Source organism: Geobacillus sp. Y412MC52, from assembly GCF_000174795.2.
GTDB lineage: Bacteria > Bacillota > Bacilli > Bacillales > Anoxybacillaceae > Geobacillus > Geobacillus thermoleovorans.
On the sequence record NC_014915.1, the window covers coordinates 960022 to 1187346 of the forward strand.

At 54.1% G+C, this 227325-nt stretch carries 234 protein-coding genes, 5 pseudogenes and 1 other annotated feature (2 of these 240 cut by a window edge); of the genes and pseudogenes, 213 read left to right on the forward strand and 26 right to left on the reverse strand.

All coding sequences use genetic code 11. The features are described from left to right. The 13 genes from GYMC52_RS04855 to GYMC52_RS04915 all read left to right on the forward strand — a co-directional run. Positions 1–2795, forward strand: partial view of a 2-oxoglutarate dehydrogenase E1 component gene (locus GYMC52_RS04855; protein WP_013523288.1) — the 3' portion only. Its footprint begins 58 nt before the window's first position; only the last 2795 of its 2853 coding nucleotides appear in the window; the start codon falls outside the window, past its left edge; it ends in the stop codon at positions 2793–2795. A gap of 31 nt (positions 2796–2826) precedes the next feature. After that, the gene (gene odhB, locus GYMC52_RS04860) at positions 2827–4095 is read left to right on the forward strand and encodes a 2-oxoglutarate dehydrogenase complex dihydrolipoyllysine-residue succinyltransferase (RefSeq protein WP_011230524.1); all 1269 of its coding nucleotides are present in this window, start codon (positions 2827–2829) and stop codon (positions 4093–4095) included. Between the two features lie 118 nt (positions 4096–4213). Further along, positions 4214–4432, forward strand: coding sequence for a hypothetical protein (locus tag GYMC52_RS04865; RefSeq protein ID WP_013523289.1), 219 nt, complete (start codon positions 4214–4216; stop codon positions 4430–4432). Positions 4433–4533: 101 nt separating this feature from the next. Next, on the forward strand, positions 4534–5319 hold the full coding sequence (locus tag GYMC52_RS04870; RefSeq protein ID WP_013523290.1) for an SDR family oxidoreductase: 786 nt from the start codon (positions 4534–4536) through the stop codon (positions 5317–5319). A 26-nt stretch (positions 5320–5345) separates the two neighbouring features. Beyond that, a complete protein-coding gene (locus GYMC52_RS04875; RefSeq protein WP_013523291.1) occupies positions 5346–6212 on the forward strand; it encodes an NAD(P)-dependent oxidoreductase in 867 nt (288 codons plus the stop codon). Positions 6213–6387: 175 nt separating this feature from the next. Next, positions 6388–7599, forward strand: coding sequence for an acyl-CoA dehydrogenase (locus GYMC52_RS04880; protein ID WP_013523292.1), 1212 nt, complete (start codon positions 6388–6390; stop codon positions 7597–7599). 18 nt (positions 7600–7617) lie between these two features. Continuing rightward, complete coding sequence (locus GYMC52_RS04885) at positions 7618–8400, forward strand: SDR family oxidoreductase (protein WP_013523293.1); 783 nt, start codon at positions 7618–7620, stop codon at positions 8398–8400. 21 nt (positions 8401–8421) lie between these two features. Continuing rightward, complete coding sequence (locus tag GYMC52_RS04890) at positions 8422–10041, forward strand: long-chain-fatty-acid--CoA ligase (RefSeq protein WP_013523294.1); 1620 nt, start codon at positions 8422–8424, stop codon at positions 10039–10041. Between the two features lie 108 nt (positions 10042–10149). Further along, entirely contained in the window at positions 10150–10719 is a 570-nt protein-coding gene (locus GYMC52_RS04895; RefSeq protein WP_013523295.1) for a TetR/AcrR family transcriptional regulator, read from the forward strand. Between the two features lie 98 nt (positions 10720–10817). Continuing rightward, entirely contained in the window at positions 10818–11876 is a 1059-nt protein-coding gene (locus GYMC52_RS04900; RefSeq protein WP_013523296.1) for a phosphotransferase family protein, read from the forward strand. A gap of 9 nt (positions 11877–11885) precedes the next feature. Further along, positions 11886–12668, forward strand: a complete 783-nt coding sequence (locus GYMC52_RS04905) for a 2-phosphosulfolactate phosphatase (RefSeq protein ID WP_013523297.1) — start codon at positions 11886–11888, stop codon at positions 12666–12668. Beyond that, positions 12665–13639 (forward strand): quinone oxidoreductase family protein, encoded by a 975-nt coding sequence (locus GYMC52_RS04910; RefSeq protein WP_013523298.1) that lies wholly within the window; start codon positions 12665–12667, stop codon positions 13637–13639. Before GYMC52_RS04905 ends, GYMC52_RS04910 begins: the two co-directional genes overlap by 4 nt. 273 nt (positions 13640–13912) lie before the next feature. Next, on the forward strand, positions 13913–15571 hold the full coding sequence (locus GYMC52_RS04915; RefSeq protein ID WP_013523299.1) for an IS1634 family transposase: 1659 nt from the start codon (positions 13913–13915) through the stop codon (positions 15569–15571). 196 nt (positions 15572–15767) lie between these two features. Here the strand turns inward: GYMC52_RS04915 and GYMC52_RS04920 are convergent, their stop codons facing one another. Together GYMC52_RS04920 and GYMC52_RS04925 are read right to left on the reverse strand one after the other, a co-directional pair. Further along, on the reverse strand, positions 15768–16925 hold the full coding sequence (locus GYMC52_RS04920) for an aminotransferase A (RefSeq protein WP_013523300.1): 1158 nt from the start codon (positions 16923–16925) through the stop codon (positions 15768–15770). Between the two features lie 153 nt (positions 16926–17078). Then, positions 17079–17306, reverse strand: coding sequence for an IDEAL domain-containing protein (locus GYMC52_RS04925; protein ID WP_011230536.1), 228 nt, complete (start codon positions 17304–17306; stop codon positions 17079–17081). A 189-nt stretch (positions 17307–17495) separates the two neighbouring features. On the opposite strand from GYMC52_RS04925, the gene corA reads away from it, so the two are divergent. The 5 genes from corA (at position 17496) to GYMC52_RS04950 (ending at position 23449) form a co-directional block, all read left to right on the forward strand. Next, positions 17496–18494, forward strand: coding sequence for a magnesium/cobalt transporter CorA (gene corA, locus GYMC52_RS04930; RefSeq protein WP_041468507.1), 999 nt, complete (start codon positions 17496–17498; stop codon positions 18492–18494). A gap of 76 nt (positions 18495–18570) precedes the next feature. Continuing rightward, positions 18571–19221, forward strand: a complete 651-nt coding sequence (locus tag GYMC52_RS04935) for a glycoside hydrolase domain-containing protein (protein WP_013523301.1) — start codon at positions 18571–18573, stop codon at positions 19219–19221. Positions 19222–19392: 171 nt separating this feature from the next. Continuing rightward, complete coding sequence (locus GYMC52_RS04940) at positions 19393–21021, forward strand: diguanylate cyclase (RefSeq protein WP_013523302.1); 1629 nt, start codon at positions 19393–19395, stop codon at positions 21019–21021. Next, positions 21018–22046 carry a HEAT repeat domain-containing protein gene (locus GYMC52_RS04945; RefSeq protein WP_013523303.1) on the forward strand — a complete coding sequence of 343 codons (1029 nt, stop codon included), beginning with the start codon at positions 21018–21020 and terminating at the stop codon, positions 22044–22046. Before GYMC52_RS04940 ends, GYMC52_RS04945 begins: the two co-directional genes overlap by 4 nt. Further along, entirely contained in the window at positions 22022–23449 is a 1428-nt protein-coding gene (locus tag GYMC52_RS04950; RefSeq protein ID WP_083777778.1) for a glycosyltransferase family 2 protein, read from the forward strand. The genes GYMC52_RS04945 and GYMC52_RS04950 overlap by 25 nt, the downstream gene beginning before the upstream one ends. 151 nt (positions 23450–23600) lie before the next feature. Here GYMC52_RS04950 and GYMC52_RS04955 read toward each other — a convergent pair whose 3' ends face one another. Both GYMC52_RS04955 and GYMC52_RS04960 read right to left on the reverse strand, forming a co-directional pair. Further along, the gene (locus tag GYMC52_RS04955) at positions 23601–24035 is read right to left on the reverse strand and encodes a YkyB family protein (RefSeq protein WP_013523305.1); all 435 of its coding nucleotides are present in this window, start codon (positions 24033–24035) and stop codon (positions 23601–23603) included. A gap of 75 nt (positions 24036–24110) precedes the next feature. Further along, the gene (locus GYMC52_RS04960; RefSeq protein ID WP_013523306.1) at positions 24111–24980 is read right to left on the reverse strand and encodes a metallophosphoesterase; all 870 of its coding nucleotides are present in this window, start codon (positions 24978–24980) and stop codon (positions 24111–24113) included. A 143-nt stretch (positions 24981–25123) separates the two neighbouring features. On the opposite strand from GYMC52_RS04960, the gene fadH reads away from it, so the two are divergent. From fadH to GYMC52_RS05005, 9 genes are all read left to right on the forward strand, one after another. Further along, complete coding sequence (fadH, locus tag GYMC52_RS04965) at positions 25124–25891, forward strand: 2,4-dienoyl-CoA reductase (protein ID WP_013523307.1); 768 nt, start codon at positions 25124–25126, stop codon at positions 25889–25891. 213 nt (positions 25892–26104) lie between these two features. Beyond that, entirely contained in the window at positions 26105–27322 is a 1218-nt protein-coding gene (locus GYMC52_RS04970; RefSeq protein ID WP_013145905.1) for an EAL domain-containing protein, read from the forward strand. Between the two features lie 48 nt (positions 27323–27370). Further along, complete coding sequence (locus GYMC52_RS04975; protein ID WP_013523308.1) at positions 27371–27604, forward strand: hypothetical protein; 234 nt, start codon at positions 27371–27373, stop codon at positions 27602–27604. 186 nt (positions 27605–27790) lie between these two features. Then, a complete protein-coding gene (gene abbA, locus GYMC52_RS04980) occupies positions 27791–27994 on the forward strand; it encodes an antirepressor AbbA (protein WP_013145903.1) in 204 nt (67 codons plus the stop codon). A gap of 102 nt (positions 27995–28096) precedes the next feature. Next, complete coding sequence (gene cbpB, locus GYMC52_RS04985) at positions 28097–28570, forward strand: cyclic-di-AMP-binding protein CbpB (protein WP_011230548.1); 474 nt, start codon at positions 28097–28099, stop codon at positions 28568–28570. A 196-nt stretch (positions 28571–28766) separates the two neighbouring features. After that, the gene (gene dapD, locus GYMC52_RS04990) at positions 28767–29477 is read left to right on the forward strand and encodes a 2,3,4,5-tetrahydropyridine-2,6-dicarboxylate N-acetyltransferase (protein WP_011230549.1); all 711 of its coding nucleotides are present in this window, start codon (positions 28767–28769) and stop codon (positions 29475–29477) included. Between the two features lie 59 nt (positions 29478–29536). Beyond that, positions 29537–30670: an N-acetyldiaminopimelate deacetylase gene (locus GYMC52_RS04995; protein WP_013523309.1), complete on the forward strand. Its 1134-nt coding sequence runs from the start codon at positions 29537–29539 to the stop codon at positions 30668–30670. Positions 30671–30725: 55 nt separating this feature from the next. After that, positions 30726–30968, forward strand: a complete 243-nt coding sequence (locus tag GYMC52_RS05000; RefSeq protein WP_013523310.1) for a YkuS family protein — start codon at positions 30726–30728, stop codon at positions 30966–30968. A 165-nt stretch (positions 30969–31133) separates the two neighbouring features. After that, positions 31134–31796 carry a potassium channel family protein gene (locus tag GYMC52_RS05005; RefSeq protein WP_013145901.1) on the forward strand — a complete coding sequence of 221 codons (663 nt, stop codon included), beginning with the start codon at positions 31134–31136 and terminating at the stop codon, positions 31794–31796. 71 nt (positions 31797–31867) lie between these two features. On the opposite strand, the gene rnjA is transcribed toward GYMC52_RS05005, so the two are convergent. The 3 genes from rnjA to GYMC52_RS20155 all read right to left on the reverse strand — a co-directional run bounded on the left by rnjA (position 31868) and on the right by GYMC52_RS20155 (position 34028). Next, on the reverse strand, positions 31868–33535 hold the full coding sequence (rnjA, locus tag GYMC52_RS05010; protein ID WP_011230553.1) for a ribonuclease J1: 1668 nt from the start codon (positions 33533–33535) through the stop codon (positions 31868–31870). Next, positions 33532–33747: a DNA-dependent RNA polymerase subunit epsilon gene (locus GYMC52_RS05015; RefSeq protein ID WP_013145900.1), complete on the reverse strand. Its 216-nt coding sequence runs from the start codon at positions 33745–33747 to the stop codon at positions 33532–33534. Before GYMC52_RS05015 ends, rnjA begins: the two co-directional genes overlap by 4 nt. Positions 33748–33893: 146 nt before the next feature. After that, positions 33894–34028 (reverse strand): hypothetical protein, encoded by a 135-nt coding sequence (locus GYMC52_RS20155; protein WP_014195339.1) that lies wholly within the window; start codon positions 34026–34028, stop codon positions 33894–33896. A 176-nt stretch (positions 34029–34204) separates the two neighbouring features. On the opposite strand from GYMC52_RS20155, the gene GYMC52_RS05020 reads away from it, so the two are divergent. Further along, positions 34205–34987 (forward strand): Cof-type HAD-IIB family hydrolase, encoded by a 783-nt coding sequence (locus GYMC52_RS05020; protein ID WP_013145899.1) that lies wholly within the window; start codon positions 34205–34207, stop codon positions 34985–34987. 52 nt (positions 34988–35039) lie between these two features. On the opposite strand, the gene def (GYMC52_RS05025) is transcribed toward GYMC52_RS05020, so the two are convergent. Then, positions 35040–35594, reverse strand: a complete 555-nt coding sequence (gene def / locus GYMC52_RS05025; RefSeq protein ID WP_011230557.1) for a peptide deformylase — start codon at positions 35592–35594, stop codon at positions 35040–35042. Positions 35595–36121: 527 nt separating this feature from the next. Here def (GYMC52_RS05025) and pdhA point away from each other — a divergent pair. The 5 genes from pdhA (at position 36122) to GYMC52_RS05050 (ending at position 41511) form a co-directional block, all read left to right on the forward strand. Next, positions 36122–37231: a pyruvate dehydrogenase (acetyl-transferring) E1 component subunit alpha gene (pdhA, locus tag GYMC52_RS05030; protein WP_013523311.1), complete on the forward strand. Its 1110-nt coding sequence runs from the start codon at positions 36122–36124 to the stop codon at positions 37229–37231. Between the two features lie 3 nt (positions 37232–37234). Then, positions 37235–38212, forward strand: coding sequence for a pyruvate dehydrogenase complex E1 component subunit beta (pdhB, locus tag GYMC52_RS05035; protein ID WP_011230559.1), 978 nt, complete (start codon positions 37235–37237; stop codon positions 38210–38212). A 72-nt stretch (positions 38213–38284) separates the two neighbouring features. Then, entirely contained in the window at positions 38285–39589 is a 1305-nt protein-coding gene (locus tag GYMC52_RS05040; RefSeq protein ID WP_013145897.1) for a dihydrolipoamide acetyltransferase family protein, read from the forward strand. A gap of 4 nt (positions 39590–39593) precedes the next feature. Continuing rightward, a complete protein-coding gene (lpdA, locus tag GYMC52_RS05045; protein WP_013145896.1) occupies positions 39594–41006 on the forward strand; it encodes a dihydrolipoyl dehydrogenase in 1413 nt (470 codons plus the stop codon). 262 nt (positions 41007–41268) lie between these two features. Next, positions 41269–41511, forward strand: a complete 243-nt coding sequence (locus GYMC52_RS05050; RefSeq protein ID WP_011230562.1) for a hypothetical protein — start codon at positions 41269–41271, stop codon at positions 41509–41511. 25 nt (positions 41512–41536) lie between these two features. Here the strand turns inward: GYMC52_RS05050 and GYMC52_RS05055 are convergent, their stop codons facing one another. After that, positions 41537–41917 (reverse strand): DUF1885 family protein, encoded by a 381-nt coding sequence (locus GYMC52_RS05055; RefSeq protein ID WP_013145895.1) that lies wholly within the window; start codon positions 41915–41917, stop codon positions 41537–41539. A gap of 197 nt (positions 41918–42114) precedes the next feature. On the opposite strand from GYMC52_RS05055, the gene GYMC52_RS05060 reads away from it, so the two are divergent. Then, the gene (locus GYMC52_RS05060) at positions 42115–42240 is read left to right on the forward strand and encodes a GapA-binding peptide SR1P (RefSeq protein WP_011230564.1); all 126 of its coding nucleotides are present in this window, start codon (positions 42115–42117) and stop codon (positions 42238–42240) included. 114 nt (positions 42241–42354) lie between these two features. Here GYMC52_RS05060 and GYMC52_RS05065 read toward each other — a convergent pair whose 3' ends face one another. Then, complete coding sequence (locus GYMC52_RS05065) at positions 42355–43827, reverse strand: aminotransferase class I/II-fold pyridoxal phosphate-dependent enzyme (RefSeq protein WP_011230565.1); 1473 nt, start codon at positions 43825–43827, stop codon at positions 42355–42357. 157 nt (positions 43828–43984) lie between these two features. On the opposite strand from GYMC52_RS05065, the gene GYMC52_RS05070 reads away from it, so the two are divergent. From GYMC52_RS05070 to GYMC52_RS05080, 3 genes are all read left to right on the forward strand, one after another. Beyond that, a complete protein-coding gene (locus GYMC52_RS05070; protein WP_013523312.1) occupies positions 43985–44944 on the forward strand; it encodes an NAD(P)H-dependent flavin oxidoreductase in 960 nt (319 codons plus the stop codon). Positions 44945–45206: 262 nt separating this feature from the next. Further along, positions 45207–45395 carry a hypothetical protein gene (locus tag GYMC52_RS05075; protein WP_011230567.1) on the forward strand — a complete coding sequence of 63 codons (189 nt, stop codon included), beginning with the start codon at positions 45207–45209 and terminating at the stop codon, positions 45393–45395. Positions 45396–45500: 105 nt separating this feature from the next. Continuing rightward, the gene (locus GYMC52_RS05080) at positions 45501–46295 is read left to right on the forward strand and encodes an inositol monophosphatase family protein (RefSeq protein ID WP_013523314.1); all 795 of its coding nucleotides are present in this window, start codon (positions 45501–45503) and stop codon (positions 46293–46295) included. Positions 46296–46345: 50 nt separating this feature from the next. Here GYMC52_RS05080 and GYMC52_RS19580 read toward each other — a convergent pair whose 3' ends face one another. Next, positions 46346–46516, reverse strand: coding sequence for a DUF5325 family protein (locus tag GYMC52_RS19580; protein WP_011230569.1), 171 nt, complete (start codon positions 46514–46516; stop codon positions 46346–46348). Positions 46517–46634: 118 nt separating this feature from the next. Between GYMC52_RS19580 and typA the strand changes: the two genes are divergently transcribed. The 3 genes from typA to GYMC52_RS05095 all read left to right on the forward strand — a co-directional run bounded on the left by typA (position 46635) and on the right by GYMC52_RS05095 (position 49156). Beyond that, positions 46635–48479, forward strand: a complete 1845-nt coding sequence (gene typA, locus GYMC52_RS05085) for a translational GTPase TypA (RefSeq protein WP_013523315.1) — start codon at positions 46635–46637, stop codon at positions 48477–48479. Positions 48480–48569: 90 nt separating this feature from the next. Continuing rightward, positions 48570–48878 carry a YlaH-like family protein gene (locus GYMC52_RS05090; protein WP_011230571.1) on the forward strand — a complete coding sequence of 103 codons (309 nt, stop codon included), beginning with the start codon at positions 48570–48572 and terminating at the stop codon, positions 48876–48878. Then, positions 48875–49156 carry a hypothetical protein gene (locus GYMC52_RS05095; RefSeq protein WP_013145888.1) on the forward strand — a complete coding sequence of 94 codons (282 nt, stop codon included), beginning with the start codon at positions 48875–48877 and terminating at the stop codon, positions 49154–49156. Before GYMC52_RS05090 ends, GYMC52_RS05095 begins: the two co-directional genes overlap by 4 nt. Positions 49157–49218: 62 nt before the next feature. Here the strand turns inward: GYMC52_RS05095 and GYMC52_RS05100 are convergent, their stop codons facing one another. Together GYMC52_RS05100 and GYMC52_RS05105 are read right to left on the reverse strand one after the other, a co-directional pair. Further along, on the reverse strand, positions 49219–49419 hold the full coding sequence (locus GYMC52_RS05100; protein ID WP_013145887.1) for a YlaI family protein: 201 nt from the start codon (positions 49417–49419) through the stop codon (positions 49219–49221). A gap of 161 nt (positions 49420–49580) precedes the next feature. After that, positions 49581–50180: a YhcN/YlaJ family sporulation lipoprotein gene (locus tag GYMC52_RS05105; protein ID WP_013145886.1), complete on the reverse strand. Its 600-nt coding sequence runs from the start codon at positions 50178–50180 to the stop codon at positions 49581–49583. A 132-nt stretch (positions 50181–50312) separates the two neighbouring features. On the opposite strand from GYMC52_RS05105, the gene GYMC52_RS05110 reads away from it, so the two are divergent. Then, positions 50313–51644, forward strand: a complete 1332-nt coding sequence (locus GYMC52_RS05110; RefSeq protein WP_011230575.1) for a PhoH family protein — start codon at positions 50313–50315, stop codon at positions 51642–51644. 185 nt (positions 51645–51829) lie between these two features. Here the strand turns inward: GYMC52_RS05110 and GYMC52_RS05115 are convergent, their stop codons facing one another. Continuing rightward, on the reverse strand, positions 51830–52336 hold the full coding sequence (locus GYMC52_RS05115) for a hypothetical protein (protein ID WP_011230576.1): 507 nt from the start codon (positions 52334–52336) through the stop codon (positions 51830–51832). A gap of 162 nt (positions 52337–52498) precedes the next feature. Between GYMC52_RS05115 and GYMC52_RS05120 the strand changes: the two genes are divergently transcribed. From GYMC52_RS05120 to pyc, 3 genes are all read left to right on the forward strand, one after another. Further along, on the forward strand, positions 52499–52786 hold the full coding sequence (locus GYMC52_RS05120; protein WP_013145884.1) for a YlaN family protein: 288 nt from the start codon (positions 52499–52501) through the stop codon (positions 52784–52786). Positions 52787–52908: 122 nt separating this feature from the next. Further along, complete coding sequence (ftsW, locus tag GYMC52_RS05125) at positions 52909–54120, forward strand: putative lipid II flippase FtsW (protein ID WP_013523316.1); 1212 nt, start codon at positions 52909–52911, stop codon at positions 54118–54120. Positions 54121–54182: 62 nt separating this feature from the next. Continuing rightward, a complete protein-coding gene (pyc, locus tag GYMC52_RS05130) occupies positions 54183–57626 on the forward strand; it encodes a pyruvate carboxylase (RefSeq protein ID WP_013523317.1) in 3444 nt (1147 codons plus the stop codon). A 76-nt stretch (positions 57627–57702) separates the two neighbouring features. On the opposite strand, the gene GYMC52_RS05135 is transcribed toward pyc, so the two are convergent. Next, entirely contained in the window at positions 57703–58656 is a 954-nt protein-coding gene (locus GYMC52_RS05135; protein ID WP_013523318.1) for a COX15/CtaA family protein, read from the reverse strand. Positions 58657–59036: 380 nt separating this feature from the next. Here GYMC52_RS05135 and cyoE point away from each other — a divergent pair, with 380 nt between their 5' ends. From cyoE to GYMC52_RS05175, 8 genes are all read left to right on the forward strand, one after another. Further along, positions 59037–59966 (forward strand): heme o synthase, encoded by a 930-nt coding sequence (cyoE, locus tag GYMC52_RS05140; RefSeq protein ID WP_013145880.1) that lies wholly within the window; start codon positions 59037–59039, stop codon positions 59964–59966. Positions 59967–60048: 82 nt separating this feature from the next. Then, the gene (gene coxB / locus GYMC52_RS05145; RefSeq protein WP_013523319.1) at positions 60049–61119 is read left to right on the forward strand and encodes a cytochrome c oxidase subunit II; all 1071 of its coding nucleotides are present in this window, start codon (positions 60049–60051) and stop codon (positions 61117–61119) included. Positions 61120–61141: 22 nt separating this feature from the next. After that, positions 61142–63013 (forward strand): cytochrome c oxidase subunit I, encoded by a 1872-nt coding sequence (ctaD, locus tag GYMC52_RS05150; protein WP_013523320.1) that lies wholly within the window; start codon positions 61142–61144, stop codon positions 63011–63013. Continuing rightward, complete coding sequence (ctaE, locus tag GYMC52_RS05155) at positions 63013–63633, forward strand: cytochrome c oxidase subunit III (protein WP_011230584.1); 621 nt, start codon at positions 63013–63015, stop codon at positions 63631–63633. The genes ctaD and ctaE overlap by 1 nt, the downstream gene beginning before the upstream one ends. A gap of 4 nt (positions 63634–63637) precedes the next feature. After that, a complete protein-coding gene (ctaF, locus tag GYMC52_RS05160; RefSeq protein WP_013145877.1) occupies positions 63638–63970 on the forward strand; it encodes a cytochrome c oxidase subunit IVB in 333 nt (110 codons plus the stop codon). 102 nt (positions 63971–64072) lie between these two features. After that, positions 64073–64975 (forward strand): cytochrome c oxidase assembly factor CtaG, encoded by a 903-nt coding sequence (gene ctaG / locus GYMC52_RS05165; RefSeq protein WP_013523321.1) that lies wholly within the window; start codon positions 64073–64075, stop codon positions 64973–64975. Between the two features lie 49 nt (positions 64976–65024). After that, positions 65025–65480 carry a DUF420 domain-containing protein gene (locus tag GYMC52_RS05170; RefSeq protein WP_011230587.1) on the forward strand — a complete coding sequence of 152 codons (456 nt, stop codon included), beginning with the start codon at positions 65025–65027 and terminating at the stop codon, positions 65478–65480. Positions 65481–65818: 338 nt separating this feature from the next. Further along, the gene (locus GYMC52_RS05175; protein ID WP_013523322.1) at positions 65819–66124 is read left to right on the forward strand and encodes an Asp23/Gls24 family envelope stress response protein; all 306 of its coding nucleotides are present in this window, start codon (positions 65819–65821) and stop codon (positions 66122–66124) included. A 26-nt stretch (positions 66125–66150) separates the two neighbouring features. Here GYMC52_RS05175 and GYMC52_RS05180 read toward each other — a convergent pair whose 3' ends face one another. After that, positions 66151–66510 carry a YugN family protein gene (locus tag GYMC52_RS05180; RefSeq protein ID WP_013523323.1) on the reverse strand — a complete coding sequence of 120 codons (360 nt, stop codon included), beginning with the start codon at positions 66508–66510 and terminating at the stop codon, positions 66151–66153. 174 nt (positions 66511–66684) lie between these two features. Between GYMC52_RS05180 and GYMC52_RS05185 the strand changes: the two genes are divergently transcribed. The 7 genes from GYMC52_RS05185 (at position 66685) to GYMC52_RS05215 (ending at position 70233) form a co-directional block, all read left to right on the forward strand. After that, positions 66685–67110 (forward strand): CBS domain-containing protein, encoded by a 426-nt coding sequence (locus tag GYMC52_RS05185; RefSeq protein WP_013523324.1) that lies wholly within the window; start codon positions 66685–66687, stop codon positions 67108–67110. A gap of 123 nt (positions 67111–67233) precedes the next feature. Beyond that, on the forward strand, positions 67234–68241 hold the full coding sequence (locus GYMC52_RS05190; protein WP_013523325.1) for a CAP domain-containing protein: 1008 nt from the start codon (positions 67234–67236) through the stop codon (positions 68239–68241). Positions 68242–68321: 80 nt separating this feature from the next. Further along, entirely contained in the window at positions 68322–68705 is a 384-nt protein-coding gene (locus tag GYMC52_RS05195; protein WP_013145871.1) for a YlbD family protein, read from the forward strand. Positions 68706–68717: 12 nt separating this feature from the next. Next, positions 68718–68951 carry a YlbE-like family protein gene (locus tag GYMC52_RS05200; RefSeq protein ID WP_013145870.1) on the forward strand — a complete coding sequence of 78 codons (234 nt, stop codon included), beginning with the start codon at positions 68718–68720 and terminating at the stop codon, positions 68949–68951. A gap of 40 nt (positions 68952–68991) precedes the next feature. After that, the gene (locus tag GYMC52_RS05205; RefSeq protein WP_013145869.1) at positions 68992–69360 is read left to right on the forward strand and encodes a hypothetical protein; all 369 of its coding nucleotides are present in this window, start codon (positions 68992–68994) and stop codon (positions 69358–69360) included. Between the two features lie 140 nt (positions 69361–69500). Further along, on the forward strand, positions 69501–69947 hold the full coding sequence (locus GYMC52_RS05210) for a YlbF family regulator (RefSeq protein ID WP_011230595.1): 447 nt from the start codon (positions 69501–69503) through the stop codon (positions 69945–69947). Positions 69948–69963: 16 nt separating this feature from the next. Then, entirely contained in the window at positions 69964–70233 is a 270-nt protein-coding gene (locus GYMC52_RS05215; protein WP_011230596.1) for a YlbG family protein, read from the forward strand. Positions 70234–70292: 59 nt separating this feature from the next. Here GYMC52_RS05215 and GYMC52_RS05220 read toward each other — a convergent pair whose 3' ends face one another. Further along, positions 70293–70682: a DUF7147 family protein gene (locus tag GYMC52_RS05220; RefSeq protein WP_013523326.1), complete on the reverse strand. Its 390-nt coding sequence runs from the start codon at positions 70680–70682 to the stop codon at positions 70293–70295. A gap of 395 nt (positions 70683–71077) precedes the next feature. Between GYMC52_RS05220 and rsmD the strand changes: the two genes are divergently transcribed. Then, complete coding sequence (gene rsmD / locus GYMC52_RS05225) at positions 71078–71674, forward strand: 16S rRNA (guanine(966)-N(2))-methyltransferase RsmD (protein ID WP_015731677.1); 597 nt, start codon at positions 71078–71080, stop codon at positions 71672–71674. Next, positions 71640–72134, forward strand: coding sequence for a pantetheine-phosphate adenylyltransferase (gene coaD / locus GYMC52_RS05230; protein ID WP_011230599.1), 495 nt, complete (start codon positions 71640–71642; stop codon positions 72132–72134). Before rsmD ends, coaD begins: the two co-directional genes overlap by 35 nt. 138 nt (positions 72135–72272) lie before the next feature. Here coaD and ylbJ read toward each other — a convergent pair whose 3' ends face one another. Continuing rightward, on the reverse strand, positions 72273–73508 hold the full coding sequence (ylbJ, locus tag GYMC52_RS05235; RefSeq protein WP_013145864.1) for a sporulation integral membrane protein YlbJ: 1236 nt from the start codon (positions 73506–73508) through the stop codon (positions 72273–72275). Positions 73509–73638: 130 nt separating this feature from the next. Between ylbJ and GYMC52_RS05240 the strand changes: the two genes are divergently transcribed. Together GYMC52_RS05240 and GYMC52_RS05245 are read left to right on the forward strand one after the other, a co-directional pair. Then, the gene (locus GYMC52_RS05240) at positions 73639–74427 is read left to right on the forward strand and encodes a patatin-like phospholipase family protein (protein ID WP_013145863.1); all 789 of its coding nucleotides are present in this window, start codon (positions 73639–73641) and stop codon (positions 74425–74427) included. Continuing rightward, entirely contained in the window at positions 74424–75443 is a 1020-nt protein-coding gene (locus GYMC52_RS05245) for a SepM family pheromone-processing serine protease (protein ID WP_011230602.1), read from the forward strand. The genes GYMC52_RS05240 and GYMC52_RS05245 overlap by 4 nt, the downstream gene beginning before the upstream one ends. Here GYMC52_RS05245 and GYMC52_RS05250 read toward each other — a convergent pair. Beyond that, a complete protein-coding gene (locus tag GYMC52_RS05250) occupies positions 75416–76636 on the reverse strand; it encodes a nucleotidyltransferase (protein WP_013523328.1) in 1221 nt (406 codons plus the stop codon). The two genes, GYMC52_RS05245 and GYMC52_RS05250, sit on opposite strands and share 28 nt — an antisense overlap. Positions 76637–76945: 309 nt before the next feature. Between GYMC52_RS05250 and GYMC52_RS05255 the strand changes: the two genes are divergently transcribed. The 45 genes and pseudogenes from GYMC52_RS05255 (at position 76946) to pyrE (ending at position 123024) form a co-directional block, all read left to right on the forward strand. Further along, a complete protein-coding gene (locus GYMC52_RS05255) occupies positions 76946–77485 on the forward strand; it encodes a YceD family protein (protein WP_013523329.1) in 540 nt (179 codons plus the stop codon). Positions 77486–77630: 145 nt separating this feature from the next. Then, positions 77631–77804 carry a 50S ribosomal protein L32 gene (rpmF, locus tag GYMC52_RS05260; RefSeq protein ID WP_011230605.1) on the forward strand — a complete coding sequence of 58 codons (174 nt, stop codon included), beginning with the start codon at positions 77631–77633 and terminating at the stop codon, positions 77802–77804. 162 nt (positions 77805–77966) lie between these two features. Beyond that, positions 77967–78722 (forward strand): enoyl-CoA hydratase/isomerase family protein, encoded by a 756-nt coding sequence (locus GYMC52_RS05265; RefSeq protein WP_013145859.1) that lies wholly within the window; start codon positions 77967–77969, stop codon positions 78720–78722. 69 nt (positions 78723–78791) lie between these two features. Then, positions 78792–79370 carry an RsfA family transcriptional regulator gene (locus tag GYMC52_RS05270; protein WP_013145858.1) on the forward strand — a complete coding sequence of 193 codons (579 nt, stop codon included), beginning with the start codon at positions 78792–78794 and terminating at the stop codon, positions 79368–79370. Positions 79371–79439: 69 nt separating this feature from the next. Beyond that, entirely contained in the window at positions 79440–80360 is a 921-nt protein-coding gene (locus tag GYMC52_RS05275; protein WP_013523330.1) for a 2-dehydropantoate 2-reductase, read from the forward strand. After that, complete coding sequence (locus GYMC52_RS05280; protein WP_013145856.1) at positions 80353–80739, forward strand: DUF3397 domain-containing protein; 387 nt, start codon at positions 80353–80355, stop codon at positions 80737–80739. Before GYMC52_RS05275 ends, GYMC52_RS05280 begins: the two co-directional genes overlap by 8 nt. A gap of 82 nt (positions 80740–80821) precedes the next feature. Continuing rightward, positions 80822–82450 carry a bacillithiol biosynthesis cysteine-adding enzyme BshC gene (bshC, locus tag GYMC52_RS05285; protein ID WP_013523331.1) on the forward strand — a complete coding sequence of 543 codons (1629 nt, stop codon included), beginning with the start codon at positions 80822–80824 and terminating at the stop codon, positions 82448–82450. A gap of 430 nt (positions 82451–82880) precedes the next feature. Next, a complete protein-coding gene (gene rsmH / locus GYMC52_RS05290) occupies positions 82881–83813 on the forward strand; it encodes a 16S rRNA (cytosine(1402)-N(4))-methyltransferase RsmH (protein WP_013145854.1) in 933 nt (310 codons plus the stop codon). Positions 83814–83909: 96 nt separating this feature from the next. Beyond that, on the forward strand, positions 83910–84266 hold the full coding sequence (gene ftsL / locus GYMC52_RS05295; protein ID WP_013145853.1) for a cell division protein FtsL: 357 nt from the start codon (positions 83910–83912) through the stop codon (positions 84264–84266). A gap of 6 nt (positions 84267–84272) precedes the next feature. Then, positions 84273–86483, forward strand: a complete 2211-nt coding sequence (locus GYMC52_RS05300; protein ID WP_013523332.1) for a penicillin-binding protein — start codon at positions 84273–84275, stop codon at positions 86481–86483. A 71-nt stretch (positions 86484–86554) separates the two neighbouring features. Further along, positions 86555–88489, forward strand: coding sequence for a stage V sporulation protein D (locus GYMC52_RS05305; RefSeq protein WP_013523333.1), 1935 nt, complete (start codon positions 86555–86557; stop codon positions 88487–88489). Between the two features lie 123 nt (positions 88490–88612). Then, positions 88613–90082 (forward strand): UDP-N-acetylmuramoyl-L-alanyl-D-glutamate--2,6-diaminopimelate ligase, encoded by a 1470-nt coding sequence (locus GYMC52_RS05310; RefSeq protein WP_013523334.1) that lies wholly within the window; start codon positions 88613–88615, stop codon positions 90080–90082. Further along, positions 90079–90534 (forward strand): hypothetical protein, encoded by a 456-nt coding sequence (locus GYMC52_RS05315; protein WP_013523335.1) that lies wholly within the window; start codon positions 90079–90081, stop codon positions 90532–90534. Before GYMC52_RS05310 ends, GYMC52_RS05315 begins: the two co-directional genes overlap by 4 nt. Next, positions 90519–91493 (forward strand): phospho-N-acetylmuramoyl-pentapeptide-transferase, encoded by a 975-nt coding sequence (gene mraY, locus GYMC52_RS05320; RefSeq protein WP_013523336.1) that lies wholly within the window; start codon positions 90519–90521, stop codon positions 91491–91493. Before GYMC52_RS05315 ends, mraY begins: the two co-directional genes overlap by 16 nt. Further along, entirely contained in the window at positions 91494–92849 is a 1356-nt protein-coding gene (gene murD, locus GYMC52_RS05325) for a UDP-N-acetylmuramoyl-L-alanine--D-glutamate ligase (RefSeq protein ID WP_013523337.1), read from the forward strand. A gap of 53 nt (positions 92850–92902) precedes the next feature. Beyond that, positions 92903–94003 (forward strand): stage V sporulation protein E, encoded by a 1101-nt coding sequence (spoVE, locus tag GYMC52_RS05330; RefSeq protein ID WP_013523338.1) that lies wholly within the window; start codon positions 92903–92905, stop codon positions 94001–94003. A 212-nt stretch (positions 94004–94215) separates the two neighbouring features. Next, positions 94216–95002 (forward strand): annotated as a pseudogene (divIB, locus tag GYMC52_RS05335) (cell division protein DivIB). Further along, on the forward strand, positions 94983–95687 hold the full coding sequence (locus tag GYMC52_RS05340; RefSeq protein WP_011230621.1) for a DUF881 domain-containing protein: 705 nt from the start codon (positions 94983–94985) through the stop codon (positions 95685–95687). Before divIB ends, GYMC52_RS05340 begins: the two are co-directional and overlap by 20 nt. A 28-nt stretch (positions 95688–95715) precedes the next feature. Beyond that, on the forward strand, positions 95716–96432 hold the full coding sequence (locus GYMC52_RS05345) for a DUF881 domain-containing protein (RefSeq protein ID WP_013145843.1): 717 nt from the start codon (positions 95716–95718) through the stop codon (positions 96430–96432). 1 nt (position 96433) lies between these two features. Next, entirely contained in the window at positions 96434–96796 is a 363-nt protein-coding gene (locus GYMC52_RS05350) for a small basic family protein (protein WP_013145842.1), read from the forward strand. A gap of 195 nt (positions 96797–96991) precedes the next feature. After that, complete coding sequence (gene ftsA / locus GYMC52_RS05355; RefSeq protein ID WP_013523340.1) at positions 96992–98260, forward strand: cell division protein FtsA; 1269 nt, start codon at positions 96992–96994, stop codon at positions 98258–98260. A 27-nt stretch (positions 98261–98287) separates the two neighbouring features. Continuing rightward, the gene (gene ftsZ / locus GYMC52_RS05360; RefSeq protein WP_011230625.1) at positions 98288–99421 is read left to right on the forward strand and encodes a cell division protein FtsZ; all 1134 of its coding nucleotides are present in this window, start codon (positions 98288–98290) and stop codon (positions 99419–99421) included. A gap of 378 nt (positions 99422–99799) precedes the next feature. Then, the gene (gene spoIIGA / locus GYMC52_RS05365; protein ID WP_013523341.1) at positions 99800–100714 is read left to right on the forward strand and encodes a sigma-E processing peptidase SpoIIGA; all 915 of its coding nucleotides are present in this window, start codon (positions 99800–99802) and stop codon (positions 100712–100714) included. Positions 100715–100766: 52 nt separating this feature from the next. Continuing rightward, a complete protein-coding gene (sigE, locus tag GYMC52_RS05370) occupies positions 100767–101486 on the forward strand; it encodes an RNA polymerase sporulation sigma factor SigE (RefSeq protein WP_013145838.1) in 720 nt (239 codons plus the stop codon). A 119-nt stretch (positions 101487–101605) separates the two neighbouring features. Continuing rightward, on the forward strand, positions 101606–102385 hold the full coding sequence (gene sigG / locus GYMC52_RS05375; protein ID WP_011230628.1) for an RNA polymerase sporulation sigma factor SigG: 780 nt from the start codon (positions 101606–101608) through the stop codon (positions 102383–102385). 95 nt (positions 102386–102480) lie between these two features. Then, entirely contained in the window at positions 102481–102723 is a 243-nt protein-coding gene (locus GYMC52_RS05380; protein ID WP_013145837.1) for a YlmC/YmxH family sporulation protein, read from the forward strand. Positions 102724–102860: 137 nt separating this feature from the next. After that, positions 102861–103685 carry a peptidoglycan editing factor PgeF gene (pgeF, locus tag GYMC52_RS05385; RefSeq protein WP_013523342.1) on the forward strand — a complete coding sequence of 275 codons (825 nt, stop codon included), beginning with the start codon at positions 102861–102863 and terminating at the stop codon, positions 103683–103685. Continuing rightward, on the forward strand, positions 103682–104356 hold the full coding sequence (locus GYMC52_RS05390) for a YggS family pyridoxal phosphate-dependent enzyme (protein WP_013145835.1): 675 nt from the start codon (positions 103682–103684) through the stop codon (positions 104354–104356). Before pgeF ends, GYMC52_RS05390 begins: the two co-directional genes overlap by 4 nt. A 13-nt stretch (positions 104357–104369) precedes the next feature. Further along, positions 104370–104798 carry a cell division protein SepF gene (locus GYMC52_RS05395; RefSeq protein ID WP_013145834.1) on the forward strand — a complete coding sequence of 143 codons (429 nt, stop codon included), beginning with the start codon at positions 104370–104372 and terminating at the stop codon, positions 104796–104798. A 3-nt stretch (positions 104799–104801) separates the two neighbouring features. Next, entirely contained in the window at positions 104802–105074 is a 273-nt protein-coding gene (locus tag GYMC52_RS05400) for a YggT family protein (RefSeq protein WP_011230633.1), read from the forward strand. A 122-nt stretch (positions 105075–105196) separates the two neighbouring features. Further along, entirely contained in the window at positions 105197–105970 is a 774-nt protein-coding gene (locus GYMC52_RS05405; protein WP_013523343.1) for an RNA-binding protein, read from the forward strand. Between the two features lie 78 nt (positions 105971–106048). Further along, the gene (locus tag GYMC52_RS05410) at positions 106049–106561 is read left to right on the forward strand and encodes a DivIVA domain-containing protein (RefSeq protein WP_011230635.1); all 513 of its coding nucleotides are present in this window, start codon (positions 106049–106051) and stop codon (positions 106559–106561) included. Positions 106562–106658: 97 nt separating this feature from the next. Continuing rightward, positions 106659–106879, forward strand: a binding site (T-box leader). A 53-nt stretch (positions 106880–106932) separates the two neighbouring features. After that, entirely contained in the window at positions 106933–109707 is a 2775-nt protein-coding gene (gene ileS / locus GYMC52_RS05415; RefSeq protein ID WP_013523344.1) for an isoleucine--tRNA ligase, read from the forward strand. Positions 109708–109791: 84 nt separating this feature from the next. Next, a complete protein-coding gene (gene lspA / locus GYMC52_RS05420; protein WP_080997780.1) occupies positions 109792–110283 on the forward strand; it encodes a signal peptidase II in 492 nt (163 codons plus the stop codon). Further along, positions 110284–111198 (forward strand): RluA family pseudouridine synthase, encoded by a 915-nt coding sequence (locus tag GYMC52_RS05425; protein WP_011230646.1) that lies wholly within the window; start codon positions 110284–110286, stop codon positions 111196–111198. Between the two features lie 184 nt (positions 111199–111382). Continuing rightward, complete coding sequence (gene pyrR, locus GYMC52_RS05430) at positions 111383–111922, forward strand: bifunctional pyr operon transcriptional regulator/uracil phosphoribosyltransferase PyrR (protein WP_011230647.1); 540 nt, start codon at positions 111383–111385, stop codon at positions 111920–111922. Between the two features lie 156 nt (positions 111923–112078). Beyond that, the gene (locus GYMC52_RS05435; protein ID WP_011230648.1) at positions 112079–113377 is read left to right on the forward strand and encodes a solute carrier family 23 protein; all 1299 of its coding nucleotides are present in this window, start codon (positions 112079–112081) and stop codon (positions 113375–113377) included. Positions 113378–113542: 165 nt separating this feature from the next. Next, positions 113543–114469 (forward strand): aspartate carbamoyltransferase catalytic subunit, encoded by a 927-nt coding sequence (locus tag GYMC52_RS05440; protein ID WP_013523346.1) that lies wholly within the window; start codon positions 113543–113545, stop codon positions 114467–114469. Continuing rightward, positions 114432–115718 carry a dihydroorotase gene (locus GYMC52_RS05445; RefSeq protein ID WP_013523347.1) on the forward strand — a complete coding sequence of 429 codons (1287 nt, stop codon included), beginning with the start codon at positions 114432–114434 and terminating at the stop codon, positions 115716–115718. Before GYMC52_RS05440 ends, GYMC52_RS05445 begins: the two co-directional genes overlap by 38 nt. A gap of 2 nt (positions 115719–115720) precedes the next feature. Continuing rightward, positions 115721–116815, forward strand: a complete 1095-nt coding sequence (locus GYMC52_RS05450) for a carbamoyl phosphate synthase small subunit (protein WP_013523348.1) — start codon at positions 115721–115723, stop codon at positions 116813–116815. Continuing rightward, a complete protein-coding gene (gene carB, locus GYMC52_RS05455) occupies positions 116808–120005 on the forward strand; it encodes a carbamoyl-phosphate synthase large subunit (RefSeq protein ID WP_013523349.1) in 3198 nt (1065 codons plus the stop codon). The genes GYMC52_RS05450 and carB overlap by 8 nt, the downstream gene beginning before the upstream one ends. Next, on the forward strand, positions 120002–120775 hold the full coding sequence (locus GYMC52_RS05460; RefSeq protein ID WP_013523350.1) for a dihydroorotate dehydrogenase electron transfer subunit: 774 nt from the start codon (positions 120002–120004) through the stop codon (positions 120773–120775). Before carB ends, GYMC52_RS05460 begins: the two co-directional genes overlap by 4 nt. Then, on the forward strand, positions 120772–121713 hold the full coding sequence (locus tag GYMC52_RS05465; protein ID WP_013523351.1) for a dihydroorotate dehydrogenase: 942 nt from the start codon (positions 120772–120774) through the stop codon (positions 121711–121713). The genes GYMC52_RS05460 and GYMC52_RS05465 overlap by 4 nt, the downstream gene beginning before the upstream one ends. After that, positions 121685–122404 (forward strand): orotidine-5'-phosphate decarboxylase, encoded by a 720-nt coding sequence (pyrF, locus tag GYMC52_RS05470; RefSeq protein ID WP_013523352.1) that lies wholly within the window; start codon positions 121685–121687, stop codon positions 122402–122404. Before GYMC52_RS05465 ends, pyrF begins: the two co-directional genes overlap by 29 nt. Continuing rightward, a complete protein-coding gene (gene pyrE / locus GYMC52_RS05475; RefSeq protein WP_013523353.1) occupies positions 122401–123024 on the forward strand; it encodes an orotate phosphoribosyltransferase in 624 nt (207 codons plus the stop codon). Before pyrF ends, pyrE begins: the two co-directional genes overlap by 4 nt. A gap of 184 nt (positions 123025–123208) precedes the next feature. Here the strand turns inward: pyrE and GYMC52_RS05480 are convergent, their stop codons facing one another. The 4 genes and pseudogenes from GYMC52_RS05480 to GYMC52_RS05490 all read right to left on the reverse strand — a co-directional run bounded on the left by GYMC52_RS05480 (position 123209) and on the right by GYMC52_RS05490 (position 127736). Next, positions 123209–124867, reverse strand: coding sequence for an IS1634 family transposase (locus tag GYMC52_RS05480; protein WP_013523354.1), 1659 nt, complete (start codon positions 124865–124867; stop codon positions 123209–123211). A gap of 96 nt (positions 124868–124963) precedes the next feature. Next, a pseudogene (locus tag GYMC52_RS19945) lies at positions 124964–125198 on the reverse strand (DUF6431 domain-containing protein); the annotation flags it as partial. A 284-nt stretch (positions 125199–125482) separates the two neighbouring features. After that, positions 125483–126361 (reverse strand): IS982 family transposase, encoded by an 879-nt coding sequence (locus GYMC52_RS05485; protein WP_013523355.1) that lies wholly within the window; start codon positions 126359–126361, stop codon positions 125483–125485. A 187-nt stretch (positions 126362–126548) separates the two neighbouring features. Continuing rightward, complete coding sequence (locus GYMC52_RS05490; RefSeq protein ID WP_013523356.1) at positions 126549–127736, reverse strand: IS701 family transposase; 1188 nt, start codon at positions 127734–127736, stop codon at positions 126549–126551. Positions 127737–127937: 201 nt separating this feature from the next. Here GYMC52_RS05490 and GYMC52_RS05495 point away from each other — a divergent pair, with 201 nt between their 5' ends. The 7 genes and pseudogenes from GYMC52_RS05495 to GYMC52_RS19210 form a co-directional block, all read left to right on the forward strand. Next, positions 127938–128945, forward strand: coding sequence for a peptidogalycan biosysnthesis protein (locus GYMC52_RS05495; RefSeq protein ID WP_013145814.1), 1008 nt, complete (start codon positions 127938–127940; stop codon positions 128943–128945). Between the two features lie 4 nt (positions 128946–128949). Beyond that, a complete protein-coding gene (locus GYMC52_RS05500) occupies positions 128950–130185 on the forward strand; it encodes an ATP-grasp domain-containing protein (protein WP_013145813.1) in 1236 nt (411 codons plus the stop codon). 97 nt (positions 130186–130282) lie between these two features. Continuing rightward, entirely contained in the window at positions 130283–130798 is a 516-nt protein-coding gene (locus GYMC52_RS20325) for a hypothetical protein (protein ID WP_083777780.1), read from the forward strand. 76 nt (positions 130799–130874) lie between these two features. Beyond that, positions 130875–131330, forward strand: a complete 456-nt coding sequence (locus tag GYMC52_RS05510) for a GNAT family N-acetyltransferase (protein WP_013145812.1) — start codon at positions 130875–130877, stop codon at positions 131328–131330. A 57-nt stretch (positions 131331–131387) separates the two neighbouring features. Further along, a complete protein-coding gene (locus tag GYMC52_RS05515; protein WP_013145811.1) occupies positions 131388–132608 on the forward strand; it encodes an MFS transporter in 1221 nt (406 codons plus the stop codon). A 130-nt stretch (positions 132609–132738) separates the two neighbouring features. Then, positions 132739–133431 carry a beta-phosphoglucomutase gene (gene pgmB, locus GYMC52_RS05520; protein WP_013145810.1) on the forward strand — a complete coding sequence of 231 codons (693 nt, stop codon included), beginning with the start codon at positions 132739–132741 and terminating at the stop codon, positions 133429–133431. A gap of 103 nt (positions 133432–133534) precedes the next feature. Then, positions 133535–133815 (forward strand): annotated as a pseudogene (locus GYMC52_RS19210) (helix-turn-helix domain-containing protein); the annotation flags it as partial. 130 nt (positions 133816–133945) lie between these two features. Here the strand turns inward: GYMC52_RS19210 and GYMC52_RS19215 are convergent. Beyond that, positions 133946–134265, reverse strand: a pseudogene (locus GYMC52_RS19215) (transposase); the annotation flags it as partial. Positions 134266–134494: 229 nt separating this feature from the next. Between GYMC52_RS19215 and GYMC52_RS05530 the strand changes: the two are divergent. The 5 genes from GYMC52_RS05530 to GYMC52_RS05545 all read left to right on the forward strand — a co-directional run bounded on the left by GYMC52_RS05530 (position 134495) and on the right by GYMC52_RS05545 (position 138866). Further along, complete coding sequence (locus GYMC52_RS05530) at positions 134495–136531, forward strand: RHS repeat domain-containing protein (RefSeq protein ID WP_013523358.1); 2037 nt, start codon at positions 134495–134497, stop codon at positions 136529–136531. 5 nt (positions 136532–136536) lie between these two features. Further along, the gene (locus GYMC52_RS05535; RefSeq protein ID WP_230982744.1) at positions 136537–137157 is read left to right on the forward strand and encodes a hypothetical protein; all 621 of its coding nucleotides are present in this window, start codon (positions 136537–136539) and stop codon (positions 137155–137157) included. A 481-nt stretch (positions 137158–137638) separates the two neighbouring features. Beyond that, positions 137639–137809, forward strand: a complete 171-nt coding sequence (locus GYMC52_RS18480; RefSeq protein ID WP_013523360.1) for a hypothetical protein — start codon at positions 137639–137641, stop codon at positions 137807–137809. A gap of 59 nt (positions 137810–137868) precedes the next feature. Continuing rightward, a complete protein-coding gene (locus GYMC52_RS05540; protein WP_041469568.1) occupies positions 137869–138237 on the forward strand; it encodes a PIN domain-containing protein in 369 nt (122 codons plus the stop codon). Positions 138238–138302: 65 nt separating this feature from the next. After that, positions 138303–138866 carry a Uma2 family endonuclease gene (locus GYMC52_RS05545; RefSeq protein WP_013523362.1) on the forward strand — a complete coding sequence of 188 codons (564 nt, stop codon included), beginning with the start codon at positions 138303–138305 and terminating at the stop codon, positions 138864–138866. 205 nt (positions 138867–139071) lie between these two features. On the opposite strand, the gene GYMC52_RS05550 is transcribed toward GYMC52_RS05545, so the two are convergent. Next, the gene (locus GYMC52_RS05550; RefSeq protein ID WP_013523363.1) at positions 139072–140811 is read right to left on the reverse strand and encodes an Rqc2 family fibronectin-binding protein; all 1740 of its coding nucleotides are present in this window, start codon (positions 140809–140811) and stop codon (positions 139072–139074) included. Between the two features lie 312 nt (positions 140812–141123). On the opposite strand from GYMC52_RS05550, the gene GYMC52_RS05555 reads away from it, so the two are divergent. From GYMC52_RS05555 to spoVM, 17 genes are all read left to right on the forward strand, one after another. Then, positions 141124–143796, forward strand: a complete 2673-nt coding sequence (locus GYMC52_RS05555; RefSeq protein ID WP_013523364.1) for a cation-translocating P-type ATPase — start codon at positions 141124–141126, stop codon at positions 143794–143796. A gap of 88 nt (positions 143797–143884) precedes the next feature. Beyond that, positions 143885–144760 (forward strand): YicC/YloC family endoribonuclease, encoded by an 876-nt coding sequence (locus tag GYMC52_RS05560; protein WP_013523365.1) that lies wholly within the window; start codon positions 143885–143887, stop codon positions 144758–144760. A gap of 56 nt (positions 144761–144816) precedes the next feature. Further along, positions 144817–145080, forward strand: a complete 264-nt coding sequence (remA, locus tag GYMC52_RS05565; RefSeq protein ID WP_011230666.1) for an extracellular matrix/biofilm regulator RemA — start codon at positions 144817–144819, stop codon at positions 145078–145080. 11 nt (positions 145081–145091) lie between these two features. Continuing rightward, positions 145092–145709, forward strand: coding sequence for a guanylate kinase (gene gmk, locus GYMC52_RS05570; protein WP_011230667.1), 618 nt, complete (start codon positions 145092–145094; stop codon positions 145707–145709). Between the two features lie 2 nt (positions 145710–145711). Beyond that, positions 145712–145912, forward strand: a complete 201-nt coding sequence (gene rpoZ / locus GYMC52_RS05575) for a DNA-directed RNA polymerase subunit omega (protein WP_011230668.1) — start codon at positions 145712–145714, stop codon at positions 145910–145912. A 49-nt stretch (positions 145913–145961) separates the two neighbouring features. Then, the gene (gene coaBC / locus GYMC52_RS05580; protein ID WP_013523366.1) at positions 145962–147167 is read left to right on the forward strand and encodes a bifunctional phosphopantothenoylcysteine decarboxylase/phosphopantothenate--cysteine ligase CoaBC; all 1206 of its coding nucleotides are present in this window, start codon (positions 145962–145964) and stop codon (positions 147165–147167) included. Beyond that, the gene (gene priA / locus GYMC52_RS05585; RefSeq protein ID WP_013523367.1) at positions 147164–149569 is read left to right on the forward strand and encodes a primosomal protein N'; all 2406 of its coding nucleotides are present in this window, start codon (positions 147164–147166) and stop codon (positions 149567–149569) included. Before coaBC ends, priA begins: the two co-directional genes overlap by 4 nt. 16 nt (positions 149570–149585) lie before the next feature. After that, positions 149586–150059 carry a peptide deformylase gene (gene def, locus GYMC52_RS05590; protein ID WP_013145795.1) on the forward strand — a complete coding sequence of 158 codons (474 nt, stop codon included), beginning with the start codon at positions 149586–149588 and terminating at the stop codon, positions 150057–150059. A 20-nt stretch (positions 150060–150079) separates the two neighbouring features. Continuing rightward, the gene (gene fmt, locus GYMC52_RS05595) at positions 150080–151039 is read left to right on the forward strand and encodes a methionyl-tRNA formyltransferase (RefSeq protein WP_013145794.1); all 960 of its coding nucleotides are present in this window, start codon (positions 150080–150082) and stop codon (positions 151037–151039) included. Beyond that, the gene (gene rsmB / locus GYMC52_RS05600; RefSeq protein ID WP_013523368.1) at positions 151026–152360 is read left to right on the forward strand and encodes a 16S rRNA (cytosine(967)-C(5))-methyltransferase RsmB; all 1335 of its coding nucleotides are present in this window, start codon (positions 151026–151028) and stop codon (positions 152358–152360) included. Before fmt ends, rsmB begins: the two co-directional genes overlap by 14 nt. A gap of 4 nt (positions 152361–152364) precedes the next feature. Beyond that, a complete protein-coding gene (gene rlmN, locus GYMC52_RS05605) occupies positions 152365–153462 on the forward strand; it encodes a 23S rRNA (adenine(2503)-C(2))-methyltransferase RlmN (protein ID WP_013523369.1) in 1098 nt (365 codons plus the stop codon). A gap of 5 nt (positions 153463–153467) precedes the next feature. Continuing rightward, positions 153468–154217 carry a Stp1/IreP family PP2C-type Ser/Thr phosphatase gene (locus GYMC52_RS05610; protein WP_013145791.1) on the forward strand — a complete coding sequence of 250 codons (750 nt, stop codon included), beginning with the start codon at positions 153468–153470 and terminating at the stop codon, positions 154215–154217. Positions 154218–154222: 5 nt separating this feature from the next. Continuing rightward, on the forward strand, positions 154223–156229 hold the full coding sequence (pknB, locus tag GYMC52_RS05615) for a Stk1 family PASTA domain-containing Ser/Thr kinase (protein ID WP_013523371.1): 2007 nt from the start codon (positions 154223–154225) through the stop codon (positions 156227–156229). After that, positions 156199–157080 carry a ribosome small subunit-dependent GTPase A gene (gene rsgA, locus GYMC52_RS05620; protein ID WP_013523372.1) on the forward strand — a complete coding sequence of 294 codons (882 nt, stop codon included), beginning with the start codon at positions 156199–156201 and terminating at the stop codon, positions 157078–157080. The genes pknB and rsgA overlap by 31 nt, the downstream gene beginning before the upstream one ends. A gap of 2 nt (positions 157081–157082) precedes the next feature. Further along, a complete protein-coding gene (rpe, locus tag GYMC52_RS05625) occupies positions 157083–157739 on the forward strand; it encodes a ribulose-phosphate 3-epimerase (protein ID WP_013523373.1) in 657 nt (218 codons plus the stop codon). A gap of 108 nt (positions 157740–157847) precedes the next feature. Further along, on the forward strand, positions 157848–158498 hold the full coding sequence (locus GYMC52_RS05630) for a thiamine diphosphokinase (protein WP_013145787.1): 651 nt from the start codon (positions 157848–157850) through the stop codon (positions 158496–158498). A gap of 81 nt (positions 158499–158579) precedes the next feature. Continuing rightward, positions 158580–158660, forward strand: coding sequence for a stage V sporulation protein SpoVM (spoVM, locus tag GYMC52_RS05635; protein ID WP_011230680.1), 81 nt, complete (start codon positions 158580–158582; stop codon positions 158658–158660). An 89-nt stretch (positions 158661–158749) separates the two neighbouring features. On the opposite strand, the gene rpmB is transcribed toward spoVM, so the two are convergent. Further along, the gene (gene rpmB, locus GYMC52_RS05640; protein ID WP_011230681.1) at positions 158750–158935 is read right to left on the reverse strand and encodes a 50S ribosomal protein L28; all 186 of its coding nucleotides are present in this window, start codon (positions 158933–158935) and stop codon (positions 158750–158752) included. Between the two features lie 228 nt (positions 158936–159163). On the opposite strand from rpmB, the gene GYMC52_RS05645 reads away from it, so the two are divergent. The 76 genes and pseudogenes from GYMC52_RS05645 to dxr all read left to right on the forward strand — a co-directional run. Beyond that, positions 159164–159526: an Asp23/Gls24 family envelope stress response protein gene (locus GYMC52_RS05645; RefSeq protein ID WP_011230682.1), complete on the forward strand. Its 363-nt coding sequence runs from the start codon at positions 159164–159166 to the stop codon at positions 159524–159526. Between the two features lie 17 nt (positions 159527–159543). Then, the gene (locus GYMC52_RS05650; RefSeq protein ID WP_013523374.1) at positions 159544–161214 is read left to right on the forward strand and encodes a DAK2 domain-containing protein; all 1671 of its coding nucleotides are present in this window, start codon (positions 159544–159546) and stop codon (positions 161212–161214) included. Positions 161215–161286: 72 nt separating this feature from the next. Continuing rightward, positions 161287–161949 (forward strand): L-serine ammonia-lyase, iron-sulfur-dependent subunit beta, encoded by a 663-nt coding sequence (sdaAB, locus tag GYMC52_RS05655; RefSeq protein ID WP_013523375.1) that lies wholly within the window; start codon positions 161287–161289, stop codon positions 161947–161949. A 54-nt stretch (positions 161950–162003) separates the two neighbouring features. After that, the gene (gene sdaAA / locus GYMC52_RS05660) at positions 162004–162888 is read left to right on the forward strand and encodes an L-serine ammonia-lyase, iron-sulfur-dependent, subunit alpha (RefSeq protein ID WP_013523376.1); all 885 of its coding nucleotides are present in this window, start codon (positions 162004–162006) and stop codon (positions 162886–162888) included. After that, on the forward strand, positions 162885–164933 hold the full coding sequence (gene recG, locus GYMC52_RS05665; RefSeq protein ID WP_013523377.1) for an ATP-dependent DNA helicase RecG: 2049 nt from the start codon (positions 162885–162887) through the stop codon (positions 164931–164933). The genes sdaAA and recG overlap by 4 nt, the downstream gene beginning before the upstream one ends. Positions 164934–165233: 300 nt before the next feature. Beyond that, positions 165234–165830, forward strand: coding sequence for a transcription factor FapR (gene fapR / locus GYMC52_RS05670; protein WP_011230687.1), 597 nt, complete (start codon positions 165234–165236; stop codon positions 165828–165830). Further along, complete coding sequence (gene plsX, locus GYMC52_RS05675) at positions 165814–166797, forward strand: phosphate acyltransferase PlsX (RefSeq protein ID WP_013145780.1); 984 nt, start codon at positions 165814–165816, stop codon at positions 166795–166797. Before fapR ends, plsX begins: the two co-directional genes overlap by 17 nt. Before the next feature lie 21 nt (positions 166798–166818). Beyond that, positions 166819–167760: an ACP S-malonyltransferase gene (gene fabD, locus GYMC52_RS05680; protein WP_013523379.1), complete on the forward strand. Its 942-nt coding sequence runs from the start codon at positions 166819–166821 to the stop codon at positions 167758–167760. Positions 167761–167764: 4 nt separating this feature from the next. Next, positions 167765–168508 (forward strand): 3-oxoacyl-[acyl-carrier-protein] reductase, encoded by a 744-nt coding sequence (gene fabG, locus GYMC52_RS05685; protein WP_013523380.1) that lies wholly within the window; start codon positions 167765–167767, stop codon positions 168506–168508. A gap of 61 nt (positions 168509–168569) precedes the next feature. After that, positions 168570–168803, forward strand: coding sequence for an acyl carrier protein (locus GYMC52_RS05690; protein WP_011230691.1), 234 nt, complete (start codon positions 168570–168572; stop codon positions 168801–168803). Between the two features lie 179 nt (positions 168804–168982). Further along, a complete protein-coding gene (rnc, locus tag GYMC52_RS05695; RefSeq protein ID WP_013523381.1) occupies positions 168983–169723 on the forward strand; it encodes a ribonuclease III in 741 nt (246 codons plus the stop codon). A gap of 228 nt (positions 169724–169951) precedes the next feature. Further along, positions 169952–173515, forward strand: coding sequence for a chromosome segregation protein SMC (gene smc / locus GYMC52_RS05700; RefSeq protein WP_013523382.1), 3564 nt, complete (start codon positions 169952–169954; stop codon positions 173513–173515). A gap of 19 nt (positions 173516–173534) precedes the next feature. Continuing rightward, positions 173535–174521, forward strand: coding sequence for a signal recognition particle-docking protein FtsY (ftsY, locus tag GYMC52_RS05705; protein ID WP_013523383.1), 987 nt, complete (start codon positions 173535–173537; stop codon positions 174519–174521). Between the two features lie 172 nt (positions 174522–174693). Beyond that, entirely contained in the window at positions 174694–175026 is a 333-nt protein-coding gene (locus GYMC52_RS05710; protein WP_013523384.1) for a putative DNA-binding protein, read from the forward strand. A 17-nt stretch (positions 175027–175043) separates the two neighbouring features. Then, positions 175044–176384, forward strand: coding sequence for a signal recognition particle protein (gene ffh, locus GYMC52_RS05715; RefSeq protein WP_011230696.1), 1341 nt, complete (start codon positions 175044–175046; stop codon positions 176382–176384). A 94-nt stretch (positions 176385–176478) separates the two neighbouring features. Continuing rightward, a complete protein-coding gene (gene rpsP / locus GYMC52_RS05720; protein ID WP_011230697.1) occupies positions 176479–176751 on the forward strand; it encodes a 30S ribosomal protein S16 in 273 nt (90 codons plus the stop codon). Positions 176752–176762: 11 nt separating this feature from the next. After that, positions 176763–176999, forward strand: a complete 237-nt coding sequence (locus tag GYMC52_RS05725) for a KH domain-containing protein (protein ID WP_011230698.1) — start codon at positions 176763–176765, stop codon at positions 176997–176999. Between the two features lie 88 nt (positions 177000–177087). After that, on the forward strand, positions 177088–177444 hold the full coding sequence (locus GYMC52_RS05730; protein ID WP_013523385.1) for a YlqD family protein: 357 nt from the start codon (positions 177088–177090) through the stop codon (positions 177442–177444). Between the two features lie 143 nt (positions 177445–177587). Then, on the forward strand, positions 177588–178643 hold the full coding sequence (locus GYMC52_RS05735; protein WP_013523386.1) for an RNA-guided endonuclease TnpB family protein: 1056 nt from the start codon (positions 177588–177590) through the stop codon (positions 178641–178643). 161 nt (positions 178644–178804) lie between these two features. Further along, a pseudogene (locus tag GYMC52_RS18490) lies at positions 178805–178945 on the forward strand (YlqD family protein); the annotation flags it as partial. A 15-nt stretch (positions 178946–178960) separates the two neighbouring features. Then, positions 178961–179479 (forward strand): ribosome maturation factor RimM, encoded by a 519-nt coding sequence (rimM, locus tag GYMC52_RS05740; protein ID WP_013145773.1) that lies wholly within the window; start codon positions 178961–178963, stop codon positions 179477–179479. Next, positions 179479–180213, forward strand: coding sequence for a tRNA (guanosine(37)-N1)-methyltransferase TrmD (gene trmD, locus GYMC52_RS05745; RefSeq protein ID WP_013523387.1), 735 nt, complete (start codon positions 179479–179481; stop codon positions 180211–180213). Before rimM ends, trmD begins: the two co-directional genes overlap by 1 nt. 135 nt (positions 180214–180348) lie before the next feature. Then, positions 180349–180705: a 50S ribosomal protein L19 gene (gene rplS, locus GYMC52_RS05750; protein WP_013145772.1), complete on the forward strand. Its 357-nt coding sequence runs from the start codon at positions 180349–180351 to the stop codon at positions 180703–180705. A gap of 119 nt (positions 180706–180824) precedes the next feature. Further along, the gene (lepB, locus tag GYMC52_RS05755; protein WP_013145771.1) at positions 180825–181379 is read left to right on the forward strand and encodes a signal peptidase I; all 555 of its coding nucleotides are present in this window, start codon (positions 180825–180827) and stop codon (positions 181377–181379) included. Between the two features lie 12 nt (positions 181380–181391). Then, on the forward strand, positions 181392–182258 hold the full coding sequence (gene ylqF, locus GYMC52_RS05760) for a ribosome biogenesis GTPase YlqF (protein WP_013145770.1): 867 nt from the start codon (positions 181392–181394) through the stop codon (positions 182256–182258). Between the two features lie 84 nt (positions 182259–182342). Continuing rightward, on the forward strand, positions 182343–183125 hold the full coding sequence (locus GYMC52_RS05765; protein ID WP_013523388.1) for a ribonuclease HII: 783 nt from the start codon (positions 182343–182345) through the stop codon (positions 183123–183125). A gap of 18 nt (positions 183126–183143) precedes the next feature. Further along, positions 183144–184691 carry a flagellar hook-length control protein FliK gene (locus GYMC52_RS05770; RefSeq protein ID WP_013523389.1) on the forward strand — a complete coding sequence of 516 codons (1548 nt, stop codon included), beginning with the start codon at positions 183144–183146 and terminating at the stop codon, positions 184689–184691. After that, a complete protein-coding gene (locus GYMC52_RS05775) occupies positions 184688–184975 on the forward strand; it encodes an EscU/YscU/HrcU family type III secretion system export apparatus switch protein (protein WP_013523390.1) in 288 nt (95 codons plus the stop codon). Before GYMC52_RS05770 ends, GYMC52_RS05775 begins: the two co-directional genes overlap by 4 nt. 115 nt (positions 184976–185090) lie before the next feature. Beyond that, on the forward strand, positions 185091–186251 hold the full coding sequence (gene sucC / locus GYMC52_RS05780; RefSeq protein ID WP_011230708.1) for an ADP-forming succinate--CoA ligase subunit beta: 1161 nt from the start codon (positions 185091–185093) through the stop codon (positions 186249–186251). Between the two features lie 17 nt (positions 186252–186268). Then, the gene (gene sucD / locus GYMC52_RS05785) at positions 186269–187171 is read left to right on the forward strand and encodes a succinate--CoA ligase subunit alpha (RefSeq protein ID WP_011230709.1); all 903 of its coding nucleotides are present in this window, start codon (positions 186269–186271) and stop codon (positions 187169–187171) included. Positions 187172–187495: 324 nt separating this feature from the next. Next, the gene (dprA, locus tag GYMC52_RS05790; RefSeq protein ID WP_013523391.1) at positions 187496–188377 is read left to right on the forward strand and encodes a DNA-processing protein DprA; all 882 of its coding nucleotides are present in this window, start codon (positions 187496–187498) and stop codon (positions 188375–188377) included. Positions 188378–188455: 78 nt separating this feature from the next. Next, on the forward strand, positions 188456–190531 hold the full coding sequence (gene topA, locus GYMC52_RS05795) for a type I DNA topoisomerase (RefSeq protein ID WP_013523392.1): 2076 nt from the start codon (positions 188456–188458) through the stop codon (positions 190529–190531). A 95-nt stretch (positions 190532–190626) separates the two neighbouring features. Further along, positions 190627–191529 (forward strand): tyrosine recombinase XerC, encoded by a 903-nt coding sequence (gene xerC / locus GYMC52_RS05800; protein WP_013145764.1) that lies wholly within the window; start codon positions 190627–190629, stop codon positions 191527–191529. Between the two features lie 23 nt (positions 191530–191552). Further along, positions 191553–192095: an ATP-dependent protease subunit HslV gene (gene hslV, locus GYMC52_RS05805; protein ID WP_011230713.1), complete on the forward strand. Its 543-nt coding sequence runs from the start codon at positions 191553–191555 to the stop codon at positions 192093–192095. A gap of 17 nt (positions 192096–192112) precedes the next feature. Further along, complete coding sequence (gene hslU, locus GYMC52_RS05810; RefSeq protein WP_013523393.1) at positions 192113–193507, forward strand: HslU--HslV peptidase ATPase subunit; 1395 nt, start codon at positions 192113–192115, stop codon at positions 193505–193507. 16 nt (positions 193508–193523) lie between these two features. After that, complete coding sequence (codY, locus tag GYMC52_RS05815) at positions 193524–194303, forward strand: GTP-sensing pleiotropic transcriptional regulator CodY (RefSeq protein ID WP_011230715.1); 780 nt, start codon at positions 193524–193526, stop codon at positions 194301–194303. 196 nt (positions 194304–194499) lie between these two features. Then, entirely contained in the window at positions 194500–194889 is a 390-nt protein-coding gene (gene flgB / locus GYMC52_RS05820; RefSeq protein WP_013523394.1) for a flagellar basal body rod protein FlgB, read from the forward strand. A gap of 3 nt (positions 194890–194892) precedes the next feature. Then, the gene (gene flgC, locus GYMC52_RS05825; protein WP_013523395.1) at positions 194893–195345 is read left to right on the forward strand and encodes a flagellar basal body rod protein FlgC; all 453 of its coding nucleotides are present in this window, start codon (positions 194893–194895) and stop codon (positions 195343–195345) included. Between the two features lie 19 nt (positions 195346–195364). Beyond that, the gene (gene fliE, locus GYMC52_RS05830; RefSeq protein ID WP_011230718.1) at positions 195365–195661 is read left to right on the forward strand and encodes a flagellar hook-basal body complex protein FliE; all 297 of its coding nucleotides are present in this window, start codon (positions 195365–195367) and stop codon (positions 195659–195661) included. A gap of 81 nt (positions 195662–195742) precedes the next feature. After that, entirely contained in the window at positions 195743–197329 is a 1587-nt protein-coding gene (fliF, locus tag GYMC52_RS05835; RefSeq protein WP_013523396.1) for a flagellar basal-body MS-ring/collar protein FliF, read from the forward strand. A 12-nt stretch (positions 197330–197341) separates the two neighbouring features. Continuing rightward, positions 197342–198361: a flagellar motor switch protein FliG gene (gene fliG, locus GYMC52_RS05840; RefSeq protein WP_011230720.1), complete on the forward strand. Its 1020-nt coding sequence runs from the start codon at positions 197342–197344 to the stop codon at positions 198359–198361. Then, positions 198345–199124 carry a flagellar assembly protein FliH gene (gene fliH / locus GYMC52_RS05845; RefSeq protein WP_013523397.1) on the forward strand — a complete coding sequence of 260 codons (780 nt, stop codon included), beginning with the start codon at positions 198345–198347 and terminating at the stop codon, positions 199122–199124. Before fliG ends, fliH begins: the two co-directional genes overlap by 17 nt. Next, positions 199102–200412 carry a flagellar protein export ATPase FliI gene (fliI, locus tag GYMC52_RS05850; protein ID WP_083777781.1) on the forward strand — a complete coding sequence of 437 codons (1311 nt, stop codon included), beginning with the start codon at positions 199102–199104 and terminating at the stop codon, positions 200410–200412. The genes fliH and fliI overlap by 23 nt, the downstream gene beginning before the upstream one ends. A gap of 42 nt (positions 200413–200454) precedes the next feature. Further along, the gene (gene fliJ / locus GYMC52_RS05855) at positions 200455–200901 is read left to right on the forward strand and encodes a flagellar export protein FliJ (protein ID WP_013145757.1); all 447 of its coding nucleotides are present in this window, start codon (positions 200455–200457) and stop codon (positions 200899–200901) included. Next, positions 200902–201513 carry a MotE family protein gene (locus GYMC52_RS05860; protein ID WP_013523399.1) on the forward strand — a complete coding sequence of 204 codons (612 nt, stop codon included), beginning with the start codon at positions 200902–200904 and terminating at the stop codon, positions 201511–201513. Further along, positions 201510–202700, forward strand: coding sequence for a flagellar hook-length control protein FliK (locus tag GYMC52_RS05865; protein WP_013523400.1), 1191 nt, complete (start codon positions 201510–201512; stop codon positions 202698–202700). Before GYMC52_RS05860 ends, GYMC52_RS05865 begins: the two co-directional genes overlap by 4 nt. A gap of 17 nt (positions 202701–202717) precedes the next feature. After that, positions 202718–203146 carry a flagellar hook assembly protein FlgD gene (gene flgD / locus GYMC52_RS05870; RefSeq protein ID WP_013523401.1) on the forward strand — a complete coding sequence of 143 codons (429 nt, stop codon included), beginning with the start codon at positions 202718–202720 and terminating at the stop codon, positions 203144–203146. A gap of 17 nt (positions 203147–203163) precedes the next feature. Then, positions 203164–203961, forward strand: coding sequence for a flagellar basal body rod protein FlgG (flgG, locus tag GYMC52_RS05875; protein WP_013523402.1), 798 nt, complete (start codon positions 203164–203166; stop codon positions 203959–203961). Between the two features lie 43 nt (positions 203962–204004). After that, positions 204005–204229 carry a flagellar FlbD family protein gene (locus tag GYMC52_RS05880; protein ID WP_011230728.1) on the forward strand — a complete coding sequence of 75 codons (225 nt, stop codon included), beginning with the start codon at positions 204005–204007 and terminating at the stop codon, positions 204227–204229. Next, positions 204216–204644, forward strand: coding sequence for a flagellar basal body-associated protein FliL (gene fliL / locus GYMC52_RS05885; RefSeq protein WP_011230729.1), 429 nt, complete (start codon positions 204216–204218; stop codon positions 204642–204644). Before GYMC52_RS05880 ends, fliL begins: the two co-directional genes overlap by 14 nt. Positions 204645–204672: 28 nt before the next feature. Next, complete coding sequence (fliM, locus tag GYMC52_RS05890; RefSeq protein ID WP_011230730.1) at positions 204673–205677, forward strand: flagellar motor switch protein FliM; 1005 nt, start codon at positions 204673–204675, stop codon at positions 205675–205677. Continuing rightward, positions 205667–206848 carry a flagellar motor switch phosphatase FliY gene (fliY, locus tag GYMC52_RS05895; protein ID WP_013523403.1) on the forward strand — a complete coding sequence of 394 codons (1182 nt, stop codon included), beginning with the start codon at positions 205667–205669 and terminating at the stop codon, positions 206846–206848. Before fliM ends, fliY begins: the two co-directional genes overlap by 11 nt. Positions 206849–206873: 25 nt before the next feature. Beyond that, complete coding sequence (locus tag GYMC52_RS05900) at positions 206874–207233, forward strand: response regulator (protein WP_013145750.1); 360 nt, start codon at positions 206874–206876, stop codon at positions 207231–207233. A 19-nt stretch (positions 207234–207252) separates the two neighbouring features. Beyond that, the gene (gene fliZ, locus GYMC52_RS05905) at positions 207253–207909 is read left to right on the forward strand and encodes a flagella biosynthesis regulatory protein FliZ (protein ID WP_013523404.1); all 657 of its coding nucleotides are present in this window, start codon (positions 207253–207255) and stop codon (positions 207907–207909) included. Further along, the gene (gene fliP, locus GYMC52_RS05910; RefSeq protein WP_013145748.1) at positions 207902–208570 is read left to right on the forward strand and encodes a flagellar type III secretion system pore protein FliP; all 669 of its coding nucleotides are present in this window, start codon (positions 207902–207904) and stop codon (positions 208568–208570) included. Before fliZ ends, fliP begins: the two co-directional genes overlap by 8 nt. A gap of 15 nt (positions 208571–208585) precedes the next feature. Further along, the gene (gene fliQ, locus GYMC52_RS05915; protein ID WP_011230735.1) at positions 208586–208855 is read left to right on the forward strand and encodes a flagellar biosynthesis protein FliQ; all 270 of its coding nucleotides are present in this window, start codon (positions 208586–208588) and stop codon (positions 208853–208855) included. A gap of 6 nt (positions 208856–208861) precedes the next feature. After that, positions 208862–209635, forward strand: a complete 774-nt coding sequence (gene fliR / locus GYMC52_RS05920; RefSeq protein WP_013523405.1) for a flagellar biosynthetic protein FliR — start codon at positions 208862–208864, stop codon at positions 209633–209635. 1 nt (position 209636) lies between these two features. Beyond that, on the forward strand, positions 209637–210719 hold the full coding sequence (flhB, locus tag GYMC52_RS05925) for a flagellar biosynthesis protein FlhB (RefSeq protein ID WP_013523406.1): 1083 nt from the start codon (positions 209637–209639) through the stop codon (positions 210717–210719). A gap of 18 nt (positions 210720–210737) precedes the next feature. Then, entirely contained in the window at positions 210738–212783 is a 2046-nt protein-coding gene (gene flhA, locus GYMC52_RS05930) for a flagellar biosynthesis protein FlhA (RefSeq protein WP_013523407.1), read from the forward strand. Further along, on the forward strand, positions 212780–213982 hold the full coding sequence (gene flhF / locus GYMC52_RS05935) for a flagellar biosynthesis protein FlhF (RefSeq protein ID WP_013523408.1): 1203 nt from the start codon (positions 212780–212782) through the stop codon (positions 213980–213982). The genes flhA and flhF overlap by 4 nt, the downstream gene beginning before the upstream one ends. Continuing rightward, positions 213976–214842, forward strand: a complete 867-nt coding sequence (locus tag GYMC52_RS05940) for a MinD/ParA family protein (protein ID WP_041468467.1) — start codon at positions 213976–213978, stop codon at positions 214840–214842. The genes flhF and GYMC52_RS05940 overlap by 7 nt, the downstream gene beginning before the upstream one ends. Positions 214843–214851: 9 nt before the next feature. Beyond that, positions 214852–215901 carry a protein-glutamate methylesterase/protein-glutamine glutaminase gene (locus tag GYMC52_RS05945; RefSeq protein ID WP_013523409.1) on the forward strand — a complete coding sequence of 350 codons (1050 nt, stop codon included), beginning with the start codon at positions 214852–214854 and terminating at the stop codon, positions 215899–215901. Between the two features lie 12 nt (positions 215902–215913). After that, a complete protein-coding gene (locus GYMC52_RS05950) occupies positions 215914–217914 on the forward strand; it encodes a chemotaxis protein CheA (protein ID WP_013145741.1) in 2001 nt (666 codons plus the stop codon). An 83-nt stretch (positions 217915–217997) separates the two neighbouring features. Then, positions 217998–218435 (forward strand): chemotaxis protein CheW, encoded by a 438-nt coding sequence (locus GYMC52_RS05955; RefSeq protein WP_013523410.1) that lies wholly within the window; start codon positions 217998–218000, stop codon positions 218433–218435. A 22-nt stretch (positions 218436–218457) separates the two neighbouring features. Further along, positions 218458–219090: a chemotaxis protein CheC gene (locus GYMC52_RS05960; protein WP_013145740.1), complete on the forward strand. Its 633-nt coding sequence runs from the start codon at positions 218458–218460 to the stop codon at positions 219088–219090. Continuing rightward, on the forward strand, positions 219087–219584 hold the full coding sequence (locus GYMC52_RS05965; RefSeq protein ID WP_011230745.1) for a chemotaxis protein CheD: 498 nt from the start codon (positions 219087–219089) through the stop codon (positions 219582–219584). Before GYMC52_RS05960 ends, GYMC52_RS05965 begins: the two co-directional genes overlap by 4 nt. Positions 219585–219622: 38 nt before the next feature. Continuing rightward, on the forward strand, positions 219623–220378 hold the full coding sequence (locus GYMC52_RS05970) for a FliA/WhiG family RNA polymerase sigma factor (protein ID WP_013523411.1): 756 nt from the start codon (positions 219623–219625) through the stop codon (positions 220376–220378). A 16-nt stretch (positions 220379–220394) separates the two neighbouring features. After that, positions 220395–220640 (forward strand): hypothetical protein, encoded by a 246-nt coding sequence (locus tag GYMC52_RS05975; protein WP_011230747.1) that lies wholly within the window; start codon positions 220395–220397, stop codon positions 220638–220640. A gap of 8 nt (positions 220641–220648) precedes the next feature. After that, a complete protein-coding gene (locus tag GYMC52_RS05980; RefSeq protein ID WP_013523412.1) occupies positions 220649–221266 on the forward strand; it encodes a hypothetical protein in 618 nt (205 codons plus the stop codon). A 162-nt stretch (positions 221267–221428) separates the two neighbouring features. Continuing rightward, positions 221429–222136, forward strand: coding sequence for a 30S ribosomal protein S2 (gene rpsB, locus GYMC52_RS05985; protein ID WP_013145737.1), 708 nt, complete (start codon positions 221429–221431; stop codon positions 222134–222136). Positions 222137–222293: 157 nt separating this feature from the next. Next, positions 222294–223178, forward strand: a complete 885-nt coding sequence (tsf, locus tag GYMC52_RS05990; RefSeq protein ID WP_011230750.1) for a translation elongation factor Ts — start codon at positions 222294–222296, stop codon at positions 223176–223178. 68 nt (positions 223179–223246) lie between these two features. Beyond that, entirely contained in the window at positions 223247–223969 is a 723-nt protein-coding gene (gene pyrH / locus GYMC52_RS05995; RefSeq protein ID WP_011230751.1) for a UMP kinase, read from the forward strand. 2 nt (positions 223970–223971) lie between these two features. Continuing rightward, positions 223972–224529, forward strand: coding sequence for a ribosome recycling factor (gene frr / locus GYMC52_RS06000; RefSeq protein WP_011230752.1), 558 nt, complete (start codon positions 223972–223974; stop codon positions 224527–224529). Positions 224530–224611: 82 nt separating this feature from the next. After that, on the forward strand, positions 224612–225385 hold the full coding sequence (locus tag GYMC52_RS06005; protein WP_013145736.1) for an isoprenyl transferase: 774 nt from the start codon (positions 224612–224614) through the stop codon (positions 225383–225385). Next, positions 225382–226176: a phosphatidate cytidylyltransferase gene (locus GYMC52_RS06010; protein WP_011230754.1), complete on the forward strand. Its 795-nt coding sequence runs from the start codon at positions 225382–225384 to the stop codon at positions 226174–226176. The genes GYMC52_RS06005 and GYMC52_RS06010 overlap by 4 nt, the downstream gene beginning before the upstream one ends. Positions 226177–226196: 20 nt before the next feature. Next, a protein-coding gene (gene dxr, locus GYMC52_RS06015; RefSeq protein WP_013523413.1) for a 1-deoxy-D-xylulose-5-phosphate reductoisomerase crosses the window boundary here: on the forward strand, positions 226197–227325 show its 5' portion. It continues 20 nt past the right edge of the window; 1129 of the gene's 1149 nt are visible here — the first part of the coding sequence; the start codon lies at positions 226197–226199; its stop codon lies beyond the right edge, outside the window.

A 227325-nucleotide genomic window follows, 5' to 3' on the forward strand; every position in this document is an offset into this window, starting at 1 on the left:
GTTATGTCATCGAAATGTACGAACAGTATCTCGATGACCCTAACAGCATCGACCCGGAACTGAAGCAACTGTTTGAACAGTGGGGGGCGCCGGTCTTGGAAGAACCGGTTTCTCCTGCGGATGACGAGGCGACCAAAACGCATCAAACGTTCCGGCTGCCGGAGACGCCGACGATTTTCAGCAAGCTTGTCGCTGCCGTCAAGCTGGCGGACAGCATTCGCCATTACGGCCATCTGGCTGCCGATACGAATCCGCTTGTCAAAAAGGAGAAAAAGCTGCGCCGCTTGGAGCTTGACGAATACGACTTAACCGAAGAGGATTTAAAGCGCATTCCGGTCGCGTTTCTTTGCCCGCACGCTCCGGCGCATGTCAAAAACGGCTGGGACGCCATCTTGCATTTGCGCAAAATTTACACGGACAAAATCGCGTTTGAATTCTCGCAAGTACATAATCTCGAAGAGAGGAACTGGCTCATTCAGCAAATCGAGTCCGGAGCGTATTACCCGAGCTTGGCGAACAAAGAGCGGGTTGCTTTGTTGCGCCGCCTGACGGAAGTGGAAGGGTTTGAAAAGTTCATCCACCGGACGTATGTCGGGCAAAAACGGTTTTCGATCGAAGGGCTTGATTCCATGGTGCCGCTTTTGGATGAGCTTGTTCGCCAAGCGATCGAACATGAAATTGACGCCGTCAACATCGGCATGGCGCACCGCGGCCGGTTGAACGTGCTGGCTCACGTGCTCGGCAAGCCGTACGAAATGATTTTCGCCGAGTTTCAGCATGCGGAAAGCAAAAATTTCATTCCGTCTGAAGGATCAGTGGCGATCACGTACGGGTGGACGGGCGATGTCAAATACCACTTAGGGGCGGCGCGCCGCCTTCGCAATAAAAGCGCGCATACGATGCGGATTACGCTCGCGAACAACCCAAGCCATCTCGAAGTGGTCAATCCGGTTGTGCTTGGCTACACGCGCGCCGCGCAAGAAGATCGGACAAAACCAGGAGTGCCGGTGCAAAATACTGATGCGTCGTTTGCCATCTTGATTCACGGCGATGCCGCGTTCCCGGGACAAGGGATCGTCGCGGAAACGCTCAACTTAAGCCAGCTGCGCGGCTATACGACCGGCGGGACGATCCATATCATCGCCAATAACATGATCGGCTTTACGACGGAGAGTTACGATTCACGCTCGACGACGTATGCTTCCGATATGGCGAAAGGGTTTGAGGTGCCGATTGTGCACGTCAATGCCGACGACCCGGAGGCTTGTTTGGCGGCCGCATGCTTGGCGTTTGCCTACCGCCAGCGGTTTAAAAAAGACTTTGTCATTGACCTAATCGGTTACCGCCGCTTCGGTCATAATGAAATGGATGAGCCGATGGCGACGAACCCGACGATGTACGCGATCATCAACCAACATCCGACCGTACGCCAGCTGTATGCGCAAAAATTGATGGAAAAAGGGATCATCACCGAGCGGGAAGTCGACGAAATGGAGCAAGAGGTGGCCGAACGGCTGAAAATCGCCTACGAGCGGGTGCCGAAAAACGAAGACGAACTCGATTTCATCATGGATCCGCCCAAACCGGTCGTCGATCGGCTGCCGGAAGTGAAAACGGGCGTGGCGAAAGACGTGCTCCATCGTGTGAACGAAGAATTGCTGCAGTTTCCGGACGGATTCAACGTCTTTAACAAGCTTGAGCGCATTTTAAAACGGCGAAGCGGCGTGTTTGCGCAAAACGGCAAAGTCGATTGGGCGCACGCGGAAATTTTAGCGTTTGCCACGATTTTGCAAGACGGCGTGCCGATCCGCTTGACCGGGCAAGATTCACAGCGCGGCACGTTTGCGCAGCGCCATTTGGTGCTCCATGACGTGAAAACCGGAGAAGAGTATGTGCCGCTTCACCACATCAGCGGCGCCAAAGCGTCGTTTGTCGTGTACAACAGCCCGCTGACGGAAGCCGCTGTGCTCGGCTATGAATACGGCTACAACGTTTACGCGCCGGAGACGCTCGTGCTTTGGGAAGCGCAATTTGGCGACTTCGCCAACATGGCGCAAGTGATGTTTGATCAATTCATTTCATCCGGCCGGGCGAAATGGGGGCAAAAATCCGGGCTTGTCATGCTATTGCCGCACGGCTACGAAGGGCAAGGCCCTGAACATTCAAGCGGCCGCGTCGAGCGCTTTTTGCAGCTGGCGGCGGAAAACAACTGGACGGTTGCCAACTTATCGACGGCCGCGCAATATTTCCATATTTTGCGGCGGCAGGCGGCGCTGTTGACAAGAGAAGAAGTGCGTCCGCTCATCATTATGACGCCAAAAAGCTTGCTCCGCCATCCGCTGGCAGCGTCGGATGCGGAAGCGTTCGTTGACGGTGCGTTCTCGCCGGTGCTCGAACAGCCGGGATTGGGCGCTGACGCTGGCAAAGTGGAACGCATCGTGTTTGGCACCGGAAAATTGATGATCGATTTGGCGGAACAAATCGGCAAAATGGAAGGTCTTGACTGGCTGCATATCGTGCGCATTGAAGAGCTGTATCCGTTCCCGGAAGAAGCGGTGAAAGACATCATCGCCCGCTATCCGAACGTCAAAGAGCTCGTCTGGGTGCAAGAAGAACCGAAAAACATGGGGGCATGGCTGTATATGGAACCGCGCCTGCGGGCGTTGGCTCCAGAGGGTGTCGATGTCAGTTACATTGGGCGGCGCCGGCGGGCCAGCCCGGCGGAAGGCGATCCGGTCGTCCACCGAAAAGAGCAAGAGCGCATCATCCGCTGTGCATTGACGAAGCATGAATGATGACTACGGAACATTTGAGGAGGGCATCAACGTGGCTGAGATCAAAGTCCCAGAGTTAGCAGAATCCATCACGGAGGGAACGATCGCCCAATGGCTGAAAAAACCGGGCGACTACGTGGAAAAAGGAGAATCGATTTGCGAGCTTGAAACGGATAAAGTGAACGTGGAAATTATGGCGGAAGAGTCGGGTGTTTTGCAACAGCTGCTTGCCAATGAAGGCGATACGGTTGCGGTTGGCCAAGCGATCGCCATTATCGGCGAAGGAGCGGCAGCACCGACTGCCGCTTTGCAAGCTGCTCCGCAGCCAGCCGATGAAACGGAAACGGTCGCGCCGGCCGACAGCAATGAACAGCCAGCGCCGCAGCCAGTCGCGGTTGCCCAGGCGCCGAGCCAGCGGCCAATCGCCTCTCCGGCTGCCCGGAAAATGGCGCGTGAAAAAGGGATCGACTTGACGCAAGTGCCGACCGTTGATCCGCTTGGGCGCGTGCGCAAACAAGACGTCGCTTCGTTTGCCGCACAACCGGCCGCCGCCCCGCAGCCGGCTCCGCAAGCCGCGCCGACGTCGACGCCGGCCGCCGTTCCAGCCGCTGAGGCCGGCAAGCCGGTCATCCGCGAAAAAATGTCGCGCCGTCGGCAAACGATCGCCAAACGGCTGCTTGAAGTGACGCAAACGACCGCGATGTTGACGACGTTCAACGAAATTGACATGTCGGCGGTCATCGATCTGCGCAAGCGGAAAAAAGATAAATTTTTCGAAGAGCATGACGTCCGCCTCGGCTTTATGTCATTTTTCGTCAAAGCGGCTGTCGCGGCGCTGAAAAAATATCCGTACGTCAACGCGGAAATTCAAGGCGATGAAATTTTGTTGAAAAAATATTATGATATCGGCGTCGCCGTGTCGACGGACGAAGGGCTTGTCGTTCCGGTTGTGCGCGACTGCGACCGGAAAAACTTCGCTGAAATTGAGCGCGACATTGCCGAATTGGCGGCGAAAGCGCGCAGCAATAAGTTGTCGCTTGCCGATTTGCAAGGCGGCACGTTTACGATCACCAACGGCGGCGTGTTCGGTTCACTGTTGTCGACTCCGCTTCTCAACGGGCCGCAAGTCGGCATTTTAGGGATGCATTCGATCAAACTGCGTCCGGTCGCCGTCGATGAAGAGCGGATCGAAAACCGTCCCATGATGTACGTCGCCTTGTCATACGACCACCGCATCATCGATGGCAAAGAGGCCGTAGGGTTCTTAAAAACGGTGAAAGACTTGATCGAAAATCCGGAAGATTTGCTGCTTGAAAGCTGATTAGGAAGGAAAAGGGGAGCCTGCGATGCGCGGGCTCTTTCTTTTTCCCCGCCTTTCCTTGATCGGTGAATGATTTTCCATGTCTTACGGAACACTACCGGAAAAAAGGGGGAATTTGATGCCAGAGCGTGGACGAAACGATCACCCGCACATGTTTTACCGCGACGGCGCCCGCGAAAGCGTCATCAACGATCCGACCGCCGACGGCGCCGAGGCGATTGGGGTGCGGACTGATGCTGATCCGATGAAGGCTGCCAATCCGAATCCGTTTCACGTTGATCGCCTTGACGTCGAGGAAGGGATGAAACGGTTTCAGTCGCTTTTCGAAGAGAGGTGATCCGCCCAGCGGATCACTTTTTTCGCTGATCGAAAGAAGGAAAATGACGAATGAGCGCGAATATGGTTACTTAACACCATTCTTTTGTTGGAGGGATGACGATGGAACTTGGATTGGCGGGAAAAACGGCGCTTGTCGCTGCCTCGAGCCAAGGGCTTGGCAAGGCGATCGCCCGGGCGCTTGTGCTTGAAGGAGCAAACGTGATGATCACGAGCCGAAACGAAGAAAAGTTGCACGAAGTGGCGGAAGAATTGAACAGTTTACATAAGGGACGCGTCGCTTATACGCGCACAGATGTCACCAACGCCGACGACATTCGCCAGCTTGTCGCCAAAACGGTCGAGACGTTTGGGACGATCGATTTGCTCGTCAACAACGCCGGCGGCCCTCCGGCGGGAACGTTTGAAACGGTGAGCGACGAAGACTGGCAATATGCGTTTGAGCTCAATTTGTTGAGCTATATTCGCCTCATTCGCGAAGCGCTCCCTTACTTAAAGAAAAAGGGAGGAAAAATTGTCAACATCGCCTCATCATCGATTAAAGAGCCGATTCCGGGACTTATTTTATCCAACACGTTCCGCACTGGCATCGTTGGGCTGACGAAAACGCTTGCTGTTGAGCTGGCTCCGGATGGCATTTTAATCAATACGGTGGCTCCTGGTCGGATCGCGACGGAGCGCGTCGCCTTTTTGGACAAAGTGAATGCCGAGAAACTCGGCATTACGAAAGAAGAAATGGAAGCGCGCATGAAAAGCGCCATTCCGCTCGGCCGCTACGGAACCCCGGAAGAGTTTGCCAATGTCGTCGTCTTCTTGCTGTCCGAAGCGAATTCGTACGTTACTGGTCAAGCGCTCATTGTCGATGGCGGCATGGTGAAGGCGATTTAAGGCAAACCGACAGGAGGGGAGACCGGATGAAAACAATCGGATTCATCGGCCTTGGCGTCATGGGGAAAAGCATGGCGCGCCACTTGCTGAAGGCGGGCTATCCGCTTCTCGTCTATACGCGCACAAAAGAAAAGGCGGAAGGCTTGCTTCAAGAAGGAGCGGTTTGGAAGGAAACGGTTGCTGATTTGGCGCGGGAGGCGGATGTCGTCATTACGATGGTTGGCTATCCGCGCGATGTCGAGCAAGTGTATTTCGGCGAGGGCGGCATTTTGGAGAATGCGCGGCCGGGAACATATGTCATCGATATGACGACGTCAACGCCGACGCTCGCGCAATCGATTTACGAGGCGTCCAAGCAAAAGGGCATCCATGCTTTGGACGCCCCGGTGTCCGGCGGCGACATCGGCGCGCGCGAAGGAACGTTGACGATTATGGTCGGCGGTGATGAGGACGTCTTTTTGGCGTGCAAGCCGATTCTCGAGCGGCTTGGCACGAACATCGTGCGGCAAGGAGGAGCTGGAGCCGGCCAGCATACGAAAATGTGCAACCAAATTGCCATCGCGACGAACATGATTGGGGTGTGCGAGGCAATGGCGTATGCGAAGCGGGCTGGTCTTGATCCATTCAAAGTGCTTGAAAGCATCGCCAAAGGGGCGGCCGGCAGCTGGTCGCTGAGCAACTTGGCGCCGCGCATGTTGTCAGGAGATTTTGCTCCTGGGTTTTACGTCAAGCATTTCATTAAAGATATGAAAATTGCGCTTGAGGAAGCCGAGCGGATGAACTTGCCGCTGCCAGGGCTGGCGCTCGCCAAACAACTGTACGAAGAGTTGGCGCAAGCCGGTGAGGAAAACAGCGGCACGCAAGCGCTATACAAGCGGTATGTTAAGGCGTAAGCAGGGCGGTTGTTCGCCCCTTTTTTATCCTCTCTGTCTTCTCAGCGAAGCAGGGGAGATGGAAAGCGCAAATTCGGATATATTTATCGAAAAATATTGAATATTTGTTCTTGTGGAGGTATAGTAAAAGTAGAAACAACATACCAACCGGTTAGTATAAAGGGGAGGGGAGCATATGGACTTTTCCTATTCGCCAAAAGTGAAAGAGTTGATCAAAAAATTAAGCGCTTTCATGGAGGATTACATTTATCCGAACGAGAGGGTGTATGAGGAGCAGCTGAACGCACAAGAGTCGAGATGGTCGGGCGTGCCGCCGATCATGGAAGAATTGAAGGAAAAGGCGAAAAAAGAAGGACTGTGGAATTTGTTTTTGCCAGACAGCGAATACGGTGCGGGATTAACGAATGTCGAATACGCGCCGCTTTGCGAAATGATGGGCCGTTCGCTCATCGCTCCGGAAGTGTTCAACTGCAATGCGCCGGATACCGGCAATATGGAAGTGCTCGTCCGCTATGGCACAGAGGAGCAAAAGAAAAAATGGCTGATCCCGCTCTTGAACGGGGAAATTCGCTCCTGCTTTTCGATGACGGAGCCGGATGTCGCGTCGAGTGATGCGACGAACATTCGCGCCTCCATCGTCCGCGACGGCGATGAGTATGTCATCACCGGGCGGAAATGGTGGTCGTCTGGCGCCGGCGACCCGCGCTGCAAAGTCGCCATCGTAATGGGAAAAACGAACCCCGATGCGCCAAAACATGAGCAACAGTCGATGATCATCGTTCCGCTCGATACGCCGGGAGTGAAAATCGAACGGATGCTGCCGGTGTTCGGCTTTGACCATGCGCCGCACGGGCATGCCGAAATTACGTATGACCATGTGCGCGTGCCGAAAGAAAACATCATTTGGGGCGAAGGAAAAGGGTTCGCCATCGCTCAAGGCCGGCTTGGCCCGGGACGGATCCACCATTGCATGCGCCTCATCGGAGCGGCGGAGCGAGCGCTTGAACTCATGTGCCGGCGCGTACAGTCGCGGGTGGCGTTCGGCAAGCCGCTCGCTGAACACGGCGTTATCCGCGAGTGGATCGCTCAGTCGCGCATTGAGATCGAGCAGGCGCGCTTGCTGACGCTAAAGGCGGCGTACATGATGGATACGGTCGGCAACAAAGCGGCGCGCAAAGAAATTGCGATGATTAAAGTGGTGGCGCCCAATGTCGCTTTGAAGGTCATCGACCGTGCCATTCAGGCGTTTGGCGCCGCTGGGGTGAGCAACGATTTTCCGCTTGCCGCCATGTGGGCGAACTCGCGCACGCTCCGTCTGGCCGATGGGCCGGACGAAGTGCATAAAGAGCAAGTGGCCAAGCTTGAATTGCGGCAATATCAACAATAAGGGAGAGGAAGTGGTCATATGCATGTGTTGGACTTATTTAAAATCGAGGGGAAAACCGCCATTGTCACTGGCGGTGGGCGCGGGCTCGGCGAGCAAATTGCCGTCAGTCTTGCCGAAGCCGGGGCGAACGTCGTCGTTTGTTCGCGGAAAGTGGAAGCGTGCGAGCAAGTGAAAGAAAAGCTGGAACAGCTCGGCGTCCGTTCGCTGGCGCTGCGGTGCGATGTGACGAATCCGGAGGAGGTCAAACATGTCGTCGAAACGACCGTCAAAGAGTTTGGCGGCATCGACATTTTAGTCAACAACAGCGGAGCAACGTGGGGAGCGCCGGTCGAGGAAATGCCGCTTGAGGCATGGCAAAAGGTGATCAACGTCAACGTTACCGGCACGTTTCTCATGAGCCAGGCGGTCGGCAAGGTGATGATCGCCAAACAAACCGGCGGTTCCATCATCAATATCGCTTCCGTCGCTGGCCTTGGCGGCACGCACCCGGACATTTTAAATACGATCGGCTACAACACGAGCAAAGGGGCGGTTATTACGTTTACGAGGGACCTAGCAGCCAAATGGGGGAAGCACGGCATTCGCGTCAACGCGGTGGCGCCGGGCTTTTTCCCGACGAAAATGTCAAAAGTCGTTCTTGAACGCGTTGGGAAAAAAGTGCTCGAGCATACGCCGCTCGGCCGCTTTGGCGGAGAGAATGATTTGAAAGGGGCCGTCTTGTTTCTCGCTTCCCCGGCGTCCGCCTTTGTCACGGGCGCGCTCCTCGTCGTTGACGGCGGCAGCCATGCGACCGGCATTTAATTAAAAAAGGGGGAAACGCAAATGAGCGAAAAACGGGCGTTGTCTCTTTATCCGGAACACATTTCGTTCTATATGGATATTCCCGACAAAACGGTATGCGATGTACTGCATGAACGGGCGGCGGAATTTGGCGCTCAGCCGGCGCTGACGTTTTATGACCAAACGATCACCTATGCCGAGCTCGCTGCAGCAGTCAACCGTTTCACCTCAAGCCTGCAGGCGCTTGGGGTGCAAAAAGGGGATCGGGTCGCGATTATGCTGCCGAACTGTCCGCAATATGTCATCGCTTACTATGGCATTTTGCAGGCGGGCGCCATCGTCACCCAAGTGAATCCGATGCTTGTCGAACGTGAACTCTCGTATTTGCTGAACGATTCCGGAGCGGAGATGATCGTCATTTATGAACCGCTTTATCCGCGCCTTGCCGCGGTCAGAGGGGAGACAGCCGTCAAACAAGCGATCACCGTCAGCTTCGGAGCGCCGCCATCCGTTGCGCTGGCTGAAGGAGATGTCACATTTGACGAATTTCTTGCCGCAGGAAGCGGAGCTGTGCGCCCGGTGCCGATCGAACCAACGCATGACGTCGCTGTGCTGCAATATACTGGCGGGACGACAGGGCGCTCAAAAGGAGCGATGCTCACCCACCGCAACATTTTCGCCAACGTCTTGCAATGCGCCGAATTTTTCAAAGGGACATTTGAGTTCGGGAAAGAGCGATATTTAACTGTCATCCCGTTGTTCCACGTGTTCGCGATGACGTCGGGAATGAACTTGGCCATTTACCAAGGAGCGGAAAACATTTTGCTGCCGCGCTTTGAGCTGAAAGAAGTGTTGGAGACGATTCGCGATAAACAGCCAACGGTGTTTCCGGGCGTGCCGACGATGTATGTCGCTATTACAAATACTCCTGGAGTCGAGCAATATGGCATCAGTAGCATTAAAACGTGCAACAGCGGCAGCGCGCCGATGCCGCTTGAGTTGATGCGCGACTTCGAAGCGAAAACGGGAGCGGTTGTCCTTGAAGGATACGGCTTGTCCGAAGCCTCGCCAGTGACGCATTGCAATCCGCCGTTTGCGGCGCGCAAGCCGGGCACGGTCGGCATCGGCATGCCGCTGACCGAGTACAAAGTCGTCGATGTGGCGACTGGCACGCAAGAGTTGCCGCCAGGCGAAGTCGGCGAGCTGATTATCCGTGGACCGCAAGTGATGAAAGGCTATTGGAACATGCCGGAAGAAACGGCGGCGGCGCTGCGCGACGGCTGGCTGTACACTGGCGATTTGGCTTCGATTGACGAGGAAGGGTATGTGACGATTGTCGACCGGAAAAAAGATCTGATCATCGCCGGCGGCTATAACATTTATCCGCGTGAAATCGAAGAAGTGCTGTACGAACATCCAGCGGTGAAAGAGGCGGCGGCAGTTGGTGTGCCGGATCCGTATCGCGGCGAAACGGTGAAGGCGATTATCGTTTTAAAAGATGGAATGCAGGCAAGCGAAGAAGAAATTCTTGCCCATTGCCGAAAAAACTTAGCGGCGTACAAAGTGCCGCGCATTGTCGAGTTCCGTGCCGAACTGCCGAAGACGAACGTCGGGAAAATTTTGCGCCGCGCCTTGCGTGAAGAAGCATCCCGCTCGCAATAACGGCGCGGCTTTCGGCCAAGTCCGAAGCAGGCTTGGCCGTTTTATGGTACAATAGCTGGCAGCGACTACATTTTAGGCAAGAGGTGTAAAAACGTGAAGGAGAAAATTATGGCTGCCAGCATTGAGCTGTTTGAACAAAATGGGTTCAGCGAAACATCGATCCAAGACATCGTTGACGCCCTCGGGGTGACAAAAGGGACGTTTTATTACTATTTTACAAGCAAAGAAGAACTGTTGATGGATATTCACCTTCGCTACATTGAAAGGCTGCTTGACGAAGAGGAGCGGATTATAAGCGACAAACGGCGCTCGGTGCAGGAAAAGCTGTATGATATTATCTTCATGCTCATCCATAATGTCGAACGGCAAGGAAGGGAAGCTCGCATTTTTTTTCGTGAAATGAAGCATTTGAATGAGGAGCATTTACAGAAAGTAAAAGAAAAGCGCGATTTGTTCCGCTATCGGCTGCAGTCGTTGATTGAGGAAGGAATGAAAAGCGGTGAACTGCGCTGCGATTTGTCGCCATCGATCGCCACGCTTACCGTTCTTGGGGCGGCCAATTGGAGCTACCAATGGTTTCGTCCGGACGGCGAGCTGACCGATGCCGAGGTGGCGAAGCAGATGGTGGAGATCCTGCTTGATGGCATGAGCGCGCCGTCTGTCTCGAAAGCCGAGTGAAAAGAGAGACAAACAAGTTTGATCCGAGGTGTGTCGATGGATGCTGTTCGTGCGGCGGCAATGGCGCGCTTGAATTGTTGACCAAGGGGGAGAGGGAGATGACAGCGATTATTCCAGTGCGCAAGGGGGAAGAACTGCCGGCAGGGAAGCTGGCCAAGTTTTTGCGCACGGTGCTGCCGGACATGCCGGATGGGGAGCTCGAGATCCAGCAATTTTCCGCCGGCCGGTCGAATTTGACGTATTTGCTCCGCTGTGGGGAGTGGGAGGCGGTGCTGCGCCGGCCGCCGTTTGGCCCGGTGCCGCCGAAAGCGCACGATATGAAGCGGGAGAGCACGTGGCTTTCTGAAATCCATCCGCTGTTCCCGTTGGCGCCGAAACCATTCTATTTTTGTGAAGACGAATCGGTGATCGGCAGTCCGTTTTTCGTCATGGAGCGGCGGCATGGCGTCGTGATTGACAGTGATTTTCCCGATGGCGTCATCCCGACAGAAGACGTTTGCCGTGGCATCTCTGAGACGATGGTCGAGACGCTTGTCCGTATCCATCAAATTGATTATACGAACACACGCCTCGTTCAGATGGTAAAGCCGGATGGGTTTATGGAACGGCAAGTGCACGGATGGATCCAGCGCTATGAGCGGGCCAAGACGGATGATATTCCGGAAGCCGAGGCGCTGATGAAGTGGCTCGCTTATCATATTCCACCGCAGCGCGAAGCAACCGTAATCCATTACGATTTTAAGCTGAATAACGCTTTGTTTGCCAAAGACGACATCACCAAAATGGTTGGGCTGTTTGATTGGGAGATGTCGACCGTCGGCGATCCGCTTGCGGATTTGGCGGTGGCGATGAGTTATTGGATTGAAGAAGATGATCCGCCGCTTGTGAAAAATGGATTTGGCCGCGCGCCGGTCACCGTCCGTCCCGGTTTTTATACGCGCGAACAGTTTATTGAGGCATATGCCAAAAAAAGCGGCCGTGATGTGTCCGATATACACGTTTATTTAACGTTTGCCTACTTTAAATTAGCGGTCATTTGCCAGCAAATTTATTACCGCTACCGCCGCGGACAGACCAACGATGAGCGGTTTCGCCATTTTGGCCAGTTTGTCGAAGCGCTCATTGAGCATGCATGGCAGCTGGCGACAGGACGGTGAGGCGGCGTGATGACAAAAGTGCATGTCGTGCTGCGCAAAGAAGACATTGATGAGATGGCGCTTGCTGATCGAAAGGTGGCTGTCGTGTTCGATGTTTTGCTTGCCACCTCGTCGATTACAGCAGTTCTCTCTGCCGGCGCTCGTTCGGTGATCCCGGTGCGCGATGCCGAGGAGGCCAAGGAGATCGCGCTTCGCTTGCCAGAGGGCAGCTATGGGCTCGTCGGCGAATACGAAGGGCGGACGATCGCCGGTTTTCATCCGCCGGCGCCGCTGTTTTTGCAAACGGTTTGTCCAGGGAAAACAGTCGTGCTATCGACGACCAATGGCACGGTGGCGATTCGCAGAGCTCAGCCAGCCCGTGCGGTGTACGCGGCGAGCTTGCTGAACAGCCCGGCGGTCAGCGAGCATATTTGCCGTTTACATCAGGAAGAGACGATCATTGTGATTTGTTCCGGCTCGTCGGGCCGTTTTTGCCTAGAAGACTTTTATGGCGCCGGCTACTTTGTGCACTGCTTGATCGAGCAAGGGATCAACGCGGCGGAGCTGTCCGACAGCGCGACGGCCGCATGGCTCTTTTACCGGCAATATTCGGATGAAGGAAAGGCGAAAGAAGTGTTGTCTGCCTCGCGCGTCGGCCGTTGGATGACGGCGTACGGCTTGGAAAAAGAAATCGACTACATCAACCGGCACGGGTCGCTTTCTGCCGTTCCAAAACTTGAGCTGGGGCCGTTCGGCCCGGAACTGCGCGATATGGCGTCGACAAAAGTAACGAAAGAGGGGATATCGCCATGAAATTTGTCCAATTCGTTGAATACGGTGGACCGGATGTCTTGCGTGTTTGCGAAGGCGAACGTCCGAAACCCACGGGGCGGCAAGTCGTGATTGAAGCTGAAGCGATCGGCGTCAACTATGCGGATACAGCCCGACGGGAAGGCCGCTATGTTGTGCCGACGCCGCTTCCGTTCATACCTGGGACGGAAGTGGCCGGCGTTGTCCGTGAAGTTGGTCCGGAGGTGCAAACGGTCCTCCCGGGGCAACGCGTCGTCGCGTTGATCGAATCCGGCGGCTACGCTGAGTTTGTCGCCGTCGATGAACGGGCGGTCGTGCCGCTTCCGGATGGAATGGATGCCCGGCAGGCGGCGGCCTTGCCGGTGCAAGGGCTAAGCGCCTACCATATTCTCAAAACGATGGGCCGCTTGGAAGAAGGGGAGACGGTGCTCGTTCATGCCGCAGCCGGCGGCGTTGGGACGATTGCCGTCCAATTGGCGAAACGGTTCGGCGCCAAAATGGTCATCGCCACGGCAAGCACGGAGGAAAAACGAGCGCTCGCCAAACAGCTTGGCGCTGATGTCACCATTGATTATACAAAAGACAGCTGGGCTGCGGTCGTGATGGAGGCGACCGGTGGGCGCGGCGTCGATGTCGCTTTGGAAATGGCGGGCGGCGATGTCTTTCATCAGACGCTCGATTGCCTCGCTCCGTTCGGCCGCCTGGTCGTATATGGGGCGGCGAGCGGGGAAATGACGCGTCTCAATCCAGTCCGGCTGATGGCGAAAAACTGGTCGGTGATCGGCTTTTTCTTGCCGCAAATCATGAAAAAGCGGGCGTTGTACGAACAAAGTTTGCGGGAATTGCTCGCGTGGGTGCAGGAAGGAAGCCTGAAGCTGATGATCGGCGGCGTCTACCCGCTTGAGCAGGCTTCTGAAGTGCATCGGCTGCTGCAGGGGCGGAAAACGTATGGCAAGCTTCTGCTTGTGCCATAAGGAAAGAAGAGGGGGCTGACCCAAAAGGCTGTCTGCCTTCAGGGTAGACACAAAATATAGTGCGGAATAATCGGTCAGTGCGTATATATAGAGACGAAAGAGGGTGTCCCGATCCTTTTGGGACACCCTTTTCTTGCATATTCCCCTAAAGCCAATGGTGAACAAAAGTCGAAACTCACATTTCGCACCCTTCCGACGAAAATCGGGAGGATTTTTTGTTCCGATGTCGAATGAATCCTTGACACACAAGGAACGTAAAGGAGTTTTTCTCTCATGAATGTGAAAGTCAAAGGGGTCTATCGTAATGGTTATTTGAATATAATAAGTGTTCTAGTCAAAAAACTCGACATCCCCCACTTGATTGACCATCTTGTGCCCGTCGATCCACAGTGCCAAACGCGAGTCAGCGATGCCGTTCAGGCCATCCTTTACAATCTATTTGACGGCCGGCAAGCCCTGGTTCACTTAGAACGATGGGCTCAGGAGATCGATCTGGAGAAACTCATCCGTCCCGGTCTCCATCCTTCCTGGTTGAACGACGATGCCTTGGCCCGTCATCTCGACCGCTTGTATGAGGCCGATATTCACAAGGTCATCAGCACTTGCTTGATTCACATTTATCGCAAAGAAGGCCTTTCCCTCCGAGCCTTTCACGCTGATACGACGGACAAGACGGTTTACGGAGCGTATGAGTCGGCCTCATTAGAGGCTTTGCAGATCACACATGGCTATAACCGCCATCACCGTTGGCAAAAACCAATCGGCTTCGGGCTGGTCGGCAACGAGGATGGCATCCCGTTTTACGGCGATGTGCATGACGGCAATCGATCGGATAAGGCGTGGAATCCTGAGGTGCTGTCGCGGATCCACGAACAGTTCAAACAAGCCAAGATCGACGACGAATGGATTTACGTGGCCGATTCCGCCGCGATGACGAAAGACACCTTGGCGCAGACAAAAGCCGCCCGTGCCTTTTTGATCACCAGAGGCCCTTCGTCGCTTCGAATCGTGAAACAGGCGCTCGCAGAGGCCGATTCGCCTCACATCCCGTGGAGCGAACCCTTTACCCTAGCGGAGAGAAACGGCGCCACGTACCGGGTATGGGAAACGGCCGCGACCTATGAAGGCCACCCGGTTCGGCTGATCGTCGTCGAATCGAGCGCGCTCGACCAGCGCAAAGGAAAAACGCTCGAAAAAGAGCGGGTCAAAGAAGCGGAGCTTCTTCGCGAGGAACAAGTCCGTTGGGAGCGCCACCCCTTCTCCTGCCGCGAAGACGCCGAACAAGCCTTGACGTCCCTCAAGGCGTCCCTTCGCCCTCGGTTTCATCGAGTGGAGGCCGCGGTCGAAGAGATCGTGCGTCCGAAAAAACGGCGCGGACGGCCGAAAAAAGGGGCGGAACCCGAGACGGAGACGCTGTACACCCTTCGCCTAAACGTCGAATTCGACCAACCGGCATGGGAACAGGCAAGACGGAAAGCGTCCCGGTTTGTCCTCGTCACGACCGTTCCGAAGGAATGGAAGGGCCAACAAATGGATGCCCAAGAGATCTTGAAGCTGTATAAAGGGCAAATCTCGGTGGAAATGAACTTCGCGTTTTTGAAAGATCCGTTTTTCACGGATGAGATTTATGTCAAAAAACCAGAACGGGTCGCCGTATTGGGCTATCTATTTCTCTTGGCCTTGGCGATTTACCGCGTTTTTCAGCGCCGGGTGCGTCAGTTCATCACACCAGAACGCCCGTTAAAGGGCGCGGGAGGCCGCAAGCTGACCCGGCCAACGGGACAGGCGATTTTTCAGCTGTTTCAATATGTGAACGTCATCCTGCTGGAGCTGCCAGACGGGCGCATCCAACGCGCACTGGATCGCTCCCTCAACCCGGATCAGCGAAGGATTCTGCAGGGATTGGGCATGGATGAGAGCATCTACGTCTAACATGATACAGAACGACTAGCGATGGTAAAAAAAGGATTGCCATCGCTCGTTGTGTTGGTCAAAAAGTTATTCTGAAAAACTAAATAAAAAATCCTTTGTTTTGACCTTGTTAGGGTGCGAAATGTGAGTCGAAAGAAAAGCAGCCTTTTTCTTATGGGGGCATGGCGGCCTAAACCGATACGATTTTTGAAAACCGTTACGGTCTGCGGCGCTTCGTTTGGATATACCGCTCGAGCCGGTCAAGCCCTTCTTTGAGCACATCGAGCGAATAAGCGTACGACAGGCGGACATGGCCTTCACCGTATTCAGAAAAGGCGCTGCCGGGAACGAGGGCGACGCCGGCGTTTTCGACGACATCGAGGGCAAAATCAAACGAAGACATGCCAAAGGCGGTGATTGACGGAAACAAGTAAAAGGCTCCATCCGGCTTCTCAACCGGCAGCCCCATGGCGGTGAGACGACTGTAGGCATACTCAAGCCGCTCGGCGTAGGCGGCGCGCATCACCTCGGCGTCGTTTTTGCCGGCGGTCAGCGCCTCCACCGCCGCTTTTTGGCTGATCGATGACGTGCACGAGACGCTGTATTGGTGCACTTTCACCATTTGTTCAACGGCGAACGCTGGAGCGAAGACAAACCCGATGCGCCAACCGGTCATGGAGTGCGATTTGCTTAAACCGTTGATGACGATCGTCTGCTCCGGCAGCCACTCGGCGATCGAGTGATGGCGTCCGTGGTAAACGAGCTCGCTGTAAATTTCATCGGAAACGATCCAAATCGGCCGTCCTTTCAAAAGGGAAGCGATGTTCTCAAGCTCTTCGGCTGACAGCGCCGTCCCGGTTGGATTTGATGGGTATGGAAGAACGAGGCAGCGCGTCTTTTCCGTCAAATAAGGCGCAATGAGCTCAGCCGACAGACGGAAACCGTTTGGCCTTGTGTCGATGTACACCGGTTTCGCTCCGCACAGGCGGATGAGCGGTTCATAGCCGGGATAGACTGGTGCGGGAAGAAGCACTTCCGTCCCTTCCTCCAAAATCGTGCGAAATGCGATATCAAGCGCTTGGCTGGCGCCGACGGTGGCGATGACTTCGTCCGGCGTGTAGCGAAGGCCGTACTTGTCAGCGACGAATTGGCAAGCCGTCTGGCGCAGTTCCAGCAGGCCGGCGTTCGCTGTATACGTCGTGAAATCGGCGGCGATTGCCTCCTGAGCGGCTGCTTTGACATGATCGGGCGTTGGGAAATCAGGCTGGCCGATCGTCAGGGAAACAAGTCCCGGCCGGTCGGCGACAAGGTTGAAAAATTGGCGGATGCCTGATAACTGAATGGCTTGAACACGTGGTTGAATGAGGTGTTTCACGGTTGTCCACCTTTCTTTTTTGTTTCTATTGTACCATTGGCGAGGAAAACGAAAAAACAAAAATGAGCCCCTTTCCGTCCGGATGGTTCCCACAAACGGAAATGGGGCTCACTTGGTCATCGACGATTCACTTTCCAACTTCGTTCGCTCCTTTTACGCGCCGTATTTTTTCAACAGGTCGTTATATTGGGCGGAAAGCTTGAAAAACAACGGCTTGTTGCCGGCCGCGAGCGCTTCATCAATTTGTTCCATCAGTTTTTTTCTTTGAAACTGGAAGATCGCTTCTTTCAGCACTTGTTCGGCCATCGGCCCGTAGCTGCTTTTTTCTTCCGGCTGGTTGAACAAAACGGCGCCTTCATTCGGGTATTGTTTTTCGTACATGATTCAGTCCCTCCCATATGGGAACGAAACAGTTCCCTTTCTTATATTATCGTCGTTTTTGATGCTAATGTAAAGAAAATTTAGATAAATATTTTTTGTCAATTTTTTCTCTACATGATTTTTATACCCGTTTTTTGTTGGGACTTAACAGTTTTTCGGTTATGATAAGAGGAGAACAAGGCAAAGGTGATGGCGATGATTCGCACGTGTGTCGTGACAAAAGAATTTGAGATTTTGTATGATGTTGACTTAACGCTTGTCAACAGCCCGGATGTCTCATGGTATTGGGTTGACTTTCATGAGCCGACGGATGAGGAATCGGCGCTGCTCGCCTCCTTTTTCCGTTTTCACCCACTGGCGATTGAAGACTGTCTCGAATATGTGCAGCGGCCGAAGCTCGATTTTTATGACCGCTACTTGTTTGTTGTGCTTCATGCCATTGCCGGGATGACGCTGGAGGCTGAGGAAGTCGATTTGTTTGTCGGGCAAAACTTCATCGTTTCGTTTCATAAGTCGCCGATTCATGCCGTCGACGAGGTGTGGGAGCGATTGAAGCATGAAGAAGATGTTCAGCAGGGGCCGTTTCACGTCATGTACCGGCTGATCGACAAGCTTGTGGATGATTATTTTCCACCGCTTTACCATATTGAAGACGTGCTGAACGATTTAGAGGAGAATACGAACAATGAACCGATTCACGACATTATTGAAAAAGTGTTTGACATCCGCGGCGATTTATCGAAGCTGCGCCGAACGATCGTGCCGATGCGCGACTTGTTGTACCGCATCATCCATTCCGACCGGCTGCAGCGCATGAAAGAACGGCAGCTGTACTTTCATGACATTTATGATCATTTGCTGAAGCTGTCGGAAATGATTGAGACAAACCGAGAAATTACCGCGGATATCCGCGACAGCTATTTATCGCTCAACTCGAATCGAATGAACAATATTATGATGACATTTACAGCCATTACGACCATTTTCATGCCGCTCTCCTTTATTGCCGGCATTTATGGGATGAACTTTGATTATATGCCTGAATTGCACTGGAAGTACGGATACTTTGTTGTATTGGCCGCCATGGCGGTGATCGGCATGACGATGTTCGTCTGGTTTAAGCGCAACGGCTGGTTTCAGTTGTTGAAAGGCGACTGGGCGAAGGAGGAGCGAGAGCGCCGCCAGTAGCCGTATAAAACGGGCTGTTCCCCTCATATACATAATTACATAATGACGGCAGCGTAAGCGCGAAGGAGGGGAACCGATGGCAAGAGGAATTTGGGGCGTCGACTCGGCGCAAGTCGTAACGGATCAGCTGTTTCAATGCGTGCGGACGGAGCTTGGCTATCCGAAATTTTGGGGCCGTTATTTGTCGGAAGTGCCGAACGTGTCCGAAGGGTTGACACGCGACGAGATCGCCCGCATCCGCAACTATGGCGTAAAGGTGCTGCCGATTTATAACGCCTTCCGCGAAGCGGTCGGCTATGCGAACGGTCAGGTGGCGGCGCGCAACGCGGTGTTCCATGCGCGGCGGCTCGGCATTCCGAAAAATAAACTGCTGTTTGCCAACATCGAAGACTTTTTCGCTGTGGATGCCGCTTGGATCGCTGCTTGGGTGGAAACGCTCTATCCGACCGGATACCGGCCGGGGCTGTACGCGGACCCGACGAAAGGGGATTTCGCCGCTGCCTATTGCGAGGCGGTCAGCCGGAACAACAAAGTGGCGGTGCAGGCGGTCATTTGGAGCGCCGCACCAAGGCCGGGAACGACGAAAGAGCAGAAAGCGCCGCGCTATCAGCCGGCTGCCCCGCCTTGCAGCGCGAATGTCTGGGTGTGGCAGTACGGGCGTGATGCAGAAGTCTGCCCGGTTGACACGAATTTAGCTGACCGACGCCTATTGGACTTTTTGTATTGAACAAAGCCGTTGCAAAAAGGCAGCGGCTTTTTTATGGGGCTGGGAAATTGTTGGCTGTTGCGCGTCTTTTCTTTTAATTTTTTTGCTTGGATCGATTATATTAGTAATAGGAAAAAAGGAGGATGTCAGTCGGTTGGGGAAAACGGAACGATGATCGAAAGGAGAGGGAATATGGATCGATCTGTCGCCTCGCTGTTGGATCGCATCCATGAACAATACGAACGATGGAGGACGGGACCGCCGCTTGACGGTGCGGAATTGGCCCGATTTTTCAATGCTGTCGGCCGGACGGCGGCGGTGATTGGTCGCAGCGACATCGTTGCTGAAGCAGAGCGGCTCATTCATCGGTTGAACGGCCAAACAAAACGGCAATGGACAGCGGAGGAGGCGCTGATGGAGATGGTTCCTCTCCTTCGCTGCTTCTATGAAGCCGGGGAAGCGGCTTTTGCCACCATTCCCTCTTCGCACCGCCAAGGGCCGAAAGCAGCGATTCTCCTCTGTGGAAATGATCCCCTGTTTTTTGCTTACGTCCGCGGCGCCCTGCAAACCGTGCCATGGCTTTTCACGACGATTCTCTCCCTTGAGCAGGCGGCCGCGTCGATGTTTCGTCTCAGCTCGGATTGCATCATCGTCAGCGTGAAGGAGGGAGAGTGGGAGAATCCGGACTTGACGGTTTTGCTTGAGCGCGCCGGACAGCGCCCCTATCTTCCTGTTGTCATTGTAAGGAGAGACGAGGGCAAAGAGGGGCGGTTGAAAGGTTATGAGCTTGGCGCAGATGATGTCATCACCACCCCAGCGGCAGATGAACTGTTCGTTCGCGTTCGCCGGCTCGTGGAAAAAAAACGAAAAATCGATGACCTTGTGCTCATTGACGAATTGACAGGTGTGTACAACCGGAAGTATTTGCCGCAAGTATACGTGCGCCTGCGCAGCGAACTTGAACGCTCTGGCACCCCCAGCTGTTTGGCGCTGCTCGATTTGGATCATTTCAAGCAAATCAACGACCGTTTCGGCCACCTTGCAGGCGATGCGGTATTGCAAAAGCTGGCTGCCTTTTTGCGCCAACATACACGTGGAGTGGATACGGTCGTTCGCTTGGGGGGCGAAGAGTTTGTCGTTTGGCTGGCCAAAACGTCCAAAAGCGAGGCTCGTGCAGTGCTGGAGCGGCTGCGGCGCCAGTTCGCCGCCGAAACGATCGATGCGGACGGCGAGCGTCTATCTTGTACGTTTTCTGCCGGCTTGGTTGAATTCTGTGATCCGGATCAGCCGCTTGACTATTGGCTGCGTGTGGCCGACAGGGCGCTGTATGCGGCGAAACGAGGCGGCGGCAATCGAATCGAAGAGGCGGCATGTGAAGGGAGCGAATTTTTGGATGAGGACGTCCGTCCGACGCAAACGGATCAACAGCGATGGTCAGTGGCCATCGTGGATGATGATGAGCTCGTGCGGGTGATGATCGCCGATCTTGTCCGCAAGCTTGCTGCTGAGCAGGAGAGGCAGGCAGACATTTACGAGTTCGACGACGGCCTTTCCTTTTTGGAATCGCCGCTTTATGAAAGCGGGCGGCGCTCTGTTGTCATTTTGGACCGGGTGATGCCGAGAATGGATGGACTGGAGGTTCTTCACCGCCTCCGTCAAGAGCGAAAACCATGCAAGGTGATGATGCTAACGTCGCGCCAAGATGAGCGGGATATTGCCCATGCGCTGAACCGAGGAGCGGACGAATATGTGACAAAGCCGTTCAAATGGTTTGAACTTGAGGCGCGGCTGCGCCGGCTGTTAAAGGAGCTGGATGCATGATGGCGCTGCTTTTCGCCTTGGCCGCAACGGCCGTTTTCCTTGCACTGTTGGTAAGCTTGTTTCTCTATTTGGTTGTGCAAAAGCGGCGGGAAAACCGGCGCCATGCTCAGCTGTGCGCTTTGAAGGAACGGTACCATCTACCGTTGCTTCGTTATTTGCTCGGTGAAGAGGAGCAGTTGCCTTTGCTGTCTTCGCCGCTTGAGCGTGAAGCGATGATGGAGCTCCTTGACCATTTTGCTTTACTCTTGAAAGGGGAGCAAGTGCAGGAGCGAATTCGAACATTGGCGGAGATGCATTTTCAAGGATGGCTGCGTCGAAGGCTGTCAAGCCGTCATTGGAGCGAGCGGATGAACGCGCTGTTTTTGATCGAGGATTTGCAGGTGAAGGCGATGCTGCCGGAGATGGAGCGGCTGTACCGCACCGATCGGGTGACGAGAGGGGAAGAAGCAAAACTGTTGGCTATCTTCGCCCAATTTGACCATAGCCCAGTTGTGGCCTACGTGCTCGAGCCGAAATACGAATTGACGGAATTTACGTACCGGGCCATTTTTGGCCATATGAGCGAGCGGCTGCTTCGACAGGTGGAACAGCGATTTGATGAGCTGCCGCGGGCGGGGAAATGCGCGTTCATCGATATGATCGGCATCCGTCGACGAAGGGAGCGATCGTTTTTGCTGGAGTTGTTGACATCAGATGAGTTGGAGCTTCGTGTTCGCGCGCTTAAGGCGATGGCGGAAATCGGCATGCCGCTTGAGGCGGCGAGGCTCGAGCGTCACTTGTGCTCGCCCCATTGGCAAGAGCGGCTGATGGCCGCCCGTCTTGCGGGAAAATGCCGTGAAGAGCGGCTCCTTCCCTTGCTCTATGAGCGGCTAGGTGATCGTTCCTTTGTCGTTCGTTCTGAAGCAGCGGCGGCCATCGCCCGTCTGCCAGGCGGTCGGGCCGTGTTGCGCACAGCGGCGCGCACAGCAGCGGACCGTTACGCTCGCGACATGGCCAAGCAATGGCTTCAAGGGGAGGGAGGATAGTGGAAGCATGGCGGGGGGTCCTCTTGACGGTCGGGCATGTTGTGCTCGTTTATATGACGATTGTTCTCATTTTTTATACGTTTTTGCTTGTTGTCGCCTTCATCCACTTGCGCCGCACTCGTCGCCTTGACGATTGGGAGCCGTATGAAGAATTGCTCGATGCCAGCTACGCAAAACCGATATCGATCCTCGTTCCAGCTTATAATGAGGAAGCGGGCATCGTTGGTTCGGTTCGCTCACTGCTAGCCATCGAATACCCGCAGTATGAAGTCATTGTCATTAATGATGGGTCGACTGACAAGACGCTTGAACGGTTGATCGATCATTTCCATCTGAAGCCGGTCTATCGCGTCATTCGCCGCCAGCTGGCGGCAAAGGAAATCAAGGCGGTTTACCAGTCGCCCGATTACCCGCATTTGTTTGTGCTGGATAAAGAAAACGGCGGGAAAGCGGATGCGTTGAACGCGGGGATCAACGCCGCCCGTTACCCGTACATTTGCTCGATTGACGGCGATTCGGTTTTGGAGCGGCGCGCGTTTTTGAAGGTGATGAAACCGATGCTTGAATCCGACGGAGAAGTCATTGCTTCTGGAGGAAGTGTTCGCATCGCCAATGGCTGTCGGATTGAACGCGGTGAAATCGTCAAGGTCGGTTTGTCGCGGCGGCCGCTCGTTATTATGCAAACGATTGAATATTTGCGCGCGTTTTTGCTCGGCCGTCTCGGCTTAAGCCGACACAACTTGCTGCTGATTGTCTCCGGGGCGTTCGGCGTCTTTTCCAAACCGTGGGTGATGGAAGCCGGGGGATATGCCGATACCGCTGGCGAGGATATGGAACTCGTTGTGCGCCTGCATCGACTGGCGCGGGAAAAAAACGAGACGAAAAAAATCATCTACATCCCCGACCCGGTTTGCTGGACGGAAGCGCCGGAAACGTATGGGGATTTGCGCCGGCAGCGGCGGCGCTGGCATCGCGGGCTGTTTGAGAGTTTATGGCGCCATCGGTCGTTGCTGTTCAATCCGAAGTACGGTTCCATCGGCCTTCTTTCGCTGCCGTATTTTTGGTTCATTGAACTTCTCGGCCCGGTCGTGGAGTTGATCGGCTATATGGTCGTTGTTTGCTCCTTGTTCCTCGGAAATTTGTACGTCGAATTCGCTCTTCTTTTGCTGACGGTTTCGGTTTTGTACGGTTCGCTGTTGTCAGCCGCTGCCGTCTTGCTTGAAGAATGGACGGATCGGAAGTTCCCCAACGTCTCTGATTTAGTGCGGCTTTTCTTCTTTTCATTGACGGAGACGCTTTGGTACCGGCCGCTTACAGCCTGGTGGCGGTGTGAAGGGGTGATCGACGCTGTTCGCCGGAAAAAGCAATGGGGGAGCATCAAGCGAAAAGGAGTGTCGACGTAAACATAGGTAGAGAATAGAGCGAAAAGGCTGCGCCTCGGCCTGACGAATCAGTGCATGTCTCCCCAAGCGATCGTGGTCGAACAAAAAGAGGAATATTCACGAAAACATGATGAATTCAAAGCGAAAAGCCAGGACACGGTTCGGCGTCCGCTTAATAGCGGTCGCCGAGCCGTTTAAATACGGGTCTTGTCAGCCGTTTCGGCTTTTGTTCCGGCTTTTCCCTCAGTCCGGTGTAGGCGATGAGAATGGCTTTTGCCTCTGACAGCGGCATCCGAGCTGGAGGGTTGCGGTATGAATCGTTGAGAGAGCCAAGGTGTGGAAGGGCGGCGAAATCTTGTTTTGTCGGTGGGATGTGGAAGTAGTAGTCGCCGACGGCGACAAGCACGTCGGATTGTTGTTGGCTGTATCTCGGATTGCGGGAAAAATGGAGGCCCACTTTTTTCGCCTTGCCCTCCTCAAGCAGCTTCTCGATCGCTTTTTTCTTCAGAAGATAAAGAAACGAAGGGTTCAATGCTGTTTTGGCATGGCGGTTGACGGTAAAAATCGCTTTGGCAATATTGTCGACCGTCAATTGCACCGGTTTCATCGGCATGTCTCCTTTTTTCTTTTTTCTTTCTATTATAACATAGGAAGCAGCGTTGTTGGCCGGTTTGTCCTACTTCTAGCCGGGAGCAAGAGAAAAAACGGTCAACTCCGGCGGAGCGAAGAAGCGAAGCGGCACCCGCGTCGTGCCAAGGCCGCGGTTGACGTACAACAAGAGTCCGCCGACGTGGTAAAACCCTTCATAATACCGCTCGGACAACGGCGGCGTGATGAGCGGTCCGATAAACGGCAACTGAATTTGCCCGCCGTGGCTATGGCCAGACAGTTGAACGTGAATAGGGAAGCGGCGAGCCTCAATGGCACCGTCCGGCTCATGAACGAGGGCGATCGTATATGTCGCCCGCGGAATGCCGTTCGTCATTTTCGACCAGTCCGGGCGTCCGAGCATCATATCGTCGCTGCCGGCGATCGCGATCGCCCCGTGGCCGCGCCGGACGAGTGCATGCTCATTGACGAGAACGCGGAACCCGGCTCGTTCCATCAATCGACGGTAAATATCTGTTCCATAGCCGCCGTGATCATGGTTTCCGTAAATACAAAATTTCCCAAGAGGAGCGCGGACGCCGGCCAACGCCTCAGCGACCGCGTCGACGTGCGGATACCGGTTCGCCTCATGGAGCAGATCGCCTGTGAATACGACGAGATCGGGCCCGAGTTCGTTGATGCGGCCCATGATGCGGTAAAAGCGTTCCAAGCCGTAATAATGGCCGAGATGGAGATCACTGAACTGCAGCAGCTTGACGCCGGCAAACGACTTTGGGATCAGCGGATGCGACAGCGCATGGTGCGTCACGGTCAGCTCGGCTGGCTCAATCCAGCGGGCGTATCCAGAGGCGGCTGCCATCGCCAGCGCTGCGCTGAAACTTGTGCGCGCCAGCTTTTTCAAAAAGGCGCGCCGGCTTAGTTTGGTTGTTTCGATATGGTGCATCGTTTCGCCGTCCTTTCACAAGTAGCTTTATTATAACGAAAAGGGGGAGAGAAGGACAATAGGGGAACAATAATGTTCGAATATTCCGCTATTTTATGATATGATAGAAATGAATGAGTAATCAGTCATAGGAGGAGAAATGGATGAACGGAAAAGTGATCATTGTGACCGGCGGGTCGAGCGGAATGGGGAAATATATGGCGAAGCGGTTTGTTTCTGAGGGGGCCAACGTCGTCATTACGGGAAGGCGGGCCGAGGCGCTCGAAGAGGCCAAGCGGGAAATCGCCGCGCCGGATGGAGGGAAAGTGCTTACGATCCCGATGGATGTGCGCAACCCGGAACAAGTGGCGCACATGGTGGAGCGGACTGATGCGGAATTCGGCCGCATCGATGCCCTCATCAACAATGCGGCGGGCAATTTCATTTGCCCGGCGGAAAAGTTGTCGATCAACGGCTGGAACAGCGTCATTAACATTGTGTTAAACGGCACGTTTTACTGCAGCCGGGAAGTCGGCAACTACTGGATTCAGCGCGGCTTGAAAGGGAACATTATCAACATCGTTGCGACATATGCCTGGCATGCCGGCGCCGGGGTCATTCATTCAGCGAGCGCCAAGGCTGGAGTGCTGGCAATGACGCGCACGCTTGCTGTGGAATGGGGGAAAAAGTACGGCTTCCGCGTCAATGCGATCGCTCCCGGACCGATCGAACGGACCGGCGGGGCGGAGCGGCTTTGGGAATCAGAGGAAGCGGAGCGGATGACGTTGGAAAGCGTGCCGCTCGGGCGGCTCGGGACGCCGGAAGAAATCGCGGCGGTCGCCTCGTTTTTGCTTTCGGATGAAGCCGCTTACATTAACGGCGCTTGCATTACAGTCGACGGCGGCCAATGGCTGAACCGGCGGCCGTTTTAATCAAATTTGCCGTAAAGCAAGATGGTCCTCACCCAAAAGGGATTGCAGGCGGTATTTCTTCATTTATCGCGGGCAACCGGCTCATTGCACGTAACGGCTTTTGTCACAAGCGGATTCCCTGCTGTCAGGGGAGCCGCTTTTTTACGTCAGGAACGATTGGGCAATTATGCTATAATAAAGGCAAAGATGGTCGATGGGAATGAGGTGGGCACGATGGATGCATTAGACGTTATGGCCAACTTGCCGCAAGTGATTCCGCACTATCAACCGATTTTCAGCGCCGATGAGCATGGGGTCGTCGGCTATGAAGTGCTCGGTCGGTTTCAAACGGAAACAGGGCCGGTCAGCCTTGGGCCGTTTTTTCACGATGAAACCATTCCAGAAGAATTTCGCATCGAAGTGGATGATGTGATCACGAAAAAAGCGCTCGACTATTTTCTGTCGCTTGATGATCAAACGCTGCTCATTTTTTTAAACCGTGATGCCAACTTGCTGATGCTTGACCGCGGCGAGTCGTTTTTGCAGCTGCTTCTCACCTACGAAGCGAAAGGGTTGGCGCTAAGCCGCATCGTTTTGGAAATCAACGAGCAGCATTTCAAGGGAGACGTCGATCAGCTCAGCCATTTATTGACGTATCTTCGTACATACGGCGTTAAAGTGGCGGTCGACAACATCGCCGAACATAGCATTCATCTTGAGCGAATCGGCGTCTTGTCGCCTGACATTTTAAAAATCGATTTGCGTGAATTGCGGAAAACGTCCGTTCATCAAGCATACCAGGAAATCGTTCACTCGATTTCGCTGTTGGCGCGCAAAATCGGAGCGACGCTCCTGTATGAGGACATCGAAACGTCATTTCAGCTTCAGTATGCTTGGCGGCATGGCGGCCGCTATTATCAAGGGTATTATTTGGCCAAGCCGGCGCCTGAGGTTGTGCCGCGCGATTTGTTGAAAGACTTGCTCCGCCAAGAGTGCCATCGCTTCATCCAGCAGGAAAAGAAAAAGCTTGAAACGCTGTATCAAATTGCTGAGCAGTTTCAGCAGCGGATCAGCGCGCTGCTTGGCAAATACAAAAAAGCCGCCGATTTTAACGAGCTCATTTCCCTGTTGGCCGGCGAGCTCGACGATGTTTGCTTCCGCATTTATGTTTGTGATGAGGACGGCTTCCAGCAGTCGGGCAATATGTTCAAGCGCGGCGGCCGGTGGGAGCTTCAGCCGCAATATTATATGAAAAACTGGAGCTGGCGCCCATATTTTTTGGAAAACATTATTCGCATGCGCTCGCGCCGAAGAGGGATTTTGTCCGATTTATACACGGATATTGAAACAGGGGAAACGATCCGGACGTATTCGTATCCGATCGATGAGCGCCATTACTTGTTTATTGACTTGTCGTACAGCTATTTGTTTGAGCATGACGCCCATTATTGACTGCATAAAATCGCCTCATTGCGGCAAAGTAAGCATGAGGTGAAACGTATGGCACAGCTGACTTTCGTATTATCTGTCCTTTCTGTATTGATTGCGGTGATTGGATTTATCTATACGGTCCGTCTCGGCCGCCAGCAGCGCTGGCAAGGAGAGCTTGACGGACCGATCCCCAAGGCGGTCGAGGAGCATGCCTATTTGCGCAACCCAATGTTGCTTGCGTATGTGCTCGCCGTCTTGCTCGCTGTGTTTGCCATCGGTTATTTGGCGCTTCGATATTATTGAGCAGAAGGTGTCCCAACAGAGGGGGCACCTTTTTTGATAGTTGCCATGCACAAAATGTCGCGCATCTGTCTGCTTTAAGGAGAGAAAACCGTTTTTTGGTCGCTTGGAAATGACGGTTTTTTCCATGACTTTTTTCCTTTGCCGGCGAATATATATGGAAGCGGAAGAGGCAAAGGGGGAATGGAGATGACGAAGCGGCTGCCGACAAGGCTGTCGGGCGAGGAAGCGGCGTTATTGCTTGACGTTTTGTTCAGCCAGCAATATGCACTCGAGCTCATCCGCTCCGAGCTGGCGGATATCGAAAACGGAGACAAGGAGGTCGATGAACACCGGTACCGGCAGCTGTTGCGTTTATACGACCGCCTGTTGACAGAGGAAGAGGAAGGATAAAAATTGTTGTGCACTATCGCTATCGCAGGAAGCGATAGTCTTTTTTATGGTATGATAACAGTGTGGAGAGGAGAAGATGCAGAAGAAAGGCGGAACATCGGCATGACATGGGAACACAATGAATTCATGCAAATGACTGTCAAGCCATTTCTGATTCCGGCGGATAAAGTGGCGCATGTGCAGCCGGGAAATTATTTGGATCATGCGCTGCTCGTCCTGACGAAAACCGGCTATTCGGCGATTCCGGTATTGGACACATCTTATAAGCTTCACGGGCTCATCAGCATGACGATGATGATGGATGCAATTTTAGGATTGGAGCGCATCGAATTTGAACGTCTCGAGACGATGAAGGTTGAAGAAGTGATGAACCGAAACATTCCGCGCCTGCGGCTTGACGACAGCCTGATGAAGGCAGTGGGGCTTATTGTCAACCATCCGTTCGTGTGTGTGGAAAATGACGACGGCTATTTTGCAGGCATTTTCACTCGACGGGAAGTACTGAAGCAACTGAATAAACAGCTGCACAGGCCTAATGGCGGCCGGAAGCTAGGCCGAAAAGAAGCTGAACAATGAGCAGAAAGGTAATCGTGTGCAATAACAAGAGCAGCTGGCTTTGGCTGATCAGTTCGGAAGCTGCGTGGCAACTTCCGCAAGTACAAGCCTTCGAGAAGATATTTACAGCATTTTGCTCGATGAATTTGTGCTTGTCACAATGATCTCTGTTTTGCTAAAGTAAAAAAGAATACAGGTGTAAAGGAGGATATCGCCCATGAAGATGATGGACGCCAATGAAATCATTTCGTTTATTCAAAACAGCAAAAAATCGACACCAGTCAAAGTATACATAAAAGGGGATCTCGAAGGCATCGATTTCGGCTCAAGCGCGAAAACGTTTATTACCGGCAACGTCGGCGTCGTGTTTGGCGAATGGCAAGACATTCAAGCGGCAATCGAAGCGAATCAAGACAAAATCGAGGACTATGTCGTCGAGAACGACCGCCGCAACTCGGCCATTCCGCTCCTGGATTTGAAAGGCATCAAGGCGCGCATTGAGCCGGGCGCTATCATCCGCGACCATGTCGAAATCGGCGACAACGCCGTCATTATGATGGGAGCGGTCATCAATATCGGCGCCGTCGTCGGCGAAGGAACGATGATCGACATGAACGCGGTGCTCGGCGGCCGGGCGACGGTCGGGAAAAACTGCCATATCGGCGCCGGCGCGGTGTTGGCAGGCGTGATCGAGCCGCCATCAGCCAAGCCGGTCGTCATTGAAGACGATGTGCTCGTCGGGGCGAATGCCGTTATTTTGGAAGGCGTCACGGTCGGCAAAGGAGCGGTTGTGGCTGCCGGCGCCGTTGTTGTCGAAGACGTGCCGCCGTATACGGTCGTGGCCGGCGTGCCGGCGCGCGTCATTAAGCAGATCGACGAGCAAACGCGGGCGAAAACGGAGATTAAGCAGGAGCTTCGCCAATTATAATCATCATAAAAGCTGTCCCTTCACATGAGGACAGCTTTTTTACCCATGGAGGAGAGACGATGTCTGCGATCAGCCCATTTGTCGCCATTCGCCGCGACTTGCATCAAATTCCGGAGCTTGGGTTTCAGGAGCTTAAGACGCAGCAATATTTGCTTCGCTATATCCAGTCCCTGCCGCAAGAGCGGCTTCAAGTCCGGACGTGGAAAACCGGGATTTTCGTCAAAGTCAACGGAACATCGCCGCGCAAAACGATCGGCTACCGCGCCGATATGGACGGGCTGCCGATTCGTGAGGAGACTGGTTTGCCGTATCGGTCGAAACATGAAGGGCACATGCACGCGTGCGGCCACGATGTGCATATGAGCATCGCTCTTGGCGTGCTCACCCATTTTGCTCATCATCCATTGGAAGATGATTTGCTGTTTGTGTTCCAGCCGGCCGAGGAAGGACCGGGCGGAGCAAAGCCAATGTTAGAAAGCGACATCATGCGGGAATGGAAGCCGGATATGATCGTCGCCTTGCATATTGCGCCGGAATATCCAGTCGGTACGATTGCAACGAAAGAAGGGCTGCTGTTTGCCAATACGTCGGAGCTGTTTATTGATTTGAAGGGAAGAGGTGGCCACGCGGCGTTTCCGCATTTAGCGAATGACATGGTCGTCGCCGCCTGCGCATTGGTGACGCAGCTGCAGTCGATCGTCGCCCGCAACGTCGATCCGCTTGACAGCGCGGTCATTACGATCGGAAAAATTGCCGGCGGGACGGTGCAAAACGTCATTGCGGAGCACGCCCGGCTCGAAGGAACGATTCGGACGCTGTCGACTGCAGCGATGCAGAAGGTGAAGCGGCGGATTGAAGCGATCGTGCATGGCATTGAAGTCGCGTACGAATGTGAAACATCCATCGATTACGGTGCCATGTACCATGAAGTGTACAACGATCCGGATCTGACAGCGGAATTTATGAAGTTTGCCAAGGGGCACGGCGGCGTGAATGTGATCCGTTGCAAAGAAGCGATGACTGGCGAAGATTTCGGCTATATGTTGGCGGAAATTCCTGGATTTATGTTTTGGCTCGGTGTTGATTCGCCATATGGGCTGCACCATGCAAAACTGGCTCCGAACGAGGAAGCGATCGACCGCGCCATCGCGTTTTTAATCGACTATTTTTCATGGAAAGGAAACGCAGAATGAAGTATAGTTCCGCCTCTAGCAACACACATTAATGAGTGTGAGGAGGTGGATTGTGATGGCGAAAATTGGTGTTGAGCCATCGTTGACGGACGTACAGGAAGCGTTGAAAGAGCGAGGATATGACGTTGTGCCGCTCCGAGGGGAGCAAGACGCAAGAGGCTGCGACTGCTGCGTCATTACCGGCCTGGACGCCAATATCGTCGGCATTCACAACATCGTGACGTCCGGTCCGGTCATTGAAGCGAGCGGGCTCACCGCGGACGAGATTTGCCAAAAAGTCGAAGAAAAACTTCGCTGATGTCGAACATTCGGGCTGTGTGCGCTGGCAGCCCGTTTTTGGCGAAATGGCAAAATCGCATAGCGTAAAGGAATGGAAAAGGAACGAAGAACGTTTTCGTTCCTTTTTCTTTTTTGCTAAAATAAGGGGAAGAAACAATGCTTGATCAACGATGGAGGAGTGTCAATGAAAAAGAAACAGTTTGCCGTCATCGGCCTCGGGCGCTTTGGCGGCAGCATCTGCCGAACGCTGAGCGAACAAGGGATGGAAGTATTGGCCATTGATATTGATGAAGACCGGGTAAACGAGTTTGCGTCGATCGCTTCGCACGCCGTCGTCGGCGACACGACCGATGAAAACGTGCTGAAAAGTTTAGGCATCCGCAACTTCGACCATGTCATTGTCGCGATCGGCGACAACATCCAGGCGAGCATTTTGACGACCCTGATTTTAAAAGAGCTCGGCGTCAACCATATTACGGTCAAGGCAACGAACGATTACCATGAGAAAGTGCTGAAAAAAATCGGCGCTGATCAAATCGTGCATCCAGAGCGCGACATGGGCGAGCGGATCGCTCACAATTTGATTTCCAACAACGTCCTAGATTATCTGGAGCTGTCGGACAAATACAGCATTGTCGAAATCGTGGCAAGCGAGCGGCTTGACGGCCATTCGCTTTTGGAGCTTGACATCCGCGCCCGCTATGGCATCAACATCGTCGCCATCAAGCGTGGAGCAAGCGTGATCGTCTCCCCGCTCGCTTCGGAAATCATCCGCAAAGGCGACGTGTTGGTCGTCATCGGCGCTGACAGCGACATTGACCGGTTTGAGGAAAAAGTGGTCGGTTGACGGCTGGCAGGCGGCCTGTGCATGATGATGACGGAAAAAGGGCATCCTTTTGCAAGGACGCCCTTTTTTCTTTAGATTTCCATGATGATCGGCAAAATCATTGGCCGCCGTTTCGTCCGCTCGTACAAGAACGGAGCGAGCGTTTCCGTAATTTCGTTTTTGATCTCCGACCATTGGTTCGTTTTCCGTTCCAGCACTTTTTCGAGATGCTTGGAGATCAACACTTGCGCTTCGCTGATTAAGTCACCTGACTCACGCATATAGACGAAGCCGCGAGAAATAATGTCCGGGCCGGCGGCGATTTTGAACTCTTTCATGTTGATGCTGACGACGACAATCACGAGCCCTTCCTCAGACAAAATGCGGCGGTCGCGCAAGACGATGTTGCCGATGTCGCCGACACCGCTGCCGTCGATGTAGACGGAGCCGGACGGGATCTTGCCGACGATGCGCGCTTCTTTGTCGCTGATGCCAAGCACTTCGCCGTTGTCCATAATAAAGCAGTTTTCCTCCGGCACGCCGCAGTCGATGGCGAGCTTGGCGTGCATTTTTTGCATGCGGTATTCGCCGTGGATCGGCATGAAATATTTCGGCTTCATCAGCCGGATCATCAATTTTTGTTCTTCCTGCCCACCGTGGCCGGACGTATGGATGTCGTTGAGCGGGCCATGGATGACTTCTGCGCCGGCGCGGTACAGCATGTTGATTGTCCGGTTGACGCTCACCGTGTTGCCCGGAATCGGCGATGAGGAAAAGACGACCGTGTCGCCCGGGATGATTTGAATTTGCCGGTGCGTGCCGTTGGCGATGCGCGACAAGGCGGCCATCGGCTCCCCTTGGCTGCCGGTGCATAAAATCGTCACCCGGTTGGCCGGCAGGCGGTTGATTTCGTTCGCGTCGACGAACGTGCCTTTCGGACATTTGATATAGCCGAGGTCTTGTCCGATCTCAATCGCCGCTTCCATGCTTCGACCGAAGACAGCGATTTTTCGGTTGTTGGCGACGGCTGCTTCCGTCACCTGTTGGAGACGGTGGATGTTTGATGCAAATGTGGCGAAAATGATGCGTCCTTCCACCTTGCGGAAAATGTCGTGAATGCTTTCACCGACGCGCCGCTCCGACATCGTAAAATGCGGGATCTCGCTGTTCGTGCTGTCCGACAGCAGGCAAAGAACTCCTTCTTTCCCAATTTCAGCCATTTTTGTCAAATTGGCCGGCTCGCCGACCGGCGTAAAGTCGAATTTAAAATCCCCAGTGTGAACGATTTGCCCGACTGGCGTTTTCACAACAATACCGTAGCTGTCCGGAATGCTGTGTGTCGTCCGGAAAAAGGTGACGGCCGTTTTTTGGAAGCGGATGACATCGTCTTCGCGAATCTCAATGAGTTTCGCTTGGCGCAACAATCCATGTTCCTCAAGCTTATTGCGAATCAGCCCAAGCGCTAATTTGCCGCCGTAAATCGGGATGTTCACCTGCCGGAGCAAATACGGAATGCCGCCGATATGGTCTTCGTGCCCGTGGGTGATGAACAGTCCTTTCACTTTGTCCGCGTGCTTCACTAAATAGGAGTAGTCTGGAATGACATAGTCGATCCCAAGCAGCTCATCTTCCGGAAACTTAATGCCTGCGTCAATGACAATGATTTCGTCTTGGAATTGTACGCCGTATGTATTTTTTCCGATTTCACCCAGTCCGCCGAGGGCAAAAACGCCAACTTGCTGGTCTGTCAACAGCTTCATGATGAAATCTCCAATACTTGAAAGTTCGGGCTTTTCTTTTCGTATTCTAGATGCGCTCCCTCTAACGGCTGAATATACTCAATATTGATCGGACGGCCTTCGAGTTTTCGGCGTACATCCCGCTCTGATTCTGCTTCGATGTAGAGTGTTTTCGTTTTTTCTCTCACGGGCACCTCGTCTGCGTTTTCTTGGTAAAACACTTTGAAAATCATCGTGAAATCTCTCCTTATCGTACAATGGTTGCTCTATCTATTATATAAGAATGTAACGTTCTTTTCATGTATTTTGTTGCCAAAAGCAAAAAACAGGCGTGAGATGTGCCGACGATATGCATCATCTTTGACGAATGTTGCCCGCTTTATTCGCCAAAGTGGGAAAGAAGCCCTTCGAATGGAAGGGCTGTTGTTGTAACGGTCAGGCGATCAATTTTTTCCGGAGCAGGTCTTTCCACTGTTGAAGCAGCTTTTTTTTCAGCTTTTTCAACATGTTTCATCACTCCTTACCTTTTATTGTACTCATTTTGCGGCGAAAGTAAATGTTCTATTATATATGATATGTAGGCGGAGGTTTGTTTTTCATGGGTAAAAATGGAACAGATCGTGCCTCTTGGTTGACATTCCGGGCGTTTTTCAGTACGGTAAACAATGAACAATTTTTTTACAAGGGGAAGTGAACGTGGGCAGAAAAATCGTCTTTTTCGACATCGACGGCACGCTTCTTGATGAGCAAAAGCAGCTGCCGCTGTCAACGATCGAAGCGGTTCGCCGCCTGAAGCAGTCGGGCGTTTATGTCGCCATCGCCACCGGACGCGCTCCGTTTATGTTTGAGCATGTGCGCAAACAGCTTGGCATCGATTCGTTCGTCAGTTTCAACGGCCAATACGTCGTTTTTGAAGGGAATGTGCTATACAAGCAGCCGCTCCGGCGCGAGAAAGTCAGGGCGCTGACGGAGGAAGCCCACAAAAACGGCCATCCGCTCGTCTTTATGGATGCGGAGAAAATGAGAGCGAGCATCAGCGACCATCCGCACATCCACGTCAGCATGGCGAGCCTAAAATTCGCCCACCCGCCTGTCGACCCTCTTTATTATGAGAACAAAGACATTTACCAAGCGCTTCTGTTTTGCCGCGCCGAGGAAGAAGAACCGTATGTGCGCAACTATCCCGAATTTCGCTTCGTCCGTTGGCACGACGTCTCGACGGATGTGCTGCCGGCAGGGGGCTCGAAGGCGGAAGGCATCCGCATGATGATCGAAAAGCTCGGGATCGATAAGAAGGATGTGTACGCGTTCGGCGATGGATTGAATGATATTGAAATGCTCTCGTTCGTCGGAACCGGGGTGGCGATGGGCAACGCCCATGAGGAAGTGAAAAGGGTCGCCGACTTCGTTACGAAGCCGGTCGATAAGGAAGGCATTTGGTATGGATTGAAACAGCTGCAGCTCATCCGATAAAAAGCGGCCTTGGCCTTTTCGGCGAGGCCGCTCGCCATTGACAGCGGGCTTTTTAGCGCCCGATTGGAATCGCTCCGTCCGGCACTTGAAACGGGTCATCGGGGTTGATGCGGTCATAGAACATAATGCCGTTTAAATGATCGATTTCATGTTGGAAGACGATGGCCGGCAACCCTTTCAAGCGCAGTGTGACTTCTTCGCCGTCGATCGTCGTTCCGGTGACCGTGATGCGGGCATAGCGCGGCACATACCCCGGCACGTCGCGGTCGACCGACAGGCAGCCTTCCCCGGTCGTCAAGTAACATTGCTGGACGGAATGGCTGACGATTTTCGGATTGAACAAGGCGTAGCTGTACAGCGTCCCGTTTTCATCGGTGACATGGACGGCGATCATCCGCTTTGAGACGTTGATTTGCGGGGCGGCAAGGCCAATGCCGGGCCGCAGGCCGTATTTAGCTGCCAGCTCCGGGTCTTGGCTCATTTTCACGTAGTCAAGCAAGCTTTGCAAAATGCGCTTATCTTCCTCTGAAGGCGGCAACGGAACGGGTTCGGCGATTTTCCGCAATGTCGGATGCCCCTCTTTGATGATGTCCTTCATCGTGATCATTCGCTTCGTTCACTCCCTACGTTTGGCATCGCTGTCTATCGTTTAGTCTAACAAAATGAGCATCGATCGTAAATAAAAACGCAACCGCACGAATATATTATTCGAGTATAAGGAAAACAATAAGACAAATTCGAGAAAACGTTTTCATTATCTTGTCAAGCCACTGTGTGTTTTGTATTTTGTGAAAATATAATACAGTACTCGTACAGATGGTGAGGAATGTAATATAACAGTTTGTGGGCGGAATATTACCAATTCCAATTTCACCCAAAAGATAAAGCGGAAAAACATGAGAAATCAAAGTCGTTGACGGTTGATCCAAGAACGTGTAAACTAAAACTTGCAAATGCGTATTGTACTAATTCAATCTTGAAAAATAGTGAAACAGATTTCGGCGCCTTTGTTGCTTGCGTTGGCGCCGGATGGCGGCCGTTTTTTATTTCTCTTTCATTTTGGGTACATTAATAGTATATGGGCGAATGTATTCTCATTTCTAAAATTTCTAATGAAAGGCAGAGGTGAATAACATGGGTGTGAAAACCTCCCAGTTTCGATTTGCGGAGCAGCTCGAGAAAGTAGCCGAGCAGTTCCCGACGTTTCAAATTTTGAATGAAGAAGGCGAAATCGTCAACGAAGAGGCGATGCCGGAGTTAAGCGATGAGCAGCTGAAAGAGCTGATGCGCCGCATGGTGTATACGCGCATCCTCGACCAGCGCTCCATTTCGTTGAACCGCCAAGGCCGACTCGGGTTTTACGCGCCGACCGCCGGGCAAGAAGCGAGCCAAATCGCCAGCCATTTTGCGCTTGAGAAAGAAGATTTCATTTTGCCGGGATATCGCGACGTTCCGCAAATCATTTGGCACGGGCTTCCGCTTTATCAAGCGTTTTTGTTCTCGCGCGGCCACTTTCATGGCAATCAAATTCCTGAAGGCGTCAACGTCTTGCCGCCGCAAATTATTATCGGGGCTCAATACATTCAAGCGGCCGGCGTGGCGCTCGGTTTGAAAATGCGGGGCAAAAAGGCGGTGGCCATTACATATACCGGCGATGGGGGCACATCGCAAGGCGACTTTTATGAAGGGATCAACTTCGCGGGGGCGTTTAAGGCACCGGCCATCTTTGTTGTGCAAAACAACCGCTTTGCCATCTCGACGCCAGTGGAGAAGCAAACGGTCGCCAAAACATTGGCGCAAAAAGCGGTCGCTGCCGGCATTCCGGGCATTCAGGTCGACGGCATGGATCCGCTTGCGGTCTACGCCGCGGTGAAAGCAGCCCGCGAACGCGCCATTAACGGCGAAGGGCCGACGCTCATCGAAACGCTTTGCTTCCGCTACGGTCCGCACACGATGTCCGGCGACGATCCGACGCGCTATCGTTCGAAAGAACTCGAAAACGAATGGGCGAAAAAAGACCCGCTTGTCCGCTTCCGCAAGTTTTTAGAAGCGAAAGGTTTATGGAGCGAAGAGGAAGAAAACCGCGTCATCGAGCAGGCGAAAGAGGACATCAAGGAAGCGATCAAAAAAGCGGACGAAACGCCGAAACAAAAAGTGACCGACTTAATCAGCATCATGTTCGAAGAGCTGCCGGCGAACTTAAAAGAGCAGTATGAAATTTATAAAGAGAAGGAGTCGAAGTAAGCCATGGCGCAAATGACAATGGTTCAAGCGATCACCGATGCGCTGCGCATCGAGATGAGAAACGATCCGAACGTGCTGGTGTTTGGCGAAGACGTTGGGGTCAACGGCGGCGTATTCCGGGTGACCGAAGGGCTGCAAGCTGAGTTTGGCGAAGAACGTGTGTTTGATACGCCGCTGGCCGAATCGGGGATCGGCGGTTTGGCGATCGGCTTGGCTTTGCAAGGGTTTCGCCCGGTGCCGGAAATTCAGTTTTTCGGGTTCGTCTATGAGGCGATGGATGCGATTTGCGGACAAATGGCGCGCATCCGCTACCGCACTGGCGGCCGCTACCATGTTCCGATTACGATTCGTTCGCCGTTTGGCGGCGGCGTCCATACGCCAGAATTGCACTCAGACAGCTTAGAAGGACTCGTCGCCCAACAGCCGGGCTTGAAAGTCGTCATCCCGTCGACGCCGTATGATGCGAAAGGATTGCTCATCTCGGCGATCCGCGACAACGACCCGGTTATTTTCCTTGAGCATTTGAAACTGTACCGTTCGTTCCGACAAGAGGTGCCGGAAGGAGAGTACACAATTCCGATCGGCAAAGCAGACATTAAGCGTGAAGGGAAAGACATTACGATTATCGCGTACGGGGCCATGGTGCATGAATCGTTAAAGGCGGCGGCAGAATTAGAGAAAGAAGGCATTTCTGCCGAAGTCGTCGACTTGCGCACCGTGCAGCCGCTCGATATTGAGACGATCATTGGTTCGGTCGAAAAAACGGGCCGCGCCATCGTCGTTCAAGAAGCGCAACGGCAAGCCGGCATCGCCGCCAACGTCGTTGCTGAAATTAACGAGCGCGCGATTTTAAGCCTTGAGGCGCCTGTATTGCGCGTCGCCGCGCCGGATACCGTCTATCCGTTCGCTCAAGCAGAATCGGTGTGGCTGCCGAACTTTAAAGACGTGATCGAGACGGCGAAAAAAGTGATCAACTTCTAATGTGGACAAGTCCGGGGGAGCGAAGCGCCTTCCCCCGCTCATTTTCGGCAAACGATAGGAGGTCGACCTACAGTGGCATTTGAATTTAAGCTGCCGGACATTGGCGAAGGCATTCACGAAGGCGAGATCGTCAAATGGTTCGTCAAGCCGGGCGATGAAGTGAACGAAGACGACGTGTTGTGCGAAGTGCAAAACGACAAAGCGGTCGTCGAGATCCCATCTCCTGTCAAGGGGAAAGTGCTTGAGATTCTCGTCCCGGAAGGAACGGTGGCGACGGTTGGGCAAACGCTCATTACGCTCGATGCGCCGGGCTATGAAAACATGACGTTTAAAGGACAAGAACACGAAGAAGTGAAAAAAGAGGAAAAAGCGGAAACGGTGTCGAAAAAGGAAATGGTTGAGACCGCTGCTCCGAGCGCACCGGCGGCCGAAGCGGAAGCCGACCCGAACCGCCGCGTCATCGCGATGCCGTCTGTGCGCAAATATGCGCGTGAAAAAGGCGTCGATATCCGCCTCGTCCAAGGCACGGGGAAAAACGGCCGCATTTTGAAAGAAGATATTGATGCCTTCCTCGCCGGCGGCGCGAAAGCCGCGGCTGAGCCGACGCCGCAAGCGGCGGAAGAGAAGGCAGCGCCGCAAGCGCCAGCGGCGAAACCGGTTGTGCCGGAAGGCGAATTCCCGGAAACGCGCGAGAAAATGAGCGGCATCCGTCGGGCGATCGCCAAGGCCATGGTGCATTCGAAACATACGGCCCCGCACGTGACGCTGATGGACGAAGCCGATGTGACGAAGCTTGTTGCTCACCGAAAAAAATTCAAGGCCATTGCCGCGGAAAAAGGCATCAAGCTGACGTTCTTGCCGTATGTCGTCAAAGCGCTTGTTTCCGCGCTGCGTGAATATCCGGTGCTGAATACGTCGATCGACGATGCGACGGAGGAAATTATTCATAAGCATTACTACAACATCGGCATCGCCGCTGATACGGATCGAGGGTTGCTCGTGCCGGTCATTAAACATGCCGACCGGAAGCCGATTTTCGCGCTGGCGAAGGAAATCAACGAACTCGCTGAAAAAGCGCGCGAAGGCAAACTGATGCCAAACGAAATGAAAGGCGCATCGTGCACGATCACGAACATCGGCTCAGCCGGCGGGCAATGGTTTACGCCGGTCATCAACCATCCGGAAGTGGCGATTCTTGGCATCGGCCGCATTGCGGAAAAACCGATCGTCCGCGACGGTGAAATTGTCGCTGCTCCGGTCTTGGCGCTCTCGTTGAGCTTTGACCATCGGATGATCGACGGAGCGACAGCGCAAAAAGCGCTCAACCATATCAAGCAGCTGTTAAGCGATCCAGAATTATTATTAATGGAGGCGTAAAACGATGGTAGTTGGCGATTTTGCAATTGAAACAGAAACGCTCGTCGTTGGCGCCGGCCCTGGCGGCTATGTCGCCGCCATCCGCGCCGCACAGCTCGGCCAAAAAGTGACGATTGTGGAAAAAGGAAATTTGGGCGGCGTCTGCTTAAACGTCGGCTGCATCCCGTCCAAGGCGCTCATCTCGGCAAGCCATCGCTACGAGCAGGCGAAACATTCCGACGAGATGGGCATCAAGGCGGAAAACGTCACGGTTGATTTCTCGAAAGTGCAAGAATGGAAAGCGAGCATCGTCAAAAAATTGACGGGCGGCGTCGAAGGACTTCTCAAAGGCAACAAAGTTGACATTGTCAAAGGGGAAGCGTACTTCGTCGACGCCAATACGGTGCGCGTGGTCAACGGCGACAGCGCGCAGACGTATACGTTTAAAAACGCGATTCTGGCCACCGGTTCGCGTCCGATCGAGCTGCCGAACTTCAAGTTTTCCGGCCGCATTCTCGACTCGACCGGTGCGCTCAACCTCGGGGAAATCCCGAAATCGCTCGTTGTCATCGGCGGCGGCTACATCGGCATCGAACTCGGTACGGCTTACGCCAATTTTGGTGCGAAAGTGACGATTCTTGAAGGGGCCGGTGAGATTTTATCCGGCTTTGAAAAGCAAATGGTGTCCATCATTAAGCGCCGTCTGAAGAACAAAGGGGTCGAAGTTGTGACGAATGCGCTCGCAAAAGGAGCCGAAGAGCGTGCAGACGGCGTGACGGTCACGTATGAGGCGAACGGCGAAACGAAAACGATCGACGCCGACTATGTGTTGGTGACGGTCGGCCGCCGACCGAATACAGATGAACTTGGTCTTGAACAAATCGGCATCAAAATGACGAACCGCGGCTTGATTGAAGTGGACCAACAATGCCGGACAAGCGTGCCGAACATTTTCGCCATCGGCGACATCGTTCCAGGCCCGGCGCTTGCTCATAAAGCGTCGTATGAAGGGAAAGTGGCGGCGGAAGCCATCGCCGGCCATCCGTCGGTAGTGGATTACATCGCCATTCCGGCTGTGGTCTTCTCCGATCCGGAATGCGCCTCGGTCGGCTACTTTGAACAACAGGCGAAAGAGGAAGGCATCGACGTCATTACGGCGAAATTCCCGTTTGCCGCCAACGGCCGCGCTCTGTCGCTCAACGATACGGACGGCTTCTTGAAGCTTGTCGTCCGCAAAGAAGACGGCGTTGTGATTGGAGCGCAAATCATCGGCCCGAACGCCTCGGATATGATCGCCGAGCTTGGGCTGGCCATTGAAGCCGGCATGACGGCGGAAGATATCGCCTTGACGATTCACGCCCATCCGACGCTTGGCGAAATCGCCATGGAAGCGGCGGAAGTGGCGCTTGGCACGCCGATTCATATCATTGCGAAGTAACGGAAAACGAAGGTGCCCCAAACACAGCGGGGCACCTTTTTTCTGCGGTGCAATAAGCAGGGAACATCATCCAGAAGCAAGATGATTGGCAGAAAAGAAATGAATCTGCGGCGGCAGCTGTATGTTCGCCTGTTGCTGCGCTCGGTCGACAGTCTTTTGTCCAAAGAAGCGGCCTGGTCCATTTCTTGTCCAATTTCCCATACTATTTTCCGCTCTCGCTTCATATCGTTATGGTAAAGAACAAGCGGGAGATGGAGTTGAAATGAAAGCTTACGTTGCATTTTTGATGCAGATGATGATTTGGAGCAGTTTCTCATTGATCGAGTGGCTGTCAGGAAGAGACCGCCTGTTTTTCCGCGGGCTGATGCTGTGCATCTTTATGTACATCGCGTTTTTGCTGGCCCGCCAGCTCGGCTTGGCGACGCGCAAGGCGGCGCTGACGACGATTGGGACGGCGGCGGTGTACTTTGCCGGTCAGCATGTCATTTGGCAGGCCGTTCAATAAAAAACAGCGGTCGAATGCCCGCTGTTTACGCGCTGCCAAACACCATCGTCCGGCCGCTGAACAAGTGCAGTTCACCGCCGAGCGTTTTCGCCAGCCATTTGCTGAATTCATTGGCCTTCCCTTTATCCCCATGCGTCGCCCCCGGCGGCAGTGCGATGTCAATGAATGTCTCTTCTCCAGCTGTTCGCACGGAAATCGCCATCCCTTTGTACAAACGGCCGTCGCCTTGCAAGTAGAGAACGGATTCGTGTATGCGGACCGTATACGGGAAAGCGGCCTGTTCGTACGCCCAACCAAGCTGTTCCCCTGTCTTTTTGAGCGCCATCTGGTAGCGCTCGAGCAGCTGTTTGACGTCCTCGATGGTCATCGTTTTCCCCGCAGGCAGCTTTAGATCGGTGTTCATCATTCCTTCCCCTCCCACCATTTCCATTGCGTCTTTATCCTTATTGTACCATATGTTGGCGGACAATAAATGGAAAAAGAGCGGTTTCAAAAAAGTTCTTTTTTATTAAATGTGATATACAAATTAGGATTGACAATTGAAATGTGATATATTATTATGAAATCAACAAGCGAATTTATCATCACAAAGGGGTTTTGGGGATGGGCACGATCGTATGTCAAACGTGTGATGCGACGATTGCGTATTTCGAAGATGAAAAAGTGACAACGCTTTATGGGAAATGTGATTGCTGCGAGCATGACAATGAGGGCGGAGAAAAAGAATAAAACGGTCAAACCGATGGGGGAAAGGAACGGATAGAGGCGCGCATGTCGACAAGTCACATGCGCGCCGTTTATTTTTGGCAAACAAGCACAAGCCAGGCAAACCGGCTTGTGCGGTCAGCGGATCGGTTTATATTCCTTAATGACACGCAACGTCTGCAGCGTGTCGTCTTCCGGCCCTTGGACAGGGAGGCCGGCAGCCAAGTTCGTCTCAATATACTTCAAGTTTTCTTCCGTGATGATTTCGCCTGGAATAAAAATTGGAATGCCAGGCGGATACACCATCACAAATTCGGCGATGATTCGGCCGGCCGATTCGTGAAACGGCACGACTTCCGTTTCGGCGTAAAACGCATCGCGCGGCGTCAAGGCGAGCGCCGGGATGTCCGGAAGGAGCACTTTCGGCTTGATCCCTTTCTCTGCCTGATGGCTGAACTGCTTCGACAAGCGGCGGAGCGCTTCAACGAGCAGGCTCGCCTCCCGTTCGGTATCGCCCGGGGTGATGATGCACAAAATGTTGTATAAATCGGAAAGCTCGACTTCAATGTTGTACGTTTCGCGCAGCCACCGTTCGACGTCATGGCCGGTCAGCCCGAGCTCTTTAACCGAAATGATGAGCTTTGTCGGATCGTAGTCGTACGTTGCTTCCGTGCCTAAAATCTCTTCGCCGACGCAGTACAAATATGGAATCTCGTTGATTTGCCGGCGCGTCCAGTCGGCGAGTCGAATGGCTTTGTCGATGAGTTCACGCCCTTTCGTCGCCAACTGTTTGCGGGCGACATCAAGCGAAGCGAGCAACAAGTACGACGTTGAAGTCGTCGTCAGCATGCTTAAAATCGCCTGCACGTGTTTCGCGGAGACGAGTCCTTCGCGCACATTCAAAATCGAGCTTTGCGTCAGCGATCCGCCGAGCTTATGGACGCTTGTCGCCGCCATATCAGCGCCCGCTTGCATCGCTGAGAGCGGCAAGTCCTCATGAAAATGAATGTGCACGCCGTGCGCTTCGTCGACAAGCACCGGAACGTTGTACGAGTGGGCGATATCGACGATTTTTTTCAAATCGCCGGCAATGCCAAAGTACGTCGGGTTGATGACGAGCACCCCTTTGGCGTCCGGGTGCTGGCGGAGCGCTTTTTCCACTGCTTGCGGCGTAATGCCATGGGAAATGCCAAGCTCCTTGTCGATTTCGGGATGAATGAAAATCGGCGTCGCTCCAGAAAAGACAATGGCCGACATGACCGATTTATGGACGTTGCGCGGCACGATGATTTTATCGCCCGGCCCGGCGACCGACATGACCATCGTCATGATGGCGCCGCTCGTTCCTTGCACGGAAAAAAACGTATAATCGGCGCCGAACGCTTCGGCAGCGAGCTCCTGCGCCCGTTTGATCATCCCTTTTGGATGGTGCAAGTCATCGAGCGGGCTGATGTTGATTAAATCAATCGCCAAGGCGTTGTCTCCGATGAAAGCGCGAAACTCCGGATCCATGCCGGCCCCTTTTTTATGGCCGGGAATGTGAAATTGAACCGGATTTTTTTTCATATGCTCCAACAAACCGGTAAACAATGGTGTCTCGAGTTGCGACAATGGTTTTTCACACCTCTTTATCTCGAGGATAAAACAAGTGCATTATAGCATGGATTTTTCCGTTTGCAAAGAAGAAATGAATGGACGCTGAAAAAGGAAAACAGCGGTTCAAGAGAGAAATAAAAGAAAGACAAAACAAAAAGGGGGCGTTATCGAAATGAAATGGAGAACGAGGGTGACAGAGCTGCTCGGCATTACATATCCGATCATTCAAGGGGGGCTCGCTTACTTGGCGTACGCTGATTTGGCCGCAGCGGTCTCGAACGCCGGTGGGCTCGGACAAATTACGGCGATGTCGCTCGATGGACCGGAGCAACTGCGCGAGGAAATCCGCAAGGTGAAGGAAAAAACCGATCGGCCGTTCGGCGTCAATTTCGCCATTGGCCAGCACGGCCGCCCGTTTGCTCATATGCTTGAAGCAGCGCTTGATGAGGGGGTGCCGGTCGTTTCGGTCACCGGCGGCAATCCGGCGCCGTTTTTTGAACAATTGAAAGGAACGGACGTGAAAAAGCTCGTGCTCGTTGCCGCCGTCCGCCAGGCAGTGAAAGCAGAGGAGCTCGGTGCTGATGCGGTGATGGTCGTCGGTCAGGAAGGGGGCGGGCATCTCGGCAAATACGATACTGGCACGTTCGTCCTCATTCCGAAAGTCGTTGACTCCGTATCGATTCCGGTCATCGCCTCGGGCGGCATCGCCGATGGACGCGGGTTGATGGCGGCATTGGCGCTTGGAGCGGAAGGGATTGAGATGGGAACGCGGTTTATCGCCACGAAAGAATGCGTTCATGCTCATCCCGCATATAAAGAAATGATTCTCAACGCCACCGAAAACGATACGGTCATCATTAAACGGTCGCTCGGGGCGCCAGGGCGGGTGCTGGCCAACGCCTGGGCGGAAAAAATATTGGAAATCGAGCGCCAAGGCGGTACGTATGATGATTTAAAAGAATATATTAGCGGAGAAGCGAACCGGCGCTTCATTTACGATGGAAAGGTGGACGAAGGATTCGCTTGGGCCGGGCAGGCGATCGGGCTCATTCACGACGTTCCGTCCGTCGCTGAGTTGTTTGCCCGCATGATGGAAGAGGCGGAACAAATTCGGCGCCGTTGGGCAAACTAACGGTGGAGGTGGAACAATGGGTTATTCCTGTCCATTTTCCTACGACTGGTCAACACAAGAAATCATTGATGGTCATAGTTCCCCTGGGATTATCGCTGTGGTATAATTCGAGCCACAACGGAAGCGCGGTAGGTAAACGCACAAATTAGTTGCATACACCCCTTTTTCCACATAATAATATAATATAAAACAAAATGAAGCAGCACATTCGTGACGGGCGCCGGAAGTTTAGCGGATGATAGGGAAAGGGGTGCGGACGAATATGAAAAAAACCGCCAATTCGCTGAAGCGGCCAGATGGAGACAAACGCATGGCGGTGTTGCGGCTCGAACTCGATTACGAATTAGCGACGCTGTACGAGGCCATGATGGAAAACGATGAAGAAAAGAAAAAAGAGTGCAAACGGCGGCTTGAAAAGCTGCGCCAAGAACTGATGCGCCTTCAAGTATGATTCTGATTCAAGGCGAACCATCTTTCCGGTTCGTTTTTTTCTTGAGCGGTGTCCGCCCCCGTTCCGGTTGCGATCTATACATAACCGAAGGCAGGAGGAAGCAATATGGCAGAAAAATGGGAAGAAATCGACCGATACGCCCGGCAATGGATCGACGAAGCAGGAAAGCGCATCCGCGCCTCGTTTGCCAAACAGCTGACGGTGGAAGCGAAAGAGAACCCGAACGACTTAGTGACGAATGTTGACCGCGCCATTGAGCAGTTTTTCGCCGAGCACATCCGCCGCCAGTTCCCTAGCCACCGCCTGTTGGGGGAAGAAGGATTTGGCGACCGGATCGATGCCTTGGACGGCGTTGTTTGGGTGATTGACCCGATCGACGGCACGATGAATTTCGTTCATCAGCGGCGCCATTTTGCTGTATCGATCGGCATTTTTGAAGATGGCATCGGGCAGCTCGGCTACGTGTATGACGTCGTGTTTGACGAACTGTATGCGGCGCAAAAAGGGCGGGGGGTGTTTTTGAACGGGGAGCCGCTCGGCCTCCTGCAGCCCGCGCCAGTGGCGGAGTCGATCATCGCCATCAACGGGACATGGCTCATGGAAAACAAGCGCCTCGACCATCGCCCGCTCATGAGGCTGGCGAAAGAGGCGCGCGGCACGCGCTCGTATGGTTCAGCGGCGCTTGAGCTCGCGTATGTTGCCGCCGGCCGTTTGGACGCCTACATTTCGCCGCGCCTGTCGCCGTGGGATTTCGCCGGCGGGATGATTTTGATTGAAGAAGCGGGCGGAATGGTGACGACCCTTGACGGGAAGCCGCTGGATCTGCTTGGCCGCAATTCGGTGCTTGCTGCGAAACCTGGGGTGCACGAAGAAATTTTGCGGCGCTATCTTCACGATTGATGAGGCGCGAAATCGCGAAAACGGGACAAGCATCCAGCTTGTCCCGTTTTTCAACGCGTCCGTTTTTTATGGGCGAACCCGGCGCCCATGGCGGCGATAAAGATGAGCGTGGAAGCGGCGATGCCGATCAAACTTTGCTCGGCGATGAAGACGCCGATCGCCATGATGGCGGCGACGGCAAGAATGGCGAGCAACAGCGGTACAGGCTCGATCCGTTTCATTGGGTTGACTCCTTTCTGGCAAAGTGGGCGTCTTTTTCTAGTGTACCGGAAAACATGCCGATTTTCTATCGGTTGTGATATAATAGACAAGCAGTTTGCCGAACAGGAGTGACCGACATTGACGAACAAACGAATCGATCTTCGCAATATCGCGATCATCGCTCACGTCGACCATGGGAAAACGACGCTCGTTGACCAGCTGCTTCGGCAGTCAGGGACGTTCCGCGAAAACGAACAAGTCGCGGAGCGGGCGCTTGACCGCAACGATCTGGAGCGGGAGCGCGGCATTACGATTTTGGCAAAAAACACTGCTGTCTTGTATAAAGGAACGCGCATCAACATTTTGGATACGCCGGGACACGCTGATTTCGGGGGGGAAGTGGAGCGGATCATGCGCCTTGTCGACGGCGTCTTGCTTGTCGTCGATGCGTATGAAGGCTGCATGCCGCAGACGCGGTTTGTGCTGAAAAAGGCGCTTGAGCAGCAGCTTGTGCCGATCGTCGTCGTCAACAAAATCGACCGCGAATTTGCTCGGCCGGCGGAAGTTGTCGATGAGGTGATCGACCTGTTTATCGAACTTGGTGCTTCTGAGGAGCAGCTCGAGTTTCCAGTCGTGTACACATCGGCGCTGCGCGGGACGGCAAGCCTCGATCCGGATCGCCAGGACGGTGACATGACCGCCTTGTTTGAGACGATCATCGAGCATATTCCGGCGCCGGCGGACAACCGCAACGAACCGTTGCAGTTTCAAGTGGCGCTGCTCGACTATAATGAATATGTCGGACGCATCGGCATCGGCCGCATTTTCCGCGGCACGATGAAAACAGGCCAGCAAGTTGCTCTTTTAAAGCGCGACGGTGCCGTCAAGATGTTTCGTGTCACGAAGCTGTTTGGTTTTATTGGGTTGAAGCGGATTGAGATTGAAGAAGCGCACGCTGGCGACATCGTCGCGGTCGCCGGGATGGAGGACATCAATGTCGGTGAAACGGTTTGCCCGCCCGATCATCAAGAGCCGCTGCCGCCGCTTCGCATCGATGAGCCGACGTTGAAAATGACGTTTCTCGTCAACAACAGCCCGTTTGCGGGGCGCGAAGGCAAATACGTGACGGCGAGAAAGCTGGAGGAGCGGCTTCGCACCCAGCTGGAGACGGATGTCAGTCTGCGCGTTGAGCCGACCGAGTCGCCGGATGCGTGGATTGTCTCCGGCCGCGGGGAGCTTCATTTGGCGATTTTGATTGAAAGCATGCGCCGCGAAGGATACGAACTGCAAGTATCGAAGCCGGAAGTCATTCTAAAAGAGATTGACGGTGTCACGTGCGAGCCGATCGAGCGGGTCGTCATTGACATCCCGGAGGAATATACGGGAGCGATCATGGAGTCGCTCGGCAGCCGCAAGGGCGAGCTTGTCGATATGGTGCACGGCGACAACGGGCAAGTGCGTCTCGTCTTCCTTGTGCCGTCGCGTGGCTTGATCGGCTATCGGAGTGAATTTATGTCGTTGACGCGCGGATATGGAATTTTAAACCATTCGTTTGACCATTATGCCCCCGTGCAGCCTGGCGCAATCGGCGGCCGCCGCCAAGGGGTGCTCGTCTCGATGGAAACCGGAAAGGCGACGGCTTACAGCATCATGCAACTTGAGGATCGCGGCACCATTTTTGTTGAGCCGGGCACTGAGGTGTACGAAGGGATGATCGTCGGCGAGCATAACCGCGAAAACGACTTGGTCGTCAACATTTGCCGCGAAAAACATGTCACCAACATGCGTTCATCGACGAAAGAACAGACGGTGACGATGAAAAAGCCGCGTCTGTTGACGCTTGAAGAAGCGCTCGAGTATTTGAATGATGATGAATATTGTGAAGTGACGCCAGCCTCGATCCGGTTGCGCAAAAAAATCTTGAATAAAAGCGAGCGTGAAAAGGCGGAGAAGAAAAAGAAAGCGGTTGAGCAGGCGAAATAGCCGGAAGCGCCATGCGCGCGTCTTTGGTTTGCGAACAATCGAAAACGCCTTGCAGAAGGGCGCTATTAGGATGAACAGGAGGGGAATGGTGTGAATGTGCTCGAACGGCTCACGTTTTTCGCCTCGCTTTATAAGGTGCACGATCATCCCGAGCGCGGTATGTGGCTATTGTATGTGACAGTGTTGTTGCTTGCCGCGCTTGTGTATCGACTCGGTTTTGCCCGCCGCCTGCCGCTGTTGAAAAATGTCATCATTTACGTCTTGCTGGCGCTTGGCTGCACGGTTTTGACCTTTTTTGCCGTCTTTTTGCCGGTGGCAGAAGGATTGGCCGTCGCCGCCCTCGTATTAATCATTTATAAAGTGCGCCTGAAGCAGGCGAAAGAGGGAGAAAAGTCATGAAATCCGTGCAGGATGCCCTTTATAACTGGCTGACGATCCACATCGTCGCCAAAGCCCGTCCGCACGATGCGGCGGCGCGCGATACGGCCTCGTTTTTCCGCGCCATCTTGGAAAACGACTTTGGTGTGACGGCCGTAGACGCCGTCAAAGATGAAACGAATGGGCAATACATCGTCGAATATGTGCGCGGCGGGGAAACAAGGGCGGCGTGTTTCCCGCTTGAGCTGGCTGAGGCGATGTGGCGGCAGATCGAAGCCGAACCGGAAAAGTATGGATGATGACAACCAAAAAGGCGCGGAAAAGCGATCGCTCTTCCGCACCGTTTTTTTTTTTTGCGGGATCACCAATCATCGTCTGCGCGGCGGCCGCGATAGAAGCGGAACTTTCCTGTTGCCAGCCGCTGTTTCGTTTTTTCGGTGATGCGGTCGTGGCATTCGCGGCACATGTACGTGTGGATCGGGCGGTTGCGCAGCCGCTTGGCGAGCGGCGATTCATCGTCGATCGTATCGATTTGGTCGCAAAGCACGCATTTGACTCTCATTGTTCACCTCAATACATCCAAACGCGAAATGGTAGAGTGTTCTTTCGTTCCCATTATACCACATTTCCCGCCATCGTTTGTTGATTCAAATGCATTTCACTCCCGCTTTCCTCGGAAATGAGCCGCGCTTTCTGTTCCATTATAACCCACACAGAAACCGTTTATCGATTTAAATGTTCATTCGATTGCTTGTTTTGCTGTTCGTTCAGTTGCCGCTCCTCCCGTTCGTTCAGCTGTCCGTCATTTTCTTCGGTCGGCTTCGGCGTCGTTTCAAATAGGTCGCTTGGCACTTCCGGCATCACTCGTCCGACGATGTCGGCGATTTCGTTCATGAACGCTTGCACCGGCCTCCCCTCATCGATTTGCCGGCCGATGTTGCGCACGCGGGTGTAAAGATCTGGGTCAGCGACAATAATAGCGTTCGCACCGTACGGATCTTTTTGCAATGCTTCGGCGACGGAATATTTGATGGTGCCGACGCGTGAGGCATCCATATTGGCGCCGACGTCAATGCCGACGATGGCATATTTGCCGACGACGATCGCGGCGGCATTGTGAACGTTTGGAACACGGTCGGCGATTTCTGCAAGCCGGCGGGCGATCTCTTGCCCGGATTTGTTCTCGACGCGTTCATCGACCGTATTTTTGACGCGCACGAGTGAACGATTGGGCTCGTTCGCTTCATGATCGTTTCCAAACGTGCAGCCGCTGAAAATCAAAAGGGGAAGGAAGAAAACGGCGAGCCAGCAGTTTCTCTTCATAATGGGCCACCTCGACTTTTTTCTTTAGTTTGCAAATGTCCTTCTATCTTTATACATGTTTTCATATGTTGTATTACAGCCATTCCCATCCAACGGAAAAACGTGAAAAACTCACATGGGGGGAAGCGGAATTTGGGAAAAAAAATTTACGTGCTCGATACGAACGTGCTGTTGCAAGATCCGTATTCGATTTTCGCGTTTGAGGATAATGAGGTCGTCATTCCAGCGGTCGTGCTTGAGGAAGTGGATTCGAAAAAGCGGTATATGGATGAAATTGGTAGAAATGCCCGCCAAGTGTCAAAGCTCATCGATCGTCTGCGCGAAAACGGCAAGCTGCATGAAAAAATTCCGCTTGAAAACGGAGGGGCGCTGCGCATTGAGTTGAACCATCGTTCGTTTCATCAACTGCAAGAAATTTTTGTCGAAAAAACAAATGACAACCGCATTCTGGCGGTGGCGAAAAATTTATCGCTTGAAGAGCAGGCGAAGGAAGATGGACGCTCCGTCATTTTGGTGAGCAAAGATGCGCTCGTGCGCGTCAAAGCGGATGCCATCGGGCTGCAGGCAGAAGACTTTTTAAGCGACCGCGTCGTTGATGTCGACCATATTTACAGCGGATTTTTGGAGCTGTACATAGGAAAGGACCACCTGCAGCGGTTTTACGACAAAGGGGAGCTCGTGCTCGCCGATATCGCCGACCACCCGTTTTATCCGAACCAGTTCATTATTATGAAAGACGCGTTTGGCAGCTCGGCGTCAGCGATTGGCATTGTCGACCAAAACGGCAAAAAAGTGAAAAAGCTCATCTTCCATCACGAACATATATGGGGCATTCGCCCGCGCAACGTGCAGCAGACGATGGCGTTTGAGCTTCTCATGCGCGACGACATTCCGCTTGTGACGCTAATCGGCAAAGCCGGAACGGGCAAGACGTTGCTTGCCCTTGCCGCGGGGTTGATGCAAACGGAAGATTTGCGCACATACAAAAAATTGCTCGTCGCTCGGCCGATTGTGCCGATGGGGAAAGATCTCGGCTTTCTGCCGGGGGAAAAGGAAGAAAAGCTGCGCCCGTGGATGCAGCCGATTTTTGACAACTTGGAATACTTGTTCAACACGAAAAAACCGGGGGAGCTCGATGCGATTTTAGCCGGCATGAGCTCGATTGAAGTGGAGGCGCTCACGTACATCCGCGGCCGGAGCCTGCCGGAGCAGTTTATCATCATTGATGAGGCGCAAAATTTAACGAAGCATGAAGTGAAGACGATTTTGACGCGCGTCGGGGAGAAAAGCAAAATCATTTTAATGGGCGATCCGGAACAGATCGACCATCCGTATTTGGATGAATATAACAACGGGTTGACGTACGTCGTCGAAAAGTTTAAAGACCAAAAAATCGCCGGTCATATCCGGCTCGTCAAAGGGGAGCGTTCGGCGCTCGCCCAGCTTGCCGCTGATTTGCTGTAGCTAGGCGTTCCTCAGAGCATCCGCCGTTAAAGAACGGGTGCCAGGCGCGCGGTCCGACGCCGCGAACGTTTCGAAAGGCGCCCGCCGCCTGGGGCGCTGTGGAAAACATCTAGGTTCCAAGCGCTTGAGGCGGTTGAAGGCGTCAAAACCTCAAACACCGGGCCGCCCCTTCATGGGGCGCCCGGTCATCGGACGACGAGCCGACGCACATGAGTAATCGGCGCCTCGCGGTTGGAGCCGTCGCCAAAATAAATGTGCACAGGACCGTCGTCGCGCAACGGTTTTCCGTTTTGGGAAAAAGCGAAAATCAGGTCGTACGCCTTTTCCAGAGGGATCACGGTTTCTCCATGTTCCGTCTCAATGACAAGTTCAGACGCGTCTTCATGTGGCTCAGCGTTTCGCAAAAATGGGGCGAACGGCATGCCGAACGAGCCGGTGATGATTTTCTCCTTCAAAAAGCGCCGCTCCGTTTTCAACGTCGGCGGAAAAACCGCGCCCTCTTGAATTTCCCGGTCCCAAAATGCCGACAGCTTTTTGATTTCCTCGTCCTCTTGCTCCGCTTCCGTCGGCTGTGGAGCCGGCTCCGAAAAATACGCATCCATGTCCACTTTCCGATCGTCGAAAATCCAGACGCCGGGGTCAAGCGTGATCGTAAACTTCACCTTTCCTGTCAGTACAATAATATCGTTCATGAAACACCTCTCCTCTGCATGTTCCCACCGTTTTTAGTATAATAATAACGAAAGAGCTTGTCATGTTCCAGGCCGGGTTGCTGTCAACGGTTTCAACTTGCAAAATGGCTTGTTTCACGTTAAGATGTAAAGAAGGATAGGGGAGAGAACGGAGGGATCGATGTGACGGACGAATCGATGAGCTATCGGGAGAAGGCGTACGCGCTTTTACAAGCGGATGCAGAGAAGATCATCCAACTCATCCGCGTGCAAATGGACCATTTGACGATGCCGCAATGTCCGGTGTATGAAGAAGTGCTTGACACGCAAATGTTCGGGTTGTCACGGGAAATTGATTTTGCGGTGCGCCTCGGGCTTGTGGAGGCGAAAGACGGAAAGGCGCTCCTTGACCGGCTTGAGCGCGAACTTTCCGCGTTGCACGAGGCCGTGGCCAAAAAGCGCGTACGATAAGAATATAAGGCGACTCAAACGATTGGCACACCATCGTTTGAGTTTTTCTGTTTTTCGGCAGGAAAACAGCGCGCCGCTGCGAATGATTTTAAGTACATACATGTTCACAGGGAAGAGGAACGATGGAACGACAATTATGGAAAAAAGTATTGAAGTGCTATGATTATCCGCTGATCGCCGCGGTCATCATGCTGTCGTTGTTCGGATTGATTATGGTGTACAGCTCGAGCATGGTCACCGCTGTCATCCGTTTTGAAGTGCCAAGCGACTATTTTTACGAGCGGCAAAAACTGTGGCTGATTGCCGGATTCATCGCGTTCGCCATCATGATGGCGATTCCGTATAAAGTGTGGCGGGCGGAGCGATGGGTGAAACTCGTCTTTTTTGCTTCTCCATTGATGCTGATCGCCGTCGCTTTTCTCGGCCATACGGCCAACAACGCAACAAGCTGGTTTCGCGTCGGGGCGCTTTCGATCCAACCGGCGGAGCTCGCGAAGCTCGGTCTGATTTTATACTTGGCCGCAGCGTTCGCCAACAAGCGGAAGCGGCTGGCCGAGCCGGCGAAAAGCAATTTGTTCCCCATTTATTATACATTGGTGATTTGTTTCCTGATTGCCATACAGCCTGACTTCGGAACGGCGGCGATCGTGTTTGCCATCGCGATGTGCATCATTGTTTCGTCCGGTTTGCGCCTCGTGTTGCTTCTGAAGCAGCTGCTTTTTTTTACATTGATCGGGACGGTGCTGTCACCGTTTTGGCTCCCGGTTGCGGGCAAAAAAATTTTTTCTCCTGAACGGGTATCGCGTCTTTACAGCTTTTTGGATCCATTTCAATACGCAAACGGCGATGGCTACCAGCTCGTGAATTCGTATTTGGCGATCGGGCTTGGCGGGCTGAAAGGAGTGGGGCTTGGCAAAGGCATTCAAAAATACGGCTACCTGCCAGAGTCGCACACCGATTTTATTATGGCGGTCATCGCCGAAGAGCTCGGCTTATTTGGTGTAGCGTTCACGCTTGGGTTATTGGCGTTTATCGTGCTGCGCGGGCTTTGGATTGCCCGCCGCTCCCACGATGCGTTTGGGAGCCTGCTTGCGATCGGCATCTCCGTCATGATCGGCTTTCAAACGTTCATTAACGTTGGTGGGGTCGTTGGCCTTATTCCGATTACAGGGGTGCCGCTGCCGCTCGTCAGCTATGGGGGAACGTCGCTTGTCCTGACCATGGCTTCGCTCGGTCTTTTGGTGAACATTTCTATGTTTGCAAAGTACGAACAACGGTATAAAAAAGCTGAAAAAACGATGGTCAGCAAACAGAAAAGAGGTCTGACTTTTTAGAAAGTGTATTTACAAATCGGCAAAACTTTTATACTTTTATTAAATAAAGGAGGAGGGACAGAATGAGGACAAGACGAATTCGCAAAGTGCTGGCAGCCAACCGTGGAGAGATCGCCATTCGCGTTTTCCGCGCCTGCACGGAGCTTGATATCCGCACCGTGGCGATTTATTCGAAGGAAGACGCCGGATCGTACCACCGCTACAAAGCGGATGAGGCGTATTTAGTCGGGGAAGGGAAAAAGCCGATCGAAGCCTACTTGGACATCGAAGGCATCATTGAGATCGCCAAAGCCCACGATGTCGATGCCATCCACCCGGGTTATGGGTTTTTGTCGGAAAACATTCAATTTGCCAAACGGTGCCGCGAAGAGGGGATTATTTTCATCGGCCCGAACGAAGAACATTTGGATATGTTCGGCGATAAAGTGAAAGCGCGCCATGCGGCCATGAAGGCGGGCATTCCGGTCATCCCGGGCAGCGATGGACCGGTCGGCGGCCTTGAAGACGTCGTCCGTTTTGCTGAGACGCACGGATACCCGATCATCATTAAAGCGGCGCTTGGCGGCGGCGGCCGGGGCATGCGCATCGTCCGCTCGAAGTCGGAAGTGAAGGAAGCGTTTGAGCGGGCCAAGTCGGAAGCGAAAGCGGCGTTTGGCAGCGATGACGTTTATGTTGAAAAGCTGATCGAAAAGCCGAAGCATATTGAAGTGCAAATTTTGGGCGACCACGAAGGAAACATCGTTCACCTTTATGAACGCGACTGCTCGGTGCAGCGCCGCCATCAAAAAGTCGTGGAAGTCGCGCCGAGCGTCTCGTTGTCGGACGAGCTGCGCGAGCGCATTTGCGAGGTGGCGGTCCGGCTCATGAGAAGCGTCGGCTACGTCAACGCTGGCACGGTTGAGTTTCTCGTCTCCGGAGATGAGTTTTATTTCATCGAAGTCAATCCGCGCATTCAAGTTGAGCATACGATCACCGAAATGATCACCGGGATTGACATCGTCCAGTCGCAAATTTTAATCGCCGACGGATTTTCGCTCCACAGCCCGGAAGTCGGCATTCCAAAGCAGGAAGACATCCGCATCAACGGCTACGCCATTCAGTCGCGGGTGACGACGGAAGACCCGCTCAACAACTTTATGCCGGATACGGGAAAAATTATGGCGTACCGTTCCGGCGGCGGTTTTGGCGTGCGCTTGGACGCCGGCAACGGCTTCCAAGGGGCGGTCATTACGCCGTATTACGATTCGCTGCTCGTGAAAGTGTCGACATGGGCGTTGACGTTTGAGCAGGCGGCAAGAAAAATGCTGCGCAACTTGCGCGAATTCCGCATCCGCGGCATTAAAACGAACATTCCGTTTTTGGAAAACGTCGTTCAGCATCCGAAATTTTTGTCGGGGGAATACGATACGTCATTTATCGATACGACGCCGGAATTGTTTGTATTCCCGCGCCGAAAAGACCGCGGGACGAAAATGCTTACGTACATCGGCACCGTGACGGTCAACGGCTTCCCTGGCATCGGCAAAAAGAAAAAGCCGGTGTTTGACAAACCGCGCGTGCCGAAGGTGAGCCAAACGGAACCGATCCCAGCGGGAACGAAGCAAATTTTGGATGAACGCGGACCTGAAGGGCTTGTTCGCTGGATCCAAGAGCAGCCGCGCGTGCTCTTGACCGATACGACGTTCCGTGACGCTCATCAGTCGTTGTTGGCGACCCGCGTCCGCACGATCGACTTGTTGCGGATCGCTGAGCCGACGGCGCGTTTGCTGCCCAACTTATTCTCGCTTGAGATGTGGGGCGGAGCGACGTTTGATGTGGCGTACCGCTTTTTGAAGGAGGATCCGTGGGACCGCCTCTTGAAGCTGCGCGAGCGCATTCCAAACGTGCTGTTCCAGATGCTGCTTCGGTCGGCCAACGCCGTGGGGTATAAAAACTATCCCGACAACGTCATCCGCGAGTTCGTCGACAAATCAGCGCAAGCCGGCATTGATGTGTTCCGCATTTTCGACAGCCTAAACTGGGTGAAAGGGATGACGGTGGCGATCGATGCCGTCCGGCAAAGCGGCAAAATCGCCGAGGCGGCTATTTGCTATACGGGCGATATTTTAGACCCGAATCGGCCGAAGTACAATTTGGATTATTACAAAGCCTTGGCGAAAGAGCTCGAGCAAGCCGGAGCGCACATTTTAGGCATTAAGGATATGGCTGGTCTGTTGAAGCCGCAGGCGGCGTACGTGCTCATTTCCGCGCTTAAGGAGACGGTCAGCATTCCGATCCATTTGCATACGCACGATACGAGCGGCAACGGTATTTACACGTACGCCAAAGCGATCGAAGCCGGCGTCGATATCGTCGATGTCGCCGTCAGCTCGATGGCCGGCTTGACGTCGCAGCCGAGCGCCAATACGCTCTACTATGCCCTTGAAGGAACGGAGCGGGCGCCGGAGGTCGATATTTGCGGCCTTGAGCAGTTGGCCCGCTATTGGGAAGACGTGCGCAAATTTTATCAGGAGTTTGAAAGCGGCATGAACGCGCCGCATACGGAAGTATACATGCATGAGATGCCAGGCGGCCAGTACAGCAACCTGCAGCAGCAGGCAAAAGCGGTCGGCCTCGGCGATCGGTGGGATGAAGTGAAAGAAATGTATCGCCGCGTCAACGACTTGTTCGGCGACATCGTCAAAGTGACGCCGTCATCGAAAGTTGTCGGCGACATGGCGCTTTACATGGTGCAAAACAATTTGACGGAGCAAGACATTTTTGAACGCGGCGAAACGCTCAATTTCCCAGACTCGGTCGTGGAGTTTTTCGAAGGCTATTTAGGCCAGCCGCATGGCGGGTTCCCGAAAGAGTTGCAGCGCATTATTTTGAAAGGGCGCGAACCGATCACCGTTCGTCCGGGCGAGCTGCTTGAGCCGGTTGATTTCGAGCAAATCAAGCGGGAGCTGTATGACAAGCTCGGCCGCGAAGTGACCGACTTTGACGCCATTGCCTATGCGCTTTATCCGAAAGTGTTTTTGGAATATGCCGAAACGGTCGAAAAATACGGCGATATTTCAGTGCTCGATACACCGACGTTCCTGTACGGCATGCGCCTCGGCGAGGAAATTGAAGTGGAGATTGAGCGCGGGAAAACGCTCATCGTCAAACTCGTCTCCATCGGCCAGCCTCAGGCGGACGGCACACGCGTCGTTTACTTCGAGCTGAACGGCCAGCCGCGCGAAGTCATCATCCGCGATGAAAGCATCAAAGCCGCTGTCGCTGAGCGCATCAAGGCCGATCGGACGAATCCGAACCACATTGCCGCCACGATGCCGGGCACGGTTGTGAAAGTGCTCGTGGAGAAAGGGGAAAAAGTCGACAAAGGCGACCATTTGATGGTTACGGAAGCGATGAAGATGGAAACGACGGTGCAGGCGCCGTTTGCCGGCATTGTCAAAGACATTTACGTCAAAAGCGGCGATGCCATTCAAGCGGGGGATTTGCTGATCGAGCTGTCCAAATGAAACGGTCTATACCGAACAAAAAAAGGGGTGCCCACGTTTTTGCGGGCATCCCTTTTTGTTTGCGGATGGATGGCCGTCATTTCAACGTGGCCGGCGCCGTTTCCCCGGCTGAATGGTCGGCGGCTTTTACCGGCGCGCGGCGGGTGCGGAGCGCCAAAAGCAATAAATAGCTGAGCACACCGAACAGGCAGGAAATGAAAAAGGCATGCGCCAAGGCAATGTATAAATTCAGCTGCGTAAAAACGACAAGCGCTCCGGTTGTCATTTGCGCGAGCACGAGCAAAAGAGCGATGAGCCATCCGTAGTAGATGACCGGCTGTTCGCGATAATGGCGCACGGCGTGTATGGCGGCAGCAGCGATCCAAATGATGATGACAAGAGCGGCCAATCGATGCCCCATCTGCACCCATTCATGAAACTGAACCGGGAGGAGGCGCGTTTTCGCGCAAAGCGGCCAGCTCGGACAAGCAAGGCTGGCGTTCGTATGGCGCACGAGCGCCCCGGTGTAGACGACGATGTATGAGTATATGGTGATGCCGTAAATATGAAACCGCATTTTGCCGTCAAGCGAAAGGGAAGCGGCGGAAAACGTTTTGTCGATTTCAAAAATCAATAGCGTCAACAGCAACACAGCGGCAAACGAAATGAGCGAAATGCCGAAATGCAAGGCGAGGACGAAATCGGACTGCCCCCACACGACCGCGGCGGCGCCGATCAGCCCTTGCAAGACGAGAAAGACAAACGATATGACAGCTAAAAACTTCGTCTCCCGCACATGGCCAATGGCTCTCCACGACCAGATGGAAAGGATGAGCACCATGATGCCGGCAAGGCCGGAAACGAGTCGATGGCTCAGCTCGATGATGAGCTCAGGCGTAATGTGATCCGGCACCCATTGGCCGTTGCACAGCGGCCATGATCGGCCGCACCCCATGCCGGATCCGGTTTTGGTCACAAGCGCTCCGCCAATTAAAACAAACAACATTGCCAACGTGGTTGCCGAGGCAAACCATTTGAGTGAACGTTGCAAAATCTTCACCTTCTTGTATTGAGAAACTGTGATTTTGTCCATATTAGTAAAGTGATGGATTTTATTGCAGCCAACCGTGCTGCCAAGCCAAATCTATTTTACACGATGGCGGCCGGAAACACAAAATGACGTTTGCATATTGAATAAGTCGATTAAGTTTGCTAGAAATATTAATGGGACAAGCGAATGAGCCGTTTTGGGTGCGCGCATTCAAAAATTTGACACAAATTATTCAAAAAAAGTTCACATGATGAGGAAAAAATGTGATTTAATATAAAGAGGAAACAGCCCGTTTTTGCTATTTGGCGTTGGAAAGAATTTCAGGCAACATCACGGCGCCGGCCGGGCAAGGAGCGGCGCAGCGAGGAGGAACAGGAGACATGGCCGAATTGAAAGCGGTGCACCAGGATGCGGCCGATGCCGGTCATCGCTCGCATGTGAGCGTCAAGGCAGTTTGGAGAGAGTTGTCGTCTGTTGTGAAAATCGGAATCGTCAATTCCAATTTGATTACGACGTTCGCCGGAATGTGGCTGGCGTTTTATTTTACTGGGGAACACTTTTTGGAGAACCTGCATCTTGTCTTTTTCACACTGTTTGGAGCAGCGCTTGTCATTGCGGGTTCATGCGCCATCAACAACTACATTGACCGCGACATTGATCAATATATGGAGCGAACGAAAGCACGCCCGACCGTCACCGGGACGATGGATCCGCGGCGGGTGCTTTGGCTTGGGATTGGTCTTGTCGCAATCGGCGAGATGAGCTTGCTTATGACAACGGTTACGGCTGCCGTCGTTGGATTGATCGGTATGGTGACATACGTCTTTTTATACACGCTTTGGACGAAGCGCCATTATACGATCAACACCGTTGTCGGCAGCATTTCCGGCGCGGTGCCGCCGGTCATCGGCTGGACGGCGGTCGATCCGGAGTTTCATATTGTTCCGCTCATCCTGTTTTTAATCATGTTTTTGTGGCAGCCGCCGCACTTTTTGGCGTTGGCGATGAAGCGATGCGAAGAATACCGTGCAGCCGGCATCCCGATGCTGCCGGTCGTCCATGGATTCGCCATGACGAAGCGGCAAATCATCGTTTGGGTGGCATGTTTGCTGCCGTTGCCGTTTTACTTGTTCTCGCTTGGCGTTCCATTTTTAGTCGTGGCCACGCTGCTCAATGTCGGCTGGCTGCTGCTGGGATTGGCGGGTTTGAAAATGAAAGATGACATCAAATGGGCGAAGTGGATGTTCGTCTATTCGCTCAACTATTTGACGATTTTGTTCGTGGCGATGGTCATCGCGACGCTTTGGTGAATTAAGATAAAATTCTTTCTTTAGTGAAAGAATTTATATATATCCATCACATCAAAGAAAGAAAGAGGGGTTTGATTAGGCTATGAACAAGGGGCTCTGTAACTGGCGCTTATTTTCCCTGTTCGGGATGATGGCGCTGTTGCTCGCTGGCTGCGGCAAGCCGTTTTTATCGACGCTCCAGCCCGCCGGTGAAGTAGCGGACATGCAGTATTCGCTCATGTTGTTGAGCACGACGATCATGGTTTTGGTCATTGTCGTCGTGGCGATCATCTTCGTTTACGTTGTCATCCGCTTCCGGCGGCGCAAGGGGGAAGAAAATAAAATCCCGAAGCAAGTGGAAGGGAACCATAAACTGGAAATTATCTGGACTGTCATTCCGATCATCCTCTTGCTCATTTTGGCCGTGCCGACGGTATCAACCACGTTTAAACTGGCTGATGTCAAGGCGATGAATGACAAAAAACGCGATAAGGATACAGTTGTCGTCAATGTTCGCGCCAACCAATACTGGTGGGAGTTTGAATATCCGGATTACGGCATTATCACGAGCCAAGACTTGGTCGTGCCGACGAATGAAAAAGTGTATTTCAACTTGATTGCGTCGGATGTCAAACATTCGTTCTGGATTCCGGCGGTCGGCGGCAAAATGGATACGAACACCGACAACAAAAACCAATTTTGGCTTGTTTTTGACCAAAAGGCGACCGATAAAGCCGGCGGCGTCTTTTACGGCAAATGTGCGGAGCTTTGCGGTCCGTCCCATGCGCTGATGGATTTTAAAGTTCGGCCGTTGCCGCGCGACCAATTTGACGTCTGGGTGAAAAAGATGCAAAATGCGAAAAAACCGGTTGTCACCGATCCGGTCGCCAAAGAAGGGGAAGCGATTTTCAATAAAAGCTGTATTGGCTGCCATGCGGTGACGCCTGTGGACAAGCGTCCGGTGCAAGCGCGCACGGCGCCGAACTTGGCGAACTTTGGCGATCGCGAACGAATCGCCGGTATTTTGGAGCATAACGAAGAAAATCTGAAAAAATGGCTGAGAGACCCGAACAGCGTGAAGCCTGGAAATAAAATGGCGGGTACATATGGCCACTTGACGGAAGAGCAAATTGATGCATTGACGAAATATTTGATGAGCTTAAAAGTGGAATAAAGCATGAGAAGGAGGTTTCACCGTGAGTACGATCGCGCGCAAAAAGGGTGTTGGCGCCGTTTTGTGGGATTACTTGACAACGGTCGACCATAAAAAAATCGCCCATCTGTACTTGATTGCCGGCGGGTTTTTCTTCCTGCTCGGCGGTCTCGAGGCGTTGTTCATCCGCATTCAGCTCGCCAAGCCGAACAACGATTTCCTTGTCGGCGGGTTGTATAACGAAGTGTTGACGATGCATGGGACGACGATGATTTTCTTGGCTGCGATGCCGCTTATTTTCGCCTTTATGAACGCAGTTGTGCCGCTGCAGATCGGCGCGCGCGACGTCGCGTTCCCGTTTTTGAACGCTCTTGGATTCTGGATGTTTTTCTTCGGCGGTTTGTTTTTGAACTGTTCATGGTTTTTAGGCGGCGCACCGGACGCTGGTTGGACGTCGTATGCGTCGCTGTCGCTTGACTCAAAAGCGCATCATGGCATCGACTTTTATACGCTCGGGCTGCAAATTTCCGGTTTCGGAACGATCATGGGTGCCATTAACTTTCTGGTGACGATCATCAACATGCGCGCTCCGGGCATGACGTTTATGCGCATGCCGATGTTCACATGGGCGACGTTTGTGACGTCGGCGCTCATCTTGTTTGCATTTCCACCGCTGACGGTCGGTTTGATTTTCATGATGATGGACCGGCTGTTTGGCGGCAACTTCTTTAACCCCGCTGCCGGCGGCAATACGATCATCTGGGAGCACTTGTTCTGGGTGTTCGGCCATCCAGAGGTATATATTTTAATCTTGCCATCGTTCGGCATTTTCTCGGAAATTTTTGCGACGTTCTCGCGCAAGCGGCTGTTCGGTTATTCGTCAATGGTGTTTGCGACCGTGCTCATCGCCTTTTTCGGGTTCATGGTGTGGGCGCACCATATGTTCACGGTCGGGATGGGGCCGATTGCGAACGCCATCTTTGCCGTCGCGACGATGGCGATCGCCGTTCCAACGGGGATCAAGATTTTCAACTGGCTGTTTACGATGTGGGGCGGAAGCATCAAGTTTACAACGCCGATGCATTATGCCGTCGCCTTCATCCCGTCGTTCGTCATGGGCGGGGTGACTGGGGTTATGCTGTCGGCGGCGGCGGCGGACTACCAATACCATGACAGCTATTTCGTTGTCGCGCACTTCCATTACGTCATCGTCGGCGGGGTTGTGTTTGCTTTGCTTGCCGGCACGCATTACTGGTGGCCGAAAATGTTTGGCCGCATGTTGAACGAAACGCTTGGCAAAATGACATTCTGGCTGTTCTTTATCGGTTTCCATTTAACGTTCTTTATCCAACATTTCCTTGGTTTAACAGGAATGCCGCGCCGCGTCTTCACATACTTGCCGAACCAAGGATGGGAGACAGGGAACTTCGTCAGTACGGTCGGTGCGTTCTTTATGGCGGCTGCCACGATTATTTTACTTATTAACATTGTGGTAACGACAGCAAAAGGCGAAAAAGTGCCGGGCGATGCATGGGGCGACGGCCGCACGCTCGAATGGGCGATCGCTTCGCCGCCGCCGGTGTACAACTTTGCGCAAACACCGCTTGTCCGCGGCTTGGATGCTTTCTGGCTCGAAAAAATGGAAGGCAAAAAAGAATTGACGCCAGCTGAACCGCTTGGCGACATCCATATGCCGAATTCGTCGTTTTTGCCGTTTGTCATTGCGTTCGGCCTGTTTGTCGCCGCCTTCGGCTTTACGTATCATAACGACGCCGGATGGGGCTTGCCGGTCGGCATTCTTGGCCTGCTCATTACGCTCGGTTCGATGTTCTTGCGCTCGGTGATCGATGATCACGGCTTCCACATCCACAAAGAAGAAGTGCTTGAACTTGAGAAGAAGGGGGCGAACGCCTGATGCATGCAGAGGAAAAATTGACGGCCGAGACGTTTCCGGCCGCGCCGGAACGCGCCACCCTTGAGGGGAAAAATAAGTTTCTCGGCTTCTGGCTCTTTTTAGGCGGAGAGACGGTGCTGTTCGCCTCTCTCTTCGCCACCTATTTGGCGCTGAAAGATAAAACGAACGGCGGCCCTTCGGCGGAAGAACTGTTCCAAATGCCGGTTGTGTTCATGGCAACGATGCTGTTGCTAACAAGCAGCTTGACGAGCGTGTATGCCATTTATCATATGAAAAACTTTGACTTTAAAAAGATGCAGCTCTGGTTTGGCATTACCGTTTTGCTTGGCGCCGGCTTTTTGGGCTTGGAAATTTACGAGTTCAATGAATATGTGCATGAAGGCCATAAGTTTACGACGAGCGCCTTCGCTTCAGCGTTCTACACGCTCGTTGGCACGCACGGAAGCCACGTCGCGTTCGGATTGCTTTGGATTTTGACGCTCATGATTCGCAACGCTAAGCGTGGGTTGAATTTATACAACGCCCCGAAATTTTACGTCGCAAGCCTGTATTGGCACTTCATCGACGTCGTCTGGGTGTTCATTTTTACCGTTGTATACTTGATGGGAATGGTGGGGTGAACGTATGGCGAATCAAACGAATTCAGGAAATGAACGCGTCGATTTGGCGTATCGCCGGCGGAAAAACGCGGAAGAGATGCGCCATCAAATGATTGCATTCGTTTTGATGATTTTGTTGACGCTCATCGCCTTCGCCGCCGTTGGTTACGAAGAGTTTTCCCATTGGTTTGTCGTTCCGTTTATTTTGCTTTTAGCCGCCGTGCAGGTCGCATTCCAGCTTTATTATTTCATGCATATGAGCCATAAAGGCCACGAATTCCCGGCGATGTTTATTTACGGCGGTGTGGCGGTTATGCTTCTACTTGTTTGGGCGTTTACAACAGTCATTTGGTGGTAAGAAAAGGGGGAATCGGTTTTGCGCCGGTTTCCCCTTTTTTCAATAGCCCTGGCGCGGCGTCGTGTAGTATAATGGGAAAGGACAAATCAGGAGGGGATTCGTATGTTTCAATCGCTGCAAATGTTTGGCCCCGTTGCCCTTTGGAGTCCGTTTTTTTTGCTTGTGTTAGCGGCGGTTGCATTGCTGTACATTGGGATCACCGGGCCATGGCGGCAGCGTTTCGGCCTCGGTGATGCCGTTTCGGGGAAGCAGAAAGCATATTTTTTGACCGGGATGGCGCTTCTTTATATATGCAAAGGGTCTCCGTTGGATTTGATGGGCCATTTGACGTTCACCGCCCATATGGTGCAAATGGCAGTGCTGTATTTGATCGTGCCGCAATGCTTTATTTTAGGCATTCCGGCGCCGCTTTATGAGCGAGCGTTCCGCATCGCAGCGGTGCGCCGCGTGTTTCGGCTGTTGACAAAGCCGATTGTGGCGCTGCTGCTGTTTAACGGTTTGTTTTCGCTTTATCATGTTCCATTCATTTTTGACGCCGTAAAAATGAATATGTGGCTGCATGCCTTTGTTACCTCGGTCATTTTCGTTGCCGCGTTTTGCATGTGGTGGCCGCTTGTTAATAAACTTCCTGAGTGGCAAACATTGTCCGGCTTAAAAAAAATGGGTTACATTTTCGCTGACGGCATGCTGTTGACCCCGGCTTGCGCGCTCATCATTTTTACCGATACGCCGCTTTATGCGACGTATACGGACCCGAAAGCATGGATGGCCGCGCTGGCTCTATGCGTTCCTCAAGGGACGCTGGCTTCGCTTGATTTGACCGGGCCGCAAATGTTTTTATCGATGTCCCCGCTCCATGACCAGCAGCTCGGCGGAGTGTTGATGAAAATCATCCAGGAAATCGTGTACGGGACGATGCTGTTCTTCATCTTCACCGAATGGTATCGGAAGGAGCGGGAGAAAGAGCCAAGCATGGATATGGAGCTGCGGCCGACCAAACTGTAAAGCGCGGTTGGCCGCTAAACGATGAACAAAGAAGAAAGGGAGAGAAGCGATGGCCGTTTTACCGACAATCAGCACGAGCTGCATCGTGATCAGCGCTTTGCTTGTTGCTTATGGGTGGTATTTGATCAGCCGCAGGCGGATCGAAGCGCATAAAAAGGTGATGCTGACGGCAGCGGTGTTTGCTTTGCTGTTTTTCACCATTTACATGTCGCGGACGTTGTTTATCGGCAATACGAGCTTTGGCGGGCCGGAGAACGTCAAAGTGTACTATACGCTGTTTCTTATTTTCCATATTGTGCTGGCGACAGTTGGCGCCGTATTTGGCCTTGTCACGATTTGGACGGGATTGAAAGACAAGAGGGCCCGCCATCGTCGGCTTGGGCCGATCACCAGCATCATTTGGTTTGGCAGCGCCTCAACCGGGGTCGTCGTCTACTGGCTGCTTTATGTCCTCTATCCAGGGGGCCAAACGACGTCGCTCATCAAGGCGGTGCTCGGTTTTTAACCGGCGGGCAAGGAGCAAGGGCAAGGATGGCTGCATAACATATATATAGATGCAACCAAAACGTTTAACATATCTTGGATAGAAAAGCCACTTATCGATTTTTCGACTGTCGAGGGCAAGCCGCAGGCTTGCCCCCGTCACGCCTTGGCGTGACGGACGACCGAACAAACCCCCGCTTCTCAGACCTATACATGGGGCTGAAAGCGGTGTTGTTCGGTCACTCGGCAGTCGGATGCAATGACCGGTAAAAACGAAAAATGTTAAAGCTTTAAATTGCATCTATATAGAATACAACACGCCTGTATAGACGTGATTTTGTGCAGCGGGAGGAGAAGGCGGTGAACACGTTTCGCTATCGGAAACGGAGCGCCGTAGAGGCGACGCTGTTGACAATTGTCATGATGTGTGTGCGCGGCCAGACGGAGGTCGCTCTTGACGATTGTGAGGTGTTCATCACCGTTGCTCAAGGCGAGCGGTGCCGCGTCACTGTCAAGATGTCCATTCGATATGGGGCGCCGGTGATGGAAGTTTGCCGCCAGCTGCAACAGCATATTGCCGAGGAGATCGCCGCGATGACGCCATATGTCGCCGAGGCGGTCGACATTGTTGTCAAACGGTTTGTCATGCCGGAAAAAAACGCATGAGAACCGCGCTCTCATGCGTTTTTTGATTATTCTTTGATTTTTTCAAGCTCGCTTTTGACCTGCGCCAACACGTTTTGGCATTGGCTGACAAGAGAGGACGGAAAATGTTCATCATCGCCGTATTCGACGCCGTGTGGATAGTAATGTTTCCCTAAAATCGGCGTGAGCAGCTTAATGAGTGCATAGCGCGAATCGACATCTCCCTCAATGGCGTATCCTTGAACGCGCAAATAGTAGGTGCCTTCTTTGACGACGTATTTCCGATCGTATGTGACCCGTTCATAATCCCATTGCGCCGCGCGGACAAAGCCGAGGCGCTCCATAATGTCATCAAGGCGGGACAGTTCGACCGTCTGATTTTCCAGTCCGGTATTTTCAAACTTCATCTTTCTTCCTCCTAACAACACAGTATGTAAAAGCGCCAAACAGGAAATCATCCCCTCATTTATAATAGTACGAAAACGGTTTGCTTTTCAACGAATTGTTTGCCATTGTTTCCGTTTCGCTCGCATTTTTTGTGTGATCCGGCGCACAATACGGGTAGAAAGGAGAGACGAAGAATGCAAACGGTACGGGACGTCATGTCAACGGATGTGCAATATTGCACGCCCCTTGACAATCTCTACGAAGTGGCGGTAAAAATGCGCGATTTCAACGTCGGGGCGATTCCGATTGTCGATGACGGCCGCCTTGTCGGAATGATTACCGACCGCGATATTGTCGTGCGCGGCATGGCTGAAAAACGTCCCGGTTCGACTGCGGTGACGGAAGTGATGAGCCGCGATCTCGTCACGCTTTCCCCGGACGATTCGGTGCAAAAGGCAGCAGATATGATGGCACGTCACCAAATTCGCCGCCTCCCGGTCGTAGAAAACGGGCGTTTGGTCGGCATCATCTCGATCGGCGATTTGGCGACGAACCGCTATTCTGATGAACGCGCGGGTCGTGCGTTAAGCGAGATTTCCGAACAAGACGCCATCCATTGACAAACGCAACGGACACGGCTTCTTTCGAGGAGGAGCGCTCTTTTTGGGTGTCCTCTTTTTTTTGCCTCTAAAAAACGGCTATAATGGCAATAAGGAGATTGCGCAGAAAGCGGGAGTTGCCGTGTGAAATGGTTTTTCCTTTTTTTGTTTTTCTTGATTGGATTGTATTATTTTGTGCCGAGTCCGCCGCCCCCGAGCCCCCCGGAGCAGCCAAAGACGAATCGATACATGTTGAAAGAGCCGAAGGCGACGGCCGGCATCGTTGCGTTGATCGGGCAATCGGCGCAAGAGGCGAAAAAACTGCTTGGCGCTCCAGACCGAATCGACCCGTCAGCTTACGGATATGACTGGTGGGTGTACAGCCGTCGACCCGAGTCGTACGTGCAGATTGGCATCTTGCGCGGTCGCGTCGTCACCGCCCTTGTCGGCGGAGAGAAGGTGAACGTTGAACCGTTTGCGGTCGGCCAGCGGTTGCAGGCGATTTTTCAAACGATGCCGGTGCTATCGAACATTGAGATTAAGCTAGGCAGCGGGACATACCGGTTTGAGCTGTCTGAACAAGATTACTCATCAAGGCCGGTTGTCAAAGTTGGCAGCGTCTACGCTCAGCTGTATGTTGACCGCTTTACCGGCGAGGTGGCGGCGATCCGCCTGATGGATGCAGAAACGTTCGTCAAGTTGCGGCCGTACGAGCTCGTTTACCGCGGCAGCCTGCCGGCGGCCGCGCCGCTGTCGGAAGAAAAGCGACAGGCTGTTGATGCGGCCAACGCGAAGCAAATTTTTGACTGGACGAATTTGATCCGCCGTCGCCATGGGCTTTCCTCTCTCATGTGGGATGACAAGGCCGCTGCCGCCGCGGAAAAACATAGCCGAGATATGCATGATCACCGGTTTTTCTCCCATGAGTCGCCGCAGTATGGCGATTTATCGAAGCGGCTTGGCGCGCTTCACATTCCGTTCCAGCTTGCCGGGGAAAATATCGCCGCCCATCAAGTCGATGGCGTTGAGGCGACCATCGGATGGCTGAACAGCCAAAACCATCGGAACATTATGTTGAATGAAGAGTTCACCCGCTTGGGCGTTGGCGTCTACGCCGATTACTATACGCAAAACTTCTTTACGCCGCTCTAAAAATTGGGCGCACCTCTCTTTGTTGGATGCGATATGATATGGCAGATAGGCATGAGTGGACGAAAGGGATGAGAACCGCCATGGTCAAGCCTCTGCATCCTTCCGTTGAACAGTTTAAACAGTTTGTGAAAAAACATCCAAAAATCATCCAAGAGGTGCGCAGTGGCAAAAAGACGTGGAAACAAGTGTATGAGGATTGGTATTTGTTCGGGGAAGACGATGACATATGGGAGCCGTATCGGGAAACAAACGGTGCGGCAAAAGAGGAGGAAAAAGGAACGAACAAATGGCTCGATAAGCTCGCGGCTATGCTTGGACAGATCGATGCAGCCGATGTGCAAAAACATTTGGCGAATGTCCAGCAGGCGATCGCGGCGATCCAAAGCATTCTTTCCGAATTTCAAGGGGCCGGTCAAGAACAAAGAAACAAAGAAGCGCATCCGTTTTCGTTCCGCAAAGATTAAAGGGTGGTGGCGATGAGGAAAGATGTATGGCAATATGTGCAAGGAACACCGATGTTGCGCGCGTTTTTGCGCGAACAGCCGCGCTGGTACCGGCTCCTTGCCCGCCGTCCGCATGAACTGTCGACGTTCCAATTGGCCGCCTTGCGCCACTATGAGCTGACGATCCCTGACAAAGTGGAAAAAATCTCCCAATCGTTGCAAATGGCGTCGCTTATGTGGCAAATGTTTAAAGCCATGCGCGACTAATCGGGCGGCCAATGGCAAAGACTAGTTTCGAAAGGGAGTGATGTCTTTGCCAAAGTGGTTCGCATGGTTTGCGGTTGTCATATTGCTTGCGGCGTATGCCTTCTTTGAGCCGGCGCCGTCGTCCTCCGCTCACGCCGAAGCAGTGGGCGGTCCGCTTCAGGTGAAGCATGAAGTGAAAGGAAGTGACGTATTCATTGAATGTGTTGCCGTCCACTTTCCGTTCCGCAAAGGGAGCGGCGGCGGACACATTAATGTCTATGTCAACGGGCAAAAAATGACGGAAGTATACACGGCCGCCTTTATCGTGCGCGGTTTGCCGAGCGGGAAACATACCATCCGTCTTGAGCTCGTCTACAATGATGGGAAAGCAACCGGCATGACGCACGAATTTGACGTCGCCATCCGATAGAGATGACGATGATCGTTTAAAAGGCGGACAGAGGCGATTCGGCACAGTCTGGATCGCCTTTTTTGTTTGCTTCTTTTCTATCTCTTTCCTTTTCATTTTCTTTTCGTTCATGGTATGATGGATAATGGAGGTGCCATTTGGTGAAGATTGCGACTCTCGAGCGCATCGAGATTTTAGATAAAGCAGAAGCGTTGGCCAAAATGATTGTCGAGTCGGACGTGGCGGACGAATATCGCCGCGCCTTTTGGCGGCTGAAGCAAGACCGCCGCGCCCAGCAGCTGATCGCTCGCTTTGTCAAGCTGAAGGAGCGCTACGAAGAAGTGCAGCGCTTCGGAAAATACCATCCTGATTACCGCGACGTGATGAAAGAAGTGCGCGAAGCGAAGCGGGAGCTCGATTTGCATGAGACGGTCGCCGCCTTTAAGGAGGCGGAGAAGGCGATGCAAGAGTTGCTTGATGAGATCAGCGTGCTGATCGGCAAAGCGGTGTCCGAACATGTGAAAGTGCCGACCGGAAATCCGTACTTTTTGTCGGCGGGCTGTTCCGGTGGCTGCGGGGCGGGCGGAAGCTGCGGCTGCCGCACATAAAAAAGGGGAAGGGACTATGTTTCCAAAACGGCAAGGGATTATCGTTTGGCTTCATTCGCTGAAATATGGGAAACAGTTGCGCAAGTTCGGCAACATTCATTACATTTCCAAACGGCTGAAGTATGCTGTTCTGTATTGTGATATGGAGCAAGTCGACCATGTAATGAAAAAGCTCGCCTCGCTTCCGTTCGTCAAGCGGGTCGAGCCGTCGTACCGCCCATTTTTAAAACTGGAATTTGAATCGAAAGGGGAGAAGGAAAAAGACTCCCCGTATCCGCTTGGATAAAGGAAAACAGCGGGTCGAAAAAAAGCCGGCACCGGCTTTCCGGCCCGCTGTTTCTTTGTTTACTGCAGCGGCGGGATGAAGCGATTCATCCGCATAATGCCGATCAAATGTTGGTAATATAAATCGAGTTCAGCGAACATCGTCGATGGCTTAACATCAAGGTGAATGACGTCCATGCCCAGCTCCTTTGCGGTTTCCATAAATAGTTCGTACCGTTTGTTTGGCTTGACGGACGGATCGGGAATGCCTTCACGGCAAATGTAAAGTGGTTGGAAATCGCCGGGGTCCGTCGGATGAAGGACAATGGCCAAGGAGACAACCGCCTGGCCTTTTTTCACCGTATGGAAGACAAAGAATCCGGATAAACGATGGCGGTTGGCCTTCGCCAATGCAATCAGCTCATATATATCGGAATATCCTTCGCCAAGTTCGATAAATCGTTGGATCATGAATCGTTCCCCCTTGCAAGCATCGTCCACCCTTAACTTTACCGGCCATCTTCGCGAATTGCAATCAAAAAAAAACCTTGCGGAAATGAACCCGCAAGGCCCTTTCCAGTTCCTTGCCTCCGCGCAGGGCGGAACAAGGATCGGAAAGAATAAAGAAAAGGGAGAGGAGAAACCGGAGGAAGAACTTATGGGGAAACGTAAGTCTTCTCCGTCACTGGCAACAACGCGTCAAGCGTGTTGCCATTACTCATTATGGACCGTTTGCCGATTTCTATACATGAATGGCGAAAAAATTCCGTAGTTTGACGATCATCAACTTTATGGTAAGATTACCATGAAAACAACGAATCAAATGGATGACAAGGCACCTTGAAACGGTGAATTGGGTGAAGATGATGAGAGTCATTTCCGGAACATGCAAAGGACGGCGTCTGCAAGCGGTTCCAGGGATGTCGACGCGGCCGACGACCGATAAAGTCAAAGAAGCGATATTTAATATGATCGGGCCATATTTCTCAGGCGGCAACGGTCTTGATTTGTTTGCTGGCAGCGGCGGCTTGGGCATCGAGGCGCTCAGCCGAGGAATCGAGCGCGTCATTTTCGTCGATCATGACAGGAAAGCGGTGCAGACGGTCCGAAAAAACGTGGCGGCCTGCGGGCTTGAGAAGCGGGCGGAAATTTACTGCAACGACGCTGAGCGGGCGCTGAAGGCGGTAGCGAAGCGCGGCCTCCGCTTTGCGGTTATTTTCCTTGATCCGCCGTACAAAGAGAAACAGTGGCCGACGTTGCTGTCGTCGATCGCCGAGCGTCAGTTGCTGGAGCCGCGCGGCGTCGTCGTCGCTGAACACTCGGCGGAGGCGGAGCTGCCGGAGGAGGTCGGCGGCCTGACACGATGGAAGCGGGAAACATACGGTATCACCGGTGTGACGATTTATAGATGGGAAGGGGATGGAAGCGATGGCGAGCATTGCGGTTTGCCCCGGGAGCTTTGACCCTGTGACGTACGGGCATTTGGATATTATTAAACGAGGGGCGAAAGTGTTTGATCAAGTGTATGTGGCGGTGTTGAACAACTCGTCGAAAAAGCCGCTGTTTACTGTCGAGGAGCGGATCGAGCTGCTTCGTGAGGTGACGCGGACGCTTCCGAACGTCCATGTCGAAGCGTTTCACGGCCTGCTTGTTGATTACGCCCGCAGCAAAAAAGCGAATGCCATTTTGCGCGGCTTGCGCGCTGTGTCCGATTTCGAATACGAAATGCAAATTACGTCGATGAACCGCGTTCTTGATGAAAACATTGAAACGTTTTTTATGATGACGAACAGCCAGTATGCGTTTTTAAGCTCGAGCATCGTCAAAGAAGTGGCGAAATACAACGGCGATATTTCCGAGCTCGTGCCCCCGGTTGTTGAGCAGGCGCTGAAGCGGAAATTTGCGTCCACGGCCGCTGATTGACGCTTCCTTATGAAGCCGCTTAAGCGAACGTTGCAGTCGGCGCCGGCCCGGTTTTGCCGTCAAGGGCGGCTCACGGCCGAGACGACGCGAACCGCCCCGATGGCTTTTTGCTGCCAAAAAGCTGGGCGCTCAAGCGTCTTATGAGCGCCCGCGCGATTCACTGGCCGCCTTGATGACGAGCCATATATAAAGGCAAAGGAACAACAGTGTCAGGAGCGGCCCGTATTGCTGCAGCAACCGCCAGCCTTCATTCCAAGCGCCGTCTTTGGCGGCGTGAAGAAACGCTGGGATGTGGGTCGGCATCCCGCCGGCTGTTTTGATGTACAACGGTTTCCAAAGCAAGTATGTAAAGGAAGCGGCAAACACTCCATGCAGCAAGCGCGCGATGAAAAACGGCTGAAAGCGGATGTTCGCTTCGGCGAGAATGCTGGCGACTTGCGCTTGGACGGAAAAACCGCCGAAAGCGAGGACGAAGCTTGTTGCCACTGCTTTTTCCATCAGCATCGCCTCATCGGTCTGACTGATCATTTGGCTGCCGAGTGTAATTTCAAACAAGCCGGAAAACACTGGGATGTCAAGCTGCTCCGGCAGCTGGGCAAGGCGGAGCAGATGGCGCAGCAATGGGGCAAGCTGTTCGGTCAAATGCATCATATACAGAAGTTTATTCATAACCGAAAAAAGAATAATAAAACCGCCGATCATTAACAGTGTTTGGACAGAAGAGCGCACGGCGTCGCCAAGAAGTTTGCCAAGCGGCTGTTCGTTTTTCAGTCGCGTGCGGTGCAGTGTGCGCAGCGCATACGGGAGCGAAAATGAGCGTGGCTGCCGCTTCGATTGCCTCTGTTCTTTTCGGATGCCGTGAAAGCGCATGATCAGCCCAACGCTAATGTTTCCTAAATAGTGGGAAACGGCCAGCACAAGGCCGAGTTGCGGGTTGTTGAAAAATCCCGCTGATACAGCTCCAAAAATAAAAAGTGGGTTGGATGAATTGGTGAACGACGAGAGCCGTTCGGCTTCAATCGTCGTCAGCTGTTTTTCCTGGTACAGGCGGGCGGTCAGCTTGGCTCCAGACGGGTAGCCGGACGCCATTCCCATGGCCCAGGCGAATCCGCCGACGCCCGGGACGCGAAACAACGGGCGCATGAGCGGCTCGAGCAAGACGCCAAGGAAGCTGACGACGCCGAAGCTGATGAGCAGCTCCGAGACGATGAAAAACGGCAAAAGCGATGGAAAGACGACCTCCCACCACATATTTAAACCGCGAATGGACGCTTCAAGCGACTGTTTTGGATAGCAAATGAGCGAAAACGCAAACAAGGTGGCGGCGGAAGCGAGCAATACGGTTTTCCATTTCGCCCCCCAATTTTGTTTCACTTTTTCCCCCCCTTTTTTGCCGTGCGGTTTCTTGTAGTACAACCTCATATAACCTAATATACGAGCATAGGGGGGCGTTTTAGACCATAAGATGAAAGCGGATAGCGCTGCGACAAAGGGGGGAGGAGGCGTGCCGCCAAAAGTCGGATTGGCGCTCGGGTCGGGAGGAGCGCGCGGGTTCGCCCATCTTGGGGTATTGAAAGTGCTCGAGGAGGAGCATATTCCGATTTCCTATTTGGCCGGCAGCAGCATCGGCGCGCTCGTCGCCGTCCTTTACGCAAGCGGCCATGGCCTCCATCGTCTCTATCGGTTGGCTCAATCGTTTCGACGCAACGATTTTCTTGACTGGACGGTGCCGAAAATGGGGCTGATCGCTGGCGAGCGCATCACGCAGTTTATTCGCTTGTTGACGAAAGGGAAACGAATCGAGGAGATGTCCCCGCCTGTGGCTGTTGTCGCCGCTGATTTGCAGACAGGGGAGAAAGTCGTGTTTCGGCAAGGGGAAGCAGCCCAGGCGGTGCGGGCGAGCATCTCGATTCCCGGCATTTTTGTGCCGGCGGAGGTGAATGGCAGACTGCTTGTCGACGGCGGCGTCGTCGACCGGGTGCCAGTGTCGGTCGTCCGAGCGATGGGAGCGGATATTGTCATCGCCGTCGATGTCTCTCCGCTCAACACAAAGGCGGAAATTGCGTCGATCGCCGATGTCATTTGGCAGAGCCTCGATATTTTGCAAGCGGAACTGGTAGCTCACCGTCAGCTCGCCTCAGACGTTATGATCCGGCCGCGAGTCGAACAGTATAGCTCGCGGGCGTTCACGGATATTGAGGAAATCATCGCTCGCGGGGAAGAGGAAGCGCGGAAGCAAGTGGGAGCGATCCGTCAAGCGATCGAACAGTGGAAGGAGCCATCACACGAATGAAGAAACGGACGTATATTGCCCTGTTTTTCTTTGGCGCCGCCCTCACCTTTCTGCTCATTTTTATGAAGCTGCCGTATTATGTGACGATGCCGGGAAGCGCGCAAAGTTTAAAGCCGCTCGTTCACGTGGAAAACGGCGACCGTGATAAGGGAACGTTTATGCTTACGACGGTGCGGATGGGGCGGGCGAATGTGATAGCGTATTTGTTTGCCCATATCCGCCCGTTTTATGAGCTTCATCCGGTCGAGGAAATCAAGCAGGAAGGGGAGAGCGACAAGGAATATACGATGCGCCAGCTTGAGCTCATGGAACAGTCGAAGGAAGCGGCGATCGTCGTCGCTTATCGCCACGCCGGAAAGCCGGTGTCGTATGAACCTCATGGCGTTTATGTCATGAGCGTCCTCCCTGATATGCCGGCCGCCGGCCGTCTAGAGACCGGCGATCGCATCGTCGCGATCGACGGAAAGCCGCTCGGCACATCGGAGCAGATGGTCAACTACATTCGCGGAAAACAAGCGGGTGATCGCGTCCGCGTCGCATTCATTCGCGGCCGGAAGCGGCAGGAAACAGAGCTCGAGCTGAAGCCGTTTCGACAGCACCCGAACCAAGTCGGCCTTGGGGTGACACTCATGACCGATTATGACGTCCGCACCGACCCGCCGGTTGACGTGGAGTCGGAACAAATCGGCGGACCGTCGGCTGGGCTCATGTTTTCACTTGAAATTTACAACCAACTTGTCGATGAAGATATTACAAAAGGTCATAAAATCGCCGGCACCGGGACGATTGATCTTGACGGAAACGTCGGGCCGATCGGCGGTGTTTCGCAAAAAGTCGTGGCCGCTGACCGCGAAGGAGCCGAGGTGTTTTTCGCCCCGAACGAACATGGTGCGCCGACGTCGAACTATCGCGAGGCGGTGCGGACGGCGAAAAAAATCGGGACGCATATGAAAATCGTCCCGGTCGATACGTTCGACGAGGCAGTTCGTTATTTGCGTTCGATGCCGGAAACGTAAATCGGCGCCGTGGCGTATTCTTCTTTCAGCGCGGCGCTGTAGAGCGGCTCCGGAAAAGCGGCGGCGTACACAGCTGCCGCTCTTTTTTCTTGCTCATAAAGAGGGTCGCCGTTGAGTTTGGATGCTCTGGCGACGAGCGGGAGCGCAGCGCTTTTTTTCACCTGCTTTAAGTAGCGGCGGCCGGTTTCACTCATGCCGAGCAGCCGGATATAGGTCGGGTTGGCCGCTTTGGCTTGCTCCTCCTTTGTGAAATTCGTCAACACATGCGCGCATAGGCGTTGCAGCCTTGTCCAGGTGTATCGCTTCGTTTTGACAGCGGCGATGAAGGCGGCAAACGTTTCGGCGTGGGCGATGTGTTGCTTCAGCCGGTGTTCGATCCCTTCCTCCACGCCGGCGATGCGGCGCAAGTCGGCCTCTGTGGCGGTCAACAGCCGATATTTTAGGAGCGGAAAATACACTTCCCAATCGTGAAAGCGCCCGTATGTCTCCCGGTATTGGCGGAGTTGTTCGAGCACAGCGGGCGGAACGTACGCCGCGATCGACTCGAGACGACCGGTTTGTCGCAATGTTTTCCGCAGGCTGGTGGCGCTCGCAATCGACGGGTGGGAAAATGATTCGTCATGATAGCCGGCGGCCAGCCGCGGAATCGTGCGCGGCATCATCGCCAGCTTGTTTTGCCAAATGGCTTTCACATACGCGAAACCAAGCACGTTGTTTGGCTTGGACAAATCAAGCGGAGCGGCGCCGAACTTTTGCCACGCTTCAGCGGCGGCTTTCGGAAAGCTTTGTCCGCGCGAAAGCCCGGTGCGGATGAGGGAATCGAACGTTTCCTTCTGTTCAAGCCATGTTTTGGCCGCGGATAAAAAAGCGGAAATTTCCCCCGATTCGCTGCCAAAGCAAAGCTCTTGGCAGCCGATCGCCGAAAGCAGCTGCACCGCCCCATGTGCGAACTGTTCAGCCGCTTGCACAGCGAAGGCGTACGGCAGCTCGATGACCACATCTACGCCGGCGGCGAGCGCCATTTTGGCCCGCGCCCATTTGGAGACGATGGCCGGCTCACCGCGCTGCAAGAAGTTTCCGCTCATAACGGCGATCAAACAGTCCGCATCTGTCTTTTGCCTCGTTTCGTTCAAATGGTGGAAATGACCGTTGTGAAACGGGTTGTATTCCACGATCACGCCGACGGCTTTCACCTTTTTTCGCTCCTTTCATGGCGATTCGCGCGGCTTGGCCGCAACGAAATGGCTGTCTATTCTATCTGAACTTAGTATGGAATAGAAAGCGGCGAAGATCAACGGCAACATGCGGTGAGGACAGCAAAAGAAACGAAGGGGTCGACCGTTTTCCGATGTCCGCGCGCCGACCGTGCATGTTCGGAATGGCATTTGGAAATGATGGGAGTATGCCGTTCTTTTCCCAAGGAATGAGTGGTTGTAAAGAAAAAACATTGACAAAACTAGAAACGAAACGTATAATTTTATTCGTTGCCTTGAGGTGATGATATGAAATGGACGGTCCAACAGCTTCGCCGTTTTCAACATAAGGAAATGGCGATTGATGAGACGGTCGATGTGTCCGATTTAAAACAAATTGACACGTTGATCCGCGATATTTCGCCGGTGCACGTCCAAGGAAAAGCGGATGTCGGGTCGACGAAATTCACGTTTCATTTGACGTTGTCTGGAACGATGGTGTTGCCTTGTTCGCGGACGCTTGTCGATGTGGCGTATCCGTTTTCCATTCAGACGACAGAGACGTTTTTTGCGGATGGCAGCGGCATCGTGGAGACTGATGAGGACACCCATATGGTGGCGGGGGACACGATTGATTTGAATCCCATCATCCGCGAGTTGATTTTGCTTGAAATCCCGTTGCAGCTTATCGCCGAAGGACCGGTTGCCGGCGGAGCTCCGCAACATGGGGAAGGATGGGACGTTCTGTCGGAAGAAGAATGGGAGAAAGCGATGCAAGAGCGGGAAAAGAAAGTAGATCCTCGCCTTGCAGGGCTGGCCAAGTTTTTCGAGGAAAAACGAGAGGAATGATCGTGAGTCGGCGTTGCCGGCCGATGGCGCCGAATATTGCGCACCGTCCGGCAGCCGCCTTGTGTGCCGGCGGACGGCGGCCTCGAGGTTGACTGATCCGCCGGCATGGATATGCCAAAATGCGCCCGACAAGGAGGTGGGAATGATGGCAGTACCTTTTAGAAGAACATCGAAAACGAGAAAACGGCTGCGCCGCACGCACTTTAAACTGCAAGTGCCAGGCATGGTGCAATGCCCGAACTGCGGCGAATGGAAATTGGCGCACCGCGTCTGCAAAGCATGCGGAACATACAAAGGAAGAGATGTCGTCAACAAATAATGGCCGACATCGAACGACAGGCTGTCCGAAAAGAGGACAGCCTTTTTGATTGTCTGCAAAAAATCAACGCTGTTCGTCCAGGCGGCAGTTTTTTTTCGTCGTGAGGCAGGAAATTGAAGAGAACGCGCCCAATTCATTGATGAAGAAAGGAGAGACGTGCTGATGGAAGCCATGTTGGAGCATCATGACGGCATTGCGCTGTTTACGATTTGCCGTCCAGAGAAACGGAATGCGATCAATTTTGCCGTGATGGGGGCGCTTGAGGAGGCGATGGAACAGGCGGCGGCTGATCCACAGGTGAAAGTGTTCGCCATTACCGGCGCCGGCAGCGAGGCGTTTTGCTCCGGCGGCGATTTAAGTGAGTTTGGGCATTTGCGCGGCACGGAGGCAAGACAGATGCTCATGCGCATGGGAGAGCTGCTGTACAGGCTGCTGACGTTTCCGAAGCCGACGGCCGCCCTTGTCAACGGAACAGCGATGGGGGGCGGCTGCGAGCTGGCGACCGCTTGCGATTTTCGCTTTGCCAAAGAAGGAAGCCGGATCGGATTTGTGCAAGGCCGGCTTGGCATTACGACCGGCTGGGGAGGAGCGTCGATGCTGTTTGCCAAACTTCCGTACGGGCGGGCGCTTGACTTATTGCTGCGCGCCGAGCCGATGACGGCGGAGGCGATGGAAGCGTGCGGTTGGGTTGACGCCATCCTACCAGCCGAACATTGGCGCGAACAATGGCGTGAACGGCTGGCGCCTTATGCGGAGCGGTCGCTTTCCGTCTTGCAGGCATATAAGGCCGCAGCCGGCGAAAAATGGCGAACAGCTTGGTTTCGAGAGCAGTTTTTCGCCGAGATCGCCCGTTGCGCCGAGCTGTGGGGGTCGGCCGAACATGAACAGGCATTGCGTCCTTTTTTGTGTAAGAAGTAATTTTTTCCTTCTACCGTTTCTACTAGCCGCATACATATAATGACAAAGCGGCGATAAGGGGGGAAGGGGATGACGGGAGTGCGTCAAGACGCATGGACGAAAGAAGAGGATGAGTTGTTGGCGAATGTTGTGCTTCAGTATATTCGCGAAGGCGGCACCCAGCTGGAGGCGTTTGCCGAAGTCGGGCGGCGCTTGTCGCGGACGGCGGCAGCGTGCGGATTTCGCTGGAATTCGTGCGTTCGCAAGCAGTACAAGGAGGAGATCGAGCAAGCCAAGCAAGAACGGAAGATGCGAAAAAAAGAAACCCCATCGACAAAGGAAAGCGAGGGGCAGGCGAAGGTGGAAACGGCAGTCAAAAGCCATTTGTCATGGGCGGAAGTGCTGGCCTTTTTGCAAGCTGAGGAGCAAAAGGCGCGCGACGCCCGACGGACGGCCGATGAAAACCGGGCGCTCAAAAACGATATGGAGCAGCTGCAGCAAATGGTAACGAAGTTGCAAATGGAAAAAGAATCGCTGCAAAAACAACTAGCTGCGATCCAGGAGGAGTATAAAACGCTGCTTTCCATTATGGAGCGGGCGCGCAAAATGGTGACAGACAGCGGGAAACCGGCGCCGAATGCAGTGGCTGAAGGCGTCGACGAAGGGTAAAGGCTGGCTTTTCGCCGGCTTTTTTTCTTAACGAAAGAAGAAGATCTCTGCTAAAATAAGGCTAACGCCATGTTGCAAGAAAGCGGGGGAGAAGGATTGAACATTGGGATTGTCGGCGGCGGAGCAATCGGATTGCTGCTCGCCGCTTATCTTGGGCGGCGCCATGGGGTGACGGTCTATACGAGGCGTCCGTCCCAAGCAAGGCAGCTTGCCGAACATGGTGTGGCGCTGAAAAAAGATGGCGAGACATCGGTCGTGGCGGTGCGCGCGCAGCCGTTTGCTGGAGCGGAGCTGGACGAGCCGCTCGTGTTTGTGACCGTCAAACAGTACGATCTCGCTTCCGTCTGTGCGCAAATCGACGCGTTTCGCCGCGTTCGCACGCTCGTTTTTTTGCAAAACGGCATGGGGCATCTCGAGCAGTTGACGATGTTTGCCGACAAAAATGTCCTCGTCGGCGTCGTGGAGCATGGTGCCATGAAGCTGGATGACCGGACGGTGGCGCATACGGGCGCCGGAAAGCTGACACTTGCTTCCCGCTATGGTTCATTTGGCGACGCCTGGGAGCTTCGGGAAGGGGAGCGCGGCTTTCCGATCGAATGGGCCGATGATTGGGAGCGCATTCTTGTGGACAAGCTTGTCGTCAACGCAGTCATCAATCCGCTCACCGCTCTATTGCAAGTGAGAAACGGGGCGCTGCTAGAAACGGCTCCGTACCGCGATATGATGAGGCAGCTGTTTGATGAGGTGCAGAACGTGCTGCCGCTTGAAGACGCCAATCGGGCGTGGGAGCGCGTCGTCCGCATATGCCAAAAAACAGCGGACAACTATTCGTCGATGTATATGGACTTGGCGAACGGGCGCCGGACGGAGATTGACGCCATTTTGGGCTATGTGTTGAAACAAGGGGAGGCGCGCGGCGCTATGCTGCCGGTCGTCCGCTTTGTCTTTTGCGCGGTGAAAGGGAAGGAAGGGGGAGAGACGGATGGGTGATTGGCTCGCTTCGACGCTGGCGACGTTTGTGACCGCGCCGCTTCTGCTGTTTTTGCTCGTCTACTTCGGAGCACGCTTGGTCGGCAGGCGGAGGCGGGCAGCGTTTTACGCCGCGGTCAACGCTGCGACTGCTTTTTTCATCGCCGCTGTCTATTTTTTGCTGACAGTGCTGTTTGGGAAATCGTACTTCGTTCCTCTTCTTCTCTTTTTGTTTGGTCTGCACGCGGCGATCGCGCTTGGCTATTGGCGGAAAACGGCGGACTTTCGTTTGCGGACGGTGTTCCGCGTCTTTTGGCGGGCGAGTTTTCTTATTTTTGCCTCCCTTTACGCCGGGCTGCTTGTATACGGAATGGCCATGCGCGTTGCGATGAGCCTTTAGTGTGGCCGAGCAAGCTTTTTTTCTCTTGGCCATAAACGTGCTATACTCATGAAAGAATACATAAGAAAGGGAGTTTTTCGCCATGGAAGTTCGCGAAATTCCGTTGCCAGCAGCGACGAAATTGGCGGCTGATTACATAACCGGCGCGTTTCCAGCAGAGAGCGGCTTCGCTTATGCCCAGGCGGACGATGAAGCGTTTTGTCGGCGGTTGGCCTATTTGCAAGGAAGAACCTATGACCGAGAAGGGCTTGCCGACTATTTGCGCGCTTATCACCGGCGCTTCTCGGCGAGTGTGGCTACGATGGCAAACATTGAGAAACTGCGCAACGAGCGAAGCGTCGTCATTGTCGGCGGGCAGCAAGCCGGGCTGTTGACCGGGCCGCTGTATACGATTTATAAGATCATCACCATCATCCAGCTTGCCAAAGAGCAGGAACGGAAATTGGGCGTGCCGGTCGTGCCGCTGTTTTGGATCGCCGGCGAAGATCATGACATCGCGGAAATCAATCACGTTTATGTTGTTGAGGAAGGAGAAGTAAAAAAAGCAGCGTACCCACACAAAACGAACGAAAAACGGATGGCCGCCGATGTGCCGCTGGACCGGATGGCTGCGAAAGAGTGGGTCGAGCGCGTCGTCAAAACGTATGGGGAAACGGACGTGACGAATGAGCTGCTCTTCTTTTTGTCATCGTGTCTTGATGAGGCGCGCACGTTTGTCGACTTTTTTGCCGCCATTGTGCTCCGGTTGTTCGCTGATCACGGTTTAGTTGTTTTGAACGCTGGCGATGCGGCGGTGCGGCCGCTTGAGCGCCGCTTTTTCGCCGCGCTCATTGAACGCCATCGCGATGTGACGGCCGTGGTGCTCGCTCAGCAAGAGGCGTTGCGCGCGCTCGGATATGCGCCGCTGATTGAAATCGGTCGTGACGCGGCCAACTTGTTTTATTACGACGGCCGTGAACGTTCGCTTTTGCAGTATGATGAGGAACGCGGCCTGTTTCACAATAAAGCGGGAACTCTCGTTTGGACAAGAGAAGAGCTGCTTGAGCTTGCCGAAACGAATCCGGCCCGTTTAAGCAACAATGTCGTCACCCGTCCGCTCATGCAAGAGCATTTGCTGCCGACGCTCGCTTTCGTTGCCGGACCGGGGGAGATCGCTTATTGGGCGGAATTGAAAGAGGCGTTTCCGCTTTTCGACCTAGAAATGCCTCCGGTCGTGCCGCGTCTGCAGGCGACGATCGTCAGCCGTTCGCTGCAAACCGACCTGTCCGATATCGGCCTTGAGGTGGCTGATGTATTGTCCGGGCGGCTCGATGAAGCAAAGCGGGAGTGGCGGGAGGCGACCGCTCAAGCGCCGCTTGCTTCGGCGTTTGCCAAAGCGAAGGCGGACATTGACGCGGCGCACCGGCCGCTCCGTGAGCTTGGGGTGGCGATTGACCGCGGATTGGAGGGATTGGTGGCGAAAAATGCCGCCATCATTCAGGCGCAAATCGAGTTTCTTCAGCACGCGCTCGAGCGGGCGCTGTTGCGCAAACATGAGGCGGAGTGGCGGAAATTTTGGCGCATCGAGACGTCGCTTCGGCCGAACGGTGCGCTCCAGGAGCGGGTTTGGAACGTGTTTTATTACATCAACCGCTACGGATTTGATTTTGTAGAAAAACTTTTGGCCATTCGCAGTCCTGGCAATGGAATGCATAAAATTGTATATATGTGAGGCTTTTTCAAAGAAAAAGTCGAAAAGAAACATCCTGCTTTGAGCAGGATTTTCTTTTTTGTGAAATGAATTGTAAAAAAACAATATTGGCTCTTCACCAAAAGTTGTACTTGATTTTTTCTGAACATACCCTATTTACGCTTGTGAGGGAAAATCAACAAATCAGTGATTTTTGCACATCTTTGTGCAGGAAACCGTATTGCTTGTCAAGTACATGTTGTGGTGAAGAGCCACAATATTCACGAAATGGAAATAAAAGTAAAGGGATGAAGCCGCCAGGATGGCCGTGATTGGTCCGTCCGACAAAAAGAAACAAAAAAGGACGGTTTTTTACAAAAAAAGCTAAAATTTTGTCCATCTTTGCGATATAATAAGGAGGCGGCCACTGGCCGATGTGAGTGTGGCTTTATGCAACGAAGGTGGTGGACATGTGTTTCAACATACAACAGTGTTGCTGAAAGAGGCAGTCGATGGGCTGAACATCCGCCCTGACGGCATTTACGTCGATTGTACGCTGGGCGGCGGCGGCCATAGCGAGTATTTGCTCTCCCGTTTGTCGGCACGTGGGAAGTTGTTTGCCTTTGACCAAGACGAAGCCGCCATCATGCATGCGCGCGAACGGCTCGCCCGCTACGGCCGGCAAGTGCAGTTTGTGCACCGGAACTTCCGGTTTTTGCAAGAGGAGCTTTCGGCGCTTGGCGTCAAGTCCGTCGATGGCGTCTTGTTTGATTTGGGTGTTTCTTCACCGCAGCTCGACGAACCCGAGCGCGGCTTCAGCTATCAGCACGATGCGCCGCTTGATATGCGGATGGACCGCAAGCAGCGGCTGACGGCGGCGGAGATTGTCAACCGCTGGCCATACGAGGAGCTCGTCCGCATCTTTTTCCGTTACGGCGAAGAGAAGTTTTCGAAGCAAGTGGCGCGCAAAATCGAGGAAGTGCGCCGCACGAGGCCGATTAAAACGACGGGGGAGCTCGTTGATGTGATTAAGGAAGCGATTCCCGCCCCGGCGCGCCGAAGCGGCGGACACCCGGCCAAACGCATTTTTCAGGCGCTTCGCATCGCGGTCAACGACGAACTTGAGGCGTTTCGCGAGGCGCTCGAGCAGGCGATCGAACTGCTTGCATCCGGCGGCCGGGTGAGCGTCATTACGTTTCATTCGCTTGAAGACCGCATTTGCAAAGAAACGTTTAAAAAGGCGAGCGAAAGCCCGCCATTGCCCCCGGGGCTTCCGGTTCTCCCCGACGACTACCGCCCCGTGCTGAAAATCATTACAAAAAAACCGATCGTTCCTTCCGAGGAAGAGCTCGAACGAAACCGTCGCGCCCGTTCGGCCAAACTCCGCATTGCCGAAAAGCTGTAGATGACGAAAATAGCGGGGAAACACAACCAAATTTCAATGCGGGCGCCGCCCATTGCGGCGAAAAACGAATGCATGGAGAAACAGGAGGGGAAAAATGTGAACGATGCAGCAGTCAAAGTCGCGCGCGAACAACGACATCCGGCGTCACCGCCAAGCCCGAAGACCCGGCGGAAGCAACGCTTTCGCCTGTCGCTGGCTGAAAAGATGCTGTTTGTGTTGTTTTGCTTGTTTGTTTTCTATGCGGCGGTTCATATCGTCTCGAACCAAGTGCGCATTTACGAATTGAACAAAGGGGTGCAAAAGCTCGAGGCGTCGATTGACGAGCAGAAAAAGGAGAACAATGACCTATATGTCGAGGTGCAACGGCTGAGCGCGTACGAGCGCATTTTGCAAAAGGCAAAAGAGCTCGGTTTGTCGCTCAACGAAAACCATGTGAAAGTTGTGCAGGAATGATCGGCGATGGAGGCAAGAAAGCATCGCAACACCCATCAAGGAGCGTTCATCCTGTTTTGCCTGTTCGGCTTCCTCTTTTCTCTGTTGTTCGCCCGCTTTGTGCAGCTTGAATGGACCGGCAAAGCGGACGGCCAAACGCTGGCTGTGATCGCGGAGCGGCAGCATCAACAAACGCGGACGATCAAGGCGAAGCGCGGAACGATTTTCGACCGCAACGGCGCCGTTTTGGCTGAAGATGTGCCGTCGTATACGGTTGTGGCCGTTTTGGATCCGAAGATGACAACCGATCCGGATCATCCGCACCATGTGGTCGATCCGAAAAAAACAGCGGAACAACTCGCCCCGCTTCTTGGCATGGACGTCGAGGCGATGGAGCGCATTTTGACCAAAAAAGCGAAGCAAGTCGAGTTTGGGTCCTACGGCCGCAACATCAGTTTTGAGCTGAAACGGAAAATCGAAGCGCTCCATTTGCCAGGCATCGCTTTCATCCGCGACACGAGCCGGTTTTATCCGAACGGCGTGTTTGCGTCGCACGTCATCGGCTACGCGCAAAAAAATGAAGCCAACGAAACGGTCGGCAAAATGGGCGTGGAAAAAGAACTTGACCGGTATTTGCGTGAAAAAGACGGCTATGTGTCGTTTGCCGGCGACGCAAACGGCTTCCGCCTCCCCGGGGGCAAAGAGCGCATTGTCAAGCCGGACAATGGGGCAAACGTCTATTTGACGATCGACGGAAAGATTCAATCGTTTTTGGAAGATGCGATGAGCAGTGTCGAGAAGCAATACAAGCCGAAAAAAATGATCGCCATCGTCGCTGATCCAAAAACAGGGAAAATTTTGGCGATGGCGACGCGTCCGAGCTTCGACCCAAACAAGCGTGATATTACGAACTTTTTAAATGACGCCATTTCCTATCCGTATGAGCCGGGATCGACGATGAAAGTGTTCACGCTCGCGGCGGCCATCAACGAAGGAGTGTATAACGGCAACGAAACGTATCGCTCCGGTTCCTACAAAGTTGGGCCGAACACGATCCGCGACCATAACGATGTCGGCTGGGGGACGATCACGTTTAATGAAGGGGTGCAGCGCTCTTCAAACGTCGCCTTTTCGATTTTAGTGAAAGAAAAGCTTGGTGAAGATCGGTTTTTGCAATATTTGCACCGTTTCCATTTTGACCGGAAAACGGGCATCGATTTGCCGAACGAAGCGGTCGGGCAAATCCGCTATCGCTACCCGATTGAACGAATTACGACCGGATTCGGCCAAGGGACATCGGTGACGCCAATCCAGCAAATCCAAGCGGCGACGGCGATCGCCAACGATGGGAAAATGATGAAGCCGTATGTCATCGAGAAAGTCGTCGACCCAGACAGCGGCAAAGTCGTGCTCGATCATGGGCCGACCGTGGTCGGCGAGCCGATTACGGCGGAAACCGCGCGCAAAGTGCGCGCCATTTTAGAGACGGTCGTCACGTCCGAGCACGGCACCGGCCGTCCGTACCAAATCAACGGCTACCGCGTCGCCGGCAAAACGGGGACGGCGCAAATTCCGTCGGCTTCCGGGGGCTATTTGACCGGACGGGAAAACTACATTTTTTCGTTTTTAGGCATGGCGCCGACGGATGATCCGAAGCTTCTCATGTATGTGGCGGTCCAACAGCCGCACCTCGATGTGACCGAAACCGGAGCGGCGCCGGTGTCGCAAATTTTTACGACGGTGATGAAAAGCAGTTTGCAATATTTGCATATTGAACCGAACGGGGAAAAACGAATGAAAGCAAAGACTGCAAAACCGCAGGCGCTTGATTCATGGATCGGCCAGCCGGCGGCTTCGGCAGCAGAGCAGCTGAAGGAAAAGGGATATGTGCCGGTCGTGATCGGCCGCGGCAAATATGTTGACCAGCAGCTTCCGCAAGGCGGCGATCACGTTCTTTTGGGCGAACGGGTCGTGTTAAAAACGGACGGGGCGGCAACGATGCCGGATTTGCGCGGCTTCTCGCTGCGCGACGCTATGAAAGTGGCCAACGTTCTGGGCTTGCGGCCGAGCACGAAAGGGACCGGCTATGTCGTCAGCCAAAACATTCGTCCGGGAGCGGAGGTGCGCAAAGGCGATTATTTAATTGTTGAATTGGCTCCGCCGCGCCAATGGGAGAAAGCGGCGGCGGAGAAGGAGAAAGAGGCGGCTTTACGGAAAGAAGCCGAGCCGCACGAATGATTTTTGCCGTTCTATAACGGGGCGTACAAGCATATAGTGGAACGAGCCCACCATGAAGGAGGTTCCGCCATATGCGCGTATCGTACGTTACCGTGCGCAAGCGGTTGACGATCGTGTTTTTGATCGGGATTTTGATCTTTGCCATTATCGATCTCCGTCTCGGCTACGTCCAATTTTGGCTCGGCGATCTATTAGCGGAACGGGCGAAAGGGCTATGGGGCCGGAACATTCCGTTTGAGCCGAAGCGAGGCGAAATTTTGGACCGCAACGGCGTCCCGCTGGCGACGAACATGAGCGCGCCGACGGTGTATGTCATTCCGCGGCAAGTCAAAAACCCGGCAGAGGCGGCGAAAAAGCTGGCCGGGGTGCTGGGCGGTTCGGTCGAATCCATCTATAAACAAATCACGCAAAAAACGTCGATCGTCCGCCTGAAAGAAGGGCGGAAAATTTCCGATGAAAAAGCGGCGAATGTGCGCTCCCTCGACTTGGATGGGGTGTATATCGCTGAAGATACGAAGCGCTACTATCCGTTTGGCAGCTATTTGTCGCACGTGCTCGGCTTCACCGGCATTGACAACCAAGGGCTCACCGGGTTGGAGCTGTATTATGACAAGGAACTGAGGGGCGAGCGCGGCTCCGTGCAGTTTTATTCCGATGCGAAAGGGCGGCGCATGCCCGATATCGCTGATGACTATACGCCGCCGACTGACGGCTTGAATTTGGTGTTGACGATCGATTCGCGCATTCAGACGATCATTGAGCGCGAACTTGACATCGCGGAGGCGAAATACAATCCGGACGGCATCATCGCGATCGCCATGGACCCGAACACCGGTGAAATTTTGGCGATGGCGAGCCGGCCGACGTTCAATCCAGCGGATTACCGGAGCGTTCCTCCGGAAATTTACAACCGCAACTTGCCGATTTGGAGCACGTACGAACCGGGATCGACGTTTAAAATCATTACGCTGGCCGCGGCGCTTGAGGAACATAAGGTGAATTTGCTGAAAGACCATTTCTTTGACCCGGGCTACGCCAAAGTAGCCGGCGCTACGCTTCGCTGCTGGAAAAAAGGCGGCCACGGAGATCAGACGTTTTTGGAAGTCGTGCAAAACTCGTGCAACCCGGGGTTTGTCGAGCTTGGCGAGCGGCTTGGAAAGGAGACGTTGTTTCGTTACATTAAGCAATTCGGTTTTGGTGAGAAAACGGGCATCGACTTGCAAGGCGAAGGAACAGGCATTTTGTTTGATTTGAAACGGGTCGGGCCGGTGGAACTGGCAACGACGGCGTTTGGCCAAGGAGTGTCGGTGACGCCGATCCAGCAAGTCGCTGCCGTGTCGGCGGCAATCAATGGCGGCATTTTGTACACTCCGTACATTGCCAAGCAGTGGGTCGACCCGGAAACCGGAGAGATCGTCCGCCGCAACACGCCAAAAGCGAAACGGCGCGTCATTTCCGAGGAAACATCGAAACAAGTCCGTTACGCACTTGAGAGCGTCGTCGCTCAAGGAACAGGGAAAAAGGCGTATGTCGAAGGGTACCGCGTCGGTGGAAAAACGGGAACGGCGCAAAAGGCGCAAGGCGGCCGCTATTTGCCAAACAACCATATCGTTTCGTTCATCGGCTTCGCTCCGGCGGATGACCCGAAGCTTGTCGTGTACGTCGCCGTCGACAACCCGAAAGGAACGGTTCAGTTCGGCGGCACAGTCGCTGCCCCGATTGTAGGAAAAATTATGGAAGATAGTTTGCGCACGTTGGGCGTGAAGCCCCGCAAAGACCAGCTCGAGAAGGAGCGCGACTGGAACGAGCCGAAAGTCATTGAAGTGCCCAACTTAATCGGAATGACAAAAAATGATTTGCAAGAACAGCTTTTTGACTTAAAATTAGATGTTAGTGGCGAGGGAGATGTCGTTGTGGAACAATCCCCGAAGCCAGGGGCGAAAGTGAAAGAAGGCTCAACGGTCCGCATTTATTTGGCGAAACGCGAAGCGGCGGAAGAACGGTAAGACACGGTAAGACGAACGTGCAAGGGGCGACCGATGCGATGACACATCGGGTTGGTTGTGCCCCTTTTTCCGCTGTCTGCCTAACGGAGCGGACGATTTCGAAGCGAAAGGGATGAACGAAATATGAAACTGCTGACGCTGCTGTCACACTTGCCCGGTTTTTGGGTGCACCATGGAGGCAATCCCGATATCGTGGCGCTCGAAATGGACTCGCGCCGCGTTGCCCCCGGTTCTCTCTTTTTTTGCCTTAAAGGGTTTACAGTAGACGGACACGACTTTGCCGAGGAAGCGGTGGCGCGCGGAGCGGCGGCGATCGTGGCCGAGCGACCGCTTTCCGTTGATGTTCCGGTCGTTCTTGTGTCGGACAGCCGGCGGGCGATGGCGATTTTAGCGGACGCGTTTTACGGGCGGCCGACCCACCGCCTTCATTTAATCGGAGTGACAGGCACAAACGGCAAGACGACGACAACGTCGATCATGGAACAAATCGCGAGAAAAGCCGGCAAGAAAACAGGGCTCATTGGCACGGTTCACATCAAGGTCGGCGACCGCTCCTATCCGGCGGCCAATACGACGCCGGAGTCGCTCATTTTGCAGCGCACGTTTAAACAGATGGTCGATGAAGGAGTGGAGTTTGTCGCCATGGAAGTGTCGTCGCACGCGCTGCACCAAGGGCGGGTGCATGGCTGCGATTACGATGTGGCCGTCTTTACGAACTTAACGCAAGACCATTTGGATTATCACGGGACAATGGAAGAATATCGGAACGCCAAAGGGCTTTTGTTTGCCCAGCTCGGCAACCGCTACGACGAACGGCGGCCGAAATTTGCCGTTCTCAATCATGACGATCCGGTTTCGCAGTATTATAAACATATGACGGCCGCGCCGATCGTCACATACGGGATGAGGGAAAAAAGCGATGTGATGGCGGAACAGATCCGCATAACCGCAGGCGGCATGGCGTTTCGGCTTTGCACGCCGCACGGATCGGCGGCGGTCGAAACGAAACTTGTCGGCTCGTTCAATGTCTATAACATTCTCGCCGCTGCCGCTGCCTGCCTTGCCTCTGGCTTTTCGCTTGAAACGATCGCCGCGGCGCTTGCGGATGTCGAGCCGGTGCCGGGGCGGTTTGAAACGGTTGATGAAGGGCAAAACTTTACGATCATCGTCGATTACGCCCACACGCCGGACAGTTTAGAAAATGCCTTAAAAACGGTGCGCCAATTGGCGAAGCGAAACGTGTATGTCGTCATCGGCTGCGGCGGCGACCGCGACCGGTCGAAACGGCCGCTCATGGCGCAGGTGGCGGTGCGGTATGCGGATGTCGCTATTTTTACCTCCGACAATCCGCGTTCGGAAGACCCGAAGCAAATTTTGCGCGACATGGAAGCGGGAGTAAGCGCTGAGATCGGAAAGCATGTGACGATTCCTGACCGTGAAGAGGCGATCCGCTACGCCATTGGCCAGGCGCAGGAAGGCGATGTTGTGTTGATTGCCGGCAAAGGGCATGAAACGTATCAAATCATTGGCAACGATGTGATTGAGTTTGACGATCGCGCTGTTGCCCGAGCGGCAGTGAAGGAGAGAGGATGACCATGATCGCATACAGGATGGTGCAATCGATGGCGGTGGAGGCGCGCGGCATTGTCGATGAAACGATTCGTTTTCATGCCGTGTTTGTCGACCCGGCCCAGCAGGTGAAGAAAGGATTGTTCGTCCCGCTTGACCGCGGGGCGGAAACATTGAAAACAGCTATTGAACACGGGGCGATCGGCTCGTTTTGGCCTCTTGGCGAACCGTTGCCGCGCTACATTCCTAACCAATTTCCACTTTTTTTCGTTCCGTCGCCGCTCGAGGCGGCAGAGGCATTGCTTGAGCGGTATTTAGAGCAAGGCGGCGAGGGGGAGGCGCAGTTTTTCTTCGAGCTTCCCGAAGACAGCCCCATCGCAGGGGAGGCCGTGCGTCGCCGACTGGCGGAATTGGAGAAGCGATGGCTGGACGCTCGGCCGTTTAAAGGATGTGACGATGCATGCCAGAACAAGTGATCGTGATTGCCATGGCGGCTTCCTTTCTCATCACTGTCATTTTATCGCCGCTGTTCATCCCGTTTTTGCGGCGGTTGAAATTCGGACAAAGCATCCGCGAGGAAGGGCCGAAGTCGCATCAAAAAAAATCAGGCACGCCGACGATGGGCGGCATCATGATTTTGTTGGCGATTGTGGCGACGACCTTATGGATCACGCCGAAAATCGCCGGCTTGTCGACGAGGACGTATTTGCTGTTGTTGGTCACCGTCGGCTATGGGGTGCTCGGCTTCCTCGACGATATGATCAAAGTCGTGATGAAGCGAAATCTTGGCTTGACGAGCCGGCAAAAATTTATCGGCCAGCTCCTTATCGCAGCCATCTTTTTTGCCGTCTACCGCCAAAGCGGCTTTTCGACGGTGTTACATATTCCCGGCGCCGATTGGTCGGTCGACCTCGGATGGGCGTACGGCGTGCTCTTGTTGTTCATGCTTGTCGGCGGCTCGAACGCTGTCAACTTGACCGACGGGCTTGACGGGCTGCTTGCCGGAACGGCGGCGATCGCCTTTGGCGCTTATGCCGTCTTGGCTTGGAATCAAGGCCAGTACGATGTCGCTGTATTTTGCGTCGTTGTTGTTGGCGCCGTGCTTGGCTTTTTAGTGTTTAACGCCCACCCGGCGAAAGTGTTTATGGGCGACACCGGCTCGCTCGCACTTGGCGGGGCGATCGCCGCTGTCGCTGTCCTGACGAAGCTTGAACTGTTGCTTGTCATCATCGGCGGTGTGTTTGTCATCGAGACGCTGTCGGTCATCATTCAAGTGGCTTCGTTCAAAACGACGGGACGGCGCGTGTTCCGCATGAGTCCGCTTCATCATCATTATGAGCTTGTCGGCTGGTCAGAATGGCGGATCGTTGTGACGTTTTGGGCCGTCGGCCTTTTATTTGCGATGCTAGGAATTTATATCGAGGTGTGGATGTAATTGAAACCGACTCGTTTTTATCAACATCGTCGTGTGCTTGTCATTGGATTGGCGAAAAGCGGAGCGGCGGCAGCTCGGCTTCTTGCGGAGTTAGGCGCTAAGGTCGTCGTCAATGATCAAAAGCCGCTTTCGGAAAACATGGAGGCTAAGCAGCTTGAACCGCTCGGCATTCGCGTCGTTTGCGGCGGTCATCCGCTTGAACTGCTTGATGAGCCGTTTGACCTTGTCGTGAAAAACCCGGGCATTCCGTACACGAACCCGATGGTGAAAAAGGCGCTTGAGAAGGGGCTTCCGGTTGTGACCGAAGTGGAGCTTGCTTATCACATTTCCGAAGGGCCGTTTATCGGCATCACCGGGTCCAACGGAAAAACGACGACGACGACGCTCATTTACGAAATGTTAAAAGCGGATGGCCAAGATCCGCTGCTTGCCGGCAACATCGGCCTTGTCGCCTGCGAGGTGGCGAGGGAAGCGAAGCCGGGGCAATGGCTTGTCACGGAACTGTCTTCGTTCCAGCTTGCCGGCATTGACAAGTTTCGCCCAGCCATTGCGGTTTTGCTCAATATTTTCGACGCCCACTTGGACTACCACGGAACGAAAGAGGCGTATGCAGCGGCAAAGGCGAACATTTTCCGCAATCAAACGGAGCGCGATTATGCCGTCGTCAATGCCGACGATCCGCTCGTGATGAACATTGCCTCCTCGGTTCGATCGCAAAAAGTGCTGTTTTCGGCGACGAAGCTTCTTGGCGAAGGGGCGTACGTTCAAGATGGCGCCATCTATTGGAACGGTGATCCAGTTATCAGAATCGCTGACATCGTTCTTCCTGGACAGCACAATTTGGAAAACATTTTAGCGGCGATGGCGGCCGCCAAGCTGGCCGGCGCCAGTGATGAGGCGATCCGCCAGGTGCTGGCGACGTTTTCCGGCGTGAAACATCGGCTTCAGTATGTGGCGGAAATTGACGGCCGGCGGTTTTACAACGACTCGAAAGCGACGAACATCTTAGCGACGCAAAAGGCGCTTTCAGCGTTTGCCGGCGAGCCGGTCATTTTGTTGGCCGGCGGGCTTGACCGCGGCAATGAGTTTGATGATCTTCTCCCGTATTTGCAACAGGTGAAGGCGGTCGTACTGTTCGGCCAGACGGCGGATAAAATCGGCCGCATCGCCCAAAAAGCGGGAATAGAAACGATCCGATATGTCGATAATGTGGAAAAAGCCGTCCCGGTTGCTTTCGAGCTTTCCGAGCCGGGCGACGTCATTTTGCTCTCTCCAGCATGCGCCAGCTGGGATCAATACAAAACTTTCGAGGAGAGAGGGGACATTTTTATCAATGCCGTGCATAAGTTGAAATAGAGGGAAAGGGACAGCCCTTCCCCTCTAGTTTACAAAAATAGAGGTGTTGGGCATTGCCGCGGAAAAAGTCTGCGCCAGATTTTTTGCTCATTATTTTGACGTTTTCGCTCTTGGCCATCGGACTTATTATGGTGTACAGCGCGAGCGCCATTTGGGCGGAATACAAATTCAACGATTCGTTTTTCTTCGCCAAGCGCCAGCTATTGTTTGCGGGCGTCGGCATTATCGCTATGTTTTTTGTCATGAACATCGATTATTGGGTGTGGCGCGACTGGTCGAAAGTGCTGCTTGGCGTCTGTTTTGTGCTGCTCGTTCTTGTGCTCATTCCCGGCATCGGCATGGTTCGCAACGGGTCGCGCAGCTGGATCGGCGTCGGGGCGTTTTCGATCCAGCCGTCCGAGTTTATGAAGCTGGCTATGATCGCTTTTTTGGCCAAATATTTATCGGAAAACCAAAAAAAAATTACGTCATTTAAACAAGGACTGTTGCCGGCGCTTTTGCTTGTGTTTGCCGCGTTCGGCATGATTATGCTGCAGCCGGACTTAGGAACGGGCACCGTTATGGTTGGTACGTGCGTGACGATGATTTTCGTCGCCGGCGCCCGTCTCAGCCATTTTGCCGGGCTTGGCGTTTTGGGGCTCGCTGGGTTTGCCGCCCTCATCCTGTCGGCTCCATATCGAATCAAGCGGATTACATCGTTTTTAAACCCATGGGAAGATCCACTTGGAAGCGGATTTCAAATCATCCAGTCGCTGTACGCCATTGGGCCGGGCGGCTTGTTCGGCCTTGGGCTCGGGCAGAGCCGACAAAAGTTTTTTTACTTGCCGGAGCCGCAAACCGACTTTATTTTCGCCATTTTAGCTGAAGAGCTCGGCTTTATCGGCGGTTCACTCGTCCTCCTGCTCTTTGCCCTTCTTCTTTGGCGCGGCGTGCGCATCGCCCTTGGCGCCCCTGACTTGTACGGAAGTTTTTTGGCGCTTGGCATTATTTCGATGATCGCGATTCAAGTGATGATCAATATCGGCGTTGTGACGGGACTGATGCCCGTTACCGGCATCACGCTCCCGTTTTTAAGCTACGGCGGATCGTCGCTGACGTTGATGCTGATGGCCATCGGCGTGCTGCTTAATATCAGCAGGCATGCCCGGTATTAGGCAAGCGGCGGATGTCCGCCGTTTTTTTGGCGTCTCTCGAACGCAGCCCATCGTCGAACGGTGCCGGCAAATGCGATAAAAACAGGCTCTCTCTTGCATTCATTTGTGATATAATGAAAATAAGTGCAAAAACAAAGAAACGGCAGCGGATGCCGTTTGTTTTTATACCGGTCGTTTCAGCGCGGGCGTTGAAGAAGAAAGCGGGGAATGCGATGGAAAAAGGAAAAGTCGTCGTCTTGGAGGACCGCGTGCCGAAACTGAAGGAGCGGCGCCGCCAGAAAGCGAACCGCCGGCTCATTGCGTACTTATCTTTCTTTTTTCTATTTATTTTGTGCGTCCTTTACTTCCAGTCGCCGCTTGGCGCTGTCGGGCATGTGGAAGTGAGCGGCAACCGTCATCTCACAGCGGAGCGCATCATCAGCTTAAGCGGCATTACGAAGCGGACAAGCTTTTGGAAAGTGAATGAACAAAACGTGGAAGAAAAGCTCACTCGCCATCCAGAAATTAAGGAGGCAACAGTGGAAAAACAGCTGCCGAACACGATCGCCATCCACGTCCGCGAATGGCGGCGAATCGCTTATGTGTATGACCGGCAAACGTTTTTTCCATTGCTTGAAAACGGGCGGCTGTTAAAGCAAGAAGGGACGAAGACGGCGCCAAGCGATGCGCCGGTGCTTGTCGGCTGGAAAGACGGCGACGCCATTGCTGAAATGACGGGGCAGCTCGCCGAACTGCCCGCGGCCGTGCTGGGCGCCATGTCGGAAATTCACTACAATCCGACGAGGGAATATGAAGACCGCGTCATCGTCTACATGAATGACGGTTATGAAGTAAGCGCGACAATCCGGCAATTTGCGGACAAGCTGTCGCATTATCCGGCGATTGCCGCCGCGCTTGACCGAAACGTCAAAGGAGTCATTCATTTGGAAGTCGGCAGCTATTTTGTTCCTTACGCCCCCCCCGAAAAAGGAGGATGGCGATGAAACGACAAGCCCGTAGCCGCCTCCTGCTGACGTTGATCTGCTTGATCTTCGGCGCCATGCTCGGGTTCTCGTACCAACATGCGAAAAACGAAGCATCCCGCCGCGAGTGGAGCGACAGCGAGTGGAAAAAAGAGTACGAATATCGCTCGGCGCTTCTTGCTTTGCAAAAAGAAAACCGGTCGCTCAAGCAGCAGCTTGTCAAAAAGCAGGAGGAGCTGGCTGCATGGGAGAAGAAGCTGGCCGAGGAGCAGGAGAACGAGGCCGGATTGGCAAAAGAAGCGGAACAGCTGCGCATGCATGTCGGAAAAGCGAGGGTGAAAGGGAAAGGTGTAGCAGTCACCCTTTCCGATTCCTCTTATATCCCCTCTGAAGCGAGCGCTACCAATTATATCGTTCATGAACAGCACGTATGGAAAGTTGTTCACGAGTTGCTCATTTCCGGCGCCGAAGCGGTCGCTATTAATGGGCAGCGCATTTCCCACCGTTCATACATCGTCTGCAACGGCCCAGTCATTGAGGTCGATGGAACGCAGCATGCCGCTCCGTTTGTCATTTCGGCCATTGGCAATCCGGACGTGCTCATGTCCGCTCTAGAGCTTCCCGGCGGCATCGTCGACGAACTTGTCGAAGACCATATCGACGTAAAAGTGGAAAAGCAAGGAGCGATCGTGTTGGATCCGGTGTTTGCGCCCGAGCCGTAAAACGGGCGGAAAGGGGCGGTGAAGCGCATTGGAACGGAAAAATCGATTCTATTTTGCCGGCGTAGCTGCCATATTCGGTGTGATGCTGGCCGTCGGGCTTCGGACGACGCTGCATCCGGAAGGACGCGACACGCGCGACATTTGGGAGTTGCGCGCCGATTTGACAAAAGAGCAGAAGCTTGAACAACGGCTGCTTGAGGAGCTAGAGAGTTACGAGGAAACATTGCGCCGCTACCGGCGGGAACACGAGGCGGGCGGCGCGACAGAGCTTGAAGCGACAGTCGCGAAGCTGAGGGAAGAAGCCGGGCTGACAGAAGTGAGAGGAAGCGGTCTCGTGTTGACGATCGCGCCGCTTTCGGCGGCCGGCTACGTTGGTCCGGCCGTTGCCACCGTATCGCCCGAGCTATTGCAACGGTTAGTGAATGAGTTGAACAAATACGGGGCGAAAGAAATCGCCATCGACGGTGAGCGACTGACGAACCGGACGGCCATTCGCGATGTCAATGGCGCAACGAAAGTCGGGAGCCGCTCAGTGAGGCTGCCAGTCGAAGTGAGAGCAATCGCCGATGATGCGGACAAGCTGTACAGCGGGCTCGCCGTTTCGCCGATCCGCGATGATTTCGCCGTGGAAAACTTGGAGCTGTCAATATCCAAGCCCCAGCCGCTCGTTGTCATTCCGCCCGCGGCTAGCCGCCCTGATGTGAAATACATGGAGACAGAAAACGGCGGCAAGGAGGAGAAATAGCATGTGGCTTCCGCTTCTCGGATTGCTTCTTGGGTTTGCCATCGGCGTTCTCGCCGGCTGGGAAGTTCCCGATGAATATTCCAATTATTTGTCGATTGCCATTTTGGCCGCCTTTGATACATTAATCGGAGGATGGCGCGCCTACCTGCAGCGGACGTACGACGAAACCGTATTTATAACCGGGTTTTTTTTCAACATTGTTCTGGCCGCAACTTTAACTTTTCTTGGGGTGCATCTTGGTGTAGACTTGTATTTAGCGGCTGTGTTCGCCTTCGGCGTCCGCTTGTTTCAAAACATTGCCATCATCCGCCGCCTTTGGCTTGCTGAGTGGGCCAAGCGGCGGTACAATCGCGAAAAAAGTTAGGCAAAAGACAGGGAAAGTGTTTTCGCGTGTTGAATTATATGGGGTAAAACAAAATATAGTGTTGTTGCGAAACTCGCAAACTAGACATAGACCAATAGACAAAGAGATGGGAAATTTCAGCCGAAAAAGGAGGTGTCGCTGCTTACTGAAACGCCGGCCGGCACCGGCGCGTTTTTAGTAGGCAGATGCCAAAAAATGAGCAGCAATGAGATCGTCGTTAGCCTGGATGTCGGAACATCGAGCGTGAAAGTCATCATCGGGGAAATGCTAGGCAGCTCCATCAATATTATCGGGGTGGGCAATGTCAAAGCGGAAGGGCTCAAAAAAGGGGCGATTGTTGATATAGATAAAACGGTGCAGTCGATCAGACGGGCCGTCGAGCAAGCGGAGCGGATGGTCGGTTTATCGATCCGCCGTGTGATCGTCGGGGTGGCCGGCAACCATATTCAGCTCCATGACTGCCACGGCATTGTCGCCGTCGCGAGCGAAAACCGGGAAATCAGCGATGAAGATGTCGCCCGCGTCATCGATGCCGCGCAAGTCGTCTCTATTCCTCCCGATCGGGAAATCATCGGCGTCGTTCCGCGCCAGTTTATCGTCGACGGGTTGGACGGCATTCATGATCCGCGCGGCATGCTCGGCGTCCGCTTGGAAATGGAAGGCACTATGGTGACTGGTGCGAAGACGGTATTACATAATCTTCTTCGCTGTGTGGAGCGGGCAGGCTTGGAAATCAGCGATATTTGTCTTCAGCCGCTGGCGGCCGGTTCGCTCGTGCTGTCCGATGACGAACGGCATTTGGGGGCGGCGCTCGTTGACCTGGGAGGCGGCTCGACAACGGTCGCTGTCTTTGAGCAAGGGACGTTGCAAGCTGTCTCTTCGCTGCCGGTCGGCGGGGAGCACATTACGAAAGACTTGGCCATCGGATTGCGGACGACAACGGACGATGCCGAAAAAATCAAACTGAAGCACGGACATGCATTTTACGACTACGCTTCGGAGGAAGAAGTGTTCAGCGTGCCGATCATGGGCACCGATCAACACCAGCAGTTCAGCCAGCTGGAGATCGCCGATATTATTGAGGCGAGACTGGAAGAAATTTTGCAAATGGTTCAGCAGGAAGTGCGTCGTCTCGGGTTTCGCGATCTCCCCGGCGGCTATGTGCTGACCGGCGGCGTCGCCAATATGCCAGGGTTGCTTGAGCTGGCCCACGTCGTTTTAGGGACGAGCGTCCGCATTGCCATGCCGGATTATATCGGTGTGCGCGACCCGCAGTATACGATCGGCGTTGGCTTGCTCAAGTTCGCCTACCGGCAGGCGCAGCTGCAAGGGAAAACGGTCCCGGCTGCCGCTGCGGTGGAGCCGGTCGAGCGCTCCTCGCAAAAACAGCAGTCGAAACCGAAAAAGAAAGAAGACCATTTTGGGAAGAAGGTCAAGAAATTTTTCGGTTCTTTCTTTGAATAGAGATTGAAATTTTAGGAGGATTTGGCCATGTTGGAGTTTGAGACAACAGTCGATCAGTTGGCAACGATCAAGGTGATTGGAGTCGGGGGCGGCGGCAACAACGCCGTCAATCGGATGATTGAGCATGGGGTGCAAGGTGTAGAGTTTATTGCAGTCAATACGGATGCACAGGCGCTCAACTTGTCGAAGGCGCCGATCAAGCTGCAAATCGGGGCGAAGCTGACACGCGGCTTGGGCGCGGGGGCTAACCCAGAAGTTGGAAAAAAAGCAGCTGAGGAGAGCAAAGAGCAAATTGAAGAAGCGCTTCGCGGCGCCGATATGGTGTTTGTCACCGCTGGCATGGGCGGCGGCACGGGAACTGGGGCGGCGCCTGTCATCGCCCAAATTGCGCGCGAGTTAGGGGCGCTTACGGTCGGCGTTGTTACACGCCCGTTTACGTTTGAGGGGCGGAAGCGGGCGACGCAGGCCGCAAGCGGCATCGCCGCCATGAAAGAGGCGGTCGATACGCTCATCGTCATTCCGAACGACCGGTTGCTTGAGATTGTCGACAAAAATACGCCGATGCTTGAGGCGTTCCGCGAAGCGGACAATGTGCTGCGCCAAGGGGTGCAAGGCATTTCCGATTTGATCGCCGTGCCGGGGTTGATCAACCTTGACTTCGCTGATGTGAAGACGATCATGTCGAATAAAGGTTCGGCATTGATGGGGATTGGCATCGCCAGCGGCGAAAACCGAGCTGCTGAGGCAGCAAAAAAAGCCATTTCCAGCCCGCTGTTGGAGACGTCGATCGACGGCGCGCAAGGGGTGCTCATGAACATCACCGGCGGCATGAACTTAAGTTTGTACGAAGTGCAGGAGGCTGCCGACATCGTCGCTTCGGCGGCCGACCAAGAAGTGAACATGATCTTCGGCTCCGTTATTAATGAGAACTTAAAGGACGAGATCATCGTGACGGTCATTGCGACCGGATTCAACGAAAACGTCGCTTCGCAGCCGCGGCCGCCGCGCATTGGCATCGGCACTGTGCCGAAAGCGGCGCCGGCGCCAAAGCGGGAAAAGCGCGAAGAGCCGATACAAGACTATGCGGCGCTCCGCTCGGGGCAAGCAGAAGATCCGCTTGACATTCCCGCTTTCTTGCGCAACCGCAACCGCCGCCGCTAGATGGCGAAACGAGGGTGTCCCAAAAGCAACGGGACACCCTTTCTTCATCACAAGATGCATGCACGAACGTGCACGAAGCACTTTGGTGAAACAATATATTGTATCTCTCTTAAAGAAAGACGATCTTTTGAGACAGCCTCGCTTTTCCGATTAGGACCAAAAACTTCTCGCGTTGGCCGCCCGCTCTCTCGCAACGAAAGGGCGAAAAAGAGAAGGCGGGTTAGGCTTTCGTGCCGGCCGATTTGATCCGCCGTGGTTCCCCCTGTTTTGACAAAACCTCCCCTTTTTCACCGCCACCGATTGACAGACTTTCCCCGAAGAGATGCTATATACTTGTTTCAGACAAAGCCGATGTGGGCGGGGGGAGGGGCTTGACGGTTGGTCGTCTATCTCGATGTCATTTGGCTGTTGAACGTCTGTTTTGACGCGTTGCTTCTTTGGCTGACGGCGCTCATGCTCAAGCGGCCGATCGTCTGGTGGCGCCTGTTGGCCGGGGCGTTGATCGGTTCGCTGCTCGTTGTGCTGCTGTTTACCCCGTTTTCCGCCATCGCCCAGCACCCGTTGATGAAAGCAGCCGTTTCCGTATTGATCGTGTGGGCCGCCTTCGGCTTTAAGCGCCCGCGCTATTTGCTTGAAAATATGCTGGCGTTTTACTTTGCCACGTTCGCCGTCGGCGGCGGCATGCTGGCGGTTCATTATTTTTTCGCGCACCAACTGTCCGTCCGCCAAGGAATGCTTCTCATGCATCATCCCGGGGCGGGCGATCCGGTCAGCTGGCTGTTTGTTGTCATCGGGTTTCCGGTTTTATGGCTTTTTTCCCGCCGAAGGGTGGAGGCGATTCGCGAAAAAAAACTGCGGTTTGAACATATCATTGAGGTCAAGATCGTATGGGACGGGCGGCCGCTTATGCTGCGCGGCTTGATTGACAGCGGCAACCAGCTCGTCGATCCGTTGACAAAAACGCCGGTGATGGTAGTCGAACAGGAAAAAGCGAAGGCCGTGCTTCCTGAAGAGCTATTGAGTTGCCTCAGCGCTCACATGATGCTGGCTTCCCCGCCGGAGCGGTGGGTCCATCGCCTACGTCTCATTCCGTACCGCGCGGTCGGCAGCGGTCCACAAATCATGGCGGCGGTCAAGCCAGACCGCATTATGCTTCGGTATGAAAACGAATGGTTGGAAGTAGCGCAAGGGCTTGTGGCGCTAAGCGCTGATCCGCTGTCGACGGATGGGGAGTACGACTGCATCGTCCATCCGAAAATGGTGCAGGCGGGAAGAAAGCTGACCGCTTCGTAGGTTTTGTTAGTATATCATACTCGCTTTTGATCCGTTTAGAAGGGGGATTTTCATGAAAAAGTGGAAACTTCGTTTCATGTACTGGCTGTATAAGTTTTTGGCCAAGCTCGGCTTGAAGGCGGATGAAATTTATTATATCGGAGGCAGCGAAGCCCTCCCGCCGCCGCTGACAAAAGAAGAAGAGGAGCAGCTGATCGCCAGGCTCGCCGCCGGCGATGACACGGCGAGATCGCTTTTGATCGAACGCAATTTGCGTCTTGTCGTCTACATTGCGCGCAAGTTTGAAAACACCGGCATTCACATTGAAGATTTGATCAGCATTGGAACGATCGGCCTCATTAAGGCGGTCAACACGTTCAACCCAGAGAAGAAGATCAAGCTGGCGACATACGCGTCGCGCTGCATTGAAAACGAAATTCTAATGTATTTGCGCCGCAACAACAAAGTGCGGGCGGAAGTGTCGTTTGATGAACCGCTCAATATCGACTGGGATGGCAACGAGCTGTTGCTTTCCGACGTGTTGGGAACGGAAGACGACGTGATTACGAAAGATTTGGAAGCGGATGTCGACCGGCGCTTGCTCTTAAACGCCTTGCGCCAGCTGAGCGACCGCGAGAAGCAAATTATGGAATTGCGTTTTGGCCTCTCCGGCGGCGAAGAAAAGACGCAAAAAGACGTCGCTGATTTGCTCGGCATTTCGCAATCGTACATATCGCGGCTCGAGAAGCGGATCATTAAACGGTTGCGCAAAGAATTCAATAAAATGATGTAGCGGGCGGCGGGAGCGAAATTCCGCCGCTTTTTCCGCGTCGGACAGGCTGTGCATATTTTTCCCTTCCAAGGAGATACTGAAAACTGACGACTTAGCATCTCCTGATGGGAGGGAACAACTTGACGAGGAACAAAGTCGAGATTTGCGGCGTAGACACTTCGAAGCTTCCCGTCCTCAAAAATGAGGAAATGCGTGAACTGTTTCGACGGATGCATGAGGGGGATTTGGAGGCGAGAGAGAAATTAGTAAACGGCAACTTGCGCCTCGTGTTGAGCGTCATTCAGCGCTTCAACAACCGAGGCGAATTTGTCGATGATTTGTTTCAAGTCGGCTGCATCGGACTTATGAAATCGATTGATAATTTTGACCTCAATCAAAACGTGAAGTTTTCCACTTACGCAGTGCCGATGATCATCGGCGAAATCCGCCGCTATTTGCGCGACAACAACCCGATCCGCGTTTCGCGCTCGCTGCGCGACATCGCCTACAAAGCGTTGCAAGTGCGAGAGCGGCTCATGAGCGAGACGGCGAAAGAACCGTCAACCGAGGAAATTGCCAAAGAACTCGGCGTCGCCCATGAGGAAGTGGTTTTTGCCCTCGATGCCATTCAAGATCCTGTTTCGTTGTTTGAGCCGATTTACAACGACGGCGGCGACCCGATTTATGTGATGGACCAGCTGAGCGATGAGCGCAACCGCGACAGCCAATGGATCGAAGAAATCGCCTTGAAGGAAGGGCTTCGGCGGTTGAATGAGCGGGAAAAAATGATCATCCGCAAACGCTTTTTCCAAGGAAAGACGCAAATGGAAGTGGCCGAGGAAATCGGCATTTCCCAAGCGCAAGTGTCCAGGCTCGAAAAAGCGGCGATCCGGCAAATGAATAAAAACATCCAAGTGTGACAGGCTGCAGGTGCAGCCTTTTTCTTTGGCACATAACTGCTCATTCGGCGTCATATAGATGAAAAAGAGGGAGAGGAAAGGCGGGGGAAGAAATCGTGATGAGAATTTCCGAATTTCAGACGAAAGATGTCGTCAATGTAGCCAATGGGAAGAAGCTTGGCAATATTGGGGACATTGATATTGATTTAGATACTGGAAAAATCCGCTCACTCATTATTTTAGGCGCCGGAAAGATGCTCGGGCTGTTCGGCCGCGAAGAGGCGGTCGTCATTCCATGGCAGAACATCGTCAAAATCGGAGCCGATGTTATTTTAGTCCGCCTTCATGATACGGATTGAATCCCGAGGATGGCCTAGGGTTGACAGCAATGTTTCGACAAAATCGCAAATAAAGGTTATCATGGACAAACAAACTATGATAAAATAGGAAAAAAAGTGATAAAAAACTACAAAAAGTAGCGTGAGGGTTGACGCGAATGCCAGACATTTTTCAACAAGAAGCCCGCGGCTGGCTCCGTTGCGGGGCGCCTCCGTTTGCTGGAGCCGTCGCTGGATTGACGACGAAACATGGCGGGGAGAGCAAAGGGCCGTTCGCCTCGCTGAATATGGGGCTGCATGTCGGCGATGACCGCACGGATGTCGTCAACAACCGCCGGCGCTTGGCGGAATGGCTTGCATTCCCGCTTGAGCGATGGGTATGTTGCGAACAAGTGCATGGTGCCGACATTCAGAAAGTGACGAAAAGTGACCGGGGGAACGGGGCGCAAGATTTCGCCACGGCGGTTCCAGGGGTCGATGGGTTGTATACAGACGAGGCGGGGGTATTGCTCGCGCTTTGTTTTGCCGATTGTGTGCCCATTTATTTTGTGGCGCCATCTGCTGGGTTAGTCGGCCTTGCTCATGCCGGGTGGCGGGGAACGGCGGGCGGCATCGCTGGTCACATGGTGCGGCTTTGGCAAACGCGCGAACACATCGCGCCGAGCGACATCTATGTTGCCATCGGACCTGCCATCGGTCCGTGCTGTTATACGGTTGACGACCGGGTCGTGGACAGTCTGCGCCCGACGCTTCCTCCGGAAAGCCCGTTGCCATGGCGGGAAACAAGCCCAGGGCAATATGCGCTCGACTTAAAGGAAGCCAACCGGCTCCAGTTGCTCGCGGCTGGCGTTCCGAACAGCCATATTTATGTGTCGGAACGCTGTACAAGCTGTGAGGAAGCGTTGTTTTTTTCCCACCGCCGCGACCGCGGAACGACCGGAAGGATGTTGGCGTTCATTGGCCGAAGGGAGGAATGGACATGACGGTGCGCGACAACTTGGCGGCCATTCGCCGAGAAATCGAGGCGGCCTGCGCCCGCGTCGGCCGCGATCCAGCCGGCGTGCGCATCGTGGCGGTCACCAAATATGTGGATGCAAAGCGGGCGCTCGAGGTGCTTGACGCCGGCATTGCCGACCTCGGCGAAAACCGCTCCGACCAATTGATTGAAAAGCATGCACGGATCGGAAATCAAGCGACGTGGCATTTCATTGGGACGCTTCAGTCGCGCAAAGTCAAAGACATTATTGATAAAGTCGATTACATTCATTCGCTCGACCGTCTGTCGCTCGCGAAAGAAATCGAAAAGCGGGCGGTGCGGCCGGTAAAATGTTTTGTTCAAGTGAACGTATCGGGCGAAGCGACCAAACACGGGCTCGCCCCCGAAGAAACGATTCCGTTTATTGAACAGCTTCGCGCCTTTTCGCGCATCGAAGTCGTCGGATTGATGACGATGGCGCCGCATACCGGCGACGAAGCGATATTGCGCGCTTGCTTTCGCCAATTGCGGATGCTGAAGGAACGCGTTCAGGCGTTGGGAATGGCCCATGCGCCATGCACCGAACTGTCAATGGGCATGTCAAACGACTACACGATCGCCATCGAGGAAGGAGCGACGTTTGTGCGCATCGGCAGCGCGCTTGTCGGATCATTGTAGGAGGTGAAACCGGATGGGGTTGATGAAAAAATTTCGCGATTATTTTTTAGAAGAAGACTACGAAGACTATGATGAAGAATATGAAGCGCCGCAGCCGGAAGAGGAGGCGCCGCCGAAGACGGCAGGCAAGGCGAACGTCGTCAGCCTGCAAAGCGTGCAAAAATCGGCGAAAGTCGTGCTTGCTGAGCCGCGGGTGTATGCGGAGGCGCAGGAGATCGCCGACCATTTGAAAAGCCGGCGCGCGGTCATCGTCAACTTGCAGCGCATTCAGCATGAGCAGGCCAAGCGGATCGTCGACTTTTTAAGCGGCACGGTGTACGCCATTGGCGGCGACATTCAGCAAGTCGGCACAAAAATTTTTTTATGCACCCCGGAAAACGTCGACGTCAGCGGCTCGATTTCGCTCGACGGCGAGGATGACAGACCGATGAAGAGGTGGTAGCCGTTGGATTATGTACTCACGTTTTTGACGACAGTGATTCAAGTGTACTCGTATGCGCTGATCATTTATATTTTAATGTCGTGGTTTCCCAATGCGCGCGAAACGCGGTTCGGACAGATGCTTGCCGCCATTTGCGAGCCGTATTTGGAGCCGTTTCGGCGCGTCATTCCGCCGCTTGGCATCATTGACGTCTCCCCAATCGTCGCGTTTATCGTTCTTGAATTCGCGACGAGAGGGCTTCATGCCCTATTCGACATTCTTCAGTCGCAGTTTTAGCTTCGTTTTGCGCGCACGGCGCCGCCGCTCTCCGTCCGGCAGGCAAAAAGGCGGAAGGGCGGAACTCGCAGAGAGGAATCCATTGTGGGTTCCTTTCTTCCATGAAAGCAAGGTGACGTCGAGTGGAGCTGTATCAGCATTTTCGCAAAGAGGAACATCCGTTCATTGATCAAGTGCTCGAGTGGAAGGAGATGGTGAGCCGTCAGTACGCTCCGAAGCTGACCGATTTTCTCGATCCGCGTGAGCAGCAAATCGTGCAAAGCATCACTGGCGGCGATGGAGACGTGCGCGTGTTTTTTTTCGGAGGCGCCCCGTTTGTCGAGCGGAAGCGGGCGTTTCTCGCTCCGCCGTATATCGACCCTGAGGAAGAGGATTATGGCATTGTGCTGTTTGCCGTCCGCTATCCGGCGAAATTCGTTTCCCTTGAACATCGCGACGTGTTGGGGGCGCTGATGTCGCTTGGCTTGCGGCGCGGCAAGTTTGGCGATATTCTCGTTTTGGATGGGGAAATTCAGTTTTTTGTTGCTGCTGAAGTCGCCGACTACGTCCGCTTGCATGTCGAAACGATCGGCAAAGCTCCGGTTGCGCTTGAGCCGCTGCCGTTGTCGGCTGCCATGCCGCTTGCCGAAACGTGGGAGGAAGGAACGGTCACGGTGTCTTCTCTAAGGCTCGATGCTGTGCTCGCTCAGGCGTTTCGCCTTGCGAGGGAGAAAGCGCGTGCGCTTGTTGAAAGCGGGCTTGTCAAAGTCAACTGGAAGGTGGTGGACAAGCCGGATTTCCTCTGCGGACCGGGCGATGTCCTGTCGGCGCGCGGTTTTGGCCGCTGCAAGCTGTTTTCGGTGGAAGGGCCGACGAAAAAAGAGCGCTGGCTCGTTCAGATCGGCCGACAAAAATAAGCAAATGACGGCAGGAAATCGGCAAACCGTGTCGAATGAAAGTGAAGAAAAGGAATGATGGAGACGGAGGTGGCCGTTGTGCCGTTGACGCCATTGGATATTCACAACAAGGAATTCAGCCGCGGGTTTCGCGGGTACGATGAAGACGAAGTGAACGAGTTCCTCGATCAAGTCATTAAAGACTATGAAATGCTCATCCGTGAAAAAAAGCAGCTGGAAGAGAAAGTGGCCGAACTGACGGAAAAGCTGAACTACTTTGCGAACATTGAGGAGACGCTCAACAAGTCGATTCTTGTCGCTCAAGAAGCAGCGGAAGAAGTGAAGCGGAATGCGCAAAAAGAGGCGAAGCTGATCATTAAAGAGGCGGAAAAAAACGCCGAGCGCATCATCAGCGATGCATTGGCGAAATCGCGGAAAATCGCCCTCGAGATCGAGGAGCTGAAGCGGCAGTCGAAAGTGTTCCGCGCCCGTTTCCGCATGCTTGTCGAGGCGCAGCTTGATATGATCAACAGCCGCGATTGGGACGAGTTGATGGAGTATGAGGCGCCGGATTTGGAAGAAGGGGCGAGAGAACCGCTGTCACAGCCTTGACGAACCGAAGACGTTTCGGTTATAATAATTGGCAAAAATCGCCGCATCAGCCGCCGTGGGAGGCGGTTGGCTTTTTTCAGGATGAATAGCGAAATAGCCATCGACGATGAAAGGGACAGTAGCTCTTGTACGACCGGTCGCAGCGAGCCGGGGATGGTGGAAGCCTGGCATCGGCGCAAGAGTGAACATCACCCTGGAGTTCCATGCCGAACATCAAGTAGGCCATGGCGCGTCATTCCCGTTACGAATGAAAAGTGGGCTGTGCGTCGTTTGCATGGCCAAGAAGGGTGGTACCGCGAGACCGTTCTCGTCCCTTGCCGGGGGAGAACGGTTTTTTTATTTGGAATCTATCGTTCGAAGGAGGAGCAAGGATGGATTACAAAGAGACGCTGCTTATGCCGCAAACCGAGTTCCCGATGCGCGGCAACTTGCCGAAGCGGGAGCCGGAAATGCAAAAAAAATGGGAGGAAATGGACATTTACCGGAAAGTGCAGGAGCGGACGAAAGGACGTCCGCTGTTTGTCCTGCATGACGGCCCGCCGTATGCCAACGGCGACATTCATATGGGCCATGCGCTGAACAAAATTTTAAAAGATATCATCGTCCGCTACAAATCGATGAACGGCTATTGCGCGCCGTACGTGCCGGGCTGGGATACGCACGGACTGCCGATCGAAACGGCGCTCGCGAAGCAAGGCGTCGACCGCAAATCGATGAGCGTCGCCGAGTTCCGCAAGCGGTGCGAGCAATATGCGTATGAACAAATCGACAACCAGCGCCGGCAGTTCAAGCGGCTCGGCGTGCGCGGCGACTGGGACAACCCGTACATTACGCTCAAACCGGAGTACGAAGCCCAGCAAATTAAAGTATTTGGCGAAATGGCGAAAAAAGGGCTCATCTACAAAGGGTTGAAGCCGGTCTATTGGTCCCCGTCAAGCGAATCGGCGCTCGCCGAAGCGGAAATCGAATATAAAGACAAGCGTTCGCCGTCGATTTATGTCGCCTTCCCGGTGAAAGACGGCAAAGGCGTGCTTGAGGGCGATGAGCGAATCGTCATTTGGACGACGACGCCGTGGACGATTCCGGCGAACTTGGCGATCGCGGTTCATCCGGATTTGGATTACCATGTTGTCGATGTCAGCGGAAAACGGTATGTCGTCGCTGCCGCCTTGGCGGAATCGGTGGCGAAAGAAATCGGTTGGGACGCATGGTCGGTCGTCAAAACGGTCAAAGGAAAAGAGCTTGAATACGTCGTGGCGAAACATCCGTTTTATGAGCGCGACTCGCTTGTCGTCTGCGGCGAACACGTCACGACCGACGCCGGCACCGGTTGCGTCCATACGGCGCCGGGCCACGGGGAAGACGACTTTCTCGTCGGGCAAAAATACGGGCTTCCGGTCCTTTGCCCGGTTGATGAGCGCGGCTACATGACCGAGGAAGCGCCGGGATTTGAGGGGATGTTTTACGAAGACGCCAACAAGGCGATTACACAGAAGCTTGAGGAAGTCGGCGCTTTGTTGAAGCTCGGGTTTATCACCCACTCGTATCCGCACGACTGGCGGACAAAGCAGCCGACGATTTTCCGAGCGACAACGCAATGGTTTGCGTCGATCGATAAAATCCGCAACGAGCTGCTTCAGGCGATTAAAGAAACGAAATGGATTCCGGAGTGGGGGGAAATCCGCATCCACAACATGGTGCGCGACCGCGGCGACTGGTGCATTTCCCGCCAACGCGCCTGGGGGGTGCCGATTCCGGTCTTTTACGGCGAAAACGGCGAACCGATCATCACCGATGAGACGATTGAGCATGTGTCGAACCTGTTCCGCCAATACGGGTCGAACGTCTGGTTTGAACGAGAGGCGAAAGACTTGCTGCCGGAAGGATTCACCCATCCGTCGAGCCCGAACGGCATCTTTACGAAAGAAACGGACATTATGGATGTCTGGTTTGACTCCGGTTCGTCGCACCAAGCCGTGTTGGTCGAACGCGACGATCTCATGCGTCCGGCTGATTTGTACTTGGAAGGGTCCGACCAATATCGCGGCTGGTTCAACTCATCGCTGTCCACCGCCGTTGCCGTCACCGGCAAAGCGCCGTATAAAGGCGTGTTGAGCCACGGCTTTGTCTTGGACGGCGAAGGGCGGAAAATGAGCAAGTCGCTCGGCAACGTCGTCGTGCCGGCGAAAGTGATGGAACAGTTCGGCGCCGACATTTTGCGGCTTTGGGTCGCTTCGGTTGACTACCAAGCGGACGTGCGCATCTCCGACCATATTTTAAAACAAGTGTCGGAAGTGTACCGGAAAATCCGCAACACGTTCCGGTTTATGCTCGGCAACTTGTTCGATTTTGACCCGAACCAAAACGCCGTGCCGATTGGGGAGCTTGGCGAAGTCGACCGCTATATGCTGGCGAAGTTGAACAAGCTGATCGCCAAAGTGAAAAAGGCCTATGACAGCTACGATTTCGCCGCGGTTTACCATGAGATGAACCATTTCTGCACCGTCGAGCTGAGCGCGTTTTACTTGGATATGGCGAAAGACATTTTGTACATCGAAGCGGCCGACTCGCGCGCCCGCCGCGCCGTGCAGACGGTGCTGTATGAAACGGTCGTCGCGTTGGCGAAGCTCATCGCGCCGATTTTGCCGCATACCGCCGATGAAGTGTGGGAGCATATCCCGAATCGAAGAGAAAACGTCGAAAGCGTCCAGCTCACCGATATGCCGGAGCCGATCGCGATCGACGGCGAAGAAGCGCTGCTGGCGAAATGGGATGCGTTTATGGACGTGCGCGATGACATGTTAAAAGCGCTCGAGAACGCGCGCAATGAAAAAGTGATCGGCAAATCGCTGACCGCGAGCGTCATCGTCTACCCGAAAGACGAGGCGCGGAAGCTATTGGCGTCGCTTGATGCCGACTTGCGCCAGCTTCTCATCGTTTCCGCCTTTTCGATCGCCGATGAGCCGTATGACGCCGCGCCGGCCGAAGCCGAGCGGCTCGACCACGTGGCCGTCCTCGTCCGCCCGGCGGAAGGCGAGACGTGCGAGCGGTGCTGGACGGTGACTCCAGCTGTCGGACAAGATCCGTCCCACCCGACGCTTTGCCCGCGCTGCGCACATATCGTGAATGAACATTATTCAGCGTAACGAAAAGCGGCAGGTTGCCTTGGGGCGGCCTTGCCGCTTCATTTGTTTGCCATGGCGAATTATGCTACAATGCAAAAAGGATGAATGAGAAGGACAGGGGGACTTGGCACGGTGGCATACTATTGGATTGCAGCGGCGGTCGTCATCCTCGATCAATGGACGAAATGGCTTGTCGTCCGCTATATGCGGCTTGGGGAAAGCATCCCGATCATTGACAATGTGCTCTATATTACGTCACACCGCAATCGCGGCGCGGCGTGGGGCATGCTCGAAGGGCAGTTTTGGCTCTTTTATTTGATTACGGTTATTGTCGTGGCGGCGATCGTGATCTACATTCGCCGCCTGAAGCCTTCTGAACGCCTGGCGGGCGTAGGGCTTGGGCTGATGCTCGGCGGGGCGATTGGCAATTTTCTCGACCGCGTCTTTCGCAAGGAAGTGGTCGATTTCATCCACGCGTACATCGGCACGTACAGTTTTCCGGTGTTCAACGTGGCTGACTCGGCGCTGACGGTCGGCGTCATCTTGCTGTTTGTCCATATGTTTTTTTTCGCGACACCAGAGAAAGGGAATGAGTAGATGGACACGATCACATTTCACATTGAAGACGAATATGACGGCGAACGAATTGATAAAGTGATCGCGGCGTTAAATGAGGAATGGTCGCGTTCACAAGTGCAGCAATGGATCAAAAACGGGCTTGTGACCGTGAACGGCCAAACGGTGAAGGCGAACTACAAATGCGAGGCGGGCGACTCGGTCGCCGTCTCACCGCCGGAGCCGGAGCCGCTTCATGTCGAGCCGGAGCCGATTCCGCTGGACATTTATTATGAGGATGAGGATGTCCTTGTCGTCAACAAGCCGCGCGGCATGGTCGTCCATCCGGCGCCCGGGCATATGCGCGGCACGCTTGTCAACGCGCTTCTCGCCCATTGCCGCGACCTGTCTGGGATCAACGGCGTGCTTCGCCCCGGCATCGTCCATCGGATTGACAAAGACACATCAGGACTATTGATGGTGGCGAAAAACGACGCCGCCCACCGCTCGCTCGTCGAGCAGCTTGTGAACAAAACGGTGACGCGCCGCTACAAGGCGATCGTCCACGGCGTCATTCCGCACGATTATGGCACGATCGACGCGCCGATCGGCCGCGACAAACGCGACCGAAAAAAAATGGCCGTCACCGAGGAAAACGGCAAGGAAGCCGTCACCCATTTCCGCGTGCTCGAGCGGTTTCGCCATTACACGTATGTGGAGTGCCAGCTGGAAACGGGGCGGACGCACCAAATTCGCGTCCATATGAAATACATCGGCTATCCGCTCGCTGGCGACCCGCAATACGGGCCGAAAAAAACGCTCGCCATCGACGGCCAGGCGCTTCACGCCGGGGTGCTCGGCTTCCGTCATCCGAGAAGCGGCGAGTATTTGGAATTCGAAGCGCCGTTGCCACCGGAGTTTGCCGAGCTGCTTGACTGGCTGCGAAAAAACGATTGACAAACGAACACGCCCCCTTTACAATGAAAACAGGTGAACAGGAACCTTTAAGTTCAGTCCTGTGAGGCTGAAAAGGGGTCGGAATGACAAAGAAGGGCGATGTATGCCCATCTTGTTTGGCGATAAGCGCGCCATCCCCCGCTTCACAGGCGGGGGATTTTTTGTGCCAACGGAGGTGGCTTGTATGCAAAAGGCGGTCGTGATGGACGAACAGGCGATTCGCCGCGCTTTGACGCGCATCGCCCACGAAATCATCGAACGAAACAAAGGCATTGACGGCTGCGTGCTTGTCGGAATTAAAACGCGCGGCATTTACTTGGCGCGCCGCTTGGCGGAGCGGATCGAGCAAATTGAAGGGGCGTCCGTTCCCGTCGGTGAGCTTGACATCACCTTGTACCGCGACGATTTGACCGTGAAGACGGACGACCATGAACCGCTTGTGAAAGGAACGAATGTGCCGTTTCCGGTGACCGAGCGGAATGTCATTTTAGTTGATGATGTGCTCTTTACCGGCCGGACGGTGCGGGCGGCGATGGATGCGGTCATGGATTTGGGCCGCCCGGCGCGCATCCAGCTCGCCGTGCTTGTTGACCGCGGCCACAGGGAACTCCCGATCCGCGCTGATTTCGTCGGCAAAAACGTGCCGACCTCTCGTTCGGAACTGATCGTCGTGGAGCTTTCGGAAGTGGACGGCATCGATCAAGTCTCCATTCATGAAAAATAGCGAAGCACCCTTTTAAGCGCAGTCCCGTGAGGCTGCAAAAGGGGCGGAATCGTTTCGGCTGTTTCTGCACCCTCTTTGCGCCTTTATGGGCAAAGAGGGTGTTTTTGTGCACACTAAAAAACAAGTTGGCTCATTTTACAAAAGGAGTGACGAAAGATGAACAAACCGGTGTTGGACATTCAAGACCGCCCGACTGTTGGGCAATGGATCACGCTAAGCCTTCAGCATTTATTCGCCATGTTCGGGGCGACGATTTTAGTGCCGTACTTAGTCGGCTTAGATCCGTCGATCGCCTTGCTGACAAGCGGGCTCGGAACATTGGCGTTTTTGCTCATTACGAAATGGCAAGTGCCGGCGTATCTTGGCTCGTCGTTCGCCTACATTGCGCCGATCATCGCGGCGAAAACGGCTGGCGGCCCGGGAGCGGCCATGATCGGCAGCTTCCTCGCCGGATTGGTGTACGGGGTTGTCGCCCTCATCATTAAAAAAGCCGGCTACCGCTGGGTGATGAAACTGTTGCCGCCGGTTGTGGTCGGCCCGGTCATCATCGTCATCGGCCTCGGCTTGGCCGGGACGGCGGTCGGGATGGCGATGAACGGCCCGGACGGCAAATACAGCTTGCTCCATTTCTCGGTGGCGCTCGTGACGCTCGCGGCCACGATCGTCTGCTCCGTGCTCGCGCGCGGCATGTTGAGCTTGATTCCGGTGCTTGTCGGCATTGTCGTCGGCTATCTCTACGCGTTGGCGGTCGGGCTCGTCGATTTGTCGAAAGTGGCGGCGGCGAAATGGTTCGAATGGCCGGATTTCTTGATCCCGTTTGCCGATTATCCGGTGCGCGTCACATGGGAGATCGTCATGCTCATGGTGCCGGTGGCGATCGTCACCTTGTCCGAGCATATCGGCCACCAGCTCGTCTTAAGCAAAGTCGTCGGCCGCGACCTCATTCAAAAACCGGGGCTGCACCGCTCGATTTTAGGGGACGGAACGGCGACGATGATCTCCGCCTTGCTTGGCGGTCCGCCGAAGACGACGTACGGGGAAAACATCGGTGTGCTGGCGATCACCCGCGTCTACAGTGTCTACGTGCTGGCCGGCGCGGCGGTCATCGCGATCGCTTTCGGCTTCGTCGGCAAAATCACGGCGCTGATCAGCTCGATTCCGACGCCGGTCATGGGCGGTGTGTCGATCTTGCTGTTTGGCATCATCGCCTCGTCCGGACTGCGCATGTTGATCGACAGCCGCGTCGATTTCGGCCAGACGCGCAATTTAGTCATCGCTTCCGTCATCTTGGTCATCGGCATCGGCGGAGCGGTGCTGAAAATCAGCGACAGCTTCCAAATTACCGGGATGGCGCTCTCGGCCATTGTCGGCGTCCTCCTCAACTTGATTTTGCCGGGGCGTCCACAAGCCGCGGAAAACCTATTTGAAGAAAACCAGAGCGACCATGTCGCCTAATAGGAGAAAGCACCTTTTAATTAAGTCCCGCGAGGCTTAAAAAGGTGTGAAAACAGGCGCATCCAGGGCCGGAGTGCACCTTCGGCCCTGCCATGCGCCGATCGTCACACCTTGCCTGGCCGGCAAGGTGTTTTTTTCGCGAAAAAACGAAAAGGAGCGAGACCGATGACCCATCTTTTCGCATTAAGTGAACTGCCGCTTGATGAAATCCACCGTTTGCTCGATGAAGCGGAAGCGTTCCGCAGCGGGCGCATCTGGCGCCCGGCGGCGCCGATGTACGTCGCCAACTTGTTTTTCGAACCGAGCACGCGCACGAAATGCAGCTTCGAGATGGCGGAACGGAAGCTTGGGCTTCATGTCATTCCATTTGACCCGGAACGCTCGAGCGTGCAAAAAGGGGAGACGCTGTACGATACCGTACGGACGCTTGAGGCGATCGGCGTCGATGCGGTTGTCATCCGCCATCACGAAGATGCGTATTTCGAAGCGCTCCGCCATGCGGTCGGCATTCCGATCATCAACGCCGGTGACGGCTGCGGGCACCATCCGACCCAGTCGCTCTTGGATTTATTGACGATCCGCCAAGAGTTTGGCGCCTTCACTGGCTTGACGGTGGCGATCATCGGCGACATCCGTCATAGCCGCGTCGCCCGCTCCAATGCGGAAGTGTTGACAAGGCTGGGGGCAAACGTCCTGTTTTCCGGACCGGCGGAGTGGAAAGATGAAACGAATCCGTACGGGACGTACGTCGACATCGATGAGGCCATCGCCCGCGCCGATGTCGTGATGCTTTTGCGCATCCAACATGAACGCCATGCGGAAACGATGGGGCTGACAAAAGAAGAGTACCATGCGCGGTACGGGCTGACGCTTGAGCGGGCGCGGCGGATGAAATCGGGCGCCATCATCTTGCACCCGGCGCCGGTCAACCGCGGGGTCGAAATCGCAAGCGAACTTGTCGAAGCGAAGGCATCGCGCATTTTTAAACAAATGGAAAACGGCGTCTACGTGCGGATGGCTGTCTTAAAACGGGCAATGGAAGGGAGAATGGAGCATGGGCGTATGGCTGAAAAATGGCATGTCGTTCAATAAAGATGGGGAATTGATGCGGACACATATCAAAATCGAACACGGAACCATTGCAGCGATCCTCTATGAACAGCCGCTGGAAGCGAATGAGGAGGACGTTATCGACGTTGGCGGCCGTCTCATCGTTCCTGGCCTGATCGACTTGCACGTTCATTTGCGCGAACCGGGCGGCGAAGCGAAAGAAACGATTGAAACGGGCACGCTCGCCGCGGCGAAAGGCGGATTTGCGACGGTTGCCGCCATGCCGAACACGAACCCAGCGCCGGATCGGAAAGAGCAGATGGAATGGCTGCAAGCCCGCATCCGCGAAACGGCGCGCGTCAACGTGCTTCCGTACGCGGCGATCACGATTGGACAAAAAGGGGAAGAGCTGACCGATTTTGCGGCGCTAAAAGAAGCAGGGGCGTTCGCCTTTACCGATGACGGCGTCGGCGTCCAGTCGGCCGGGATGATGTTTGAAGCGATGAAACAGGCGGCGGCGCTCGATATGGCGATCGTTGCCCATTGCGAGGACGACACGCTGACAAACGGCGGAGCGGTGCATGACGGCGAGTTCGCCCGGCGCTATGGACTTCGCGGCATTCCATCCGTCTGCGAGGCGGTGCACATCGCCCGCGACGTCTTGCTTGCCGAGGCAGCCGGATGCCATTATCACGTCTGCCATATCAGCACGAAAGAATCGGTGCGCGTCGTCCGCGACGCGAAGCGGGCCGGCATCCGCGTCACCGCCGAAGTGACGCCGCACCATCTGCTCTTGTGCGATGAAGACATTCCGGGGTTGGACGCGAACTACAAAATGAACCCGCCGCTGCGCAGCCGAGAGGACCGTGACGCATTAATTGAAGGACTGCTCGACGGCACGATCGACTTTATCGCCACCGACCACGCGCCGCATACAGCCGCGGAAAAAGCGAAAGGCATCGAGGCGGCGCCGTTTGGCATCGTTGGATTGGAAACGGCGTTTCCGCTCTTATATACGCATTTTGTCAAAACCGGCATCTTTACGTTACAGCAACTTGTCGATTGGCTGACGATCAAGCCGGCGCAATGTTTTGGCCTCAAGGCCGGGCGGCTTGCCGTCGGGGCGCCGGCGGATATTGCGGTCATTGATTTGGAAACAGAAGAAGCGATTGATCCCGAGACGTTCGCGTCCAAAGGGAAAAATACGCCGTTTGCCGGCTGGGTGTGCCAAGGCTGGCCGGTGATGACGTTCGTTGGCGGAACACTCGTATGGGAGAAAGGAAGGGCGTAAAGATGAAACGGCAGCTGATTTTAGAAGATGGTTCGTTTTTTGTCGGCGAAGCGTTTGGCAGCTTGAAAGAGACGATCGGGGAAGTCGTCTTTAACACTGGGATGACTGGATATCAAGAAATTTTGACCGACCCGTCGTATTGCGGGCAAATCGTGACGATGACGTATCCGTTGATCGGCAACTACGGCATTAACCGCGACGACTTTGAAGCGATCCGCCCGCATGTGCACGGGTTCATCGTCAAAGAAGCGTGCGTGAAGCCGTCCAACTGGCGCGGAGAACTGACGTTGGACGAGTATTTGAAAGAAAAAGGCATCCCTGGCCTTTCCGGCATCGACACGCGCAAACTGACGCGCCTCATCCGCCAATACGGAACGTTAAAAGGGATGATCTGTGGGCTAGATGTCGATCCGGCGGAAGCAGCAGCCAAGCTGCGGGCGATGGAGTGGCCGCGCGACCAAGTGCGGCGCGTCTCAACGAAAAGCGCCTACCCAAGCCCGGGGCGAGGCGAGCGCATCGTCTTGATCGACTTTGGGATGAAACACGGCATTTTGCGCGAACTGAACAAGCGAAATTGCGATGTGATCGTCTTGCCGTACAACGCCACCGCTGAAGAGGTGCTCGGCTGGCATCCGGATGGGGTCATGCTTTCCAATGGACCGGGCGACCCGAAAGACGTGCCGGAAGCGATCGAGATGATCCGCGGGATTCTCGGCAAAGTGCCGCTCTTTGGCATCTGCCTCGGCCATCAGCTGTTCGCGTTGGCGTGCGGCGCGAATACGGAGAAAATGAAATTCGGCCATCGCGGCTCGAACCATCCGGTCAAAGACTTGCGCACCGGCAAAGTCGCCATCACGTCGCAAAACCATGGCTATACCGTCACGCACGAGTCGCTTTCTGGCACCCGGCTTGAGGTGACGCATATCGCCTTAAATGACGGCACGGTCGAAGGGCTCCGTCATTTGGACGTTCCGGCGTTTACGGTGCAATACCATCCGGAAGCCTCGCCGGGCCCGGAAGATGCGAATCCGTTGTTTGACGAGTTTTTGGCGCTCATCCGCGAGTTCAACAAGAAAGGGGAAGTCATCCATGCCTAAACGCCGCGACATTGAAACGATTTTAGTCATCGGCTCGGGGCCGATCGTCATCGGCCAGGCGGCCGAGTTCGACTACGCAGGGACGCAAGCGTGCTTAGCCCTAAAAGAAGAAGGATACAAAGTCATTCTGGTGAACTCAAACCCGGCGACGATCATGACCGATACGGAAATCGCCGATAAAGTCTATATGGAGCCGCTGACGCTCGATTTTGTCGCCCGCATCATCCGCAAAGAGCGGCCGGACGCGATTTTGCCGACGCTTGGCGGCCAGACCGGCCTCAACTTGGCGGTTGAGCTCGCCAAAGCCGGCGTGCTCGAGGAGTGCGGCGTGGAAATTCTCGGCACGAAGCTCGAGGCGATCGAAAAGGCGGAAGACCGCGAACAGTTTCGCGCCCTCATGAACGAGCTTGGCGAGCCGGTGCCGGAAAGCGCGATTATTCACAGCTTGGAAGAGGCATACGCCTTTGTCGAACAAATCGGCTATCCGGTCATCGTCCGCCCGGCGTTCACGCTCGGCGGCACGGGCGGCGGCATTTGCACGAACGAAGAAGAGCTTATTGAAATCGTCTCAACCGGATTGAAGATGAGCCCGGTGCACCAATGCTTGCTCGAGCGGAGCATCGCCGGCTACAAGGAGATTGAATACGAAGTGATGCGCGACGCCAATGACAACGCGATTGTCGTCTGCAACATGGAAAACATCGACCCGGTCGGCATTCATACGGGCGATTCGATCGTCGTCGCCCCGAGCCAGACGTTAAGCGACCGCGAATATCAGCTTTTGCGGAACGCGTCCTTGAAAATCATCCGCGCCCTTGGCATAGAAGGCGGCTGCAACGTCCAGCTGGCGCTTGACCCAGACAGCTTCCGCTATTACGTCATTGAAGTGAACCCGCGCGTCAGCCGCTCGTCGGCGCTGGCGTCAAAAGCGACGGGGTATCCGATCGCGAAACTGGCGGCGAAAATCGCCGTCGGGTTGACGCTTGACGAAATGATCAACCCGGTCACCGGGAAAACGTACGCCTGCTTCGAGCCGGCGCTTGATTATGTGGTGACGAAAATTCCGCGCTTTCCGTTTGACAAATTTGAATCGGCGAACCGCCGCCTTGGCACGCAAATGAAAGCGACCGGCGAAGTGATGGCGATCGGCCGGACGTTCGAAGAATCGCTGTTAAAAGCCGTTCGTTCGCTCGAGATCGGAGTGCATCATCTGGAATTGAACGAGGCGAAAACGGCCGCCGACGACGTGATCGAAAAACGGATCCGCAAGGCGGGCGATGAGCGGCTCTTTTACATCGCCGAGGCGCTCCGCCGCGGGGTGACGGTGGAGACGCTGCATGAATGGAGCCAAATCGACCGCTTTTTCCTGCATAAAATCCAGAACATCATCGAGATGGAAACGGTCTTGAAAAACCACCCGGGCGACCTTGACGTGTTAAAGAAAGCGAAAGCGCTCGGCTTCTCCGATGCGGCGATAGCGGCGTTATGGAACAAAACGGAGCGCGACATTTACGCGCTGCGCCGCCAACACGGCATCATGCCGGTGTACAAAATGGTCGATACGTGCGCAGCCGAATTCACGTCGGAAACGCCGTACTACTACAGCACGTACGAGGAAGAAAACGAATCGATCGTGACGGAAAAACCGAGCGTCGTCGTGCTTGGCTCCGGCCCGATCCGCATCGGCCAAGGGATCGAATTTGACTATGCGACCGTCCATTGCGTCTGGGCCATTAAGCAGGCCGGTTATGAGGCGATCATCATCAACAACAACCCGGAAACGGTCTCGACCGACTTCAGCACATCGGACAAACTGTATTTCGAACCGCTGACGGCCGAAGACGTGATGCATGTCATCGACCTCGAGCAGCCGGTCGGCGTCATCGTCCAATTCGGCGGTCAGACGGCCATCAACTTGGCGGCGGAACTCGAGGCGCGCGGCGTCCGCTTGCTTGGGACGACGCTTGAAGATTTGGACCGCGCCGAAGACCGCGACAAATTTGAACAGGCGCTCTCGGAACTCGGCATTCCCAAACCGGCCGGCAAAACCGCCGTTTCGGTCGAAGAAGCGGTCGCCATCGCCGAGGAGATCGGCTACCCGGTGCTCGTCCGTCCTTCGTACGTGCTCGGCGGCCGGGCGATGGAAATCGTGTACAATCGCGGCGAGCTGCTTCATTACATGGAACACGCCGTGCGCGTCAATCCACAGCACCCAGTGCTTGTTGACCGCTACATCACTGGCAAGGAAGTCGAAGTCGATGCCATCGCCGACGGCGAGACGGTCGTCATCCCCGGGATCATGGAACATATCGAGCGGGCCGGCGTCCATTCCGGCGACTCGATCGCCGTCTACCCGCCCCAGACATTAAGCGCGGAAGTGATCGACAAGATCGCGGATTACACGATCCGACTGGCGCGCGGGCTGCATATTGTCGGGCTGTTGAACATCCAGTTTGTCGTCTCGGGAAGCGACGTCTATGTCTTGGAAGTGAACCCGCGCTCAAGCCGCACGGTGCCGTTTTTAAGCAAAATCACCGGCGTGCCGATGGCGAATCTCGCCACGAAAGCCATTTTAGGGGCGAAGCTCGCCGACATGGGCTACACAACCGGCGTCTGCCCGGTGCGCTCCGGCGTGTACGTGAAAGTGCCGGTGTTCTCGTTTGCGAAATTGCGCAACGTCGACATTTCGCTCGGCCCGGAAATGAAGTCGACCGGCGAAGTGATCGGCAAGGACGTGACGTTTGAAAAAGCGCTCTATAAGGGGCTTGTCGCCTCGGGCATCCATATCCAGCCGCATGGAGCAGTGCTGTTGACGGTGGCCGACAAAGATAAAGAAGAAGCGGTCGACCTGGCGCGCCGCTTTGCCGACATCGGCTACCAGCTGTTGGCGACGAACGGCACGGCGGAAACATTGAAAGCGGCCGGCATTCCGGTGACGGTCGTCAATAAAATCCACTCGGCGTCGCCGAACATTTTGGATGTCATCCGCCAAGGGAAGGCGCAAGTCGTCATCAATACGCTGACGAAAGGAAAGCAGCCGGAAAGCGACGGCTTCCGCATCCGCCGCGAAGCGGTCGAAAACGGCATCCCGTGCTTGACGTCGCTCGATACGGCCCGGGCGATGCTGCAAGTGCTCGAATCGATGACATTTTCAACGACGGCGATGACGGAAGGGCTGGTGCGGTCATGATCGGCCGCGAACGAATGACGGTCGCAAGCCAGCGGCTGATCGCCGAGCGGACGTATGAATTGACGCTTTCCGGCCGCCTCGTGCAAGAGATGAAACAGCCGGGCCAGTTTGTTCATGTGAAAGTGGCCGCATCCGCCGATCCGCTCCTGCGCCGCCCGCTCAGCCTTTGCCATATCGACCACAAGCAGGGGCAATGCACGATCATTTACCGCCAGGAAGGGAAAGGCACGGCGCTCCTTACGCAAAAACAGCCGGGCGACACGGTCGATGTGCTCGGCCCGCTCGGCAACGGCTTTCCGCTCGAGGCCGCGCCGGCGGGCAGCCGGGCGCTGCTAGTCGGCGGCGGCATCGGCGTCCCGCCGCTCTATGAACTGGCGAAACAGCTCACAAAGCGCGGCGTCAAAGTGGTGAGCGTGCTCGGGTTTCAAACGAAAGCGGCGGTCTTTTACGAAGAAGAATTTGCCGCGTTCGGCGAGACGCATGTCGCGACCGATGACGGCTCGCACGGAACGGTCGGGCGCGTCACCGATGTGATCGAAGCGCGCTCGCTCGAGTTTGACGTCTTATACGCCTGCGGCCCGAAGCCGATGCTTCGGGCGCTTGCGGAACGGTTTCCGAACCGGCCGGTGTACTTGTCGCTCGAGGAGCGGATGGGCTGCGGCGTCGGGGCGTGTTTCGCCTGCGTCTGCCATGTGTCAGGGAGCGAGACGGCGTATAAAAAAGTATGCAGCGACGGTCCGGTGTTTCGGGCCGGGGAGGTGGTGCTATGAACCGGCTTGCCGTTGAACTGCCGGGTCTTTCGCTCAAAAACCCGATCATGCCGGCGTCTGGCTGTTTCGGGTTTGGCCGCGAGTACGCCCGGTTTTACGATTTAAGCGTGTTAGGCGCCATTATGATCAAGGCGACGACAAAAGAGCCGCGCTTTGGCAATCCGACACCAAGGGTGGCAGAAACGCCGGGCGGGATGTTAAACGCCATCGGCTTGCAAAACCCCGGCCTTGACAAAGTGCTCGAAGAAGAACTGCCGTGGCTTGAACAGTTTGACGTACCGATCATCGCCAATATCGCTGGCTCGACGGTGGAAGAGTACGTCGAGGTAGCCGAAGCGATTTCCAAAGCGCCCAATGTCCATGCGTTAGAGCTCAACATTTCCTGCCCAAACGTGAAAAAAGGCGGGATTGCGTTTGGCACCGTGCCGGACGTGGCTGCGGAACTGACGCGGCTTGTCAAAGAAGTGTCCGCCGTGCCGGTGTACGTGAAGCTGTCTCCGAACGTCACCGACATCGTCGCGATGGCGAAGGCCATTGAACAAGCGGGCGCCGATGGCTTGACGATGATCAACACGCTCGTTGGCATGCGCATCGACGTGAAAACAGGCCGGCCGATTTTGGCCAACGGCACCGGGGGCTTATCCGGCCCGGCGGTCAAGCCAATCGCCATTCGCATGATTTATGAAGTGAGCCAGGCGGTGTCGATTCCGATCATCGGCATGGGCGGCATTCAAACGGCGGAAGACGTGCTCGAGTTTTTCTACGCCGGCGCGAGCGCGGTTGCGGTCGGAACGGCCAACTTCGTCGATCCATTCGTCTGCCCGACGATCATCGCCGACCTGCCGGCGCTGTTGGACGACCTCGGGATCGGCCACATTTCCGAATGCATAGGAAGGAGCTGGAAGACCGGTGCACACGCCGTTCATTGTCGCGCTTGATTTCCCATCAAAACAAGAGGTGGAGCGGTTTTTGCGGCCGTTTGCCGGAACGCCGCTGTTCGTCAAAGTCGGCATGGAGCTGTACTATCAGGAAGGTCCAGCCATCGTCGCGTTTCTCAAAGAACAAGGACATGCCGTCTTTTTAGACTTAAAACTGCACGACATTCCGAATACGGTGAAACAGGCGATGAAAGGGCTCGCCCGTGTCGGCGCCGATTTGGTGAACGTCCACGCCGCCGGCGGCCGGCGCATGATGGAAGCGGCGATCGAGGGGCTTGACGCCGGCACGCCAAGCGGAAGAATGCGGCCGCGCTGCATCGCTGTCACCCAGCTGACAAGCACGGACGAGCGAATGCTTCATGAGGAGCTGTGGATTTCCCGCCCGCTTGTGGAAACAGTCGCCCATTATGCCGCCTTGGCGAAAGAAAGCGGCCTTGACGGCGTCGTCTGTTCAGCGAACGAAGCGCCGCTCATCAAAGAACGGTGCGGCGCCTCGTTCCTTGCCGTCACCCCCGGTATCCGCTTTGCTGATGATGCGGCGCACGATCAAGTGCGCGTCGTCACCCCAAGGAAAGCGCGTGAGCTTGGCGCCGACTACATCGTCGTCGGCCGCAGCCTCACCCGCGCCGCCGATCCGCTTGAAGCGTACAATCGCTTGCAGCACGAATGGAACGGAGGAGAGAGAGAATGAAACACGACATCGCCGCCAAATTGCTTGAAATCGGGGCGGTCGCCCTGCAGCCGAGCGAGCCGTTCACCTGGTCCTCGGGTTTGAAATCGCCAATTTATTGCGACAACCGCCTGACGCTCGCTTACCCCGACGTGCGCCGCACGATCGCCGACGGCCTCGCCGAACTCATCCGCACCCATTTCCCGGAAGCGGATCTCATCGCTGGCACGGCGACCGCCGGCATCCCGCACGCCGCCTGGGTGAGCGAGCGGCTTGATCTGCCGATGTGCTACGTCCGCAGCCAGGCGAAAGCGCACGGCAAAGGAAAACAAATCGAAGGCAAAGCCGAACCGGGCCAGCGCGTGGTCGTTATCGAAGACTTGATCTCGACGGGCGGCAGCTCGCTTGCGGCCGTCCGCGCCTTGAAAGAGGCGGGCTGCGAAGTGCTTGGCGTCGCCGCCATCTTCACATACGGGCTCGAAAAAGCGAAACAGGCGTTTGCCGCAGAGAATTTGCCTGCCTACACGCTTACGGACTACAACACCCTCATCGAAACGGCCGTCCGCCTTGGTGCCGTCAGCGAACACGATCTGGCGACATTGCGAAAATGGCGGGAGAATCCGGAGAAGTGGGGGAACTAACATCAACGCAAGCGAAAAGGGGCTGACTCAAAAGCCCCTTTTTGATGAAATTTCACCTCACATTTCGCACCCTAGCAGGGCTGAAAGAAAGAATTTTTTATTTCGTTTTTTAGAATAACTTTCCGACCAACACAACGAGCGATGGCAATCCTTTTTTTACCATCGCTAGTCGTTCTGTATCATGTTAGACGTAGATGCTCTCATCCATGCCCAATCCCTGCAGAATCCTTCGCTGATCCGGGTTGAGGGAGCGATCGAGTGCGCGTTGGATGCGCCCGTCTGGCAGCTCCAGCAGGATGACGTTCACATATTGAAACAGCTGAAAAATCACCTGTCCCGTTGGCCGGGTCAGCTTGCGGCCTCCCGCGCCCTTTAACGGGCGTTCTGGTGTGATGAACTGACGCACCCGGCGCTGAAAAACGCGGTAAATCGCCAAGGCCAAGAGAAATAGATAGCCCAATACGGCGACCCGTTCTGGTTTTTTGACATAAATCTCATCCGTGAAAAACGGATCTTTCAAAAAAGCGAAATTCATTTCCACCGAGATTTGCCCTTTATACAGCTTCAAGATCTCTTGGGCATCCATTTGTTGGCCCTTCCATTCCTTCGGAACGGTCGTGACGAGGACAAACCGGGACGCTTTCCGTCTTGCCTGTTCCCATGCCTGTTGGTCGAATTCGACGTTTAGGCGAAGGGTGTACAGCGTCTCCGTCTCGGGTTCCGCCCCTTTTTTCGGCCGTCCTCGCCGTTTTTTCGGACGCACGATCTCTTCGACCGCGGCCTCCACTCGATGAAACCGAGGGCGAAGGGACGCCTTGAGGGAGGTCAAGGCTTGTTCGGCGTCTTCCCGGCAGGAGAAGGGGTGGCGCTCCCAACGGACTTGTTCCTCGCGAAGAAGCTCCGCTTCTTTGACCCGCTCTTTTTCGAGCGTCTTTCCTTTGCGCTGGTCGAGCGCGCTCGATTCGACGACGATCAGCCGAACCGGGTGGCCTTCATAGGTCGAGGCCGTTTCCCATACCCGATGCGTGGCGCCGTTTCTCTCCGCCAGGGTAAAGGGTTCGCTCCACGGGATGTGAGGCGAATCGGCCTCTGCGAGCGCCTGTTTCACGATCCGAAGCGACGAAGGGCCTCTGGTGATCAAAAAGGCACGGGCGGCTTTTGTCTGCGCCAAGGTGTCTTTCGTCATCGCGGCGGAATCGGCCACGTAAATCCATTCGTCGTCGATCTTGGCTTGTTTGAACTGTTCGTGGATCCGCGACAGCACCTCAGGATTCCACGCCTTATCCGATAGATTGCCGTCATGCACATCGCCGTAAAACGGGATGCCATCCTCGTTGCCGACCAGTCCGAAGCCGATTGGTTTTTGCCAACGATGATGGCGGTTATAGCCATGTGTGATCTGCAAAGCCTCTAATGAGGCCGACTCATACGCTCCGTAAACCGTCTTGTCCGTCGTATCAGCGTGAAAGGCTCGGAGGGAAAGGCCTTCTTTGCGATAAATGTGAATCAAGCAAGTGCTGATGACCTTGTGAATATCGGCCTCATACAAGCGGTCGAGATGACGGGCCAAGGCATCGTCGTTCAACCAGGAAGGCTGGAGACCGGGACGGATGAGTTTCTCTAGATCGATCTCCTGAGCCCATCGTTCTAAGTGAACCAGGGCTTGCCGGCCGTCAAATAGATGGTAAAGGATGGCTTGAACGGCATCGCTGACTCGCGTTTGGCACTGTGGATCGACGGGCACAAGATGGTCAATCAAGTGGGGGATGTCGAGTTTTTTGACTAGAACACTTATGATATTCAAATAACCATTACGATAGACCCCTTTGACTTTCACATTCATGAAAGAAAAACTCCTTTACGTTCCTTGTATGTCAAGGATTCATTCGACATCGGAACAAAAAATCCTCCTGATTTTCGTCGAAAGGGTGCGAAATGTGAGGAAAGAAGGCAGCACACTCAAGGTTTTACGGCATTCTTGACAGCGATATCGTGCGATCCAAAGGTGATACTCCCCCTCTGCCGTCAACACATAGCGTTGGTCGTATCCGTGACGATGCAAGGGGCGGCGGGATGGACAGTGGGGGGCATTGGTTCACGTCGGGAAAATCGTTCTCTTTCCCACGATCCGTATACGTTTGAATGTCAATGCCAAAGTCGTGAAACTGGATCACACTTCCTCTCCCCTCTCCTTGAAACGAATGGAAATCTTCGTCCGAAACAATTCACAAAAAATTTAGCACATTCCTTCAGAAAAGGGGAGAGGGCTTTCTGAAAGAATGTGCAAAAAAATGGGCGTTTTGTGCTGAAATAATAATGATAATTTACAGTTGAATCAAAAAACAATTAGTGTTATTATTTACAATAAAGGAAATATTAAGTGATTTCAGGAGGCGGTTCTATGTTAACTAAGACAGGAATATTTTTAGATCAGGTCACCCGTGGTGCTAGTTGAGCTTTAGCGCTCAACTAGCCCAAGTGTAACCAGGGAATAGGCTAACAATATACCGTCTAACGCCACTTCAAATCCGATGATCGAATTGGCTCGGATCTCAGTGATGCGATAGTGGTCAACCAGAACCGAGAACACCGTCTCGATCCCTTTGCGTTTTTGTTGGATCCACTGCTCCCATGTCTCAGACGCACGATGTTTCTGGTTTTTTCGAGACGGAGTCCAAAGCGCCATTTGGTATTCTTCGTACAGCCTTTTTTGCAAGTCACGGCTGATGAATCCTTTGTCCCCGAAGTGATAGGGGTGAGGAATTTGGGTCATAACGCTTTCGGCTGCGATTCGATCGTGGTAAGATGCTTCCGTCACCACATACCCCATCGGCAGCCCTTGATCGGTCACTTGAAGGTGCAGCTTCAACCCGTAGTACCATTGTTTTTTGGAAGTGCAATACCCGATGTCGGCGATCTCTTGAAACCGTTTGACGCGATGCATTCTTGCCGTATGGCACAATGGGAGCGGCAAGCTGTCCACGACAGCATAGGCATGATGTTGGCCACGTTTTTCCAGCTCATGGCGGATCCATTTGATGGCGAAGTCAAGCGTCAGACAACGGCGGTTGTACCGGGAACGTTCGAGAAACGAGCCGTTTGTGAACAAATTTTCCGTGACAAAACGATGCCATGCCCGTTCAGAAGTAAAACCGAGCAGCTTTCCTAAAAGATGAATGGCGATGATGACAGCGTCCTCTTGCTTGACCAAATGGCGATTTCGACGATGAAGATGCACCTGAATGCATGAAAGTTGGGCAGAAACAAAAACGAAAATGGCGGCATATTGCTTTTGAATCTTGGCCCGATCTGTAGTAAAATGAAAGTGCTCTTGCATGGGGATTCTCCTTTCGAATGGTAGGTCACACTTTCATTCTACAGGAGATCCGCCAGGCAAGGGCTATTTTTATGCTTGATCAAGTTTATCTAGCACCGCGGGTCAGGTCGAAATAAATAGCAGAACTGTAGATGAGCATTTTTCATTATAATAATTTCCATGGTTAGAGAGACAAACAGGGTACCCCTTAGGCGACATGGAGCTGTTTTTTGATCACATCAATGGGAATCTCTTGATTCGCGGCGTTATAAATGAACTCGACGACGCTGTGGCCTTTCCGCGATCGAAGAAGCTCCAATCCGGTGGAGAGGTCTTGCTGGGATTCCGCTATGCTGTACACGCAGGAGGAGAGCACCACCGCCCAATACCGTTTCACCGCCCGAATGTGGCGAACGCGGTATCCATCCAGCTTCAGTTGATCTTTCGCCTGCCGGAAAAAGCACTCGATCGTCCAACGCTGAGCATAGTAACGCAAGATGTCTTCGTCCCCGAGCTCCCGATCGGTGCTCAAGACGACATGGAGATGTTCCGGCGCCATCGGCTGATCCGCCTTCCAAGCCAGCAGCACCACCGCGTCATCGAGGCCATGGATCGCCCCCTCATAGCGATACACGCGATAACGCTCCTGACCCACCGTGACGAGGCGGGTGTCTTCGGACTCGACATAGCGGGCGAACTGCTTGGCTTGGATGGCGATGCCTTTCGGGTAGAGAATCCGGTTCGTCTTGAGCATGGCGATGACATGGAATCCCTGTTTCAAGCAGGCTTCAATGAGCTTTTTGGACGGATACCACGAATCCATGAGCACATACACCGGCTGAGCCCGCTTCACTTTGAGCGAAGAAAGCATCTCCATCGCTAGGTCGACTTTGCTTGTTCCCGCCGTCTTATCATAAAGACGAAACGCGAACGGGAATGCCTGAGTCATGGTGTGCACCATCAGCCAAACGAGCGAATGCCCCCAGACCGATTGATGATCTTTGTGAGAGAAATGCCAATCACACCCTTGAATGGCGTGTGCAGCCCGTGACGAAGGCTTCGTTTTTTGGCAAATGGCATCATCAATCGAAACAAAAAGGGGTTGATTCTCCCGTTTGGCGATTCGCTTGATGCGATGAAGGATCCATTGCTGGAGTTTGCGAAGCAACGTCTCTTCATCCCAAGGGCTTTTCGTGAAAAAATGGCTGAGCGTTGTTCGATGATTGGGATGAAAACTCCAGTGATGGAGATCCGTCAGCGTTCCCGAGAATCCCTTGGTGGTCAAGGCATCGACGATATGAACGAGATGCTTCAGAACCGGCTTCGAGAAATGCAATGCCAACCCCAATGCGAAGAAAAACTTGTGGATTCCTTGATGATGTGCTAATCTATTCATGAGACATGAACCTCCTTGTGAATGGTTGGTTAGCACATCTATTTTAACCAAGGAGTCGGGTTCATGTCTCCTTTTTTGTTTGGTTGTCAATTTATGTTAGTGAATTTGCTCATCTACAGTAAAGAAATTGTTTTTCGTCTTTGTCGTTTTCTTGAGAAGTCGGCTTTGACTAAATGATAATGAAGGAGTGGTCATCTTTCCATGATTGCAATCCCTGAAATTACTATAGAAACCCCTTACACTGAAAGGAAAGAAGCCTTAGAGCTTGAGGGTAGCGTGCGACGTGAACACTTTATGGATCTTGTCCTTCTATCCTTCTATGGCTCTGATATTTACGACAAATTAAATAGGATGAATACTTCAGAAAAGATGGGTTCCTACGATATCCTCCGTATCTATAATCCAAACTTGGAGCAGCGCCGCCAGCTTGCGTGTAATGGATTTATTTATAAACCGAGTTGGTTGCTTTGGATATGCCCATCTTACCAGTCGGATGAAGAGTATCTTGCGATTTTGAGCAAAAAACAACGCCAGCGTACCCGAAAGGCCGTTAATATTGTGGAGTCTCGCTTTAAAGTTGTGGTAGAAGATGGGTTAGAGATAAAAACTATTGATAAATGGTACGAACTCTACAGAAATCGTGTTAGGGAAATGAAGCGAGGTTTGCTCATAGCAGAGGCGGATCGCCATGTGTTTATAACTCAGCCGGAAAAATTTGTCGGCCTATTTATCTATGATGGATCTCAGATGATTGGCGGAACCCTCTGTCTTCGTAGAAACGACATGAACATGCTTAGGGTAGTGTATAGTGCAACCGACCCGAATTATATGGGTTCTGTTGAACTTTCACGTTATCTTTACTTCCTGTTGTTGCGTACAGCCCGGGAGCTTGGATATTCCATATCCAGCCTTGGTGTGGATCCGAATCTCTACGGACATGTGGTTAGTGTCGGGTTGTACAGCTTTAAGTGGCGAATCGGATTTCGCCCTATACCGGCTCAGATTTATGGAGAGGACAGTTCCGACGTTTTGGAGAGAATTATATCGTTTTCCAAGCTTGATGATCCGGTGTTTTGCCTGGGATATAGTGAGGAAGGTATGTCCGATTTAAGTCTTGAAGGACATCTTTTCTACCGGAATCTTGGGGTGCGTATTAGCGATTTTCAGGCACCTTTTCTTGGTAAATTACATTTACACAAGGTGGTGTAATAAGGTGCGTAAGTTATTGATTTTGGACTGGAGCTCAGAGTGGAGAGGGTATGTGTTAGAAGCCGCTGCTCGTATGGGCGTCAATGTATTGCTGGTAATGGATCGGGATCGTCCAACTCCTGAGGTGGTGTTGGATAAACTCATCCTTCCAGATCTCTATCAAAACCCGGTACAATGGGCGGAAACAATCGCAACATATGGACGTAGATGGGGTGTGGACGGTGTTTTTACTCACGAGGACGAACTTGTCGAATTGAGTGCCATCGTTGCACAATACCTAAGGCTTCCCGGGCCATCCCCAAAAGGTGTGCGGAGAGCCCTTGACAAGTGGGAAACCCGTGAATGTCTTCGGGAGATTGGTCTTCCTAACCCTAACTATAGGAGAGCAAATTCTTTCGATGAACTTAAGTCAGCTGTTAACCAGATTGGTCTCCCGGTAGTAATTAAACCGATTGCTAGCTCGTCAGCCGAGGGAGCTTCCAAAGTGGAACGTTTGGAGGATATTGAAATTGCTTGGCGGGCAGCCTTCGAGGCAAGCTTAAGCAGTCCCGTTTCTCCCGGTCAGGTCATTGTTGAGGAATACCTCCGAGACGAAGGACGCGTACTAAGTCTTGAGGGTATGATCATTGAAGGACAATTATTTCCAATTACGATAACAGAGGCGCATCAATATCATTCATCCCGCGGAGGTAGAGCGCTCCGTATTCACTACAAAGATTATTTTCTGCCGGCTCCAGTTACCGAGAAGACCTATAGGGAAATCGTTTTGATGTCAAGTAAACTAGCCGAGGCTCTTCCTATCCATTTAGGCGCCGTCCATGTCGAATATAAATTGACACCAGAAGGTCCGCGTTTATTGGAATTTAATCCACGACTTGGGGGTGGTCTGGTCCCGCTTATGGTTCGCCAAGCTTTTGGGGTTGATCTTGCTGAAGCCAGTTTGAAGCTGGCTCTTGGTGAAAAGCCAGATCTCCGTTTCACCAAAAGTAGTGCAGTTTGCCTTGATTGGTACGTTCCACCGTATGAAGGAATAGTAAGGAGCGTACATGGATTTGAAGAAATGTTGACAGCGCCAAATGTTGTACACGGAGAGCTACGAGTCAAGATAGGAGAACGCGTGGCTCCTGGTTGGTTGGGATTAGCTTTTGTTATGACGGAGCACTCAGATCCTCTTGGAGCACTGAAGTCAGCTAGGAATGCCTTGAAACATTTGTCAATAGAAATTGAACCGGTGTCTTAATGTTCGAAATGATATTCAGAGGTGAGGTGAGCTTCATGACCTCAATAATAGCACAGCGCCCGCTACTCCAAAAATTTGAGAAGCAAAAGAGGAAACTATTGCTGCACTTGTTAACAATAAAGCTGAATTGTTGTTAAACGATGCCATAAAACCCCGTCTATTACGTTTTCGGGAGGTTTGTGCGATCTACCGTTGTTTCGTGACGGAAATAACAAACTATCCGGGTCAGTATATTGATAAATTCGTAACTCGACAGTTTGACCGAATCTTACTTGATGTTCAGTGCAGTGGCGAAGGGCGTATCGATCTCAGGAGACCTCGAGCTCTTCGCTTCTGGTCTGAACATCGCATTCGCAAATTTAGCAGGCTTCAGAAAAAAATGCTCATCTCGTCGTTTAAGCTTCTGCGGCCAGGTGAAATTTTGGTCTACTCCACGTGTACTTTTGCACCGGAAGAAAAGGAGGAACCAGTTGACTATTTGCTTAGGAATTATCCAGCCCGTGTAGAAGAAATTCAAATTGAAGTCCGTTCTCAATCTGGTCTTACATTATGGGGAGAAAAGAAGTATCACCCGGACCTCTCCAAAGCATTGCGGGTGTTGCCAAGTGAGTGAGTATATGGAGGGCTTCTTCTTCGTATGTAAAATCAGAAAGATGAATCATTAAGGCTCTGGTGAGGTGATAGGCGTGATGATTAGGGAGATGAAAGAAGAAGATCTTGAAAGGGTAGTAGAGATAGTGGCTGCAAATAATCCAACACTTGCTGATTTGGCCCGGTGCGATATCTCAGAGGGGCATCGTAAAGAAACGGCTCGTTTTTTTGTTGCAGAAGAGAACAGACATGTGGTGGGAGTAATGGGCTATGAGAAGGATCGGTGGGGTGTGCAAGACATTTATTGGGCAATATGGCTATTTGTAGATCCCATATGGCAACGACGAGGAATTGCTACTAAGTTATATGGTCATATTGAGGAAGAACTTCGGCGTTTGGGCTGTCGAAAGGTTTATCTCGATGTAGGGAACGAGTCAGAACACGAGGCGGCGATTGCCTTCCACAAAGCTAATGGTTTTGTTCTTGAAGGCTATCTACGGGACTATTGGAGCGATGGTGAGGATTTTCTGATTTTCGCAAAGCGTCTGTCTTAGCGAAAACATAGAAGGAGACATCCAGGGAGTTTATCAGGAATAGGAGTGCCTAATGGTATGGCTTACCTGAACCGCTATTACTGGTTTCTATGGGTTGCTCAGGCTGTCAGTTCTGTTGGTGACAGCATCGCAAGTTTATTCATGGGATGGACCGTATACAATATTACCGGTTCACAAGTGGCTATGGGAAACCTCTATATTGCATTTGTGATCCCAGAGATAGTAGTTCGAATACTCGGTTCTCCTCTTGTTGATCGGGTTGACCGGAGATATTTGATGTTTTGTATGGACTTCGTGCGGTTTGTAGCCTTTGCTACCTTAACATCTATAGTTTTGTTAGGTAAACTTCAATTATGGCATTTATATGCAATTGCCATTATTGGTGGAGCCAGTGCTGCGCTTTTCTATCCGTCAGGTATTGCAGTGCTTTCTTCGATAGTGCACAGTAAGGAGATGGTTCGAGCGAACTCAATCTTGCAAAGTTCCTTGCAAGGTGCTCAACTACTCGGGGCAGCTCTGGCAGGAGTATTGTTGAGCTTTGCAGGAGCGGCGTCTGGTTTTGGGATTAATGCTTTGACTTTTGCTATTTCTGCTCTATGTATAATTCTCCTGCCTCGGTCTGTTGGTGTACCCAGCCAAATCGTCTCCCACCATAACACAGACCGTGCTTACTTAGCTGAATTGGTCGAAGGAATCTCTTTTTACAAAACACATCGATCATTGTTGATTTTATTACTCATTGTTTCAGTAGCAAACCTAACTTCTGCCGCCATTGCACCAACAATTATTCCTTATGGTGTTGAACATGTAAAAACTAACGCCATGGGCTTAGGGATCTTACAATCGTCTTTTTCGGCGGGATATTTGGCAGGCATTGTGTTGGGAATTTTTAAGGGGAATTTTTCGCAGCAAAGGAAACCGATGATGTTCTCGCTATTCTTGTGGGGAGTTTTTCAGATCGCACTCGGTTTGTTTCCAAGTTTGCCTGTTGCGGTCGCACTCAGGGCAGGTACCGGACTTGCTACGGCTGTTTTTAACGCATTTGCCATTGCTCTACTAGTAAGTGCTATACCAAAGCACTTGCAAGGGCGGGCATTATCTTTCGCCTTGGTGGTTGTTCAAGCGGCGGAGCCTCTTGGTGCTTTTTTTGGTACAGTTATTGTCGAACAATATGGGATTTTGTCGTTGCTGATTGGGGGTGGGTTGGGGATCGCTATAATCTCTTTGGCTTCATTGCCCTTGCTGCGGTCGCTAGATGAATATCGTAGTACTACTTAACCCAGCTTGAATCGTTTTGCTGTGCTGTGGCCTGAATCGTGAGCTTCTTCTTGCTATTCCTTTTAGACAGGAGAATAAACGATAAAGTGCATTGAACACGAGGAAAATCGTTTAAGGGGGCAAGCTCTCGATGGTGAAGGATGTAATTTTTGACCTTGACGGTGTTAAGGGTGTAATTTTTGACCTGGATGGTGTTATTGTAGATACTGCAAAGTATCACCTACAAGCATGGAAAAGGGTAATCGAAGAGTTGGGAGTTATTTGTCCAAAAGAGGTGCTTGAACGAACCAAAGGTGTTGACAGAATGAGCTCTCTAAACATTTTGCTTAATTGGGCTAATCTCAAGGTAGACGAGGAGGCAAAGCAAGTTCTGGCTACACGCAAGAACAAATACTTTCTTGAATATATCAATGGGCTTGAGCCTAGGCACATTTTCCCTGGTGTTATACCGCTCATCAAACGCTTGAGGGAATCAGGTGTTAAAATTGCGTTGGGTTCAAGCACCCGTAACGCTTTATTTATCCTTGACCGTCTCCAGCTTACTTCTTACTTTGACGCTATAGCAGATCCGTCGAAAGTTCCGTCAAAACCTGCTCCAAATCTTTTTTTGCAAGTTGCACAACTAATCAACGTTGCTCCAGCCGATTGTGTTGTTGTTGAAGACTCTACAGCGGGTGTAGAGGCAGCTGTAAGAGCCGGGATGCGAGTGCTGTACGTTGGACGCGAATATCAAGGAAATGTTCCCCCCACTTGGACTATCGACACACTCGAAAAACTGATCGAAGTTATAGATAACGGAAAAATAACTTCCATACGACTTTGAGGTGTCTGGGCGGTGTATCGAAACACTCTCTAGCACCGCCCTTTTTCGTACTTAAGAAGCAGGTATGCCCCATTCATTCGCTTGAAATAGTCGTATGTTCAACTTGAATGAGGTGGGCGGGCGAGTGTACTCGATTCCCCATCAAGGGGACAAACCCATTGCGGCGAAGACGATTCTGGATTGGTGCGCCCGATACAAAAAAGGGGCTTCGACGCCTTGAAGCCGAAGCGCCGTTCGGACCGCGGCCGCTCCAGACGTCTGTCCCCCGATGATGAGGATCATATTCCAGCATTGAGGAAGGAACATCCCACCATGCCCGTGACCCTATTCTACGAACAACTCACCAAGCAGGGGGACATTCCCACTACCCTCTCATACTTTACTACTCGCATTTCGCACCCTAACAGGGTAGTAAAGAAAGGATTTTTTATTTTGTTTTTCAGAATAACTTTCCGACCAACACGACTAGCGATGGCAATCCTTTTTTTACCATCGCTAGTCGTTCCGTATGACGTTACACGTAAATGCTCTCATCCATGCCCAATCCCTGCAGAATCCTTCGCTGATCAGGGGTGAGCGGTTTCCCTAGCCTGCGTTGGATTTGCCCATCGAGCAGTTCCAGCAGGACGACTCTGACATACCAAAACAATTGAAAAATCGCTTGTCCGGTTGGTCGGGTCCGTTTCCGGCCTCCTGCGCCCTTTAACGGGCGTTCGGGTGTGATGAACGGACGCACCCGGCGCTGGAAGACGTGGTAAATGGCCAAGGCCAACAGAAACAAATAGCCCAATACCGCACCCGTTCCGGTTTTTTGACGTAAATCTCATCCGTAAAGTTTCTTCCCTTTTCCTTTGCCCTTTCTTGGCATGTTTTCGTAACAGGGAAAGGAGAGAGAAAAGGTTGATTCCGCCATTATGCGAATGCAAAAGCAACTGGTGCCAATACGATTGGAGAAGATCGAGCGCTTTCCGTTCAATGATTTGAATGTCTTCTTTTGATGCCAATACATCCGAGCTTGAAACAGAAACGTCTGGGTGTGTTTAGTGCAAAATGGCAGAGCTTCATGGCAAAAAAGGCTTGCCAGTTCCTAAAATCCCCTCTACTGTTTAAGGTTGTGAAGAACAAAACAGTGGAGGTAAAGAAAGGAAACCAAAAAGAGTACACGTACGATTTATCGGATCGCTTAAAACAGCTGTTGTTAGCGAACGGTACTTCCGTCAACTACGATTATGACGTAAATGGCAATATGACTTCAAAAGTCATTCGAACCAGCGACGGCCAGTCTCAAACATTTGCCTATTCTTATGATGCGGCCGGCAAACTCATGAAAACCGTTGGTCCGCTCCATGATGTGACAACGAATGAATATGATGCCAATGGAAATAAAATCAAAACGGTTTTGCCGAAAGGAAACACGATTCAATGGACGTATGACGGAACGGAACGGGTCAAAACGATTTCTTACAACAACGTTCCGTATTACGAATTTCGTTATGATCAAAATGGAAACGAACTTTCTGTACAATATGTAAAAGACGGTACGACCAAGACAAGAAAATTTGATTCCGCGAATCGTGTCATTGAACAATCCGACCGCGGAGGATTACAAAAGTGGACCTATCCGACGACATCGGATAAATTACAACAGTTTATGTTCTCCCATGGATCGTTTAGCCAAACAGTCACATACCAATACAATGCCTTGGATCAAAATACAGTCGTCCAAGACGGAACGTATACGTATCGCTTTGACTATGACGAGAGAGGGAACGTTCGCACCTTCACGACAGGAAACGGAGCCGGCTCGACCTTTACGTATGATGACCGCGGCCTCGTGGAAAGCGTTTCGGTCGGTACGGCGGACGGAACAGAAATTGTATCGGAAACGTACCGTTACGATGAAAACGGCAATCGGACAGAAATCGCCACCCCGACCGGCGCGAAGACGCTCTATCGTTATGACGCCTTGGATCAACTAGTCGAAGAGCAATGGCCGGATGGAACGACGATCGCGTATACGTACGACGGATTCGGCAATCGGAAGCAAATCGTGAAAACGAAAGACGGGCAGTCGACGACGACCACGGCTGATTATAATGCGGCGAATCAGTTGGTTCGTTTCGGTGACGAAACCATCACGTACGATGCGAACGGCAACCGTGTCGAAGACGGACAGTATCGATATGAATGGAACGAAGCTGACCAGCTCGTCTCCATCACAAGAAAAGGCGAAAGCACGCCGTTTGTGACGTACCAATATGATGAAGACGGCCGGCGCATCCAAAAGAATGTAAATGGCGTCATTACGAACTACCATTACCAAGGCGACAGCCTCAACGTCTTGTATGAAACCGACGCAAGCGGAAATGTGGTAAGATCATATATATACGGAGAAAACGGGCAACTCCTTGCCATGAAAAAAGGCAATGCGACGTATTTTTACCACTATAACACCCATGGCGATGTCATCGCCCTGACGGATGAACAAGGAAACATCGTTGCCCGTTATCAATACGATGCGAGGGGGAATATTCTCTCTCAATCCGGCGCCTTGGCGGACGAAAACCCATACCGATATGCGGGGTACCAATATGACCAAGAAACGGGTCTTTATTACCTGATTGCCCGGTACTACCACCCAGAGCATGGCGTGTTCCTGTCGCTCGACCCCGATCCGGGTGATGCGGATGACCTCTTGACGCAAAATGGGTATGCGTATGCGAACAACAATCCGGTGATGTTCGTGGATCCGGATGGGAAGTACAGAGTTGTTGTATCGCTTTTAGTCAAATTAGTAAACAGGTTAAAAACATTATTTAAAGGGAAATGCAAGTCCTGTAAATACAAAAATGTGACTAAAAGCGGCAGCCGCTATATTAACATACAGACGGATGTTTCTAAAGCAGAGTTCGAAAAAAATCTGCTTAGAAATGGATGGAGAAAATCGAAATCAAAAGATGGAAAAACCACGATATTTACAAAGGACGGAGCTAAATACGTTCTTCGTGATGAAGCGAAATCTACAGGTGGGCCAACCGCTGACTATTATCCAAAGGGAAGTAAAAAAATGACTTTAAAAATCAGGTTAAAAAATAGGTGATCTTCGTGAATTTAGAAACATTGTTTGTGAGAGAAAAAAGAGAATTTTATCAGTTATACCGCACGGTGAACGATGTGTTTTTATTAGAAAATCGATTGCCCAAACAGGTATTTCGTGAACCATTTCGTTATTTTTGGTTTGAAGAATTCGACTGGACAATGGATGGGGATTTTTGGACCGTAATTCAACAATTGTCGAAAAAAATGAAAGATGAGTATATTCTTACTGCTGTACTAGATCCTCATCCTGTAGAATACTTTTACGAAGAATTTGGTTACTATAATTGGGTGAAACTCCCTGTTCATTTAACATCTGATCAATATGTAAATGTTCTGGAATTGGGGCCTAAGGAAAGTCCAGCCGATGCAATACTATACAATTCGTATACAGTTATTTGGTTGCCTCCTTCCATGAAATGGGCTATATGGGGGGACAGAAATTACGGCATTTGCATTTTAGGACTTCGAGATGCAAACCATCGTGTGGATGCATGGCCGATTGTAAAAACTTGGCGTCCAATGGATCAAACGGTTCTATCATGGGTGGCGTTGAATTTTGCCAATCAACAGCTTCCGCAAGAGGTTGTGGATTCTCTTTTCTTGTATTATTCTAACGACGCTAAGTAAAGAAGCCTTATCCCGAACGCTAAGACAGAACAATAAAGAGCCTTGATTGGCAGAAGGCCTTTCAAGGTTTCTTTTTTCATGACCAAACAAAGGTTTATTATATAGATGCAACGAAAAAGTTTAACATATCCTTGATGGAAAAGTCGCTTGTCCATTTTTCGACTGTCGAAGGCAAGCCACAGGTTTGCCTCCGTCACGCCAAGGCGTGACGGAAGACCGAACAACCACCCGCTTCACAGACCCATACATGGGTCTGAAAGCGGCGTTGTTCGGTCGCCCGACAGTCGATCAAATGCTCGGTAAAAGCTACAAATGTTAAAGCTTCAAATTGCATCTATATAGATGGAAATAAAAAACAGTTAATGACTTGATAAAAGCTGCGAAACCTAGATCGTAAAGTGAATTTTCATCTTATGATGTACAATGAACGGGTATAATATGTTTAAAAGGATCCATCTTCCTTGAAAGGAGTGAAAACGTTATGGATTTTGTAAGAGTAATCAAAAACAGCAATGACTTAGAAAAGATCGTCGATTTGCCTCAATCATTAAAAAATAGAAAAGTGGAAGTCATTATTCTTCCTTATGCGGATAAAGAAGATTTGGAACAGCCAAAAAAAAAGGAATCTAAGAGGGGCTCTGTCCAAATATAAAAATGAGACTTTGCAAGCCCGAGAAAGCGATGCTTGGTCAAAAGCTGTGGTGGATCAATATGAAAATCATTGATGCGAATATTATTTTAAGATATCTGCTTAATGACCATGATGAGTTGTCGGGCAAAGCCGCAACGATTATTGAAGATAACAAAGTATTGTTGCTAAGAGAAGTAATCGCTGAAGTTGTTTATGTTCTTGAAAAAGTGTACAAGGTAAAAAATGACGAGATCAGCGATATTCTTTTAGAATTGCTCAAATACGATAATATCGAGGTGGATGATATCGAGGTCGTAGAGGAGGCGCTTGCTCTGTTTGGCAAAAGGCGCTTGGACTTTGTCGATACCCCTTTATACGCCTATAACAAAGTGAAGGGATATCAAGTGTATACTTTTGATAAGAAGCTGGATAAGATGCTTGAGGAATAGCCGGCCATTACGGCTGTTGTGTTCTTCTTTTGGGGAAGATGTAAGCGACAAAGGAGAAGATGCCGATGTCCTTGCCTCGGTTTTCCAATGTGTCGTACGAGCAATATTGGGCGTTGCGGGAACAAAGCGATGAGTGGCTTGAATATATTGATGGCGCTGTGTATATGGCTCCGTCGCCAAGCATCAAGCATCAGCTTGTTTCGAGCAACCTTCATACCGAACTTGGCCTTTATTTTCGTGGGAAGCCGTGCAACGTGTTTGCGGCGCCGACCGATATCGAACTGGCTAGCGACAAGTTTCCCGATCGCAAAGTCGTCATTCCGGATTTAAGCGTTATTTGCGATTCAAAAGGGTTTACGGAAACGAAGTATGTCGGCGTGCCTACTCTTATCGTTGAGATCTTGAGCCCTTCCAACCAGGCGCACGATTTAGTGACCAAATTCAATTTGTATATGGCGTACGGTGTGAAAGAGTATTGGATCGTCAATCCGATGAAAGAGGCGATTACCGTCTATACGCTGAACGAGGAAGGACTGTATGAGCAGGCGGATGTGAAAGCGGGAACGGGTGTGGTGCAGTCGGCATGCTTTCCTAGGCTTGAAGTGGCTCTTGAGGATGTGTTTCGTTGAGACGGATGGCAAGACGTGCATGGAGTTGCATTCGTGATGGCGGCTTGTGGTTGACTCGACAAGTTTGCAAAGCGGGCTGTCCGTAAGGCCAATGCAGCTGGTCTTACAGACAGCCCGCTGTCTTTTATGCGGCACTAGACCGTTTCGGTTTGCGGGAGTTCGCGCAAATCGCCCGATGCCGTGTTGGGCGGCCATTGGGGCGCGTTTACGATGGTTTCGCCGCTTGTTCTTTTTGCCGCTGTTTCATGGTGCGGACGAGTTCTTCATCCGGTGTGACGTAGAGCGTTTGCTCGTTTTCGTAAATGACAAATCCCGGCTTGGCGCCGCTCGGTTTTTTTACATAGCGGATGCGCGTGTAGTCGACAGGCACGGATCCGGAGTGGCGGGCTTTGCTGAAGTAGGCGGCGAGATTCGCCGCTTCCAAGAGCGTCTCGTCAGACGGCTGCTTGCTCCGGATGACGACGTGCGAGCCGGGGATGTTTTTCACATGCAGCCAAACATCGTCCTTATGGGCCAGCTTTGTCGTGAGATAATCGTTTTGTTTGTTGTTTTTGCCAACGAGTATTTCCGTGCCGTCGCTTGCGACGTAGCGGTCAAGCTCGGGCGCGGCGGTTTTTCGCTTTTTTGCTCCTTTCGCGGCGCGCGGGCGCAAATAGCCTTGTTCGATGAGCTCGTCGCGGATTTCCTCGACATCTTTCGGCGAGGCGGTTTCAAGCTGGCTTAAAATCGTGTCGCAATAGGCGATGTCTTCTTTCGTCCGCTCGATTTGTTCTTGAACGACGGCGAACGAGTTTTTCGCTTTTTGGTATTTTTGAAAGTACTGTTGCGCGTTCTCGGACGGCGATTTTTGCGGGTCGAGCGGAATGGTGATGGTGCCTCCGTTTTCGTCGTAGTAGTTTGCGACCTCGATTTCCGTCATGCCGCGCTTTATGGCGTACAAATGGGCGGTGAGCAGTTCGCCGTACAGTTGATAAACGTCGGCTTTCTTTGCTTCTTCGAGCGTCTGTTCGAGCTTGGCGAGCTTTTTCTCGTTTTTCGCCTTTTCGTTCGCCATGAGCCGCTCGATGTCATGGGCTTGCTGCTTGACGCGGTCGCGCTCGGCCTTGCCGAAATAAAAGCGGTCCAATAGCTCGCTTGCACTCGCAAACGGTTGGCCTTCGATTTTTAAGTGCTTAAGCGGCAAAACGTAAAACCATTCTTTTTCCCCGTTCGTGTACATCATCGGGGCAAAGCGGCGGTGCCGAACGTCATCGATGAGCGCGAGGAAGCTTTTCGGCAGCGTTGTCCGGTTGGCGAGCCCAGCGCGGAACACCGCCTCATTGGCAAATAGCGGCGAAAGGCCGCTGAAGGCGGAAACAAGCTGATGGGCGAGCTTGCCGGCGTGAAAATCAAGTTTTTTCAGCACCGTTTCTTCCGTCGCTTCAAGCGGATTCAGCTTGCCGTGCGTCGGCGGGGCGACGTACGGATGCCCGGGAAGCACCGTCCGGTAGCGGTTGACCGACGGCGGCAAATGCTTCAGGCTGTCGATGATCGTGTTGGTCGATGCATCAACGAGGATGATGTTGCTATGGCGGCCCATCACTTCAATGATGAGCCGCTTCGTCTGCAGATCGCCGAGTTCATCGTGGCCTTTTGTGTCCATGACGATGATGCGGTCGAAATCGACTTGACGGACCGACTCGATGATGCTTCCTTCCAACTGTTTGCGCAGCCGCATGCAAAACATCGGCGGCTCGGATGGGTTGGTGTACGTTTCGTTTGTCAAATGGACGCGGGCGTACGTCGGATGCGCCGACAGCATCACTTTATGATTATGGCCGCGGGCGCGCACGAGCATGACGATCTCATACGCCGACGGCTGGTGGATTTTCGTGATCCGCCCGCCCGCAAGCGCCTCTTCGAGTTCACTGACAATGGCGTACGTAAACACTCCGTCAAAGGACATGGAAAACACCTTTCTATTTCGTTTGTTTGCTATTTCGATCTTACCATACGACCCGCCGTTTTGAACATTTCTTTGAATATTACCTGAAGACGGACGAAGATGCCCGACGAACATGTTGCATAAAATGGGGAGGCCTGCTTTTTTGACACGATTTTTTCCCTTATGGGGGGATGGCGTGGCAAAGGGTCTACGACTCCTTATGTTTGTGTCGCTGAACATCATGGCGGAGACTATCATTTTTTGGGACATGTATGAATAAGCATAGAGAAGCAGGAACGGCGTGCGAAAAAATGAAAGGACGGAGGGAGACAGATGCAATGGCATACGCTCGCGGCAAGCGATGTCGCGCACGAGACGAAGACGAATGTCAAGACCGGGCTTACTGCGGCGGAGGCGGAAAAACGGCTGCGGCAGTTCGGGTACAACGAGCTGGCGGAAGGGAAGAAGGAGTCGGCCATCGTCGTCTTTTTTCGCCAGTTTCAAGATTTTATGGTGCTTGTGTTGCTTTTGGCGACGGTGATTTCCGCGTTTTTAGGCGAGTATGTGGATGCGGTGGCGATTGTCGTCATCGTGATCATGAACGCCATCCTGGGGTTTATCCAGGAGCGGCGGGCGGAAAAGTCGCTTGCCGCCTTAAAACGGTTGTCCGCTCCGCAAGCGGTTGTGTTGCGCGGCGGGGAGTGGGTGAAAGTCCCCACGCGCGAGCTTGTTGTCGGCGATGTGGTGAGGCTTGCAAGCGGCGACCGGGTCGGGGCCGACGTCCGCTTGATTGAGGCGGCCGGCCTGGAAATCGAGGAGTCGGCGCTGACGGGCGAATCAGTGCCGGTGGCCAAATCCGCCGCCCCGCTTCATACAGCACAGGCGTCGCTCGGGGATTTGCATAATATGGCGTTTATGGGGACGCTTGTGACACGGGGGAATGGGGTTGGGATCGTCATCGCCACCGGGATGAAAACCGCGATGGGGCAAATCGCGGCGATGCTGGAGGAGGCGGACGCAGGAGCGACCCCGCTCCAGCGCCGACTCGAGCAGCTTGGGAAAATTTTGCTTGTCGTCGCCTTGGCGTTGACGGCCGCCGTGGTGGCGGTTGGAGTTATGCAAGGGCACGATCTGTATGAAATGTTTTTGGCTGGTGTGTCGCTCGCGGTCGCCGCCATTCCGGAGGGGTTGCCGGCCATTGTGACGGTCGTCTTGGCGCTTGGCGTGCAGCGGATGATCAAACGGAACGCCATCGTCCGCAAGCTTCCGGCGGTGGAAACGCTCGGCTGCGCTTCGGTCATTTGTTCCGACAAAACGGGGACGATGACGGAAAACATGATGACCGTCACGCAAGTATGGGCAGGCGGGCGGACATTTGCGGTAAGCGGCGTTGGTCTTGAAACGGATGGCGAGTTTTCTGAACGCGGCCGGACGGTTGATCCGAACCGCGTTCCCGAGCTCGCTCGCCTATTGACAATGGGGGTGCTTTGCAATAGTTCGGAGTTGAAAGAGGAAAACGGCCGGCGTTACGTCGACGGCGATCCGACGGAAGGAGCGCTGCTGGTCGCGGCGGCCAAAGCTGGATTGGCGAAAGGAATGCTTTTGCGTGAGTACACGATCGAACAGGAGTTTCCGTTTGATTCCGAGCGGAAAATGATGACGGTGATCGTCCGCGACCGAAACGGCCGTCGGTTTGTCGTGACGAAAGGGGCGCCCGATGTGCTGCTTGAGCGGGCGGACCGCCTTGAATGGAACGGCCGCGAGCAGATGCTGACCCCGGCGTGGAAAGAAACGATCGAGAAGGCGATTCGCCAGATGGCGTCTTCCGCCTTGCGCACGATCGCCGTCGCGTATCGGCCGCTTTCGGAAACGGAACGGATCGAGTCGGAGAAGGATGCGGAGACAAAGCTTCGGTTCCTCGGCGTCGCCGGCATGATCGATCCGCCGCGGCCTGAGGTGAAGCAAGCAGTGGCGCGATGCAAAGAGGCGGGGATGAAAACGGTGATGATCACCGGCGACCATGTGTTGACAGCCACTGCCATCGCCAAACAGCTTGGCGTGCTGCCGCCTGGCGGAAAAGTGATGGATGGGGCGACGCTCTCGAAGCTGTCGGTCGATGAGCTCGAACGCGTAGTTGATGAGATTTACGTGTTTGCCCGCGTCGCTCCGGAGCATAAGTTAAAAATTGTCAACGCCCTCAAGCGTCGCGGCCATATTGTTGCCATGACCGGCGACGGGGTGAACGATGCGCCCGCTCTGAAAGCAGCCGATATTGGCGTCGCCATGGGCCGGTCGGGGACAGAGGTGGCGAAAGAGGCGGCGTCGCTCGTTTTGTTGGATGACAACTTTGCGACGATTGAGGCCGCGATCGAAGAGGGGCGCAACATTTACGAAAACATTCGCAAGTTTATCCGCTACTTGCTCGCCTCGAACGTCGGGGAAATTCTCGTCATGTTGTTTGCGATGCTGCTTGCCTTGCCGCTGCCGCTCGTGCCGATTCAAATTTTATGGGTCAATCTTGTCACCGACGGTTTGCCAGCCATGGCGCTCGGGCTCGACCAACCAGAAGAAAACGTGATGAAGCGGCCGCCGCGCCGTCCCGATGAAGGGGTGTTCGCCCGCGGGCTCGGCTGGAAAATCGTAAGCCGCGGCTTTTTGATCGGCGTTGTTACGCTGGCTGCGTTTCTGACCGCCTATGAACGGAGCGGCGAGGATCTCGTTTACGCCCAGACGGCGGCGTTTGCGACGCTTGTGTTGGCCCAATTGATCCATGTGTTCGACTGCCGTTGCGACCATTCGGTTTTTGACCGCAGTCCGTTCGGGAACATATACCTTGTCGCGGCGGTGATCGTGTCGCTGCTTTTGCTCGTTGTCGTCATCTATTACCCACCGCTTGCCGCAGTGTTCCATACGAAGCCGCTCGCAGCGGTCGATTGGCTGCTCATCATTGGCTTGTCCGCCTTGCCGACATTTTTGTTTGCTGGCTCGCTTTTTACGAGAAAATAAAAGGATGGATATGTTATAATAAAAAAGGTGATAGAGGAACGCTCTATGACCTTTTCTTTTTCATCAAGGCAACAACGGATGTGATGATATGGTTTACAGCATGACCGGCTTCGGCGCAAGCACGAAAAAAACAGATCGTTTGATGGTGGCGGTGGAAATGAAATCGGTCAACCACCGGTTTTGCGAAATTTCCATTCGCCTCCCTAGACAATGGCTCGTGTTTGAGGATAAAATAAAGAAAGCAATTTTGCCGTACGTGCGGCGCGGAAAAGTGGAAGTGTTCGTCACGATCGCCGGCGAAGGACTTGTAAAGCGGAACGTACATATTGATTGGGATTTGCTCGGCCAATATTGGGCCGGGTTGCAGGAGGCAGCAAAGCGATTTGCCGTTGACGGCAGCGTGACGGCGGCCGAGCTGCTTCGGCTTGATGGGGCGGTCGAAGTTGTGGAAGAGGAAGGAGCGAACGAGGAGGTCGAGCCGCTGCTTTTGGCCGCTGTCGATGAAGCGGCAAAGGCACTTGTTGCCATGCGCCGGCGCGAAGGGGAGGCGCTTGCCGCGGATTTGCGCGCCCGTCTTCATGAAGTCGAAGCCGGGGTGGAAGCCATTGAACAGCGGGCGCCGCTTGTTATTGAACAATACCGCGAGCGGCTTGCGCGCCGCCTGCGCGAATGGGCGCCCGCTCCGGTCGATGAGGCGCGCCTGCTCACAGAAGTGGCGGTGTTTGCCGAAAAGGCGGACATTCATGAGGAATTGAAACGCATCCGCAGCCATTTGGCGCAAATGGCAGACGCCTTAGAAATGGACGAACCGATCGGGAGGAAGCTGGACTTTTTGGTGCAAGAGTTGAACCGGGAAGTCAACACGATCGGCGCCAAGGCAAACGACAGCCTGATTGCCGCGCAAGTCGTTGAGATGAAAAGCGTGCTTGAGAAAATGCGCGAGCAAGTGCAAAACGTGGAATAACTGTTTAAAACGACTTGTTGGCGGCAACAATATCGGATATGGCAGGTGGGCGTGTCATGATGATGAAATTTATCAATATCGGGTACGGAAACATGGTGTCAGCCGCCCGCATCATTACGATTGTCAGCCCTGATTCGGCGCCGATCAAACGAATCATTCAAGATGCGCGCGAAAGCGGCAAGCTCGTTGACGCGACGCACGGGCGGAGGACGCGCGCCGTCATCATCATGGACAGCGATCACGTCATTTTGTCGTCCGTGCAGCCGGAAACGGTGGCGAACCGCTTATATGGAAGCGACGATTTCTCCGAGGAAGGGTAGGGTTTTGGGCGTTGAAGAACGAACGTGGGTTGTTGATCGTCATGTCGGGTCCGTCTGGCGTTGGCAAAGGAACGGTGCGCAAGGCGCTGTTTTCGCAGCCGGACATCAATCTTCATTATTCGGTGTCGGTCACGACGCGCAAGCCGCGCGAAGGCGAAGTGGAAGGCGTCGACTACTTCTTCCGCACGCGCGAGCAGTTTGAACAAATGATTCGGGAAAACAAGCTGCTCGAGTGGGCGGAATACGTCGGCAACTACTATGGCACGCCGATCGACTACGTGGAGAAGACGCTTGCCGAAGGGAAAGATGTGTTTTTAGAGATCGAAGTGCAGGGAGCGATGAAAGTACGGCGGGCGTTTCCAGAGGCGCTCTTCATTTTCCTTGCTCCGCCAAGCCTCACGGAGCTTGAAAAGCGGATCATGGGACGCGGCACCGAGTCGAAAGAGCTGATTGAAAATCGGCTGCGGGCGGCGAAAGAGGAGCTTGAAATGATGGACGAGTACGACTATGTCGTGGAAAATGATGAAGTGGAGCTCGCCTGCGAGCGGATCAAGGCGATCGTCATCGCCGAACATTGCCGGCGCGAACGCGTCGCCGAGCGATATAAACGGATGTTGGGGGTGGAATGACGATGCTGTATCCTTCCATCGATTTGCTGATGCAAAAAGTCGATTCGAAATACAAGCTCGTCACGGTGGTGGCCAAACGGGCGCGCGAGCTGCAGGACGGTGCGGAGCTGATGGTGAAAAAGCCGGTGTCGAAAAAATTTGTCGGTCAGGCGCTCGAGGAAATCGCTGGTGACAAGGTCGAATTAGTGGAGGAGGAAAAATAACAACCTAGCTTTAGGTTGTTATTTTTTTCAATGTCGGGGGGTGGCCAACATGATCAAGGGAAAACATATTTTGCTTTGTGTGACCGGGGGGGTGGCGGCGTACAAGGCGGCGGCGCTCACCAGCCAGCTCGTCCAGCGCGGCGCTGAAGTAAAAGTGATCATGACAGAAGGAGCGTGCCAGTTCATTACACCGCTCACGTTTCAAGCATTGTCGCGCCAGGAAGTGTATGTCGATACGTTTGCCGAAAACAACCCGGCCGTCATCGCCCATATCGATTTGGCGGACTGGGCTGATCTCGTTTTGGTCGCACCGGCGACGGCCAATACGATGGCGAAGCTGGCCGCCGGCATCGCCGACAATATGGTGACGACGACGATTTTGGCGACGAAAGCGCCCGTCTGGATTGCTCCGGCGATGAACGTTCATATGTACGAGCATCCGGCCGTCCAGGCGAACATTGAGCGGCTCTGTGAGTTCGGCTACCGGTTCATCGAGCCGTCGGAAGGCTATTTGGCGTGCGGCTACATCGGCAAAGGGCGGCTCGAGGAGCCGGAGAAAATCATCGCCCATATCGAGCGCTTTTTTGCCGGTGATCCGCCGCTGTTTCGCGGGAAGCGTGTGCTTGTCACCGCTGGGCCGACGCGGGAGAGGCTTGATCCAGTCCGCTATTTCTCCAACTATTCGAGCGGCAAAATGGGCTACGCCATCGCCGGAGCGGCGGCCCGCTTCGGCGCTTCGGTGACGCTTGTCTCCGGACCGACGGCGCTTTCTTCACCCGATGGCGTCGAGACGGTGGCGGTTGAATCGGCGGAAGAGATGTATGAAGCGGTTTTGTCTCGGTTTGCGGAAACGGACATCGTGATCAAGGCGGCGGCGGTCGCCGATTATCGGCCGAAATATGTCGCGGCTTCCAAAATTAAAAAGCAGCCGGGCGGTTATGTCGTCGAGATGGAGCGGACGGTGGACATCTTGAAAGCGCTTGGCGAGCGGAAAACGGGACAGATTTTGGTTGGATTTGCCGCTGAGACGGACAACCTCGAGCAGTATGCGTTAAAAAAACTTGAAGAAAAGCGGTTGGATATGGTCGTCGCCAACAATGTCACCGAAGAAGGGGCAGGGTTTGCCGGCGATACGAACATCGTCACCATCTTCCGCCGCGACGGCGTCGTTCGGCCGCTGCCGCTCATGACGAAACGCGAGGCGGCCGAGGAAATTTTAAAAGAAATTCACGCGTATATCGAGGCGATTCGATGAAAGTAGCATCCGTGATTGTCGATGTCCCGTCCCGGCAGACGGACCGCCCGTTCGATTATTGGATTCCGGAGCGCTGGCAAGGCGTCATCCAGCCGGGCATGCGGGTGACGGTGCCGTTTGGGGCGCGGCGTTTGCAAGGGTTTGTCGTTGATGTGAAAGACCATTCCGACATCAAACAACTGAAACCGATTGAGCATGTGCTTGATGTCGTGCCGGTGTTAAACGAAGAGCTGCTGGATCTTGGCCGCTATTTAACGGAAACGACGCTTTGTTTTGCCATTTCGGCGTACCAGGCGATGCTGCCGGCGGCGATGCGGGCGAAATATGAAAAAACGCTCCGCTTGACGGATGAAGAGAAGAGAGGGAGGTTGCCGGATGAGGTAAAGCCGCTGTTTGCCGGGCGGACGGAAGCCCCTTGGAAAGAGGTTGAGGCGGCCGGTTTATGGCGGGCGGCGCAAAAAGCGGTGCAGCAGGGCGTGCTCGAGGCGGTCTACAAGGTGAAAGAAAAAGCGGGCAAGAAAACGGTGAAGCACGCCGCTCTTGCCATTCCATCGGAACAGGCGAAACAGGAGCTCGGGTCGCTGCCGGCAAGGCAAAAAGAGGTGCTTTCATTTTTGCTTGAAAAAGGGGAAGCGGCGCCGGTTGCCGAACTGCAAGCGGTGCTTGGCGTCTCCTCAGCGCCGCTGAAAGCGCTCGTCGACAAAGGATTTGTGGTGCTGAACGATGTCGAGGTGTACCGCGACCCGTACGAGCATCGCACGTTTCAGCCGAGTGAGCCGCCGGCGCTCACCCGGGCGCAAGAGGCGGCGTTGGCGAAGATCGCCGCTTCGGTGCGCGCCGGGGAGCATCGCACGTTTTTGCTGTATGGCGTCACCGGCAGCGGGAAGACGGAAGTGTATATGCAGGCGATCGATGAAGCGTTGCGCCAAGGAAAGGAAGCGATCGTTCTCGTGCCGGAAATTTCGCTGACGCCGCAAATGGTCGAGCGCTTCAAAAGCCGGTTCGGCTCGAAAGTAGCGGTGCTTCACAGCGGGCTGTCGGTCGGCGAAAAATATGACGAATGGCGGAAAATTCACCGGAAAGAAGTGCAGCTTGTCGTCGGGGCGCGATCGGCGGTGTTTGCCCCGTTTGAAAACTTGGGAATGATCATCATCGATGAGGAGCATGAGACGAGCTACAAGCAAGAAGAAATGCCGCGCTATCATGCGCGCGATGTCGCCATTTACCGCGCTCGCCGCCACAGCTGCCCGGTCGTGCTTGGCAGCGCCACCCCCTCGCTTGAGACGTTCGCCCGCGCCGCCAAAGGGGTGTACGAGCTGCTCGAGCTGCCGGAGCGCATCAGCGACCGCGGCCTGCCGGACGTTCATGTCGTCGATATGCGCGAGGAGCTGCGAAGCGGCAACCGTTCGATGTTTTCACGCCGATTGCTTGACGAATTGCGCGGCCGGCTTGAGCGCGGCGAGCAGGCAGTGTTGCTGTTGAATCGACGCGGTTATTCGACGTTTGTCATGTGCCGCAGCTGCGGCTATGTCATCCGCTGTCCGCACTGCGACATTTCGCTCACGTACCACCGCGCCGGGGAACGGATGAAATGCCACTATTGCGGGCATGAAGAGCCGCTTGCTCCTCGCTGTCCGTCGTGCGGAAGCGAACATATCCGCTTTTTCGGGACCGGCACGCAAAAAGTGGAAGAAGAACTGACGAGGTTGCTGCCGAAAGCGCGCGTCATCCGCATGGATGTCGATACGACCGGCCGCAAAGGGGCGCATGAAGAGCTGCTTTCCCGTTTTGCCGCCAAGGAAGCCGATATTTTGCTCGGCACGCAAATGATCGCCAAAGGGCTTGATTTTCCGGATGTCACGCTTGTTGGTGTGCTGGCGGCCGACACGATGCTTCATTTGCCCGATTTTCGCGCCGCGGAAAAAACGTTCCAGCTGTTGACGCAAGTGAGCGGGCGCGCCGGACGGCACGAGCTGCCCGGCGAAGTGATCATTCAGACGTATACGCCTGAGCACTACAGCATTGAACTGGCCGCCCGCCACGACTACCGCGCCTTTTACCAGCGGGAGATGGCGCTGCGCAAAGCGCACGGCTATCCTCCGTACTATTATTTGACGCTCATTACCGCCGCCCACGAAGAGGCGCCGGCTGCGGCCAAAGCGGCGGAGAAAATCGCCGCCTATTTGCGCAAGCATTTGTCGCACGAAGCGGTCGTTCTCGGCCCCGTTGCCTCGCCAATCGCCCGTCTTCACGATAGATATCGTTACCAATGCATGATAAAATACAAACGGGAGCCGAATTTGACCGCGGCGCTCAAGGCGATCATCGACCGCTACCAAGCCGATGCCGCCCATGGCGGAGTGATGGTCGCCATTGATACAAACCCATACATGATGATGTGAACTTGGGGGAATGACGTTGTCTGTTTTGCCGATTGTCACTTATCCTGACCCGATTTTGGAGCAGCCGTGCGCGCCGGTGACGGCGTTTGACCGTCGGCTCGGGCGGCTGCTTGACGATATGTATGAAACGATGCTTGCCGCTGACGGGGTGGGCCTAGCTGCCCCGCAAATCGGCGTCGCCGAACAGATCGCCGTCATCGATGTCGGTGATGAACACGGTCGGATCGAGCTCATCAACCCGGTCGTGATCGAGGCGCGCGGCGAACAAGTGGATGTTGAAGGCTGTTTGAGCTTTCCCGGCTTGTTTGGCGAAGTGCCGCGCGCGAAGTTTGTGAAAGTGCGGGCGCAAAACCGGCGCGGCCGCCCGTTTACGCTTTCCGCGACCGGTTTTTTGGCGCGCGCCCTGCAACATGAAATCGACCATTTGCACGGCGTGCTGTTTACGTCGAAAGTGATTCGGTATTGCGATCTTGAAGAATTGGAAGGATAGAATTGGAAGGATAGATGCCAATGACGAACATTGTGTTTATGGGAACACCTGACTTTGCCGTGCCGATTTTGCGCCAGCTTCTTCATGACGGCTACCGCGTTGCAGCGGTCGTCACCCAGCCGGATAAGCCAAAAGGGCGGAAGCGCGAGCCCGTTCCGCCCCCGGTGAAAGTGGAAGCGGAGCGCCGCGGCATCCCGGTGCTGCAGCCGACAAAAATTCGCGAGCCGGAGCAATACGAACAAGTGCTGGCGTTTGCGCCCGATTTGATTGTCACGGCGGCGTTCGGGCAAATTTTGCCGAAAGCGCTGCTTGATGCACCAAAATACGGCTGCATCAATGTCCATGCCTCGCTTCTGCCCGAGCTGCGCGGCGGGGCGCCGATCCATTACGCCATTTGGCAAGGGAAAACGAAAACGGGCGTCACGATCATGTATATGGTGGAGCGGTTGGACGCCGGCGACATGTTAGCGCAAGTCGAAGTGCCGATTGCTGAAACGGATACGGTCGGCACGCTCCATGATAAATTGAGCGCCGCCGGGGCTAAACTACTATCAGAAACGCTTCCACTTTTATTGGAAGGAAACATTACGCCCGTTCCGCAAGATGAGGAGAAAGCGACGTATGCGCCGAACATTCGCCGCGAGCAGGAGCGGATCGATTGGACGCAGCCCGGCGAAGCCATTTACAACCATATTCGCGCCTTCCATCCGTGGCCGGTCACGTATACAACGCAGGATGGGCACATTTGGAAGGTTTGGTGGGGTGAAAAAGTGCCGGCGCCCCGTTCGGCGCCGCCGGGCACGATTTTGGCGCTCGAGGAAAACGGCATTGTCGTGGCCACCGGCAATGAGACAGCCATTCGCATCACCGAATTGCAGCCGGCCGGAAAAAAACGGATGGCGGCGGGCGAATTTTTGCGCGGCGCCGGCAGCCGGCTGGCGGTCGGCATGAAGCTAGGAGAGGATCATGAACGTACGTGAACTTGCTTTAGATACGCTGTTAGCCATTGAACAAAAAGGAGCGTACAGTCATTTGCAATTAAACGAAGCCATTCAAAAAGGACGCCTTGACGGGCGCGATGCGGCGCTGTTGACCGAGATTGTCTACGGCACGGTGCAACGGCGCGACACGCTCGATTATTATTTGGCGCCGTTTTTGCGCAAGGCGCGCCGGCTTGAGCCGTGGGTGCGCGTGCTTCTTCGGTTGACGCTGTATCAAATGGTGTATTTGGATCGTGTTCCCGACCGCGCCGCCGTCTTTGAAGCGGTTGAAATCGCCAAACGGCGCGGCCATCGCGGCATTGCTTCACTTGTCAACGGCGTATTGCGGGCCATCGGCCGCGAGGGGCTGCCGTCGATCGAGGCGGTTGATGACGCGGGCAAGCGGCTCGCCCTTGCCACCAGCCATCCCGAGTGGCTCGTTCGGCGCTGGATCCAGCAATATGGTTATGAAGAAGCGGCGCGCATGTGCGAGACGAATTTGCGCCCGCCGCAATCAACGGCCCGCGTCAACCGGCTGCGTGCGACTGTCGAAGAAGCGCTTGAGCGGCTGCGCGCTGAAGGGATGCAGGTAATCCCTGGCCATGTCGCTCCGGAGGCCATCCGGGCGGAAAAAGGGAATTTGGCTCATACGGAGACGTTTCGCGCCGGTTGGCTGACGATTCAAGATGAAAGCTCAATGCTTGTCGCTCGAGCGCTTGACCCAGCCCCCGGCGAGCGGGTGCTTGACTGCTGCGCGGCGCCGGGCGGGAAAACGACCCATATCGCCGAGCGGATGGACGGGCGCGGCGAGGTCGTTGCTGTTGATATCCACGAACATAAGGTAATGCTGATCGAACAGCAGGCCAAGCGGCTCGGGCTTGACAACGTTGCGACGCTCTCCCTTGACAGCCGCCGGCTCGGCGAGCGGTTTGCCCCGGAATCGTTTGACCGCGTTTTGGTCGATGCGCCGTGCACTGGATTCGGCGTCATTCGCCGCAAACCGGAGATCAAATATACGAAAGGGAAAGACGCCATCGCCGCGCTTGTCGAGATTCAGCAAGCCATTTTGCGGGCGGCCGCCCCGCTTTTGAAAAAAGGCGGTACGCTTGTCTACAGCACATGCACGGTGGAGCGCGAGGAAAATGAAGAAGCCATCGCCCGCTTTTTAGCGGATCATCCGGACTTTTTCCTCGACGCCAGCCTTGCCGAGCGGATGCCGAAACCGGTGCGGCCGCATGTGAAAGGCGGCATGTTGCAGCTTTTGCCGCATCATTTTGACTCTGACGGGTTTTTTATCGCCCGACTGCGAAAGAGGGTGTAAAAGCATGGAAATGGTTCGTCCGGCTGCCCGCCGCTCTGTCGACGAAACGCAGCCTCCGTTGCCATCGATTTATTCGCTCACGCTAGACGAATTGAAGGAATGGCTTGTCGCTCAAGGCGAAAAGCCGTTTCGGGCCACACAAATTTACGAGTGGCTGTATAAAAACCGCGTCACCGATTTTGCCGACATGACGAATTTGCCGAAGCGGCTGCGCGAACAGCTAGCGTCATCGTTTTCGATCACGACGTTGAAAACCGTGGTCAAACAAACGTCTAAAGACGGAACGATCAAATTTTTGTTTGAGCTCCATGACGGCTATTCGATTGAGACGGTGCTCATGCGTCATAACTACGGCAATTCGGTGTGCGTCACGACGCAAGTCGGCTGCCGCATCGGCTGCACGTTTTGCGCTTCGACGCTCGGCGGACTGAAGCGTCATTTAGAGGCGGGCGAGATCGTCGCCCAAGTCGTGCAAGTGCAAAAGGCGCTCGATGACACGAATGAACGCGTCAGCAGCATCGTCGTCATGGGCATCGGCGAGCCGTTCGACAACTACGATGCGCTCATCAAGTTTTTGCGCATCGTCAATCACCCAAAAGGGTTGAACATTGGCGCCCGCCATATCACCGTTTCCACCAGCGGCATCATCCCAAAAATTTACCAGTTTGCCGATGAAGGAATGCAAATCAACTTCGCCATTTCGTTGCATGCACCGACGAATGAGCTGCGGACGAAACTCATGCCGATCAATAAAGCGTACCCGCTGCCGAAGCTCATGGAGGCGGTTCGGTATTACATTGAAAAAACCGGCCGGCGCGTGACGTTTGAATACGGATTGTTCGGCGGGGTGAACGACCAGCTTGAGCACGCCGAGCAGTTGGCCGAGCTGATTAAAGGGCTGAAATGCCATGTGAATTTGATTCCGGTTAACTACGTGCCGGAGCGCAACTATGTGCGCACGCCGCGCAGCCAAATTTTCGCCTTTGAACGGGCGTTGAAAAAACATGGAATCAATGTCACCATTCGCCGCGAACATGGACACGACATCGATGCCGCCTGCGGACAGCTTCGCGCGAAGGAGCGAAAAGAGGAGACGAGGTGAATCGGATGCGAGCCGTTTTCCGAACTGACATCGGCCAAATTCGCGAACATAACGAAGACAGCGGCGGCGTATTTGTCAATCAAAGCGGCCAATATTTAGCGGTTGTCGCTGACGGGATGGGCGGCCATCGCGCCGGTGATGTGGCCAGTTCCATGGCGGTGGCGTATTTGCAGGAGCGATGGGAGAAAGAGAGTGGCCTTGCTTCACCGGCTGAGGCGGAGCAATGGCTCAAGACGCAAATTGCGTCGGCGAACGAACAACTGTTTCGCCATGCCCTTTCCCACCCGGAATGTCAAGGAATGGGGACGACGGTCGTCGCCGCCGTTTGCGCTAATTCGTTTGCGACGGTTGCCCATATCGGCGACAGCCGCTGCTACGTGCTCAACAAAAGCGGAATTCAGCAGCTGACCGACGACCATTCGTTGGTCAATGAGCTCGTCAAAAGCGGGCAGCTTTCGAAAGAAGCGGCTGAGCATCATCCGCGCAAAAACGTGCTGCTGCGGGCGCTCGGCACGGAACCGGCGGTGAAAATCGACGTGAAAACAGTGGCGCTGGACGAGGGCGACATGTTGTTGTTATGTTCGGACGGGTTGTCCAATAAAGTGCCGGAAGCGGACATGATACATATTTTGACGGGTGCCGGCACGCTGGAAGAGAAGGCGGAGGCGCTTATCCAGCTCGCCAACGGGCGGGGCGGAGAAGACAACATTTCGCTGGCGGTCATCGATGTTTCAGCGGAACGTGAAGGTGGGTGATCGGCGTGCTCATTGGAAAGCGATTGAATGACCGCTATAAAATCATCAGCCTCATCGGCGGCGGCGGCATGGCCAACGTGTATTTGGCCCGCGATATGATTTTGGAGCGCGATGTTGCTGTCAAAGTGCTCCGCCTTGATTTTGCCAATGATGATCAGTTCATCAAACGGTTCCGCCGCGAGGCGCAAGCGGCGACGAGCTTAAACCATGAACATATCGTCTCCATTTATGACGTCGGCGAAGAGGAAGGCGTCTATTACATCGTCATGGAATATGTGCGCGGCGCGACGCTGAAGCAATACATCCAGCAGCACGCTCCGCTTCCGGTCGAACGGGCGCTTGGCATCATGGACCAGCTGACATCGGCGATCGCCCATGCCCATGAGAACGGCATCATCCATCGCGACATTAAACCGCAAAACATTTTGCTTGATGAGCACGGCAATGTGAAAGTGACCGACTTCGGCATCGCTGTGGCGATGAGCGGCACGACGATCACGCAGACCAACTCGGTGCTCGGTTCGGTTCATTATTTGTCGCCGGAGCAGGCGCGCGGGGGCATCGCTACTGAAAAATCGGACATTTATTCACTCGGCATTGTCATGTTTGAACTCGTCACCGGTCGGCTGCCGTTTTCCGGCGAATCAGCCGTTTCGATCGTGTTGAAGCACTTGCAGGCGGAAACGCCGCCGCCGAAGGCGTGGAATCCCGACATCCCGCAAAGTGTGGAAAACATTATTTTAAAAGCGACGGCGAAAGACCCGTTTTACCGCTACCAATCCGCGCGCGAAATGAACGAGGACATTCGGACAGCGCTGGATCCAAGGCGGCGCAACGAGCCGAAATTTACCATACCCGATGACGATGAGGAAGCGACGAAAGCCATTCCGATGATCAAACATGCGGAAAGCGCGGCGTTGGAGCAAGAGACGCTTGTGTACGAGGAAAAAACGAGCGAACCGGTTCATACGACGGGCGAACCGAAACCAAAGCGGAAACGGGCATGGATCGCCTGGCTTGTGGCTGCCTTGCTGTTCATTGGAGCTGCCGGCGTCAGCGCGGTCACATGGATTCCGGGCCTCATTTTTCCAAAAGAAGTGACGATGCCGAACGTGGTCAACAAAAACTATGATGACGCTGTTGAACAGCTGTCGTCGCTCGGTTTGGAAATCAAAGATACGATTGATGTGGAAGATGATCAAATCGAAGAAGGAAAAGTCGTGCGCACCGATCCGGAAGCCGGCATGACGGTGAAGAAAGGGGCCGGCGTCATCATTTATAAAAGCATTGGAAAAAAGAAAATCGAATTTCCAAGCTTCATTGGCGATGATATTGCTGCGGCGGAGGAGGAGCTGCGCGCCGAAGGATTTACCCGCATCACACGCAGCGGCCGCTACAGCGACAAGCCGGAAGGGACGATTTTGGATCAATACCCGTACGCCGGTGATGAAGTCGTGCCTGATGAAACGGAAGTGATGTTCACCGTCAGCCTCGGGCCGGAGAAGGTCACCGTTAAAGATTTGACTGGCTATACGGAAAAAAGCGTGCGCGACTACGGCGCGGATCAAGGGCTGCGCATTGACGTGAAGTACGAGTATTCGGACGAGGTGCCAGAAGGGCTTGTCATTTCGCAAACTCCAGCGGCGAACGAGCAGGTAAAAAAAGGGGAAACCATCACGGTCGTCATTTCCCGCGGGCCGGAGCCGAAGCCGTCCAAAACGGTAGTGAAAGAGATTATGATCCCGTATGAACCGGCGATGCCGGGGCAAATGGTTGAAGCCCAGCTTTACATCCAAGATGCCAACCACAATATGTCAACGCCATACAAAACATACCGGCTGACGGCGCCAGCGACCGAGATGGTCGAGTTTGAAATTCCATATGGGGAGACCGCTTATTACCGCGTCATTGTCAACAATGTCGTCAAAGAGGAAGGATCGATCCCGTACCCAGAAAATAACGAAAAAAAAGGGGTGAGGCTATGGCGGAAGGACAAATCATTAAAGCATTAAGCGGATTTTATTACGTCTTGTCCGAAGGTCGCGTGTTCCAATGCCGCGGGCGCGGTGTGTTCCGCAAGAAAAAAGTGACGCCGCTCGTCGGCGACCGCGTCGTTTTTCAGGCGACGAGCGAAACGGAAGGCTATATTTTGGAGATTGGCGAGCGGCAAAATGAGCTTGTGCGGCCGCCGATTGCCAACGTCGAACAGGCGATTTTAGTCTTTTCGGCTGTAAGCCCGGACTTCAGCGCCAAGCTGCTCGACCGCTTTCTTGTCTTGGTTGAATCGAAACGCATCGCGCCGATCATTGTCATCAGCAAAATCGATTTGTTGGATGGCGAATCGAAAGAAGAGATCGCCCGCTACGTGCATGATTACCGGCGCATCGGCTACGACGTGATTGAAACGTCAGCAGTGACCAAGGGCGGCCTCGATGAACTGGCGTTGCGCCTTCGCGGCCGCGTCTCCGTCGTCGCCGGGCAGTCCGGCGTCGGCAAATCGTCCTTATTAAACGCGCTCCGTCCGGATTTGCGGTTGAAAACGGGCGACATTTCCACCCATTTAGGGCGCGGCAAGCATACGACCCGCCATGTCGAACTGCTTGAGGTCGCCGGTGGACTTGTCGCCGACACCCCAGGGTTTGGCGCGCTTGAGTTTGACCAGATCGAGCTTGATGAATTGCCGCATTATTTTCCTGAATTCCGAACGTACGGGGAAGGGTGCAAGTTCCGCGGCTGCCTTCATATCGCCGAGCCGAAATGCGCTGTGCGTGAGGCGGTCGAGGCCGGGGAGATTCCATCGTACCGCTATGACCACTACGTTAGTTTTGTTGCCGAAATGAAAGAACGAAAGCCGAGGTATTGAACATGATTCGAATTGCGCCATCGATTTTATCAGCCGATTTCGCCCGCCTGGCTGAGGAAATTCGTTCGGTCGAGGAAGGCGGGGCGGATTGGATTCATGTCGATATCATGGACGGGCATTTCGTGCCGAATTTGACGTTCGGTCCGCCGGTCGTGGCCGCCATTCGACCGGTGACGAAGCTGCCGCTTGACGTCCATTTGATGATCGCCGACCCGGACCGATACATTCCGGCGTTTGCGAAAGCGGGCGCGGATGTGATTTCCGTCCATGTTGAGGCGTGCGTGCATTTGCATCGGACGATTCATTTTATCAAAGAACAAGGCGTCAAAGCCGGGGTGGTGCTCAATCCGCATACACCGGTCGAGATGATCCGCCATGTGATCGGTGATGTCGATCTCGTCTTGTTGATGACGGTCAATCCAGGGTTTGGCGGACAGGCGTTCATTCCGGCGGTCGTGCCAAAAATCCGTGAGGTCGCCCGGATGGCCAGTGAACAAAACAAAGAGGTCGATATTGAGGTCGACGGCGGCATCAATGCGGAAACGGCGCCGCTTTGCGTGGAAGCCGGAGCGAACGTGCTTGTCGCCGGCTCGGCCATCTACAATGAACGGGATCGAGCCGCCGCTATTCGCACGCTTCGCAAAGCGTGCGCCAACTAGCCAAAAGGCAGCGCCGCTTTTGCCATCTTATTGAGCCGCAGGGTGATGAGAGCAAAGAAAAGAACGGAAGATGGCTGCCTCGGCCCTTGCCGAAAGGGGGAAACGCATGTGTTGATTCATATTGTCGGCGGCGGTCCGCCCCACCTTCTTCCCGATTTGCGCTCGTATGATGGGAGCGATGTGCAGTGGGTCGGCGTCGACCGCGGCACGAAAGCGCTGCTGGATTTCGGACTCCGCCCGGTGCGGGCGTTTGGCGATTTTGATTCCTTGCCGGCTGAGGAGGTCAAGCGGCTAAGGGAGATGCTGCCGGAGCTTGACATTTGGCCGGCGGAAAAAGACAAAACGGATATGGAGATCGCCCTTGACTGGGCGGTTAGGCAGACAGATGGGGCCATCCGTCTGTTTGGGGCGACCGGCGGGCGGCTTGACCATTTGTTTGGCAACGTTGAGCTGCTGTTAAAGTACGCCGGGCGGCCCATTGAACTCATCGACCGGCAAAACGTGCTCACCGTCCATCTGCCCGGCGTGCATACGGTCGCGCGAGACGATCGATACCGTTATGTGTCATACATCCCGATTTCCGAAACGGTGGCAGAACTTACGCTGATGGGATTTAAATATCCGTTAACAAACTGTCATATTTCTCGCGGTTCGACATTATGTATTAGTAATGAACTTATCCAATCTTCCGGTACTTTTTCGTTTTCAGAAGGCATATTAATGATGATAAGGAGCAGCGATTTTGCCGGCTGCCCGTAGTCGCGCTTGGCTTATGACGGAATATAATGGATAAGGAAATGGCGGGAAGCTCGTGATGATCGGTGTGAGGAGGGAATCGGGATGAAGTTTTATACGATCAAGCTGCCGAGATTTTTAGGCGGAATCGTGCGGGCGGTGTTGAACGCATTTAAAAAAGGATAAGAAAAAAGCACCATTTTTGGTGCTTTTTTGTTGCCGCCGAACAAAAGGAGGGTTGCAACCTTTTGGGGCGGCTTCTTTTCGTTAGGCCGTTAGACGCGTTTCACTTTTCCAGATTTCAGTGCGCGCGCCGAAACCCAGACGCGTTTCGGTTTGCCGTCAACTAAAATGCGCACTTTTTGCAAGTTGGCTTTCCATGTGCGGCGGCTGGCGTTCATGGCATGCGAACGCGAGTTGCCGAACGATTTCTTCTTGCCGGTAATGAAGCACTTCGCCATCGTTTTTCCCTCCTTGCTTTCACATCCCTCTAAAAACACTATTATAATTTACCATACAACCGTAGGGATTGCAATAGACGTGCGGTTTTCTTTCAAGAAACTGTCCTTGACATCTATTTCAGTTTTCGGCTAAATAATACTAGTGGGCGGACGGGAAGCGCTTTGAAAACAGAAAGCGTTATAGTACAATAGGGGTAGCTGTGCGAGATACGCAAAGGGGGAACGAGCATGTCGATTGAATGGCAAACGAAATACGGGCGCATCGAAGTCGCCAATGAAGTCATTGCGATGATCGCGGGGGGAGCAGCCGTCGATTGTTACGGCATTGTCGGAATGGCGTCGAAAAACCAAATTCGCGATGGGCTGTCGGAAATTTTGCGCCGGGAGAATTTTTCCAAAGGGGTTATTGTCCGCGAAGAAAACGGCGAGGTACATATCGATATGTACATCATCGTCAGCTACGGAACGAAAATTTCCGAAGTCGCCCATAACGTGCAGTCGAAAGTGAAGTACACGCTCGATCAGACGCTCGGGCTGGCGGTTCAGTCGATCAATATTTACGTTCAAGGGGTTCGGGTGTCAAACCCGTAGTAAGGAGGAGTTAGCCGGTGACAATGAGGACGCTTGACGGAAGACGATTTGCCGATATGGTGCAGCAAGGGGCCGCACATTTGGCGAACAACGCCAAGACGGTCGATGCGCTGAACGTCTTTCCGGTTCCAGATGGCGATACAGGAACGAACATGAACTTGTCGATGACGTCCGGGGCGAAAGAAGTGAAGGCGAATGCCTCCGACCATATCGGCAACGTCGCCGCGGCGCTGGCGAAAGGGCTGTTGATGGGGGCGCGCGGCAATTCCGGCGTCATTTTGTCGCAGCTGTTCCGCGGATTTGCCAAGGCAGTCGAAGGCAAACAAGCGGTGAACAGCTTCGAATTCGCCGCCGCTTTGCAGGCGGGGGTGGACACAGCCTATAAGGCGGTGATGAAGCCGGTTGAGGGGACGATCCTCACCGTTGCCAAAGAAGCGGCGCGCAAGGCGGTGGAGGTGGCAAAAAAAGAACGCGACGTGATCGCCGTGATGGAAGCGGCGCTCGCCGAGGCGAAAGCGGCGCTTAAGCGCACACCCGAATTGCTCCCGATCTTAAAGGAAGTCGGTGTCGTCGACAGCGGCGGTCAAGGGCTCGTATACATCTATGAAGGGTTTCTTGCTGCTCTGAAAGGAGAAATCGTGAGCGCCGCACGCGCTGAGGCGCGGATGGACGATTTAGTGAAAATGGTGCACCATCAAAGCGCGCAAAGTCATATTCATACCGATGAGATCGAGTTTGGCTACTGCACGGAGTTCATGGTCCGTTTTGAGCCGGAAAAGCTGGCCGAGCACCCGTTTTCCGAAGAAACGTTCCGCCGCGAGTTAAGCCAGTTCGGCGACTCGTTGCTTGTTGTCGCGGATGACGAGCTTGTTAAGGTGCACATCCACTCGGAAACGCCGGGTGAGGTGCTGACATACGGTCAACGCTACGGCAGCTTGATCAATATTAAAATTGAAAACATGCGCGAACAACATGCCAACATCGTCGGCAAGGAGGCCAAAACGCTGACTGGTGTTGCCAAAGAGGAAGCAAAGCCGTACGGCATCGTCGCCGTCGCCATGGGCGCTGGCGTGGCTGAACTGTTTCGGAGCATCGGTGCCCACGCCATCATTGAAGGTGGGCAAACGATGAACCCGAGCACGGAAGAAATCGCTGATGCCATCCGCCTCGCCAACGCGGAAACGGTGTTTGTGCTGCCAAACAACAAAAACATTGTGATGGCGGCCAAACAAGCGGCAGAGTTGTCTGAACAACGGGTTGTCGTCATCCCGTCGAAAACGGTTCCGCAAGGTCTGGCGGCGCTCTTGGCGTTCAATCCGGCGCAATCGGCCGAGCAAAATGAGCGGGCGATGACGGCGGCGCTGTCGCGAGTGAAAACGGGGCAAGTGACATTTTCCGTGCGCGATACGACGATTGACGGCATCGAGATTCAAAAGGGCGATTACATGGGGTTATGGGATGACCGCATTATTGCCGCTGACAAAGACAAACTCACCGTAACGAAGCGGCTGCTTGATGCGCTCATTGATGAAGAAAGCGAAATCGTGACCATTTTGTACGGCGAAGACGCAACGGAGATCGATGTGGAAACAGTCGTTGCCTATTTGGAAACGAAACATGACGGGGTCGAAGTGGAAGTGCATAACGGAAAGCAGCCGCTGTATCCATTCATCATTTCCGTCGAATAATATGTTAGAATAATAGAAGGGAGCATTCCCTTCTATTTTCTTATTTTTCTGTTTTGTGGAGGAATAGCGGAGATGAAATACAAAAGCGTCTTTGATATCATTGGCCCGGTGATGGTCGGGCCGTCAAGTTCACATACGGCCGGGGCGGTGCGCATCGGTTTAGTCGCGCGCAAGTTGTTTGGCCGAAAGCCGACGTGGGCGCGCATTTCGTTTTACGGTTCATTTGCCGAAACGTATCGGGGGCATGGCACCGATGTTGCCATTGCCGCTGGGTTGCTTGGGTTTGACACGTTCGATGAACGTCTTCCGAATGCGCTCGAGATCGCCCAAGCGGAAGGTGTGGATGTGTCGTTTTCCGCTGAGGAGGCGGTTCCGCATCATCCGAATACGGCGCGCCTGCGGATTGGCGATGATGAAGGCGAGCTTGAGCTCGTCGGCATTTCGATCGGCGGCGGAAAAATCGAAATCGTCGAATTGAATGGGTTTGCCTTGAAGCTGTCCGGCCATCATCCAGCGCTGCTCATTATGCATAACGACCGGTACGGGACGATTGGAGCGGTGGCTTCCGTGTTGGCGAAGCGGAAGATCAACATCGGCCACATGGAAGTGTCGCGCAAGGAGAAAGGGAAAGAGGCGCTCATGGCGATCGAAGTCGACCAGCCGTTGACCGATGATCTGATTCAAGAATTGGAGCAGTTGCCGAACATCATTCAAGTGGCGAAGCTTGTGGATTAAAAAGAAATCGGTTTCCGATGCACCATGATGGAGAGAGGATAGGTGGGAAATGATATGTTTCGCAATGTAGCTGAACTCGTGGAGATGGCAGAAAAGGACAACATCAAAATCGCTGAAGTGATGATTCGCCAAGAAGTGGAGGTAAGCGGAAGAAGTCGAGAAGAGGTGATCGCGCAAATGGATCACCATTTGTCGGTCATGGAGCGCGCCGTCGAGAGGGGACTCGAAGGGGTTGTGTCCCGCTCCGGGCTGACGGGCGGCGATGCGGTGCGGATGCAGCGTTATATTGAGGGCGGCCGTTTTTTGTCTGGGGAGACGATTTTGGACGCCGTCAGCAAAGCCATGGCGACGAACGAAGTGAACGCGGCGATGGGCGTTATTTGCGCCACCCCGACGGCAGGGGCGGCCGGCGTCGTTCCAGGGACGTTGTTTGCCGTGAAAGAGAAGCTGCGGCCGACAAGGATGGAAATGATCGAGTTTTTGTTTACAGCCGGGGCGTTTGGCTACGTCGTCGCGAACAACGCCTCGATTTCCGGCGCCGCCGGCGGCTGTCAGGCCGAGGTCGGGTCGGCGGCTGGCATGGCGGCCGCGGCGTTGGTGGAGCTGGCCGGTGGGACGCCTGCTCAAGCGGCCGAAGCGATGGCCATCGCCTTAAAAAATATGTTGGGATTAGTATGCGACCCGGTTGCTGGCCTGGTCGAAGTGCCGTGCGTCAAGCGGAACGCGATGGGGGCGGCGAACGCCATGATCGCTGCGGATATGGCGCTAGCCGGCATTAAAAGCCGCATCCCGTGCGATGAAGTGATTGAAGCGATGTATCGCATCGGTGCAGCCATGCCGGTGGCGCTCAAAGAAACGGCGCAAGGGGGGTTGGCCGCGACGCCGACTGGCCGCGCCATTGCGGCTCGCATTTTCGGCGCTTCTGCGGCATCGAAGTGAACGAAGCGATGCAGCAGCCGGTGACGGCGGTCAAAGGCATCGGTGAAGAGACGGCGGCGGCGCTTGCCGACATCGGCATCGCGACGATCGGCGAGCTGCTCGCGTACGCCCCGTACCGCTATGATGATTACGAACAAAAAGATTTGGCCGCCGTCCGCCATGAAGAAAAAGTGACAGTGGAAGGAAAAGTATACAGCGCCCCGCTGTTGACGTATTACGGAAAGAAAAAATCGCGCCTTTCCTTCCGCATGCTGGCTGATCGCTACTTGATCACCGTTGTTTGTTTCAACCGTCCCTATTTGAAGGAAAAAATCGCCCTGAACGAGACGGTGACGGTGATCGGCAAATGGGACCGGCATCGGCAAACGATCAACGCCTACGAACTTCGGTTCGGACCGGCTCCGGAGACCACCGGCATCGAGCCGGTTTACTCCGTGCGCAGCCCGCTGACGGTGAAAACGATGCGCCGGTTGATGAAAGCGGCGTTCGAACAGTTTGGCGAGCACATCCCCGACCCGCTGCCGCCCGCTTTGCGCCGCGCTTATCGCCTTGTCGACAAACAAGAAGCGCTCCGCGCCCTTCATTTTCCGCGCACGCGCGAAGAATTGCATCAGGCGCGGCGCCGGCTCATCTATGAGGAGTTTTTGTTGTACCAGCTGAAAATGCAGGCGCTCCGTCGATTGATGCGCGATGAGCGGCGCGGCGTCGTTCATTCGTTTTCTGAAGAGCGGCTTTCGTCCTTTCTTTCCGGATTGCCGTTTGTCTTGACGAACGCCCAGCGCCGTGTCATCGGCGAAATTTTGGCGGACATGCGCTCGCCGCGGCAAATGAACCGGCTTTTGCAAGGCGACGTCGGTTCTGGCAAGACGGTCGTTGCCGCTGTCGCTCTTTACGCCGCCGCTTTGTCCGGATTTCAAGGAGCGCTGATGGTGCCGACGGAAATTCTGGCTGAACAGCACGCCCGCTCGCTCGCCGAGCTGTTTGCCGATACGGATGTGACGATCGCGCTCTTGACAAGCTCAGTGAAGGGAAAGCAGCGCAAAGCGGTGCTTGCCGAACTGGAAGAAGGAACAATTGATATCGTCGTAGGCACGCACGCCTTGATTCAAGAAGGAGTGCAGTTTCGCCGGCTTGGCCTCGTTATTACGGACGAGCAGCACCGGTTTGGCGTCGAACAGCGCCGCGTTTTGCGTGAGAAAGGGCATGCACCGGATGTATTGATGATGACGGCGACGCCGATTCCGCGCACACTCGCCATTACAGCGTTCGGCGACATGGACGTATCGGTGCTCGATGAAATGCCGGCCGGACGAAAAAAAGTCGAGACGTATTGGGTGAAGCATCATCAGTTCTCCCGCGTGCTCGATTTTATCGAAAAGGAATTGCGCCGTGGTCATCAGGCGTATGTCATCTGTCCGCTCATTGAGGAGTCGGACAAATTGGATGTGCAAAACGCCATCGATGTCCATAGCCAGCTTGTCCATTATTATCGCGGGAAATATGAGATCGGCTTGATGCACGGCCGGCTGTCGGCCGACGAAAAAGAACGCGTCATGCGGGCGTTCAGCGAAAACCGCATCCATGTGCTCGTCTCGACGACGGTTGTTGAAGTCGGCGTGAATGTACCGAATGCGACGGTGATGGTCATTTACGACGCCGAACGGTTTGGCCTCGCCCAGCTCCATCAGCTGCGCGGGCGGGTCGGGCGCGGCGACGCCCAGTCGTACTGCATTTTGATCGCCGACCCGAAATCGGAAGTCGGCAAAGAACGAATGCGCATCATGACGGAAACGGCCGATGGGTTTGTGTTGGCCGAAAAAGATTTGGAGCTGCGCGGTCCGGGCGATTTTTTCGGTACAAAACAAAGCGGGCTCCCGGAATTCCGCTACGGCGATCCAGTGCATGATTACCGCATTTTGGAAGTCGCCCGCCGCGATGCCGCCAAGCTCGTTTCCTCGGCCGCGTTTTGGCGCGATGAGGCGTACGCCGGGCTGCGCGCCGAGCTGGAAGCGTCCGGCCTACTCGACGGGGAAAAGCTAGATTAATAGACAGGGAGGAGGCGGCCGGCGCATTCGCGCCCCGCTGTTTTTTATGGTAATTGATTTTTTGGCCAGTGGAAGCCTATATTTTCATTGCTCGGACGGAGGAGGCAGGAGATGCCTGTCCCACTATTTCGTTTGTGGGCCTCGAGGATGGAGCAGAAAGCCGTTTGGCGAGGGGGGCGTCGGATTCACAGCGGCCGACAGCATGTGGCGCTGTTCATTTTTTGTGCTTGCATTTCGTTTTTTGATATTATATATTACTTTTAGTACCTAGTCATAAAATTCGGACGGTGTCACGAATCGATGAGAAAAAGCAAACGCGAACGGCAACGGTTGTTGCAGGAGACGATCCGGGAAAACCCGTTTATCACCGATGAAGAGCTCGCCGAAAAATTTTCGGTCAGCGTGCAGACGATCCGCCTTGATCGGCTTGAGCTGTCGATTCCCGAACTGCGTGAGCGCATCAAGAATGTCGCCCGCCAGTCGTTCGCTGATAAAGTGCGGGCGTTGCCGCTTGAAGAAGTGATCGGCGACATTATTGACATCGAGCCGGATGCGAGCGCCATTTCGATTTTCGATGTGAAAGAGGAGCACGTCTTTCGGCGCACCCGCATCGCCCGCGGCCATCATTTGTTCGCTCAGGCCAACTCGCTTGCCGTCGCTGTCATCCATGATGAACTGGCGCTGACAGCGAAAGCGACCATTCGTTTTGTGCGTCAAGTGAAAGAAGGGGAGCGGGTCGTAGCCAAAGCGAAAGTGACCGGAAAAACGGCGCACGGGCGCACAATCGTCGAGGTGAACAGCTACGTCGGCCAGGAGCTCGTCTTTTCTGGTACGTTTGAAATGTATCGTTCAAACATAGAGAAAAAGGATGGGGACAGCAATGAATATCGCGGTTGATGCCATGGGCGGAGACCATGCCCCGGGCGAAATCGTGCGCGGGGCGCTTATGGCCGCCGCCCATTTCCCTGACATCGAGATTACGCTGATTGGCGATGAAGCGAAAATTCGCCCGCATGTGGCGGGTGAAGAGCGCATTTCGATCATCCACACCGACGAAGTGATCGAAGCAGATGATGAGCCGGTGCGGGCGGTGCGGCGCAAAAAGAACTCGTCGATGGTGCGCATGGCGGAAGAAGTGAAAGAAGGGCGCGCCGCTGCCTGCATTTCCGCCGGCAATACCGGGGCGCTCATGGCAGCCGGACTGTTTGTCGTCGGGCGGGCAGCCGGCATCGACCGCCCGGCGCTCGCCCCGACGCTGCCGACGTTGGATGGGCGCGGCTTTGTCTTTCTGGATGTCGGCGCCAACGTCGATGCAAAGCCGGAACATTTGCAGCAATACGCTTTGATGGGACATGCGTACGCAAAGAACGTGCGCGGCGTCGAAAAACCGCGCATCGGCTTGTTGAACGTCGGAACGGAAGACCAAAAAGGAAACGAAACAACGAAACGGGCGTTTGCCTTGCTCAAGGAAACGAACCTTCATTTCATCGGCAATGTCGAAGCGCGCGATCTGCTGCAAGGAGTGGCTGATGTTGTCGTCGCCGACGGCTTTGCCGGCAATGTTGCGTTAAAAACGATTGAAGGGACGGCGCTGGCGCTCTTTTCCTTGCTCAAGCAGACGCTGACAAGCGGCGTCGCGGCGAAGCTGGCCGCCGCCGTCCTCAAGCCAAAGCTCGCCGGGCTGAAAAAAATGATGGACTACTCGGAGTATGGCGGCGCGGCGCTGTTTGGCTTAAATGCTCCGGTCATTAAAGCGCACGGGTCGTCTGATGCGAACGCCATCTTCCACGCCATCCGCCAGGCGCGAGAGATGGTGGTTCATGATGTCATCGGCACGATCAGAGCGGAGCTGGAACGGGCATAATCGGTAAAGGAGGAATCAAAAATGGGGAAAATCGCCTTTTTATTTCCTGGCCAAGGATCGCAGACGGTCGGCATGGCGAAAGACGCTGCCGAGCATGACGCCCGCGCCCGTGCCGTCATCGCGGAGGCTGACGAGCGGCTTGGATTCGCGCTTTCCAAGCTCATGTTCAACGGACCGCAAGAAGAGCTGACGTTGACATATAACGCCCAGCCGGCGCTCTTGACCGCCAGCATCGCCTTGCTCCAGCTTGTCGACGGCGCTGGGCTGAAAGCGGACTATGTCGCTGGCCATAGTTTGGGCGAATATACGGCGCTTGTCGCCGCCGGCGCCATGTCGTTTGCCGATGCCGTCTACGCGGTGCGCCGCCGCGGTGAGCTGATGGATGAAGCGGTGCCGGCCGGTGAAGGGACGATGGCGGCGGTGCTTGGGATGGACGCTGATGCGCTTGAAGCAGTGACAAATGAAATCGCCGCCCAAGGCGATCCGGTCGAGCCGGCCAACTTCAACTGCCCGGGGCAAATTGTCATCTCCGGCTCGAAAGCCGGAGTGGAAAAAGCGGCGCAGCTTTTGAAAGAACGCGGCGCCAAACGCGTCATTCCGCTTGAGGTGAGCGGTCCGTTCCACTCCGCTCTCATGAAGCCGGCGGCAGAAAAACTGAAAGCGGTTCTTGACAGTTTGGTGATTCGTGACGCCGTCATTCCGGTCGTCGCCAATGTGACTGCTGAGCCGGTGACGAAAAAAGAGGACATCGCCCGCCTTCTCATTGAACAACTGTACTCGCCGGTGCGTTGGGAGCAGTCGGTGCGCACGCTTCTTTCGCTTGGCGTCGACACGTTTGTCGAAATCGGTCCGGGAAAAGTGTTGTCCGGCCTTGTGAAAAAAATCGACCGCAACGCCCGCGTTTATGCGGTGAACGATCTTGCTTCCTTCGAAGCGACCGTTGCGGCGCTGAAAGGGGAATAAAGCGATGCTCGAAGGAAAAATTGCTCTTGTGACCGGGGCGTCGCGCGGCATTGGCCGGGCGGTCGCTCTGGAGCTTGCCCGCCAAGGGGCGAACGTTGCCGTCAATTACGCCGGCAGCGAGGCGAAAGCGAATGAAGTTGTCGAGGCCATCCGCTCGCTCGGCCGCGAAGCGATCGCCGTGCAGGCGGACGTCGCCCGCGCTGAAGATGTTGAGCGCATGGTGAAAACGACGATTGACCATTTTGGCCGCCTCGATATTTTGGTCAACAACGCCGGCATTACACGCGACAATTTATTGATGCGGATGAAAGAAGAAGAATGGGATGCCGTGATTAACACGAATTTAAAAGGGGTATTTCTTTGTACGAAGGCGGCAACGCGCCCGATGATGAAGCAGCGCTATGGGCGGATCGTCAACATTGCTTCGGTCGTCGGCGTGATCGGCAATCCGGGGCAGGCGAACTATGTCGCCGCCAAGGCCGGCGTCATCGGGCTGACGAAGACGGCGGCGCGCGAACTTGCCAGCCGCAACATCACCGTTAACGCCGTCGCACCAGGATTCATTACGACCGATATGACCGAAGCGCTCAGCCCGGAGCTGAAGGCGGAAATGTTAAAGCAAATTCCGCTCGCCCGCTTTGGCGAGCCGGATGATGTCGCCCGCGTCGTCGCTTTCCTCGCTTCCGACGCCGCGAGCTACATGACCGGACAGACGCTTCATGTTGACGGCGGCATGGTGATGCCGTAAGAAAAACAGCGCTAGTATTTTTTCTGCCAATCGACTATAATCATGAAGGGAGGTGAACGCAATGGCCGATGTATTGGAACGTGTAACGAAAATCATCGTTGACCGGCTGGGGGTTGACGAATCGCAAGTGACGCTCGAGGCGTCGTTTAAGGACGACCTGGGCGCTGACTCGCTCGACATCGTCGAACTCGTCATGGAACTTGAAGACGAATTCAACATGGAAATTTCCGATGAAGAGGCGGAAAAAATCGTCACAGTCGGAGACGCTGTGAACTACATAAAAAGTCGTCTGTAATGCCGCTTTTTTGCAAAGTCCCGTTGCTTCGAACGGGGCTTTCTCTGCTTTTTCAGGGATGCTCGGCGGGTCTTGCGGAAAAAAGCGCACGATTCCCGCTCGCGTAGCGGACCGGAGAACGGATATAATAGAAGAAGACACGGCCATTTTGTTCTGGAACGAAGTCGGAGGGCATTTTTATGTCAAAACAAAAAGATAAAGAGCGCATCCATGAAAAGAGGCGGGCGAAGTTTCAAGAGCTGCAAAAAAAAATCGGCATCACCTTTCGAAACGAAAAGCTGTTGATTCAAGCGTTCACCCATTCATCGTATGTGAATGAGCATCGGCGGCGGCTTCACGAAGACAATGAACGGCTTGAGTTTTTAGGCGATGCCGTGCTGGAGCTGACCGTTTCTCAATATTTATTTCAAAAGTTCCCGCATATGAGCGAGGGGCAATTGACGAAGCTGAGGGCGGCCATCGTCTGCGAGCCGTCGCTTGTGAAATTTGCCAACGCCCTGTCGTTCGGCGAGCTCGTCTTGCTCGGCAAAGGCGAGGAGCTGACCGGCGGGCGGACGCGTCCGGCGCTCTTGGCAGACGTCTTTGAGGCGTTCATCGGCGCTTTGTATTTGGATCAAGGAATGGACGCGGTCATCCGCTTTTTGGAGAAAACGATGTTTCCGAAAATTGATGAAGGTGCTTTTTCTCATGTGATGGATTTTAAAAGCCAGCTGCAGGAATTGGTGCAGCGGGACGGCAGCGGAACGCTTGAATACGCCATTTTGGAGGAAAAAGGTCCGGCCCACAACAAGGAGTTTGTCGCCCGCGTAGCGTTAAACGGCCAAGAGCTTGGCATCGGCGTCGGCCGCTCGAAAAAGGAAGCCGAACAGCATGCGGCGCAAATGGCGCTCGAAACGTTGCGGGCTGCCGATCAGCAGTGAAGGCTGGCGCTGTTACGTCAGTCTTTTTTCTGTGAACGTGCGAAGGGATGGAGAGCAAACGCTGCTCATGGGTGTTTCGATGAACATGCGCGCCTTGAGCGGGGGAAGAAAGGCGTTTTTTTCGATAGCTCATATGGTAGGATGAAAAGATCGAACGTCTCGGTTTCCCAAAAGGGCTCCGGGGTGTTTGTGGTGGATCACAGTGGAAAGATGGTGAGGCGTCATACCATGTTCCTGAAACGATTGGATGTGATCGGCTTTAAATCGTTCGCCGACCGTGTATCGATCGAGTTTGTCCCTGGTGTGACGGCGGTCGTCGGTCCGAACGGGAGCGGCAAAAGCAACATTACCGATGCGATCCGTTGGGTGCTCGGTGAGCAATCAGCAAAATCGTTGCGCGGGGCGAAAATGGAAGACGTCATCTTCGCCGGCAGCGAATCGCGCAAGCCGCTCAATGTGGCTGAAGTGACGATCACACTCGACAATGAAGACGGCTTTTTGCCGCTTGAGTACCAGGAAGTGAGCGTGACCCGGCGCGTCTATCGCTCGGGGGAGAGCGAGTTTTTCATCAACCGCCAGCCGTGCCGTTTGAAAGACATCGTCGATTTGTTTCTCGATTCCGGGCTCGGCAAGGAGGCGTTTTCTATCATCGGCCAAGGCCGGGTCGAAGAGATTTTAAGCAGCAAACCGGAAGAGCGGCGCACGATTTTTGAAGAAGCGGCCGGCGTGTTGAAGTACAAGCTGCGGAAAAAAAAGGCGGAGGCGAAGCTAGCGGAGACGCAAGACAACTTGCACCGCGTCAACGATATTTTGCACGAGCTCGAACAGCAGCTTGAGCCGCTCCGCATGCAGGCGTCGCTCGCCAAAGAGTTTTTGGAAAAACGCGAAGAGCTCGAGCGATTTGATGTGGCGCTGATGGTTCACGACATCGAGCAGCTGCGCGGGCAATGGAATGAGTTGAAGGAAGCGCTTGATGGGCACCAGCGGGACGAAGGGGCGCTGGCGGCGGCGTTGCAGAAAATGGAAGCCCAAATCGAACAGCTGCGCGATCAAATGACCGCCATTGACGAATCGATCGACGGTTTGCAGCAAGTGCTGCTTTTAGCCAGCGAAGAGCTTGAGAAGCTCGAAGGGCGGAAAGAAGTATTGAAAGAGAGAAAAAAGCATGCCGCGAGGCGAAAAGCGCAGCTGGACGACATAACGGCTGCACTGGCTGCGAAACGGCGCCGCTTGACGGAGCAGCTGCATGCCGAGCGGGAGGAACTCGCCCGGCTTGAGGCGGGCGCCGCAGCGCTCGAGCGGGAGCTGAAAGAAAAACAGGCTTTGTTTTCGGCGCATGAAGCCGACATTGAAGAAGAAATCGAGCGGCGAAAAGGTGATTACATCGACCTTGTTCATGAACAGGCGGCGTTGAAAAACGAACGTGCACATGTGGAGCAGGCCATCAGCAAGCTGCATGCCAAACGGACGGCGCTCGATGAAGCGAACCGCCGCCATCTCGCCGAACGTGAACAGCTTGAGCAGAAGCGGGCGGCCTTATGGGCCGAGCAGACCCGCCTCGAACAGGCGCTGACGGAAGCGCATAACAGACAAGCCGCTCTCGCCGCGGCGCTCGCAGCGCAAAAAACGGAGCTCGAGCAGCATGAAGCGTTGCTGCATCAGGCGCGCCAATACCGGCAGCAAACCAAAGCGCGCCAGCAATGGTTGGAAGAGATGCAACATGATTATTCCGGTTTTGTCCAAGGAGTAAAGGAAGTATTAAAGGCGCGCGACCTTCTGCCCGGCATTCATGGCGCCATTGTTGAGCTCATCCGCGTGCCGGACCGCTATGAGACGGCGATTGAAACGGCGCTCGGCGGGGCGATGCAGCATATCGTCGTTGACAGCGAACAGGCGGCGCGGCAAGCGATTCACTATTTGAAAACGAACGGCTACGGGCGCGCGACGTTTTTGCCGCTTGACGTCATAAAAGCGCGCGCGCTTTCCGAACGGGAGCGGGCGGCGATTGACCGCCATCCGGCGTTTGTCGGCATCGCAAGCGAGCTCGTCGAATACGACCGCGCCTATAGGGCGGCGATCGCCCATTTGCTCGGCCATGTCATCGTGACAGCCGATTTAAAAGGCGCGAATGAGCTGGCCAAGCTTCTTCACTATCGCTATCGCCTCGTGACATTGGACGGTGATGTCGTCAGCCCTGGCGGGGCGATGACCGGCGGCGGGGCGGCGAAAAAGACCGCGTCGTTGCTAAGTCGAAACCGCGAGCTTGAGATGCTTTCGGCCAAACTGCAGGAAATGGATGAAACGATCGCTCGGCTTGAACGGGCTGTTGCCGCAAAACGACACGAGCTGGCGGAGCAGGAAGCGCAGGCGGCCGCGCTGCAAGAAGAGGTTGCGGCGCTTCGGGAGGCCCTGCAAAGACAAAAGGACGAGCAACGCGAGCTCGAATGGCAGAAAAAACGGATCGACGAGCGGCTCGCACTGTATGATGAAGAAAAGGCGAACGACGAGCGCGAAATGGCAGAGCTCAACCGCCGCCTCGGCGCCATTGACAGGCAGCTTGAGCAGCTTGCCGAGAAACTGCAGACGATCGATGACGACATCAGCCGGCTGCAGGCGCAAAAACAGACGGAGCAAACGACGAAAGAGGCGCTCCAGGCAGCGATCACGGAGCAAAAAATCGCCTTGGCGGAAACGAAAGAGCGCGTGAAACATGCACGCCGGAAAGTGGAAGAATGGGAAGCGGAGCTTGCCGAAACGATCCGTGGGCTCAAAGAAGCAGAGCGCGAACGAGCCGCTTTGGATGCGGAAATGGAGGCGCCGGAATGGAACGAGGAAGAGATTGAGCAGCTGCGAAAGCAAAAGCTTGAGGACAAGCAAAAGACATTGGAGCTGATCGCGAGCCGTCGCGAACAGCGGCTCGATTTCCAACGCCGTCTTGAACATTTGGAACAGGAATGGAAAGAGACGAAGCGGCAGCATAAACAGCTCGCCGATGTCGTGAAAGACGAAGAAGTAAAGTTGAACCGGCTTGATGTGGAGCTGGAGAATCTGCTTGTCCGTCTGCGCGAAGAGTATGGGCTGTCGTTTGAAGCGGCTCGCTCCGCGTACCCGCTTGAGATCGGCGCCGATGAGGCGCGCAAGCGGGTGAAGCTGATCAAGCGCGCCATGGAGGAGCTCGGCACCGTCAACTTGGGGGCGATCGATGAATACGAACGTGTTTCCGAACGGCACCGCTTTTTAAGCGAACAAAAAACCGATTTGGAAGAGGCGAAGGCGACGCTCCACCAAGTGATCGATGAAATGGATGAAGAAATGAAAAAACGGTTTCTCACAACGTTTGAACAAATCCGCGCCCATTTTGGCGAGGTATTTGGCGAGCTGTTCGGCGGCGGGCGCGCCGATTTGCGGCTGACCGACCCGAACGACTTGCTTGAGACTGGGATCGACATCGTCGCTCAGCCTCCGGGGAAAAAGCTGCAACATTTAAGCTTGCTTTCCGGCGGCGAACGGGCGCTGACGGCGATCGCCCTCTTGTTTTCGATTTTAAAGGTGCGTCCGGTGCCGTTTTGCGTCCTTGATGAAGTCGAAGCGGCGCTTGATGAAGCGAACGTGCAGCGGTATGCCCAATATTTAAAACGGTTCAGCCGCGACACGCAGTTTATCGTCATCACCCATCGAAAAGGGACGATGGAAGAAGCGGACGTGCTGTACGGCGTCACGATGCAAGAATCGGGCGTCTCAAAGCTTGTTTCCGTCCGTTTGGAAGATTCGAAGGAGCTCGTGCGGTCATAATGGAAAGGAGGCGCTTTGGATGGGTTTTTTTCAAAAATGGAAAGAAAAATGGACAAAGCAAGCGGATGCCGTAACCGAAAAGTTTAAAGAAGGGCTGTCAAAAACGCGAAATTCGCTCGCCGGGAAAGTGAACGACCTCATCGCCCGCTATCGGAAAGTGGATGAAGAGTTTTTTGAAGAGCTTGAGGAAATTTTGATCGCCGCCGATGTGGGCGTCACGACCGTCATGGAACTTGTCGATGAGCTGAAAATGGAAGTGAAGCGCCGCAACATTCAAGACCCGGCGCAAATGCGCGACGTCATCGCCGAAAAGCTCGTTGACATTTACCGCGCCGGCGCCGATGACAAAGAACTTTCCGCTTTGAATATACAAGAAGGCGGGCTGACGGTCATTTTGTTCGTCGGTGTCAACGGCGTCGGCAAAACGACAACGATCGGCAAGCTCGCCCATAAGCTGAAATCGGAAGGGAAATCCGTCTTGTTGGCAGCTGGCGACACGTTCCGCGCCGGGGCGATCGAGCAGCTTGAAGCGTGGGGCGAGCGCGTTGGGGTCGACGTCATTAAGCAGGCGGCCGGCTCCGATCCAGCGGCGGTCATGTATGATGCGATTCAAGCGGCGAAAGCGCGCGGCGTTGACGTATTGTTATGCGACACGGCCGGGCGGCTGCAAAACAAAGTGAATTTAATGAAAGAGCTCGAAAAAGTGAAACGCGTCATCAGCCGCGAAATTCCGGGCGCTCCGCATGAAGTATTGCTTGTGTTGGATGCGACGACCGGGCAAAACGCGATGAGCCAAGCCAAGCTGTTTAAAGAAGCGACCGATGTGACCGGCATCGTGTTGACGAAGCTTGACGGCACGGCGAAAGGCGGCATCGTGCTTGCCATTCGCAACGAGATGGCCATCCCGGTGAAACTCGTCGGCCTCGGCGAGAAGATGGACGATTTGCAAGTGTTCGATCCAGAACAGTACGTCTACGGATTGTTTGCTGATTTGCTGGAATCATAAAAAAGTCAACAGAGGGTGCTCCCAAAACAATGGAGCGCCCTTTGTTGTTACGTCCACGGGGGTGTAACCGATAAGCCCTTTGTCCGTTCCATCCCTTGACACCTTGCCGAAAAGACGGTACACTACATTTTTGTAAAGGTATTTTACTTAACAATGAGGGAGGGAGAGTCCGGTGCTGGAAAAAACGATGCGCATGAACTATTTATACGATTTTTACCAAGCGCTGTTGACGCCGAAACAGCGCAACTATATGGCGCTTTACTACTTGGACGACTACTCCCTCGGGGAAATTGCCGAACAATATGAGGTGAGCCGCCAGGCGGTGTACGATAACATCCGGCGTACAGAAGCGATGCTGGAGCAGTATGAAGAGAAGCTCGGGCTGCTGCGAAAATATGAACGGCGGCGGCAGATCATCGAGCGGCTGAAAGACTACATCAGCCGGCACTACGGCGCTGACGCCGAATTGGCGGCGCTAGTCCGCGAGCTTGACGAACTTGATTGAAAAAGGGGGTGGCCGCCATGGCGTTTGAAGGACTGTCTGAACGTTTGCAGCAGGTGATGAACCGCATTCGCGGCAAAGGGAAAGTCACCGAAGCGGATGTCAAAGAGATGATGCGCGAAGTGCGCCTTGCGCTTTTGGAAGCTGACGTCAACTTTAAAGTGGTCAAAGATTTCATCAGACAGGTGAGCGAGCGGGCTGTCGGGCAGGAAGTGATGAAAAGCTTAACGCCGGGCCAGCAAGTGATCAAAATCGTCAAGGAAGAGCTGACGGCGTTAATGGGCGGTGAGCAAAGCCAAATCGCTGTCGCGAAGAAACCGCCGACCGTTGTGATGATGGTCGGGTTGCAAGGGGCCGGGAAAACGACGACCACCGGGAAGCTGGCCAACTTGCTGCGCAAACGTCATAACCGAAAGCCGCTTCTGGTGGCTGCCGACGTTTACCGCCCGGCGGCGATCAAACAGCTTGAGACGCTTGGCAAGCAGCTCGACATGCCTGTCTTTTCGTTAGGCGAGCACGCCAATCCGGTTGAAATCGCGAAACAGGCGCTCGAGCGGGCGAAAGAAGAGCATTATGATTACGTGCTCATCGACACAGCCGGCCGCCTCCACATTGATGAAGCGCTCATGGATGAACTGAAGCAAATGAAAGAAGCGGTCAAGCCGGATGAAATTTTCCTCGTCGTTGACGCCATGACCGGGCAAGATGCCGTCAATGTCGCACAAAGCTTCCATGAGCAGCTCGGCATCACCGGGGTGATTTTGACGAAGCTGGACGGCGACACGCGCGGCGGGGCGGCGCTGTCGATTCGCGCCGTCACCGGAGCGCCGATCAAGTTTGCTGGGATGGGCGAAAAACTTGACGCTTTGGAGCCGTTCCATCCGGAGCGAATGGCGTCGCGCATTTTAGGCATGGGCGATGTCCTGACGCTCATCGAAAAAGCGCAGGCGGCCGTCGACGAAGAGAAGGCGAAGGAGCTCGAACAAAAAATGCGCACGGCCACCTTCACGCTTGACGACTTTTTGGAGCAGCTCGGCCAAGTGCGCAAGCTCGGACCGCTTGACGAACTGATTAAAATGCTGCCGGGCGCCAACAAAATCAAAGGGCTCGCCAACATCCAAGTCGATGAAAAGCAAATCGCCCGCGTTGAGGCGATCATCCGCTCGATGACGAAAGAAGAGAAAACGCATCCGGAAATCATCAACGCTAGCCGCAAAAAGCGGATCGCCAAAGGAAGCGGCACGACGGTGCAGGAAGTGAACCGGCTTTTGAAGCAATTTGACGAGATGAAAAAAATGATGAAAATGATGACGAATATGCCAAAAGGGAAAAAGAAAGGATTCCGTTTTCCATTTATGTAAATGAAGATCTGTTAAGCGAAAAACCTTTACAAACGGAAAAAGAATTGTTAATATACTATCTTGTGTGAACTCTATACGGAGGTGCGTACTGACTATGGCAGTAAAAATTCGTTTAAAACGCATGGGGACAAAGAAAAAACCATTCTATCGCATCGTGGTAGCTGATTCGCGCTCGCCGCGCGACGGTCGTTTTATCGAAACGATCGGCACGTACGATCCGGTCGCTGAGCCGGCGCAAGTGAAAATCGATGAGGAATTGGCGCTCAAATGGCTGCAAAACGGCGCCAAACCGTCGGATACGGTGCGCAGCTTGCTGTCGAAGCAAGGCATTTTAGAGAAGTTCCATAACTTGAAATACGGCAAATAAGCGAGATGCACATGAAGCCGCTCATTGAAACGATCGTCAAGGCGCTTGTCGATCATCCGGAGGCGGTGGCGGTTGAGCGCCGCGAAGAAGAGACGGCCGTCATCTATGAGTTGTCCGTGCATGAAGACGACACTGGCAAAGTGATCGGCAAACAAGGGCGGACGATCCAGGCGATTCGCACAGTCGTTGCCGCCGCCGCGGCCGGATCGCCAAAGCGGGTTGTTGTGCAAGTGAAAGACAAAGGGTGAGGATGTTCCTCTCCCTTTTTTGATATGATGCCAAAGGGCGCAAAAATGGCCCGGGTGCCGTTCATTCCGTGTCAAAAGGGGGAAGAGGATGAAGCTCATTCAAACGGTTGAGGTGCGGCAAATCGTCACCGAACGGAGCAAACAAGAGCTTGCCGCCGCGTTTTTGGCGCGCAAGCACCAGCTCGAGCGCGAGTGCGACCAGCTTCGTTTTGAACAGAAACGAATGGAGAAAAGCGGAAACTATCCGCCCGCTTTAGTGAAGCAATATTTTGCGAAAGAAATTGATGAACGCATAGAGACTCATATTTCGCAACCTTTGCATAATATACAACCCGGATATGCGCATAAAAATAATTTTTTATACAAAAATTGTAAAATAATTAATTTTTATTCGGTCAAACCTGGCTTATTTCGAATTTTTATTCAGGGTGCGAAATGTGAGTAGAGAAAATAAAACGGCTTGAGTTTCGCTTGAACAATTACAGATTCGCGAACGAGAAAGCCCACGCTATTTAGGCGTGGGATGAAAGTGACCCGTTTTCTTCATATGGAAATGGCATCCTGTCATTGTCGCAAGGAGGTAAGTCCATGCCGACGATCATGCTAAGGCTGGAATTGCACAACCCAACGAAAGTCAAACAAGACATGTACGAGCGGATGACAGAAGTGAATACCGCGTTTGCGAATTGGCTGTTGAATCATCCCGAGCTGAATCAAGCAACGAGCAAAATTTTTAAGGAGTTTTCGTCGCAGCGGTTTCCTTCCGCTGTCGTGAATCAAACGATTCGAGAAGTGAAGTCCCAAAAGAAAAACCAGAAAACAAAGAAGTTTCGAACATTCTGGTGCTGCTTTAACAATCAAAACGTGAAGGTGGAAAAGAAAGGAGCGTTCTACACGGTTTCCTTCCCTACACTGGAGAAGAGAATCGGCGTGCCGGTCGTCACGCTCCCCTATCAAGAAGCGTGGCTGAATCGGCTGCTCGATGGAACCGTCAAACAAGGGGCGGCCAAGCTCTACAAAAAGCGAAAGAAATGGTACTTGGCGATCGCGATCACCTTTGAAGTCAAGCCGCGGCACAAAACAAAGGTGATGGGGGTTGACCTTGGGCTTCGCTATATCGCCGTGGCCAGCGTGGGAACGAAATCGTTGTTTTTCAAAGGGAGCCAATGCGCCTTTGTGCGCCGACGCTATGCGGCTTTGCGGCGAACGTTGGGCCAAGCGAAGAAGCTCCAGATGATTCGCAAAATCGGCCGTAAAGAATCCCGTTGGATGAAGGATGTCAACCACAAAATCAGCCGTCAAATCGTGAATGTTGCGCTCGCCAACGGTGTTGGCGTGATTCGGATGGAAGCGTTGACAGGGATTCGCAAGCGAGCAAAATCGGCCAAAGAAGCGGGACGAAGCCTTCATTCTTGGTCGTTTCATCAACTGCAAACGATGATTGCCTATAAAGCCGAAATGGCGGGCATTCGGGTGGAGTGGGTGAAGCCGACCTACACGAGCCAAACGTGTAAATGCGGACATCGGGAAAAGGGAAATCGCAATGGCATCCACTTTCAGTGTAAACAATGCGGATACACCCTCCACGCCGACTTGAATGGCGCGATCAACATCGCCAAAGCGATTTCGGGCTTTGTCGCCTAACCTAGCGCACTGGTCACAGGTGCGCCGCCCATTGGGGTACATCGTAACCCGATGGGACGGGGTGATGACACACCCCTGAAGCTTTTGCGTTGTCCGAACCAGAAATGGATGAGGACGCGAACGACCCAAGAATCCCACGGCTTTAGCCGTGTGGAGTGTCAAATGTGCTACCGTTAGGGAGCGAATTGAAAGAGCGGGAAGTCGAGGCGCTCGTTGAGGTGAACGTCGGCGACCGTTGGGAAGAGGTGACAAAAACGCGCGCCATCATCATTGAAGACGGCGTCGTCAAAGAGATTCGCTAAGAAGGGATGAAAGCGATGGAACGATGGTTTAATGTCGGAAAAATTGTCAATACGCACGGCATTCGCGGCGAAGTGCGCGTCATTTCGCGCACCGACTTTCCTGAAGAACGGTATAAAAAAGGAAACAAGCTGTACATTTTCCGCGAACGGGACACGGAACCGATTGAAGTCACGGTGAAAAGCCACCGCGTCCATAAATCGTTTGACTTGTTGTCGTTTGAAGGCTATGACAGCATCAACGATGTGGAACGGTTTAAGGGAGCGATGCTGAAGGTGCCGGAAAGCCAGCTCGGCGAACTCGCGGAAGGGGAATATTATTTCCATGAGATCATCGGCTGCACTGTCGTGACAGAAGGCGGGGAGACCATCGGCGCGGTAAAGGAAATTTTGACTCCAGGGGCGAACGACGTCTGGGTCGTCCGGCGCGAAGACGGATCGGAAGCGCTCATTCCGTACATTGACGAGGTTGTTTTGCACGTCGATCCGGAGCGGAAAACGATCATCATCCGGCCGATGGAAGGGCTGCTTGAATGATGCGGATCGATATTTTAACGTTGTTTCCCGGCATGTTTTCCGGGGTGTTGAACGAGTCGATTTTAAAGAAGGCGCAAGAAAAAGGGGCCGTCGACATCCGCCTTATTGATTTTCGCGAGTTTGCCGACAACAAGCATAAAACGGTCGACGATTATCCGTATGGCGGCGGCGCCGGCATGGTGCTCAAGCCGCAGCCGATTTTTGACGCGGTGGAACACGTGACGGCTGGATCGCCTGGCGCCCGCATCATTTTGCTTTGCCCGCAAGGCGAGCGCTACACGCAAAAAAAGGCGGAAGAGCTGGCGAAAGAAACGCATTTGGTGCTCATTTGCGGCCATTACGAAGGGTATGACGAACGCATCCGCCAATATTTAGCAACCGATGAAATTTCGATCGGCGACTATATTTTAACAGGCGGGGAACTCGGCGCCATGGTCATTGTCGACAGCGTCGTCCGTCTTCTCCCCGGGGTGCTCGGCAATGAGGCGTCGCCGGTCGATGACTCGTTCAGCTCCGGGCTGCTTGAGTATCCGCAATACACAAGACCGGCCGATTTCCGCGGCATGAAAGTGCCGGATATTCTGCTTTCTGGCAACCATCAGCTCATCGCCGAGTGGCGCGAGAAGGAATCGCTCCGGCGCACGTTTTTGCGCCGTCCGGACTTGCTCGATGAATATCCGCTTACAGACAAGCAAAAGCAATGGCTGAAAGAGTGGGAAAAGGAGCGCGAATAGCTATTGCCTGAGTCAACCGTTTATGCTATCATGTCTTTTGTGTGACCTTAAGCGATTGGCTTGAGGACGGAAAACGATGTTCCGCTGCAATGAAGAGATCATTGGCATGAACATCTGTGGAAGGGGTGGATCATGATGCATCATTTAATCCAAGAGATTACGAAAGAACAACTGCGGACGGATTTGCCGGATTTCCGCCCGGGCGACACGGTGCGCGTTCATGTGAAAGTCGTCGAAGGCAACCGCGAACGCATCCAAGTGTTTGAAGGGGTCGTCATTAAACGGCGCGGAGCGGGCATCAGCGAAACGTTCACGGTCCGCAAAGTGTCCTATGGCGTCGGCGTTGAGCGCACATTCCCGGTGCATACGCCGAAAATCGCCAAGCTGGAAGTCATCCGCCGCGGGAAAGTCCGCCGCGCGAAATTGTACTACTTGCGTGAACTTCGCGGCAAAGCGGCGCGCATCAAGGAAAATACGAACGCAGCGCAATAATGGACAACGGTGGATCACAGCGGAAAAGGAGCTTGCTTTCAAGCTCCTTTTTTCACTACCGCCAATGATGATTACGGTAGTGATCCACGACTGCAAACTTTGATTTAGGTGGGTGGACAATGGAACAGAAAAAAAGCGAATGGCGCGAGTGGATGAAAGCGATCGTCGTTGCCGTCTTGCTCGCCGGGGGCATCCGCTACTTTATTTTCGCTCCGATCATCGTCGACGGTTATTCGATGATGCCGACATTACATAACCATGAGCGGATGATCGTCAATAAACTGGCGTATAAAATCGGCATGCCGCACCGTTTCGATATCATTGTTTTTCACGCTGAAGAAGGGAGAGACTATATTAAGCGAGTCATCGGCCTGCCGGGCGACCGAATTGAATACAAAAATGATACGCTCTATATCAATGGCAAGCCGTATGAAGAGCCGTATTTGGACGAGTATAAAAAGCAGTTGTCCGACGGCGGTCCACTGACGGAATCGTTCACTTTGGAGGAACTGACCGGGCGAAGCACGGTGCCGCCGGGGCATTTGTTTGTCATGGGCGACAATCGCCGTTTCAGCAAAGACAGCCGCCATATCGGCTTCATTCCGATGTCAAAAGTCGTTGGCAAGGCGAATCTTGTGTATTGGCCGCTTTCTGACGCCCGGATTGTGAAATAAACGAGGCAGGTGATGCCAATGACAGTGATTCAATGGTTCCCCGGCCATATGGCGAAGGCCAAGCGGGAAGTGCAAGAAAAATTAAAGTTGATCGACGTAGCGTTTGAGCTGCTTGACGCCCGTGTGCCGATGTCCTCGCGCAACCCGATGATCGACGAGATTCTCGGACAAAAGCCGCGCCTCATTTTGCTCAATAAGGCTGATATGGCCGATGAGGCGGTGACCGAACAGTGGATCCGCTATTTCCACGATCAAGGGCGGCTGGCTTTGCCCATCGATGCTCAAAGCGGAACAGGAGTCCGGCAAATCGCGGCGGCAGCGAAAGAGATGGTGAAAGACAAATTCGAGAAAATGCGGGCGAAAGGGATTAAAAACCCGCGCCCGGTTCGGGCGCTCATCGTCGGCATCCCGAACGTCGGCAAGTCGACGCTGATCAACCGGCTCGCCGGCCGCCATATCGCGAAAACCGGCGACAAGCCGGGGGTGACAAAAGCGCAGCAATGGATTAAAGTCGGCAAAGAAATGGAGCTGCTTGATACCCCAGGCATCCTATGGCCGAAATTTGAGGATGAGGACGTGGGCTACAAGTTGGCGGTGACCGGGGCCATTAAGGACGAAATTTTAAACTTGCAGGATGTCGCCGTCTATGCGCTCCGCTTTTTGTCGACCCACTATCCCAACCGGCTTGCGGAGCGCTACGGCCTTGATGACATTCCGGATGACATTGTCGCCTTGTTTGACGCCATCGGAAGGCGGCGCGGCTGCTTGACGTCAGGCGGCGCTGTTGACTACGATAAAGTGGCTGACATCGTTTTGTATGACATCCGCACGGAAAAATTAGGCCGCTTAAGCTTTGAAACGCCCGCTTCACGGACGTAGCGCGTCCGGCGGGCGTTTTTTGCCGGCGGTGCTTTACGGTCGGCCAAACAGAGCCGATAGTATAAGTAGAAGAGGGAGAGGAGCATGAAGCGGTATACGGTGAAAGACATTGAAGCGCTGCTTCCGAAGCTTGGCGAGGACGACCCGCGCTGGGAGATGCTGCGGCAGGATGAGCGAAAAAGCGTGCAAGCGCTTCTTGCCCGTTTTGAAAGGCAGAAAGCGCGCCGGCACGCCATCGAGCAGCGGTGGGAAGAACTGATGCGTTATGAGCGGGAACTATACGCCGCTGGCGTTAGACGGATCGCCGGCATTGATGAGGCCGGGCGCGGCCCGCTGGCCGGCCCGGTCGTCGCCGCCGCGGTCATCTTGCCGAAAGACGCCTATTTGCCGGGGCTTGATGACTCGAAGCGGCTGACGCCGGAAAAGCGCGAGGCATTGTTTGCGCAAATTGAAGCGTGCGCCGTCGCCATCGGCATCGGCATCGTCAGCGCGGCGGAGATCGATGAAAGGAATATTTACGAAGCGACAAGGCAAGCGATGGCGAAAGCGGTGAACGCCCTTTCCCCGCCGCCTGAACATTTGCTTGTTGATGCGATGGCGGTGCCGTGCCCACTGCCGCAACAGCGCCTCATAAAAGGAGACGCCAACAGCGCTTCGATCGCTGCTGCGTCGGTCATCGCCAAAGTGACGCGCGACCGGTGGATGAAAGAACTGGATCGCCGCTATCCACAATACGGGTTCGCGCGCCATATGGGCTACGGAACGCCGGAACATTTCGAGGCGATCCGCCGCTACGGCGTTACGCCTGAGCACCGTCGTTCGTTCGCACCGGTGAGGGAGGTGCTCGAGGCGAGCGAGCAGCTCTAGAAGAAGGGATGGGACGAAATGGTCGAGCGCATGGAGCGGACGATGCCAACGACCGCTGTCCGCGACGCGACATCCAGCCGGCGGTTTCAGCCGGGGCAGGCCGTCGTCGGGCGGGTGGAGCGGGTCGAGGAGATGGAAACCGAGGAGCGGGCGGCGCTCGTCCGCGCTGGCGGACAGCTTGTGCGCGCCCGTTTGGAGGCGCCGCTTGCCGTCGGACGTTTGTATTTGTTTGAAATTCACGAACGACAAGGAACAATTTATTGGAAAGCCATTCCCCTTTCCGAACCGGCGTCTGCTCCGTCAGGTGAAGAGGCGGTGCGCGGGTGGCAAAAAGCGTGGAAACTGCCGGATGCGGCGCTGCCGGTGCTCCGCCAAGCGCTGAAAGCTGGCGCGGCTGCAACGAAAGAGGAAATTGCCGCACTGACTGAAGCGGTGAAAGAGACCGGCCAGCCGGACGCGGCCGAAGACGTGCTCGCCCATTTGTTTCGCCGCCGGCTGCCGTTCTCTTCAGCCGTGTTTCGCGCGCTATGGGCAGCCAAAACCGGGGTGCCGCTCGCTGAGGGTTTGGGGAAACTGAAAGCGGCCATTGCCGCCCTTTCCGCCCATCCGGCGGCGCTTAATCTCATCCGGGCGATGGAGAAGTTTCTTTCACCGCCGCTGTCCGCTTACGAGGCGGCCGTGCGTTTGTTGCTGTCAGGGGAGGAAGAGGCCGAAACGGCCCGCGCGCTTCTTGCCCGCCTTGGGCTCGCCCCGTTGCCGGAGGACCGCCGCTTGGCGCTTCGGGAGGCGGTGCAATGCCGCCGGTTTGCCGATATCATTCGGCAGCTCGGCTTGACGGACGAGGAGGCGTTTTTGGAACGGTGGGCCGCTCTCGATGCTGCCTATCAAAGCGGAGCGCTGCCCGCCGCGGAAGCGAAGTTGTGGGCGGCCGCTCGAGCGACGAGAGATCCGGCGCTGTCGCTGTTTTGCTGGCTGAGGCGAGCGGCCGTGCGGCTTGGGCTTGAGGACGAGGCGGCGCTCGTCCGTGTCGGGAAAATCGAGGATTTGCCTTCCGCCCCGTCGTTGAAACGGTTGCTTCTTCGCTTTCTTCATGAATCGGGGAGTGAAGGGGCCAAGAGGGCGGCCGAAGCGATTCTCGACCAGCTCGATGGCATGGCCATCGCTGCTGGCGGCGATGGGCTCATTGAGCACGTATGGATTTCGTTTCCATTGCCGCTTGGCGGCCGTAGCAGCGATTTTGCTGTGTGCTGGCAAGGAAGGAGGAAACAAGGCGGGCCGCTTGATGCCGATTACAACCGCATTGTTTGTTGCCTGACGCTTGAAGAGCTGGGAGAGGTGATCGTTGATATGCGCGTGCAACGACGGATCGTCCACATCTCCATTTTTCACGATGATCCGCGGTTGGCGGTTGCTGCCGCTCGGATGGCTCCGCTTGTCAAAGAGCGGTTTCAGGCGCACGGCTATGCGCTTTCAGGCATTGATGTAAAGGCAACGCGTTCCGCCCCTCCTCCGCCTTCCGTTTTTCTGTTTGCCGACAGTTGCAGCGAGGTGGATTGCCAAGCATGAACGAGGAGCGGAAAAAAGCAGTCGCCTTGTCTTACGATGCGGCACTTGACGCAGCTCCGATCGTCAAGGCGAAAGGGGTTGGCAAGGTCGCCGAAGCGATCATCGCCGCCGCCCGCGAGCACGGCGTGCCGATTCGCCAAGATCCGACGCTTGTTGAGCTGCTGGGGAAAGTGGAGATCAACGAAACGATCCCGGAGGAGCTGTACGCCTTAGTGGCTGAATTGTTCGCGTTTTTGTATCAGCTTGATCAGGGAGCGAAAGGAGAAAGAGCGGGGAAGGGGTAATTTTCCTATTCCCTGCTTTCTTAATTTTGCGGCGAAACGGTGGACAAGCGCGAAATGTTAGGTATAAAATGAAAGCGCTAAGACTTTTTTGATTTTATACATAGGAGGTTGGCGCATGAACATTCATGAATACCAAGCAAAAGAAATTTTGCGAAGCTATGGTGTGAGCGTGCCGAACGGCCGCGTCGCGTTCACGGTGGATGAAGCGGTCGAAGCGGCGAAAGAGCTCGGCGCGCCGGTGTGTGTCGTCAAAGCGCAAATCCATGCCGGCGGGCGCGGCAAAGCGGGCGGGGTGAAAGTGGCAAAAAGCCTCGAGGAAGTCCGTACATACGCCAGCGAATTGCTCGGCAAAGTGCTCGTCACCCATCAAACCGGCCCGGAAGGAAAAGAAGTGAAACGGCTGTTGATTGAAGAAGGGTGCGACATCCAAAAAGAATACTACATCGGCCTTGTCGTCGACCGCGCCACCTCGCGCGTCGTGTTAATGGGGTCGGAAGAAGGCGGAACGGAAATCGAAGAAGTGGCGGCGAAAACGCCGGAGAAAATTTTTAAAGAATACATTGATCCAGCCGTCGGGCTTCAAGCGTTCCAAGCGCGCCGATTGGCTTTCAACATCAACATTCCGAAGCATCTCGTCAACCAAGCGGTCAAATTTATGATGGGCTTGTACCAAGTGTTTGTCGATAAAGACTGCTCGATCGCCGAAATCAACCCGCTTGTCGTCACCGGCGACGGCAAAGTGATGGCGCTTGATGCGAAGCTGAATTTCGATTCAAACGCCTTATACCGCCATCCGGACATCCTTGAATACCGCGACTTGGATGAAGAAGACCCGAAAGAAGTCGAAGCGTCGAAATACGACTTGAACTACATCGCTCTTGACGGCAACATCGGCTGCATGGTCAACGGCGCCGGCTTGGCGATGGCGACAATGGACATCATCAAATATTACGGAGGCGAGCCGGCTAACTTCCTCGATGTCGGCGGCGGCGCCAGCGAGGAAAAAGTAAGGGAAGCGTTCAAAATCATTTTGTCCGACCCGAACGTCAAAGGCATTTTCGTCAACATTTTCGGCGGCATTATGAAATGCGATGTCATCGCGAGCGGCATCGTCGCGGCGACGAAGCAAGTCGGTTTGACGCTTCCGCTTGTCGTCCGGCTTGAAGGAACGAACGTTGAGCTTGGGAAAAAGATTTTGCAAGAGTCGGGCTTAAACATTATTGCGGCCGAATCGATGGCGGACGGAGCACAAAAAATCGTCGAGCTAGTACGTTAAGAAAGCGAGGGAGACACGTGAGCGTTTTTGTCAATAAAGACACGAAAGTGATCGTGCAAGGGATTACCGGTTCGCAAGGGCTGTTCCATACAAAGCAGATGATCGAGTACGGGACGAACATCGTCGGCGGCGTCACGCCGGGCAAAGGCGGCACGGAAGTCGAAGGCGTTCCGGTGTTTGACACTGTTTCGGAAGCGGTCGAAAGAACGGGAGCGAACGCCTCGGTCATTTACGTTCCGCCGGCCTTTGCTGCGGATGCCATCATGGAAGCGGTTGACGCTGGACTCGACCTTGTCGTTTGCATCACCGAAGGCATTCCGGTGCTTGATATGGTGAAAGTGAAACGGTACATGGAGGGCAAAAAGACGCGCCTCATCGGCCCGAACTGCCCGGGCGTCATTACGCCGGAAGAGTGCAAAATCGGCATTATGCCGGGCTACATCCATAAAAAAGGACATGTCGGCATTGTTTCCCGTTCCGGCACGCTGACGTACGAAGCCGTTCACCAACTGACGCAAGCCGGCATCGGCCAGTCGACGGCGGTCGGCATCGGCGGCGACCCGGTCAACGGCACAAACTTCATCGATGTGTTGAAGGCGTTTAATGAAGACGAAGAAACGTACGCGGTCATTATGATCGGCGAAATCGGCGGCACGGCGGAAGAAGAAGCGGCCGAATGGGTGAAAGCGAACATGACGAAACCGGTCGTCGGCTTTATCGGCGGGCAAACGGCGCCTCCGGGCAAACGGATGGGCCATGCCGGCGCGATCATTTCCGGCGGCAAAGGCACGGCCGCAGAGAAAATCAAAAAAATGACCGAATGCGGCATTAAAGTGGCGGAAACGCCGGCCGTGATCGGCGAAACGCTCATTTCTGTGCTGAAAGAACGCGGCTTGTACGAAAAATGCAAAACGCACTAATGGTTTGGCCCCGCACGTCCTCGTGCGGGGTGTTGCATATCATGTCTATAGATGCAATTTGAAGCTTTACCATTTTTGCCGCTTTTACAGAGCAATTGGATCGACTGTCGGGCGACCGAACAACGCCGCTTCCAGACCCATGTATGGGTCTGTGAAGCGGGTGGCTGTTCGGTCTTCCGTCACGCCAAGGCGTGACGAGGAAGCCTGCGGCTTGCCTCCGACAGTCGAAAAAATAGACAGGCGACCTTTCCGTCAAGGATATGTTAAACGTTTTCGTTGCACCTATAGATCCATGCTGAAGGTGAAAAAAGAAAGGGGAGCAGTATGTACGATACGGTTCGCGACCGACTTATCCATCTCCATCATTGCCGCGGGGCAGGATGGAAGACGATTCATTCCTTGCTTAAGGTTGATCCGACGCTCACCGCTCCATTTTCTCTGCCTCCTAATGATCTCCGCCCGCTCGTTCCGCTTTCCGACGCTCAATGGACCGCTTTTTTCCATGATTTGCATTCCATCGATGTGCAACGTGTGATAAAAACATATAAGGGCCGGTGCATTCGTGTGATCACTGTATTTGATTCCGACTATCCGCCGCTGCTTAAATATATATACGCCCCGCCGTGGGTGCTGTATGCAAAGGGGGACTCCGCTTTGCTTCAGGAGTGGAAACTGATCAGCATCGTCGGCACGAGGCGGCCGACGAAAGAAGGAATCGAAGCGTTGAACAAATTGGTGCCGCCGCTTGTTGCCGCCGGCTTTACGATCGTCAGCGGGCTCGCGTTTGGGATTGACGTGTGCGCCCACCAACTCGCCGTCCAGTATGGCGGGTCGACGATCGCCGTCATCGCCGGCGGGCTGGACCACATTTATCCGAAAGAACATCGACCGTTCGCCACCCTGCTGATGAACGAACAGTTGGTCATCGCTGAGCATCCGCCGGCAACGCGCCCACAGGCATGGCAGTTTCCCGCGCGCAATCGCATCATCAGCGGGCTGTCGCTCGGCACGCTTGTCGTGCAGGCGAAGCGAAAAAGCGGTTCGCTCATTACCGCCGCGTATGCGCTTGAGCAAGGGCGGGAAGTGTTCGCCGTCCCCGGCCCGATCGGTTTGGCGGAATCCGCTGGGCCGAATACGCTCATTCAGCACGGGGCAAAACTAGTGCAAGAAGCGGCGGACATTTTGGATGAATTCCCGTACGTGTAATGCACATGTTTGACAAATGCGGCAATAATCATTAATAATAATGAAGATTTCAATTTACCTCCTAGGGGTGGAAGATGGATGTCAGACTACTTAGTTATCGTCGAATCGCCAACGAAAGCGAAGACGATCGAACGATACTTGGGAAAAAAATATACAGTCAAAGCGTCGATGGGCCACGTCCGCGATTTGCCAAAAAGCCAAATGGGCGTTGATATAGACCACGGCTACGAGCCGAAATACATTACGATCCGCGGCAAAGGCCAGGTGATCAAAGAGTTGAAAACGGCGGCGAAAAAAGCGAAAAAAGTGTTTCTTGCCGCCGACCCCGATCGCGAAGGAGAGGCGATTGCCTGGCATTTGGCCCACATGCTCGATCTGGACATTCACTCTGAATGCCGCGTTGTCTTTCATGAGATCACGAAGGATGCTATTCAGCAATCGTTTCAGCACCCGCGCGCGATCAATATGAATCTTGTTGACGCCCAGCAGGCGCGGCGCGTGCTCGACCGCCTCGTCGGCTATAACATCAGCCCGCTCTTATGGAAAAAGGTGAAAAAAGGATTAAGCGCCGGCCGCGTCCAATCGGTGGCGCTGCGCCTCATCATCGATCGGGAACGAGAAATTCGCGAATTTCAGCCGGAAGAATATTGGACGATTCAAGCGACGTTTCAAAAAGAAGGAGAGACGTTTGCCGCCTCGTTTTACAGTATTGACGGACAAAAGCGCGATTTAAAGACGGAGGCGGATGTGAAAGCCGTGCTGGACCGCTTAAACGGAACGGCATTTGTGGTGAAAACGGTGACAAAACGAGAGCGCAAGCGCAGCCCCGTGCCGCCGTTTACGACGTCGTCGCTTCAGCAGGAAGCGGCGCGCAAACTGAATTTCCGGACGAAAAAGACGATGATGATCGCCCAGCAGCTGTACGAAGGAATCGATCTTGGCAGCCAAGGGACGGTCGGTTTGATCACGTATATGCGCACCGATTCAACGCGCGTCGCCGAGACGGCGCAGCAAGAGGCGGCGGCATATATCGAGGCGACGTTCGGCGCTATGTATGTCAACCAGGAAAAGCGGAAAGAGAAGAAAAGCACGAACGCCCAAGACGCCCATGAAGCGATCCGCCCGACATCGGCATTTCGCGATCCGGACAAAGTGAAACCGTATTTGACGCGCGACCAGTTTCGGTTGTATAAACTCATTTGGGAACGGTTCATCGCCAGTCAAATGGCGGCCGCCGTGCTTGACACCATGAGCGTCGAGTTGGAAAACAACGGTGTCGTGTTCCGCGCCAGCGGCTCGAAGGTGAAATTTCCAGGTTTTATGAAAGTGTATATTGAAGGAACGGACGATCAAACGGAAGAGCAGGACCGTATCCTCCCGGATTTGGAAGAAGAGGAAACGGTTGAGAGCGAAACGATCGAATCGAAGCAGCACTTTACTCAGCCGCCGCCGCGCTACACGGAAGCCCGCCTCGTCAAAACGTTGGAGGAACTCGGCATCGGCCGCCCGTCGACGTATGCCCCGACGCTTGATACGATCCAAAAACGCAACTATGTCGTCCTTGAGAACAAGCGGTTTGTCCCGACCGAGCTCGGCGAAATCGTTGTAGAGCTGATGCTCGAATTTTTCCCGGAAATTATCGATGTCGAGTTTACGGCGAAAATGGAAAAAGAATTGGACGAAATTGAAGAAGGGAAAGTGGAATGGATCAAAGTCGTCGACGAGTTTTACCGCGAATTTGAAAAACGGTTGAAAGTGGCGGAAAAAGAAATGCGCGCAGTTGAGATTAAGGATGAGCCGGCCGGCATTGACTGCGAGGTGTGCGGCAGTCCGATGGTGTACAAAATGGGCCGTTTCGGCAAGTTTATCGCCTGCTCGAATTTTCCGGAATGCCGCCATACGAAGCCGATTGTCAAAGAAATCGGCGTCAAGTGCCCGAAATGCCGCGAGGGCAACATCGTCGAGCGCAGCACGAAAAGAAAGCGGGTGTTTTACGGCTGCGACCGTTTCCCGGATTGCGACTTCGTCTCGTGGGATAAACCGCTCGCCCGCCCGTGTCCGAAATGCGCGGGGCTGCTTGTGGAGAAAGAGCTGAAAAAAGGTGTGCAAGTGCAATGCACGGCGTGCGACTATGAGGAGCGGCTAGAAGCCTGAATAGGCATCGGATACAATTCAGAATTTTATAAAAAAACAGTTGCGTTCATGCGGATGAATATGGTACGATGTAGTAGCCGTTGCGGGGTGAGGCGATGGAGAATTCGAAACTTGCGTTACAATTATTCATGGAATATTTACAAATCGAGAAAAATTATTCACAATATACTATTGTGTGTTACCGGCGTGACATTGAGCAGTTTTTCCGGTTTATGGATGAGGAAGGAATCGGCGCGCTCAATGAAGTGTCCTACAGCGACGTTCGTTTATATTTGACGAAACTATACGAGCAACAGTTGGCCAGCCGTTCGGTCGCCCGCAAAATTTCGAGTCTGCGCAGCTTTTACAAGTTTTTGTTGCGCGAAGGGCGGGTGGCCGAAAATCCGTTTGCGCTCGCGACACTGCCAAAAAAAGAGCAAAAAATTCCTAATTTTTTATACCCAAAAGAATTAGAAGCATTGTTTCTTGTCAATGATGAAAATACGGCCCTAGGCCAGCGCAATGCGGCGCTGCTTGAGTTGTTGTACGCGACTGGCGCTCGGGTTAGTGAATGTTGTCACATACAGCTGTCTGATGTCGATTTTGTTGCGGAAACCGTGCTCATTCACGGCAAAGGAAACAAGCAGCGCTACGTTCCGTTCGGCCGTCCGGCCCGCGAAGCGCTTGAACGGTATATCCATAGGGGCCGACGCGAACTGACAAGAAAGCTGCCGGCGGACCACCGCTATTTATTTGTCAACGCCCGAGGCAATCCGCTCACGCCTCGGGGAGTGCGCCATATTTTGGATCGGATTGTCGAAGCCGCTGCGCTGACGCAAAACATCAGCCCGCATGTGCTTCGGCATACGTTTGCGACTCATTTGCTCAACGAAGGGGCCGATCTCCGTTCGGTGCAGGAACTGCTCGGTCATGCGCATTTGTCATCGACGCAAGTGTATACACATGTAACGAAAGACCGGCTGCGGCATATTTATTTGCAGGCGCATCCGCGGGCGTAACCCGCAGGCAAGGAGGGGAAATGATGGGAGCCTTTCATGCGACGACAATTTTTGCCATCCGCCATAACGGCGCATCCGCCATGGCTGGAGACGGCCAAGTGACATTCGGCAATGCGGTCGTCATGAAGCATACAGCGAAAAAAGTGCGGCGGCTGTTCCAAGGAAACGTGCTCGCCGGTTTTGCCGGCTCCGTCGCTGACGCGTTTACGCTGTTTGAAATGTTTGAAGGCAAGCTCGAACAATGGAATGGCAACTTGCCGCGCGCGGCGGTTGAGCTGGCGAAAGAGTGGCGGAGCGATAAAGTGTTGCGCCGCCTCGAGGCGATGCTCATTGTTATGGACAAACAGCATTTGTTGCTTGTCTCCGGCACGGGCGAAGTGATTGAGCCGGATGATGGCATGCTTGCCATCGGCTCGGGCGGTCAGTATGCGTTGGCTGCTGGGCGTGCGTTGAAGAAGTACGCCGGCGGCTCGATGACCGCGAAAGAGATTGCCAAGGCGGCGCTCGAGATCGCTGCTGACATTTGCGTTTATACGAACGGCCATATTATTGTTGAAGAGCTGTAAAAAGGAGGAGGCCGATGATGGCGGAAACGTTGACTCCACGGCAGATTGTCGAAAAGCTCGATCAGTTCATCGTCGGGCAAAAAGAGGCAAAAAAGGCGGTGGCGATCGCGCTTCGCAACCGGTACCGCCGCAGTTTGCTCGATGAAAAATTGCGCGATGAAGTGATGCCGAAAAACATTTTAATGATTGGCCCGACCGGGGTCGGGAAGACGGAGATCGCCCGCCGGCTCGCCAAACTCGTCGGCGCCCCGTTCATCAAAGTCGAAGCGACGAAATTCACCGAAGTCGGTTATGTCGGGCGCGACGTCGAATCGATGGTGCGCGATTTAGTGGAAACGTCAGTTAGGCTCGTGAAAGAACGAAAAATGAACGAAGTGAAAGACAGGGCTGAACAGCAGGCGAACAAGCGGCTTGTTGAACTGCTCGTTCCGGGCAAGCCAAAGCAGACAATCAAAAATCCGCTTGAGCTGCTGTTTGGCGGCCAAGGAGCCCAAGCGGACAACAGCTACAGCCATGAGGATGAACAGGTGGAACAAAAGCGGCGCCAAGTTGCTTGGCAGTTGGCAAACGGGCAGTTGGAAAACGAGATGGTGACGATTGAAATCGAGGAACAGACGCCGTTATGGTTTGACTTTTTGCAAGGGGCAGGCATTGAGCAGATGGGGATGAACATGCAGGACGCCTTGAGCAGCCTCATGCCGAAGCGGCGCAAAAAGCGGCGTCTCAAAGTGAGTGAAGCGCGCAAAGTGCTCATCAACGAGGAAGCGCAAAAGCTGATCGACATGGATGAAGTGACGCAAGAGGCCGTCCGCCTGGCTGAGCAGTCCGGCATCATTTTTATCGATGAAATCGACAAAATCGCCCGCAGCGGAGCGGTGTCCGGCTCGGCCGACGTCTCGCGCGAAGGGGTGCAGCGCGACATTTTGCCAATTGTCGAAGGGTCGACCGTCATGACGAAGTACGGACCGGTGAAAACAGACCATATTTTATTCATCGCCGCCGGCGCGTTCCATATGGCGAAGCCGTCGGATTTGATCCCTGAGCTGCAAGGCCGTTTCCCGATCCGCGTCGAGCTTGCGAAACTTTCTGTCGACGATTTCGTAAGAATATTAGTCGAGCCGAATAACGCGCTCATTAAACAATATCAAGCTCTTTTGGCAACAGAAGGTATAAGTCTTGAATTTTCTGACGATGCTATTCGTAAGATTGCCGAGGTGGCGTTTGAAGTAAACCAGACGACCGACAACATCGGTGCGCGCCGGTTGCACACGATTTTGGAAAAACTGCTGGAAGACTTGCTGTTTGAGGCGCCGGACATCGGAATCGACAAGGTCGTCATCACACCGCAATATGTCGAGCAAAAACTCGGCAGCATCGTCAAAAACAAAGATTTAAGCGAGTTTATTTTATGAGGAGGAGATGAAATCAATGAACTTGCTAGAGAAAACGCGGAAAATCAACGCCATGTTGCAAAAGGCGGCCGGACGGCCGGTCAATTTTAAAGAAATGGCAGAAACGCTTTGCGAAGTGATTGAAGCCAATGTGTTTGTCGTCAGCCGCCGCGGCAAACTGCTTGGATTCGCCATTAAACAATCGATTGAAAACGAACGGATGAAGCGGATGCTGGAGGAGCGCCAGTTTCCGGAAGAATACACGAAAAACTTGTTCAACATTACGGAAACGTCTCCTAATATTGATATTAATAGCGAATATACGGCGTTTCCAGTGGAAAATCGTGACTTGTTCAAAACCGGATTGACGACGATTGTTCCGATCAACGGCGGAGGCGAGCGGCTCGGCACGCTCATTTTATCGCGCCTTGACCGCGAGTTTGACAATGACGATCTCATTTTGGCTGAATACGGTGCGACGGTCGTCGGCATGGAAATTCTGCGTGAAAAGGCGGAAGAAATTGAAGAGGAAGCGCGCAGCAAGGCGGTCGTGCAAATGGCGATCAGCTCCCTTTCTTACAGCGAGCTTGAGGCGATCGAACACATTTTTGAGGAGCTTGACGGAACGGAAGGGCTGCTTGTCGCGAGCAAAATCGCCGACCGCGTCGGCATCACCCGCTCGGTCATTGTCAATGCTCTGCGCAAACTAGAAAGCGCCGGAGTGATCGAATCGCGTTCACTCGGCATGAAAGGAACGTACATTAAAGTATTGAACGACAAGTTTTTAAGCGAACTTGAAAAATTGAAATCGAGCTGAACGGCGTAGCCGCCTAAGCCTGCTGGGTATTTTGGCCCGGCGGGTTTTTTGTTTTGACAAACATCCTTGGCATCGTTTTTCTGTAATGGCATCGTCGAAAAATAGTACCAAGTTCCGTCTATACATTGGGTTTTCTTTCCCGTAAAATGAAAACTAGCAGAAATTGTCGAAAAATAGGAGAAAAGAGGGGATTCCATTGGCGCTCTTTTCAGCGACGATCGGTTGGCTTGAACAAGGGCTTCGCTACGCTGCGCTTCGCCAACAGGCGATCGCCGACAACATCGCCAACGCCGATACGCCGGGCTATAAGGCGAAAGATGTGCGCTTTCAGTCTGAATTGGAACGGGCGTTTCGGCTTGAGGCCAAACGGACGAATCCGAAGCATTTTTCGTTTCCAAACGAACAAAATGGAAAAATCATCGTGACGACGGACACAACGGTGAGTTACAATCATAATGGAAACAGTGTCGATATCGATCAAGAAATGTCAAAACTAGCAGAAAACCAAATTTATTACAATGCCTTAATCGAGCGGCTCAACGGCAAATTTACAACGTTGAAAACAGTGATTAAAGGAGGGAAATAACGGGTGTCTTTGTTTCAAAGTCTAAACATTTCGGCTTCGGCGTTGACCGCCCAACGGTTGCGCATGGACGTGATTGCCTCCAACATCGCTAACGTCGATACGACGCGCGCCCGCCTTGTCAACGGCGAATGGGAGCCGTACCGCCGCAAAATGGTCATCATCGAACCGCAGAGCGGATCGTTTTCGGGCTATTTGCAGGCTGCGCTCGGCCGTGCCGACGCGGTGGACGGCGGAGTGCAGGTGCGCGAAATTGTCGATGATCCGGCGCCGTTTAAACTCGTCTACGACCCGAATCACCCGGATGCGGGCGCCGACGGCTATGTGCGTCTGCCAAACGTCGACCCGCTGAAAGAAATGGTGGACTTGATCGGGGCGACGCGTTCGTATGAGGCGAACGTTACGGTGTTGAATGCTTCAAAAGGAATGCTCATGAAGGCGCTCGAGATCGGGAAATAGCATGCGAGGGGGATAAACGATGATTGATGGAGCAAGCCGCATTGGGCTGACGATGTCTTCCGCCGTTTCGCCCCCAGCGAAGCCGGCTGAGGCGCAAAAGCAATTCGCCGCATTTTTCAAAGAGGCGCTCAACCGCGTGAACGAAGCGCAAATTCAAGCCGATGCGCTGACGGAAAAGCTCGTTCGCGGGGAGAACGTTCAGTTGCATGATGTGATGATCGCCGCGCAAAAAGCGAGCATCACGTTGCAGCTGACGCTGGAGATCCGCAACAAAGCGATCGAGGCGTATCAAGAAATGATGCGCATGCCATTGTAGCAGCAATGAATCGCAATACATACGGAAGCCGCCGCCATTGTTGCGCTATGGCGGCAGGTATTGGATCATCGGGGGAATTGTATGAGAAGGAAATGGAAAGAGTGGTGGAGCCGCGCTCGCGCGTTTTGGCAGGAACGGACAAAAAAACAGAAATGGCTCGTGCTCACTGCGGCAGCGGCCGTGCTTTTGGCCGTTGGCGTCGGCGTCTTTTTCGCCACAAGGACGGAAATGGTGCCCCTCTACAGCAATTTGTCGCCGCAAGAAGCGGGGCAAATTAAAGCAACGCTTGACCAGCGCGGCGTTCCGGCCGAAGTGGCGGACGGCGGGACGACGATTAAAGTGCCGAAAGAGCAAGTGGACGCGCTGAAAGTCGAGCTCGCTGCTGAAGGCATCCCGAACAGTGGAGTCATTGACTATTCATTTTTCGGCCAAAACGCGAGCTTCGGCATGACGGATAACGAGTTCAATATGGTGAAGCTGAAGGCGATGCAAACGGAGCTCGCCAACTTGATCAAGACGATCGACGGCGTCGAGGACGCCAAAGTCATGATCAACCTTCCGCAGCCGAGCGTATTCGTTTCCGATGAGAAAGGGGAAGCCTCGGCTTCGATCGTGCTGAAGACGAAGCCGGGCTATCAATTCAGCGACGAGCAAATCAAAGCGCTCTATCATCTCGTCGCCAAAAGTGTTCCGAATCTCTCTACAGATAATATCGTCATTATGAATCAGTTTTTTGAGTATTACGATTTAAAAAACGACGGCGAAAATTCGACAGGAACGACATTCGCCTCGCAGCAACAAATCAAAAAGCAGATCGAGCGCGACATTCAACGCCAAGTGCAGCAACTGCTCGGCACGATGATGGGGCAGGATAAAGTCGTCGTTTCCGTGACGGCGGATGTCGACTTTACGCAGGAGAAACGAGAAGAAAATTTGGTTTCTCCAGTGGACGAGAAAACGAAGCAAGGTATTGCCGTCAGCGTTCAGCGCATTAAAGAGACGTACTCCGGGAGCGGTGCGCCGCCCGGAGGCGCCGCTGGAACGGGCGCGAACGAAGTGCCGGGCTACCAAAACGCAAACGGCGCAACAAACGGCAACTATGAACGAACCGAAGAGACGATCAACAACGAGGTAAACAAAATCAAAAAGCAAATCGTCGAAAGTCCATATAAAATCCGCGACCTAGGCATCCAAGTGATGGTCGAGCCGCCTGACCCTAATGATCCGAACTCGCTGCCGCCCGAGACGGTCAATGATATTCAAAAACTGCTAGGAACGATCGTTCGGACGTCAATTGACAAAAGCGAGGCGCAAACGCTCACGGATCAAGACATCAACAACCGTATCGTCGTTTCGGTGCAAAAATTCAACGGCAAGCCGACATTCACCGAACTGGCGCCGGACCGGCCGGCGTGGTGGTGGTATGCGTCCGGTGCAGGAGCGCTGTTGCTCGTTGCCTTGCTGTTGTTCCTCTGGCTGCGCCGCCGCCGTGAAGACGAGGAAGAGGAAGAAGAACACTTGTTCACTCCGCCGCTTTCGACGGAGCCGGATTTGCCGGAGCCGCCGGAGACGGAGGCAGCGTTGCGCCGTCGACAGCTTGAGCGGCTGGCGAAAGAAAAGCCGGATGAGTTTGCAAAACTATTAAAAACGTGGCTATCGGAAGAGTAGGGGGAACGGCGTATGGCAAAGCGCGAACGAAAAGGCGGGCTGTCGGGCAGGCAAAAAGCAGCCATCCTGCTTATTTCCCTCGGCCCGGATGTGTCGGCCTCTGTCTATAAACATTTATCCGAGGAAGAGATTGAGAAGCTGACGCTAGAAATTTCCAACGTCCGTCAAGTGACGGCCGAACAAAAAGAGGAAGTGCTTGAAGAGTTTCGACAGCTCGCCTTGGCGCAAGATTACATTGCCCAAGGCGGCATCGCCTATGCGAAAGAAGTGCTTGAAAAAGCGCTCGGCCCGGATAAGGCGATGCAGATCATCAACCGCCTGACATCAGCGCTGATGGTGCGGCCGTTTGATTTCGCCCGCAAAGCCGACCCGATGCAGCTGTTAAACTTCATTCAAAATGAACATCCACAAACGATCGCTCTGATTCTTTCGTATTTGGAGCCGGCACAGGCAGGGCAAATTTTATCGGCGCTGCCGCAGGAAATGCAGGCGGATGTCGCCCGGCGCATCGCGCTGATGGACAGCACATCGCCGGAGATTATCAACGAAGTCGAGCAAATTTTGGAGCGGCGGCTGTCCGCGACCGTCGTGCAAGATTACACGCAAGCCGGCGGAATTGAGGCGGTCGTGGAAGTGCTGAACCAAGTCGACCGGAGCACGGAGCGGACGATTTTGGATGCCTTGGAAATTCAAGACCCGGAACTGGCCGAGGAAATTAAAAAACGGATGTTTGTCTTTGAAGATATCGTGACGCTCGATCACCGCGCCATTCAGCGCGTCATCCGCGAGGTGGACAACAACGATCTCATGTTGGCGCTGAAAGTAGCGAGCGACGAAGTGAAAAACATTATTTTCCGCAACATGTCGACAAGAATGGCCGAGACATTCAAAGAAGAAATGGAATATATGGGGCCAGTCCGGCTGCGTGATGTCGAGGAGGCGCAATCGCGCATCGTCGCAGTGATCCGTCGTCTCGAAGAGGCCGGAGAAATCGTCATCGCGCGCGGGGGAGGAGATGATATTATTGTCTAACGTCATTAAAGCGCCGAAATTGGCGGCGCGCGCTGGGAAAAAGACGATCATCGTGCAGCGCCATGTTTCCGATCTTCCATCGTCCGTCGACGATCGGCAGCGGGAGATGGAAGCGGTCGCCGCCGCCAAGGAAGAAGCAGCCAAGCTTCGCCGCCAGGCAGAGCAATATTACGAATCGGTGCGCGAGCAGTTGGCCCGCGAAAAAGAGGAATGGCAGCGTGAGAAAGAGCGTCTCATGCAGGAAGCGCGCGCCCGCGGGTATGAAGACGGCTATGCGGCTGGGCGCGAGGAGGCTTTGAGCGAGCACCGCGCGTTGATCGAGCAAGCCCGCCGCTTGGCGGAGCGAGCGAACACCGAATTTTACGCTCGCATCGAATCGACGGCTGAGGCGATGCTGGAGGTGGCGTTAAAAGCGGCCGAACGCATTCTCGGCGCCGCGCTTGAGGGCGATCGAAACGCTTTTTTGCCGCTCGTGCACCAAGCATTGCAGGAAGTGCGCCAGCAAACGGAAGTGGCCGTTTATGTGCATCCGCACGGCTACGAAATCGTGGCAGAACAAAAAGAGCTGCTGAAATCTGTGTTTCCGCATCGCGTTGATCTATTCATCTACCCGGATGATGCGCTTCCTGAATATGGCTGTGTCGTGGAGACGCCGTTTGGGCGCATCGAGGCGGGCGTCGATGTACAGCTTGAGCGGCTGCGCGAGGCGCTCTACCGGCGATTGAAGGAGGGGGCGTTTTCTGAACTGGCAGGCGCTTCTTGATGAAATAGACGCTGTCGACTTGTATAAACGGTTTGGCAAAGTGTCGCGCGTCATCGGCTTGATGATGGAATCGAAAGGACCGAAAAGCTCCATTGGCGATCTTTGTTACATCCATGAACAGAGCGGATGCCGGAAAATTCCCGCCGAAGTCGTCGGCTTTCATGAACAGCACGTCTTGCTTATGCCGTTTTCCGCCACGACCCATATCGCTCCCGGCTGCCTTGTCGAAGCGACCGGCCGGCCGCTTGAAGTGCACGTCGGCGATGCGCTCATTGGCATGGTTCTTGATCCGCTCGGCCAACCGCTTGACGGGAGCCCGTTGCCGCCCGGGCTGAAGCCGGTTTCGGTCGAACGCGATCCGCCCAATCCGCTCGTTCGGCCGCCGATTGTCGAACCGCTTGAAGTCGGCATCCGCGTCATCGACAGCCTGCTTGCCGTCGGCAAGGGGCAGCGCGTCGGCATTTTTGCCGGCTCGGGCGTCGGCAAAAGCACGCTCATGGGAATGATCGCCCGCCATACGTCGGCTGATGTGAACGTCATCGCCTTAATCGGCGAGCGTGGCCGCGAAGTGCGCGAGTTTTTAGAGCGCGACCTTGGCCCGGACGGCTTGGCCCGCTCGGTCGTCGTCGTCGCCACGTCCGACCAGCCGGCGCTGATGCGCGTCAAAGGCGCCTATACGGCAACGGCGATCGCCGAATATTTCCGCGACCAAGGGGCGGATGTCATGCTCATGATGGACTCGGTCACCCGCGTCGCGATGGCGCAGCGGGAGATTGGCCTTGCCGTCGGTGAGCCGCCGACGACGAAAGGCTATACGCCATCGGTCTTCGCCCTCCTGCCAAAGCTGCTTGAACGGGCTGGAACGAACGCTTCCGGCACGATCACCGCGTTTTATACAGTGCTTGTTGACGGCGATGACATGAATGAGCCGATCGCGGATGCGGTGCGCGGCATTTTGGATGGCCATTTTGTATTGGAACGCCAGCTGGCGAACAAAGGGCATTACCCGGCGATTAACGTGCTCAAAAGCGTCAGCCGCGTCATGCCCCACATGATCAGCGCAGAGCACCGCGAAGCGGCAAACCGGTTTCGCCGCCTTCTGTCCACTTATATCGATTCGGAGGATTTGATTCAAATTGGGGCGTACAAACGAGGATCGTCCCAAGAAATTGATGAGGCGATCGAATTTTATCCGCAAATGATGGCGTTTTGCCGCCAAAACATCGATGAAAAAACGACGCGCGCCGAAAGCATTGATGCCCTGTTGCGCTTGCTGTCGGTTCGGTGAGAAATCGCGCGCCATGTTCAGACGATGAAAGGGGGAACAAATGTGACGCCGACGTTTCGGCTGCAAAAAGTGCTGGCGATGAAAGAAAAAGAAAAAGAAAAGGCGCTTGGCGAATACGAGGAGGCGGTCCGCCGGTTTGAGCAGGCAGCCGAAACGCTTTACCGCCTGCTCAAGGAAAAAGAAGAATGCGCGGCGGCTCGGGATGAACAGCTTCAAGCCGGCCTGTCCGTCGGAGACATTCGCCTTAGGCTGCAATATATGGCGAATTTAGAGCGGATGATCGACCATTATCAGCTCGTCGTCATGCAGGCGCGCGAGCGGATGCAGCGCCGGCAGCAGCGTTTGATGGAATTGAATATCGAAGTGAAAAAATACGAAAAAATGCGCGAGCGCATGAAGCAGTGGGCCGAGCAGCTTGAGAGGGAAGCGGAGCGCCGCCTGTTTGATGAAATGGCGGTTCAACGTTTTGCAAGGCAAGGAGAGGTATAGATGGCGGAGAGCAAAGTTGAACAGGAAATGCAGGCGAGTTGGTGGCAATGGCTGTTGTTTGTCATTGTCATTCCGAGTGCGTTTGCCGCCTCCTTTCTGTTGTTGATTTTAAACATTGCCGGCGTTGATGCGGCCAAGGCGGCAAAGCAGTGGACCATAAAGGCGCCGTTTGTCTCCGAGTGGATCAACTGGAGCAAAAGGGAGAAAGCTTTGCAAAAAACGATTGAAGCTCAGCAGCAGACGATCAACCGGCAAAAACGAACGATCGCCGACCAACAAAAGCAAATCAAGCAGTTGAAAAATGAATTGGCGGCAAAGGAAAAGGAAATCGCCCAGCTGTCTGCGCCAAGCGGGAAAACGGACGCTCAGGCTGAGCCTGTTGACGAGCCGGCCTTGACGGAAGAAGATGTCGTCCGCATGTATGACGCCATGTCGGAAAAACAGGCGGCGGCTATTTTAGCGGAACTGCCTGAGAGCGAAGCGCTCCGTGTACTGAGCCAGATTGACGGCGACAAAGCGGCAGCCATTTTGGAACAAATGCCGGCTGGGCAGGCGGCGAAACTGTTGGCATCGTTAAGCAAAAGGGCGATGGGGAAGGAGGCGGCCGAATGAAAGTAACGATCACAGCAAACGCGCCGCTATCGGCAGGCGCTATAGCGGTGAAAAAAGAGGCGGAAAACGCAAACGTGTTTGCGGCGTTGCTTGCGCACAAGCAACAAGAGTTATTGCCCGCTGGGGCAGAGACTAGCTTGTTTCAAGAGGAGTCGAGCAAAAACAAAGAGCCAGATTGGCAAAATGGCGGAATGGAAACGGGCGCAGCCGGACAACCATCTTCAGCGGAAAAGAAGCCGGCGCAAATCGAATCATTGTGGCTTGCCCCTTCCATCATGACAGCTTTGGCTGTCGCACCTATTTCGGCAGCTGCAGGCGCGCCGCTTTTGGAGGCGGATCAGCAGGCGGAAGGGAAAACGAGTGATCATTGGACATTTCCGTTTGTCGGTGCGATGAATGGTGAAGAAACGATTGCCGCTCAGCCGGCGGCCGATGAAGCGGGATTTGAACGTGCGTTCATAACCGACGGACGGAAACGTGGTCATATCGATGCTGAATCGGGTTCGCCTTCCAGCGGAAAAACAGGGATGTTTCCACCGCTCCTGAGCGACGGCGACCAGCGTCCATTCCATGAGCAGGGAGGCAACAGGACGGTTGTCGCGCTGCCTAACGAAGCTTCTCCTGTCCGTCCGGCTGGCGAAAAAGACGTTTCGCTGCCAAAAAGGGGGGACAAGGGGCATGGCGGCGAGGCCGCTCCTTCGTTCACCACTCCTCCTGCGCTTTTATCACCCTCCTCTTCATCTGTCGGGTTGGTCGGCGAGATGCCGGCGTCAGCTGGCGGAAGCGTCGCTGATCAAGTCGCCCACGCGCTAAGGTCGGCGCGGTGGATGAAGCTTCCAAACGGTGTCATGCAGCTTGTCATCCGTCTGCATCCGGAACATCTCGGGACGGTGACGGTGAAAATGACAGAGGAAGGTGGAAAGCTCGCCGCCAAGCTGCTCGTGGCGAACGACGCGGTGAAAGAGTTGCTCTACGCTCATTTGCCGCAGCTTGCTCAGCAGCTTGATGCGAGTTCCATCACGGTCGAAAAATGGACCGTTTGGTCGGATTATGACAGCCCCGCGATGCCGCCGTATTCCGGGAACCGCCAAGGAGGGCAGCAGCAGGGCGAATCGCGGCAAAAACAAAAGCGGGAGCCATCATCTTCCTTCCCGTTTGCGCTAGACGGGATCGAAGCTGACGCATAAGGGGGAAAAGAACGAGGATGACAACGAATGCGATTGATGGAAGCTTATGGCTGGCAAACGCGGTTCAGCCGGAACGGAAAACGGGCAATCAAATTTTAGGAAAAGACGACTTTCTCAAAATTTTGCTCGCTCAGCTCGAAAATCAAGACCCGCTCAATCCAATGGAAGATAAAGACTTTATCGCGCAAATGGCGAACTTCTCCTCGCTTGAGCAAATGATGAACATCGCCAATTTGATGCAGCAATGGATGCAAGCGTCAAGCCGCGATGCGCTTTTGCGCTACAGCGAATGGATCGGCAAAACGGTGCACTGGCAAGACGGCGAGACGATGATGAGCGCCGTCGTTCAATCGGTCATGCAAAAAGACGGCCAAGTGACTCTTGGGCTTGATAACGGGACAACGATTGCCGCGGATGCGGTCGTGAAAGTCGAACAAAAAGGATAAAAGGGGAGAGGAAACCGATGCTTCGTTCCATGTATTCCGGAATCGGCGCCATGCGCAACTTTCAAACGAAGTTGGATGTCATCGGCAACAACATTGCCAATGTCAATACGTACGGGTTTAAAAAAGGACGAACGATTTTCAAAGATTTAATGAGCCAGACGATTTCTGGAGCAAGCGGGCCCAATGCCGGCCGCGGCGGGACGAATCCAAAGCAGGTCGGGCTCGGTTCGCAGCTTGCAGCGATCGACACCGTCCATACGCAAGGCAGCTTGCAAACGACCGGGCGTGTGCTCGATTTGGCCATTTCCGGCGACGGGTTTTTCGTCGTCGGCGATGCGTCCGGCAACAATCGCATGTATACGAGAGCCGGGAATTTTTATCTCGATTCGCAAGGCTATATTGTCAATGTTGATGGCCAATATTTGCTCGGTGTTGGAAATAGCCGCCTTCAAGTTCCGACAGATGCGAAAAGCTTGAGCATCGGGGCGGACGGCAAAGTGACCATTGTGGATGCTTCTGGGACTTTAAGTACGATCGGCACGATTCAGCTGGCCAAATTTGCAAACAATGACGGATTAGAAAAAGCCGGCAACAACTTGTTCCGCGAAACGACCAACTCTGGAACGCCAACGACAGGGGCACCGGGAGCGAACGGAACAGGAACGATCGTCTCCGGCGCGCTTGAGATGTCCAACGTCGACCTTGCCGAGGAATTCACGGAGATGATCGTCGCCCAGCGCGGCTTCCAGGCGAATACGCGCATCATTACGACATCGGATGAAATTTTGCAAGAGCTTGTCAACTTGAAAAAATAGAATAGGAGGTAGGGCGTGAGCGGCGTCTTGCGCCTGCTGGCCGATGATTTCGTTAACGAAGCTCAACGGCAAACGGTTTGTGCTCAATGCGTTGTACATCGAACAAATTGAAGCGTTTCCTGATACGACCGTGACGCTGACGAACGGAAAAAAATTCGTCGTGCGCGAAACGGTCGAGCAAGTGGCTGCACGAGCGAGCGAATTTTACCGGCAGCTTGGTGTGTTTCGCTTACCGAAAGCAGGAGGATTGGACAGTGAAAGGGAATAAAGCAATCAAAACGATGATCATTGTGCTGGCGGTCATCGCCTTGGCCGGAACGGCGGCGCTTGTCGCGGTGATGAAGATGGGGCATGCGGAAAAACAAGGGGCGCCAAGCGCTGACGAACTGGCGGAACGATCGATCGACATTCCGGAAATGACCACCAATTTAGCGGACGGGCGTTATATTAAAATCTCATTTAAAATTGAAACAGACAGCGATCAAGGAAAAGAAGAGGCGGAGAAACGCGATTTTCAGATGAAAGACGTGATCATCGAGCAACTTTCGCAGATGAAAGCGGCCGACTTTAAAGGAAAAGAAGGGCTGACGGCGCTGAAAGAGCGGCTGAAGCGCGAGATCAACGGATTGATGCAAGAAGGGAGAGTGGAGAACGTCTACATTACCTCTTTTATCCTCCAGTAGCCCTGTCATTGGAAGGGGGGAAGATGAAATGACGGCCGGGGAAGTATTGTCGCAAAGCGAAATTGACGCGTTGCTCGCTGCGCTTTCTGCAGGGGAGATGAGCGCGGAGGAGCTGAAAAAAGAGGAGGAAGGCCGACGCGTCAAAACGTATGATTTCCGGCGGGCGCTCCGGTTTTCCAAAGATCAAATCCGCAGCCTGACGCGCATTCATGAGAATTTCGCCCGTCTGCTGACAACGTTTTTTTCCGCCCAGTTGCGCACATATGTGCAAATTTCGGTCGCATCGGCCGACCAAATTCCATACGAAGAATTTGTCCGCTCCATCCCAAAAATGACGATCATCAATGTCTTTGAGGTGCCGCCGCTTGGCGGACATGTCCTTTTGGAAGTCAACCCGAACATCGCTTACGCCATGCTTGACCGGGTGATGGGCGGGCGCGGCGTCGGCATGGATAAAGTGGAGCATTTGACGGAGATTGAAACACGCATCATGTCCAATTTGTTTGACAAGGCGTTTGTCCATTGGCGCGACGCTTGGGAATCGGTGGCGGAAGTCGACCCGCTCTTTGTCGATTTTGAAGTCAATCCGCAGTTTTTGCGCATGATTGCGCCGAACGACACCGTCGTCGTCATTTCGCTCAACACGCAAATCGGCGAAGCGCGCGGCATGATGAATGTGTGCATTCCGCATGTCGTCTTGGAGCCGATTATGCCGCGGCTGTCGGTGCATTACTGGATGCAGGCGCAAAAAAAGGAGCGTTCCCCCGAGGAAGCGAAACGGATCGAACAGCGCATCCGCGCGGCAAAATTGCCGATTATCGCTGAACTGGGAACGGCGGTCATCACGGTCAATGAATTTCTTCAACTCGAGGCCGGCGATGTCATTCAGCTCGAGCAGTCGATTCATGAGCCGCTCGTGGTCAAAATCGGCCATATTCCAAAGTTTATCGGCCAGCCGGGGAAGCGGAACAAAAAGCTGGCGGTGCAAATTTTAGCGATGATCGAGGGGGACGAAGACGACCATGATGAATGATGGAATGTTGTCGCAGGATGAAATTGATGCTTTGTTGCGCGGAATGGACAGCGACGGACATATTCCGGCGCTTCATGATATTCTCTCTCCACTTGAGCAGGACGCCCTTGGGGAAATCGGCAATATTTCTTTCGGCAGTTCGGCCACTGCCCTGTCGATGTTATTGAACCAAAAAGTGGAAATTACGACGCCAAGCGTGTCCATTATCGAGCGCACAAGCGTCGCTGATGAATTTCCGCAGCCATATGTCGCCATCCAAGTCAACTATACGGAAGGGCTGCTAGGGACAAACTTGTTGGTCATTAAACAGCAAGACGCGGCGATTATCGCTGATTTAATGCTTGGCGGCGACGGAACGGCGGCCGATGGTCCGCTCGGAGAGATTCAGCTGAGCGCTGTTCAAGAAGCGATGAACCAAATGATGGGCTCAGCGGCGACGTCGATGTCGACCGTCTTTGGCAAGCGGGTTGATATTTCCCCGCCGACGCTCCACCTGCTTGATTTGGCGGAAGGAAAAGGGATGGAATATTTGCCGGATGAAGATTTTCTCATTAAAGTGTCGTTTCGGCTGAAAATCGGCGAGTTGATCGACTCAAGCATTATGCAGCTGTTGCCGGTCGATTTCGCGAAAGAATTGGTTGCCCAATTGCTCGGCTCGCCGCTTGAGGAGCCGGGGGCTGCGGAAGTTAACCTCAAGTCGTCGGCGGACGCGCGGCCGTTTAGCGAGCCGCAGCCTGTTCCGACTTACGCTCAGGCGAACGGCGGTGCGGCCGTTTCAGAAGCGGCGAGCCGCTCGACGGATGAACCGCCGGCTGGGCGCGCGGACAAGGAGAGGGATGGTGCAACCGCTCGGCATATTCAAACCGCCGATTTCGTCGAGTTCGATGCCCCGCCGCTTGCGGCAACGGAGGCGCGCAATTTGGAGCTGCTGTTTGATGTGCCGCTGCAGGTGACGGTTGAACTCGGACGGACGAAGCGATCGGTGCAGGAAATTTTGCAGCTGTCGACTGGATCGATCATTGAGCTCGATAAACTGGCCGGCGAACCGGTCGATGTGTTTGTCAACAACAAGCTGATCGCGAAAGGCGAGGTTGTCGTCATCGATGAAAATTTCGGCGTCCGCATCACGGACATCATCAGCCAAAGCGATCGGCTGACAAAGCTAAAATAAACAGGCGTTTGGGAGGTAAGGGGACATGGCAAGAGTGCTTGTCGTTGATGATGCGGCATTTATGCGCATGATGATTAAAGACATTTTGACGAAAAACGGACATGAAGTCGTCGCCGAAGCGGCCGATGGGCGGCAGGCGATCGAGAAATACAAGGAAACGCGGCCCGATGTAGTGACAATGGATATTACGATGCCGGAGATGGATGGGATTGCGGCGCTCAAGGAAATTAAAAAAATCGACAGCAACGCCAAAGTCATTATGTGCTCCGCGATGGGGCAGCAGGCAATGGTGATTGATGCCATTCAAGCCGGAGCGAAAGATTTTGTGGTCAAGCCGTTCCAAGCGGACCGCGTCATCGAAGCGATCAACAAAACGATCGGGTGAGCGATCAGAGGTGGAAACGATGGCAATTTGGCGCTGGGCGGCCGTTTTGCTGGCAGCAGCCATCGCTTTGGGGCCGACGCCGGCATCAGCCGCCCAAAGCCCGACGGTCGCCGACTGCCTGCAGCATCCCGATTCATGCGGGAAGTCAGCTCCTTCCGGGCAACAGACAAAACAGACAGCGAATCAAGCCGCTGATGCGGTTTCCGCTTCCGATGTGCTTCGGCTCATCGGCGCGACCGCCTTTGTTCTCATTCTCCTTTATGCGGTGTTAAGGTGGATGTCCCGCCGTCAGTCGTTTGTTTCAAGCCAAAAGGGTGTCATCGAACATCTCGGCGGGACGAGCGTCGGGACGAACCGTTCTGTACAGCTCATTAAAGTCGGCCGTCGGCTGCTCGTCATCGGTGTCGGCGATTCGATTCAGCTGCTTACGGAAATTGAAGACGAACAAGAAATGAATGAGCTGTTAGCGCAGCATCGCGAGCGGTTGGAACGAATGGCGGAGTTCGGCCGGCTTGGCTCCTTCCTTCGAGGCGAGTGGACGGGGAAATCAAAGCGGAAAAACGGTTTGCCGCCGTCGTTTTCGACGCTGTTGGCTGAGGAGATGAAGCAAATGACTGAAAAACGGAACGAGTGGCTGAAGCGGCTGAAAGGGAAAGGAACGGCGGGCGATGAGTGAATTTGTCCATATGTTTGATTCGATGGCTCCCGAGCACGTGTCGACAGCGGTGAAGCTTCTTCTGCTGCTCACCGTGTTGTCGATCGCACCCGGCATTCTCATTATGATGACATGTTTTACCCGCATCGTCATCGTTTTGTCGTTTGTGCGCACGGCGCTCGGCACGCAGCAGATGCCGCCGAACCAAGTGCTCGTCGGGCTCGCCTTGTTTTTAACGTTTTTCATTATGGCGCCGACTTGGAAAGACATCAACGATCAGGCATTGCAGCCGCTGTTTGCCGACAAAATTGACTTGGAGGAGGCGTATGAACGGGCGGCTGTTCCGCTGAAGCAGTTTATGAGCCAATACACAAGGCAGGAAGATTTGGCGCTGTTTTTATCATACAGCGGCGCCAAACAGCCGAAAACGATCAACGACATCCCGATGACCGCGCTCGTGCCGGCGTTTGCCATCAGTGAGTTGAAAACGGCGTTTCAAATGGGCTTTATGATTTTTATTCCGTTTTTAGTCATCGACATGATCGTCGCCAGCGTCTTAATGTCGATGGGGATGATGATGCTGCCGCCAGTGATGATTTCGCTGCCGTTTAAAATTTTATTGTTTGTCCTTGTTGATGGCTGGCATTTGGTCGTCAAATCATTGTTGCAAAGTTTTCAATAAAGATAGGTGGCGTTTATGAGTGCCGATTTCATCATCCGCCTTGCTGAACAAGGCGTGTATATCGTGCTTGTCGTCTGCGGGCCGCTCTTGTTGTTGTCCCTTGCCGTCGGGCTTGTCGTCAGCATTTTCCAGGCGGCGACGCAAATTCAAGAGCAGACGCTCGCGTTTGTGCCGAAAATCGTCGCCGTCTTGCTTGGACTTGTGTTCTTTGGGCCGTGGATGCTCTCGAAAATGGTGTCGTACGCGCACGATATTTTCAACAATCTTGCTTCGTTTATAGGTTGATCGGCGATGGAACAAGCATGGACTTATTTTCCGGCGTTTTTGCTCGTCTTTGTCCGCGCCGCTTCGTTTTTCGCGGCGATGCCGTTGTTTTCCTACCGGACCGTGCCGGCTTCGTATAAAGCCGGATTGGCGTTTTTGTTCAGCTGGCTGTTGTTTTTGGCGATGCCCAAACCGGTGTTGGCGCTTGACGGCGTGTATGTATTGCTTGTCGTAAAAGAAGCGCTCGTCGGATTGGCGCTTGGGCTGCTGGCAGCGATCCTCATGGCGGCGATGCAAATCGCCGGCGGCTTGATCGATTTTCAAATCGGGTTTGCCATCGCCAACGTCATCGACCCGCAAACTGGAGCGCAAAGCCCGCTGCTTGGCGAATATCTTCATTTGCTCGCCCTGCTGCTTTTGCTCGCTCTCGATGGCCACCATTTGCTGCTTGACGGCATGTTTTACAGCTATCATTGGTTGCCGCTTGACCGCCTGCCGCACGTTGCTGACGGTCGGGCGGTGGAATACGCGGTGCGGGCGTTTGCTGCGATGTTCGCCGCCGCTTTCCAAATGGCGGCCCCGCTTGTCGGATCGCTCTTTTTAGTCGACGTGGCGCTTGGCATCATCGCCCGCGCGGTGCCGCAAATGAACATTTTTGCGGTCGGCTTTTCCGCCAAAACGGCAGCGGCGTTTTTGCTCCTGTTGGCGGGGATTGGGACGATATTGCTTGCGGCGCGCAGTGTATTTCACTTCATGTTTGCCTCGTTGCGCGAGTTGATGCGGCTGTTGGGGGGCGGATAAGATGGGCGAGTGGCGGCTCGATTTGCAATTTTTCGCTGGGGAAAAAACGGAAAAGGCGACGCCTCGCAAACGGCAAGAAGTGCGGGAAAAAGGACAGGTGGCCAAAAGCGGTGATGTCGTCTCCGCTTCCGTGTTGCTTGCTTCATTTCTTGCTTTGTCCTTGGCCGGGGCGTACGAGCGGGACGGTCTGCTGCGGTTGTTCGCCCGCGCCTTGTCCGATTCTGCCTCCCCTTCGTTGACGGTTGACTCGCTTCACCGGCTGTTTCTTGACTGGCTTTCCCATGCATCCTTGCTTTTGGCGCCGCTGTTCGCCGCCGCAGTGCTGGCGGCTGGGTTGGCCAACTTTTTGCAAATCGGCGCCTTGTTCACCGTTGAACCGTTAAAAATGGATGGGAACCGCCTCAATCCCGTGCAAGGAATGAAACGGCTGTTTTCGTTGCGCGCCTTGGTCGAGCTGTTGAAATCCGTGTTAAAAGCTGGAATCATCGGTGCGGTCGTGTTTGCGGCGCTGTTGGCCGAACGAAGCGAGCTTGCGGCGCTCGTTTCCAAGACGCCGGGTGAGGCTTTGACTGTCGTCGGCGGCTTGACGGTGAAAATGGGGCTGTACGCCGCGGGGGCGCTCTTGTTTTTAGCGCTGTTTGATTACTTGTATCAGCGGTTTGAATTTGAAAAAAGCATCCGCATGTCCAAACAGGACATTAAAGATGAATACAAAAAGACGGAAGGCGATCCACTCATCAAATCGCGCATCAAGCAAAAACAGCGTGAGATGGCGATGAGGCGGATGATGCAGGAAGTGCCGAACGCGGATGTCGTCATTACCAACCCGACGCATTACGCCGTGGCCCTCAAGTATGAAGACGGCAAGATGGAAGCGCCAGTCGTCGTCGCGAAAGGGGCGGATTATATGGCGTTGAAAATCAAGGAAGTGGCGAAAACCCATGGCGTCGTGACGGTCGAAAATCGCCCGCTTGCGCAGGCGCTCTACCGCCAGACGGAAGTCGGCGACATGATTCCAGAGGCGTTTTTTAAGGCAGTGGCGGAAATTTTGGCGTACGTCTATCGGCTCAAAGGAAACGTGTAGCAACAAGGAGAGAAAACCATGCAAGCGCAAATCAAAGATTTATCCGTATTGTTTCTTGTCGTGCTCATCGTCGCCATGCTCGTCATCCCGCTGCAGACATGGCTGTTGAGCGTCTTGATCATCATCAATATTTCCCTTGCCTTGCTTGTATTGCTGACGGCGATGAACACGAAAGAGCCGCTTGAGTTTTCCATTTTTCCGTCATTGCTTTTAGTGCTGACGCTGTTTCGGCTCGGGCTGAATGTGTCAACCACCCGCTCGATTTTAAGCAAAGGGGAGGCGGGCGGCGTCGTTGAAACGTTCGGAACGTTCGTCGTTGGCGGCGATGTCGTCGTTGGGTTTGTCGTGTTTTTGATTTTGGTCATCATCCAGTTTGTTGTCATCACCAAAGGGGCGGAGCGCGTCTCGGAAGTGGCGGCCCGCTTTACGCTCGATGCGATGCCCGGCAAACAGATGAGCATTGACGCCGATTTGAACGCCGGCATGATTTCGGAGCAAGAAGCCCGAAAGCGGCGGGAAAAAGTGGCGCAAGAAGCCGACTTTTACGGAGCGATGGACGGGGCAAGCAAATTTGTGAAAGGCGACGCCATCGCCGGCATCATTATCGTCGTCATCAACATGTTGTTTGGCATGGTGATCGGCGTTGTGGAGAAAGGAATGGATATAGGGGAGGCGGCAAAGCGCTACACGCTTTTGACGGTCGGCGACGGCATCGTCAGCCAAATTCCGGCGCTGTTGATTTCCACGGCGACCGGCATCATCGTCACCCGGGCGGCGTCGGACAGCAACTTGAGCGGCGATATTATGCGCCAGCTGTTCGCGTTTCCGAAAATGTTGTACGTCACGGCAGGAACGATTTTCCTGCTCGGCTTGTTTACGCCGATCAACGACTTGTTGACGATGCCGATTGCCGGGCTGCTGGCGCTTGGCGGCTACCGATTTATCGAGCGGCAAAAGCAAGAAGAAGCGGCATTGGCCGCTCCGGAAGAGGAGGCGGCGGCCGCCGACGAATTGAAAAGCCCGGAAAGCGTCATCCAACTGCTGCATATTGATCCGATTGAATTTGAGTTCGGCTATGCGCTCATTCCGCTCGCTGATGCCAATCAAGGCGGGGATTTGCTTGACCGGATCGTCATGATTCGCCGTCAGCTCGCGCTCGAGCTTGGCATTGTCATCCCGGTTGTGCGCATTCGCGACAACATCCAGTTGCAGCCGAATGAATACCGGATCAAAGTGAAAGGCGAGGAAGTGGCGCGCGGCGAGCTGCTGCTTGACCATTATTTGGCGATGAGCCCCGGAGTTGACGATGATTCGATTGATGGCATTGACACCATCGAGCCGGCGTTTGGTCTGCCGGCGAAATGGATTTCCGAGACCGTAAAAGACCGGGCGGAAATGCTTGGCTATACAGTCGTCGACCCGCCATCGGTCGTCTCGACACACTTAGCGGAGGTGCTGAAAGCCCATGCCCACGAACTGCTGGGGCGTCAGGAAACAAAACAGCTGATCGATCATTTAAAAGAATCGTATCCGGTGCTTGTCGACGATGTGACGCCGAATCCGTTGTCTGTCGGCGACGTGCAAAAAGTGCTCGCCAAGCTGCTGAAAGAGAAAGTGTCGATCCGCAACTTGCCGCTCATTTTTGAGGCGCTTGCCGATTTTGCCCGCCTGACCAGCGACACCGATTTGTTGACGGAATACGTCCGCCAAGCGTTGGCGCGGCAAATCACCTCGCAGTACGCCGTGCCGGGCGAGCCGCTGCGCGTCATTACGCTGTCGGGCAGGGCGGAAAAAACGATCGCCGACGCCGTGCAGCAAACCGAACACGGCCGCTATTTGGCGCTCGAGCCGGCGCGGGCGCAGGCGTTTGTGGAAGCGGTCGCCGCGGCGCTTGAACGCTATCCGTTCGCCGGCCAGACGCCGATTTTGCTCTGCTCCCCGGCGGTGCGCATGTACGTCCGCCAGCTGACCGAGCGCCATTTTCCGACTGTTCCGGTGCTGTCGTACAACGAGCTTGAAGCGGATGTCGAAGTTCAAAGCGTGGGGATGGTGGAAATCGAATGAAAGTGAAAAAATTTGTCGCCCCGTCCATGAACGAAGCGATGAAAATGGTTCGCGCCGAACTTGGCCGCGACGCCGTCATTTTGCACTCGAAAGTCGTGCAGACCGGCGGATTTTTCGGTCTGTTTGCGAAAAAAAAGATCGAAGTGTTGGCCGGCGTTGATCCGGATCCACTGCCGCTGCGTCAGCCGGATGCCGCCGCGTCTTTGACGCGTCAGCTGAGTGCCGCCGCGTCTTTGACGCGTCAGCCGAGTGCCGCCGCGTCTTTGACGCGTCAGCCGAGTGCTGCTGCGTCCTTTGCCCCTTTGCCGGCGGCCGAGCGGGAGGAAGACGGCTCGCTTGCCCGTGAGATCGAGGAAGTCAAGGCGCTCATCCGTCAGTTCAACGCCCGCTCGTCTTCGCTTTTGTATCCTCCACCGCTTGCGGAAGCGGAACGGCGCCTCGTTCGGCAAGGGATGGCGGATGTGTACGTCCGCCAAGTGATGGATCGCCTGCTTGAACGGTGGTATGCCGACAAAGACGGCCGGTCGCCGGCTGCGGTCTCCGCCTGGACGAAAGAAGCGGTGCGCGATCTATTGTCGACGCTTCCGTTTGTCAAAACGGCGGAGCAAAAAAAGTATATGATTTTGCTTGGTCCGACCGGGGTTGGAAAAACGACGACGCTCGCCAAAATGGCAGGGCGCGCCGTCCTCGAGCAAGGGAAAAAAGTCGGGTTCATCACGGCCGACACGTACCGGATCGCCGCCATCGACCAACTGAAGACGTATGCCGACATTTTGCACGCTCCGTTGGAAGTATGCTACAATGCCGACGATTTTCGGACGGCGAAGCGGAAATTGGCCGGCTGCGATCTCGTGTTCGTCGATACGGCTGGCCGCAACTTCCGCAACCCGCAATACGTGGATGAACTGCAGCAAACGCTCGAGTTTGACAGCGAAACGGAAACGTTTCTTGTATTCGCCGCCACGGGAAAGTATGACGATATGAAAACGATTTACAACCACTTTTCCCGCCTGCCGATCGATCGGCTGATCGTGACGAAGCTCGATGAGACGGACTCGTTTGGAACGATCGTCAATGTGTTGCTTGACAGCCGGCTTGCCGCCGCCTATTTCACGAACGGGCAAAATGTGCCGGACGACATGGTGGAAGCGTCCGCAGACCGGCTCGTTCATCTGCTGTTTGGGGCGGAGCGATGGTGAGCGATCAAGCAGAACGGCTGCGCTATGAGCTGGGCCGCCGGCTGACGCCGGCGGCGGGGCCGCGGACCATCGCGGTGACGAGCGGGAAAGGCGGAGTCGGCAAGTCAAACCTTTCGCTCAATTTTTCGCTGTCGCTCTCGAAGCTCGGGTTTCGCGTCTTGCTGCTTGATATGGACATCGGCATGGGCAACATCGACATTTTGCTCGGCCAGTCGTCGCCATTGACGCTTTCGGATTGGTTTTCCGCGCGGTTGCCGCTTTCCGAGCTGGTAAAAAGCGGACCGGAGCATCTATCGTATATTGCTGGGGGGACGGGCGCCGCGCAATGGTTGAGTGTCGATCGATCCGCTATCGACTATTTGTTGGCCGAGCTGCAGACGGTGGCGTCGCGATATGATTATCTCATTTTCGATATGGGGGCGGGTGCCTCAGAAGAACGATTGTATTTTTTAAAGTCCGTCGACGATGTGTTTATTGTCACGACGCCGGAGCCGACCGCGATGACGGATGCGTACGCCATGATGAAATATATGCACACCGCCGGCAGCGAGGCTCCGTTTTCCGTCATCGTCAACCGCGCCGGCAGCGAGCGGGAAGGATACGGCGTCTTTTCGCGCCTGCAGCATGCCGCCAGTCGGTTTTTCCATAAAGACATCGCCTTGCTTGGCGTCGTTCCTGAAGACCGGACTGTGGCGCGCTGTGTCGTCCGGCAAACGCCGTTTGTTCTCTTTGATCCGGCGGCGAAGGCGAGCCGGGCAGTGCGTCAAATGGCATGCCGCTATGCGGCGGGAGGAGAAAAAGAGCCGGAGCGGGCTCCCCGCTTTTTTGCGAAGCTGCGTCAACTTTTGCTAGAAAGGTAGAGACGGAACATGAAGACGATCAAGGTGCTTGTCGTCGATGACTCGGCGTTTATGCGCAAATGGATCAGTGATTTTTTGTCCGAGCATCCGCGCCTCGAAGTCATCGGAACAGCTCGCAACGGCCGGGAGGCGCTCGAGAAAATCGCTGCCCTAAGGCCGGATGTCGTGACGCTTGATGTGGAAATGCCGGTCATGAACGGACTCGAAACGTTGCAGCGCATCATGCGGGACCATCCCGTGCCGGTCGTCATGGTGTCAAGCACGACGACCGAAGGGGCGGAAAACACGATCGACGCCATGCAGTACGGGGCGGTCGACTTTGTCGCTAAGCCGTCCGGACCGATTTCGCTCGATTTGTACAAAGTGAAAGACGAGCTGATTGGCAAAGTGCTGCACGCGAGCGAAGCGAACGTGGCTGCCTTGACTGCCCCGCGCCGCCAACGTCCGTCTTGGCGCCCATCGTTCAAAGCGGCGGCGCGGCCGCAACAGGCCATCGTCGCGATCGGCACTTCCACCGGCGGCCCGCGCGCGCTCGAGACGGTGCTGACGCAGCTTCCGCCCGATCTAGCCGCTCCGGTCGTCGCTGTCCAGCATATGCCCAAAGGATTTACGACATCGCTCGCCAACCGGCTTGATGCGCTTGCCGCGATCACGGTCAAGGAGGCGGAAGACGGGGAAGTGCTGCAAAATGGCACCGCCTATATCGCGCCAGGCGGTGTCCATCTCATCGTTCGCGAAGAAGGCGGCGCGCTTAAAGCCCGTTTCGACGAATCGCCGCCGCGCGCCGGCCATCGTCCGGCTGTTGACGTGTTGTTCGAGTCGCTCGCTGCCATTCGCCGCTGTCGGAAAATCGCGGTGATCATGACCGGGATGGGAAGCGACGGAACATCGGGGTTGAAAAAGCTGAAGGAAAGCGGGAACACAAAAGCGATCGCGGAAGCGCGCGAGACAGCCGTTGTCTTTGGGATGCCAAGAGCGGCGATCGAGGCTGGCGTCGTTGATGTCATCGTTCCGCTTGACAGCATCGCCGCTGCCATCGTCCAATTGATCGGGGAGTGAGGGGGAAACGGCATGGACATGAGCCAATATTTGGATTTATTTATTGATGAAAGCAAAGAGCATTTGCAGGCGATCAACGAGCGGCTGTTGGAACTTGAAAAAACTCCGGAGGACATGTCTGTGGTGAATGATATTTTCCGTTCGGCCCATACGTTGAAAGGCATGTCCGCCACGATGGGGTTTGAAGATTTGGCCAATTTGACGCACCAAATGGAAAACGTGCTCGATGGCATCCGCAATCGGCGGCTTTCCGTTACCCCGGAATTGCTTGACGTCATTTTTGAGGCCGTCGACCATTTGGAGGCGATGATCAGTTCCATCGCTGCAGGCGGCGACGGAACGCGCGATGTAAGGAGAACAGTCGAACAGCTGAAACGAATCGAGCAAGGGGAGATGCCGAACAAGCAGGCAGCAAGGGAAGAACCGCCCCTTGAACATGCGTATGGGGAATTTGAATACCATGTGCTCGAACAGGCGAAGGAGCAGGGATTTTCCGTCTACGAAATCCGCGTTCGGCTTCGCGATGATTGCTTGTTGAAAGCAGCGCGCGTCTATATGGTGTTTGAACAGCTGAATGAAGTCGGAGAAATTGTGAAAGCAACGCCGCCGGTCGAGATGCTGGAGGAAGAACAGTTTGACCGGGAGTTTCTCGTTACGGTCGTATCCAAAGCGCCAGCCGATGAGTTGCAAAAGCGGCTGATGGGCATTTCGGAAATTGATGACGTCAAGGTGTCTATGCTATCGAGCGATGAACCGTCGGCAGAAAGCGAGAAAGCGGCTGCGCCCCAACAACCGGCCGCTATGGAGCAGGCGGCGGCCGTTCAGGCCGAAGCGGAGGCGCCGGAAAAACAAACAGCGAAACAGGCGACGAAAACGATCCGCGTCAACATTGAACGGCTCGATCGGTTGATGAACTTATTTGAAGAATTGGTTGTCGACCGCGGTCGGCTTGAGCAAATTTCCCGCGAGCTGAACCATGCCGAATTGACGGAAACGGTCGAGCGGATGTCTCGCATCTCGAGCGATTTGCAGACGATCATTTTAAATATGCGCATGGTGCCGGTCGAAACGGTGTTCAACCGCTTCCCGCGCATGGTGCGCCAGCTAGCCCGCGAGCTCGGCAAAAAGGTGCGCCTTGACATCATCGGCGCGGATACCGAGCTTGACCGGACGGTGATCGATGAAATCGGCGACCCGCTTGTCCATTTGATCCGCAATGCGCTCGACCACGGCATCGAAGCGCCGGACGTCCGGGCGGCGCGCGGAAAACCGGAAGAAGGGACCGTTCAATTGCGAGCGTACCATAGCGGCAACCATGTCTTTATTGAAATCGAGGATGACGGCGCCGGCATTTCCCGGGAGAAGGTGCTGCAAAAGGCGAAAAGCCGCGGCATTGTCTCGCCGCAGGCGGCGGAGCATTTGAACGATCAGCAAATTTACGAGCTTATTTTCGCTCCCGGCTTTTCGACCGCTGAGCAAGTTTCTGACATTTCCGGCCGCGGCGTCGGTTTGGATGTCGTCAAAAGCACGATTGAGTCGCTCGGCGGCACCGTTTCGGTCGATTCGCAGCCTGGAAAAGGGTCGCTCTTTTCGATTCAGCTGCCGCTCACATTGTCGATCATTTCTGTGTTGCTCGTTCAAATCGCCGAGGAAACGTACGCGATTCCGCTGTCATCGATCATTGAGACGGCGCTGGTGAAAAAGGAAGAGATTTTTTCCGCCCACAACCAGCCGGTCATCGATTTTCGCGGCAAAATCGTGCCGCTCGTCCGCCTGAAAGACGTCTTCGCTGTTCCTGGAGCGGCCGATGACGGAGATGCGGTGGCGGTCGTGATCGTCCGGAAAGGGGAAAAACTGGCGGCGCTGGCGGTCGACTCGTTTATCGGGCAGCAAGAAGTCGTGTTGAAATCGCTAGGAAACTATTTATCTTCGGTTTTTGCCATCTCGGGGGCGACGATTTTGGGAGACGGCCGAGTGGCGCTGATTATCGACTGCAACGCGCTCGTGAAGTAGGAGATGGCCGTGTCGGTGCGGGGGCGCCTATGGCGTTGATCTGCCGTTTTCAGTGGCATGTCGAAGAAAAGGGGGAGGATTGGATGACGGCCAGCGTGCAAGCAGACTGGAAAGTGATTGCGTTTCGCCTGAAAGAAGAAGAATATGCTCTGCCGGTGCAGCATGTCCGTTCCATCGAGAAAATGCAGCCGATCACGCGCGTGCCGGGGACGGCTCATTATGTAAAAGGGGTCATCAACTTGCGCGGTGTTGTGACGCCGATCATCGATTTGCGCGAGCGGTTCGGGTTTGCCCCCGAACCATATGGGGAACAGACGCGGATCATTATCGTTGCTCTTGAGGATATGGAAGTCGGGCTCATCGTCGATGCCGCGAATGATGTCCTTGATCTGTCGGCGGAAAGCATCGAACCGCCGCCAGAGGCAATTGGCTCCGTTGAGGCAAGTTACATCGACGGCGTGGCGAAAGTGGAGAATCGGCTCCTCATTTTGCTCGATTTGGCGAAAGTGCTCGACCGATAACCCGTGGAGAGGAGCGTTGACATTGGACGATATTCGCAACTTGACGGGGATGCATATTGACATTTTGCGCGAAATCGGCAACATTGGCGCCGGCAACGCGGCGACGGCTTTGTCGACGTTGCTAAACAAAAAAATTGAAATGGCGGTGCCGCGCGTTCAAATTGCGACGTTTGCCGAAATGATGGAATCAATCGGTGGACCGGAACAAGTAGTGGCGTGCGTCTATTTGCGCATCGAAGGAGAAGCGCCGGGAAACATGTTTTTCGTGTTGCCGCCGGAACAGGCTGAGCGGTTTGTCCGCCGGATGATTGGCGATGACTCGTTTTCGTTTCAAGGAGAAGCCCATGAGCTTGGCTGCTCGGCGCTTCAGGAGCTCGGCAATATTTTAGCCGGCTCGTATTTGTCGGCATTGGCCGACTTTACGCGGCTCAACTTGCACCCGTCCGTGCCGGCATTGGCCATTGACATGATCGGGGCTGTGCTGTCGTTCGGATTGCTTGAGCTGTCGCGTGTTGGCGATTACGCCATTTTGATCGACACGGCCATTTACGATGAACGGCGTCCGGACGAAAGCATCAACGGCCATTTCTTTCTTCTTCCTGATCCGGATTCGTTTTCCATCATCTTTCGAGCGTTAGGTGTGGATGGCCTATGAGCACAGCGCAGGCTGTCAAAATCGGCATTGCGGAAATGGAGGTCGTCATAGCGCCGAATGTCATCCGCACGTGCGGGCTTGGGTCGTGCGTCGGTGTCGTCATTTACGATGCAGGCAAGGCGGTTGCCGGCATGGCGCACGTCATGCTTCCGCATTCCTCGATGGCGCGCGGCGGAGTCATCAATGCGGCCAAATACGCTGATACGGCGGTCGAGGCGCTCGTTCAGCTTGTCATTGCCGCTGGCGGGCGGAAAGGGATGCTGAAAGCGAAGCTGGCCGGCGGGGCGCAAATGTTTTCGTTTTCGACAGTTGGCGGCGATATGATGCGCATTGGCGCGCGCAATGTGGAGGAAGTGAAAAAGCAGCTCGAGCGGCTTCACATTCCGGTCGTCGCCGAAGATGTCGGGGGCCATAGCGGCCGCACGATCGAATTTAATCCGCAGACGGGCGTGCTCTCCATCCGCACCGCCGCTCAAGAAATAAAGGAAATATGACCGGGATGCGCCGTTTCCGCAAGGCAAGGGGGAGAATAATGGGAAGCGCGCTAAAAGGAGAAGAACGGAAATATTGGGATGAATGGATCCATGGCCGCGACCGCCACGCGGCCGAGGAGCTGGTGCAGCGCTATATGCCGCTTGTTTTCTACCACGTGCAGCGGCTTTCGGCGACGCTGCCGAGCTCCGTGCCGAAGGATGAGCTCGTCAGCCTTGGACTCGTCGGCTTATACGATGCGTTGGAGAAATTTGATCCATCGCGTGATTTGAAGTTCGACACGTACGCCTCGTTCCGCATCCGCGGCGCCATCTTAGACGGTTTGCGCAAAGAAGACTGGCTGCCGCGCAGCATGCGCGATAAGGCAAAAAAAATTGAGGGAGCGATCGAGCGGCTTGAACAGCGGCACATGCGATCGGTGACGGCGAAAGAGATCGCCGCTGAGCTCGGGATGACGGAAGAGGAAGTGCAGGCGGCGGCGAGTGAAACGTTTTTTTCCCATTGGCTGCCGCTCGGGCAGACGACCGTCGACGAAGATGAAGGACTGCTTTCGGTTCGCGACGACCGCGCTCCGCTTCCCGAGGAGCAAATCGTTAAGCAGGAAATGATCGAAAAGCTGGCTGAAGCCATCGGACAGCTGAATGAAAAAGAGCAGCTCGTCATCAGTTTGTTTTACAAAGAGGAGCTGACGTTTACAGAAATCGGGAGCCTTTTGCATTTGTCGACATCAAGAATTTCGCAAATTCATGCGAAAGCGCTTTGGAAACTGCGCCGCTTTTTTGAAAAAGAGCCATGAGGGGAGAGAAAAAGCGATGGACATCCAGCTTCCAGCGTTGCAAAGCGTCATGCCGAAAGCGCCCGACGCGGAAAGGCTTCAAGCCTCGACGCAACAACACTCCTATGCAGTGCAGGCGCAAATGGCAACTGCCGGCCAAAAGCGGGCGGAGCGTGCGCGCCGTCGGGTGACGGATAAACGAACGAGCGCCCGTCTTGAGCAGGAGGCGTCCCGTTTTGGAGGACACCCTTATAAAGGAAAAACGATCGACATTCAAGGATAGTGAACATCATGATGGCATTTTGGCTGACGATCAGTTTGCTGCTGCACGCCTTGTCGTTTTGGTTGATCATTGTGCTTTTCCTTCGCCTGTCGCGGCTTGGCGAGGCGGAGAGGCGGGCCGAGGAGCTCGAGGAAGCCATGACCGCTTATCTCGCTGCTTGGAAGGAAGAAAACGAGCGCTTTTTGGCTGAACTTGACTCGTTGCTTGGCAGCGGAGCGGCTCCATTCGTTTCTGCACCGGAAACGAACGATGCGCCCAGTGTGCAACGGGGCGCGAACGGGAAAGAGACGGCGTCCATGCCGGGGGCAGGAGGCGGTGAAATCGGAGCAGGGTTCGAAAAGCGAACAGCGGAAGCAAAAAAGGGGGAAAACGAGCCGGCGGAGCGGGGAGAAACCGAAAAACGCGCCAAAACAAGCCGCCCAAGCGCCGCTCCGGGCTATTTCCCAGACATCGGAACGGTCAAGGATGTGCTCGAACTTTCACTCACCCGACCAGCGGACGCGAGTGAGCTTGCTCGCCGCCTATATGCGGAAGGAGAGACGGTCGAGGAAATTGCCAAACAGCTCGGCAAAGGGAAAACAGAAGTCGAGCTATGGCTCAAATTTGCGCAAAAAACGAATCAATAGGCGAATAACAGCTTGATTTGCCGCTTGCAGTTGTGATATATTTTTTCATGGTGTGAATACACACGCCTGATGATTTCAGCAACGGTGCTGGCAACTCCAGTCTTGCTGAAAGATGAGGCAGGCGGAGGACCAAAAACCACTAAGGAAACAGGAGGAGCATACATGTCGGTTATTTCGATGAAACAACTGCTTGAAGCTGGCGTCCACTTTGGACATCAGACGCGCCGTTGGAATCCGAAGATGAAAAAATACATTTTCACGGAGCGCAACGGCATCTATATCATCGACTTGCAAAAAACGGTGAAAAAAGTCGAGGAAGCATACAACTTCGTCCGCGAATTGGCGGCGAATGGCGGCAAAATTTTGTTCGTCGGCACGAAAAAACAAGCGCAAGAGTCGGTGAAGGAAGAAGCGGAACGCTGCGGCATGTTTTATGTCAACCAACGCTGGCTCGGCGGCACGCTGACGAACTTCGCTACGATCCAAAAGCGGATCAAACGGCTGCGTGAAATTGAAAAAATGGAAGAAGATGGAATATTTGACGTTCTGCCGAAAAAAGAAGTCATTCGCTTGAAAAAAGAAAAAGAGCGTCTTGAGAAGTTTTTGGGCGGCATCAAAGACATGAAAGAGCTGCCGGATGCGTTGTTTGTCATTGACCCGCGCAAAGAGCGGATCGCGGTGGCGGAAGCGCGCAAGCTGAACATCCCGATCATCGGCATCGTCGACACGAACTGCGATCCGGATGAAATTGACTATGTCATTCCGGCCAACGACGACGCCATCCGCGCTGTTAAGTTGTTGACTTCGAAAATCGCCGACGCCGTGCTTGAGGCGAAACAAGGCGAAGAAGCGGCCGTCGCAGCAGAGTAACGATGCACAAGAAAGGTGATAAGAGGGGAAAGCCTTTTATCACCTTTTTTTGAGACAGAAATGAGCAACTTTTGGCTATACTAACGAATAAGGGCAAAACGGGAAGCCGCTGCCGGCACCGATACATATACGGGACAATGAGAAGGAGGATTTTTTTATGGCAATTACAGCACAAATGGTGAAAGAACTGCGCGAAAAAACAGGCGCAGGCATGATGGACTGCAAAAAGGCGCTCACCGAAACAAACGGTGACATGGAGAAAGCGATCGACTGGCTGCGCGAAAAAGGAATTGCCAAAGCGGCGAAAAAAGCGGACCGCATCGCGGCCGAAGGGATGGCGTACATCGCGGTGGAAGGCAATACCGCCGTCATTTTGGAAGTGAACTCGGAAACGGACTTCGTTGCGAAAAACGAAGCATTCCAAACGCTTGTCAAAGAGCTGGCCGCCCACTTGCTGAAACAAAAGCCGGCTTCGCTTGATGAAGCGCTCGGTCAAACGATGGACAACGGCTCGACCGTCCAAGACTACATCAACGAAGCGATCGCCAAAATTGGTGAAAAAATTACGCTTCGCCGCTTTGCCGTCGTCAATAAAGCGGACGGCGAAACGTTCGGTGCGTACTTGCACATGGGCGGGCGCATCGGCGTATTAACGTTATTAGCCGGCAATGCGAGCGAAGACGTCGCCAAAGATGTCGCCATGCACATTGCCGCACTTCATCCGAAATACGTCTCGCGCGACGACGTGCCGCAGGAAGAGATTGCGCATGAGCGTGAAGTGTTGAAGCAGCAAGCCTTAAACGAAGGCAAGCCGGAGAAAATCGTTGAAAAAATGGTCGAAGGCCGGCTGAACAAGTTTTACGAAGACGTCTGCCTGCTCGAGCAAGCGTTCGTGAAAAACCCGGATGTGACGGTGCGCCAATACGTCGAATCGAACGGAGCAACAGTCAAGCAGTTCATCCGTTACGAAGTCGGCGAAGGGCTCGAAAAACGCCAAGACAATTTTGCAGAAGAAGTCATGAGCCAAGTCAGAAAACAATGACGGACCGCAACAGGGAACACGCGCGTGTTCCCTGTTTTTCAAAGTGATTCGCATCATGGAGGTTGGACATGGAACAGCCAAAATACAAACGCGTCGTGTTAAAGTTGAGCGGGGAAGCGCTCGCCGGAAAGCAAGGGTTTGGCATTCAACCGGCGGTCATTCAGTCGATCGCCAAACAAGTGAAAGAAGTTGTTGAACTGGGCGTCGAGGTCGCCATCGTCGTCGGCGGCGGCAACATTTGGCGTGGAAAAACGGGAAGCGAAATGGGCATGGACCGGGCGACGGCTGATTACATGGGCATGTTGGCGACGGTGATGAACGCCCTCGCCTTGCAGGACAGCCTTGAGCAGCTCGGTGTGGAAACGCGGGTGCAAACATCGATTGAAATGCGGCAAGTGGCCGAACCGTACATTCGCCGCCGGGCGATTCGCCATCTTGAGAAAAAACGAGTTGTCATTTTCGCCGCCGGCACAGGCAACCCGTACTTTTCGACCGATACGACCGCGGCGCTCAGGGCGGCGGAAATCGAGGCGGACGTCATTTTAATGGCGAAAAACAACGTCGATGGCGTCTACAGCGCCGACCCGAACGTCGACGCCAATGCGGTCAAATACGATGAGCTGTCGTACTTGGACGTCATCAAGCAAGGGCTCGGCGTCATGGATTCGACTGCTTCCTCGCTTTGCATGGACAACAACATTCCGCTCATCGTCTTCTCGATTATGGAAGAAGGCAATATTAAACGCGCTGTGTTAGGTGAAAACATCGGAACGATCGTAAGGGGGAAATAATGATGGCAAAGCAAGTGATCCAACAGGCCAAAGAAAAGATGGATAAAGCGGTGCAAGCGTTCACCCGCGAGCTGGCAAGCATTCGCGCCGGACGGGCGAACGCAGGGCTGCTTGAGAAAGTAACCGTTGACTATTACGGCGTGCCGACGCCAATCAACCAACTGGCCTCCATCAGCGTGCCGGAAGCGCGGCTGCTTGTCATTCAGCCGTACGACAAATCGGCCATTAAAGAAATGGAAAAAGCGATTTTAGCATCGGATTTAGGGCTGACGCCATCGAATGATGGATCAGTCATTCGTCTTGTCATTCCGCCGCTCACCGAGGAACGGCGCCGCGAGCTCGCGAAGCTTGTCAAAAAGTATTCAGAAGACGCGAAAGTCGCGGTGCGCAACATCCGCCGCGATGCGAACGATGAATTGAAAAAGCTCGAGAAAAACGGCGAGATTACGGAAGATGAGCTCCGCAGCTACACGGACGAAGTGCAAAAGCTGACCGATGACCACATCGCCAAAATTGACGCCATCACAAAAGAAAAAGAAAAAGAAGTGATGGAAGTATAGGCAAAACGATGCAAACCCTCTATGTTGATGGAGGGTTTTTTTGCTATAATGGAAAGGCAAAACACGATCCCGGAGGACTCGTATGTTCAATAAAATGCGAAAAACAAAAGAGAAAGACGTCCCGGTGACGAAAGAAGAGGTGCTCAGGCATCCGATGCCGAACCACGTCGCCATCATTATGGACGGAAACGGGAGATGGGCGAAAAAGCGGGCGCTGCCGAGGGCGGCCGGCCATTACGAAGGCATGCAAGTTGTGCGCAAAATCACTCGTTTTGCGAATGAGCTGGGGATTCAGATTTTGTCGCTTTACGCGTTTTCGACAGAAAACTGGAAACGTCCGAAAAGTGAAGTCGATTATTTGATGAAGCTGCCCGAACAGTTTTTGACGACGTTTCTTCCCGAGCTCGTCGCCGAAAATGTCAAAGTCCAAGTGATCGGTCATACGGAGGCGCTGCCCGATCATACGCGCCGGGCGGTCGAGAAAGCCGTGAAGGAAACAAGCGGCAACACCGGCCTTGTGTTAAACTTTGCCCTTAATTATGGAAGCCGGGCGGAAATCACTGCCGCCGTAAAGCAGATCGCCAAAGACGTTGAACGCGGGATGCTCGCGCCGGAAGACATCACCGAGCCGCTCATTTCCTCGTACTTGATGACGAGCGGGCTCGCTGACCCTGACTTGCTCATCCGTACGAGCGGGGAGATTCGCTTGAGCAATTTCATGCTTTGGCAGTTGGCGTATACGGAACTTTGGTTTACGGATGTCTTATGGCCGGATTTTACGGAGCAACATTTCTTAGAGGCGATTGCCGCTTACCAGCGGCGCGACCGCCGATTTGGAGGAGTGTCAGCGCGATGAAGCAGCGAATCATCACCGGAGTCATAGCGGCGGCGCTCTTTTTGCCGATTGTTATTTTTGGCGGCTTTCCGTTTATAATAGTAACATATATATTGGCCACGATTGGGCTGTTTGAATTGTTGCGGATGAAAGGGATGCACCCGTTGTCGTTTGTCGGGGCGGCTGGATTGATCGCCCTTTGGCTGTTGCTCGTTCCCGCCCGTTACGGCGGCGAGTGGTTGGCGTCTGGGACCGCCAAATTTGGCGTGCTCGCCGCTTTGGCTTTTTTGTTGCTTGTCGGTACGGTCGTGACGAAAAATGCGCTCTCGTTCGATGAGGCGGCGTTTGTCGTTTTGGCGGTCGTCTATGTCGGCGTAGGGTTTTTCTGTTTCGGCGCTGTTCGTTTGGTTGGGTTCGTGTACTTCGTTTATGCCTTGTTTGTCATTTGGGCGACTGACATTGGGGCGTATTTCTTTGGCCGCGCGTTTGGCCGGCGCAAGCTATGGCCGGAGATCAGCCCAAAAAAAACGGTGGAAGGCGCCATCGGCGGCATCGCTTCCGCGGCTGTTGTCGCCGCGATTTACGAGTGGGCGGCGGCGCCGTTTGGCAGTTTGGCGGCCGCGCTTGGCGTCGCGCTGCTGCTGTCTGTGTTCGGTCAGCTCGGCGATTTGATCGAATCGGCATTTAAGCGCCATTACGGCGTCAAAGATTCCGGGGCGATTTTGCCGGGACATGGCGGCATTTTAGACCGGTTTGACAGCTTGCTGTTCGTGCTGCCGATATTGTACATATTGCTTGAAATCGCACGATAAGCGGGTGAGGAGTGAAACGATTGAAATATATTAGTATATTAGGGGCGAGCGGATCGATCGGCACACAGACGCTCGATGTCATCCGCGCCCATCCGGACGAATTCCGCTTGGCCGCCGCATCAGTCGGGAAAAATATCGAGGCGGCGAGGCGGCTGATCGCTGAATTTTCCCCAAGTCTTGTCGCCGTCGCTGACCGTGATGCGTATGAAGTTCTTTATCGCGAGTACCGCGGGCGGACGACGATCGTGTACGGAGAGGAAGGATTGATTGAAGCAGCCGTTTGCCCACAAGCCGATGTTGTCGTCACCGCTGTCGTCGGCAGCGTCGGCCTTGTGCCGACGCTGAAGGCGATTGAAGCGGGAAAAGCGATCGCCCTCGCCAACAAAGAGACGCTCGTTGTCGCCGGACATCTCGTCATGGCTGCAGCCAAGCGGCGCGGTGTGCCGCTGTTGCCGGTTGACAGTGAACATTCCGCCATTTTTCAATGTCTGCAAGGGGAAAGGATGGAACAAGTTGACAAACTCATTCTGACCGCATCCGGCGGCAGCTTCCGCGACAAGACGCGCCGAGAGCTCGCTCATGTGACGGTTGAGGAGGCGCTTCGCCATCCGAACTGGTCGATGGGGGCAAAAATTACGATTGATTCGGCGACCATGATGAATAAAGGATTTGAGGTCATTGAGGCTCATTGGCTGTTCGGGCTGCCGTATGAGCGGATTGAGGTTGTTTTGCATCGAGAAAGCATCATCCATTCGCTCGTTCAGTTCCGTGACACAAGTGTATTGGCGCAGCTTGGAACGCCGGATATGCGCGTTCCGATCCAATATGCGCTTGCGTATCCAAAGCGGTTGCCGCTCCCATCCGCCAAGCCGCTTGATTTCATCTCGCTTGGGGCGCTCCATTTCGCCCCGGTTGATTTCGACCGCTATCGCTGTTTGCGTCTCGCCTATGAGGCTGGCAAGCGCGGCGGCTCGCTGCCGACGGTGTTGAATGCGGCCAATGAGGAGGCGGTGGCGGCGTTTTTAGCCGGGCGCATTCCGTTTTTGGCCATCGAGGAGTGGATTGAACGCGCGCTCGAGCGCCATCGGCCAGTGAGCGATCCGCAGCTTGAGGACATTCGTGAAATCGATGCGGACGCGCGCGCCTACG

Excerpts from the sequence above, each read along its gene's own strand:
- GYMC52_RS05975 (WP_011230747.1), top strand. The coding sequence starts at position 220,395 with ATGGACATCCAGCTTCCAGCGTTGCAAAGCGTCATGCCGAAAGCGCCC.
- fabD (WP_013523379.1), top strand. The coding sequence starts at position 166,819 with ATGGGGAAAATCGCCTTTTTATTTCCTGGCCAAGGATCGCAGACGGTC.
- GYMC52_RS05005 (WP_013145901.1), top strand. The coding sequence starts at position 31,134 with ATGAAAAAGAAACAGTTTGCCGTCATCGGCCTCGGGCGCTTTGGCGGC.
- GYMC52_RS05560 (WP_013523365.1), top strand. The coding sequence starts at position 143,885 with ATGGTTTACAGCATGACCGGCTTCGGCGCAAGCACGAAAAAAACAGAT.
- ctaG (WP_013523321.1), top strand. The coding sequence starts at position 64,073 with ATGTTTCAATCGCTGCAAATGTTTGGCCCCGTTGCCCTTTGGAGTCCG.
- fliM (WP_011230730.1), top strand. The coding sequence starts at position 204,673 with ATGACGGCCGGGGAAGTATTGTCGCAAAGCGAAATTGACGCGTTGCTC.
- GYMC52_RS05610 (WP_013145791.1), top strand. The coding sequence starts at position 153,468 with ATGCGAGCCGTTTTCCGAACTGACATCGGCCAAATTCGCGAACATAAC.
- GYMC52_RS05955 (WP_013523410.1), top strand. The coding sequence starts at position 217,998 with ATGACGGCCAGCGTGCAAGCAGACTGGAAAGTGATTGCGTTTCGCCTG.
- GYMC52_RS06005 (WP_013145736.1), top strand. The coding sequence starts at position 224,612 with ATGTTCAATAAAATGCGAAAAACAAAAGAGAAAGACGTCCCGGTGACG.
- codY (WP_011230715.1), top strand. The coding sequence starts at position 193,524 with ATGAACTTGCTAGAGAAAACGCGGAAAATCAACGCCATGTTGCAAAAG.
- GYMC52_RS05765 (WP_013523388.1), top strand. The coding sequence starts at position 182,343 with ATGAAGCGGTATACGGTGAAAGACATTGAAGCGCTGCTTCCGAAGCTT.
- GYMC52_RS04870 (WP_013523290.1), top strand. The coding sequence starts at position 4,534 with ATGGAACTTGGATTGGCGGGAAAAACGGCGCTTGTCGCTGCCTCGAGC.
- GYMC52_RS05100 (WP_013145887.1), bottom strand. The coding sequence starts at position 49,419 with ATGAGAGTCAAATGCGTGCTTTGCGACCAAATCGATACGATCGACGAT.
- GYMC52_RS04970 (WP_013145905.1), top strand. The coding sequence starts at position 26,105 with ATGGATGCATTAGACGTTATGGCCAACTTGCCGCAAGTGATTCCGCAC.
- fliF (WP_013523396.1), top strand. The coding sequence starts at position 195,743 with ATGAGAAGGAAATGGAAAGAGTGGTGGAGCCGCGCTCGCGCGTTTTGG.
- tsf (WP_011230750.1), top strand. The coding sequence starts at position 222,294 with ATGGCAATTACAGCACAAATGGTGAAAGAACTGCGCGAAAAAACAGGC.
- GYMC52_RS05170 (WP_011230587.1), top strand. The coding sequence starts at position 65,025 with ATGGCCGTTTTACCGACAATCAGCACGAGCTGCATCGTGATCAGCGCT.
- ftsY (WP_013523383.1), top strand. The coding sequence starts at position 173,535 with ATGGGTTTTTTTCAAAAATGGAAAGAAAAATGGACAAAGCAAGCGGAT.
- rnc (WP_013523381.1), top strand. The coding sequence starts at position 168,983 with ATGTCAAAACAAAAAGATAAAGAGCGCATCCATGAAAAGAGGCGGGCG.
- abbA (WP_013145903.1), top strand. The coding sequence starts at position 27,791 with ATGACGAAGCGGCTGCCGACAAGGCTGTCGGGCGAGGAAGCGGCGTTA.
- GYMC52_RS05095 (WP_013145888.1), top strand. The coding sequence starts at position 48,875 with ATGAAATCCGTGCAGGATGCCCTTTATAACTGGCTGACGATCCACATC.
- sucC (WP_011230708.1), top strand. The coding sequence starts at position 185,091 with ATGAACATTCATGAATACCAAGCAAAAGAAATTTTGCGAAGCTATGGT.
- pyrE (WP_013523353.1), top strand. The coding sequence starts at position 122,401 with ATGAAACACGACATCGCCGCCAAATTGCTTGAAATCGGGGCGGTCGCC.
- GYMC52_RS05555 (WP_013523364.1), top strand. The coding sequence starts at position 141,124 with ATGCAATGGCATACGCTCGCGGCAAGCGATGTCGCGCACGAGACGAAG.
- GYMC52_RS04950 (WP_083777778.1), top strand. The coding sequence starts at position 22,022 with ATGGCTTCAAGGGGAGGGAGGATAGTGGAAGCATGGCGGGGGGTCCTC.
- coaBC (WP_013523366.1), top strand. The coding sequence starts at position 145,962 with ATGATCAAGGGAAAACATATTTTGCTTTGTGTGACCGGGGGGGTGGCG.
- GYMC52_RS05690 (WP_011230691.1), top strand. The coding sequence starts at position 168,570 with ATGGCCGATGTATTGGAACGTGTAACGAAAATCATCGTTGACCGGCTG.
- GYMC52_RS05075 (WP_011230567.1), top strand. The coding sequence starts at position 45,207 with ATGAAAAAAACCGCCAATTCGCTGAAGCGGCCAGATGGAGACAAACGC.
- GYMC52_RS05265 (WP_013145859.1), top strand. The coding sequence starts at position 77,967 with ATGGAAGCCATGTTGGAGCATCATGACGGCATTGCGCTGTTTACGATT.
- GYMC52_RS05205 (WP_013145869.1), top strand. The coding sequence starts at position 68,992 with ATGTCTTTGCCAAAGTGGTTCGCATGGTTTGCGGTTGTCATATTGCTT.
- rsgA (WP_013523372.1), top strand. The coding sequence starts at position 156,199 with ATGGCGGAAGGACAAATCATTAAAGCATTAAGCGGATTTTATTACGTC.
- rpoZ (WP_011230668.1), top strand. The coding sequence starts at position 145,712 with ATGCTGTATCCTTCCATCGATTTGCTGATGCAAAAAGTCGATTCGAAA.
- remA (WP_011230666.1), top strand. The coding sequence starts at position 144,817 with ATGATGATGAAATTTATCAATATCGGGTACGGAAACATGGTGTCAGCC.
- pdhA (WP_013523311.1), top strand. The coding sequence starts at position 36,122 with ATGGGTGTGAAAACCTCCCAGTTTCGATTTGCGGAGCAGCTCGAGAAA.
- GYMC52_RS05970 (WP_013523411.1), top strand. The coding sequence starts at position 219,623 with ATGGGAAGCGCGCTAAAAGGAGAAGAACGGAAATATTGGGATGAATGG.
- GYMC52_RS05000 (WP_013523310.1), top strand. The coding sequence starts at position 30,726 with ATGGCGAAAATTGGTGTTGAGCCATCGTTGACGGACGTACAGGAAGCG.
- GYMC52_RS05480 (WP_013523354.1), bottom strand. The coding sequence starts at position 124,867 with ATGAATGTGAAAGTCAAAGGGGTCTATCGTAATGGTTATTTGAATATC.
- flhF (WP_013523408.1), top strand. The coding sequence starts at position 212,780 with ATGAAAGTGAAAAAATTTGTCGCCCCGTCCATGAACGAAGCGATGAAA.
- dprA (WP_013523391.1), top strand. The coding sequence starts at position 187,496 with ATGTACGATACGGTTCGCGACCGACTTATCCATCTCCATCATTGCCGC.
- GYMC52_RS05220 (WP_013523326.1), bottom strand. The coding sequence starts at position 70,682 with ATGATCCAACGATTTATCGAACTTGGCGAAGGATATTCCGATATATAT.
- GYMC52_RS05460 (WP_013523350.1), top strand. The coding sequence starts at position 120,002 with ATGATCGGCCGCGAACGAATGACGGTCGCAAGCCAGCGGCTGATCGCC.
- priA (WP_013523367.1), top strand. The coding sequence starts at position 147,164 with ATGAAAGTAGCATCCGTGATTGTCGATGTCCCGTCCCGGCAGACGGAC.
- ftsZ (WP_011230625.1), top strand. The coding sequence starts at position 98,288 with ATGTTGGAGTTTGAGACAACAGTCGATCAGTTGGCAACGATCAAGGTG.
- GYMC52_RS04865 (WP_013523289.1), top strand. The coding sequence starts at position 4,214 with ATGCCAGAGCGTGGACGAAACGATCACCCGCACATGTTTTACCGCGAC.
- GYMC52_RS04925 (WP_011230536.1), bottom strand. The coding sequence starts at position 17,306 with ATGTACGAAAAACAATACCCGAATGAAGGCGCCGTTTTGTTCAACCAG.
- GYMC52_RS05860 (WP_013523399.1), top strand. The coding sequence starts at position 200,902 with ATGGCGGAGAGCAAAGTTGAACAGGAAATGCAGGCGAGTTGGTGGCAA.
- GYMC52_RS05490 (WP_013523356.1), bottom strand. The coding sequence starts at position 127,736 with ATGAATAGATTAGCACATCATCAAGGAATCCACAAGTTTTTCTTCGCA.
- rpe (WP_013523373.1), top strand. The coding sequence starts at position 157,083 with ATGATTCGAATTGCGCCATCGATTTTATCAGCCGATTTCGCCCGCCTG.
- rpmF (WP_011230605.1), top strand. The coding sequence starts at position 77,631 with ATGGCAGTACCTTTTAGAAGAACATCGAAAACGAGAAAACGGCTGCGC.
- GYMC52_RS05390 (WP_013145835.1), top strand. The coding sequence starts at position 103,682 with ATGACGGTGCGCGACAACTTGGCGGCCATTCGCCGAGAAATCGAGGCG.
- rsmB (WP_013523368.1), top strand. The coding sequence starts at position 151,026 with ATGAACGTACGTGAACTTGCTTTAGATACGCTGTTAGCCATTGAACAA.
- rpsP (WP_011230697.1), top strand. The coding sequence starts at position 176,479 with ATGGCAGTAAAAATTCGTTTAAAACGCATGGGGACAAAGAAAAAACCA.
- GYMC52_RS05425 (WP_011230646.1), top strand. The coding sequence starts at position 110,284 with ATGGACACGATCACATTTCACATTGAAGACGAATATGACGGCGAACGA.
- GYMC52_RS05645 (WP_011230682.1), top strand. The coding sequence starts at position 159,164 with ATGTCGATTGAATGGCAAACGAAATACGGGCGCATCGAAGTCGCCAAT.
- ftsA (WP_013523340.1), top strand. The coding sequence starts at position 96,992 with ATGAGCAGCAATGAGATCGTCGTTAGCCTGGATGTCGGAACATCGAGC.
- ctaE (WP_011230584.1), top strand. The coding sequence starts at position 63,013 with ATGCATGCAGAGGAAAAATTGACGGCCGAGACGTTTCCGGCCGCGCCG.
- dapD (WP_011230549.1), top strand. The coding sequence starts at position 28,767 with ATGAAGATGATGGACGCCAATGAAATCATTTCGTTTATTCAAAACAGC.
- bshC (WP_013523331.1), top strand. The coding sequence starts at position 80,822 with ATGGAAGTTCGCGAAATTCCGTTGCCAGCAGCGACGAAATTGGCGGCT.
- flhB (WP_013523406.1), top strand. The coding sequence starts at position 209,637 with ATGGGCGAGTGGCGGCTCGATTTGCAATTTTTCGCTGGGGAAAAAACG.
- GYMC52_RS04960 (WP_013523306.1), bottom strand. The coding sequence starts at position 24,980 with ATGCACCATATCGAAACAACCAAACTAAGCCGGCGCGCCTTTTTGAAA.
- cbpB (WP_011230548.1), top strand. The coding sequence starts at position 28,097 with ATGACATGGGAACACAATGAATTCATGCAAATGACTGTCAAGCCATTT.
- sdaAA (WP_013523376.1), top strand. The coding sequence starts at position 162,004 with ATGTTTCGCAATGTAGCTGAACTCGTGGAGATGGCAGAAAAGGACAAC.
- rnjA (WP_011230553.1), bottom strand. The coding sequence starts at position 33,535 with ATGAAGCTGTTGACAGACCAGCAAGTTGGCGTTTTTGCCCTCGGCGGA.
- GYMC52_RS05255 (WP_013523329.1), top strand. The coding sequence starts at position 76,946 with ATGAAATGGACGGTCCAACAGCTTCGCCGTTTTCAACATAAGGAAATG.
- coaD (WP_011230599.1), top strand. The coding sequence starts at position 71,640 with ATGGCGAGCATTGCGGTTTGCCCCGGGAGCTTTGACCCTGTGACGTAC.
- fliY (WP_013523403.1), top strand. The coding sequence starts at position 205,667 with ATGATGAATGATGGAATGTTGTCGCAGGATGAAATTGATGCTTTGTTG.
- ileS (WP_013523344.1), top strand. The coding sequence starts at position 106,933 with ATGGATTACAAAGAGACGCTGCTTATGCCGCAAACCGAGTTCCCGATG.
- pyrH (WP_011230751.1), top strand. The coding sequence starts at position 223,247 with ATGGAACAGCCAAAATACAAACGCGTCGTGTTAAAGTTGAGCGGGGAA.
- flhA (WP_013523407.1), top strand. The coding sequence starts at position 210,738 with ATGCAAGCGCAAATCAAAGATTTATCCGTATTGTTTCTTGTCGTGCTC.
- hslV (WP_011230713.1), top strand. The coding sequence starts at position 191,553 with ATGGGAGCCTTTCATGCGACGACAATTTTTGCCATCCGCCATAACGGC.
- GYMC52_RS05865 (WP_013523400.1), top strand. The coding sequence starts at position 201,510 with ATGAAAGTAACGATCACAGCAAACGCGCCGCTATCGGCAGGCGCTATA.
- rimM (WP_013145773.1), top strand. The coding sequence starts at position 178,961 with ATGGAACGATGGTTTAATGTCGGAAAAATTGTCAATACGCACGGCATT.
- lspA (WP_080997780.1), top strand. The coding sequence starts at position 109,792 with ATGAGAAGGACAGGGGGACTTGGCACGGTGGCATACTATTGGATTGCA.
- fliZ (WP_013523404.1), top strand. The coding sequence starts at position 207,253 with ATGGCAATTTGGCGCTGGGCGGCCGTTTTGCTGGCAGCAGCCATCGCT.
- GYMC52_RS05940 (WP_041468467.1), top strand. The coding sequence starts at position 213,976 with ATGGTGAGCGATCAAGCAGAACGGCTGCGCTATGAGCTGGGCCGCCGG.
- GYMC52_RS05515 (WP_013145811.1), top strand. The coding sequence starts at position 131,388 with ATGGCTTACCTGAACCGCTATTACTGGTTTCTATGGGTTGCTCAGGCT.
- GYMC52_RS05435 (WP_011230648.1), top strand. The coding sequence starts at position 112,079 with ATGAACAAACCGGTGTTGGACATTCAAGACCGCCCGACTGTTGGGCAA.
- GYMC52_RS05185 (WP_013523324.1), top strand. The coding sequence starts at position 66,685 with ATGCAAACGGTACGGGACGTCATGTCAACGGATGTGCAATATTGCACG.
- def (WP_011230557.1), bottom strand. The coding sequence starts at position 35,594 with ATGATCACGATGAAGGACATCATCAAAGAGGGGCATCCGACATTGCGG.
- cyoE (WP_013145880.1), top strand. The coding sequence starts at position 59,037 with ATGGCCGAATTGAAAGCGGTGCACCAGGATGCGGCCGATGCCGGTCAT.
- GYMC52_RS04905 (WP_013523297.1), top strand. The coding sequence starts at position 11,886 with ATGACAAAAGTGCATGTCGTGCTGCGCAAAGAAGACATTGATGAGATG.
- fabG (WP_013523380.1), top strand. The coding sequence starts at position 167,765 with ATGCTCGAAGGAAAAATTGCTCTTGTGACCGGGGCGTCGCGCGGCATT.
- GYMC52_RS05070 (WP_013523312.1), top strand. The coding sequence starts at position 43,985 with ATGAAATGGAGAACGAGGGTGACAGAGCTGCTCGGCATTACATATCCG.
- rsmD (WP_015731677.1), top strand. The coding sequence starts at position 71,078 with ATGAGAGTCATTTCCGGAACATGCAAAGGACGGCGTCTGCAAGCGGTT.
- GYMC52_RS05550 (WP_013523363.1), bottom strand. The coding sequence starts at position 140,811 with ATGTCCTTTGACGGAGTGTTTACGTACGCCATTGTCAGTGAACTCGAA.
- rpsB (WP_013145737.1), top strand. The coding sequence starts at position 221,429 with ATGTCGGTTATTTCGATGAAACAACTGCTTGAAGCTGGCGTCCACTTT.
- ffh (WP_011230696.1), top strand. The coding sequence starts at position 175,044 with ATGGCGTTTGAAGGACTGTCTGAACGTTTGCAGCAGGTGATGAACCGC.
- GYMC52_RS05395 (WP_013145834.1), top strand. The coding sequence starts at position 104,370 with ATGGGGTTGATGAAAAAATTTCGCGATTATTTTTTAGAAGAAGACTAC.
- GYMC52_RS18480 (WP_013523360.1), top strand. The coding sequence starts at position 137,639 with ATGGATTTTGTAAGAGTAATCAAAAACAGCAATGACTTAGAAAAGATC.
- rpmB (WP_011230681.1), bottom strand. The coding sequence starts at position 158,935 with ATGGCGAAGTGCTTCATTACCGGCAAGAAGAAATCGTTCGGCAACTCG.
- GYMC52_RS05880 (WP_011230728.1), top strand. The coding sequence starts at position 204,005 with ATGATTTCGTTAACGAAGCTCAACGGCAAACGGTTTGTGCTCAATGCG.
- plsX (WP_013145780.1), top strand. The coding sequence starts at position 165,814 with ATGAATATCGCGGTTGATGCCATGGGCGGAGACCATGCCCCGGGCGAA.
- GYMC52_RS05200 (WP_013145870.1), top strand. The coding sequence starts at position 68,718 with ATGAGGAAAGATGTATGGCAATATGTGCAAGGAACACCGATGTTGCGC.
- GYMC52_RS04900 (WP_013523296.1), top strand. The coding sequence starts at position 10,818 with ATGACAGCGATTATTCCAGTGCGCAAGGGGGAAGAACTGCCGGCAGGG.
- mraY (WP_013523336.1), top strand. The coding sequence starts at position 90,519 with ATGCCAGAACAAGTGATCGTGATTGCCATGGCGGCTTCCTTTCTCATC.
- GYMC52_RS05080 (WP_013523314.1), top strand. The coding sequence starts at position 45,501 with ATGGCAGAAAAATGGGAAGAAATCGACCGATACGCCCGGCAATGGATC.
- fadH (WP_013523307.1), top strand. The coding sequence starts at position 25,124 with ATGAACGGAAAAGTGATCATTGTGACCGGCGGGTCGAGCGGAATGGGG.
- GYMC52_RS05530 (WP_013523358.1), top strand. The coding sequence starts at position 134,495 with ATGGCAAAAAAGGCTTGCCAGTTCCTAAAATCCCCTCTACTGTTTAAG.
- GYMC52_RS05465 (WP_013523351.1), top strand. The coding sequence starts at position 120,772 with ATGAACCGGCTTGCCGTTGAACTGCCGGGTCTTTCGCTCAAAAACCCG.
- GYMC52_RS04880 (WP_013523292.1), top strand. The coding sequence starts at position 6,388 with ATGGACTTTTCCTATTCGCCAAAAGTGAAAGAGTTGATCAAAAAATTA.
- GYMC52_RS04895 (WP_013523295.1), top strand. The coding sequence starts at position 10,150 with ATGGCTGCCAGCATTGAGCTGTTTGAACAAAATGGGTTCAGCGAAACA.
- xerC (WP_013145764.1), top strand. The coding sequence starts at position 190,627 with ATGGAGAATTCGAAACTTGCGTTACAATTATTCATGGAATATTTACAA.
- fliP (WP_013145748.1), top strand. The coding sequence starts at position 207,902 with ATGAGTGAATTTGTCCATATGTTTGATTCGATGGCTCCCGAGCACGTG.
- flgD (WP_013523401.1), top strand. The coding sequence starts at position 202,718 with ATGACAACGAATGCGATTGATGGAAGCTTATGGCTGGCAAACGCGGTT.
- frr (WP_011230752.1), top strand. The coding sequence starts at position 223,972 with ATGGCAAAGCAAGTGATCCAACAGGCCAAAGAAAAGATGGATAAAGCG.
- GYMC52_RS05485 (WP_013523355.1), bottom strand. The coding sequence starts at position 126,361 with ATGCAAGAGCACTTTCATTTTACTACAGATCGGGCCAAGATTCAAAAG.
- GYMC52_RS05015 (WP_013145900.1), bottom strand. The coding sequence starts at position 33,747 with ATGATTTTCAAAGTGTTTTACCAAGAAAACGCAGACGAGGTGCCCGTG.
- GYMC52_RS05735 (WP_013523386.1), top strand. The coding sequence starts at position 177,588 with ATGCCGACGATCATGCTAAGGCTGGAATTGCACAACCCAACGAAAGTC.
- GYMC52_RS05115 (WP_011230576.1), bottom strand. The coding sequence starts at position 52,336 with ATGAACGATATTATTGTACTGACAGGAAAGGTGAAGTTTACGATCACG.
- GYMC52_RS05245 (WP_011230602.1), top strand. The coding sequence starts at position 74,424 with ATGAAGAAACGGACGTATATTGCCCTGTTTTTCTTTGGCGCCGCCCTC.
- pyrR (WP_011230647.1), top strand. The coding sequence starts at position 111,383 with ATGCAAAAGGCGGTCGTGATGGACGAACAGGCGATTCGCCGCGCTTTG.
- GYMC52_RS05945 (WP_013523409.1), top strand. The coding sequence starts at position 214,852 with ATGAAGACGATCAAGGTGCTTGTCGTCGATGACTCGGCGTTTATGCGC.
- trmD (WP_013523387.1), top strand. The coding sequence starts at position 179,479 with ATGCGGATCGATATTTTAACGTTGTTTCCCGGCATGTTTTCCGGGGTG.
- hslU (WP_013523393.1), top strand. The coding sequence starts at position 192,113 with ATGGCGGAAACGTTGACTCCACGGCAGATTGTCGAAAAGCTCGATCAG.
- GYMC52_RS04940 (WP_013523302.1), top strand. The coding sequence starts at position 19,393 with ATGGATCGATCTGTCGCCTCGCTGTTGGATCGCATCCATGAACAATAC.
- GYMC52_RS05980 (WP_013523412.1), top strand. The coding sequence starts at position 220,649 with ATGATGGCATTTTGGCTGACGATCAGTTTGCTGCTGCACGCCTTGTCG.
- lepB (WP_013145771.1), top strand. The coding sequence starts at position 180,825 with ATGGAACAGAAAAAAAGCGAATGGCGCGAGTGGATGAAAGCGATCGTC.
- GYMC52_RS20155 (WP_014195339.1), bottom strand. The coding sequence starts at position 34,028 with ATGAAACATGTTGAAAAAGCTGAAAAAAAAGCTGCTTCAACAGTGGAA.
- fliE (WP_011230718.1), top strand. The coding sequence starts at position 195,365 with ATGATTGATGGAGCAAGCCGCATTGGGCTGACGATGTCTTCCGCCGTT.
- GYMC52_RS05965 (WP_011230745.1), top strand. The coding sequence starts at position 219,087 with ATGAGCACAGCGCAGGCTGTCAAAATCGGCATTGCGGAAATGGAGGTC.
- GYMC52_RS05195 (WP_013145871.1), top strand. The coding sequence starts at position 68,322 with ATGGTCAAGCCTCTGCATCCTTCCGTTGAACAGTTTAAACAGTTTGTG.
- GYMC52_RS05770 (WP_013523389.1), top strand. The coding sequence starts at position 183,144 with ATGGTCGAGCGCATGGAGCGGACGATGCCAACGACCGCTGTCCGCGAC.
- coxB (WP_013523319.1), top strand. The coding sequence starts at position 60,049 with ATGAACAAGGGGCTCTGTAACTGGCGCTTATTTTCCCTGTTCGGGATG.
- GYMC52_RS05300 (WP_013523332.1), top strand. The coding sequence starts at position 84,273 with ATGGAGGCAAGAAAGCATCGCAACACCCATCAAGGAGCGTTCATCCTG.
- rplS (WP_013145772.1), top strand. The coding sequence starts at position 180,349 with ATGCATCATTTAATCCAAGAGATTACGAAAGAACAACTGCGGACGGAT.
- GYMC52_RS05310 (WP_013523334.1), top strand. The coding sequence starts at position 88,613 with ATGAAACTGCTGACGCTGCTGTCACACTTGCCCGGTTTTTGGGTGCAC.
- GYMC52_RS19580 (WP_011230569.1), bottom strand. The coding sequence starts at position 46,516 with ATGAAACGGATCGAGCCTGTACCGCTGTTGCTCGCCATTCTTGCCGTC.
- GYMC52_RS05055 (WP_013145895.1), bottom strand. The coding sequence starts at position 41,917 with ATGATGAACACCGATCTAAAGCTGCCTGCGGGGAAAACGATGACCATC.
- fliG (WP_011230720.1), top strand. The coding sequence starts at position 197,342 with ATGGCAAAGCGCGAACGAAAAGGCGGGCTGTCGGGCAGGCAAAAAGCA.
- fliH (WP_013523397.1), top strand. The coding sequence starts at position 198,345 with ATGATATTATTGTCTAACGTCATTAAAGCGCCGAAATTGGCGGCGCGC.
- GYMC52_RS05510 (WP_013145812.1), top strand. The coding sequence starts at position 130,875 with ATGATTAGGGAGATGAAAGAAGAAGATCTTGAAAGGGTAGTAGAGATA.
- GYMC52_RS04915 (WP_013523299.1), top strand. The coding sequence starts at position 13,913 with ATGAATGTGAAAGTCAAAGGGGTCTATCGTAATGGTTATTTGAATATA.
- GYMC52_RS04910 (WP_013523298.1), top strand. The coding sequence starts at position 12,665 with ATGAAATTTGTCCAATTCGTTGAATACGGTGGACCGGATGTCTTGCGT.
- GYMC52_RS05215 (WP_011230596.1), top strand. The coding sequence starts at position 69,964 with ATGTTTCCAAAACGGCAAGGGATTATCGTTTGGCTTCATTCGCTGAAA.
- GYMC52_RS05440 (WP_013523346.1), top strand. The coding sequence starts at position 113,543 with ATGACCCATCTTTTCGCATTAAGTGAACTGCCGCTTGATGAAATCCAC.
- GYMC52_RS05060 (WP_011230564.1), top strand. The coding sequence starts at position 42,115 with ATGGGCACGATCGTATGTCAAACGTGTGATGCGACGATTGCGTATTTC.
- GYMC52_RS05950 (WP_013145741.1), top strand. The coding sequence starts at position 215,914 with ATGGACATGAGCCAATATTTGGATTTATTTATTGATGAAAGCAAAGAG.
- pgmB (WP_013145810.1), top strand. The coding sequence starts at position 132,739 with ATGGTGAAGGATGTAATTTTTGACCTTGACGGTGTTAAGGGTGTAATT.
- GYMC52_RS05730 (WP_013523385.1), top strand. The coding sequence starts at position 177,088 with ATGAAGCTCATTCAAACGGTTGAGGTGCGGCAAATCGTCACCGAACGG.
- flgG (WP_013523402.1), top strand. The coding sequence starts at position 203,164 with ATGCTTCGTTCCATGTATTCCGGAATCGGCGCCATGCGCAACTTTCAA.
- fmt (WP_013145794.1), top strand. The coding sequence starts at position 150,080 with ATGACGAACATTGTGTTTATGGGAACACCTGACTTTGCCGTGCCGATT.
- fliQ (WP_011230735.1), top strand. The coding sequence starts at position 208,586 with ATGAGTGCCGATTTCATCATCCGCCTTGCTGAACAAGGCGTGTATATC.
- GYMC52_RS04890 (WP_013523294.1), top strand. The coding sequence starts at position 8,422 with ATGAGCGAAAAACGGGCGTTGTCTCTTTATCCGGAACACATTTCGTTC.
- rlmN (WP_013523369.1), top strand. The coding sequence starts at position 152,365 with ATGGAAATGGTTCGTCCGGCTGCCCGCCGCTCTGTCGACGAAACGCAG.
- carB (WP_013523349.1), top strand. The coding sequence starts at position 116,808 with ATGCCTAAACGCCGCGACATTGAAACGATTTTAGTCATCGGCTCGGGG.
- GYMC52_RS05450 (WP_013523348.1), top strand. The coding sequence starts at position 115,721 with ATGAAACGGCAGCTGATTTTAGAAGATGGTTCGTTTTTTGTCGGCGAA.
- GYMC52_RS05350 (WP_013145842.1), top strand. The coding sequence starts at position 96,434 with ATGTGGCTTCCGCTTCTCGGATTGCTTCTTGGGTTTGCCATCGGCGTT.
- ylqF (WP_013145770.1), top strand. The coding sequence starts at position 181,392 with ATGCCAATGACAGTGATTCAATGGTTCCCCGGCCATATGGCGAAGGCC.
- fliR (WP_013523405.1), top strand. The coding sequence starts at position 208,862 with ATGGAACAAGCATGGACTTATTTTCCGGCGTTTTTGCTCGTCTTTGTC.
- GYMC52_RS05545 (WP_013523362.1), top strand. The coding sequence starts at position 138,303 with ATGTCCTTGCCTCGGTTTTCCAATGTGTCGTACGAGCAATATTGGGCG.
- GYMC52_RS05105 (WP_013145886.1), bottom strand. The coding sequence starts at position 50,180 with ATGAAGAGAAACTGCTGGCTCGCCGTTTTCTTCCTTCCCCTTTTGATT.
- GYMC52_RS04955 (WP_013523305.1), bottom strand. The coding sequence starts at position 24,035 with ATGAAACCGGTGCAATTGACGGTCGACAATATTGCCAAAGCGATTTTT.
- GYMC52_RS05725 (WP_011230698.1), top strand. The coding sequence starts at position 176,763 with ATGAAGCCGCTCATTGAAACGATCGTCAAGGCGCTTGTCGATCATCCG.
- GYMC52_RS05900 (WP_013145750.1), top strand. The coding sequence starts at position 206,874 with ATGGCAAGAGTGCTTGTCGTTGATGATGCGGCATTTATGCGCATGATG.
- lpdA (WP_013145896.1), top strand. The coding sequence starts at position 39,594 with ATGGTAGTTGGCGATTTTGCAATTGAAACAGAAACGCTCGTCGTTGGC.
- GYMC52_RS05315 (WP_013523335.1), top strand. The coding sequence starts at position 90,079 with ATGACCATGATCGCATACAGGATGGTGCAATCGATGGCGGTGGAGGCG.
- GYMC52_RS05495 (WP_013145814.1), top strand. The coding sequence starts at position 127,938 with ATGATTGCAATCCCTGAAATTACTATAGAAACCCCTTACACTGAAAGG.
- GYMC52_RS05270 (WP_013145858.1), top strand. The coding sequence starts at position 78,792 with ATGACGGGAGTGCGTCAAGACGCATGGACGAAAGAAGAGGATGAGTTG.
- GYMC52_RS04885 (WP_013523293.1), top strand. The coding sequence starts at position 7,618 with ATGCATGTGTTGGACTTATTTAAAATCGAGGGGAAAACCGCCATTGTC.
- GYMC52_RS04975 (WP_013523308.1), top strand. The coding sequence starts at position 27,371 with ATGGCACAGCTGACTTTCGTATTATCTGTCCTTTCTGTATTGATTGCG.
- corA (WP_041468507.1), top strand. The coding sequence starts at position 17,496 with ATGGCGATGATTCGCACGTGTGTCGTGACAAAAGAATTTGAGATTTTG.
- ftsW (WP_013523316.1), top strand. The coding sequence starts at position 52,909 with ATGGAACGACAATTATGGAAAAAAGTATTGAAGTGCTATGATTATCCG.
- sigE (WP_013145838.1), top strand. The coding sequence starts at position 100,767 with ATGAAAAAGTGGAAACTTCGTTTCATGTACTGGCTGTATAAGTTTTTG.
- ctaF (WP_013145877.1), top strand. The coding sequence starts at position 63,638 with ATGGCGAATCAAACGAATTCAGGAAATGAACGCGTCGATTTGGCGTAT.
- spoVM (WP_011230680.1), top strand. The coding sequence starts at position 158,580 with ATGAAGTTTTATACGATCAAGCTGCCGAGATTTTTAGGCGGAATCGTG.
- GYMC52_RS05275 (WP_013523330.1), top strand. The coding sequence starts at position 79,440 with ATGTTGCAAGAAAGCGGGGGAGAAGGATTGAACATTGGGATTGTCGGC.
- GYMC52_RS05280 (WP_013145856.1), top strand. The coding sequence starts at position 80,353 with ATGGGTGATTGGCTCGCTTCGACGCTGGCGACGTTTGTGACCGCGCCG.
- GYMC52_RS05305 (WP_013523333.1), top strand. The coding sequence starts at position 86,555 with ATGCGCGTATCGTACGTTACCGTGCGCAAGCGGTTGACGATCGTGTTT.
- GYMC52_RS05050 (WP_011230562.1), top strand. The coding sequence starts at position 41,269 with ATGAAAGCTTACGTTGCATTTTTGATGCAGATGATGATTTGGAGCAGT.
- pgeF (WP_013523342.1), top strand. The coding sequence starts at position 102,861 with ATGCCAGACATTTTTCAACAAGAAGCCCGCGGCTGGCTCCGTTGCGGG.
- GYMC52_RS04945 (WP_013523303.1), top strand. The coding sequence starts at position 21,018 with ATGATGGCGCTGCTTTTCGCCTTGGCCGCAACGGCCGTTTTCCTTGCA.
- sdaAB (WP_013523375.1), top strand. The coding sequence starts at position 161,287 with ATGAAATACAAAAGCGTCTTTGATATCATTGGCCCGGTGATGGTCGGG.
- pdhB (WP_011230559.1), top strand. The coding sequence starts at position 37,235 with ATGGCGCAAATGACAATGGTTCAAGCGATCACCGATGCGCTGCGCATC.
- GYMC52_RS05340 (WP_011230621.1), top strand. The coding sequence starts at position 94,983 with ATGAAACGACAAGCCCGTAGCCGCCTCCTGCTGACGTTGATCTGCTTG.
- fapR (WP_011230687.1), top strand. The coding sequence starts at position 165,234 with ATGAGAAAAAGCAAACGCGAACGGCAACGGTTGTTGCAGGAGACGATC.
- pyc (WP_013523317.1), top strand. The coding sequence starts at position 54,183 with ATGAGGACAAGACGAATTCGCAAAGTGCTGGCAGCCAACCGTGGAGAG.
- smc (WP_013523382.1), top strand. The coding sequence starts at position 169,952 with ATGTTCCTGAAACGATTGGATGTGATCGGCTTTAAATCGTTCGCCGAC.
- GYMC52_RS05180 (WP_013523323.1), bottom strand. The coding sequence starts at position 66,510 with ATGAAGTTTGAAAATACCGGACTGGAAAATCAGACGGTCGAACTGTCC.
- GYMC52_RS04935 (WP_013523301.1), top strand. The coding sequence starts at position 18,571 with ATGGCAAGAGGAATTTGGGGCGTCGACTCGGCGCAAGTCGTAACGGAT.
- GYMC52_RS05540 (WP_041469568.1), top strand. The coding sequence starts at position 137,869 with ATGAAAATCATTGATGCGAATATTATTTTAAGATATCTGCTTAATGAC.
- topA (WP_013523392.1), top strand. The coding sequence starts at position 188,456 with ATGTCAGACTACTTAGTTATCGTCGAATCGCCAACGAAAGCGAAGACG.
- GYMC52_RS06010 (WP_011230754.1), top strand. The coding sequence starts at position 225,382 with ATGAAGCAGCGAATCATCACCGGAGTCATAGCGGCGGCGCTCTTTTTG.
- GYMC52_RS05445 (WP_013523347.1), top strand. The coding sequence starts at position 114,432 with ATGGGCGTATGGCTGAAAAATGGCATGTCGTTCAATAAAGATGGGGAA.
- GYMC52_RS04875 (WP_013523291.1), top strand. The coding sequence starts at position 5,346 with ATGAAAACAATCGGATTCATCGGCCTTGGCGTCATGGGGAAAAGCATG.
- GYMC52_RS04995 (WP_013523309.1), top strand. The coding sequence starts at position 29,537 with ATGTCTGCGATCAGCCCATTTGTCGCCATTCGCCGCGACTTGCATCAA.
- GYMC52_RS05775 (WP_013523390.1), top strand. The coding sequence starts at position 184,688 with ATGAACGAGGAGCGGAAAAAAGCAGTCGCCTTGTCTTACGATGCGGCA.